The organism is Mycolicibacterium celeriflavum, from assembly GCF_010731795.1.
GTDB lineage: Bacteria > Actinomycetota > Actinomycetes > Mycobacteriales > Mycobacteriaceae > Mycobacterium > Mycobacterium celeriflavum.
Window position 1 is genome coordinate 229,592 of the sequence record NZ_AP022591.1, and the last position, 230,686, is coordinate 460,277.

Consider the following 230,686-nt stretch of genomic DNA (forward strand, 5'->3'; position numbering starts at 1 on the left):
ATAAAGGCCGCTAGGTTGCCTTGGTCCGGCGAAGCCGGATTTTGAGTCAAGTTTGTGTTGTTGGGGAAGCGATGGCTAGGTCGGTGAACGCGTCGGTGAGCGAGCGTCCGCACAGGCCGACCAGGACGCCGATCGCTGTGTCCGATCACCTTGCGCGACGTGTCGTTGGTTCGAAGGCCGCTATCGCTCATGGCGAAGATGGCGGTCGGCGAGCAGCCGTCCGCCACCAGATCGGCGCTCGGCGATTTGAGGGTTTACATCGGGGCGTTGGCGGGGACGAAGACGCCGGAGCTGTCGGCCTCCTCCTCGGCCCGGATCACGTGCACCACCGCGTTGATCAACGCTAGATGGGTGAACGCCTGCGGGAAGTTTCCGAGGTGCCGGCCGGTGCGCGGCTCGATCTCCTCGGCGTACAGGTGCAGCGGGCTGGCGAACGAGAGCAGTCGCTCGCACAGATGCTTGGCGCGGCTGATCTCGCCGATCTCGACCAGCGCCGACACCAACCAGAACGAGCAGATCGTGAACGTGCCCTCCTCGCCGGACAACCCGTCGTCGGTCTCCTCGACGCGGTAGCGCAACACCAGACCTTCCTCGGTGAGCTCGTCGGCGATCGCCAGCACGGTGGCCCGCACCCGCGGGTCGTCCGGTGGAAGGAACCGGGTCAGCACGGCCAACAGCAGTGAGGCGTCGAGCGCATCGTCGCCGTAGCGCTGCGTCAGCACTCCGCGGGAGTCGACGCCGTTCTTGAGCACGTCGGCCTTGATCTCCTCGGCGATCGCTCGCCACTGTTGGGCATAGGACTTCTCGCCCTGGAACTCGGCCAGCTTGGACCCTCGGTCCAGCGCCACCCAGCACATGATCTTGCTCGAGGTGAAGTGCTGCGGTTCGCCACGCACCTCCCAGATCCCGCGGTCGGGCTGCTTCCAGTGTTTGATCGCCTCTTCGACCTGTTGTTTGAGCACGGGCCAGAGCGTGTCGGAGATCTGCTCGCGCGACTTGGCGTGCAGGTACACCGAATCGAGCATGGTGCCCCAGATGTCGTGCTGCATCTGGTTGTAGGCCCCGTTGCCGATGCGCACGGGCCGCGCACCGTCATACCCGGACAGGTGGTGCAATTCCTCCTCGACCAGCGTGCGCTCCCCGCCGACGGCGTACATCACCTGAAGCGGATGGCGCTCACCGTTGTTCGCGCCGGACACGTCGGCGATGAACGCGAAGAAATCGTCGGCCTCGCGGTCCAGCCCCAACGTGTAGAGCCCCCACAGCGCGAATGTGGAGTCGCGCACCCACGCGTAGCGGTAGTCCCAATTGCGTTCGCCCTGAGGCGTTTCGGGCAACGAGGTGGTGGGCGCCGCCAACAGCGCGCCGGTCGGGGAGTAGGTCAGCCCCTTGAGCGTCAACGCGCTGCGCTGCAGATAGGCCCGCCACGGATGGTCGGGGAAGTCGCCGACGTTGATCCACTGTCGCCAGGCCTCGCTGGTCTGCCACATCTTGTCGGCGGCCTCGTCATAGGTTTGCGGAGCCGGGTGCTTGGACCACGACAGCGCAACGAACGCGTTGTCGCCCTCCTTCATCCGGGTGCGGGCCCGCGCCTCGTGGCCTTCCAACCCGAGCCGCAGGTTCGTGGTGAGCCGCATGGTCGGATGCGCGTCGGCGTCGCGGGTGGCCCGCGCGATCGCCTCGCCGTAGGCCTGGGCCGAGTACTCCCAGGTGGCCGGGGTGCGGTGGTAGTCGAACGCCGGCTCGCAGTTCATCACCAACTCGACGGTGCCGCTCACGCATCGCACGGTGCGCAGCAGGATGTGCTCGGCATCCCAGTCCATTGGTGTGCGGCGGTGGGTGCGCGACCGCGCCTCCAGGTCGTGCCACGGCCCCATCACCAGCGCGTCGCGCACGATCAGCCACCCGGTGTGGGTCTGCCAAGTCGTCTCGAGGATCAGGCTGCCGGGCAGGTACCGGCGGGCCGAAGGTACCGACACCCCGTAGGGACCGAGCCGGAAGTGGCCGGCGCCGCGGTCCAGGATCGCGCCGAACACGCTGGGCGAGTCGGGCCGCGGCACGCACATCCACTCGACGGACCCGGCCGAGGAGATCAGGCAGGTGTTCTCGCAGTCGGATAAAAACGCGTAGTCGGCGATCGGCGGAAACGGGTTCCGCAACGACCCGCCGGGGGCATACGGCGTCGGAGCGGTCACGGTCAGCGGGGTGTGCGCCGCGACAGCGTGCGCGGGTTTCGCCCCGTTTTCGGTCTCCGTGGACCCGTCCGACGGCCCGGTTTGTTGCAGAACCATGCCGACATCATCGACTGCCGATGTGTCCGGCGTCTACTCATCGGCCGGGTGTCCGGGCACTTCGCGCTGTCACCGGCGGGCAAAGGCCGGGATACGTTCGGGAAGGGGGCCGATCGCGACACCGTAGGCCGCCACCCTGCGCAGCAACGGCAGCCTGGCGGCGGCGCGCACCAGTAGGGGCGGCTCTGCGGGTCCGGTTGACGTGACGGCGACCGCGATGACCCGGCGATGGATCATCTTCTGCACCGACTGGATCAGCGCCGTCGGCAGCCATCGCCGGGCCTGGACAAGCATCAGATGCCTGGTGGACAGCGTCCCCGAGCGCAACGGGCCGGCCAGGATCCGCCCCGTCGCGACGGCGTCGGCCACCGCGAGGTTGATCCCGACGCCGCCCACCGGCGACATCGCATGGGCGGCGTCACCGATCAGCAGCAAACCATCGGTGTACCAGCGCCTTAGCCGGTTGAGTTGCACATCGAGCAGCTTCACGTCGTCGAACGACGTCACCGCGCCGACGCGGTCGGCCAGCCACGGCACCAGGGCCACCACACCGCGGTGCAGTGACCCGATGCCCTTCGCGCGCAACTGCTGGTCGCGGCCCTTGGGAATGACGTACGCGCACTGGAAATAGTCGCCGCGGTCGATGACGATCTGGGCGTGCCCCGCGCCGAGCACGCCGGCGAGCCCGTGCGGATCATCGGGGTCACGGGGCACCCGAAACCACCAGACGTCCATCGGCACCCCGAAGTTCCGCGGCGTGAGGCCCATCGCGGTGCGCATCGTCGAAGACCGCCCGTCGCAGGCGACGGTCAGCGCCGCACTCATCTCGCGGACCTCGCCGTCGGCGCCTCGGTAGCGCACCCCGGTCACCGTGCCGCCTGCGCAGACCGGCCCCAGCACCTCGGTGCTGCGCAGCAGTGTGAAGGACGGCTCCCGTTCCGCGGCTGACGCCAGCAGTTCGAGAAAGTCCCACTGCGGGACCAACGCAATGTGCTTGTGCGGTCCGGGAATACGTCGCAGGTCCATGGCAACCTGCACGCCTTGCACCGTCAACGCCAACGTGTCGATCTCGCGGTGCGGCACGGCGGCGAACTCGTCGGACAACCCCAACTCATCGAGCAGCCGCAGCGTGCTGGCGTGCACCGTGTCACCGCGGAAGTCGCGAAGGAAATCGGCGTGCTTTTCCATCACCGTGACCTCGACGCCTGCACGGGCGAGCAACAGTCCGAGCATCACGCCCGCCGGGCCGCCGCCGACCACGACGCAGGTGGTGCGCTTCGCAGGCACGAGGCCATCTTCGCATCGCCTAGGCTGGCCGCGTGGGTGACTTCCTCAGTTGGTGGGACGGCGTCGAGCTGTGGCTCTCCGGCCTGCCGTTCGTCGCCCAGACCGCGGTGGTGATGCCGGTGGTGCTCGCGCTGGCGTACGGCGTCGCGGTTGTGCTCGACGGCGCCCTCGGCAACGGGATCAGGTTGGTGCGCCACATCCGCCACGACGATGAGGACGTCGACCGGTGAGCGCTTGCGAGAAGCCGGGTGCGCGGTGAGCGGCGGGATGCCGCGGTCGCGGGTGACGTTGGTGCTCGTCATCCTGGTGATCCTGGTGCTCGTCATGTGGCTGTTCACCCGGTGACACCTGCGAATCCCTCACCGGGCGGCTTGCGCCAACTCTGTTAGGCTTCGCGCCATGCAAACAGCGTCCGGCAACAAGAGCGGCCATGTGCTGGCCCTCATTGCCGTGGGTTTGAGCGCTGTCGCCGATGTCTGTTGTTGTTGCTGACTCCCTGACCCGTCCGCGGTTCGGTGTCGGTGACGGCTGTGGCATGGCGCGCTCGAGCCGATCCATCGCCTTTCCGTCGGGACGGATTCCGCTGAAATCCCCCAACGAAAGGTCACCGATGGTCAACATCCGCAAATCCTGGCGTGCCGCCGCGGCGCTCGCGACCACCGCAACCCTGCTCGCCGCGTGCGGTGGCGGGACGAGCGATGTGCCGGGCGCCGACCGGCAGGGCGGCGACGCCGAAACCACCCTGACGCTCGTCGCCTACGCCGTGCCCGAACCCGGTTGGCGAGACATCCTCCCGGCGTTCGCGGCCAGCCAAGAAGGTGAAGGCGTGGCGGTCACGACGTCCTACGGTGCGTCGGGTGATCAGTCGCGCGCGGTGGTCGACGGCAAACCTGCCGACGTCGTGAACTTCTCGGTTGAACCCGACATCACCCGGCTGGTGGAGGCGGGCAAGGTCACCGAGGACTGGAACGCCGGCGTCACGAAGGGCATCCCGTTCGGCTCGGTCGTTTCGCTGGTTGTCCGCGAGGGCAACCCAAAGAACATCAAGGACTGGGACGACCTTCTGCAACCCGGGCTCGAAGTGGTCAGCCCCAGCCCGTTGAGTTCCGGGTCGGCGAAGTGGAACCTGTTGGCGCCGTATGCCGCCAAGAGCAACGGCGGCCAGAACCCGCAGGCCGGCCTCGAATTCGTGGACAAGCTTGTCACCGAACACATCAAGACCAGGCCGGCGTCGGGCCGCGAGGCCACCGACCTGTTCCTGCAGGGCACCGGCGATGTGCTGTTGAGCTACGAGAACGAGGCGATCAACGTCGAGCGTCAGGGCAAGCCGGTCGAACACGTCAACCCGCCGCAGACGTTCAAAATCGAGAATCCCGTCGCCGTGGTCACCTCCAGCGCGCATCAGGACAAGGCGAACGCGCTGAAGAACTTCCTCTACACCCCGGAGGCCCAGAAGATCTGGGCGCAGGCCGGTTTCCGGCCGGTCGATCCCGCGGTCGCCGAGGACTTCGCGATCGACTTCCCCGCCCCGCAGAAGCTGTGGACGATCGCCGACCTGGATGGCTGGAGCACCGTCGATCCGGCATTGTTCGACAAGGACAACGGCTCGATCACGAAAATCTACAAACAGGCGACCGGATGACGGCTGCGCTCGACCCCGGCATCTTCGCCGGCCGGTACGGCAGCACTCGCCTGCGTGTCGGCGTCGCGACGACGTGGTTGTCGGTGATCGTGCTGCTGCCGCTGGCCGCGATCGTCTGGCAGTCCGCGGGCGGCGGGTGGGCGGCGTTCTGGGAGGCGGTGACGTCCAACGCGGCGCTGGAATCGTTTCGCGTGACGTTGACGATCTCGACAGTCGTCGCGGTGGTGAACCTGTTCTTCGGCCTGCTGGTCGCCTGGGTGCTCACCCGCGACGACTTTCCCGGAAAGCGGTTGGTCGACGCGATCATCGACCTGCCGTTCGCGTTGCCCACCATCGTCGCCAGCCTGGTGATGCTCGCGCTCTACGGCCCGAACAGCCCGGTCGGAGTGCACATTCAGCACACGAAGTGGGGAGTGGCCACCGCGCTGCTGTTCGTCACGCTGCCGTTCGTGGTGCGCTCGGTGCAGCCGGTGCTGCTCGAACTGGACCGGGAAGTGGAGGAGGCCGCGGCGTCGCTGGGCGCCGACAACTTCACGATCTTCCGGCTGGTGATCCTGCCCGCGCTGCTGCCGTCGCTGCTGTCGGGTACCGGCCTGGCGTTCTCCCGCGCGATCGGCGAGTACGGCTCGGTCGTGCTGATCGGCGGGGCGGTACCGGGGGAGACCGAGGTGTCCTCCCAGTACATCCGTACCCTCATCGAATTCGATGACCGGACCGGGGCCGCCGCGGTTTCCATTGTGCTGCTGGCGTTTTCCTTTGTCGTGTTGTTGATCCTGCGCACCGTCGGGGCTCGCGCCGCCAAGCGGCAGGAGCTCGAGGCATGATCCTTTCACCTGCGGCGCGGTACGTGCTGCGCATCGTCGCACTCGGCTACCTGCTGGTGCTGCTGGTCGTGCCCGTCGGGCTGATCCTGTGGCGCACCTTCGCGCCCGGCATCGGCACCTTCGTCGAGTCGATCACCACGCCGGCGGCGATCTCGGCGCTTCACCTTTCGCTGCTGGTGGTCGCGATCGTCGTGCCGCTCAATGTGATCTTCGGGGTGCCGACGGCTCTGGTGCTGGCGCGCAACCGGTTTCGTGGCAAGAGCCTGCTCCAGGCGGTCATCGACCTGCCGTTCGCGGTGTCTCCGGTGGTGGTCGGTGTCGCATTGATCCTGTTGTGGGGCAGCGCCGGAGCGTTCGGCTTCGTCGAAAACAACCTCGGTCTCAAGATCATCTTCGGTTTGCCGGGCATCGTGTTGGCGAGCATCTTCGTCACCGTGCCGTACGTCATCCGCGAGGTCGAGCCCGTCCTGCATGAGCTGGGCACCGACCAGGAGGAGGCGGCGTCGACGCTGGGTTCGAGCTCGTGGCAGACGTTCTGGCGGGTCACCCTGCCCTCGATCAAGTGGGGCCTGATGTACGGCGTGGTCCTGACCGTGGCCCGTACCCTCGGCGAGTACGGGGCGGTGATCATGGTGTCGTCGAACCTGCCGGGTACCTCGCAGACGCTGACCCTGCTGGTGTCGGACCGCCATGCGCGCGGCGCGGAATACGGCGCCTACGCGATCTCGACGCTGCTGATGGCGGTGGCGGTGATCGTGTTGATCGCTCAGGTGATTCTCGACGCCCGCCGCCAGAAGACGACCGAGTAGAACAGGAGACGACGGCTGTGCCGAACGCGATCACCGTGGAGGGCGCCAACAAGCGCTACGGCGACTTCGCCGCGCTCGACAACGTCGACTTCGACGTGCCCGCCGGTTCGCTCACCGCGCTGCTGGGGCCCAGCGGTTCGGGCAAGTCCACCCTGCTGCGCGCGATCGCCGGCCTGGACCAGCCCGACAGCGGGACCATCACGATCAACGGCCGCGACGTCACCAAGATCCCGCCGCAGCGACGCGGCATCGGCTTCGTCTTCCAGCACTACGCCGCGTTCAAGCACCTGACCGTCCGCGACAACGTCGCGTTCGGACTCAAGATCCGCAAACGGTCGAAGGCCGAGATCGCCGAGAAGGTCGACAATCTCCTTGAAGTCGTTGGGCTGACGGGTTTTCAGACCCGATACCCGAACCAGCTCTCCGGCGGTCAGCGTCAGCGCATGGCGCTTGCCCGCGCGCTCGCGGTGGACCCGCAGGTGCTGCTGCTCGATGAGCCGTTCGGCGCGCTGGACGCCAAGGTGCGCGAGGATCTGCGGGCGTGGCTGCGCCGCCTGCATGACGAGGTGCATGTGACGACGGTATTGGTCACCCATGACCAATCCGAGGCCCTCGACGTCGCCGACCGGATCGCGGTGCTCAACAAGGGCCGTATCGAGCAGATCGGTTCACCGACACAGGTGTACGACGAGCCGGCGAACGCGTTCGTGATGTCGTTCCTCGGTGCCGTGTCGTTGCTGAACGGGGCCCTGGTGCGCCCGCACGACATCCGGGTGGGGCGCACGCCCGAGATGGCGATCGCCTCGATCGACGACTCGGTGCAGAGCGCCGGCGTGGTGCGCGCGGTCATCGACCGGATCGTCATGCTGGGCTTCGAAGTTCGCGTCGAAATGACCAACGCCGCAACGCAGACGCCGTTCACCGCGCAGATCACCCGCGGCGACGCCGAGGCGCTCGGACTGCGGGAAGGCGACACCGTGTACGTGCGTGCCACCCGCGTGCCGTCGATTCCCGCCGGCACCGAACTGCCGACGGCCGACACGCCACCGACGACGAGGCGCTGAGGGGCAAACTCGGGGCGCGGGCACCCTGAGAACTCGCGGCCGAAGATGAGGCAAACGCCTCATCCCGTTCGGGCGCGGGGCTGGTTCAGTAGCTCGAATGGACGCATTGCGCACACCTGCCGAGGTCGATCCGGACAAGCTCATGGCCTTCGTGTTCCGCGCTGTCGAGGAGGCCGGCGCCGCACTCAACTGTGCGCTGGTTGTCATGGGTGACCGACTCGGGTACTACCGGTCACTGGCCGAGCACGGGCCCAGCACCGTCGCTGAGTTGGCAGAACGCACCGACACCGACGAGCGTTACGCCAGGGAATGGCTCAACGCCCAAGCTGCGGGGTCGTTCGTGGAGTACGAACCGTCGACTGCGCGCTATCGGCTGCCGCCCGAGCAGGCGGTGGCACTCACCGACGAGACCAGCCCGGCCTTCGTCACCGGCCTGTTCCAGATCGCACACGGCACCGCAAGGGACGCAGGGCGCATCATCGAAGCGGCCGGCACCGGGCGCGGCGTCGGATGGGGCGAGCACAACTCCGACGTCCACGTCGGGTGTGAACGGTTCTTTCGCCCGACCTACGCCGCGCACGTGGTCGCCGACTGGATCCCGGCACTGGACGGTGTCGTGGACAAGCTGGTGCGCGGTGCCAGGGTGGCCGACGTCGGCTGCGGCCATGGGGCGTCGACAATCCTGATGGCTCAAGCCTTTCCGGCCTCGACGTTCATCGGGACAGACGGTCACGCAGAATCCGTCGCGGTGGCCCGTGAGCGGGGCGCCGCGACGGGAACGACGTCGGTCAGTTTCCAGACCGCGCCCGCGGACGGCTTCGGCGGCGGGCCGTACGACCTGGTCACGATGTTCGACTGCCTGCATGACATGGGCGATCCGATCGGCGCGGCACGCCATGTGCGGGACGTCATCGCCGAGGACGGCACGTGGATGGTGGTCGAACCGGCCGCCGGCGACCGGGTCGAAGACAACCTGAACCCGATCGGACGCGCCTACTACGGCTTCTCCACGCTGCTGTGCACGCCGTCGTCGCTGTCGCAGCCGGTCGGACTCGCATTGGGCACTCAGGCCGGTCCCGCCCGTATCCGCGACGTCGTGACGACCGCCGGGTTCAGCGGTTTCCGACTCGCGGCCCAGACCCCGTTCAACAACGTGTTCGAGATCCGGCCCTGAGGAATTCAGGCGGCGGCGACCGCCCCCGCGGCGACTGGAGCCTCTGCGCCGACCGCGGCGGCCGCGGCTATTGCGTCAAAGCGGTCCAGCACCGTCGCGGCGACCAAGTTGTGCGAGCCCAGCGGTTCGGTCATCGAAATGCCGTTCGCTGCGGCGTACGCCCTCACCCGGTCGGTGATGCGGCCGTGCGCCAAAAACCAGGGGGCGATGACGAGGCGCTCGGCGCCGTCGGCCCGCAGCCGCTCCGTGGCGTCGGCGACGCCAGGGTAGGCACCGGTAGCGAAGGCGATCTGCGTTCCGCACCAACGAGTTCCGGCAACCAGGCCGTGCGCCACCGTCGCGGTGCGCGCGTTGGCGGCTTCGCTGGAGGTGCCGACCGCGACGACGATCACCCCGAGCCCGTCGTCGTCAGGGGAGACCCCGGCCTCGGCGAGACGCCGGCGGAACACCGTCATCAGGGCCGGGTCCTCGCCGAGAACGTCGGCCCGGTCCACCACGGCACCGGACTCCTCGATGACGGCGGGAATGTCGATCCGCGCGTGGAAGGCATCGGCGAGCAGGAACGGGACCACGACACCGGGGCCGTCCAGCTCGCGCAAAGTGTCACTCAGGTAAGGCCCGTTCTGTTCGAGGAACGCCGCGCGGACGTCCAGCCACGGCCGCAGCCGCCGGATCCGGCCCGCCACCGCATGCGTCACCGCCGCCGACCGGGGGTCGGCGCTGCCGTGGGCCGTCAGCACCAGAGCGCGGCGGGCGGGTGCCAGCACCGTCACGACGCGTGCAGCCCGCATTCGACCTTGCCGGTGCCGGCCCACCGGCCGCTGCGCGGATCGGCGCCCTCGACCGGTTTCGCCGTGCACGGCGCGCAGCCGATCGACGGATAACCTTCGTCCACAAGCGGATTGACGAGCACACCGTTGGCATCGATGTAGGCCTGCATGTCCTCGTCGGTCCAGGCCGCCAACGGGTTGATCTTCACCAGCCCGAATGCCTTGTCCCAGCTGATCAGTGGCGCGTTGGCACGCGTGGGTGCCTCGACCCGGCGGATGCCGGTCACCCATGCGGAGTATCCGCGCAGCGCCGCCGACAGCGGTTCGACCTTGCGCATCCGGCAGCATTCGTTGGGCTCGCGGGCGAACAGGTCCTTGCCGAACAACTCGTCCTGCTCGGCCACACTGTTCTGCGGTCTGACATTGACGACGTTGACGTCGTAGACCGCCTCGACGGCGTCGCGGGTGCCGATGGTCTCCACGAAGTGGTAACCGGTGTCGAGAAACAGGACGTCGACGCCGGGCCGCACCTTGGCGGCCAGGTCGACGAGCACCGCATCCTGCATGTTCGACGCCACGATGTAGTTGCCGCCGAAATTCTCATCGGTCCAGCGCAGCAGTTCGAGTGCGCTGGCCCCGTCGAGTTCGGCCACACCGCGCTCGGCCAACGCCTGCAGGTCGTCCTCTGTCATCAACTCCGTCACCTCAGGTCCGCCTCGTCTGCTCGTATGGCCCACGTAGCGAAACGCTCGCCCTGCTCCCTTTGTTTCACGAAGTTCCGGACGACCCGGTCGATGTAGTCGCCGAGCTCGGAGGACAGCACCTTGTGCTGACGCAGCTTGCGGCCGAAGCCGCTGTCCAGACCGAGGCTGCCGCCCAGGTGGACCTGGAACCCCTCGACCGAACCGCCGTCGCCGTCGTCGACCATCTGGCCCTTGAACCCGATGTCGGCGACCTGAATGCGCGCGCACGAGTTCGGGCAGCCGTTGATGTTGATCGTGATCGGCACGTCGAGCTGGGCGTTGATGTCCTCGAGCCGCTTCTCCAGCTCGGGCACCAGCCCCTGAGCCCGGGTACGCGTCTCGGTGAACGACAGCTTGCAGAACTCGATGCCGGTGCAGGCCATCAGGTTCTTGCGCCAGTGCGACGGCTGCGGCGGCAACCCGAGCGCCTCGAGGCCGGCGGACAGCTCGTCGACCTTGTCGTCGGGCACATCGAGGATGATCAACTTCTGATAGGGCGTGAATCGGATCCGGTCCGAGCCCGCCGCTTCGGCGAGATCGGCGACCTTTCTCAGGATCGTGCCGGACACACGGCCCGCGACCGGCGCGACGCCGACGGCGTTGCGCCCGTTCTTGAGCTTCTGAATGCCGACGTGGTCGATCGGATGCTTGACCGGTTCGGGGGCGGGCCCGTCGATGAGCTTGCGCCCGAGGTACTCCTGTTCGAGAACTTCCCTGAACTTCTCGACGCCCCAGTCTTTGATCAGGAACTTCAGCCGAGCCTTGGACCGCAGCCGCCGGTACCCGTAGTCGCGGAACACCGCGGTGACGGCCTCCCACACGTCGGGCACCTCGTCGAGCGGAACCCACGCACCCAGTCGCTGCGCCAGCATCGGGTTGGTGGACAGGCCACCACCCACCCACAGATCGAGCCCCGGACCGTGTTCGGGATGGTCGACCCCGATGAAGGAGATGTCGTTGACCTCGTGGGCGACGTCCTGCAACCCGGAGATCGCGGTCTTGTACTTGCGCGGCAAATTCGAGTACTCGGGATTGCCGATGTAGCGGCGCACGATCTCGTCGAGCGCAGGCGTCGGATCGAGCACCTCGTCGAGGGACAACCCCGCCAGCGGCGAGCCCAGCATGCCGCGCGGGCAGTCCCCGCAGGCCTCGGTGGTCTGCAGGCCGTGAGCGGCCAGCCGCTCCCAGATCTCTGGCACGTTCTCGATCTCGAGCCAGTGATACTGCAGGTTCATCCGGTCGGAGATGTCGGCGGTGTCGCGCGCGAAATCGGTGGAGATCTCGCCCAGCGTGCGCAGCGCGGCGGCGGTGAGCGCCTTGCCGTCGCAGCGCACCCGCATCATGAAGTACTTGGCCTCGAGCAGGTCGGCGTTCTCGTCGCCGGTCCAGGTGCCGTCGTAGCCCTGCTCGCGCTGGGTGTACAGACCCATCCAGCGGAAGCGGCCGCGCAGGTCCGTCTTGTCGATGCCGTCGAAGCCGGTCTTGGAGTAGATGTCGAGGATGCGGGCGCGCACGTTGAGCGCGTCATCGTCCTTCTTCAACTGCTCGTTACCGTTGAGCGGTTCGCGGTAGCCGAGCTTCCACTGGCCCTCGGCACGGGGGCGCTTGGCGGACGCCGGCGAGCCGGCTGGTGTACGGCGTGGTTTGGATTCCGCTGTGGTCATGGTCGTGGCTCCTCTGTGGAGCCGGATCGCGCGACATCACCGGGGCTGTCCGGCGGCGCAGATCCGGCGGCCAGCTGAAATACGGGGTGGGCTGGGTCCTAGGGATCAAGCGTCAGGGCAGACAACAACAGCTACAAACGCGCTTGAAATCGACATGCCGCCGCGCCACCAGGGCTACACGCTGGGGGAAGCTGCGGACGGCGGTCACATGCCCAATTGTGCCACGGACACCGGCATATGCCCTAACCGGGCAGAATTTGCGGTCACGGTGAGCGGAAACCGCGCATCGAGGCTGCAATCACGCAGCAGAAGTACGAGCGGGCGCCTGCGTGGGTGCAATCTCGCGGCCAGGCGCACAATCGCTTGCATGACCCGAACCGCGCCGGCTGAGTTGCCGGCTGTCGCGCCCACGCCGGGCCGGCCGTTCGGTGTCTACATCCACGTGCCGTTCTGCGCCACTCGCTGCGGTTACTGCGACTTCAACACCTACACCCCCGCCGAGCTGGGCGGCGCCGATCCTGGCGAGTGGCTGGTTGCGTTGCGTGCCGAGCTGAGTTTGGCGGCTCGGCGGCTGGGCAGCGCGCCGCAGGTCGACACCGTGTTCGTCGGCGGCGGCACGCCGTCTCTGCTGGGCGGCACGGGCCTGGCCGCGGTGCTCGACGCCGTGCGCACGCATTTCCCGCTGGCGCCGAATGCCGAGGTCACCACCGAGGCCAACCCCGAGTCGACGTCGCCGCTGCTCTTCGAGCAGTTGCGCGAGGCCGGATACACCCGGATCTCGTTGGGGATGCAGTCCGCGGCGCCGCATGTGCTGGCGGCACTGGACCGCGCGCATTCGCCGGGCCGGGCGCTCGCCGCCGCGCGAGAAGCCCGGGCGGCCGGATTCGAGCACGTCAACCTGGACCTCATCTACGGCACGCCGGGGGAGTCCGACGACGATTTGATGCGCTCGGTCGACACGGTCGTCGAGGCAGGGGTTGACCATGTCTCGGCCTACGCGCTGGTCGTCGAGGACGGCACCGCGATGGCCCGTCGGGTCCGCCGCGGCGAGCTCACACCGCCCGACGACGACGTGCTGGCCCGCCGCTACGAGCTGCTCGACGCACGCCTGACGGCCGCCGGCTTCGACTGGTACGAGGTTTCCAACTGGAGTCGGCCGGGTGGCGAATGTCTGCACAACATCGGCTACTGGAACGGCGGCCAGTGGTGGGGCGCCGGGCCGGGGGCGCACGGCTTCATCGGTGCGGTCCGATGGTGGAACGTCAAGCATCCCAACACTTATGCGCAGATGTTGGCCGACGGTCGGCTACCGGTGTCCGACTGTGAGCAACTCGACGCCGAAACCGTGCACATCGAGGATGTGATGCTGCGGGTGCGGCTGCGCGACGGGCTGCCGCCGAGCTTGCTGTCGGCGTCCGAACGGCACCGGGCCGACACCGTCGTCGCCGACGGGCTGCTGACCCGGATGGCCGACCGGCTGGTGCTCACCGACCGCGGCCGCCTGCTGGCCGACGCCGTGGTCCGCGATCTGCTCGATTAGGTGCGGCGATTGTCGGGTCGATGCGCGCTTTTTCTGGTGCGCGTGACATAAACCGACGCTCGGCGATCGGAGGCGGCGGGAGACCACGAGTGCGTCCACAACGTGACCGGCACCACCTCCGAGCAGTCCTTGTAGATCCCAAAAACCAGCCCGGATATGCCAGTATTGCGGCCATGGTGTGTGGCTTCTTAGGCAAGGCTATCCAGAGTCCGGGACTCACCTGACGTGACCGACACCGACGCCACAACCGACGACTCCACACGACCCGAGCCGATCGCGATCATCGGGCTCGGCTGCCGGGTGGCCGGTTCGATCGGCACGCCCGAACAGTTCTGGGAGTTCCTGCTCGACGGCGGCAGCGACATCCGCGAGGTGCCGCAGGAGCGCTGGGAGCCCTACCTCCGCCGCGACCCGCGCAACGCCGCGGTGCTCAAGGACGTCACGCGGTGGGGGACCTTCCTCGACGACCTGCCCGGCTTCGACGCCGAGTTCTTCGGGGTGTCACCGCGCGAGGCGGAACTGATGGATCCGCAGCAGCGGCTGGCGCTCGAGGTGAGCTGGGAGGCGCTCGAACACGCCGGTGTTCCGCCGAAGTCGTTGGCGGGCAGCGACACCGCGGTGCTGATGGGCGTCAACTCCGACGATTACGGCAAGTTGATCATGGAGGACCTGCCCGGTATCGAAGCGTGGACCGGGATCGGCACGTCGCTGTGCGGCATCGCCAACCGGGTGTCTCACCTGCTCGACCTGCGCGGCCCCAGCGTGGCTCTCGACGCAGCATGCGCGGCTTCGCTGGTCGCTGTGCACCAGGCGTGCCAGATGCTGAACGCCGGTGAGACGTCGCTGGCGCTGGCGGGCGGGGTCAGCGCGTTGATCGGGCCAGGGCTGACGCGAGTGCTCGACGTGGCCGGTGCCACCGCACCCGACGGCCGCTGCAAGACCTTCGACGCCGCCGCCGACGGCTACGGGCGCGGTGAAGGCGCGGGCGTGGTGGTGCTCAAGCGCCTCGCCGACGCAATCCGCGACGGTGACCACGTGTACGCGGTCGTGCGGGGCGGTGCCGTCGCGCAGGACGGGCGCACCGTCGGGATCATGTCGCCCAACGGCGACGCGCAAGCCGAGATGTTCCGCCGCGCTTGCCAATTCGCCGGCATCGCTCCCGAGAGTGTGGGTTTCATCGAGGCACACGGCACCGGCACGCCATCCGGCGACCCCACCGAGGTGCGGGCGCTCGCATCGGTTTACGGGGTGGGAAGACCCGAGGACGCGAAGTGTCGCATCGGGTCGGTCAAGCCCAACGTCGGCCACCTCGAAGGTGGTGCCGGGGTGATCGGGCTCATCAAGGCCGCGCTGACGCTTCATCACCGGACCATCCCGCCGACGGCGGGCCTCACCTCGCTGACGCCCGCGGTGGACTGGGCCGACAGCGGGTTGCGGGTCCCGGTGCGGGTCGAGTCGTGGGACCGTGCCGGCGACGCGCCCAGACGCGCCGCGGTTTGCAGCTACGGCTACGGCGGCACCATCGCGCACGTGCTGCTCGAGGAGGCACCGTCAAGCCGAGGAGCCACCGAGACGGCCCGAAAGCCGCAGCAGTCCATGATCATTCCGGTCTCGGCCCGCAACGCCGACCGGATGCGCAGCCAAGCGGGTGCGCTTGCGGAGTACTTGCGAAGCGACCCGCCACCGCTCGCCGAGGTCGCGGCCACCCTGTGGACGCGCCGCTCGCACGAACCGGTCCGCGCCGCGGTGGTCGCCGACGATGTGGACGATGTCGCCGAGGTTAGCGCGGCGTTGGCCGCCCTGGCCGACGATGTGCCGGATGCCGCTGTGGTGACCGGGACGGCGTTGCCCACCGCGGCCGACGGCGCCGTCTGGGTGTTCTCCGGGCACGGCTCCCACTGGGCTGGCATGGGCCGCGAATTGCTCACCACAGCACCAGAATTCGCCGACGCGGTGGACACCATCGACCCGGTGTTCGCTGCCGAGCTGGGGTTCTCGGCGCGGGAGGCGCTGAGCACCGGGCACCTCGGCGGTACGGACCGGGTGCAGGCGTTGACGTTCGCGATACAGGTGGGGCTGGCCACCATGCTGCGGGCACGCGGTGTCACACCTGCCGCGGTGATCGGACACTCGGTCGGGGAGGTCGCCGCGTGCGTCACCGCGGGCGTGTTCGACCTGACCGTCGGCGCCGCGGTTGCGTGTTACCGCGCCCGGGGCTTCCGGTCGGTGATGGGACAGGGCGCCATGGCGCTGGTGCGCCTTCCGTTCGGCGAGGCCCATCGGCGGCTGGCCGGACGGACCGACGTGGTGGCCGCGATCAGCGCGTCGCCGGAGTCGACGGTGGTATCCGGCATGACCGGCGCCGTCGACGAGGTCTGCCAGGAGTGGGCCGATCACGGCGTGATGGTGCGTCGGGTCAACACCGACGTCGCGTTCCACAGCCCCGCGATGGACGCGCTCACCGGTGAACTCGGCCGCCTCACCGCGCAGTTGCCGCCGTCGCGACCGCCCGAAACCCCGCTTTACACAACGGCATTGGCCGACCCTCGGTCTGGTGCACGCCGCGACCAGCACTACTGGGTGGCGAACCTGCGCGACCGCGTGCGGTTCACCGAAGCGGTCTCGGCCGCGATCGAAGACGGGCATCGGCTCTTCCTCGAGGTGTCGGCGCATCCGGTGGTGGCGCACTCGATCGCCGAGACGCTCACCGCGGCCGGTGCCGACCAGCACGCCGTCGTCCCGCTGCTGCGCCGGGACCGGCCCGAAATGCCCTCGGTGGCAACGGCAGTCGCCGCACTGCACTGCCACGGCGCGCCGGTCGACCCCGGGCTGCTCGCTGCACCGTGGGCGGCTGATCTGCCGGTGACCCAGTGGCAGCATCGGCGGTTCTGGCGCACGCCGACACCTCCGCCGGGCGGGCGCGGCGTGCACGACGTCGACAGCCACACTCTGCTCGGCGGCCGGACCGAGGTGACCGGGGCGGTGGCGTCGAAGATGTGGCAGACCCGGGTCGACCTGGACAGCCGGCCGTACCCGGGCAACCATCCGGTGAAGGGCACCGAGATCGTGCCGGCCGCGGTCATCGTCAACACGTTCCTGCGTGCGGCCGCAGAGTTGGATGTGCGCTGCGACCGCGCAGGCGCAGACCTCGTCGATGTCCGGCTGCGCACCCCGGTGGCACCGGGACGGGCCCGCGACGTGCAGGTTGTCCTGCAGGACCGCGGGCTGAGCTTGGCCACCCGCCTGGTCGACAACGACGACGACGCCGAGGACGGCGGCTGGCTCACCCACAGCAGCGCGGTGGCCGCCGCCGACTGGGATTTTCAGGACATCGAAGACCTCCTCGGCGAGGTGCTCGACGAGCCCGCCGCCCGCGAGCGGTGTCGCGATGCGCTGCCGTCGAGTCACGTCGTCGACACCCTCGCGACGCTCGGCGTCGCCGCGATGGGATTCGACTGGGAAATCCTCGAATTGGACGGTGGCGACGGCGAACTGCTCGCCAGGGTCGCCGCCCGTGCTGACCGCTCGGCACCGGACACCTGGGCGCCGCTGCTGGACGCCGCGACGTCGGCTGCCTCCACCGTGTTCGACGGTCCGCCCCGGTTGCGGATGCCCGCCCGCATCGACCGGGTCCGGGTGCACGGCCAACCGCCCGCCGTTGCGCTGCTGCACGTTCGGCGCAGGCCCGGCACCACCTCGACCGACGTGCTGCTTGCCGAGGAATCCGGCAAGGTGCTGGCCTCGCTGACCGGGATGTCCTTCGAGCAACTCGAGAACCCCTCCGGTAGCGACGTGTCCAGGATGCTGCATCACGTGTCGTGGCAGCCGGTGACTTGGCGACCGGACGGCCGGCCGGGGGCCGTCGTGGTCGTCGGCGGTGACGCCGCCACCCGTGAGTTCGTGACGCGCGACCTGTCCGCAGCAGAGGTGCCCTATCTGCTCCACGACGACGCGGACGAACTCGCACGTACCGCAGAGTCATTGGACCGCGACGCCGTGGTGCTGGTGCTTCCGCGCAGCCACGACTCGCCGGAGCGGTCGGTCGGCGTGGTGATGCAGACGCTGCGGGCGCTGCTCGACCAGGGGGCCAAGGCGCGGATGTGGGTCCTCACCCGCGACGTGCACGAGGGCGCGAACGTGGCACATGCGCCGCTGTGGGGGTTGGCCAGAGTTGCCGCCGCCGAACACCCCAAAGTGTTCGGCGGGGTGCTCGACGTGGCCGACGACCGGCTTCCGGTCGGCGTGCTGGCCTCGGTGCACGGCCATCCCGTCGTGGTGCTGCGAGACGGCGTCGCACAGTCGGCGCGCCTGGCGCACGCGGGCCGGGGGACCGGAGCGCCGTTGCAGTGCTCGGCGGGCGGCACCTATGTGATCATCGGCGGCACCGGCGTGCTGGGATTGCGGATGGCGCAGCGGCTGGCCGACGTCGGCGCGCGCCGGCTGGTGTTGCTGTCGCGGCGCGGCATACCGGACCGCTCTGTCTGGCAAGCGGATTCGGAGTTGGTGCGCACCGTCACCGCGCTCGAGGAGCGGGGCGTCTCCGTGCGCGTGGTCGCGATGGACATCGCAGCACCCGGCGCCGCCGACACGCTGCGTGCCGCGCTGCGCGACCTGCCACCGGTGCGCGGAGTCATTCACGCGGCCGGTGTCGAGGCCGGCGCGCTGCTGGTCAACACCACGCCCGACGACTTCACCGCGGCGATGCGGCCCAAGGTCGACGGCACGCTGACCCTGCACGAGGTGTTTCCGCCCGAACAACTGGACTGGCTGGTGCTGTTCTCGTCGTGCGGCTACCTCGCGGGCTTCCCGGGCCAGGGCGCGTATGCGTGCGCGAACTCGTTCCTCGACGTGATGGCGCGGCACCGACGCAATCTCGGCGATCGCACCGTCAGCGTCGCCTGGACCGCGTGGCGGGGCCTGGGTATGGGTTCGACGTCCGGCTTCGTCGCCGCGCAACTGGACGCGCTGGGCATGGACACCGTCGGGGCCGACGAGGCCATGCGGGCGCTGGACCTCGCAATGCGGCACGATGAGCCGAACATTGTTGTGCTGCCGCTACTTCCGGCCGCCGCCGCGGTGCCGATGCTGGCCGACGTGGCCCCGACGGATACTAACGAGTCCGGCGGCGACGGTTCACCGGCGGTCGGCCTGGTCGACGCTGACCCGGCGCGCGTCGCACAGGTCGTCGCCGCAGCGGTCGCCGCGCAGTTGGGCGTGTCGGAGGGCGACGTCGACACCGCTCTGCCGTTGGTGGAGGTCGGCGTCGACTCGATCATGACCGTCGGACTGCTGCGACAGTTGGAGAAGCAGACCGGGTTGTCCTTGCCGCCGACGCTGCTGTGGGAGTACCCGACCGCGGCGGCCGTCAGCGAACGGATCGTCGAACTGCTCGGGGCGCCCGAGTCGGTGGAGCAGATGGAAATGTCCTGAAGCGGCGCACCGCCGGCTCAGGACACCAACTGCGAGACGACCTTCTTCTTGTCGACCTTGCCGACCGCCGTCTTGGGCAGCGACGGCAGCGGCGCCAGCACGTCGGGCCTGCAGTGGGCCGAAACGCCCCGCTCGTCGAGATATTGGTTCAGCTCGGCGAGCGTGATCGGCGCACCCTTGAAAACGACTGCGGCGCAGATCTTCTCGCCCAGGAACTCATCGGGTAGGGCGACCGCGGCCGCGGCGTAGACCGCCGGGTGGGCGAAAAGGTGCTCCTCGAGATCCGACGCCGACACCGTCTCGCCGCCGCGGTGGATGACATCCTTGATGCGACCGGTCACCTCGACGTAGCCGGTGCGCGGACCTTCGGCGAAGATTCGCACCCGGTCACCGCTGCGGTAGAAGCCGTCGGGAGTGAACGACCGCGCGTTCGCCTCGTCGGCGCGGTAGTAACCGTTCAGCGTGTAGGGACCCCGGACCAGCAACTCGCCCTCCTCGCCGGGTGAGACCTCGGCGCCGGACTCGTCGACCACGCGCATCTCGTCGTGCGGCGACATCGGCCTGCCCTGCGTGTTGACCACCACGTCGACGGGATCACCGGGGCGGGTGAAGTTCAGCATTCCCTCGGCCATCCCGAAGATCTGTTGCAGTCCCGGCGTGAGCCCGGACAGGATGTACTCGGCCTCCTGTGGCGTCATCCGCGACCCGCCGACCTGCACCAGGCGCAGGGACGTCGGCAGCACCGGCTCCCACTCGCAAGCCTGGGTCCACAGCTTGGCCAGCGCGTTGACCAGCGCCGTGACCGTCACTTTGTGGCGGTCGATCAGCGCGAATGCGGCTTCGGGGCTGGCGTCGGTGGTGAAAACCGAGGTGGCGCCGACGGTCATCGAACCCAACATGCCGGGACACGCCAACGGGAAGTTGTGCCCTGCGGGCAACACGACGAGATAGACGTCGTCGCCGGTCAGGTGGCACTCCTGCGCGCTTGTCCTGGCGGTGTAGAGGTAATCGTTGTGCGTGCGGGCGATGAGTTTCGGCAGGCCCGTCGTGCCGCCCGACACCAACAACAGCGCGGGCACGTCGGGGTCGACGGGCGCGCGCTCGGGCAGCGGGCCGTCGAAATCGGCCAGCGCAGACCAGGATTGGAATCGGCCGGGCTCGCCGTCGACGAATACGTGGCGCAGCTGCGGGTTGTCCCTTACCAGATCCCCGGCCAGTTCGCGGTAGTCGAAGCCGGCGATCGAGTCGGGCACGATGAGGCCGACGGCACCGCTGAGCGCGGCGAAGTGGTTCAGTTCCGCGGACCGGTGTCCCGGCAGGCACATGACCGGAACGACGCCGGCGCGCAGCACGCCGAACAGGGTGACGGCGAACTCGCAGGTGTTGGGCAGCTGCAGAAGCATCCGATCACCGGGGACGATGCCGCGGTCGGCCAGCGCCGCCGCGATGCGGTCGGCCCGCGCGTCCAGTTCGGCGAACGTGTAGCTGACGTGGGGGTCGATGACCGCGGTGCGCGCCGGCCACGCCGCGCCCGCGTTGCGCAGGATCGAGTCGAGCGGCTCATCGGTCCAGTAGCCGGCCCGTCGGTACTCCTCGGCCCGGTCGGGCGGGAACGGCACGAACCCCGCCATGAGGTCGCCGAAATCGCTGTGCCCTAACGGCCGATCTCCTGGCGCGCGCTGCTCGAAACCGGTGCTCATGGCGGATGCGGCCCCTCGGGGTAGGTGTGTTTGGTGTCTCGAATATAAGGTAGCGTTCCCCGGGTTAGTTAGGGCAGCCTGTACTAATCTGGAGGAACGCGTGGGTGTTGGTGAAACGGGTCCGGCGTCGACGGAAAGCGCCCCTTCCCCGGGACCGGCCGACCGCACCGTCCGCGAGGAGGTTGCCGAGCTTCTCGGCGTGAGTCCCGACGACGTCGACCCTGACGCCGACCTGATCGCGTCCGGCCTCGATTCGATCCGCATGATGTCGCTGTCGGGGCGGTGGCGCAAACAGGGCATCGACGTCAACTTCGCCGCGCTCGCGGAGAACCCGACCGTCGCGGCGTGGTCGGCGCTGGTGTCCGGCCGATCCAACGGCGGCGGCCCGGATCGGCTGGCCGAACCTGCGCACCAGGGCGACGAGAACGAACCGTTCCCGTTGGCGCCGATGCAGCACGCGATGTGGTTGGGCCGCAACGACGATCAGCAGCTCGGCGGGGTGGCCGCGCACCTGTACGTCGAGTTCGACGGCGCCGGGGTCGACCCGGAGCGGCTGCAGGCCGCGGCGACGAAACTCGTTGCCCGCCATCCGATGTTGCGCGTCGAGATCCTCCCGGACGGCACGCAGCGGATCGGCGAGCGCGGCCTGCCCGTCACGGTCCACGACCTGCGCGACCTGGACCCCGAAGCGGCCGAACAGCGCCTCGAGGCCATCCGGCACGACAAGTCGCATCAGATCCTCGACGGCGACGTCCTCGAGTTGAGCCTGTCACTGCGCCCGGACGGACGGACGCGGCTGCACGTCGACATGGACATGAACGCCGCGGACGCGGTGAGCTACCGCAAGTTCATGGCCGACCTCGCGGTGTTCTACCGCGGCGGCGACCTGCCCCGCCTCGGCTACACCTACCGCGAATACCGGGCCGCGCTGACCGCGGCGGATCCGGGCCCGTCCGCAGAAGACCTGCAGTGGTGGGCCGAGCGGATACCGGAGCTACCCGAATCGCCTGCGCTGCCGCTCATTCCGCCTGCCGAGCAGCGCGACCCCCGGCGCAGCGTGCGCCTGTGGCACATCTTCGACGTCGCGACCCGCGACGCCCTGTTCGCCGCTGCGCACCGCCGCGGGATCACGCCCGCGATGGCCGTCGCGGCGTCGTACGCGAACGCGCTGGCCCGCTGGTCGAGCGGTCCGCGGTTCCTGCTCAACCTGCCGATGTTCGGCCGTGAGCCGTTCCACCCCGACGTCGAGAAGCTGGTCGGCTGTTTCACGTCGTCGCTGATGCTCGACATCGACCTCGCCAACACGCGCACACCCGCGCAGCGTGCGCGGGCAGTGCAGGAGACGCTGCACAACACCGCCCGGCACTGGCGCTACTCCGGGCTCTCGGTGCTGCGCGACCTCGGCCGGCACCGCGGCAACCAGGTGCTGGCCCCGATCGTCTACACCAGCGCGCTCGGGCTCGGCGACCTGTTCGCCGGGGACGTCACCGACCAGTTCGGTGCCCCGGTGTGGACGATTTCGCAAGGGCCGCAGGTGCTGATCGACGCGCAGGCGACACCCCTCGCGGACGGCCTGATGATCAACTGGGATGTGCGCGTCGACGCGTTCCGGCCGGGCGTCGCGGACGCGATGTTCGCCTACCACCTCGCGGAGTTGAGCCGGCTCGCCACCGACGACGCCGCCTGGGACGCGCCGGATCCGCCTGCCGTGCCGGAGGCGCAGCGGGCCGTGCGGCAGGCGGTGAACAGCGCGGCGGCGCCGCCCAGCGGTGAGGCGATCCACGACGGCTTCTTCCGCAAAGCGTTGGTCGCCCCCGACGCGCCCGCGGTGTTCAGCCGGGACGGCGACCTGACCTACGGCGAACTGCGCAACCGCGCGCTCGGCGTCACCGCGGCGTTGCGCGACAACGGCGTTGCGCCCGGTGATCTGGTCGCGCTGATCGGGCCGAAGTGCGCCGAGCAGATCCCCGCGGCGCTCGGCATCCTCGCGGCCGGTGCCGCCTACCTGCCGATCGGCGCGGATCAGCCCGCGGAGCGCACCGCGCGGATCCTCGACTCGAGCGCAGTGGCCGCGGTGTTGTTGTGCGGCGGCGCCGATACGGTGCACGCCGACGTGCCGGTGCTCACCGTCGCCGAGGCGACCGCCCGCGCCACCGATGTGCAGCCCGCCGACGTCGACCCGAATGCGCTTGCCTACGTGCTGTTCACGTCGGGCTCGACCGGCGAACCGAAGGGGGTGGAACTGGCCCACGACGCGGTGATGAACACCGTCGAGTTCGTCACCGACCACTTCGGCATCGACGCGGGCGACCGCAGCCTGGCGCTGGCGTCGCTGGAAGCCGACATGTCGGTACTCGAGATCTTCGCGATGCTGCGCGCCGGCGGTGCGGTCGTCGTGGTCGACGAAGACCAGCGTCGTGACCCCGACACCTGGGCGCGGCTGATCCAGCAGCACGGCGTGACATTTCTGAACTGGATGCCCGGCTGGCTCGACATGCTGCTCGAGGTCGGCGGGGACCGGCTGGCCGGCTTGCGGGTGGTGCTGCTCGGCGGCGACTGGGTGCGTCCGGAACTCGTTCGGGTCCTGCGCAGGTCGGCGCCGGGAGTGCGGGCCGCGGGACTCGGCGGCGCGACCGAGACGGCCGTGCACGGCACGATCTGCGAGGTCGATGACCCACCCGCACATTGGACGTCGGTGCCCTACGGCACACCGTTGCCGAACAACGCTTGCCGCGTGGTGGCCGCCGACGGCTCCGACTGCCCGGACTGGGTGCCCGGTGAGTTGTGGTTCACCGGACGCGGCATCGCCAGCGGATACCGCGGGCGGCCCGACCTGACCGCCGAGAAGTTCGTCGAGCACGACGGCCGAACCTGGTACCGCACCGGCGATCTCGTGCGTTACCTTCCCGACGGCACGCTGGAGTTCGTCGGTCGTGTCGATCACCGGGTGAAGATCAGCGGTTACCGCATCGAACTCGGCGAGGTGGAGGCCGCGCTGAAGCGCGTCGGGGGAGTCGACGCCGCGGTCGCCGCGGTCATCCCCGGCGAACGCGATGTGCTGGCGGCGGTGGTGCGGACCGACGACGCCGCCGTCGATGCGCGATCCGTCACGGCGGCGATGGCCGATCTGGTGCCGGCGCACATGATCCCAAAGGTCATCGTGGTGGCCGACCGGATACCGTTCACCGTGAACGGCAAGATCGACCGTCAGGCCGTCGCGCGCTTGCTCGCCGACGCCGAACTGCCTGAAGCACAGGTCTATCGGGCGCCGGCCACCCCGTTGGAGTCCGCGTTGGTGGCGATCGTGGCCGAGGTGCTCGACATCGAGACCGGCAAGGTCGGCGTCGACGACGACTTCTTCGCTCTCGGCGGGGATTCCGTGCTGGCGACCCAGGTGATCGCCCGCGTCCGCGACTGGCTCGACACCCCGACCGTGTTGGTCACCGACATGTTCGCCGCTCGGCGCGTGGCGAAGCTCGCCGAGCGACTGATCGGCCGCGAAGCCGACACCGAGCGCCTTGACGCCGTGGCCGAGGTGTACCTCGAGGTGGCCGAGATGGACAGCGCCGCCGTGCTGTCCGAACTCGAATCCTCAGCCTAAGGCGGCGCCCAGACGCCGCCACTGATCGCGCGGGAACTCCTGCGGATCGGCGGTGAGCACCTGCACGCAGACGTGGTCGGCGCCGGCGTCGCGGTGCTCGCGCACCCGCTCGAGCACGGCCTCCTCGTCGCCCCAGGCGATGATCGCATTGAACAACCGGTCGCTGACCGAGGCCACGTCGTCTTCGGTGAAGCCCGACCGCAACAGGTTGTTGGCGTAGTTGGGCAACGCCAGATACGAACGCAGCCAATCGGTTCCGAGTGCGCGCGCCTCGTCGGCGTCGGTGGTGAGCAGCACGGTCTGCTCGGGCATCAGCAGCGGTCCCTCGCCGAGCTGTTCGCGGGCGTAGCGGGTGTGGTCGGGAGTGACCAGATACGGGTGCGCACCCCGCGACCGGGTCGCGGCCAGCTCGAGCATCTTCGGGCCGAGCGCGGCGAGCACCCGGTTGCCCACCGGAACCGGTTGCGGTGTCGCGTCGATTCCGTCCAGGTAGGCGCGGGTCGCCGCCAGCGGCTTGCGGTACAGGCCCGGCTCCCTGGAGTCGATCAGCGGAGCGTGGCTCACCCCGATGCCGAGCAGGAACCGCTCGCCGTGTGTCTCGGTGAGCGATGCGTAGCGGGCGGCCACGTCGGCGGGCTCGTGCATCCAGAGGTTCAGGATGCCGGTGGCGATCACCGCCTGCTTGGTCGACGACAGCAGGTGCTCGACGGAATCGAGGACGGGCCCACCGACGTCGGGAATCCACAGCGCCGTGAACCCGAGTTCCTCGAGTTCCGCGGCGGCCTCGGCCGCTTCGCCCTGGTCGCCGTACCGCAGTTGCGAACTCCACACACCGACGCCGGCCATATCCATGCCCTGTCCTTCCCTACGTAGCTACGGCCCACGTTACGTAGCGACCGGCGCCCGTCAGCCGACCGGTAGGGTTAGGCGACCCTTACCCACTAGACCTGGAGGGTGCATGACCGCTGTGCAATCCGCGCTCGACGTCGAACCCGTCGCGCCGGAAGCGGCGCCGGACGCCGCCAAGCGGGCCGCCACCTACGACAAGCTCGCGCTGCAGCAGCTGCTCGCCCCGACGCGGGCCCGCAGCTCGCGGGCGACGCGCTACCAACTGCTGGCGTCGGCCGCCACCATCGTGCCCTTCATCGGCATCGTGGAGATCGGTCGCGAGCTGCTCGCCGCCGGGCGGCCGGATCCGACCAGGGTGTGGATCGTCGTGGCGGTGGTGATCGTCGCGCTGCTGGTGCGCACGCTCGCCGGTGGCGCCGCTTTGACCATCACGCATTTCGCCGACGTAGACCTGCAGCGGTCACTGCGGCTGAGGATCGTCGACAAGCTCGGCAAGCTGCCGCTCGGCTGGTTCGGTACCCGGTCGTCGGGCGAGGTGCGCAAGGCCGTGCAGAACGACGTCGGCGAATTGCACTTCCTGGTCGCGCATTCGGCGGTGGAGAACACCGGCGCGCTGGCCACGCCGCTGTTCGGGCTCATCTACTGCTTCTACCTGGACTGGCGGCTGGGCCTGTTGGCGATGGCCACCGTGCCGTTCTACATCGGCGTGTACGTCGCGCTGGGCCGCGATTCCCGGGTACAGATGGAGCGCCTGGACCGGGGGGTCGAACGGATCAGCGCCACCATCGTCGAGTTCATCGCCGGCGTGTCGGTGGTCAAGACCTTCGGCGAAGCGGGTAAGGCGCACAAGCGCTTCGCCGACGCCGCCGACGAGTTCAACGACAGCTTCGCCGGCTGGGTGGGGCCGCTGGTGCGGGTCAAGGCGGTGTCGTCGATCTTCATCGACACACCCGTGCTGCTGCTGGCCAACCTCGTCGGCGGCTACTGGTTCGTCCGAAGCGGCTGGGTGACCCCGATCGAGGTGCTGGGCTCGACGCTGGTCGCGGTGACGATTCCGGCGGCAGTGCTGACCGTCGGCTACTCGACGCACATCCGCAGGCAAGCCGCCGCCGCGGCGGGCCGCCTCAAGCGCCTGCTCGACACGCCCGCGCTGCCCGTCGCCCGCGATCCCCAGGTACCGCGGGACAACTCGATCCGATTCGAGGACGTGCAGTTCTCCTACGACGGCCGAAACACCGTCCTGCACGACATCTCGCTCACCCTGCCGGCCGGGACGATCACCGCGCTGGTCGGAGCGTCGGGCAGCGGCAAGTCCACGCTCGCGACGCTGGTGCCGCGCTTCCACGACGTCACCGCGGGCACGGTGCGCGTCGGCGGCGTCGACGTCCGCGACATCGCTCCCGGCGAGTTGTACCGCCACGTCGGGTTCGTGCTGCAGGATGTGCAACTTCTCGGCATCAGCGTCGCCGACAACATCCGGCTCGGCCGGGCCGACGCCAGCGACGAAGAGGTCGTGGCGGCGGCGCAGGCGGCCCGCATTCACGATCGAATCCTGCAGCTGCCCAACGGTTACGACTCCGTGGTCGACGAGGACGCGCACTTCTCCGGCGGTGAGGCGCAACGGGTCAGCATTGCGCGCGCACTGCTGGCCGACACGCCGATCCTGGTGCTCGACGAGGCGACCGCGTTCGCCGACCCGGATTCGGAAGCCCAGATCCAGGAAGCGCTTTCGCGGCTCATCGTCGGGCGCACCGTGCTGGTGATCGCGCACCGCCTGGGCTCGATCGTGTCCGCGGACAACATCGTCGTGCTGGACCGCGGGCGCATCGTCGAACAGGGCCGACACGACGACCTGCTCGCCGCAGACGCGCAGTATGCGCGAATGTGGCAGAGCTACACCGCGGGTCATGCCCGCGAATGGGAGGTGGCCAGATGATCCGGGGCTTTCTGCAGATCCTCGGCCCGCAGCGGGGCCGGATGTTCAGCTTCCTTGCGGTTGTGACGGTCTACGGCGTCCTGCACGGCGTGGTGATGCTGTTGCTGGTGCCGGTCACGGTGTCGATGTTCGACGGCGACTACGCCGCCACCGCGCGGTGGTTGGCGCTGATGGCCGTCACGGTGCTCGTCGCATCGGTGCTCAACTACATCGGAGCCAAGCTGGCGATCCGCATGGCGCTGACCACGATGCGCCTGCTGCACCACCGGATCGGCGACCACATGGTCACCCTCCCGCTGGGCTGGTTCACCCGCGAGACTGTTGGCAAGGTGTCCCAGATCGCGGTCAAGGGAACGGTTTTCGTCGGCACCAGCGGTGGCAACCTGGTCACCCCGCTGGTGGTGAACACGGTCAGCGCGGTCACCGTGGTGGCCGGTCTGTTCTTCTTCGACTGGCGTATCGGGCTCGTCGCCTTGGTCGGCGGTGTGCTGCTGGTGGTGTGCGGCCGGTTCGCGTCCCGGCTGATCGCGACCGCAGAGGTGCGCACCCACGATTCGGCGACCGACGTCAACAACCGGGTGATCGAGTTCGCGCGGTACCAGCCGGTGTTGCGGGCGTTCGGCCGCACCGGCGCCGATTACAAGCCCCTGGGCGACGCCCTGGAAGCCCAGCATCGGGCCGGGCGCGCCGCGTTGTGGCAGTCGGTGGCCGGGTTGATGGTGAACGGCGTCGCCGTGCAGGCGGTGTTCTCGGTGCTGATCGCGGCTGGGGCGTGGCTTGCGGTGCGCGGCGACGTCAACCCGATCACGCTGGTGGCCATCCTCGGGCTCGCCGCCCGGTTCGCCTCTCCGCTGTCGCAGCTGGCCGAACTCGGGTCCGCGATGAGGTTGGCGACCGCGGAGTTGGAGCGCATCACGTCGATCCTCGACACCCCATCGCTCTCCGAGCCGGCCACCGCGAACCCCGCGACGGCGCCGGGCCGGGTCGAACTCGACCGCGTCACGTTCGGGTACGCGGACCGCACGGTGTTGTCGGACGCGAGCTTCGTCGCTGAGCCGGGCACCATGACAGCGCTGGTCGGTCCGTCCGGATCGGGCAAGTCGACGATCACCAAGCTGATCGCCCGGTTCTACGACGTCGACTCCGGCGTGGTCCGGGTCGGCGGGCACGACGTACGCGACCAGCTCACCGCGGACTTGATGGCTCAACTGTCGCTGGTCTTCCAGGACGTGTACCTGTTCGACGACACGCTGTGGGAGAACATCCGCATCGGACGATCGGACGCCACCGATGAGGACATCGTCGAGGCGGCGCGCACGGCGGGGCTTCTTCCCGTCGTCGATCGGCTGCCTGCCGGCTGGCAGACGCGTGTCGGTGAGGGCGGTTCGGCGCTGTCGGGCGGCGAGCGCCAGCGCGTGTCGATTGCGCGCGCACTGGTCAAGAACGCCCGCATCGTGCTGTTCGACGAGGCGACCAGCGCGCTCGACCCGGAGAACGAGCACCACGTCGCCGAATCCATCCGGACCCTTGCGCAGCGCAGCACGGTCATCGTGATCGCGCACAAGCTGTCCACGGTCACCGCCGCCGACAACATCGTGGTGCTCTCCCCGAACGGAGCAGTCGAGGAGCAGGGCACCCATACCGAGCTGATGCAGCGCGGCGGCCGGTACGCGCGGTTCTGGAGCCAGCGCGTGGCGGCGACGGGCTGGGTGATGGCGGCGGCCGGCGACTAGCTGCGATTTGGGCGCGCTACTGGTCGCTGATCGATCAGCAGCGCGCCGAAATCACGTGTTCGGTACCGCACGTAGGCGTCTGCGCGCCGCGAAGGATAGGGTAACCTCACTTCCGACTTAGGACAGCCTGCGCTAAATCAACGGAGGAGCTCATGGGCGTATTTCTCGCGGACGCGCAGGCGCTGCCCTGGACTTCCCGCCGACGCATCGACGTGACCCCGACACGATGATCGAACAGAGCCAATTGACCTTCGCGCCCTGGATCAAACGCTCCGCGGGGAAGACCGCCGGCGGCGCGACCGTCGTCTTCCCGCACGCGGGCGGCGCGGCGGCGGCCTACCGGTCGTTCGCGTCGGCGTTGGCCGGCGGCGGAGACGACGCATACGTCGTCCAGTACCCGCAGCGTGCGGATCGGCTGACCCACCCCGCACCGGACACTGTGGAGGCGCTGGCCGCCGATCTGTTCGCTGCCGGCGACTGGTCCCGGCTGGGCCCGCTGCGACTGTTCGGCCACTGCATGGGCGCGGTGATCGCATTCGAATTCGGCCGGGTCGCCGAGCGTCACGGGGTTCCCGTTAGGCAGCTGTGGGTTTCGGCGAGCCAGGCGCCGTCCACGATCGCCGGTTCACCGCGGTTGCCCACCGCCGAGGCGGAAGTGGTCGCCAACATGATCGACCTCGGCGGCACGGATCCGCGGCTGGTCGAGGATGAGGAGTTCATCGAGTTGCTCGTCCGCGCGGTGCGTGCGGATTATCTGGCGTTCAACCGCTACGCCTGCGCACCGGACGTCCGCCTCGCCGCCGACATTCACACCCTTGGTGGCCGCGACGATCACCGGATCAGCCAAGATATGTTGCGGGGCTGGGAAACTCATACCCAGGGCGCGTTCACGCTGTCGCTGTTCGACGGTGGCCACTTCTACATCAATGACCACATCGACGTGGTCGCGGAGTTGGTCAATGCCGGTTAGCGGGCCGGATCACGCCGCCGACGATCCGATTGTGATCGTGGGGATGGCGATCGAGGCGCCGGGAGACGTCGACACCGCCGACGCCTACTGGGACCTGCTGGTTGCACAGCGCGAAGGTCTGTGCCCGTTCCCACGGGACCGCGGGTGGTCGGTGCGCGACGTGCTCGACGGTTCGCAGCGCGACGGGTTCAAGCGCATCCACGACCTCGGCGGATTTCTCTCCGATGGTGCGGCTTTCGACCCGGAGTTCTTCGGGATCTCGCCGCGCGAAGCGGTCGCGATGGATCCGCAGCAGCGGGTCGCGCTGCGGGTGGCGTGGCGAGCGCTGGAGAACAGCGGCATCAACCCCGACGACCTCGCGGGCCACGACACCGGCTGCTATGTGGGCGCCTCGACGATGGGGTACGGTCCCGATCTCGCCGAGTTCTCCAATCTCACCGGACATTTGATGTCGGGAACCGCACTCGGAGTGATCTCCGGGCGGATCGCCTACACACTCGGGCTCGCCGGCCCCGCGCTGACCATCGACACCTCGTGTTCGTCGACGCTGACCGCGATCCACACCGCGACGCAGTCGCTGCGGTCGGGGGACTGCGACCTCGCGCTGGCCGGTGGCGTCTGCGTAATGGGCTCGCCCGGCTTCTTCGTCGAGTTCTCCAAACAACACGCACTGTCCGACGACGGGCACTGCCGGCCCTACAGCGCGCAGGCCAGCGGCACCGTATGGGCCGAGGGCGCAGCGATGTTCGTCCTGCAACGCCGATCGAGGGCGGTGAGCGACGGACGCCGGATACTCGCCGAGTTGCGGGCCACCTGCCTGAACCAGGACGGCCGCTCAGTCGGTCTCACCGCACCGAGCGGCCAGGCACAAGCGCGGTTGTTCGAGCGCGCGCTGGAGCACAGCGGGGTGCGGCCCGAAGACATCGGGATGATCGAGGGCCACGGCACCGGCACCCGCCTCGGGGACCGCACCGAGCTGATCTCGCTCGTCCAGACCTACGGCGCCACCGCACCCGGCGAAGGCGGCCTGCTGGGCTCGGTCAAGTCGAACCTCGGCCATTCGCAGGCGGCGGCGGGCGGGCTCGGCCTGGCCAAGGTGCTGATCGCCGCCGAGCATGGCGCGATCCCGGCCACCTTGCACACCGACGAAGCCAGTCGCGAAATCGACTGGGACAGCCAAGGTCTTCGGCTGGCCACCGAGCTGACGCCCTGGCCCGCGGTCGACGGCAGACGCTTCGCGGCGGTCACCGCATTCGGTATGAGCGGCACCAACGCTCACGTGCTGGTGTCGATGCCTGCGACCGAATCCGAGGCGGCATGATGCCGTCGACCGACCTGCCCGACGGCCGGGTCCCCGTCGTGTTGAGCTCGCACGCCGAGGAACTCGTCGCCGCCGACGCCGAGGCGATAATGCGCTACCTCGACCGCGATCCCGACGTGCGGGCGGTCGCCGCGACCCTGCTGCGCACCCGCCGACTGCGCAGGCACCGTGCGGTGGTGCGCGCCGCGGACACCGCGGAACTGGCCGACGGGCTGCGCGCCGTCATCGCGGGCACCGATCACCCGCTCGTCGTCCGCTCATCGGAAACCAGCACGGCGCGAGTGGCTTTCGTGTTCCCCGGACAAGGCAACCAGTGGCCGTCCATGGGCGCGCAGGCATACCGGCAGTCCGCGGTGTACCGGGCGCACGTGGACCGGTGCGCCGAGGCGTTCGTCGCCGCGGGCGAGCCGTCGCCGCTGCCGTACCTGACCGCGGACTCCACCGGCGGGCAGTGGTCGCAGACGCAGATCCAGGCCGCGCAGTTCACCCACGCCGTCGGACTGGCCCACATCTGGCGGTCGTGCGGAATTCAGCCCGACGTCGTCGTGGGGCACAGCCTCGGCGAGGTCGCCGCCGCGTACATCGCCGGAAGCATCGCGCTGCAGGCGGCCGCCGGGGTGGTCATCGCGCGTGCCAAGGCGGTGGACCGCCTGTCCGGCGACTACGGCATGGCGGCGCTTGGAGTTTCGCTTCCCGACGCCGAAAGACTGATGTCCACGATCCCCGGTTGGCTCGAGGTATCCGCGGTCAACGCCGACGCTTCGGTGGCGGTGTCCGGGCAGCGCGCCGCCGTCACCGCGCTGGTGGCCGCCGCGACCGAGCGGAGCCTGTTCGCCCGCGAGCTGGACGTGGACTATCCCGGCCACACCAGCGCGTTGGAACGGGTGCGAGACGATCTGCGCGCGATGCTTCCGGATGCCGAATTCACCGATACGCCCGTGCGGTTCATCGGTTCGACGACTGCGGAGGTGGTGCCCGCAGGGACCGGCTTCACCGACTACTGGTACGACAACCTGCGCAACACCGTGCGATTCGACCGCGCCGTGGCAGCTGCGCGCCGCCAGGGCGCGGAAGCGTTCATCGAGATGTCGGCGCATCCGACCCTGCTGTTCGCGTTGGGTGACCTGCTGGCCGACCAGACCGACGAGCCGCTCGTCGTCGGATCGGGACACCGCGAGATGGCGCCCATGGAAGCGTTGTCGGCCAACATCGCCGCCGTCGCGGTGGCCAACCCCGGGTACCGGTGGGCCGACCTCGTCGACGTCGACACGCAGTCGCCATTGCGCGGGTTTCCCAACGCGCCGATGCGGGCAGTGCGGCTGTGGGCCGAACCGCAACCGCTGGCACCGGTCTATGGCGTCACCGTGGCCCGCGAAAAATGGGACCGCACAACGCCGTCGGCAACGATGGCGCGGCGCGTCGCGGTGGTCGAGCTCGCCGGACCCGGCGGGGCACTCGGTGATCGGCTGCGCACCGCGCTGCGCCGCAGCGGGTCCGAACTGGTCGAGGCCCGGACCGCCGACCTCGTCGTCGCGGTGGCCCCGGAACTGGACCATCCCGACGCCGAACGCGGCGCCCAGGAGATCTCCGGATTGATCGGCGCCGGCTTGCTCGACTACGTCGACGCCGCAGGACCCGACTGTCGGGCGGTGTGTCTGGTGACCGTCGGCGGCGAGCATGTCCGGCCGGGCGAACCCACGGCGTTGCCCGCACAGGCCGCGCTGGCGGCGATGCACCGCAGTATCGGCTTCGAACGGCCCGAGCAGGCGTTCCGCCATCTCGACCTGCCGTCCTGGGAACCCGACGAGACGGTGGCGGCCGCCGCGGCGGCCGCGCTGCTGGCCGACGCCGATGAGGCTGCCGTACGCGACGACGGCTCGGGTCCAGAGGTTTTCGCGAGGACGGTGTCCGAGTCGGTCGAGCCGGCGCCGTCCTGGCGGCTGGACAGTGACACGCTCGCCGACGTCGTGATCACCGGTGGCAACGGCTCGGTGGGCCTGTATTTCGCCCGGTATCTGGCCGCCCACGGCGCCCGTCGCATCGTGCTGCTCAGTCGCAGCGGCGTCGACGACGCCGACACCGCCGAACTAGCGGCAGCGCAGGTCGAGGTGGTCGCACCCCGCTGTGACGTCACCTCCGCCGAGCGGGTCGCGGCGGTGGCCGCGCAGTTCGGCGGGTCCGGCGCCTCGCTGCTCATCCACGCCGCGGGTACGGCGGCCTTCACGGACCGCGACGGGATCACGCCCGCCGCGTTCGCAGACACCGTGGCGGCCAAGATCGGCGGCCTGGCTCGGATGACGGAACTGTGGCCGATGCGTCCGGACGCGCGAATCCTGCTGTGCTCGTCGCTGTCCGGCGTGTGGGGCGGGCACGGGCACGCCGCGTATTCGGCCGCCAACCGGATGCTCGACGTGATGGCCGGCCAGCTGCGCGCCAAGGGCCAGCACTGCCTGGCCGCCAGGTACGGGCTGTGGCGCGGCAGTGGGATCGCGGGCGTCGGGGAGGTGGCCAGGATCGAACGGTCGGGCCTGCTACCGATGACCCCCGACGCGGCGGTCGAAGCCACCCTGCGTGATCACGGCGAGGACCCGCTGCTGCTGAGCGCCGATCAGGGCCGGCTGCGAATGTTCCTGGAGAGCCGAACCGCCGATGTCGCCGAAATCCCCACGGCCCCAAGCGAACGCGCTGCCGACACTACTGCGCGGGTGCGTACCGAGCTTGCCGCTGTGCTCAACCTCGAGCCGACCTCGATCGATCTCGACATGTCGCTGCTCGACATGGGCGTCGACTCGCTGCTGGCCCTGGACCTACGCAAGCGGCTGCTGCGAACGACCGGCCGGAAGGTGCCACTGGCCACCCTGCTCGGCGGCATCACCGGCGGCGAACTCGTCGCCGATCTCGACAGCACAGAACGAACAGAGAAGGTGGACAACGCGTGACTGACACGGTCGATACCCGCGAGCGGGTCGAGGACCGCCGGCTGGAGCTGCTGCGCCGCAAGTTGGCCGAGCGGGGGCTGCGCACGGAAAACCCATCGACCACCGAGGCGAGCGGACTCTCCGACGGGCAGCGTCGCATGTGGTTCGTCCAGACGGCCGATCCGACCGGGGCGATCCTGAACATCTGCCTCTCCTACCGGATCACCGGCGAGCTCGACGTCGCCCTGCTGCACGACGCCGTCAACGCCGTCGCGGCGCGGCATGCAGTGCTGCGCACGACCTATCAGGCCGACGAAGCCGGCGAACCGCAACCGACCGTGCACGACGAGCTGTCGCCCGGCTGGGCGGTGCACGATCTGACCGACCTCTCCGAGCACGCCCGACGACTTCGACTGGAAGTACTGGCCCAGCGCGAGTTCGGCGCACCCTTCGACCTCGCCACCGAATCCCCGCTGCGGCTCACCGTCGTGCGCACCGCCGCCGACGAGCACATCCTGCTGTTGGTCGCGCACCACATCGCCTGGGACGACGGCTGCTGGCGGGTGTTCTTCGGAGACCTCACCCGGGCATACTCCGGTGAGCCGCTCGCGCCTGCCGTGGCACCGCCTCCGCACACGCTCGGTTCGGTCGACGAAGACCTCGACTACTGGCGCACCGCGCTGGCCGACCCGCCCGAGCCGCTGGAACTGCCGGGCCCGAACGGCTCTGCGGTGCCGACGAACTGGCGATCTCAGCGCATCACCCTGCAACTGCCGGACGGCACGGTCGACCGGGTCGCGGCGCTGGCGAAGGAGTCGGGCGCGACGCAGTACATGGTGCTGCTGGCGGCCTTCGGGGTGCTGATGCGGCGCTACACCCACGCCGAGGACTTCCTGGTCGCCACGCCCGTGCTGAATCGCAGCGCCGACGTCGAGGACGTGATCGGCTACTACGGCAACACGGTCGCCCTGCGGCTGCGGCCCGCCGCCCGGCAGAGCTTCCGCGACGTCGTCGCGCACGCCCGTGACACCGCGGTCGGCGGGTTCGCGCATCAACGCGTCAACCTGGACCGGGTGGTGCGCGAACTGAACCCGGATCGTCGGCACGGCGTCGAGCGGATGACGCGCGTGACGTTCGGCGCGCGCGGCGCCGACGGCGAGGGCTTCAATCCGCCCGGAATCACCTGCAACCGAGCGGAATTGCGAAGCCATTTCACCCAGCTGCCGTTGGGCTTCATGGTGGAGTTCGACGCGCCGCAAGCGCGGGTCGTCGTGGAGGCCGAGTATCTCGTCGAGATCCTCGACGCGGCACTGGTCCGCCAGCTGCTCGAGCACTACGCGGTGCTGCTCGACGATGCGCTGCAACGCCCTGATCTCCCCATCGCCGAGCTCGACGTGATGGGCGCCGCCGACGCCGATTGGCTGCACCGGGTGGCGGCCGGGGAGGAGTTCGGCACCGCCCCCTCGACGATGACTGCGCTGGTCGAAGCCCAGGTGGCGCGCACACCCGATGCGGTCGCGGTCGTCTACGAGGGACGTCACTACACCTACCGCGAGCTCAACGAGTCGGCGAACCGGGTGGCGCACTGGCTGATCGGGCAGGGCATCGGCACCGAGGACCGGGTGGCGGTGCTGCTGGACCGCTCACCGGAACTGGTGATCACGGCGCTCGGCGTGATCAAGGCGGGCGCGGTGTACCAGCCGGTCGACCCCACCTATCCCGAGGACCGGCTGACGTTCATCCTGTCGGACTCCGATCCGAAACTGACCATCCGCGAACCGATCACCGGCCTCGACGACTACCGCGCCACGGACCCCACCGACACCGACCGGGTTCGCAGGCTGCATCCGGACAACACCGCGTACCTCATCTACACCTCCGGCTCGACGGGTCTGCCCAAGGGCGTCCCGGTGCCGCACCTGCCGGTTGCCGAGTACTTCGTGTGGTTCAAGGGCGACTACGGGATCGACGACAGCGAGCGGCTACTGCAGGTCGCATCGCCGAGTTTCGACGTGTCGATCGCCGAGATCTTCGGCATGCTCGCGTGCGGCGGCCGACTGGTGATTCCCCGCCCGGACGGCCTTCGCGACGTCGGCTACCTCACCGAGTTGTTGCACGACGAAGGCATCACCTCGATGCACTTCGTGCCGTCGCTGCTCGGGTTGTTCCTGTCGTTGCCCGGCGTCAACCAGTGGCGGACGCTGCAGCGGGTGCCCATCGGCGGCGAAGCGCTGCCCGGCGAACTGGCCGACAAGTTCCACGCGACCTTCGATGCGCTGCTGCACAACTTCTACGGGCCGACCGAAACGGTGATCAACGCGAGCCGCTACAAGGTAGAGGGCAAGCAGGGCACCCGGATCGTGCCGATCGGCAAGCCGAAGATCAACACCCAGATCCACTTGCTCGATGATGCGCTGCGGCCCGTGCCGGTCGGGGTGATCGGCGAAATCTACATCGGCGGAACGCATGTCGCCCACGGCTACCACCGCCGGGCGGCGTTGACCGCCGAGCGGTTCGTCGCCGACCCGTTCAATGCCGGTGGCCGGTTGTACCGGTCGGGAGACCTGGCCCGCCGCAACGCCGACGGCGACATCGAGTTCGTCGGCCGCGCCGATGAGCAGGTCAAGATCCGGGGCTTTCGCATCGAACTCGGTGAAGTCGCGGCCGCGATCTCCGTCGACCCCAGCGTCGGCCAGGCGGTGGTGGTGGTCAGCGACCTGCCCGGTGTCGGCAAGAGCCTCGTCGGATATGTGACACCGGCCGAAGCGATCGAGGCCGTGAACGTCGAGCGCATCCGCAACCGCGTTGCGGCCGCGCTGCCGGAGTACATGACGCCCGCGGCCTACGTCGTCGTCGACGAAATTCCGATCACCGCACACGGCAAGATCGACCGCGCGGCCCTGCCGGATCCCGACATCGACTCGCGCGCAACCTACCGCGAACCCGTCGAGGGAACCGAGCGGCGGATCGCCGACCTGTTCGCCGAACTGCTCGAACGCGACCAGATCGGCGCCGACGACTCGTTCTTCGATCTCGGTGGGCACTCGCTGCTGGCCACGAAACTCGTTGCCGCAGTGCGCGCCGCGTTCAACGTCGACATCGGCGTGCGCGAAGTCTTCGAACTCGGCACCGTGGCCGCGCTGGCGCAGCGGATCGAATCGGCATCGGTCACCGCGGCCACCAGGCCCCGACTGGTGCCCGTTCCGCACGACGGGCCGCTGCTCATGTCCGCCTCGCAGTTGCGGATGTGGTTCCAGTACCGCATCGACGGCCCCAGCCCGGTCAACAACGTCCCGTTCGCCGCCCGCATCAGCGGGCCCTGCGACACGGACGCGTTCGTGCAGGCGGTGCGCGACGTGGTGGCCCGGCACGAGGTGCTGCGGACCACCTACCGCGAAATCGACGGCGCCCCATACCAGATCGTCAACAAGGAACTCGAGGTCGCGGTGCGCCGCGCCCACGGCGACGACGACGCCTGGCTGGACAGCGAACTCCACGCCGAGCGCAGACACGTCTTCGATCTCGAAAGTGATCCGCCGGTGCGCGCCGCGGTGCTGGCGACGCCGGACGCGCACGTGGTTTCGCTCGTGGTGCACCACATCGCCGCCGATCACTGGTCGGCGATGGTGTTGTTCACCGACCTGCTGGCGGCATACCGGGCCAGGCGCGCCGGCCACGCACCCGCGTTCGCGCCACTACAGGTCCAGTACGCCGACTATGCAGCGTGGCAGGCCGCGCTGCTCGGCCAGACCGACGGCCCCGTCGCCGCGCAGCGTGACTACTGGCGCCGGCAGTTGGCCGGCCTGCACGAGGATCCGGGTCTGGCGCCGGACTTCCCGCGTCCGCCGGTGTTGAGCGGGGAAGGCGACGCCGTCTCGTTCGACGTCGACGCCGCCACCCGCGCCAAGTTCGCCGAACTGAGCTCCGAACTGGGAGTCACGGAATTCATGCTGCTGCAGGCGGCGGTGGCCGTCGCGTTGCACAAAGCCGGTGAGCGCCCGGACATTCCGCTGGGCACCCCGGTCGCCGGCCGCACCGAAACCGAACTCGACCAACTCGTCGGCTTCTTCATCAACATCGTGGTGCTGCGCAACGACCTGACCGACAACCCGACGCTGCGCGAGGTGCTGCGCCGGGTCCGCGACACCGCGCTGGAGGCATACGCCCACCAGGACCTGCCGTTCGACCAGGTGGTCGACGCGGTGCGGCCGGCGCGGTCGCTGTCGCGCAACCCGCTGTTCGGGGTCGTCGTGCATGTGCGCGATGCGCTGCCGGCCGACCAGGTCATCGAATCCGGCCCGGACGGCGACACCACGTTCACCGCGCTGGAGCCGCCCTTCGACGTCGCGCACGCCGACCTGTCGGTCAACTTCTTCGGCGGTGAGGACGGCTACCGCGGGCACGTCATCTACCGGACCGACCTGTACCGGCGCAGCACCGCCGAACGGTTCGTCGGGTGGTTGTCCCGCGTGCTGACCGCGTTCGCCGACGATGCCGGCCAACGGGTGCGCGACGTGCAGATCGCCGACCGCGAGGAGCGCCGCCTGGTGCAGCGGTTCAGCGCCTCGGAGTCGGTCAGCGTGCTCGACGGCTGGCGCGATCCGGTCGCGATCGGCGTGGTGGGCGACGTCTACGAGCATGTCGTCGACGAGACCGGCGCCGATCTGCGCGCCACCGGCAAGCGCGGCCGGTGGACGGCCGATGGCCGGCTGGAGTTCGTCGAGGCCGCCGACGCACGTCGCCCGTCGACACCGGCGGGTCCGGCCGAACCGGCGCGCACTGAAACCGAACGGGCGCTCGCCGCACTGCTGGCTGATGTCGTCAACGTGCCCGAGGTCAACCGCACCGACAACTTCTTCGAGTTGGGTGGCGATTCGATTCTCGCGGTGCAGCTGGCGGCGAGGGCACGGGATGCCGGTTTGGCGGTCACGGCGCGAATGGTGTTCGAGCACTCCACGCTTCACGAGCTCGCGAGCGTGGTCGACGAAGCCGGCTCGGGAACCGATACGCCCGACACCCACCACGAGCCGATGGCGGCGTCCGGACTGTCGGCGGACGAATTGGCGGCGGTCACGTCGATGTGGTCGGCGTCGCAAGACGGTGCGCCGTGACTTCAACCCAATCCAAGAGCGAACCCACGGTCGCCATCGAGGACGTGATGGCGCTGAGCCCGCTGCAGCAGGGGTTGTTCTCGCTGGCACAGTTGAGCACCGGCGAGGACGGCGGCGAGGACCCGTACGTCATCGCGATGGTCGCCGAAGTCACCGGCGACCTCGACACAGACCTGCTACGCGAGTGCGCGGCGGCGATGCTGGCCCGCCACCCCAACCTGCGCGCCAGTTTCCTGCGCGCGCAGAGCAAGCCGGTTCAGGTGGTGCCCAACCGCGTCGATCTGCCCTGGCGGCACCTCACCGCGGCGGCCGATGAGGTCGACGCGCTCGAAGCCGACGAACGTCACCGGCCGTTCAACCTCGAACGCGGGCCGGCGATCCGGTTCGTGCTGATCGAAACGCCCGGGCCGCGTTGGCGTTTTATCGTCGTCGCCCACCACATCATCATCGACGGCTGGTCGCTGCCGTTGTTCGTCGGCGAGCTGATCTCGCTTTACCGCTCGGGCGGTGACCCCGCCGCGCTGCCCCCGCCGCCGCGACCGTACCGCGACTACATCGGCTGGCTTGCAGCGCGAGATCAGGAGACCAGCCGCAACCTGTGGCGCGAACACCTCGCCGACCTCGGTGGACCGACGCTTGTCACACCGGCGCTGGCCTCCGGTGAGCCGCCCGCCGGAGAACCGCGCCGCACCGAGATCAACCTGGATCGCGCCGCCTCCCTCTCCCTGGCCGAAGCCGCGAGGTCGCACGGCGTCACGGTCAACACCCTGGTGCAAATGGCGTGGGCTGCAGTGTTGTCGGCGTTCACCGACCGCTCCGACGTGGTGTTCGGGGTAACGGTTTCGGGTCGCCCCGGCGAGCTCGCCGGCGTGGAGACCATGGTCGGGCTGTTCATCAACACCGTGCCGTTGCGGGTCCGCCTCGACCCGATGGCGCCCGTCGGCACGCAATGCGTTGCCCTGCAACGGGAAGCGGCCAAGCTGCGCGACCACAGCTATCTGCCCCACAACGAACTGCGCTCGCTGGGCGGTATCGGCGAGATGTTCGACACCCTCCTGGTCTACGAGAACTTCCCGCCCGGCGGTCTGGTCGGCGGCGGCGACTTCGTCGCCAACGGCGCCACGTTCCGTCCGGCGGCGCTGGAGAGCGTGTCGCACTTCCCGGTCACGATCGCTGCGCACATGATCGGCGACGAGCTCACCGTGCTGGTCGAGGTGATCGACGGCGCGCTCGGGCAGATGAGCCCGGAATCGCTCGGGCGCCGCGTGCTCACCACCGCCCAACGGCTGATCACCCACTGGGACAACCCGTTGCGCGACGTCAGTGTCCTGATCGAGGGTGAGGGTCAGAACGCGACGGCCGGTCTGGCACCCGTCCCTTCGCACCTCGGCGTGCACACCGCGTTCACCGAGACCACGAGCAGCAGGCTCGCCTCGCCGGCACTGAGTTGGTCCGGCGGCGAACTCACCTACCGTGAACTCGACGAGGCGGCCGACCGGCTCGCCGCCGCGCTGGCGAATCGGGGGGTGCACACCGAAACTCCTGTGGCGATTCGTCTTTCGCGTGGACCGCAGTACGTCATCGCGATGTTCGCGGTTTTGAAGGCCGGTGGCGTCATCGTGCCACTGGACCCCGGTATGCCCGCGGAGCGGATCGCCGACATCCTCGGTCAGTGCGGCGCGACGGTCGTCGTGGACGACGAGATGCTCGCCGCGGCCGGAGCGGAAGCGGTCGAGGACTTCCGAGCTGTGCCCGCAGCGCCGGGCCAGGCCGCGTACATGGTGTTCACCTCCGGCACCACCGGCAAACCGAAGGGTGTCGTCGGCACCCACCAGGCGCTGCTGGCCTACGCCGACGACCACGCGCGAAACGTACTGCGGCCGGCGGCCGCTCGGCTGCAGCACCCGCTGCGGGTCGCCCACGCCTGGTCGTTCACCTTCGATGCCGCGTGGCAGCCGCTGGCCGCCCTGCTCGACGGGCACGCGGTGCACATCGTCGACGACGACGTCCAACGGGACGCCGAGGCGCTGGTCGAGACCATCGGGCGGTACGGGATCGACCTGATCGACACCACGCCGTCGATGTTCGCCCAACTGCGCGCGGTCGGACTGCTGACCACGGTGCCGCTCGGGGTGCTGGCGCTGGGCGGTGAGGCCGTCGGGATTCCGGCGTGGAACATGATCCGCGACGAGTGCGCACGCACGGGGATGACGGCCTACAACTGTTACGGCCCAACTGAAACCACCGTCGAAGCGGTCATGGCCGCGATCGCCGATCATGAGGAGCCGACGATCGGACGGCCGACGTCGCCGAGCCGGGCCTACGTGCTGGACTCGTGGCTGCGCCCGGTGCCCGACGGAGTGCCCGGTGAGTTGTATCTCGCGGGGCGTCAGCTGACCCGTGGATACCTCGGCAGGCAGGGGGAGACCGCGGCCCGGTTCGTCGCCGATCCGTCCGCACCGGGCGAGCGGATGTACCGCACCGGGGATGTTGTGCGCCGCCGACCGGACGCCGCGCTGGAGTTCCTCGGCCGCTCCGATGCGCAGGTGAAGATTCGCGGCTTCCGCGTCGAGCCGGCCGAGATCTCGGCTGTTCTGCACACCCATCCTGCGGTGCGGCACGCCCACGTGGCGGTGCGCGAACAGCGGTGGGGTCCCCAGTTGGTGGCGTTCGTCGCCGCGTCGCCGGCGCCGGACGTGTCGGAGCTACGCGCGCTGGTGTCAAAACGCCTGCCCCGCTATATGGTTCCGCACTCCATCGTGGTGGTCGAGCAGATGCCGTTGACGGCGCACGGCAAGGTCGACGAAGCCGCCCTCGCCGAAATCGCCGTCGCCGAAAGCCCCTCGGCCGCCCCGGAGACCGAGACGGAAGCGGCGTTGGCCGCCGTGCTGGCTGAGGTGCTGAACGGCACCGACAGCCCCGACATCGACGTCGCCGCCGACTTCCTCGCGCTCGGCCTGGACAGCATCGTGGCTCTGTCAGTGGTGCAGGCGGCCCGCAGGCGCGGCATCCCGTTACGCGCCCGGTTGATGCTCGAGTGCGCGACGCTGCGCGAGCTCGCCGCGGCCGTCGACAGCGAATCGGATGTCGCCCGCCACGGCGACGATCCCCAGGGGCCCATCCCCGTGCTGCCCAACGCGCACTGGCTCTACGAGCACGGTGACCCACGACGGCTGGCGCAAACCGAGGCCATCGCGTTACCCGACGGCATCACCCGTGCGCAGCTCGAGCGGTTGCTGCACGCGGTCGTCGACGGCCATGAGATGTTGCACAGTCGGCTGGACCGGCAGACGATGACGTTCGTCGAGCACCCGGTCCAGGATCTGCTGACCGAGGTGCGGATCGACGGTGTCGCCGAAACCCTGCCCGACGCCGTCGCCGAACACGGCAGGCGGTCAGTCGAACGCCTTGACCCGCAACGGGGTTCGATGTTCGCCGCGGTGTGGCTGCGACCGTCCCGCGGCGCCGGTGTGCTGCTGCTGACCGCCCACGTACTGGCGATGGACCCGGCGTCCTGGCGGGTCGTGCTGGCCGAACTCGACGCGGCGTGGCACACCGTCGCGTCCGGTCGCGACCCGTCGCCGACACCGGAACACACCAGCTACCGCCGCTGGTCGCGCCTGCTCAGCGAGCGGGCCTACGCGCTCGACACGGCCGACTTCTGGGCCGCCCAGCTCGACGGCGATGACCCCGCCCTCGGAGCGCGCAGGCTGCGGCCGCAGACCGATCGGGTCGGCGATGTCGTCGTCTCGATGGCGGTGACCGAGACCGACCTGACGCGGCGCTTGCTCAATGGTTCCGAACCCGCGCCGCACCTGCTGGCTCTGGCCGCCGCGCGCACGGTCACCCGCTGGCGTTTGCACCGGGGGCAGGAAACACCGCCGCCGCTGCTGGCCCTGGAAACGCACGGCCGCGCGGACGGTGTCGTCGACGGCGCCGACACCTCCGACACCGTCGGGCTGCTCACCGCGATCTACCCGCTGCGGGTGCGCTCGGCGCGCGACGTAGCCCAGATACCCGGCGACGGCATCGATTACGGGCTGCTGCGCTATCTGCGGCCGGACACCGCCGAACGCCTCGCCGCCTACCGCGAGCCGCAGCTGCTGCTGAACTTCCTGGGCCGTGTACACGTCGGGATCGACGGTGGCGCGCTTCGGCCGGACCGCGCGCTGCTCGCGGGGGTCTCGCAAATTCCCGAGCCGCAGCTGGCGGTTCGGCACGAGTTGACCGTGCTGGCGGCGGTGCTCGGCGATACCGACGCACCGGTGCTGGGCACCCAGTGGCGCACGCTGCCCGACATCCTGACCGCCGATGACGTCACCACGCTGCAGGCGATGTGGCAGGAATCGCTACGAGAGGTCGTCTCATGAGCCGCACACTCGCGGTGGTCGGCGCGGGCGCCAAAGCCGTCGCCGTGGCCGCCAAGGCCGCCGAACTGCGCGACATGGGCCTCGACGTGCCCGAGGTCGTCGCGGTCGAGAAGACCGGTGTCGCCGCCAACTGGCAGGCCGACGGCGGCTGGACCGACGGCCAACACCGGCTGGGCACCAGCCCCGAGAAGGACGTCGGCTTCCCGTACCGCTCGGCGCTGGTGCCGCGCCGCAACGCCGAACTCGACGAACGCATGACCCGGCACAGCTGGCAGCAATACCTCATCTCGACCGGGCAGTTCTCCGAGTGGATCGACCGCGGCAGGCCTGCCCCCACCCACCGCCGGTGGAGCCAGTATCTGCGCTGGGTCGCTGCCAACATCGAGATGAACGTGATCAGCGGTGAGGTGCAGGCTATTTCGGTCGACACCGATTCCGGCGGGCCACGGTGGGCACTGCGCACCCCGGACCGCACCGTGACGGCCGAGGGATTGATGATCACCGGACCCGGGCAGCCCGAGCGGTCGATCCTGCCCGGCAATCCGCGGGTGCTGTCGATCGCGCAGTTCTGGCATCGCGCCGCGCAGCACGAGGTCATCCGCGCCGAACGGGTGGCTGTCATCGGCGGTGGTGAGACCGCGGCGTCGATACTCAATGAGCTGTTCCGCCACCGGGTTTCGACGATCACTGTGATCTCGCCCCAGGTGACTTTGTTCACCCGCGGAGAAGGATTCTTCGAGAACACGCTGTTCTCCGATCCCACCGGATGGACAAGCCTCACGATGGGGGAGCGACGCGACGCCTTGATGCGCACCGACCGCGGGGTGTTCTCCGCGCGGGTGCAGGACGCGTTGCTCGCCGACGATCGGATCCGCCACCTCCGCGGCCGAGTCGCGCACGCGGTCGCCCGCGACGGCCGAATCCGGTTGACGCTGAGCACCACTGCGGGCGGTGAGTCGCTGGAGACCGTCCACGGGTTCGATCTGGTCATCGACGGCTCGGGTGCTGACGCCATGTGGTTCGTGCCGCTGCTCGGCCAGGACGCGTTGGATCTGCTGGAACTGGGCCTCGGCGCGCCGCTGACTCCGGATGTGTTGCAGGAGTCGATCGGGGACGACCTCGCCGTCGCCGGCGTGCAACCGAAGCTGTTCCTGCCGGGTCTGTCCGGGCTCACGCAGGGGCCCGGTTTCCCGAACCTGTCGTGCCTCGGGTTGTTGTCCGACCGCATCCTCGGTGCCGACCTGGCCTCAACCACGGCCGGCGACGACAGCACGCTGCCCGCCGTACGGCGCGGCTAAGCCTGTTGCGCTTGGGCCCATGCGTCGGCTGGGGCCGGCACATCCATGTCGAACACACGCGCATGTAACACGGTGCGGTTGCGCAGCGCGGCCCGCACCGCCCGGTGCAATCCGTCCTCCAGATAGACGATGCCCTTCCAACGCACCGCGTGCGGGAAGAGGTCGCCGTAGAACGTCGAATCCTCCGAAAGCAACCGGTCCAGCGCAAGCACCGTGGTGGTGGTGACCAGTTCGTCGAGGCGGATCTGCCGCGGCGGGATCTGCGCCCACTGGCGATGGGACAAGCCGTGATCGGGGTACGGCCTGCCCTCTCTGACTCCCTTGAAAATCATCCGACGAACGTCCTTCGCGTCGTACCCCCGGGCTGCGGCGTCACGCCCACACCAGGTGCCAAGGTTAATGCAACGGGCGCGCGGGCGATACGAACAGTGCTCGGGCGCTGTCTGCGCTGTTGGTGCCCGTAAAATGGGTGCGTACGTGACTCGAGGGGTAGGTGATCAGACATGGGTAGCGCCGACGACCGCCGGTTCGAGGTGCTGCGTGCGATCGTCGCCGACTTCGTGGCCACCAAGGAGCCGATCGGTTCGAAGACGCTCGTGGAGCGGCACAACCTCGGTGTGTCGAGTGCGACCGTCCGCAACGACATGGCGGTGCTGGAAGCCGAGGGCTACATCGCCCAGCCGCACACCAGCTCCGGCCGGGTTCCCACCGAGAAGGGCTATCGCGAGTTCGTCGACCGGATCGACGAGGTCAAGCCGCTGTCGTCGCCGGAGCGCCGCGCGATCCTGACGTTCCTGGAATCCGGCGTGGACCTGGACGACGTGCTGCGCCGCGCGGTGCGCCTGCTCGCCCAGCTCACGCGTCAGGTCGCGATTGTTCAGTATCCGACGCTGTCGACGTCGCTGGTCCGGCATCTGGAGGTGGTCGCGCTCACCCCGGCCAAGCTGCTGCTGGTGGTGATCACCGACAGCGGCCGGGTGGACCAGCGCATCGTCGAACTCGGCGACGCCCTCGACGAGCATGACGTGGTCAAGCTGCGCGACCTGCTCGGGCAGGCGCTCGAAGGCAAGCCGCTGGCTGCAGCATCGGTCGCGGTGTCGGATCTGGCGTCGCAGCTCAACGGGCGCGGCGGGCTCGCCGACGCGGTTGGGCGGTCGGCGACCGTGCTGGTCGAGACGCTCGTCGAGCACAGCGAGGAGCGCCTGCTGCTGGGCGGCACCGCCAACCTCACCCGCAACACCGCCGACTTCGGCGGCTCGCTGCGGTCCGTGCTCGAGGCGCTCGAGGAGCAGGTGGTGGTGTTGCGGTTGCTGGCAGCGCAGCAGGAGGCCGGCAAGGTGACCGTGCGCATCGGCCACGAAACCGAGGCCGAGGAGATGGCGGGCACCTCGGTGGTCACCACGGCATACGGTAGTTCGGGCAAGGTGTACGGCGGCATGGGGGTGTTGGGCCCCACCCGAATGGACTATCCGGGAACTATCGCTAATGTCGCTGCGGTTGCTCTCTATATCGGGGAAGTCCTAGGCAGCCGGTAGCGGCCGGCACGGTTAACCAGAAAGACAGGCAAGGTCAGCGTGGCACGCGACTATTACGGGCTGCTCGGAGTGAGCAAGGGTGCGTCGGATGCGGAGATCAAGCGCGCCTATCGCAAGCTGGCGCGCGAACTGCATCCCGACATCAACCCGGACGAACAGGCACAGGCGCGGTTCAAGGAGATCAGCGTCGCCTATGAGGTGCTCAGCGATCCGGAGAAGCGTCGCATCGTCGACCTCGGCGGTGATCCGCTGGCAACGGCGGGCGGCGCGGGCGGCAACGGGTTCGCCGGGTTCGGCGGCCTCGGCGACGTGTTCGAGGCGTTCTTCGGCGGGGGCGCCACCTCGCGTGGCCCGATCGGCCGGGTGCGCCCGGGCTCGGATTCGCTGCTGCGGATGCGTCTGGACCTCGAGGAGTGCGCGACCGGCGTGACCAAGCAGGTCACCGTCGACACCGCGGTGCTGTGCGACCTCTGTCACGGCAAGGGCACCCACGGCAAATCCAGCCCGGTCACCTGCGACACCTGCGGCGGCCGTGGCGAGATCCAGACGGTGCAGCGCTCTCTGCTCGGGCAGGTCATGACGTCGCGGCCGTGCCCGGTATGTGGCGGCGTCGGCGAGGTCATCCCGGATCCGTGCCACCGCTGCAGCGGCGACGGCCGCGTGCGCGCCCGCCGGGAGATCAGCGTGAAGATTCCGGCCGGTGTCGGCGACGGGATGCGGGTGCGGTTGGCGGCCCAGGGCGAGGTCGGCCCCGGCGGCGGCCCCGCAGGCGACCTGTACGTCGAGGTGCACGAGCAGCCGCATCCCACCTTCCTGCGCGACAGCGACGACCTGCACTGCACGATCTCCGTGCCGATGGTCGACGCGGCTCTGGGCACCACGGTCACCGTCGACGCGATTCTCGACGGCCCCACCGAGATCAGCATCCCGTCGGGCACCCAGCCGGGTTCGGTGGTCTCACTGCGTGGACACGGCATGCCGCATCTGCGCTCGGGAGTGCGCGGTGATCTGCACGCACACATCGACGTGGTGGTGCCGTCGCGGCTGGACAACGACGACATCGAACTGCTGCGAAAGCTCAAGGAGAAGCGGACCCGCGACGTCGCCGAAGTGCGCTCCACGCAGGCGGCTTCGACCGGTGGCGGCTTGTTCAGTCGGCTGCGTGAGACGTTCAGCGGCCGCTGACCCGACAATCCGTGACCGACGCACTGTTCTACGTCGACGCGCTGCCCGCCGTCGGTGAGCTCACGTCGGTCGACGGTGACGAAGGCTTCCACGCTGCCAAGGTGCGGCGCATCCGGGCCGGCGAGCGGGTGGACCTCAGCGACGGCGCCGGTGCATTGGGGCACTGCGTGGTCGACGAGGTCGGCAAGGGCAGGTTGACCGCGCGGGTGCTGGACCGGCGTTTCGTACCACCCCCGTCACCGACCGTCACCGTCGTGCAGGCGCTGCCGAAGTCCGACCGCTCGGAACTGGCCATCGAACTGGCCACCGAGGCCGGTGCCGACGCCTTCGTGGCATGGCAGGCATCGCGGTGTGTGGCGCGGTGGGAATCCGGGGCCAAGGTCGACAAGGGTTTGCGCCGCTGGCGTGCGGTAGCGCGGTCGGCCGCCCGGCAGTCACGGCGGGCCCACATCCCGCCGGTCAACGGCGTGATGTCGACAGCCGAGGTGGCCGACGGGCTCGGCGGCGGTTCCGTCGCGCTGGTGTTGCATGAATCGGCCACGCAGCGCCTCACCGACGTGCCGCTGGCCTCGGCCGACTCGGTGATCCTGGTCGTCGGACCGGAAGGCGGGATCACCGACGACGAGGTCGCGGCGCTGTGCGACGCGGGGGCGGCGGCGGTGCGCTTGGGTCCCACCGTCCTGCGCACGTCGACGGCCGCGACGGTCGCGCTCGGTGCGCTGGGGGTGCTGACGGACCGGTGGCGTGGTTGACCATTGGGACGGGTCAGTGCCCAGCGGTAAACTGTCAGCACAGCAACGGCCAGGCCAAGAATCAAGAAAGCAGGCACTGAACCCTCTTGACGCCCCGCGAGACGACCGCCGACTCGTCGCAGGCTGCTCAGTCTTCTGAGTCGGTACGCAGCAGCATCAATGTTCCGCCCGACCTCATAGTGGGCCTACTGGGTTCCGCCGACGAGAATCTTCGCGCACTCGAACGCGCACTTTCGGCCGATATCCACGCGCGCGGCAATGCCCTCACGCTGTCCGGTGAACCCGCCGACGTCGCGTTGGCCGAGCGGGTGATCTCCGAGCTGATCGAGATCGTCGCCAACGGCCAGTCGCTGACCCCCGAAGTCGTGCGGCACAGCGTCGCGATGCTCACCGGCACCGGCAACGAGTCGCCCGCCGAGGTGCTCACCCTCGACATCCTTTCGCGGCGCGGCAAGACGATCCGGCCGAAGACGTTGAACCAGAAACGTTACGTTGACGCGATCGACGCGCACACCATCGTGTTCGGCATCGGGCCGGCCGGCACCGGTAAGACATATCTTGCAATGGCCAAGGCGGTCAACGCATTACAGTCCAAGCAGGTGTCGCGCATCATCCTCACCCGTCCCGCCGTGGAAGCCGGTGAGCGCCTTGGCTTTCTGCCGGGCACGCTGAGCGAGAAGATCGACCCGTATCTACGGCCGCTCTACGACGCGCTGCACGACATGATGGACCCCGAGCTGATCCCAAAACTGATGAGCGCCGGGGTGATCGAGGTCGCGCCCCTCGGGTACATGCGGGGCAGGACGATCTCGGACGCGTTCATCATCCTCGACGAGGCCCAGAACACCACCGCCGAGCAGATGAAGATGTTCCTGACACGGCTCGGATTCAACTCGAAAATCGTTGTGACAGGCGATATCACGCAGGTCGATCTGCCCGGCGGGGCCACTTCTGGTCTGCACGCGGCGATGCGCATCCTCGACGGTATCGACGACATCCACTTCGCCGAACTCACCAGCGCCGACGTCGTGCGCCACCGGTTGGTGTCGGAAATCGTCGACGCATACGCCAGGCACGACGAGCCGGCCCAGTTGAACCGGGCCCAGCGACGCGCCTCCGGCAGCCGGCCGCGGCGGTAACGGGCAGCCATGAGCATTGAGGTGTCCAACGAGTCGGGCATCGACGTCTCCGAAGAGGAACTGATCAGCGTCGCCCGCTTCGTCATCCGCAAGATGAAGGTCAACCCAGCGGCCGAACTGTCGATGGTGCTTCTCGACACCGCGGCGATGGCCGACCTGCACATGCGGTGGATGGACCTGCCGGGCCCCACCGACGTGATGAGTTTCCCGATGGACGAGCTGGAACCCGGGGGACGCCCCGATGCGCCCGAACCCGGCCCGGCGATGTTGGGCGACATCGCGCTGTGCCCGCAGTTCGCCGCCGAGCAGGCCACCGCGGCCGGTCACTCGCTAGGCCAGGAACTGGCGCTGCTCACCGTGCACGGAGTGCTGCACCTGCTGGGCTACGACCACGCCGAGCCCGCCGAGGAAAAAGAGATGTTCACACTGCAGCGCGAACTGCTCGAAGAGTGGGTGGCCGACCAGGTCGAGGCGTACCACCAGGATCGCCAGTCCGAGAAGGAACGCAGACTCCTCGACAACTCCCGATTCTTCGACCAACTGTGACCGGTGCCGGACAGCTGATCTTCGCGATCGTGCTCGTCGCCTTCGGCGGGCTGTTCGCGGCGATCGACGCGGCGCTGAGCACCGTGTCGATGGCGCGCGTCGAGGAACTCGTCCGCGACGAGCGACCGGGTGCGGTGCGGCTGGCCAAGGTGGTGGGCGAACGCCCGCGGTACATCAACCTGATCGTGTTGCTGCGCATCGCATGCGAGGTCGGCGCGACGGTGCTGCTCGCCGCCTACCTCGACGGGCATCTCGGCGTCACATGGGGTTTGTTCGTGGCCGCCTCGATCATGGTCGTGGTCAGCTTCGTCGCGATCGGAGTCGGCCCGCGCACGCTCGGCCGGCAGCACGCCTACACGATCGCGTTACTGGCAGCGCTTCCGCTGCAGGCGCTTTCGGTGTTGCTGACACCGATCAGCCGGCTCCTGGTTCTGCTCGGCAATGCGCTGACACCGGGCCGCGGGTTCCGTAACGGCCCGTTCGCCTCCGAGATCGAACTCCGTGAGGTCGTCGACCTGGCGCAGCAGCGTGGTGTGGTGGCCGACGACGAGCGGCGGATGATCCAGTCGGTGTTCGAACTCGGCGACACCCCGGCGCGGGAGGTGATGGTGCCGCGCACCGAGATGGTGTGGATCGAGAGCGACAAGACAGCGGGGCAAGCGACCTCGCTCGCGGTGCGCAGCGGCCACTCGCGCATTCCGGTGATTGGCGAGAACGTCGACGACGTGGTCGGTGTCGTGTATCTGAAAGACCTTGTCCAGCGGACGTATTACTCGACCGACGGCGGGCGTGGCACCAAGGTCTCCGATGTCATGCGCCGAGCGGCGTTCGTACCGGACTCCAAGCCGCTGGACGCGCTGCTGAGGGAGATGCAGCGCGACCGCGTTCACATGGTCCTGCTGGTCGACGAGTACGGCGCGATCGCCGGTCTGGTCACCATCGAGGATGTGCTCGAAGAGATCGTCGGCGAGATCGTCGACGAATACGACGCCGGCGAAGTGGTGCCGGTAGAAGAGTTGGGCGACAACCGCTATCGGGTGTCGGCCCGGCTGCCGATCGAGGACCTCGGTGAGCTGTACGACCTCGAGTTCGACGACGACCTCGACGTGGACACCGTCGGCGGCCTCGTCGCACTGGAACTCGGCCGGGTGCCGCTGCCGGGCGCCGAGGTGACGTGGGACGGGTTGCGGCTGCAGGCCGAAGGCGGGCCGGACCACCGCGGGCGGGTGCGCATCGGCACTGTTCTGGTCAGCCGCACCGAGACTGCTGAAGGAGACGACGATGAGTGACCTCGACGCCGAGGACGCCAAGCTGGTGACGCTGGCCCGCGGCGCGATGGGCCGCGCCGAGGCGAGCAGCGGCGCGGCCGTGCGCGACGTCGACGGCCGCACCTACGCCGGCGCCCCGGTGGCGTTGAAGGCCTTGCAACTCACCGCGCTTCAGGCCGCCGTCGCCGCGGCGGTCTCCAGCGGCGCAACCGGTCTGGAGGCCGCGGTGCTCGTCGGCGGATCCGCGGACGACGCGGGGGTCGCCGCGGTCCGCGAACTGTCGGCGGACGCCGCGATCGTCGTGACCGATCGATCCGGCACGGTGATCCCATGACCGTCGAAACTGCGCAGAGATCGCGTTTCTGGCGGATTTCGCGATCTCCCTGCAGTCTCGGCGCGAAATGAGCGGCGAATTCCGTTCCGGGTTCGTCTGTTTCGTCGGGCGCCCGAACACCGGCAAGTCCACGCTGACCAACGCGCTGGTCGGCGCCAAGGTGGCAATCACGTCCAACCGGCCGCAAACCACCCGGCACACCATCCGCGGGATCGTGCACCGCGAAGACTTCCAGATCATCCTGGTCGACACACCGGGCCTGCACCGGCCGCGCACCCTACTGGGGCAGCGGCTCAACGATCTGGTGAAGGACACCTATTCCGAGGTCGACATCATCGGGTGGTGCATCCCGGCCGACGAGAAGATCGGGCCGGGGGACCGGTGGATCCACGACCAGATCCGCGCCGTCGCACCCAAGACCACGCTGGTCGCCGTCGTCACCAAGATCGACAAGGTGCCCAAGGACCGCATCGCCGCACAACTGGTCGCGGTCAGCGAACTGGTCGGCCCGGACGCGGAGATCGTTCCGGTGTCGGCGACCGCCGGGGACAACCTCGACGTGCTCGTCGATGTGCTGGCCGCCAAGCTGCCACCCGGGCCGGCGTTCTACCCCGACGGGGAACTCACCGACGAGCCCGAAGAAACCCTGATGGCCGAGCTGATCCGCGAGGCGGCGCTCGAGGGTGTGCGTGACGAGTTGCCGCACTCGCTGGCCGTCGTCATCGAGGAGGTCACGCCTCGGGAGGACCGGGACGACCTGATTGACGTGCACGCGATCCTCTACGTCGAACGCGACAGCCAGAAGGGCATCGTGATCGGCAAGGGCGGCGCCCGGCTGCGGGAGGTCGGCACCGCGGCCCGCACGCAGATCGAGAAGCTGCTGGGCACCAAGGTGTTCCTCGATCTGCGGGTCAAGGTCGCCAAGAACTGGCAGCGCGACCCGAAACAACTGGGCCGCTTGGGTTTTTAGCTTTGGGCGCCCGAGCCCGGCTCGCCGAACGGCCGGCCCGGCCCGTGCGCCGGCGGCGCCACATCACCCTTGCCGTATACCGCCACCACCACCGTGCGGTCGATGGCGTTGGCCGACCACACCCCGATGTCGACATTGGAGCAGTCGGCCATGATCGCGTGGTAGTCCGGCCGGTGGTACCACTGGTTGATCAACTCGATGCCGCTGATCGCCAACGCCGGGTTGATCGCCACCGTTTCGGCGACGCCGCCGGCGTAACCCGCCTTGCGGGCACGGTCGGCGACGGTCGATCCGTCCGAGCCGATGTCGCCGTTCAGCGCCCGGTTGTTCAGCACGTCGTTGGTGTGCCACTCGGCGGCCAGGCGCAGCTTCGGGTTGATCTTGATGTCGGTGTCGCAGCCGGCCTGACGTTGCACGGTGTAGACGTTGGCCACCACGCCGTCGTTGAGCCGCTTGTTGTCGGCGGCAGCTCCTGGAGCGCCCGCGACAGTGCCACCGAGCAGGCCGCCCAGCAGGGCCAGCACCGGAACCGCATGGGTAAAGCGCAGTGCTCTCATTCCGAGAGACTTTACGCGACCTCGTCGGAGACGGCCTCGTGTTCTGGCCGGTCGGGACCCGTTATGGGCACATCGGACGCCGCCGACTCAGGATCGGGCGCCGGTTCGGGAAGCCACCAGGGTTGCGGCTGCTTCATCGCCCAGCCGTTGATCGCCTCCAACTCCGCGGCCAGCGAGATCAGCAGCGGCTCGCTGTTCGCCGGTCCCATCAACTGCACGCCGATGGGCAAGCCGTCGCTGGTGAAGCCGGCGGGCACGTTGATCGACGGCCAGCCCAGCAGATTCCACGGCCAGGTGACCGGGCAGGCCTTGATCATCGTGCGGTCGGTCGACAGCCCACCGAGGTGGTCGAACTCGTGCACCTTGGGCGGGGGCTGCGCGGTGGTCGGCGCCAACACCACGTCGGTGATGTTGAAGAGGTAGCCGATCCGGCGGTGCGCGTGGGCTTCACGGGCCCGGGCCTTGCGCAACACGTGCTCGGAGAGCAACCGGCCCATGCGCATGTTGGCCTTGGTCCGCTTGTCGAGCGTGACGTCATGGCCGAGTCGGTCCGCCCAGTCCAGCAGCCCCGACGTCGACCTGGACAGGAAGTTCCACGACATGCCGAGCGTGTACTCGGGGTCCGCGGCGACGATGGTGTGCCCGAGTTGTTGGAGTTGTTCGGCGACGACGTCCATCGCCGCGCGGATCTCCGGATGCAGCGTGGCCCGGAACACCGTGAACGGAAACTTCGTCGACATCGCGATGCGCAGCGGGCCGGGTGCCTGCGCGACGCACTCCGAAACGTTCACCGGCGGTGGCTGATGGCGATCGCCCGCGGCGTTTCCGGACGCGGCGTCGAGCACCAGTGCGGCGTCGGTGACGGTGCGGGCCAGCACGCCGTTGACAGTGATGCCGTTGAACGCCTCCGGCAGCGGCCACGTCGAGATGCGGCCGCGCTGAGGTTTGATGCCGACCAGATGCGTCCACGCCGCGGGGATGCGCACGCTGCCCGCGCCGTCGGAACCGATCGCGGCGGTCACCAGCCCCGCCGCCACCGCCGCGGCGCTACCGCCCGACGATCCACCGGGAGTGTGCTCGCGTGACCACGGGTTGCGTGTGTGTCCGAACGCCGGCCCGCTGGTGAACGGCCACTGACCCAGTTCGCAGGTGTTGGTCTTGCCGACGATGACGGCGCCCGCCGATCGCAACCGCCGCACCACCTCGGCGTCTTTCGCGGCGGGCCGGACGGCACCGTCGGCGCCGAATCGGGTCGGCACCCCGGCGACATCGACGTCGTCTTTGACCGCGATCGGGATGCCCAAGAGCGGATGTTTCGAAAGATCCTGGCCCGCGGCACGTTTGCGGTCCGCACGAGCGGCATCGGCCAGCGCCCGTTCGGTGAACACCACGCGGAACGCGTTGAGCGTCGGCTGGCTGGCCGTGATGGCGTCGAGCGAGCGCTGGACCAGTTCCACCGACGTGACGGAGCCGCTCGCGAGCTGGAAAAGCTGTTGAGTCAGAGTGGGGAATCGCGCGTTGTTGACCATCGCTTAAGAGGATATCGGCGGTGCGAATCGGAATCTGACGGATGGTGGTGGGAGACTGAACCGATGCGGCTGTATCGGGACCGGGCGGTGGTGGTTCGCCAGCACAAGCTCGGCGAGGCCGACCGGATCGTGACACTTCTGACCCGCGAGCACGGGTTGGTACGGGCGGTGGCCAAGGGGGTGCGGCGCACCCGCAGCAAGTTCGGCGCCAGGCTGGAGCCGTTCGCGCACATCGACGTTCAGCTGCATCCCGGCCGGAATCTCGACATCGTCACCCAGGTGCAGGCCATCGACGCGTTCGCCTCCGACATCGTCAGCGACTACGGCCGCTACACCTGCGCATGCGCGGTGCTGGAGACAGCCGAACGCCTGGCCGGTGAGGAACGCGCCCCGACGCCTGCGCTGCACCGACTCACGGTGGCCGCGTTGCGGGCGGTGGCCGACGGCGGCCGTCCCCGTGAGCTGGTGCTGGACGCCTACTTGTTGCGGGCCATGGGGATCGCGGGGTGGGCCCCGGCGTTGACCGAATGCGCCCGGTGTGCTGCGCCGGGTCCACACCGGGCCTTCCACGTGGCGGCGGGGGGCAGCGTGTGCGTGCACTGCCGGCCGTCGGGGTCGGTGACACCGCCCCAGGGCGTACTGGACTTGATGGCTGCGCTGCACGACGGGGACTGGGAGCACGCCGAGACGTCGACGTCGTCGCACCGCAGCCAGGCCAGCGGGCTGGTCGCCGCGCATCTGCAGTGGCATCTGGAGCGCCAGCTACGGACGTTGCCGCTGGTCGAACGGGTGTACCGGGTTGATAGGACCCTCGCCGATCATCGCACCGCGGTGGTGGTCGATCAGCATGTGTCGCTGGTCGGGCAGGATGTGCCCCATGGCAAGCGAACGGGCTGGGCGGAGGAAGGCCCCGGCAACCTACCCACAGCTGCCCCCGGCGCCTGACGACTACCCGACGTTCCCCGACAAGTCGACGTGGCCCGTCGTCTTCCCCGAGATACCGGCAGGCACCAACGGCCGGTTCGCCCGCCCGCCTCAGCACACTTCCAAGGAGGCCGCACCTCGGATCCCGGCCGACCAGGTGCCCCGCCACGTCGCCGTCGTCATGGACGGCAACGGGCGCTGGGCCACCCAGCGTGGCCTGCACCGCACCGAGGGCCACAAGATGGGCGAGGCCGTGCTCATCGACATCACTTGCGGCGCAATCGAAATCGGCATCAAGCACCTGACGGTGTATGCCTTCTCCACCGAGAATTGGAACCGCAGCACCGAGGAGGTGCGCTTCCTGATGGGGTTCAACCGCGAAGTGGTGCGTCGGCGCAGGGAGAACCTCAACGACATGGGCGTGCGGATGCGCTGGGTCGGTTCGCGACCCCGGATGTGGCGCAGCGTGATCAAGGAGTTCGACATCGCCGAGCAGATGACCGTCGGCAACGACGTCATCACGATCAACTACTGCGTCAACTACGGCGGCCGCACCGAGATCGTCGAGGCGACGCGCGAGCTCGCGCAGCTGGCGGCGGACGGCAAGATCAAGCCGAACCGCATCAGCGAGGCCACTTTCGCCAAGCATCTGCACCGCTCCGATATCCCCGACGTCGACCTGTTCATCCGGACCTCGGGGGAGCAGCGGGCCAGCAACTTCCTGCTGTGGCAGGCGGCATACGCCGAATTCGTGTTCCAGGACAAGCTGTGGCCGGACTACGACCGCCGCGATCTGTGGGCCGCCTGCGAGGAGTACGTCAACCGCAACCGACGCTTCGGCAGAGCCGAATGATGTACCTGAGCGGCAGGGCGTGATGGCGCTGCAAGATCGGCTCGGCGAGATCCTCGAGGGGGTGCTGCCCGTCACGCGCGAGGACGACGGCGCGGTGACCGTCCATCACGACGAGACGTTCGCGTCGCTGCGCACGGTTCCGGTCGCCGAAGGACTCGAGCTGGTGTCGCTCACCCAGATCCTGGCCTGGGACCTGCCGTTGGACGCCAAGCTGCGGGCCAAGGTCGCCGAGCATGCCCACAACACGCTGCTGGGCACGGTGTCGCTGGCGGCCAAGAGCGTCCCCAAGGAGGTCGCCGCGGGGGCCAAGCGCAACTCCAAGAAGGCCGCGGATGTGCTGCTGCGCTACAACTTTCCCGCCGCCGGGTTGACCGACGACGCGCTGCGCACGCTGATCCTCATGGTGCTGGCCACGGGTTCCGAGGTGCGTCGCGCGTTAGTCGGCTGAACCGTTTCTCGCCGCGCAATCGGCGCAGACGCCGAAAATCTCGATCGTGTGGCTGACATCGGAGAAGCCGTGCTCATGAGCGACGTCAGCGGCCCACGTTTCGACGTCGCCGCCCTGGATCTCCACTGTCGAACCGCAAACTCGGCACACCAGGTGGTGATGGTGGTCCTCCGAGCAGCGCCGGTACACCGACTCGCCGGTGTCGGTGCGCAACGTGTCGACGACCCCGGCGGCCGCCATCTGCTGCAGGGTGCGGTAGACCGTGGTCAGCCCGATGCCTTCACCGCGGCGCCGCAACTCGTCGTGCAGCTCCTGGGCGGAGCGAAAGTCGTCGAGGTTCTCCAGCAGCGCCGCGATGGCCGCCCGCTGGCGGGTGGAACGCACTCCCATGCTCATGGGTGCGTGCTCACTGACCGGCCTCGGCCGCGTGCGTCACCGCCGCGACGACGATCTCGGCGAGGTGGTGATCGACGAGGCGGTACATCACCTCGCGTCCGGACCGTTCGCCGGCCACCACGCCAGCGGCCTTGAGGATCCGCAGGTGCTGGCTGACCAGCGGTTGAGGTACCGCCAGCGCGTCGACGAGTTCGTGCACGCAGCGCGCCGACTCCCGCAGTTGCAGCACGATCGCGATCCGCACCGGCGCGGCCAGTGCCCGCAGCAGGTCGCCGGAGGTGTCGAGCACATCGCGTGGTGGTAGGTCGGGAAACGGTGCGCCGCTGTGTTCGTGGGCGCCCTCGTGTCCGTCAGCCAAAGTGGAAACGATTTTCATTATGATCGCAACAATACATGCGCTTCGATGCATGTCAACGCCGGAGAACGGGCTTCCCGACGCTCGCTAGGCTGTGCAGTCGTGGCTCACTCTTCCTCGATCATCGACACCGTCGCGAACCTGGCCAAGCGGCGCGGCCTGGTCTACCAATCGGGGGAGATCTACGGCGGCACCAAGTCGGCATGGGATTACGGCCCGCTTGGAGTGGAACTGAAGGAGAACATCAAGCGTCAGTGGTGGCGCTCGGTGGTCACCAGCCGCGACGACGTCGTCGGCCTCGACTCGTCGATCATCCTGCCGCGCGAGGTCTGGGTTGCGTCGGGACACGTCGAGGTGTTCAACGATCCGCTGGTCGAGTGCCTCAACTGCCACAAGCGCCACCGGCAGGACCACATGCAGGAGGCGTACGCAGAGAAGCAGGCGAAGAAGGACGGCGTCACGGTCGATCCGGACTCCGTGTCGATGAGCGACATCACCTGCCCGGACTGCGGGACCAAGGGTCAGTGGACCGAGCCGCGCGACTTCAACATGATGCTCAAGACCTACCTCGGACCGATCGAGACCGAGGAAGGGTTGCACTATCTGCGGCCGGAGACCGCGCAGGGCATCTTCGTCAACTTCGCCAATGTCGTTACCACACAACGTAAGAAGCCACCGTTCGGGATCGCCCAGACCGGTAAGAGCTTCCGCAACGAAATCACCCCGGGCAACTTCATCTTCCGGACCCGCGAGTTCGAGCAGATGGAGATGGAATTCTTCGTCGAGCCGTCGACCGCCCGTGAGTGGCACCAATACTGGATCGACGAGCGGCTGCAGTGGTACGTCGAACTCGGCATCGACCGGGACAACCTGCGGCTCTACGAGCACCCGAAAGATAAGCTGTCGCACTACTCCGACCGCACGGTCGACATCGAGTACAAATTCGGCTTCGTCGGCAACCCGTGGGGTGAACTGGAGGGCGTCGCGAACCGCACCGACTTCGATTTGTCCACGCACGCAAAGCATTCCGGCGTCGACCTGTCGTACTACGACCAGGCCAACGACACGCGCTACGTTCCGTATGTGATCGAGCCGGCAGCCGGGTTGACGCGGTCGTTCATGGCGTTTCTCGTCGACGCGTACGCCGAGGACGAGGCGCCCAACGCCAAGGGCGGCGTCGACAAGCGCACCGTGCTACGGCTGGATCCGCGGCTCGCGCCGGTCAAGGCGGCGGTGCTGCCGCTGTCGCGCAATGAGGCGCTGTCGCCCAAGGCGCGCGACCTCGCCGCCGAACTGCGTAAGCACTGGAACGTCGAGTTCGACGACGCCGGAGCGATCGGCCGCCGCTACCGCCGCCAGGATGAGATCGGCACCCCGTTCTGCGTGACGGTCGATTTCGACTCGCTCGAGGACCAGGCAGTGACGATCCGCGAGCGCGACGCGATGACACAGGACCGCGTCGCGCTCGACAATGTCACCGACTACCTCGCCGTTCGCCTCAAGGGCTGCTGACCCCTTCGGCCTTTGGCCTTCGCCTTCAGCCTTCGGCGCGAGCGGGCGTGTTTGTCCACGACACGCCGCTGTTTTGCGGCATCCTGCGCACGCTCACCCCGTCACGAGCGTGCGCAGCCGCTGACATTGCGCGGCGTGGCGTGTGCAAACACGCCCGCTCGCGCAAACCGGGGCGGGTCAAAACCGGCCGCCGCCGCCGAACATTTCGCCCCCGCCGGAGCCGCCGAACGAACCGGGACTGAATCCGCCGTCGCCGAAACCACCGCCGAAGCCGCCGCCGAAACCACCGCGCATTCCCCCGCTGAGGATGTTGCCGATCAAGATGCCGCCGATGATCGCGCCCATGTTGCCCCCACCGCCCCCGCCGCCGTATGGACCACCCATATACGAGTGTCGTGCGTTCTGCATATCTGCGTTGGCGAGGGATTGAGCCTGCGACGCCAGCATCGCCGCGCCGTTGGCGTGTGCGATGGCCCCCGCCGGATCCGTCGACCTCTTCTCCTCGGCCGCGCCGATCTGCCGGACGGCCTCGGCCAGTCGGGTGCGGGCCTCCGGTCCGACGATGCCGCGGCGGGTGTCGATGAAATCCGACACCGATCGAACCCGCGATCGGGCAGTGAACAGCGCCTCGTCCAGCGCCCGGTTGAGTCGCTCGGCCGCCTCCCGTTCCTGTTCGACCGCGGCCAGCAGCCGGTCCAGATCCGCGTCGGCCTTCGTCAATTCGGTGAAGGAGCCCAGCGGGTCAGCCGAATTCGAGCGCTGCGCGGCCGCCACCGCGGTCGCCGCCGCGTCGCGGGCCTCGGCCAGCTGAGCGGCGTGCGGCACGTTGCCCTGCTGGAGCAGCGCAGCGGCCTGCTTGATGCCGTTCTGAATGTCTTCGATCGCGGCCGGCAGAGTGGCGGCCGCCCGGCGGATGTCACTGGCGGCGCTATCCACCGCGTCCAGCAGCCCTTGCGCCTGGGCCAAGGCGGCCTCGGCCGCACGGACACATTCGACGAGTTCGGTCTGGCGCCCCGCCACCGGCCGCTCGGCGAGATCGCGCCCGCGGCCGATGTTCTGGTCGGCGAAGGTCAGCAGTTCCTTGGCCGCGTCCACGTTGCCGGCCACTGAGCTCAGCGCCGTCGCATCGAATTCGTCGTGCAGTTGCTCGAGCTTCTGCTGCGAGGGACCTAGCCGGGCCGTGATGCCAACCACCTGCTGGGTCAACGCGTCCAGTCGCGACGGCGCGTTGATCACCAGATTCCGCAGGTCTTCGAACGCGTCCCGCTGCGCGTCCAGCTCCCGATCGGCCTTGGCAGCGGCCACCACCACACGAGTCAACAGGTCGCGGCGCTGCGCCGGAGTCTCCGGAATCGCGTCGTCGAGGATCTGCCGGACGTTGAACGCCTGGGCGAGCGTCGTCTTCGCGTTGTTGACCGCACGCGTGAACGGCTCCGTGCGCTCGGTGCCGAATTCCTCTATAGCCAGCTGTAATTCGTGGTCGCTGGTGCGTACGGCGTTGTCGACTTCGACCACCATCGTGCGCGACAGGTCATCGAGGGCATCCAGCGACACCGACGCCAGCGCATGGGGATCGGTCGGATCCACCCGGCGTGCCGCGGCGAACTCGGCCTCCCGACGCTTGCGCCGCCGCCGTCGTCTCCAGAACATCAACAACACCACCGCAAGCGCGATCACCCCCAGCGCCACCAGTAACCCGAACCAGCTGAGCTTCGAATCCGCATCAGCGGACTGAGCGAGACCTTCGGCCGCCGCCACCGCCGCGCCGGCCCAATCACCCTGCCGCAGTGCGGGTTCGATGTCGTTGCGCCGCAGGCTTTGCACCCGGCTGGAACTCAGTTCGGTGGCGCTGTCGGGCACCATGAAGGCATACCCACGATCGACTGTCGAGACGGCGAGCAGCGCGTCGAAATCACCCAGGTCACTCACCCGCATCGCGTTACGCGCCCAAGTCTGCGCGGACTGGCCGGAGAACGACTCGACGTAGACGACCCACAACCGGGTCTTGCTGCTCGCGTACAGCTCGTCGATCGCCGAGGTCACCTGTGCACGGCCGGCAGCGTTCAGCACGCCCGCGTTGTCGGTGACGTACCCCGGAAGTCGGAACGGAGGCTCAGCCGAGGCCGTCGGCGCGACAAGCGCAGCGGCGGCGACCGTGGCGAGCACGAGGGTCAGCAAGCGGACGAGGCGCATGCTCGTCAATCTAATGTGCGGCACGGTCCGCGCGGTTGGTGCTGGCAGACTATTCGTCGGTGACAGCGCACGGGGATACCTACGACGAGTTCGACCGCGAGCGACGGGCGGTCGAGCCACCGAAGGGTGCCGCGCTGCCGGGCACCGACAATCAGCACCGGACCGATTTCGCGCGGGACAGGGCCCGGGTGCTGCACTGCGCGGCGCTGCGCCGGCTGGCCGACAAGACGCAGGTGGTCGGGCCGCGCCAGGGCGAGACGCCGCGCACGCGGCTGACCCACTCGCTGGAAGTCGCCCAGATCGGGCGCGGGATGGCGATCGGATTGGGCTGCGACCCCGACCTCGTCGACCTCGCCGGGTTGGCACACGACATCGGGCATCCGCCCTACGGGCACAACGGCGAGCGCGCACTGAACGAGATCGCCGCGGACTGCGGCGGCTTCGAGGGCAATGCGCAGAACTTTCGCATCCTCACCCGTCTTGAGCCGAAAGTCGTTGCCGCCGACGGTGAAAGCGCGGGCCTGAACCTCACTCGCGCCGCTCTGGATGCCGTCACCAAGTACCCGTGGCGGCGTGGCGCGCGGTCGGCCAAGTTCGGTTTCTACGAGGACGACGTGCCCGCCGCCGAGTGGGTTCGCACCGGTGCACCCGCAGACAAACCCTGCCTGGAGGCCCAGGTGATGGACTGGGCCGACGACGTCGCCTATTCCGTGCACGATGTCGAGGACGGTGTGGTGTCCGGTCGCATCGACATGCGAGTGCTGGCCGACGGCGACGCGGCCGCCGAGTTGGGCCGGCTGGGGGAGGCGAGCGGGATGGGCGCCGGGCTGCGGTCCGACGATCTGGTCGCCGCGGCGGCGCGGCTGTCCAACCTGCCGGTCGTGGCGGCGGTCGGCAAGTACGACGGAACCCTGGCGGCATCCGTCGCGCTCAAACGGTTGACCAGCGAATTGGTCGGCCGGTTCGCTTCCGCCGCCATCGCGGCCACCCGCGAGGAATCCGGACCGGGTCCGGTGGTCCGCTACCGGGCCGATCTGCGCGTTCCGGAACTGCTCCGGGCTGAAGTCGCGGTGCTCAAGATCCTGGCGCTGCAGTTCATCATGTCCGACCCTCGGCATCTGGATCTGCAGGCACGGCAGCGCGAGCGCGTTCACCGGGTGGTGGCGTGGCTGGCCGCGGGCGCACCGGCGACGCTCGATCCGATCTTCGTTCCGGCGTTCAACGCCGCCGGCGACGACGGTGCGCGGCTGCGGGTGGTCATCGACCAGGTGGCGTCGTTCACCGAAGGTCGTTTGGAGCGGTTGGAACCGGCCTAAGCGTGATCGCGCCCGACCCCGGGCGCTCTAGACTGGCCCGGTGGCCGGCCGCATTCCTGATCGCGACATCGCGGCCATTCGTGACCAGGTTCGCATCGAGGACGTCGTCGGCGATTACGTGCAGCTTCGGCGGGCCGGCGCGGACTCGATGAAGGGGCTGTGTCCGTTCCACGACGAGAAGTCGCCGTCGTTTCACGTGCGGCCCAATCACGGCCACTTCCACTGTTTCGGCTGCGGTGAGGGTGGCGACGTCTACGCCTTCGTCCAGAAGATCGAGCACGTCAGCTTCGTCGAATCGGTCGAACTGCTCGCCGACCGCGTCGGCTACACGATCACCTACACCGGCGCGTCGACCACGAACGTGCAGCGCGACCGTGGCAGCCGCAGCCGGTTGCTGGCCGCCAACGCGGCTGCGCAGGAGTTCTACGCGACAGCGCTGGAGTCCGATGAGGCCGCGCTGGCCCGCCAATACCTGATCGAGCGCAACTTCGACGCCGAGGCGGCCAAGCGCTTCGGCTGCGGTTTCGCTCCGTCGGGTTGGGACACGCTGACAAAGCACCTGCTGCGCAAGGGTTTCGAATTCAAGGAGCTGGAGGCGGCCGGCCTGTCCCGCGAAGGCAAGCGCGGGCCGATGGACCGTTTCCACCGCAGGCTGCTGTGGCCGATCAGGGCCAGCGGCGGCGAGGTGATCGGTTTCGGTGCGCGCCGCATCTTCGACGACGACCCGATGGAAGCCAAGTACGTCAACACCCCCGAAACCGTGCTGTACAAGAAGTCCTCGGTGCTGTTCGGCCTGGACCTGGCCAAGCGCGACATCGCCAAAGGGCATCAGGCCGTGGTGGTCGAGGGCTACACCGACGTGATGGCCATGCACCTGTCCGGGGTGACGACGGCGGTCGCGTCCTGCGGAACCGCGTTCGGCGACGAGCACCTGTCGATGCTGCGGCGACTGATGATGGACGACAACTTCTTTCGCGGTGAGCTGATCTACGTCTTCGATGGGGACGCCGCGGGCCGCGCGGCGGCGATCAAGGCGTTCGAGGGTGAACAGAACCTGGCCGGCCAGTCGTTCGTGGCGGTGGCCTCGGAAGATGAATTGGCCGGGATGGATCCGTGTGACATCCGGCTTCATTTCGGCGAAGGTGCGCTCCGCGATCTGGTGGCGCGACGAACTCCGTTGTTCGAGTTCGCGATTCGCACCGCACTGGCCGAGCACGATCTCGATAGCGCAGAGGGCCGGGTGTCGGCGCTACGCCGGTGTGTACCGATGGTCGCGCGCATCAAGGAGCCGATGCTGCGCGACGAGTACGCCCGCCGGCTGTCGGGCTGGGTCGGCTGGGCCGACGACACGCAGGTGTTGACGCGGGTTCGCGAGGAGGCCCAGAAGCGCGGGCTGCCAGAACGCGGCGGACGACGGCGCGGCGTCACCGAGCAGGCGCAGCCTCGCAGACCTCGCACCCCGGAAGCGGGGCCGCGGCCCGATCCGGCCGATCCGACGCTGTGGCCGCAGCGCGAAGCGCTCAAATCCGCGCTGCAGTATCCGGCGTTGGCGGGCCCGGTATTCGACTCGCTGACCGTCGAGAGCTTCACACATCCGGGTTATGCCGCTGTGCGGTCGGCCATCGAGGACGCGGGCGGGACGTCGGCAGGCCGGTCCGGCGCGGAATGGATCGAGATGGTCCGCTCCAAGGTCGCGACGCCCGTGGCGGCGAACCTGGTCAACGAACTCGGGGTGGAGGCCATCAACGTCGTCGACGACGAGCGGTTGCCGCGCTACATCGGCGGCGTCCTGGCCCGGCTGCAGGAAGTGTGGGTGGGCCGCCAGATCGCCGAGGTCAAGTCCAAGCTGCAGCGCATGTCGCCGGTTGAGCAGGGCGACGAGTATCACGCGCTGTTCGGAGACCTGGTCGCGATGGAGGCTTACCGCCGCAGCCTGCTGGAACAGGCGAGCGGCGACGACATCTCTGCGTAGCACTCGGTAACGCGATAGGGTGAGCGCGCTATGAAACCGTTGGGAACGGTCAGGAAGGCGGGCACGTGACATCGACCAATATTCGGGCGCGCCGGCTCGTCGCTGCAGGAGCGTTCGCGGTGGCTGCGGTCGCGGCTCCGTTCGCGGCATCCGTCCTGGGATCGACTGCATCCGAGCTCCAGGCCGCCCCGGCCTGCCTGGCATGGTTCGGCAACAAGGAGGACGGCAAGTGCCTGTCCTACTCCAACGGCAACGGCGTCAACGTCGGCACACCGGAGGTCGGCCTCAACGGATCTGATGGGGTCGGCATCAACACCTCACCCATGTTCCCCGGTCAGACCATCAACGACCCGTACCGTTAACGGACCTTCCCTGCTGCGCCGCCTCCGGGCCGATCACCGTCGTCCCGTTGTCGATCTCTGTCAACGTGACCATCGGCGCATCGGGCGATACCCGATCGGCGATCCTGCGCCGACCGGCGTCGATCACGGCCTTGGCCGTCGGGCTCTCGGTGACCGCCTTGTAGGTTCCGGCGATCTGCTCATATCGGCGGCGGCCGGCCTTCGAGCCCAGTACATAGCCGACACCCAATACGACGAAATACCCGATCACAGGGTCCCTTCCAGACGACGGTGCGTTCGGTCCCATCCTGCCTCACGTCCTTGGAGCGCGCGCGGGGCGACGGCGTATTGGCGGGCCCTGCGAGACGTAGGCTAGAGTCAACCCCCGGCCCGCACACTAGCGTGTTCGCGGGTGAGCAGTCCCCTGTAGCTCAATTGGCAGAGCATTCGGCTGTTAACCGAAGGGTTGCTGGTTCGAGTCCAGCCGGGGGAGCAGACGTAATTCCGGGTCAAAGCCGGTTTTACCGCCTCGTTCCCCGATGGGCTATTCAAGGGCTATCACGTCCTAGCAGAGTCCTTCGCTGGCCACTAACTCACACCCACCGCCGCCCTATGCCCTGGCGGGCCGACTGTGCCTTCGCAGTCCTGCGTGGCGTCATCCGGTAACCACGACGGACTAGGGGCTAGCGTCTTTTGCGTTTGTGGCCCGCGCCGATTTTTGTGGTGTCTCGGAGTGCGGTGGTTGCCGCGAATGCCTGCGCGGGTGTGGCGCCGCGCAGCGCGCGGTGGGGCCGTTCTGGTTGTAAAGCTCACGGAAGCGGGCCAGCTCGGCGTTGCACTCGGCCATGGTGGTCGAGGCCGGTTGTGCGCGTAGCCATTTCTTGAGGGTCTGCCAGAAGCGTTCGATCTTGCTGCACGTCTGGGGATGGTGTGGGGTGGAGTTGATGGCGCGGGTGCCCAGGGCGCGGGAGTGATCGTCGAGAGTGCCGGCGATGGCGACTTTCGTTCCATCAGCGAGCCGCCAGCTGGTCCAGTCTGACCTGCCAACATTGGTTGGGTCGCGTGTAGCAGAACCGTTGGATCGCCGAATTGGGGCGTTTTTGCGGTTGCGGCGTGATCAGGCTGTGACGGGTCAAAATTCGCCACACTATTGAGCGCGCCGGAGTGGGCAGTCCCTGGCGTTGCAGCGCCCGCAGGATCGACTGCGGACCGTGGTCTAAGCCCAGCTCAACGAGCTCGTTGCGTTTACGCAGCACCACCTCTTCCACGGCGGTCGGCGTCTTACCTGGGCACGATTTTGGACGACGTGAGCGCTCATGCAGACCGCCGATCCCCTCGGCCAGAAACTGCCGTCGCCACTTGTAGAAACATTTGCCGACTCATCCGATGCTGCCCACAGAACTGCGAAACATTAACAACCTGACCGACATACGCCCTCGCGGCACGGATATCCATCGCCGTCACCTTCTGGACCATGGACCATCCTGGTCCCACGCCCTACCCAGGTGTCAGCGATGTTCCGAGACATACACCTGTCAGCGATGTCCTGAAACAGAACACCCGCACTGGATTTGGCGGCTTTGCCAACTTTGCCGCAACCCGACTTCGTCGCGTTGGCGCAGCGTAATCGCGTCGCTATTAGATTTCTTCGTTGCCAGCGAAGATGGCCTCCCGCTACTTGTGAAGTCCGCCGCGCTGGCTGCCGCAGCGGGTTTGTGGCAATACCGGGTGCCATGGATTACTGTGGCGCAGCCGCTATCTCAGCAACTGGCATGAGTTGTTGCTCAACCAGCCCCACGCATTTATTGTTGTCGCCGGCGACGAACCAGATGTTCGGGCGGCACACCAGATGTTGCAGTCCGATTGCCGAGTGGAGAGGGACTCTGTGCAGCCAGCTGCTGATCGCCTTCACGCCCTTGATGCCGTCCGCGCGTTCGCACTGTTAATTGGCGTCGCAATGCATGTCGTCCCGCCCTGGCTAAAGAATCTGCCGGAGTGGAACTTCGGCGAGACGCCGAGCAACACCGCCGCCGCGATCTGGTTTTTCCCGCACATTTTCCGCATGCCTGTGTTCTTCCTGATCGCCGGCTATTTCGGGCGTCTGTTGGCGGAACGGTACGAAACGAGGAAGTTCATCAAGGACCGCGCGAAGCGCATCGCGATTCCATTGGTCATAACCTTCTTCTTAATCAGCGCCCTGACGGCGGCGGCCTTCGCGCTAGGCTCGCTGGCTTCAGGAATGAGCGTCGCGGACCTGACGGCGCTCGCGCAGGCACGGCGCGAGTACGTGTCGGCCACCGCTGGTGCAGTGCGCGGTGGTGTAACCCTGGGCTATCTCTGGTTCCTGTACTACTTGCTTCTGTTCTACGTGGTAGCGCTCATCCTGCGCGCCACGATCCGCGCGGTAGATCGTGACGGAAACGCCATGTGCGTCATCGACAAAATGCTCGGCATCTTGATGCGCACCGGCCTCGCCGCCGTCGCGTTTGCTCTGCCCGTCGCCGCCTGGTACGTCTTCAAGTGGCACGACTGGGCCCAATGGCAAGGCCTGCCCGCGCCGCAGTCCATCATCCCGAGCATCCCGGCATTGCTAGCCTATGGACTTAGCTTCGCCGTCGGCTGGCTGCTACACCGCCAATCTCACGTGCTCCTGCAGCTTCGCACGCGCTGGGTGGTGTACTCCCTCGCCGCGATCGTGCTCGCCGTCGCATGTTATTTGATCGCAGGCCCGACACCGCAGTGGTCGCCCCACCTCGACGGTTGGCAACTACATATTTACGCGGCGGCATACCTGATGGCGAGCTGGTGTGCGAGTTTCGCACTTATCGGGTTGGCGTTGCGATTCCTATCGAACGCCAGTCCCGTGCGCCGCTACGTGGCAGATTCTTCGTACTGGGTGTACCTGATGCATCCGGTGTCGATCATCTTCTTCATGCAATTGCTGCGTCCGCTCGGCTGGCACTGGAGCGTGAGATTCACGATCACTTTAGCCGCCTCGGTGCTTGTGCTGCTATTGAGCTATCACGCGTTCGTGCGCTTCACGTTCATAGGCGCGACACTCAACGGCCGCCGCCGCCCGCGCCAATCCGCGCCAGAAGACGCCCGCACCGTCGGAGTCTTCAGGGATTGGACACGGGGTTTCGGGCGAACGTGGGCATCGAAGATTCGCGCACGGTCACACAATCACAGCCCCGACACCGATTCCGCGGACGCGGTGTCAACTGATTCGAGTCCAGGAGGTGGGGCAGAAATGCCCAATTCCGGCGAACCCGCGCACGCGTTTCGGGGATACCGACCTCGCGACGATGGTAGGTTCCATCGCGATTAGATACACCAGACTCGCAATAGACCGCATTTGCGAGCTGGCGAAGGGCTCGTTTTGTGAGCGCATCGGTAAAAGGGGGGTCGATGCTCCGCGAGAAATACGACGAGGCCGCCACTGTCCACGGCGAGTACGAATGGTGGGCGCCTGGTGTGGATTCAGCTGACCCCACCGGACAAGATCGGCAATCCCGACGCGCTGCAGCCCTGAAAGTTTCCGCATTGCGGACCTTCGGCGGGCTGGCATTTGCTGCGGTCTTATGGCTGCTCGATTTACAGCTCGGAGCCGCTCTGCTTACGTTGGTGGTGATCGGGCTCGCAGTGGTTGCGGTCGCTTGGCCTGCCGTGGGGCGGACGATCGACGCGGGCATCTCCAGAGTGGCGGCGTGGGTCGGGCGACTCCTGTCGACGGTGGTATTGGCGATCGTCTATTTCGTCGTGATAGTGCCGGTGTCGCTCTGTCTCCGCCTCTTCGGTCGCAACCTTCTTGCTTCACCCGGCGTCAGCCCCGACAGCACCTGGGTTATCAAGCCACGGGTCTCGGATCAAGCGATGGCTCGCCGCCAATTCGCCGTCGAACCGGAATTATCGGTTTCGAAACCGAGAGGACGGGCCGCCACAGCAAGACACCTTGCGGTGATGACGTTTCGTGCAGCGGTGTTGTTGGTGGCCGTTGATCTTATTGTTGGGATGGCATTCCCGCACTGGGCCCCCCACGGCGGGGTACGCGTTGGGGGCAAACTAGGCACGTGGGACGACATCTTCACCGCACAGATCTCCTCAGCCGCTATGGCGGCGGATCAACAGTGGGCTGCCGACTGGTTCAATGAGTTCAAAAATATCTACACACACAACGCTTATGTGCCGCTGTTGGGCATGGTGAATCCGGACCACCAAGGTAACTACATCAACATCGTCGACCGCGCTCGCAGGACCTATGTCGCTGAGAGAGTCGGCGACGACGCCACCTCGGTGTATTTCTTCGGCGGCTCGACAACGTGGGGCTACGGTCAACGCGATCTGTACACGCTCCCCTCCCAGGTGGCTCGACTCGCCGAAGAGGACGGTGTTCCGGTCCGGGTCAGCAACTACGGTCAGGTCGCATGGAGCATCTGGCAGGAACTCGGGCTGCTCCAACAGTTGCTCAGTGAGGGGCACATACCCGACGTGGCGGTTTTCTACGACGGTGCGAATGACGTTGCCGAGCAGGTTGAAGGACTGACGACCGACCCGACCTACCCGGGCGGAAACTACGTAAGTCAGGCGGTGGAACGGGCGCGGATGCGTGGCGGGATAGCCGGCCTCAAGGATTCTCTCGCGGGTTTCTACGCTAACCACAGCATTCTGACACGTATCGCCCTGACGTCGAATTCCAGACAGGGTGGGCCGGCACCAACTCCGGAGCTGGCCCAAGAACGGGCTCGCAACGCTGTGCGGCTCTACGAAAGGGCGGTCGAGGTCATCGAAGGCTTGGCAAAGAGCTACGGGTTCAAGGCCGTGTTCGTCTGGCAGCCACTTGCATATACCACTGAAGGCGGTGATGCCGAACGCTTCGCGAGCCCCGACGATTGGGGACTCGGGGCGGCTTACGTCGACGCGACAGAACTCATGGCTCCGCCGATCATCAACCTCGCCGATGTACTAGACGGCGAGAAGCAAGCCGTGTTCATCGACAACGCGCACACCAACGAACTGGGCGCTGAACTTGTTGCGCGAGCAATATATCCACACATCGGGTTGAAGCGATGAACATCCTTGGAATCAGCGCCTACTACCATGACTCGGCTGCCGCCTTGGTCCGAGATGGTCAAATCATTGCGGCCGCGCAGGAGGAACGCTTCACCCGCGTCAAGCACGACGCGGGATTCCCGAAGAACTCCATCGCGTATTGCCTCCGTGCGGGCGGCGTCGACCACGCCGGGATCGATGCAATTGCTTTCTACGAGAAGCCGATAACGAGGTTTATCCGTCTTATCAAGACGTACGGTGCCGTCACCCCCCGGGGCTTTCGATCGTTTCAGACGGCGCTCCCGCTGTGGTTGAGAACGAAACTCTGGATCACCTACGAAATCGAACGCAACCTGAAAGCGCTCGGCTATCAGACGCCATCGGAGCTCTACTTTACCGAGCATCATGAGAGTCACGCCGCAAGCGCCTTCTATCCCTCGCCATTCGAGTCGGCTGCTGTACTGACGATGGACGGAGTCGGCGAGTGGGCAACGGCGAGCATCGGCCGCGGGGACGGCAATCAGCTGCAGATCCACCGCGAAATGCGGTTCCCACACTCGGTGGGGCTGCTCTACTCGGCGTTCACCTACTTCTGTGGGTTCCGAGTCAACTCAGGCGAATACAAGCTTATGGGCCTCGCACCGTATGGTGAGCCGGCCTATGTCGATCTCATTACCGACAATCTTGTCGACATCCACAACGACGGCTCAATCGAACTGAATCTCAAGTACTTTGACTTTCTGGGCGGCCTTACGATGACAAACGATCGTTTCGCCGAACTTTTCGGCGGCCCCCCGCGTCCTCCGGAAGGTGCCATCACACGAAGGGAGATGGATATCGCCCGCTCCATCCAGGAGGTCACAGAAGAGATCGTGATGAGGATGGCCGCGACCGCGGCCGCGGTGACAGGCGAGAAGAACCTGTGCCTGGCGGGTGGTGTCGCCCTCAACAGTGTCGCAAACGGAAGGCTGCTCCGCGAAGGGCCGTTCACCGACCTCTGGATACAGCCGGCGGCTGGGGACGCCGGAGGTTCAATAGGAGCTGCGTTGCACACGTGGTATCAGACCGCCGGTAATCCTCGACCCGTCACCGGTGACTGTATGCAGGGGGCATATCTCGGGCCTGAGTTCTCAGCCGGCGAAATTGCTGCCTATTTATCCGCCCGAGGCTACCCGTTCGAAACGGTGGCGGATGCAGATGAGCGCGCCCGCAAGATCGCAGAACTGGTCGCGGAGGGCTACGTCGTGGGCCTGTTCAACGGACGCATGGAGTTCGGACCTCGGGCCCTTGGTAATCGTTCCATCCTTGGCGATGCAAGGTCGCCGGAGATGCAGTCGGTGATGAATCTCAAGATCAAATACCGGGAGTCGTTCCGCCCGTTTGCGCCATCGATTCTCGAAGAACGGGCAAAGGATTATTTCGACCTTGACGTACCGTCCCCCTACATGCTGCTGGTTAGTCCAGTCCGGGAAGAGATACGTACCGTTGCCAGCACCAGTGGATCCGACGAAATTTTGAGTGAGGTCAACAGGGTACGGTCGTCAATCCCCGCGGTTACTCACGTCGACTATTCGGCGCGCATCCAGACTGTCTCGCGCGAAACGAACCCGTTCTACCACAACGTTCTGGCGTCGTTCGAAGAACTGACGGGTTGCCCCGTGGTGGTCAACACCTCGTTCAACATCCGAGGCGAGCCGATCGTCTGCACTCCAGAGGACGCTTACCGGTGTTTCATGAATACCGAAATGGATTACCTAGTCCTCGAGGACCATGTACTAGACAAACGACTGCAGCCTGGCCGGGAGAACCGGGAGTTGTTCACGATTTCGACGGTGCCCGACTGATGCGCCGCGCAGTCCACGCCTGGAGATTGTTGACAGAGTTCGGCAGGTACGCTGTCGTAAATAGGGCCTACTGGGTCATACCCCTGATCATATTGTTGCTGGGTGTCGCGGGATTCATCGGCGTGGTCCAGATTACTGTTCCATTCACGCTGTACGCGCTTTTCTGAACTACTGCTCGGCGCTGACGATCAGCACCCGAATGGGATAGCCACAAAACGAATCGCCGCAAAAGAATACGCACGACACCATAAGTACAGTAAAAAATTCGGTATGCCCCCTTCAGAGCTCGACAACTTCTTCAATAATCATTCCCAGCTTCTGTGCTGCCCGCGCTGCGGCGGCGACGCGCTGGCCATTCAAGGCAACGGCTTCGGCTGCACGCATTGTCACCAGCACTATTCGGCGCGGGACGGCATCCCATCGCTTTTCATTCCGAACGACTGGAGCGATTCGAAGGATGACGTCACCCAGAAGATCAAGGCGTTTTACGAGGCAAACCCATTTCCCAACTACGACGACTTCGACAGCGTCGGAAGCTTGATCGACAAGGCGCGCAAGGCAGTGTTCGCGAAGCTGCTCGACGATCAGATTCCGTACGGCGCGCGTGTGATCGAATGCGGTTGCGGCACGGGACAGCTCACCAACTTTCTCGCCATTCGTCGTACGGTGATCGGCACCGACCTGTGCCTGAACTCGCTGAAAATGGCCACAGCCTTCAAACAGCAGAACGATCTGAAGCGCGCCCAGTTTCTGCAAATGAATCTGTTCAGGCCGGCGTTCAAGCCGGGCACGTTCGATCTGGTGATCTCAAACGGCGTCCTGCACCACACGAGCGATCCGCAGCTGGGTTTTGAGTCAATCGCGCGGCTCGTGCGGCCAGGCGGTTACATCATGATCGGGCTGTATCACAAGTACGGGCGGTTGGTCACTGATATCCGTCGTGTCGCCTTCAATGCCACCAACGATCGCTTCATGTTCCTCGATCGCCACGCCGTGGACGCGCGTGTCAGCACGCAGAAGCGCCGGTCGTGGTTTATGGATCAGTACAAGAACCCACACGAATCGAAGCACACCGTCGGCGAGGTAATCGGTTGGCTGGAGAAGATCGGCTTCGATTTCGTGCACGCTATCCCGAAGACCGAGCCGTTCAGCGGTCTGGCTGAAGACGAGCAACTGTTCCAGCCGGAGCGGCTCGGCAGCACGTTCGAGCGCATGCTGGTGAATCTCGGGATGATGATCACCGGCCATCGCGAGGGTGGGTTCTTCATCATCGTCGCGAGGAGACCGGTGGAGCGAGGGGTCAGGTCATGAACATGGACGCCGCCTCGCACTATGCCGGGCGAGGTCCGAGGCTACGTTCAGTCTCCGGCAATCGGGCCAAAACGCATAAAGAGGTCTTCTGGGACCACGGCAACCGCAGCCCGTAACACCGGGACGCTGGTTAGGCCGGACTGGAGGCGATCGGCTCGATCTGCTCGCATGTGGAATATGGTGGCGCGTGGGGACGACGTCGCCGGTAGCCTGTGTCGAACGAGGACCACCCGGAACCGGTAGCTGCACAGCGGATCCGAGGGTGCAATGACGCGGATGCCCGACGCCGACAGGCCGTCGGTATGCCGCATGGGGGCGGCCCGTGACGGCGCCGCATCTCCGCGCCGATCGCTGGGTGAGCTTCGGGTCGCCGTTGAAGCTGCTCGCACAGGGCATGCGCAACACAGGCATGGCGTCGACCAACTGGCCTGCGGCGCTGCGTAACTCGGCTACGAAGTGCCGCGTTAACAGCAGGAAGTGGTCAGCGCCGGCCAGCTCAGCGCACCGGCAACAGCTGTTGGAGAGCCGAGCCAACGGCTGCAGTTCGAGGGGCAGCCGAGGATGTTCCTCATCGAGTTGACCGGTGACGGCGTGTGGGAGCGCCGCTGACCGCTTGCGCCTGACGCTCGAAGCGGCGCGCCCAGCGCTTGACTGAGCCCGGCGGCATGTCCACGCCGATTTCATCGCAGAGCGGCGGAATGGTGATCATCGATCGCAGCGGGCTGCAGAACGGCGTACCGGGCGACAGCGGATCGGGGCGGGGGCGGCAGAAGCCCGAGCTTCGGCGACCGCGCAGCCTCGATGGACTTCCTCAAGGCGCCGTCCCGTCAGCGCTACTGAGACCAGTCAGGACTGCCCGGTTCGCCACCGATCACAACTACCGTGGTTCGCGGTGCCTCAGGACCGCAATCAAGTTGAATTTGTTGTCCTATTCCGACAATTCGAGGCCGCGAAAGCGGACAATCTGTGCTGGCGGCGAACGGTCTGACTGATCCGGGAGCTGCACACGTGCGGCTCCCCAGACCGGCCACGCTCTCGCGGCCGAATCATCGGATGCGCACGAAGGGTTACGGAAATGTCTGAGCAGGAAAACAAGCAACTCATTCAGCGGGGCTACGAGGCGTTCGCCGCCGGAGACATCGAGACGGTGATGGCGATGTTCGACGACGACATCGAGTGGGTCCAGCCGGGCGAGAGCGCCGTCAGCGGCACCTATCACGGCAAGACCGAGGTGATGGAGTACCTCGGCCGGCTTGCAGAGAAGTCACTGTCCGTCCGGCTCGACCAGCTGGTCGCCGAGGGCGACACCGTCGTCGCGCTCACCGAGATCAGCGTGGAGGGCCAAACTGGCCGCGACGCCGACGTGTTCACGGTTCGCGACGGCAAGACGACCTCGGTGAGGGTCCACGGCGACACCATGCTGATGGAGCGGGTGTACGGCAAGAAAGAGCTGGCCGCCGGCTGAGGGCGGTGGTCGCGCGGGCCCGTCGTCATGTGATGACGGGCCAGTCATCCCCGCTTTCTACTTGGGCTCGATCGTGCCCGCGCTGATCGCGTTCTGCTCGGTGTGTTCGTCGGCGTCGGGTATGCGCTCGGGATGCAGCATCTCGGCGTAACGCAACTGTTCCGGGATGCCGAACCCGTCGACGAGCAGTTCCGCGTACGGCCGCAACGTGCGGCAGCGTTCGTTGATGCCGCGGGTGACGGCCTTGGCTCGTTCGGTGGAGATGTAGCGGTGTTCGATGAACCAGGCCTTGTCCTCTTCGATCACCGACAGCGCGTACAAGTCGCACACCATGTTGAGGATCTTGCGGGCTTCCTCGTCCTCGCATGAGTCGATACCCGCGACGAACGCTTCCAAGATGATGCGGTCGATGTGGGCGCGGGCGCTGTGCAGCACATGGTCCTGCACGGCGTTGAACGCGTCGAACTCGCTCATCTCCTTGGACTTGCCCTGCAGCCGGCGGGCCACCGTCGAGATCATGTACTCCTCGCGGTCCTCGAACATCTGGACCTGGGTGCCCCGGTTGAAGAGGCTGCCTTCCTCCTCGTTGTCCTGCCGCGTGTCGAGGACGGTCTGCATGATCGTCTCGGCCGCAGTGCGTTTGAGCACCCGCTCGCCGGCGAAGTTCGCGGCGAACCGCACCCATTCGACCGGGCTCATGCTCTTGATGTCGTCGGCGTACGCGGTGAGCAACTCCTTGGCCACCAACTGGGTCAGCACGTGATTGTCGCCCTCGAAGGTGGTGAACACATCGGTGTCGGCTTTCAGCGCGATCAGCCGGTTCTCGGCCATATAGCCTGCGCCACCGCATGCTTCGCGGGCTTCCTGGATCGCGCGGGTGGCATGCCAGGTGTTGGCTGCTTTCAGGCCGGCCGCGCGCGCCTCCAGCTCACGCTGCTCCTCGGGATCGGGATCCTCGGCGCTCTGCAGGTCGTGGCACTTGGCCACGAGCTCGTTCTGGGCGAACTGCAGTGCATAGGACTGCGCGATCAGCGGGAGCAGTCGACGCTGATGGACCAGGTAATCCATGATCAGCACCTCGCGATCGTCGCCTGGCGCTTCGAACTGCCTGCGCTGCAACGCGTATCGAGTTGCGATGTCGAGGGCAACCCGCGCTGCGGCCGCCGCGCTGCCGCCGACGGTGACCCTTCCTCGGATCAGGGTGCCGAGCATCGTGAAGAACCGGCGGCCGGGGTTCTCGATCGGTGAGCTGTACGTGCCGTCGGCAGCCACGTCGCCGTACTTGTTGAGCAGGTTCTCGCGCGGAACCCGTACGTGGTCGAACTGGATGCGGCCGTTGTCGACGCCCGGCAGGCCACCCTTGTAGTGGCAGTCCGACGTGGTCACCCCCGGCAGGTCGTTTCCCTCCTCGTCACGGATCGGCACCACGAGGCAGTGCACGCCGTGGCCGACCCCGTCGGGCGTGATCAGTTGTGCGAAAACCGCTGCAACGCGAGCAGTTTCGGCGGCGCCGCCGATGTAGTCCTTGCGCGACGTCGGCGTGGGGGAGTCGATGATGAACTCCTCGGTGGCCGGATCGTAGGTCGCGGTGGTCTCCAGTGACTGCACGTCGCTGCCGTGCCCGGTTTCGGTCATCGCAAAGCAGCCGAGCAGCTCGAGGTCGATGATCTTCTTGACGTACTTCTCATGGTGGCGCTCGGTGCCCAGGTTTTCGATCGCGCCGCCGAACAGACCCCACTGCACACCGGCTTTGACCATCAGCGACAGGTCGGACATCGCCAGCATCTCGATCTGGGTGACCGCCGCGCCGACGTTGCCGTTGCCGCCGTGTTCCTTCTTGAACCCGTCCTCGGCCGAACCTTGCGCCGCCATGATCTTGAGCTGCTCTGCCACCTTGGTCCTGGCGATGACGGTGTTCGGGGTGTAGTGCGGGCGGAAGATCTCGTTGGACAGTTCCTCGCGCAGCCGGTTCTTCACATCGCGCCAACGGCCGTCGAGCGCATTGCGCAGATGTTCCGCAGTGGTGGTCATAACTCGACGGTAGCCTTCCGCGCGGCACCACAAACTGTGATGTCGTAAACCAAGGCGAACCTGAGTGGATCGCGGCCTTTACGACCGGAGTTGAATCGAGCCATGAGGAACTCCGACGGGCAGCGTATGCAGTGGCGTCCGCACGATTTCGACCACCGCCACAGTGATGTCAGCGGCGGTTGGCTGCGGGCGGCGACGTTCGGTGCGATGGACGGCCTGGTCTCCAACACCGCGCTGATCGCGGGTGTGGGTGCGACGGCCGCCGCGCACACCGTGGTGCTCAGCGGATTCGCCGGTCTGGCGGCGGGCGCGTTCTCGATGGCACTGGGCGAATACACCTCGGTGAAGACGGCCAACGAGCAGATCGACTCCGAAGTCGTTGTCGAGCGCCGCGCGTTCGACATGCATCCGCAGGCCGAGCGCGCCGAGCTCGCCGACGCGTTGGTACAGATGGGGATGTCGCCGCAGACTGCGGCGGTGGCCACGGAGGAGATCCACCGCGACGAGAACCGCGCGATCAACTTCCATCTGGTGCAGGAGATCGGCGTCGACCCCAGCGAGAAGCCGTCGCCGCTCATCGCGGCGGTGTCCTCGTTCGTCACGTTCGCGATCGGCGCGTTCACCCCGCTGATTCCCTACCTCCTCGGTTTCGGGAACCTGTGGCTAGGGCTGCTCTGCGGCGGGCTCGGGTTGATGGTCGCCGGTGGCGTCGCATCGCGCTTCACCAGGAAGCCGCTGTGGTTCGCATCGGCACGGCAACTGGTGTTCGGCGCCGTCGCCGTCGCCGCGACGTACGTCGTCGGGCTGCTGGTCGGCTCGGTGGTCGCGTGAGTTCCGTCGCGAACCGGGCTAGGTGTCGCTGCCGACGCCGATCGCGGTCGCCTCGCTGAGTTCGTCGAGTTCGGCCTCGTCGACGTCGATGCCGACGAGATGTGACCGGGTGAGCGCGAGGACGCCGGCGCCCAGCAGTACCGCGCCTGCGCCGACCCAGTACGGCATGTGCACGCTGACCTGCTCACCGAGCACTCCGGCCAGCCACGGCGCCAGCGCGGCGCCGGAGAACCGCACGAAGCTGTAGGCCGCCGAAGCCACGCCGCGCTCGACGGGAGCGGCCTTCATCACGGTCTCGGTGATCAGGGTGTTGTTGACGCCTATGAACAGCCCCGCCACCACCACGCACGTCGCCAGCGCCGCCTTGTTCTCGGTCGCGACGGCCATCACGATCAACGTCGCCGTCATCGCCAACAGGTTGACCAGCAGGACGGGCACGGTGCCGAACCGGCGCTGAAGCCGCGGTGCCACCACCACCGACGTGAACGCCAGCGCGACGCCCCAGCCGAAGAAGATCAGACCGATCTGGTGTGCGCTCATGTCGAGCGGAAACGGCGTGAAGGCCAGTAGGGTGAAGAACCCGAAGTTGTACAGCAGGGCAGTGATTGCCACACCAAGCAACCCGCGGTGCCGCAGCGCGCGGAACGGATCGGCCAGGGTGGTCGCACGTTCGGCGGGCGGGGTGGACGGCAGCATCACCGCGGTCACCACGAGCGCGAAAGCCATCAGCGCCGACACGCCGAAGAACGGTCCGCGCCACGAGATCGACCCGAGCACGCCCCCGACGAGAGGGCCGACCGCGATGCCCAGGCCCAGCGCCGCCTCGTAGAGGATGATGGCCTGCGCCACCGAACCGCGCGCCGAGCTGACGATGGTGGCCAGCGCGGTGGCGATGAACAGTGCGTTGCCCAGGCCCCAAAGTGCCCGCCAGCCAACGATTTCCATCACGGTGTCGGACATCCCGGCCAGGCCGGCGCCGGCGATGATGACGACCAGTCCGACCAGCAGCGTGCGTTTGGGGCCGATTCGGCTCGCCATCACACCGGTGACCAGCATGGCCACGCCCATCACCGCCATGTAGCTGGTGAACAACAGCGACACCTGGGACGGCGACGCGTCGAGGTTTTCGGCGATCGGCTTGAGGATCGGGTCGACGAGGCCGATGCCCATGAACGCGACGACGCAGGCGAAGGCAACGGCCCAGACAGCTTTGGGTTGACGCCACACGGGCGAGTACTCCTTTGGTGGTTACTTGGTGATGGTGTTGGGAGTGGCCGCGTCCGCAAGCAGTCGGCGCAGCACGCGCACCGCATCGCGCAACGTCTCCCGGTCGGCGGCGTCGAGCCGCTCCAGATAGGGATCGATCGCCGCACCGCGGTCCATCCGGACTTGTCGTAACGTGTCCACGCCCTTGGGCGTGATGCGGATCAGCACCGCCCGCGCGTCCTGCGGGTCGACGGTGCGCGACACCATGCCCGCGTCCTCGAGCCGGCGGACCTGCGTCGTCATCGTCGGCTGCGAGCAGTGGTCGAGCGCGGCCAGATCGGAGATGCGGGCCTCACCTTGGTCTTCGATCGTGGACAGCAACCGTGCCTGGGCATAGCCGAGCGGAAGGCGGACGCGCTGGGTAGCCAGGCGGTTGATCCGGGCGACCACGGACAGCAGATCGGCTCCGAGAGTCGGTGTCATGCCACCAATATACATAGTTTAGCTATGTGTTTCAAAACGACGCAGCACCCGGCCGATCACCGCACCGTGAGCGCCGTGGAATCGCCCGACTGGCAGAATCAGGTAGTGACCGCGACCGGGGGCCGAACTCGACGTAGCGGTCGCTTGCGTCCCGTCGAACTGGCGCAGGCCTCTGTCATGGCGGCGCTGTGCGCGGCCACTGCGATCATCGCGGTGGTGGTCCCGTTCGCGGCCGGGCTGTCGCTGCTGGGCACGGTGCCGATGGGCTTGCTGGCGTACCGGTACCGGCTGCGGGTACTGCTCACCGCGACCGTCGCCGGCGGCATCATCGCGTTCCTGATCGCCGGCATGGGCGGCTTCATGACCGTTGTCAATTGCGCCTACATCGGCGGCCTGACCGGCACCGTCAAGCGCCGCGGACGCGGCACGCCGACCGTGATCTTCGCCGCACTGATCGCGGGTTCGGTGTTCGGCGTGGCCGTGGTGGTCGCGCTCACCATTCTGTCGCGACTGCGTCACCTGATCTTCGAGTCGGTGACCGCCAACATCGACGGCGTTGCCGCGGTGATCGCCCGCATCCCGGAAATGGCGGGAGTCGCCGATCGACTCAAGCGCGACTTCGCGACGGCGCTGGACTATTGGCCCGTGCTGTTCTTCTTCAGCGGGGTGCTTTCCATCACGTTCGTCAGCCTCGTCGGCTGGTGGGCGCTGTCGCGGGTGATGGAGCGTCTGGCCGGCATTCCCGATGTGCACAAGCTCGAGTCCTCGAGCGATACCGGCGTGATCGCCCCGGTGCCCACCCATCTGCGCGACGTGCGGTTCCGCTACCCGAGTGCCGACCTCGACGCGCTCGGCCCGGTCTCGCTGAGCGTGGAACCGGGCGAGCATCTCGCTGTGACCGGCGCCAACGGCTCCGGTAAGACGACGTTGATGCTCATGCTGGCCGGGCGGGAACCGACCGCGGGCACCATCGAGCGGCCGGGCGCCGTCGGACTGGGCCGCATCGGCGGCACGGCGGTGATCATGCAGCATCCCGAGAGTCAGGTACTGGGCACGCGGGTGTCCGACGACGTGGTCTTCGGACTACCGCCCGGCAAGACCACCGACGTGGAGCAGTTGCTCGCCGAGGTCGGCCTGAGCGGTCTGGCCGAACGCGACACCGGCGGGTTGTCCGGCGGCGAACTGCAGCGGCTCGCCGTGGCGGCGGCGCTTGCGCGCGAGCCGTCGCTGCTGATCGCCGACGAAGTCACCAGCATGGTCGACCAGCAGGGCCGCGAGGGACTGATGTCGGTGCTGTCGGGGCTCACCCGGCACCATCAGATGTCGTTGGTGCACATCACCCACTACAACGACGAGGCCGACGCCGCCGATCGTGCCGTCAACCTGACCGGAAACGGTGGCGCCGCCGACAACACCGACATGGTGGAATCCGCTGACGCGCCGGCCGCGACCGTGGCCCGGGGTGCGGGCAACGCCCCGGTGCTGGAACTGCGAGATGTCAGCCACGAGTACGGCAGCGGCACGCCGTGGGCGGCGACGGCGCTGCGCGACATCACCTTCACCGTGCACGAGGGCGACGGCGTGTTGATCCACGGACTGAACGGGTCGGGAAAGTCGACACTGGCCTGGATCATGGCCGGCCTCGTCGAGCCGACCGTGGGTGCATGCCTACTCGACGGCGCACCGGCATCCGAACAGGTTGGCGCCGTTGCGATCTCGTTCCAGGCCGCGCGGTTGCAGCTGATGCGTGCCCGGGTCGACCTCGAAATCGCGTCGGCCGCCGGGTTCTCCCCGCGTGACCGCGCCCGGGTCGCCGAGGCGCTGTCCACCGTCGGCCTGGACCCGACGATGGCAAGTCGGCGCATCGACCAGCTCAGCGGCGGACAGATGCGCCGCGTGGTCCTCGCCGGGCTGCTCGCCCGCTCGCCGCGCGCGCTCATCCTCGACGAGCCGCTGGCCGGTCTGGACGCCACCAGCCAGCGCGGGCTGCTGCGGCTGCTGGAAGACCTACGCCGCCGCGCCGGGCTGACGGTCGTCGTGATCTCCCACGACTTCGCGGGGTTGGAGGAATTGTGCCCCCGCACATTGCATCTGGCTGGTGGGGTTCTGGTGCCGGCGCCGACGACGGCGGGAGGTCGGCCATGACGACGGTGTCGACCGGACGGCGTCAGCGCAGGAGCATCGTGCTTCTGCGTCCAGTGCCGGGCAACAGCGTGGTTCACCAACTCTGGGCGGGAACCAAGCTCCTGCTGGTCGCGGCGATCGGCGTGCTGATGACCTTCTATCCGGGATGGGTGCCGATAGGCGCGGTCGCGCTACTGGTGGTGATCGCGGCATGGCTGGCCGACATTCCGCGCGGCGTGCTGCCGTCGGTGCCGCGCTGGCTGTGGATCCTGGTCTTCCTCGGCGGGTTGACGGCCACGTTCGCCGGTGGCAGCCCGGTGATCTCCATGGGCACGGTCGAAGTGGGACTCGGCGGGCTGTTGAACTTCCTGCGCATCACCGCGCTGTCGGTGGTACTGCTCGGTCTCGGCGCGATGGTGTCGTGGACGACCAACGTCGCCGAGATCGCCCCCGCCGTCGCGACATTGGGCCGGCCGCTGCGGGCGCTGCGGATACCGGTCGACGAGTGGGCGGTCGCACTGGCGCTGGCGCTACGGGCCTTCCCGATGCTGATCGACGAGTTCCGGGTGCTCTACGCGGCGCGCAGCCTGCGGCCGAAGCAGGTGCCGGTGCGCCGCCGCGGACGGTGGCGCCGATGGTGGCTGGAGGCGATCGACCTGCTCGCGACGGCTATCACCGCCGCCCTGCGGCGCGCCGACGAGATGGGTGACGCGATCACCGCGCGAGGCGGTGCCGGGCAGATCTCCGCGGCGCCGTCACGTCCGAAAACCATTGACTGGTGGGCATTTCTCATCGTCGCGGTGGTGTGCGGGGTGGCGCTTGCGCTGGAGTTGACGGTGGCCGGAACCAGCGCCGTGACGCGTTGACTCCTACCGTTGCGCGGCGGCGTCGGGCGGCTTGTCCGCGCCCTCTGCGCAAAGTCATGAAGCGAGGGCATTAACGGGTTGATCCCATGCACCTGGTGAGGGCAATCAACCCGTTAAGGGTCCGCGGGCGTACGGCCACACGGGGGGACAGTCTTTTACCGTTGCGCGGCGGCGTTCGCGGCCCGTTGAGCATCGGCCAGCGTGGTACGCACGTCGCGACGGCCGAGGAACATCTCGTCGAAGTACGGCTTGAGCGCGTCGAAACCCGCGGCGAAGCCCGCGCCGCCGGGAGCGGCGATGCGGGGACCGTCGAGCACGTGGAAGAAGGCGCTGACATCCACGCCGCGCGATCGCCAGTACTCGTCGTAGACGTGTTGCGCGGCCAGCACCGCGGGAATCGCCGCGCCGCCCGCACCGAGATACGCGTTGCCGCCGGTACTGCCCATCCAGGCCAGCACCTCACGCACCGCGTCGGGATGCTCAGTGGCCGAGTTACCGGCGGCGGCAATGCCGTTCGTCACGCTGACCCGGCCTGAGGGGCCCGCGGGCAGCATCGCGACACCCCACCGAAACCGGGCGGCATCGGCGACCGCCGCCAGGTTGTACGTGCCGGACTGGAACAGCGCCATCCTGCCCTGCAGGAACTGGTTGCGGGAGAAGTCGCCGTTGTCGTTGGTCGCCGACGCGGGCGGAGCGACGTGGTCGGTGTTGATCAGACCCACCAGGTACTCGAACGCTTTCGCGGCCTGCGGGTTGTCGAACGCAAACCGGTCGCCGACCGAAAAGACCCCGCCCGCCGAACCGATGTAGTTGAGGTAGATGTTCTGTAGATCGTTGGCGGCGTTGTAACCCCACTGCCGGATACGCTGCGGGTCGAAACCCGGTGTGTCCGCCGTGCGGCCCTCGTCGTCCAGTGTGAGGCGCGCCAGCAGCGGCCGCAGCGTGTCGGCGCCGGGATCTGGTGACCAGCGCAGCGCCCCCAGCTCGTCGGCGTCGACTCCCGCGGCGTCAAGCAGGTCGGCGTTGTAGTACACCGCGATGCCGGCGTCGGTCAGCTGCGGCACCGCCCACAGCGCGCCGTTGCGGGTGAACTGGTCGACGACCGACGGCTCCCACGCACGAAATGAGTCCTCGCCCAGGGTGTCTGCGATGTTCATCAAGCGGGCGCTGTCGGCGTATTCGGCGAAATAGGCGTTGCTGAGCCAGAAGATGTCGTCGGCGCCGCCACCGGCGACGTCGGTGCGCAGCGTGTCGAAGTACGTGGAGTAGGCGACGACGCTCACCCGCACCTCGATGTCGGGGTGCTCGCGGCCGAACTCAGCGAACGACGTGCGGTACGCGTCAGCGACCTGCTCGTCCCACAGCCGCACGGTCACCACGGTGCGCCCAGCCGAATCGCCCGACTGTCCGAGCAGCATGGCGGCCACGAGCAAGACCGCGCCCGCCACAGCCAGTCCTGCTGCGACGAGCGTCGAAAATCGCGGTCGCAGGCTCATTTCAGCCCTGTCACCACGATCGAGCGCACCATGTGACGGCCCACCGCGACGAACAGCAGCAGTAGCGGCACGATCGCCACCGTCGTCGCGGCCATCACCAACGTCCATTGGGCGTTGTACCGCGACTGCAGACCGGCCGTGGCGACCGTCAGTACCTGCCACTCGCCGCCGCTGGTGATCACCAGCGGCCACATGAAGCTGTTCCACTGCGAGACAACGGTGATCAACGCCAGCGTCGCCAGGATCGGTCGGCTCGCGGGCAGGACGACATGCACAATGACGTCGAGCGTGTTGGCGCCGTCGATGCGGGCGGCGTTGATGAGGTCGCCCGGAATGGTGCGGAAGTACTCGCGCAGCAGGAAGATCGCGTACGGCGAACCGAACATGAACGGAAGCACCAGGGCCCAGAAGGTGTTGCGCAGACCCGCCTCGGCCATCATCAGATACAGCGGGACGACGGTCACAGTCGCCGGCACCATGAGGGTCGCGACGTATACCCAGAACAATGCGTCGCGGCCGGGGAACCGCAGACGCGCGAACGCATACGCCGCCAACACGGAGAACGTCAACTGGCCGAGCAGGATGACTGCGGTCATCAGCGCGGTCACCACGAGTGCCCGGCCGAACCCGGCGTCGGCCAGGTTCGCGTAATTCTGCAGGGTCGGTGGTGACGGCAGCGACAACGGCGACTCGGTATCGAAGCGGCGTGGATCCCGCAGCGAGGTCAGCACGCCGAGCACGAACGGCGCCAACGTGATCAGCGCGCCGGCCACCAGGACGGGATAGATGACGACGGCGGACGTGACCCGGCTAGATGAGGTCATAGCTGATCCGTCGTCGGAAGTACAGGTGCTGAACGACCGTCACACCGACCAGCAGTACGAACAGCACCACCGCCATGACCGCCGCCCGTCCCACCGCCGCGGCGCCGAATGCTTCCGCGTAGATGCGGTGCGCCACCAGGTCGGTCCGATTCTGCGGACCGCCGCCCGTCAACGCGTACACGGTATCGAAAACCTGTGCTGCGCTGATGATCCCGGTCACCACGACGAAGAACAACGTCGGCCGCAGCATCGGCAGAGTGATGTGCCGGAACCGCTGCCATGCCGTCGCGCCGTCGGTGCGGGCCGCGTTGTGGACGTCCTCGGGGATGTTGAGGATGCCCGCGAGAAAGAACAGCGTCACGTAGCCCACGTTCGTCCAGACGATCACCGCCGAGACGACCGGCAACGCCAGCGTCGGATCGGTGAGCCACCCGATCTGGTGGCCGAGCAACGCGCTGACCGCGCCGTCGGTGGGGGCGAGGATCCAGCGCCACAGCACCGCGATCGCCAGCGGTGCGCAGATCCACGGCAGCACGTACAGCGTCCGGAAGAACCCGCTGCCGGGCAGCCCGCGCGCCAGTATGGCGGCCGCGGCCAATCCGAGCAGGGTTTGCACAGGAACAACCAGCGCTATGAACACAAGCGTGACCACTAACGATGTGCCGAAGGTCGGATCGGTCAGCACCGATTGCCAATTACGCAGGCCGACATACTGCATCGGGCTCAGCAGGTCCCAGCGGTGCAACGACAGCCACAGGACCACGAACATCGGCAGCTGCATGAACGCGACGACTCCGAACAGGCTCGGAGCCAGGAGTGCGTACCCGGTTGCGGTCGTGCGGCGGCGCGGTGCCATCCGAGTCATTAAAGCGGGCCGCGAGCGTCACCACTACGGTGGTGGCGTGACGGCCCCCCGACGAGTCGACGGCGACTTCCTCGACCTGCCGCGGCATGCGCTGGCCGACGCGGCGATGTCCGCGGCGTTGTCCGCCGGTGCCAGCTACGCGGATCTGCGCATCCATGCGATCACGTCGGAGATCGTGCAGTTGCGTGACAGTGAACTGCAGACGGCGGTCGTCGACCGGGAGATCGGCCTGGCGGTGCGGGTGATCGTCGACGGAACCTGGGGTTTCGCCTCGCACGCCGAGCTCAGCGCCGACGTCGCTGCCGAGACCGCGCGCCGCGCCGTGCAGGTGGCCAGGACACTGGCGCGGCTGAACGCTGAGCGCATCGAGCTGGCGCCTGAACCTGTATACGCCGACACGAGTTGGGTTTCGGACTATCGGATCGACCCGTTCAGTGTCGGCATCACCGACAAGCTGGCCGTCCTCGGCGAATACTCGGAGCGGCTGCTGGCCGCTGACGGCGTCGACCACGTCTCAGCGGGTTTGCACACCGCGAAGGAGCAGACGTTCTACGCCGACACGTTCGGCTCGACGATCACCCAGCAGCGGGTGCGGGTGCAGCCGTCGCTGGAGGCGGTCGCCGTCGACGCTGCGGCAGGGACGTTCGAGACGATGCGCACGTTGGCGCCACCCACTGCGCGGGGTTGGGAGTACGTGGTCGGCGACGACGTGTGGAACTGGACCGACGAACTGGCCGCGCTTCCGACGTCGCTGGCTGAAAAAGTCAAGGCGCCCTCCGTCACCGCGGGCCCGACGGACCTTGTCATCGACCCGTCGAATCTGTGGCTGACGATTCACGAATCCGTAGGCCACGCCACCGAATACGACAGAGCGATCGGTTACGAGGCGGCATACGCGGGCACGTCGTTCGCCACGCCCGACAAACTCGGCAGCATGCGCTACGGCTCGCCGGTGATGAACGTGACCGCCGACCGGACCGTCGAATACGGCCTGGCGACTGTCGGTTTCGATGACGAAGGGGTGCAGGCGCAGAAGTGGGATCTGGTGCGCGACGGCATTTTCGTCGGCTATCAATTGGATCGAGTGTTCGCACCGCGGCTCGGCGTGGGGCGGTCCAACGGCTGCGCGTACGCCGACTCGCCGCATCACGTGCCGATCCAGCGGATGCCCAACGTCTCGCTGGAGCCGGCCGCCGACGATGTGAGCACAGATGACCTCATCGCCCGCGTGGATGACGGCATCTACATCGTCGGCGACAAGAGCTGGTCGATCGACATGCAGCGCTACAACTTTCAGTTCACCGGTCAGCGGTTCTTCCGAATCCGCGACGGTCGGCTCGACGGCCAGTTGCGCGACGTGGCGTACCAGGCCACGACGACGGACTTCTGGGGATCGCTGGAGGCGGTCGGCGGGCCGTCGACGTGGCGGCTCGGCGGGGCATTCAACTGCGGCAAGGCGCAGCCGGGTCAGGTGGCCGCGGTGAGCCACGGCTGCCCGTCGGCGTTGTTCCGCGGGGTGAACGTGCTCAACACGCGGACTGAGGCAGGGCGGTAGGCGATGATCGGCGCGCAGAAGGTGGTGGAGACCGTGCTGGCCGAGGCCGACCGGCTGGGCGGAGCGGACGAGACGATCGTGTTGGTGACCGACCGCGCCGACGCATCGTTGCGGTGGGCGGGCAACTCGATGACCACCAACGGGGAGTCGACGAGTCGCTACACGACGGTGATCTCGGTGGTGCGCAACGGTAGCGAGTCGCATGTCGGCTCCGTGCGCTCCAGCGAGGTGGATCCGATGACGATCGCGGCGCTGGTGGCGGCGTCGCAGGAGGCCGCGCGTTCGGCGCCCGAGGCCCGCGACAGCGCACCGGTGCTGGCGAGCGATGACGCGCCACCCGATTGGGACGCGCCTGTGCCGAGCACCGGCGCGGAGGTGTTCTTGCCGGTGGCGGACGGACTGGCCCGCGGGTTCCGCGGCCGCGACCGGTTGTACGGGTATGCGCGGCACATGCTCGAGACGACGTTCGTGGCGACCTCGGGTGGGCTGCGACGGCGCTACACGCAGCCGACGGGTTCGGTGGAGATCAACGCCAAGCGGGACGGCGCCAGCGCCTGGGTGGGCGTCAGCACCGCTGATTTCACCAATGTGCCAACGGATTCCATGCTCGAAGAACTGTCGATGCGATTGGGGTGGGCGCAGCGGACGGTCGAGTTGCCGGCCGGGCGCTACGAGACGATCCTGCCGCCGTCGGCGGTGGCCGACCTGATGATCTACCTGACGTGGGCGATGGACGGCCGGGGTGCGCAGGAGGGCCGTACCGCGTTCTCTGCGCCGGGTGGCGGTACGCGGGTGGGGGAGAGGCTCACCCAATTGCCGCTGACGTTGTACTCCGATCCGTTCGCCGATGGGCTGGCCTGTACGCCGTTCGTCGCGACGCCGGTGTCCTCGGAACGGGTTTCGGTCTTCGACAACGGAATGGACATCAACCGGGTGGACTGGATCCGCGACGGCGCCATCAATGCGTTGGCGTACGCACGGGCGGCGGCCGCGGAGTTCGACACGACCCCGGCGGTGCCGGCGGACAACCTGCTGATGACCGGAGGGCAGGCCGAGCTGGCCGACATGATTGCGGGCACCGAGCGGGGACTGCTGCTGAGCACGCTGTGGTACATCCGCACGGTCGACCCGTCGGTGCTGCTGCTGACTGGGCTCACTCGCGACGGCGTCTACCTGGTCGAGGACGGCGAGGTGACGGGTGCGGTCAACAATTTCCGGTTCAACGAGAGCCCGCTCGACCTGTTGCGTCGGACGACGGAGGCGGGCGTCAGCGAGGTCACGTTGCCGCGGGAGTGGGGCGACTGGGCGACGCGGGCGGCGATGCCGACGCTGCGGATTCCCGACTTTCACATGTCGTCGGTCAGTCAGGCGCAATAATCCCTGGGTGGGCGCTGATGAGTTGACCGACCGGATCGCCGGATTGGTCGCGATGTCGTCGGGCGATTCCCGACGGGACACGCTGATCCGGCTGACGTGCGGGAGGGCCTTGTCGTTGCCGCCGTTGCCAGTGGAGGTCGACGTTGTCGACGACACCACTGAGGCCGATCGGGTGGTGGCGGCGTTCGCCGAGCAGTTCGCGATCGACGTGTCGGGACTCGGCGACAATCAGCGCAAGCGGATGCTGGAGACGTTGAGCGACAAGGCCTTCCGGACCGTCGCGGCGATCTTCATCGCCGATTTCGTGCCGCGGGTGTGGGCGGGATGTGAGGCGCTGGGTCTGGGTCGGCCCGCTGACTACAGCGTCGTCGAGTGGGACCACGAGTCGGATCCCGTCGATGCGCTGCTCAACGGATTCGCGCCGGCGGTGGCGCGGCTGGGGGCGCTCGATCCGGTAACGACCGAGATCGTCCGGTTGCGCGGGGCGACGCAGCACAACTGTCGGCTGTGCAAATCGTTGCGCGAGGGCAACGCGTTGGACTCGGGCGGGTCGGAGGAGTTGTACGAGCAGATCGAGCGGTACGAATCGGCCGAGGGCCTCAGCGACGCGCACAAGGCGGCGCTGCGATACGTCGACGCGTTGATCTGGTCGCCGGCACGCATCGAGGCGGAGGTGGCCGCGGGCGTACGTCGGCACTTCTCGGAGCAGCAGGCGTGGGAGTTGACGCTGGACGTCATGCGCAACGCGACCAACAAGATCGCCGTGTCGCTGGCCGCCGACGCGCCGCGGGTCGCCGATGGCACGGAGCGGTACCTGATCGGTGCCGACGGGCAGCCGGTGTACGCCGACATCGCGTGAGGCCTGCGCAGGAGCAGTGTCGTGAGTGACCAGATATCGCTGTGAGGTGGGCACGAGGCGATATGCGACCATGGTGCCGCGCATTGCGCCGGGGCGGTAGCTCAGTTGGTTAGAGCCGCGGACTCATAATCCGTAGGTCGCGGGTTCAAGTCCCGCCCGCCCCACCCTAAATGGTGGTGTATTACGTCGGCTGAGGCTTGACGTTTTTACTTCGGTTGATGGCTGACAGCGTTTCGGCTGATGCTTGTCAGTTGCTTCGGTTGATCCTTGACATACCGATTAGTAGGCGATTCAACGGTTACTGCGGCTGCTGCTGAGTAAGTGATGTGACATCTATACTCATGGTATGAGTAAGCGGCTGCAAGTCCTGCTGGATGCAGACGAGTGGGATCAGCTCCAGGCGATCGCGCGACGGCATCACACGACCGTCTCGGAGTGGGTCCGTCGCACGCTGCGTGAGGCGCGGGAGCGAGAGCCGGTGGGCGACCTCCAGACCAAGCTGAGCGTCATTCGCGCCGCGGCACGCCATGAGTTCCCGACCGCTGACATCGAGCAAATGCTCGACGAAATGGAGCGCGGACACGAGGAGCTTCCGGGAACCGCCCAGTGATTCTGGTTGACTCGAACATCCCGATGTATTTGGTCGGTGCTGCCCATCCCCACAAGCTCGATGCCCAACGCCTTTTGGAATCAGCCCTCTCCGCCGGTCAGCGGCTCGTCGCCGATGTGGAGGTGCTACAGGAGATCTGCCATCGCTACGTGGCCGTCAACAGACGCGAGGCGATACAGCCGGCCTTCGACGCAGTGCTTGGCGTGGTCGACGATGTCCTGTCGATCTCGCGGCCCGACGTCGAGCACGCCAAGGACATCGTGCTGCGCTACCAAAAGCTTTCTGCAAGAGACGCCTTGCATATCGCCGTGATGGCGCGCCACGGCATCACCGACATCATGAGCTTCGACCGCGGCTTCGACACCTATCCGGGCATCACCCGCCTCGAATAGACCGCGCCGTCACCGCTCGGCCGCAAAAATCGGCTACGGGTACTCCACGCGGGGAAACTGTATGGTCTCGGCCTCTTCCTCCGCCTCACGCCGTAGCTTGACTTCGCCCGCCCGGGCCTCGGCGGCCAAGGCTCGGGCTTCGGCGGCCTTGGCTTGCGCCCACAACTCGGTTGCACGGCTACGCGCTTCGACCGCTTCCGCTCGCATGCGCGCTTCTGGCCCCAGCGGCGGCAGACTGGGCTCGGCGAGCATGTTCGCGGCGGCGCTACGCGGTTCATGGCTGCGCACGTGCGCCTGGTGCTCGGCCTCTTCCTGCTGGGTCGCGCAGGCTTCAACGACGATCAAAGCCAGGCTGGCCAGCACCAGCAGCGGCACGAATACGTACGGGTAAATGGCTACCCCGGCCAAGCCGAGGACCGTCATCGGCACCGCGACCACGCCGACCGCCCACGGATACCGCTCGACGAATCCGAGAACCTTGGCCCGCATCGCGACCGCCCGCGCGGCCCACAAGCGAAGATCCGGTCTGCTGGTGACCTTCTTCCAAGACCCCACGATCCCATCCCTTCGCGGAGGCGCTGATGTTTCCATTGTGACCGACGGCGCGGCGCCGGGATAGGTGCGACGCGCGTTAGTCGACCGAATCGGTCAGTTGCCGTCTGCGGGCCACAGCAGTGAGTGCCTGACTTCACTGCCTTCGAAACGGAATTCGTGGGCAGGACGTCTCAGCGGCTCGATGGTGCCGTCCGCGTGCGCGACAACCCCGCCACCAGCGGGAATTCCGAGCCCCGAGGCGGCTCCCTCCAGCAGGTGAACGGTGCGCGACAGCCGCGCCCACTCGGCTCGCTCGTCGTGTGTGTCGATGACCATGGGGACGAGCTTGAACACATCGAGCACCGTGGTCACAGCGTTGCGGGACGTCTCGACAGGTCCGCAATGCCCGAGCTGGACCGCGCCGGCTGAAATGCCCACCAGCACGGCCCCTTGGGCGTATCGGTCCAGGATCACGTCCTTCATACCCGTCTGCTCGAACGTGTCCCAGCCACGACGCACGTCGCCGCCGGCGAGGACGATCAGCTGGGCGCGGTCCAGGAACGCGCGGTCGTCGGGGCCGAACGACGAATCGATCATGCGGCGGTCGGCGATTCCGACCGAATCCACCGCCGCCTCGAAGATTTCGTAGTACTCCGGGCGGTCCCCGTTCGAGGCACCGATGTAGGCCGCGCTGACTGGTGTGTCGCAAACCAAACCGTCGAGGGCCGCATCAAGGAGCAGTCGGTCCTGTCGCTTCCAGAACAGCAGTTGACTGTCCGCCAGCAGATAAAGCGGTTGGAACTGAGCCGCCGTCTGAGCCGTCATCGAGTCGGCCGCAGTACGACCACCCCGGGCACGTCGCGCAGATAGTCCTGCAACGGGGTGTCGACGACCTTCTCATCGGCGCTCAGGGACGAGGCGTTCCGCACCACGGGCCCATCCGGCGTGTCGATGAATATGCCCACATGCGTGACGTCGAGGCCGCCGTCTTCGGCATACGCCCCGATGTAGTCGCCGGTCCGCAGTTGGCTCAGCACGCCGCCGTCGACCTGTGCACTCGGAATGTAGGACACGGTTCGCGGCACGACGGGCAACCCGGGCAGGTACAGCCCGCCGCTATCCTTTTCGTTCAGGTTCTTCTGTACCGCAACGGCGTTGGGGCTCAGGCTCATCGTGATGTCGGTGGCGATCGCGTGCGTGCCCGCGGCCCAGTCGGTGAAGAAGTGTTTGCGGTTCGGGAAGCTCACGACGCCGTCGCGGTACCGGACCTCGACCAGTGCGGCGATGAACTCATCGCGGTTTCCCGCCCGCTTCAGCGCCTCGACGTAATCGGCATACGTGAAACAGTCGACGCTGGACAGTTCGACCACGAGCTTTTCGGGCTCGCTCGCGGAACCGACGAGAGTGTCTGCGCCATAAGGCGTGTCGAGGAACAGCCGGGAAATCGTGTCGGACATCTCGGTCGGGGGTGCGCCGGCCGCACCGTTCCTGACGGTCAGCAGCCTCTCGAGTATCTGCGCGCTCTGTTCGGAGATCTGCACATCAGGCGACGACTTCGCCGACGACGCAAGGTAAGTCGCGACGGGTATCGGGGAGGTCTCGGAATAGCCGACCGGTAGATGCACATCACCGGCCGTCGACAGGTAGTACACCTCCCACCGGTGATAGCCGGCGAAGGCGGCGGGATCGGCGGCGAGAACCGCGGCGTAGTCGCTGACCGCCCGCACGTAGTTGTTCGAGTTGTTGTACCGGTACAGCGCGTAATCGCGGTCGCTGGCGAACCCGTTGGCGGCGAGGTAGCGACCGGCCGCCATGATGCTGTCGCGCGGCGAGAGAATGTCCCCGCCGGCGCCGTAGGCGGCGAATGTCGAGGGCATGAACTGCATCGGGCCCTGAGCGCCCGCGGCGCTCACTCCTGCCACCCGCCCGAATGCGGTCTCGATGAGGTGGATCGCCGCCAAGAAGTTCCAGCCGACGCCGAACTCGGATTCGGCCTGGCGGTAGTAGTCCATCAGTTCGGCGGCGGGTGTGGGCGGGACGATCCGCCACGCAGGCAACGTGTCCTTCGGTCGGCTCATCACACCGAGTTCTCGACGCGCGTTGACGTTGTGGTCGTAGATCTGCAGGAGCTCCGGCGGGATTCGCGGGCGCACGATCGGATCCCACTCGGGATGCCGACCCAGCGCACGGTATGCCGCTTGCTGGCGATGCGCCGCCGCGGTCATCAGCGCCGCGGAGGACGACGGGTCGCGCAGCGCGCGTTCGTCGGCGACCAGATCGTCGGCCATGCGCGCTGGGTCCGACGCGAGTTCGCGAGACGGGATCTCGGGCGCGGGCGGCGGTGCGGGAGCAGTGGTCGCCGACGCGCCGGTGGTGGGCGACGGCGCGTCCGATCCCGCGGCGCAGCCGACGAGAGCGAACACCGTCGCGACGGCGAGCGCCCCGACGCGCCGAAATGCCGAGATCTCCGACATGGTCCTCCTACCCCCGTTAGCGTGGCGCCGTGTCCAGATCGGGCCGATCCGCTGGACCGGACGATACCCGGCCGGGATAGAGAAACGTCGGGAGGCGAACATGGCGTGGGATTTCAGCACCGACCCCGATTTTCAAGAAAAGCTGGACTGGGTCAAGCAGTTCTGCGAGGAAAAGGTCGAGCCACTGGACCACGTGTTTCCTTACGCGGTGCGATCACCCGATCCGGCGGTCAAGGCCTACGTGCGCGAGCTCCAGCAGGAGGTCAGGGATCAGGGCCTGTGGGCGATCTTCCTCGACAAGGACCTTGGCGGGCCGGGCTTCGGCCAGCTCAAGCTCGGCCTGCTCAACGAAATCATCGGCCGCTACGCCAGCGCCCCGCACATGTTCGGGGCATCGGCGCCGGACACCGGAAACATGGAAATGCTGGCCGCATACGGCACCGACGAACAGAAAGAACGGTGGCTCAAGCCGCTGCTGAATCAGGACATGTTCTCGGCGTACTCGATGACCGAGCCGCAGGGTGGCAGCGACCCTAACCTGTTCAAGACCCACGCCGTCCGAGACGGCGACGAATGGGTGATCAACGGTGAGAAGTGGTTCACCTCGGCAGGCCGCGTCGCCGACATCTTGTTTGTGATGTGTACCAACGGCATGTTCGTCGTTCCGCGCAAGACGCCCGGCGTCGAGATCATGCCCGAGCCGCGCAACCACAACCACATCGTCTACCGCGACGTGCGGGTGCCGCTCGACCATCTCCTCGGCCCGGAGAACGGCGCAAAGGTGTTGGCGCAGCGCCGACTCGGCGGCGGGCGCATCCACCACGCCATGCGCACGATCGCGCAGTGCAAGCTGGCCTTCGACATGATGTGCGAGCGCGCGCTGAGCCGCGAATCGCACGGCAAGGTCATCGCCGAACACCAGATGGTGCAGGAGAAGATCGCCGAGTCCTACGCGATGATCAAGATGCTGCGCCTGTTCGTGCTGGAGACGGCGTGGAAGATCGACAACACCTCCACGCAGGAGGCCCGCACCGAGATCGCCGCCGTCAAGTTCACGATGGCCAAGGTGCTGCGGGAGGTGTCGTTCAACGCGCTGCACATCCTCGGGTCGCTCGGTACCACCGATCTCACTCCGATCCAGGCGATGTACGCCGGCGCCCCGACGATGGGCATCGCCGACGGCGTCGACGAGGTGCACAAGGCCACGGTCGCGCGGCGCGTGCTGCGCGACTATCAGCCGCATGACGGCGATTTCCCGACCGAATTCCTGCCCTACAAGCGGGAGCAGGCGCGCCAAAAGATGAAGCCCGTGCTCGACGCCAGACCGGAATTGGCGGCCGCCGCCGAGGCGTACCAGAAGTATCTGTCGCAGCGCCGCTGAGCTTCGCGCCTACTGTGAAGGCATGAGGTTCGCCATCGCCCTAATCGGCGTGATTGTCGCGTTGTTCGGCCTGCTGTTCACACTCCAAGGATTCGGTGTGGTCGGCGGCAGCCCGATGAGCAACACCACCACCTGGTCGATCCTCGGACCGATCATCGCGCTGATCGGCGTCGCGCTCGCGGTCGGTGGTCTTCGCCGCCGCAGGCCTTAGCTCGCAAGCCTGTCAGCCGGGTCCGACACCCGACTCACGCACCGCCTCTCTGAGGCCCACAGGCACCACAGGCCACACCGCTAGCACCTTTAACTTCTGTTCGCTACGGTCGCCCGAGCGTCGACCGTCGACCTGTAACGCCTGGGTCCTTTCAGCGATGAATCTTCTGAGACCGGAGCGTCGGGGGCGCCGCAGGCGAACCTCCAGTTGCCCAAAATTCGTAGCGTCGGGGGAGCGGCGGATGAACGCCGCCCATGAGAAGGGAGTCGATGCACGATGGGTGCACCGCTGGATGATTTCCACAGGCGAGGCATCGCCGCGCTGGCGTCGGGGGTGGTGATCTCCCTGACCGCGCTGACCGCTGGTGTCGCTCCCGCCATTGCAAAGCCGGACTCCGACGACGTCGTGACGACGGTCGCGCCGGAACCGAAGGTGAGTGCTCCCGAGCCCGAGGTGACGGCCGAAAAGCCGGCGCGCGAGCCCGTCGTGCCCGAAGCGCCGCAGACGCACGACGCACCGCAGCCGCAGGAGCCGCAGACGCAGGATCCGGTCGTCGTGGAACCGGAGCCGGCACCCGAACCCAAGCCGGCACCCGAACCCAAGCCGGCACCCGAACCCGAGCCGGAACCGGCGCCCGAGCCGGAGCCGGAGCCCCAAACGGCGGCCCCGCCGACGACCACCGCGGCGGCGCCGACTGGCGAACCCACCGAGCCGAGCGCCGAGCCGTCGACGACCGTCGAGCGGGCTCCGGCGACGTCGGCCGCACCGACCACCACCGGCGTTGCTCCGGCGACCGCGCCCGAAGCCAGCGAGTCGGCTGATCCGTCCACGACGTCCACATCGGCCGCGCTCGTTCCGGCTACGGACAGCGCGGCACCGACGTCGACTGACCGCTCCGAGACGCCGACCAGCGGATCGGAGGCCATCGCCACCGAGCAGGACGGCGAGCAGTCCGAAACTCCGACGGTGTCCATCGAGCAGGCCGCCAAGGAAATCGAACTGCTGGCCCCGGAGACGCTCGAGGCTCCGGCCGAAAACATCCAGCTCGCCAAGAAATCCGAACCGATCTTCGAGCCGGAGCCCGCCGCGGCACCCGAGGAGGACGTCAACGCGTTCAAGCAGTCGGTAGACCTGACCCTGGGCCTGAACGGCCTTGAAGCCAGCACCAGCGCGAAGGTCGAGTTGGAGGCCAAGCGCGACCGCGACTTCGAGTTGGTCAGCAATGTGCGCCAGTGGCGGCCGGACTGGATCGAGTACGACCAGTACTACCGGCCGGTGCTGATGAACCCGTTCCGGGCACCGGTGCGCATCGTCTACGTCTACGACATGCGGCCCCGCATCGTGTACATCCCGCCGCTGTCACGGCTCGTGATCGAAGCGGCTCAGTTCGCGGCCTACAGCTTCACGGCGGCGGTGCTCAGCCCGATCAACATGGCGGCCAACTTCGCGCGGGCGGCGACCAACATCGCGGTCGGCAGCTTCTTCGGCGGTGGCTACTTCCCGGGCGTCGGGCTGCCGTTGCCGCCGCCTCCGCCACCGGTGCTGCGCTACGACAACGTGCCGGTTTTGGTGAACTACTCCAACGCTCGGTACGAGCCGTTCCGGGTACGCCAGATCGTCGACGTCGGTGAGGACCCCGTCTACGGTGGCCGCAAGGTGCTGCTCGACGGGGCGACGCCGGCCTGGGGCGAGTGGACCCAGACGGCAAGCGGGGAACGCCAATTCGAGGTGCACAGGACGCAGCAGTTCCCCGGTTTGAGTGAACCGGCCGAGGGCCCGCTGCCCGGCGACTACCGGCTTCGACTCGCTTCGGACGAGGCGGCGACCGGCGGCCTCACCGGCCGGGACATCTTCCTGATGGTGTCGGCCGGCGTGATCGGCACGCTGGGCTTCGGCGCGATCGGTCTGGCGTTCTTCCTCGGACGTCGGCGGCCGGAGCACTGAGCACGAAGACGGTGCACAGGCGTCAACGAGCGGGCATGATGGAGTGATGCCCGAGGTGCGTGTTGGGCCCCTGCTCCGCCACGTCGGCGAAACGGACGCGACCGTCTGGGTCGAGACGGATGTGCGTTGTCGTGTCGAGGTTCTCGGTAACTCCGCCAACACCTTTGAGGTCGAGGGCCACCATTTCGCGATCGTCTGCGTGGCGGGCCTGGACCCGGACCGCGAACACCCCTACGAGGTCCATCTCGACGGCGCAAAGGCGTGGCCGCCCGACGACTACGAGTTCCCGCAGCCGCGCATCCGGCTGATGCCGCGCGACGGCTCCCTGCGGCTGTTGTTCGGGTCGTGCCGCTGTTCGGCGCCGCACCGTCCGCCCTACACCTATCAACACTGGTGGCATCCCAAGGGCAAGGGCATCGACGTGTTGCGCACCTACGGCATGCGGATGCTGCGGCAGCCGTCGGCGCTGTGGCCCGACGCGCTGCTGATGATGGGCGACCAGCTCTACGCCGATCAGGTCAACGACACGATCCGGGACCTCGTCGCCGAGCGCGAGGTACACGCCAACGGGCCGGTCGAGGTGCTCGAGGACTTCGAGGAGTACTGCATCGGCTACTGGGACGCCTGGAGCGACCCGGTGGTGCGGTGGATGCTGTCCACGCTGCCGACGTCGATGATGTTCGACGACCACGAGATCAACGACAAGTGGAACACCTCGCAGGCGTGGCTGGAGGAGAAGCGCAAGACCGACTGGTACGAGACCCGGATCATCGGCGGGTTGATGGCCTATTGGATCTACCAGCATCTGGGCAACATGTCGCCTCAGGAGCTCGCCGACGACGACACGTTCCAGCAGGTCCTGGCCAGCCGTGACGGCACCGAGCCGATCAGGCTGCTCGCCAAACGGGCCGAAAGCGACGAGGGCGCTTCACGATTCAGCATGTGCCGCGATCTCGGCTCGTCGCGGCTCATCGTCGCCGACTCGCGTACCGGCAGACAACTGCAACCGGGCCGGCGCCGCATCATGACCGACGAGGAATGGGAGTGGATCACGGCCAAGGTCGACGGCGACTACGACCACCTGCTGTTCGCGAGCTCGCTGCCGATCCTGTTGCCCTACGGCATGCATCACATCGAGGGCTGGACCGAAGCGGTCACCGACGGCGCCTGGGGCCGACGGCTCACCGGGCTCGGCGAGAAGGTGCGCATCGCGGCGAACCTCGACCACTGGGCCTGCTTCCAGTACAGCTTCCGGCGGTTCGAGGAGCTGGTGATCGACGTCGCCACCGGCAAACGGGGCGAGGCTCCGCAGTCGATGGTCATGTTCGGCGGCGACGTCCACCACTGCTGGGTGTCGGAGATCGAGCTACCGCAGGACGCGCCGAACGCGTTGACCAAGGTGTGGCAGGTGGTGTGCTCGGGGCTGCGCAAGGAGCCGTCGGCGGTGGAGCGAATGGTGTTGCGGCTCGGCCATACTCGGGCGGCGGAGGCGGTCGGCAAGCTGTTGGTCAAGACCACGGACGTGGGCATGCCGCGGCTGCGGTGGCGGCCGGTCACGATGCCGCACTTCCGTAATCAGGTCGGCACGCTGGAGATCGCCGGCGGCGAGATGGGCGTGCGGATCGAAAAGATCAGCGGCGGCTGGCGTAAACCGCGCCTCACCACGGTGATCGAGCACAAACTGCTCTGATCGTGATTTCGGTGCGCTACCGATCGCTCAGCGACTGTTAAGACACCGAAACCGCTTCAGCCCGCGCCCTTGCCGTTGTCCACGCGGTATACCGCCCCGTGGATGGCGGCGGCGTCATCGCTGGCCAGAAACGCGATCGCCTTGGCGACGTCGACGGTGTCGGAGAACCCGCGCGGCGACGCGATCCGCATGATCAGGTTCCAGTCGGCGTTGTCGGGCGCGGTGAACTCTGTGGTCTGCGCTGTCGGCATCCCGCCCGGGCACACCGCGTTCACCCGGATTCTGTCCTTGGTGTACTCGACGGCCAGTGCGCGGGTCAGCCCCACCAGTCCGTGTTTGGCCGCGCAGTATCCCGCCGAGTAGACCTCGCCCTCGACGCCCGCGATGGAGGCGACGTTGACGATGTTGCCGCCGCTCTCCAGCAGGTGGGGCAGCGCGGCGCGGCACAGGTAGAACGGCCCGTTGAGGTTCACCGCCAGATCGCGGTCCCACTCGTCGTCGGTCACCGTCGTGGTGTGCCGCATCTGGTGAAAACCGGCGACGTTGACCAGCACATCGAGTTGGCCGAACGCGTCGACGCACTGCGCGACGGCGTCGCGGCAGGCCTGCGACGACGCCACGTCCACCGGCGCGAAACGGCCGCCGGGCACCGCCTCGAACACCGATGCCATCCGCTCGGCGTCGCGTGCGATGCCGAACACCGTCGCGCCGCGCTGGGCGAACAGTTGCGCGACTGCGGCGCCCAGCCCCGCCGACGCGCCCGTCACCAATGCGACCTTGCCGCTGAGTTGAGTCATGGCAAGACTTTCTCACAACGGCATTTGTCGCCTTGAGACAACATTCTGCGCGATGTGCGCGCGGACAACTCGCCGACAACCTGGCCGCCCTATAGCCGCCCTATATTGGCCGACACGTCCTCCGCCCCAGATTGCACCCACGGTTGTGCGGCACCACCCCGCACACATCACGACCATGAGTGCAATCTCGACCATAGGATCCGGATCGATGTACACCGGTGCGGACGAGCTAGCTGCACGAGACTCGCGGGCGCTCCGGCGGTACCGCCGCCAACAACGTGCGGGTGTAGTCGTCCTGCGGCGACGCGAACAGTTCCGCGGCGGGACGGTACTCGACCGCGGCACCGTCGCGCATCACCAGCACGTCGTGGCTGACCTGCTGCACGATCGCGAGGTCGTGCGCGATGAACAGGTACGTCAACGCGAGGTCGTGCTGCAGGCCGGCCAGTAGGTCCAGTACCCGCGCCTGCACCGAAACATCCAGCGCCGCGGTGGCTTCGTCGAGGATCATCAGCTCCGGCTCCCCGGCCAGCGCTCGGGCGATGCTCACCCGCTGGCGCTCACCCCCGGATAGCTCGTGCGGGTAACGCGAGGCGAATGACGTTGGTAGACCGACCAGTTCGAGAAGTTCGGCCACCCTGGCCGCGCGGGCCCGCCTGCCTTTCGCCAGGCGGTGCACACTCAGCGGTTCGCCGATCGCGGCGCCGACGCGGACACGCGGGTTCACCGACGAGAACGGATCCTGGAACACCAGGCCGATCCGCCGGCGCATCGCCTTCTCGGCCGCACCACGGACGCCGAACACGTCGGCCCCGTCGAGCGTCGCGATGCCGGCATCGGGCCGCAGCAACCCGGTGAGCGCTGCCGCCACCGTCGACTTGCCCGATCCCGACTCGCCCACCAGACCAAGCGTGGTGCCGCGCCGGATCTGAAACGACAACTCCTTGACGGCGTGCACGGTCGACGTGCCGACCGGCGTGCGGACCGCGAACCGCACGTCGAGGCCGTTGACCTGCAGCAGCACCGGCGCATCGGCCACCGCGGGTGGGCCGGGCCGCCCGATCAACGGCCGGGCGGCGAGCAGTTCGCGGGTGTACTCGTGGGCAGGACGGTCGAAGACGTCGGCTATCGGCGCCTGCTCGACGGCTTCGCCGCCACGCAGCACCGTGACGTCGTCGGCGACCTGCCCGATCACGCCGAGGTCGTGGCTGATCCACACCACCGCCGTGCCGAAGTCGCGTTGCAGGTCGGCCACCAACTCGACGATCTGGGCCTGGGTGGTGACGTCGAGCGCGGTCGTCGGTTCGTCGGCGATCAGCAGCACCGGATCACACGCCATCGCGATCGCGATCATCACGCGCTGCTTCTGCCCGCCCGAGAGCTGATGCGGATAAGCGCGCAGCCGCGACTGCGGATCCGGCAGGCCGACCGCCTCCAACAACTCCAGGGCGCGGCCACGCGCCTGCTGCCGGTTCATCCGGCGGTGCGCCTCAAGCGATTCGGTGATCTGCCGCTCGAGTGTCAACAGCGGGTTCAGCGACGTGCCCGGATCCTGAAACACAAAGCCGATCTGGCCACCGTGCACACTGCGCAGAACCCGGTTCGGTGCGCCCGCGAGCTCAGTCCGGCCGGAATCCGTCGTGAGCGTGCTGGTTCCGGAGACCGTCGCACCAGGTGCGTCGAGAAGGCCCGTCGCGGCGAGCACGGTCATCGACTTGCCCGAGCCCGATTCACCGACGATGCCGAGCGTCTGCCCTCGGTGCACGTCGAACGAGACTCCGTGCACGATCGCGCGCCTGCCGACACCGACCCGCAGATCGCGCACGCTCAACACCGGTTCGCTCACTGCTTGCTCCGCGCCTCGATCATGGTGCGCTGCTTGGGATCGAGCACATCGCGCAGCCCATCGCCGAGCAGGTTGAACGCCAGTACGGCGACGAAGATCGCTGCTCCGGGGAAGACCGCCATCCACCACGCCATGGTGACGAAACCCTGCGAGTCGAAGATCATCCGTCCCAGCGACGGCTGCGGCGGCTGAAGGCCCAACCCGAGGAACGACAGCGCCGCCTCCGAGAGAATCGCGAACGCCAGCGACAGCGAGGTCTGCACCACCAGCGGTCCGGCGATGTTCGGCAGAATGTGGCGGCCCAGGATGTACAGGTGGCCGGTGCCCATGCTGCGCGACACCGAGACGAACGGTTCGACACGCACACTCATCGTGCTGGCCCGCGCGACGCGCGCGAAGATCGGCGTGTAAACGATGCCGATCGCCAGAATCGTCGTCGTCACTCCGGGGCCCAGGATCGCCACCACCGCCAATGCGAGCAACAGCACCGGGAACGCGAACATCACGTCGACGACACGCATGAAAACGGTGTCCAGCCAACCGCCGCGATAGCCCGAGACCACGCCGACGGCCACGCCCACCACCACGGCGAACGCCACGCTCACCACGGCAACGCGCATCGACGACTGCGTCGCCACCAGCACCCGGGAGAACACGTCGCGGCCCAGTTCGTCGGTGCCGAACCAGTGCGTGCCGCTGGGTGGCTGCAGCGCATTCGGCACGTCGACGTCGTTGATCTCGTATGGCGCAATCCAATTCGCGGTGACCGCGACGAACGCGATCACGATCAGCAGACCGGCGCTGACCACCGTGACCGGGTTGCCCAACAGCAGGCGCAACGACGACATCCTGCTGCCCTGCTCGGCGGGGCTGGTCATGAGAGCCGGATCCTCGGGTCGACGACGGCGTACAGCACATCCACGATGAGGTTGATGAGCAGGAACAGCGCCGCGATGAGCAGCACCGTGCCCTGGATGACGGCATAGTCGCGTGCCGCGACCGCGTTGTAGACGAGACGACCCAAACCGGGCCAGGCGAACACCACTTCGACGACGATCACGCCGGAAAGGATGGTGGCGAGTTGGATACCGGTGATGGTCAGCACCGGTATCAGCGCGTTGCGCACGGTGTGGCGCAATGTGATCACCCGCGGCGAAAGGCCTTTCGACCGTGCGGTGCGCACGTAGCCCATCGCCGCGACCTCCAGCACCGCTGAGCGGACGTACCGCGTCATGATGGCTCCCGCCACCAGGCCGATGGTGACCGCGGGCAGGACCAGGTGGCGCAGCCACCCGATCGGATCCTCGACCAACGGCCGGTATCCGGAGGTGGGCAGCCAGTGCAGGGTCGACGAAAACAAGGCGATCAGCAGAATGCCCATCCAGAAGTCCGGAATCGAGACGCCGAACTGGCTGCCGACCCGCACGATCGCGTCGCTGAGCCTGCCCTCGTGCAGGGCCGACCAGATGCCTGCGGGAATGGCGATCAGCAGCGCGATCACGATGCCGACCCCGGCCAACGACACCGTCGCGGGCAGGCGTTCGAGCAGGATCTCCGTCACCGGATCGCCGTTGCGGAAGCTGACGCCCAGATCGCCGGTCAGCGCGGAACCGAGGTAGCCGAAGAACTGGCCGACGATCGGTCTGTCCAGGCCGCTCGCCGACCGCAGCGCCTCATAGGCCTGCGGTGTGTAGCGCGTGCCTAGAGCGATGCGCACCGGGTCGCCGGACACCAGATGCACCAGCGCGAAACTCACGATCAGTACCCCGAGCAGCACCACCGCCGAGTACGCCAACCGGCGCGCCAGGAACCGTGTGATCGGATGAGCGAGCAAGCCGGTCATGATGTTTCGTCCTGGGTCAGGCTTGCCGTGCGGAACCGGACAGCACCGTCGCGACGGGCCTGGTATCCGGACAGGTTGGTCACCCAGGCCTGGATCACCGACGGGTTGTACAGGAAGATGTAGCTCACCTGATCGGCGATGATCGTGGCGGCTCGCCGATAAATATCTTCGCGCGCTTCACGATTCGTCTCAACCCGGCCGGCGTCAAGCAGGCGGTCCACCTCGGCGTTGGAGAACTTCTGAGCGTTGCTGGTGCCGTTGGTGTGGTGCTGCGCGTAGTAGAAGTCGTCCGGGTCGATGTTGCCGAGCCAGCCCATCATCAACATGTCGAAGTTGCCGGAATTCTGCTCGTCGAGCCAGGTGGCGAAGTCGACCGTGCGTATCTTGACCGTGATACCAAGCGGCGCAAGGTTGTCGGCGATCACCTGGGCCGCCGTGACGGTCTCGGGGTACTCGCTGGTGACCAGCATGTCGAGGTCGACGTCGCCGACGCCCGCCTCGTCGAGCAGCCGGTTGGCGGTGTCGGGGTCGTAGCGGTAGCGCTCGTATTCGGTGTACCAGGGATTGCCCTCGGGAATCGCGAGTTGGTTCGCAACCGCGGTCCCGTAGCTGGTCGCGGCGACGATCGCGGCGCGGTCGATGCCATAGGCGACAGCTCGGCGCGCCCGCACGTCGTCCCATGGCTGGTGGGCCTGGTTGAGCGCGAGATACCAGTAGTCGTTGCTCGCGGTCACCGCCAGGTGCAGGCTGTCGTCGTCGCGCAGTTGCGCCACCCGCTGCGTCGGGATGGAGTCGGTCCAGTCGATCTCACCGGCCTGCAACGCCGACAGTGCGGTCGACGGTTCGGAGATGAAGCGGAACGTCACACCCGGCACCTTCGGTGCGCCACCCCAGTACGACGGATTGGCCGTCAGCGTGATGGAGTCACCGCTCTTCTGGGACTGGAACGCGAACGGGCCCGTGCCGACCGGGTGGGTGGCGATCTGACCGCTTTCGACGTTGCGGCGCGCCACGATCGCCATGCCCTTGAAGCCGCCGATGTTGGTCAACAGGTTCGGCGTGGGCGCTTTGACGCGGATCACGACGGTCAGCGGATCGACGGCGTGCACGTCGGTGACGGCGCTGAACTTGTCGACGTTGGCCAGCTGCTCGTCGATGATGCGGCGGTAGGAGAACACGACGTCGTCGGCGGTGAACGGGCTGCCGTCGTGGAAGGTCACCCCGGGCCGGAGGTGGAACGTCCACGACAGCTGGTCGGGGCTGACGTTCCACGATTCGGCCAGCGCGGGCCGCATCTCGAGGTTGGCGTCCGGTTCGACCAGTGTGTCGAAGACGTTCTCGAGCACCTCGAAGGAGAAGTACGCGCTGGTCTTGTGCGGGTCCAGTTGGTCGGGCTCACCGGCGATGGCGGCGACGAGGTGGTTCGACGATTCGCCGAGGTCGACCCCCTGCCCGGTGGAACACCCGGTAGCGGCGATGACGATGGCCGATACCACTGCTGTGGCCACTGCCACCAGTCGTTTCATCGCCACCATCCCGAGCCTCGTGCCGCGTCTTTACCCGTTGGCGCTGGTGGGCGAAACCCGGGACTGGGCAAAGCCGTGACGAGCCGTTGTGCACACTGAAATACTCAGTACACCGCTGACGTCGGAAAGGGACCACGTTGAGGAACACGATGACACGGACTCTGGGCGTCGCCGCGCTCATCCTCGGCGCGGTGTTCGGCGCCGCGGGCGTCGCGCATGGCCAGGGTGACGTCAAGCACCCCGGCACGCCGGAGGGTATTTACACCGTGAGGATCGTCGGGCAGGCGGAGACCACGTGGGAGATCTATCCGATCTGCGTCCCGACCGTCGGCGACCTGCGCGAACCGCTGATCCTTCCCGTCGCGTGCCGGCTGAAGGTGACACCGAAGGGCCGCGGCGGCGCCGAAGCCGTCCAGATCGGCGGCCAGTGGACATTCCAGGCGAACACCTTCAACTCGGTCCGCAAGTGCCCGGACGGCAGCGAGGAGCTGCAGAAGGAGATCTATGCGTTCGACGGGATCACGCTCGTGGGCACCCTCAAGGTCATCCACGGCGAGGTCTGCGGCGAGCAGCCCGGGATGGTCGAGATACCGATGACCCTGACGTACAAGGAACCGCTGGCCATTCCCGTCACGCCGTATCCGCTGATCTGTGAGCCCGGCGGTCTTCGGCGCTGCTTCTAGGTGCCCGACAATCCGTCGATCGGCCGGGCAGCCGGCCACCGCCTGCGCCCCACCCGACGGGCCCGCCTGCCGCTCCTCAACGGCAAGGCCGTCGACCTGACCGGTCCGGGACTCACCGACCGATGGGGCGTCACCTGCACCGACCTCGGCGCATCGGTGATCGCGCCGAACGGCAAGCTGGTGTCGGTGTTCGGGGACACGTTCTCGGGTCGCAAGGTGGGGCAGGGTGATTGGCGCTCGCCGGTCGTGCTGATCGGCACCGGCGACGCCGACCATGAAATCGTCTACGAGCGCGCGGGCGGCAGCGATCCCGACTACGCGAGGCAGTTGTGGCACTACGTGCACGACGATGCGGGCACCGGATGGCGCGGCAGCGGTATCAGCACCGTGATCCCCTCGGATCTACTGACCGTCGGCGATTCGATGTATCTGCACGTCATCGTCAACCGCGGCTTCGGCGCGGTCGTCTGGACCGAGATCTGGCGCTCGCCCGACAGCGGTGTCACCTGGACACACCTGGGCGAGAAGGCCAAGTTCCCCGCCGACCTGCACAACGGGCACGCACAGTGCTGGGCATGGGATTTCGATCCGGACGACGGCTGGGTCTACGTGGCGGCCACCGGCTTTCAGCGAGACAAGGGCATCGTCTTGATGCGGGTGCGCCCCGAACACATCGGGGACCGGACCCGCTATCGCAGTTGGGGCTTCGCGGAGGGCCGGTGGGCGTGGGGGACTTCCGCGACCCCTGTCACGCCGGCCGGTGAGAGGTGGGGCGAGCTGGCGTTTCGTCGTATCGGGCGGGACAAGTGGGTGCTGGGCGGCTTTCTCGCGTCGAAGTACGCACTCGGCTACCGGGTGGTGGCCTCGCCCGTGGCGAACATGCACACCACGCCGATCCAGATGCCGGTCGTCGGATCGGCGTGGGACGCCGAGGACCATTTCGACAGCCGCGTCGCTCAGCTGTACGGCGGTTACCTGCTGCCGGGGTCGCGCTTCGACATCGACGGCGGCGTCGGGCTGGTGGTGTCGCAATGGCACACCGCGTCCGGCTGGCCCTATCGCGCAATGCAATTCAAGGTCGGGCTGCGCGACACCTCCCGTCGAGCGCAAGCAGACGCAAATGGTCCCGAAATCCTTTGAATTCGAGGGCTTTTGCGTCTGTTCGGCGGCTGAAACGCCACGCACCCACTTATGGTGTAGGCCGGGGCCGAGTGGAAGGATGACCGTCGAACTGTGGTGAAGGAAGCTGGCGCTAAACGCGTAGTGGTCTGGGGCACCGGTTTCGTGGGCAAGATGGTGATCCCCGAAATCGTCGCGCACCCGTTGTTCGAGTTGGCCGGTGTTGGGGTGAGCGACCCGGAAAAAGTTGGCCGCGACGTCGGTGAGATCTGCGCGTTGAGTGAACCGCTCGGGATCACCGCGACCGACGACGTCGACGCGTTGATCGCGGTGAAACCCGATGCGTTGGTGCATTACGGCCCGACGGCCAACCACGCCGAGGACAACATCGCGCTGATCACCCGATTCCTGCGGGCCGGGATCGATGTCTGCTCGACCGCGATGACACCGTGGATCTGGCCGACCATGCACCTGAACCCGCCGAACTGGATCGAGCCGATCACCGCGGCGTGCGAGCTCGGCGAGTCGTCGTGCTTCACCACCGGCATCGACCCCGGGTTCGCCAACGACCTGTTCCCGATGACGCTGATGGGTCTGTGCTCGCAGGTGCGCAAGGTGCGCGCCTCCGAGTTGCTCGACTACACCAACTACTCCGGTGACTACGACCGTGAGATGGGCATCGGCAAACCGCCCGAGTACCGGCCGCTTCTGGAGAATCCCGACATCCTTGTGTTCGCCTGGGGCGCAACGGTTCCGATGATCGCACACGCGGCGGGCATCATGCTCGACGAGATCACCACGACATGGGACAAGTGGGTGACACCGACCGAACGCAAGACCGCCAAGGGAACCATCGCGCCCGGCAACGTCGCCGCCGTGCGATTCACGATCAACGGCGTGTACCGGGGCGAGACCCGGATCCAACTCGAGCATGTGAACCGGATCGGCAACGACGCGGCGCCCGACTGGCCCTCGGGCAACGAGAACGATGTCTACCGCGTCGACATCGAGGGCACGCCCAGCATCTTCCAGGAGACCGCGTTCCGGTTCACCGACGGCTCCGGTCGCGATGCGGCCGCGGCCGGTTGCCTGGCGACGGGCCTGCGCGCGCTCAACGCGGTGCCCGCGGTCAATGACCTCTCGCCGGGCTGGGTGACCGCGCTCGACCTACCGCTGATTCCGGGCGCAGGCACCATCCGCTGAAGTAACGCCAAGCCGATCTGCTGAGATGGAACCCGATGGGGTTTTTCATCGAGACGAGGAGTGATGGCTGACGGGGTCGGGCTGTCGGTTGGTGCCACCAACCTGGCGGCCGTCGTGGTGGGCCGGTCCGCGCTGACGCGGTCGCCGGTGTTGACGCGTTTCGCGCACCGGCCGCCGGAGGTCGGCGTGCCCGGCCAAAACCCCAACCTCAACGAGCGCGGCCTCATCCTGACCGATTTCGTGGACCGCGTCGGCGATCCGGTCGACATCGTCGCCGCCGACGGGTCGACTCACCGCGCCGAGGTCGTGCTCGCGGACGCGCTGCGGGCGATGCTGTACGCGGTCGGGGGTGGGCGCCGGCCCGTCGGCCCGGTCGCGGTGACGCATCCGGCGCACTGGCGGCCCGCGTCGGTCGACGCGCTGCGTGGGGCGTTGACCGCGACCCCCGAATTCCACCGACCGCAGCCGGCGCCCGTCGTCTCCGACAGCGTCGCGGCACTGACCGCGCTTCAGGACGAGCCTGGCCTGCCCGCGCGCGGCGTCATCGCGCTCTGCGACTTCGGCGGCACCGGCACCAGCATCACCCTGGTCGACGCGGGCAACGGCTATTCGCCGGTCGCCGAGACCGTGCGTCACACCGACCTGTCCGGCGACCTGGTGGACCAGGCGCTGTTGACCCACGTCCTCGACGACCTGTCCACGGCCGGCGCCATCGACCTGTCCGGCACCTCGGCGATCGGATCGCTCGCGCGGTTGCGCGCGCAGTGCCGCGGCGCCAAGGAACGGCTGTCCACCGCCGCGTTCACCTCGCTGGTGGCCGACCTGCCCGGACACCAAAGCGACGTGCGGCTGACCCGCACCGAACTCGACGAGCTTCTGCGCGCACCGGTCGCCGCCTTCGCCGACGTGCTTGCGGACATGTTGGAACGCAACGGAGTCCGGGAGCTTTCCGCGGTGGCATCGGTCGGTGGCGGGGCGCGCATCCCCGTCATCACCACGACGCTGTCGGAGCGATTCCGGGTGCCCGTCATCACGACGGCCCAGCCGGAGTTGACCGCGGCGGTGGGCGGCGGGCTGGCAGCCGTCCGGGGCACCGTCGAAGAGGGGATGACCGCGATGGCTGCGGCGCCCGGGGCCGCCGCTGCGGCCGGCGCGGCGACCGCCATGGCGCCCGAGGCCGACGCGGCGCCCGACGAGATGTCGCCGCAGTCGAGCGCCTTCGGCGCGTTGGCGTGGTCGGACGCCGACGAGGTGCCCGAGGTGGCCGCCACCGACCCTAACGACTATGCGCCGGAGCCCGTGGGCGCCGCCGGTGTGCGGCCACAGCTGCAGTTCGGCGACGAGTCCTGGGACGACCTGCCTCCTCGGCGGGCGCCGTGGTACCGAAACCCGGCCGTTCCGCTTGCTGCGGGCGTCGTCGTGGTGCTGGCAGCGCTGGCGGCCGCGGTGTTGTGGGTGATGAGCGGCGACGAGTCCGCTCCCGCGCCCGCGTCGACCACCGCGCCTCCCGTGACCGCCACGCCGCCACCGCCGGCCAGCTCCGCCGAACCGGCACCCGCGACGCAGGCGCCGCCGCAGACCATCTACCAGCCGCCCCCGCCGCGGACGCGGACCGTCACCGAAGCGCCGCCAGTATCCGAGCCACCGCCGCCGTCACCCGAGCCGCCGCCCACCACGTCCGCGCCGCCACCGACGACGGCGCCGCCACCGACGACGGCACCGCCGCCGCCCACCACGACGCAGCCGCCTCCGACGACGCAGCCGCCGGCGTGGACTCCCACCGCGCCGTACCCGACCATCCCGGGGCTGCCCTGGGTGCCGGCTCCGCAACTGCCGGGACAACCCGCGCCGTAACGGCAACGGGCGTCGAGCTGCAGATGATCAGTGGGCCCTGGGCCGTTTCGTCAACACCAGGTGCGCCATCGGGATCTGGGTTTTCTCGGGCGCCGCGGCGAGCCGGGCCGCGAGCCCCGCCTCCAGACGGTCGACGACCTCGGCCGAGCGAGGTTCGGTGGCACCGCCGTCGAGTGCGCTCACCAACGTCGGGAACACCGCGGCCCGGCAGAACGACGCCCACTGCGCTCCGAAAGCGTCTGCGTTGCCGTCGACTTGGTACTGCTGCCAGAAGCGGTCCCCGGCGTCGAAGATTTCGAGGTGCTCGATCTCGAGCTGTTCGAAGCGGCCTTTCGGCGCGAACGGCGCCAGGAAATCCGACTCACTGCGGCCGACGATCGGAATGCCCATCCGGTACACCTCATCCGGGGTCAACAGCCGCTCGGCGGCGAGTTCGTCGATCGTGTCGACCAATGCGCCGAGCAGCGGGCTGTACCCGATCTCGCCGCCGTCGTCGACCGCCGTTGTCATCACCACCAGACGACCGCCGCGACGCAACTCTCGGCCGCGGAACGCAATGAACTCCTGCCAATCCTGGGCGGCCTGCCTGGCATATGCGGTGCGCACGCTCTCGTCGCGGCTGTAGGCGACGTGGACATGGTCGGGGATCGGCGCGGGGACACGGCTGAGCCAATGCACCGCCCACGAACTCCACCCGAGATTGACGCTGCTCGACGGCATGATCTGGGAGTAGAACGACCGACCGATCGCCGAAGCGAAGGTCGCCGCGTCCTTGCTCAGATAGGTATCCGGATCCTCGGCGAGCGTCCGGAACAATTCGGTGAAGTCGTTCTCCGGCACGTCGGTGTGCACGACGAGCGTGGAGTGGTCGGTGCGGGTCCGCTTGCGCAGCACCGCTAATGCCGCACAGATCGGCAGCAGAGAGTTATGGCCGGTGGAGGCGCCGTAGTCGGCGATGACGAACGGCTGCGGAGGGCGCGGGACCGGCACGGCGGCGGCCGCTTCCTCGAAGAGCTTGATCGCGGCCTGCAGTCCGGCGGCCTGCAGCCGCGAGCCGGCGGTGTAGGACCCGCTCTCCATCGGCTCCGGCCGCACGACGATGCTGGACTCGGGCAATGCGACCTCCCGGACGTGGCGGACAACAGATTCGGTCGCTTACGACGGTAGTCCCCGTTCGGAATTGACGCCGCCGAAGGTGTGGACCGATCCACGTCAAGGCCACCGCCCGCCGCCCGGCCGTGTCACACTCTGGCCATGAGCGGAAGGGTCGCCCCGCGCATCGCCGTTGTCGTCTCCGCGCTGACCCTGCTGGTCTCCCTCGTCGGTTTCATCGTCACGCTGGTACTCAACGCGTTCGTGTTCGACGAGTTCGACGCCTACGGTGAGGTGCCGATTCCGGGAACCGGCAGCATCGAGTTGCCGGCCGGCGAGGTGACCGTCAGCTTCCACACCATGATCACCGGCCAGCCGACGAGCAGCTTCCCGATTCCCGAGATCAGCATCGACATCGAGTCGCCCGACGGTGTCGCCGACCCGGTGGTGACCGAAAACATCGGCGGGACAACAACAGTCAACAGCGACACGCACGTGCGGGTGTGGCTGGTCGAGGTGGCCGAAGCGGGCACCTACCGCGTCGCAACAGACGGCGACGTGGCCGGGTACATCAACCCGCGACTGGCCTTCGGCCACGGCAGTGCCTACAGCTGGCTGCTCTGGGTGTTCGGCGGCCTGATCGCGCTCGGGGTGCTCGAACTCATCGTCGCCCTGGTCTGGTCGGCGCGCGCCGGCAAGGCGGCGCGACCGCTGGCGCCGCACGAGATGCTCAGCGCCGACGGACCGCAGGCGCTGCACGCCGTGTCGACACCGACCTCCGCTTTCCAGCCGAACGACCAGGGGGTGCGGCTCGAGCAGTTGAAGCAGCTGGCCGCACTTCGGGATTCGGGTGCGCTCACCGAGGCGGAGTTCCAGGCCGAGAAGCGCCGAATCCTCGATGACTAGTTAGTGGCCCCGGGCCACCCACTCGTCGTAGTGCACGATCTCGTCGCCGATGGTGGTGGAATCGCCGTGGCCGGTGTAGACGACGGTATCGCCTGGCAGCTTGCCCAGCCGGCCCGAGATCGACTCGAGGATCGTCGGGAAGTCCGAGAAGGACCGCCCCGTCGCACCAGGCCCGCCCTGGAACAGGGTGTCTCCGGAGAACACCGCGTTCAGCTCGGGCGCATGCCAGCACACCGATCCCGGCGAGTGGCCGGGGGTGTGCAGGGCGCGCAACTCGGTGCCGGCCACCCGCAGCGTGTCACCGTCCGAAGCAGTGCGAAAGTCGCTGTCGGGGTGCGTCATTCGCCACAGCATATCGTCGGCCGGATGCAACAGCACCGGGGCGTCCAGCGCTTCGCCCAGCTCGGGCGCGACCGTCACATGGTCGTTGTGGCCGTGCGTGCAGACGACCGCCACGACGTGCCTGCCGCCGACGGCGTTGACAATCGGTCCCGCGTCATGCGCCGCGTCGAACACCACCACCTCGGAGTCGTCGCCGACGACCCAGATGTTGTTGTCGACTTCCCAACTGCCACCGTCGAGTTCGAAGGTCCCGTGGGTGACCACCCGTGCGATCGGTCCACCGTTCACAGGATCACCACCGACCGCAGCACCTGACCGCCATGCATTTTTCCGAACGCCTCCTCGACGTCGTCGATGCCGATGCGTTCGGTGACGAAGCGCTCCAGCGGCAGTCGCCCCTGCAGATAGAGGCTGATCAAGGTCGGAAAGTCCCGTTCGGGTAGACAGTCGCCGTACCACGAGGACTTCAGCGAGCCGCCTCGAGAGAAGAAGTCGATCAGCGGCATCTCCAGCGTCATGTCCGGCGTCGGAACGCCCACCAGCACAACGGTTCCCGCCAGATCGCGGGCGTAGAACGCCTGCTTCCAGGTCTCCGGTCGGCCGACCGCGTCGATCACCACGTCGGCGCCGAAACCGTCGGTGAGGTCCTGAATGGTCTGCACCGGGTCCAGTTCGCGCGCGTTGACGGTGTGGGTGGCGCCGAAATCGCGGGCCCAGTCGAGCTTCTTGTTGTCAGTGTCGACGGCGATGATCCGCTTGGCGCCGACCAGTCGCGCACCCGCGATGGCCGCATCGCCGACCCCGCCGCAGCCGATGACCGCGACGGTGTCGTCGCGGCCCACCGCGCCGGTGTTGACTGCTGCGCCCAGACCGGCCATCACGCCGCAGCCCAGCAGTCCGGCCACCGCGGGGTCGGCCTCGGGGTCGACCTTGGTGCACTGGCCCTCGTGCACCAGAGTCTTGTCGGCGAACGCGCCGATTCCGAGCGCAGGCGTCAACTCTGTGCCGTCGGTGAGCGTCATCTTCTGCGCGGCGTTGTGCGTGTCGAAGCACAGATGCGGACGGCCGCGCTTGCAGGCTCGGCACTGGCCGCACACGGCGCGCCAGTTCAGGATCACGAAGTCACCGGGTTCGACGTTGGTCACACCGGCGCCGACGGTTTCGACGGTCCCTGCAGCCTCGTGGCCGAGCAGGAACGGGAACTCGTCGTTGATGCCGCCTTCCCGGTAGGTCAGGTCGGTGTGGCATACCCCGCACGCCGTGACGTCGACGACGACTTCGCCGAGGCCGGGGTCGGGAATCACCACATCCACGACCTCGACGGGCTCGCCTTTCTTCCGTGAGATCACTCCGCGAACTGTTTGGCTCATGCGTCCAACCTAATGGGTCGCGCGCGGATTGGAATAGTGTCCATACGTGTGTCCGGATAGGCCGAGGGACACTCGCGATCGTGGCACGACGCCGAGTCGACGAATCGGTGCATTGAACCGACGTGGCGCGCATACCGTTGATCGGATCATGACCACACTCGAGAACACCGCCGCCGACTCCACCGAAGAATTCGCCGGGCGGATGGTCGACGCGATCGACAGCGCCAGCCTGGCCCTGCTGTTGTCCATCGGACACCAGACCTCGTTGTGGGACACGCTGGCCGAACTACCGCCGGCCACCAGCGCCCAGATCGCCGACGCCGCCGGACTCAACGAACGCTATGTACGCGAATGGCTGGGCGGGGCCGTCGCGGCACGGGTCGTCGACTATGACGCCGCGACGGACACCTACGCCCTGCCACGCCACCGCGCCGCGGTGCTCACCCGCGCCGCCGGCCCGGACAACCTCGCGCGGGTGGCGCAGTTCATCCCGCTGCTGGCCGAGGTCGAACAGAAGATCATCGGCTGTTTCCGAACCGGCGGCGGGCTGTCCTACAGCGAATATCCGCGGTTCCACACACTGATGGCCGAGGAGAGCGGTGAGGTGTTCGACGCCGCGCTGGTCGACGTCATCCTCCCGATGGCCGACGGACTGCCGCAGTTGTTGCATGAGGGTGCCGACGTCGCCGACATCGGCTGTGGCAGCGGCCATGCCATCAACGTGATGGCGCAGGCCTTCCCGGCCAGCCGGTTCACCGGAATCGACTTCTCCGACGAGGGGCTGGGCGTCGGGCGTGCCGAGGCGGCTCGGCTCGGCCTGACCAACGCCACCTTCGTCGCCGCCGACGTAGCCGCCCTCGACATGGCCGAAAGGTACGACGTGATCACGGTTTTCGACGCCATCCACGACCAGGCGGCGCCGGCTGCGGTGTTGGCGAACATCCACCGCGCGCTACGGCCCGGCGGATACCTGCTCATGGTCGACATCAAGGCGTCGAGCCGGCTGGAGGACAACGTCGGCGTGCCGTTGGCCACGTACCTCTACACGGTTTCGACGATGCACTGCATGAGCGTGTCGCTGGGACTCGACGGCGACGGACTGGGCACCTGTTGGGGTCATCAACTCGCCACGTCGATGCTCGCCGACGCGGGGTTCGACGACGTCCAGATGCGCGAGATCGAGTCCGATCCGATCAACAACTACTACATCGCGCGGAAGTAGGCTCGGCGCGATGAGCGCGCTGGATGCCCTAGCCGACTGGCCTGTCCCGAATGCCGCCGCCGCCGTGGTGGGACCGTCCGGTGTGCTGGCCGAACGCGGCGAGGTCCGACACCCGTTCGCGTTGGCGTCGGTGACCAAGCTGCTGGCCGCCCGCGCGGTGCAGGTCGGTGTCGAGGAGGGCGCCCTCGACCTCGACACCGAGGCCGGCCCGCCAGGCGCCACCGTCCGTCATCTGCTCGCGCACGCGGCCGGCTACTCCATGCACTCGGCGGAGACGATGGCCGAACCGGGGGAGCGCCGCGTCTACTCCAACTACGGGTTCGGGGTGCTCGCCGAGACGCTCGAGAAGGCCACCGGCATCGAGTTCGGACGGTATCTGACCGAGGCGGTGTTCGAACCGCTCGCGATGACCGACAGCGCACTCGACGGCGGAGCGGCGGCCGCGGGAAACGGCGCGACGTCGACGGTGGCCGATCTGGCGGCGTTCGCCGGCGACCTGCTGCGGCCGGTCACGGTGTCGGCGCAGTTGCACACCGAGGCGACCTCGGTGCAGTTCCCCGGCCTGGACGGCGTGCTACCCGGCTTCGGCGTGCAGCGACCCAACGACTGGGGATTGGGCTTCGAGATCCGCGACGGCAAGTCTCCGCACTGGACGGGCACCGCGAACTCGGACCGCACTTTTGGGCATTTCGGCCAGTCAGGGACGTTTTTGTGGGCCGATCCGCAGGCCGATCTGGCGCTGGTGGTGCTGACCGACCGGGATTTCGGGGAGTGGGCGTACGAGCCGTGGCGGGAGTTGTCTGACGAAGTCCTGAGAGAATTCGGCGCAGACTAGCGCAACAGGCGTCTCACAGGGCACAATAGACACGCACGACACAGCTGTAATTCGGAATCCGCGAGGCCGCTTGGGGAAGACGTCCCTCGTGGAGCCGAAGGAGCAGCTATGCGTGCGTCGAACCAGTTCGCCGACGCGACGACGGGCGTGGTCTACATCCACGCCTCACCCGCGGCGGTGTGCCCACATGTCGAGTGGGCGTTGTCGTCGACCCTTCAGGCCAGGGCAAACCTCAAGTGGACCCCGCAGCCAGCCATGCCGGGACAGCTGCGCGCGGTCACCAACTGGGTGGGTCCGGTGGGCACCGGCGCGGCGCTGGCGAGCGCGTTGCGCTCATGGTCGGTGCTGCGGTTCGAGGTGACCGAGGATCCCAGCCCCGGCGTGGACGGCCACCGCTGGTGCCACACCCCTCAACTCGGTTTGTGGAGCGGGTCGATGAGTGCCAACGGCGACGTGGTGGTCGGCGAGATGCGGCTGCGCGCGCTGATGGCTTCCGGCGCCGACACGCTGGCCGCCGAACTGGACTCGGTGCTGGGCACCGCGTGGGATGAGGCGCTCGAGGCGTACCGCGACGGCGGTGCAGGCGCAGAGGTGAGCTGGCTCAGCCGCGGAGTCGGTTAGCCGATGACATCCAGCCCGCGGAGTGGGCTGAGCCCTCGGTCGTCTCTCGTGTGAATCTGTGGCGAAAAAAGGGCAGAAATCCCGCCATAGATTCACACGGAACGATCAACCGGCGGCGCCAGAATCTTCAGCGCACCGGGAACGGCTGTCACCTCAACCGGCAGCGGGCACACCAACTCGCCGTCGGCGTAAGCGTTGATACCGGGGGAGTCGACCGCAATGCTCTTCGCCCGCGCTGTACGAACCTCGTCGAGATCTACGTGGGTGCCCTTGAAAACGGTGGGGAACAACCGGATCAGCCGGGTGCGCGACGCCGAGGCAACCATCGTCACGTCGAGTTGACCGTCCGTCGGGTCGGCGTCGGGGCAGATGCGCATGCCGCCGCCGTAGCTGCGGGTGTTGCCAAAGGCGGCCAGCGTCAACTCCGTCGCCACCTCTTCGCCGTCGAACGACAGCCGAAAAGGCAACAGCCGCAACTTTGACAGCTCGGCCACCATCGCGAAGTTGTAACGCATCCGGCCGTGCGGCCAACGCATCCGGTTGGTCCGGTCGGTGACCAGCGAATCGAAACCTGCGGCCATCACCGTGCCGAACCACTTGTCGGTGCCGTCCGCGCCGCGGATGCGCCCGAGGTCGATCGTTTCGGCAATCCCGTCGTCCAAGCCGTCGACCACCACGTCGGCCGCGGCCTCGGGATCGCGTGTGGGGATCCTGAACTCGCGCGCGTGGTCGTTGCCGGTGCCCGCCGGAATGATGCCGAGCGGTATCTCGGTCTGCGCCAACACCTGTAGCGCGAGCGAGATGATGCCGTCACCACCGACGACGACAAGCGCATCCATACCGCGTTCGAGCGCACCCCCGACGAGTCGCCGCGCGTGCTCGGCGTCGGTGCCTGCGATCGCGACGACGTCCACGCCGCGCCGATGAAACTGTGCGACAGCGCGTTCGGCCGCGTGCGGCGCGCTGCCGTGCCCCGAGGCGGGGTTGGTCAGCATCGTGACGAGACCTTGAGTCGTCATGGAATCAACTTGCCCGGGTTGAGGATTCCTGCCGGGTCGAGCTTGTCTTTGACGGCTCGCAGAATCGCGACGCCGAGGTCCCCGATTTCGTCGCGCATCCACGGCCGGTGATCGGCGCCGACGGCATGGTGGTGGGTGATGGTGGCCCCGGTGCGCACCATCGCTTCCGATGCGGCGGCCTTCGCCTTACGCCACTGCTCGATCGGATTGCCCCGTTGCCCGGCGACGACGGTGAAGTACAGCGACGCACCGGTGGGATACACATGCGAAATGTGGCACAGCACCAGCGCGGGCGTGCCCGATTCGGCCAGCGCGTTCGTCAACGCCTCGGTGACGGCCACTTTCAGCGCCGGCACGTTGGACCAGTTCGTCGCGGTCTCCAGCGTTTCGCACAGCGCGCCGGCAGATAGCAGCGAGTCGCGCAGGTACGGCGCCCCGAACCGGCCGTGCTCCCATGCCCGCGCGGGCTCCTCGCCGAGCGACGTACCGCCGGCGGCTTCCAACACCGCGCGTGTCTCGGAATGCCTGCTGGCGACGTGCGCTTCGGTGCCCTCGAACACCGTGATCGCCAAACACCCTCCGGTGAGCTGCTTTTCGCCGATGTTCTCGGTGGTCGCAAGGTTCACGCCGGTTTCCGCTTCGTCGGACAGCCGGATCACCGTCGGACCGGTGCCGGTCTGGACGACGGCACGCAGCGCATCGGCGCCGGTGGCGAAATCGGGAAACGACCACGCCTCGTAACGTGTCGCAGTCGGGACGGGATGAACCCGCACCCGCACGCGGGTGATGACGCCCAGCACGCCCTCCGAACCGATCAGCAGCTGTCGCAGATCCGGCCCCGCCGCCGACTCCGGGGCGCGCCCGAGGTCCAGCACGCCGACCGGGGTCACCGCCCGCAGGCCGCGGACCATGTCGTTGAACCGCCCGTAACCCGCGGAGTCCTGACCCGACGACCTGGTTGCCGCGAAGCCGCCGATGGTCGCGAACTGGAAACTCTGCGGGAAGTGGCCGAGGGAGAAGCCGCGTTCGCCCAGCAGACGTTCGGCGTCCGGTCCCGTCATTCCCGCGCCGAGTTCGGCTTCTCCGGACACCTCGTCGAGGAAGTGCAGTTCGTTCAGGCGGCGCAGATCCAGCGAGACCACTGCGCTGAAATCGCCGCGGACGGGGTCCAGACCGCCGACGACGCTGGTGCCGCCGCCGAACGGGACGACGGCGATCCGGTGCTCACTGCAGTAGTGCAGGACTGCGGCCACCTCTTCTTCGCCGCCCGGTAGCAGCACGGCGTCCGGCGCATCCTGCACACCGCTGTCCCTGCGGCGCAACAAGTCCAGCGTGGACTTGCCGCCCGCCCGCAGCAGCCGGCCCTGGTCGTCGACCCGGCAGTAGTCCGACCCGACGATGCCGGTCAGCGCGTCGCGGTCGACGTCGGACAGCGACGACGGCCGCACCCGGACCTCGTCGGCCCGCAGTTCGGGAATCGCGGAATCCTGTACTCCGAGCGCCTGCTCGAGCAGCGCGCGGATGCCGCCGGACAGCGGTTTTGCCTCCGCTGGGTCGCCCCAGGCGTTCCACTTCATCGGTGGCAGGAGGGCGGTCTGTTGGGCATCCGGACGCGTCATGGGTTACAGTATTACACATGTCGTCAATCCGTAACTCTGAAAAGAGTATCGAGGAGCGGATCCTCGACGCCGCGGCGGCGTGCATCCTCGCGTTCGGCGTCGAGCGGACGACCATGACGGAAATCGCCCGCCGCGCGCGCGTCAGCCGGCCCACCATCTACCGGCGTTGGCCCGACATCCGCTGGGTGATCGCCGAACTCCTGACGGCCCGGATCACCGGTGTGCTGGAGGCGATCCCGGATCGCGGTGCCGGGCGCGAGGCGATGGTCGATCGTGTCGTGCTCGTCGCGGAGCGTCTGCAGAGTGACGAGATTGTTCAGTCGGTCATCCGTAACGCACCGAGCCTGGCGATGGTCTACATCGCCGAACGCCTCGGCACCAGCCAGCAGATCCTGGTCGACGCGCTGGCCGACGCGATCAAGGCGGGCCAAGCCGACGGCAGCGTGCGGCCGGGTGACCCGCACCAGATCGGTGCCATGTGTCTGCTCATCACGCAGTCCACCATCCAGTCGGCGCAGATGGTCGAAAAGCTGTTGGACCGCGATTCGCTCAACGTCGAGTTGGCGCGCGCCTTGAACGGATACCTGGCGCCGTGAGGGGCTCAACGGCGTTGAACGCCGCGCGCCGCGCTGCCGAACTGGCGGCGCTCGCCGACGGTGAATGCGTCGACGTCCTGGTGATCGGCGGCGGTATCACCGGCGCCGGCATCGCGCTGGACGCCGCTACCCGCGGGTGCAGCGTCGCGTTGGTGGAAAAGCACGACCTGGCGTTCGGCACCAGCCGGTGGAGTTCGAAGCTGGTGCACGGCGGGCTGCGCTACCTGGCGACGGGCAATGTCGGCATTGCCCGGCGCAGCGCAGTCGAACGCGGAACCCTCATGACCCGCAACGCGCCTCATCTGGTCAAGGCCATGCCGCAGCTGGTTCCGCTGCTTCCGTCGATGAGTGCGGCATCGCGCGCGCTGGTGCGCGTCGGCTTCACGGCAGGCGACGGCCTGCGCAAACTGGCGGGCACACCGGCTTCGACGCTGCCGCGATCGCGGCGGGTCGATGCGCGCCGTGCGGTCGAGCTGGCACCCACCGTGCGGCGCGACGGCCTCGACGGTGCGTTGCTCGCATATGACGGCCAGTTGATCGACGACGCCCGCCTGGTCACCGCCGTGGCGCGTACGGCCGCGCAGCACGGGGCCCGGGTACTGACGCGCGTCGAGGCGTCGTCGGCCACTGGTACCTCGGTGACGCTGACCGACCAGCTCACCGGTGACTCGTTCGACGTCACCGCGCGCGCGGTGATCAATGCCTCCGGGGTGTGGGCGGGGCAGGTCGACCCGTCGCTCAAGCTGCGGCCCAGCCGCGGAACGCATCTGGTGTTCGATGCGGCGACGTTCGGTAACCCCGTTGCGGCGCTGACGGTCCCGATCCCCGGCGAGATCAACCGCTTCGTGTTCGCGATGCCCGAGCAGTTGGGCCGGGTTTACCTGGGGCTGACCGACGAGGACGCCCCCGGGCCGATACCCGATGTGCCGCAACCCACGCCGGACGAAACCTCGTTCCTGCTGGACACCGTCAACACCGCCCTGGATGTCGCGTTGCGGCCGTCGGACGTGATCGGCGCCTACGCGGGCCTGCGACCGCTCATCGACACAGGTGCCGGTCGCACGGCCGACGTGTCGCGCGAACACGCGGTGGTCGAATCGCCATCGGGGGTCATCAGCGTGATCGGCGGCAAGCTCACCGAATACCGGTACATGGCCGAGGACGTTCTCGACCAGGCCATCGCTTTGCGGGGACTGACGGCGTCGCGCTGCCGCACCCGCAATCTGCCGCTGGTCGGCGCCCCGTCGAATCCGGTTGCCACACTTCGTCATCCACCGGAGATGCCGGGCTCGCTGGTTTCCCGCTTCGGCGCCGAGGCGCCGAACGTCATCGCGGCGGCCAGTTGCGACCGACCTACCGAACCCGTCGCCGAGGGTATCGACGTCATCCGCGCGGAGTTCGAGTACGCGGTGTCGCACGAGGGCGCGCTGACCGTCGATGACATCGTCGACCGTCGTACCCGCATCGGCCTGGTCGAGTCCGACCGCCGCCGAGTGCTGGCCATCGCGGAGGAGTTCGCGATACCGGTGTCCTAACAGTCGGTGAGCGACTGTTGCGACACCGAAGTCGCAGGTTTTACAGCGGGATGTTCTTGTGTCGGCCGCGACGCGCCGGCGCCTCGGCCAGCGCCTGCGTCAGCTTCGACCGGGTGTGCGCCGGATCGATCTTCTCGTCGACGACGCCGATGTCGATCGCCGAATCCACTCCGCCGGCGAGCTTCTCGTGCTCGGCGGCCAACTGCTCGTGCAACGCCTCGCGCTCGTCCTCCGGCGCGGCGGCCAACTTCTTCTTGTGCAGGATGCCGACCGCGGCCTTGGCGCCCATGACCGCGACCTCGGCGTCGGGCCAGGCGTAGACCTTCGTCGCACCCAGCGAGCGCGAGTTCATCGCGATGTACGCGCCGCCGTAGATCTTCCGCGTCACCAGCGTGACCCGGGGGACCGAGCACTCGCCGAACGCGTGCAGCAGCTTGGCGCCGCGGCGCACGACTCCGCCCCATTCCTGATCCACACCGGGCAGGTAGCCGGGCACGTCGACGATGTTGACGATCGGGATGCCGAACGCATCGCACAGCCGCACGAATCGCGCTGCCTTCTCCGCACTTTCGGAGTTCAGGCAGCCGCCGAGACGTAGCGGGTTGTTGGCGATGACGCCGACGGTGCGACCGGACAGCCGACCCAGGCCGATGACGATCGACGGGGCCCACTTGCCCTGGAACTCCTCGAACGGCACGCCCTCGTCCAACAGGGCTTCGACGAGTGGGTGCACGTCGTATGCGCGGCGCGCGGACTCCGGCAGCAGCGCGTGCAGGTCGGTGTCGCCCGCTTCGGCCTTGGCGCGGTCGAAATGGCCCTGCTGGCAGAACAATCCGACCAGCCGACGGCCGCGCTCGTAGGCGTCGAGTTCGTCGTCGGCGACGATGTGGCACACGCCGGACTTCTTGTGGTGGGTGTCCGGCCCGCCGAGGCTCGCCATGTCGACGTCCTCGCCGGTCACACTGCGGACCACGTCGGGACCGGTGACGAAAACCCGGCTCTCGGGCGCCATCACGATCACGTCGGTCAGCGCCGGGCCGTAGGCCGCGCCGCCGGCGGCGAAGCCGACGACGACCGAGATCTGGGGAACGTACCCGGACGCCCGGATCATCGCCTCGAACACCAAACCGACCGCGTGTAGCGCCTTCACGCCTTCCGCCAGCCGCGCGCCGCCCGAGTGCCAGATCCCCACGATCGGACTCTGCTCCTCGATCGCCTGGTCGTAGGCGCTGACGATGTGGGCACAACCGTCGACGCCCATGGCCCCACCCATGACGGTGCCGTCCGTGCAGAACGCGATGGTGCGCACGCCGTTGACGGTTCCGGCCGCGGCGAGTACGCCCGAGCGGTCACGCTCGTGCAGCAGCTCGACACTGCCGTCGTCGAAGAAGGTGCTCAAGCGCAGCAGCGGATCGCGGGGGTCCAGCGATTCGCCGACTGTCTCGGGGGCCATGGTCGTCATCTAGAACCTCCTGTAGCGCAGGGATTTCACGGGAGTGTCAGTACTTCCCGAACGCGAGCGCGACGTTGTGCCCACCGAATCCGAACGAGTTGTTGATCGCGTATTGGTAATTGCCCGACCGCGGCTCCCCGGCGACCACGTCCAGATCGATCTCCGGATCGAGGTTGCGCAGGTTGAGCGTCGGCGGAATGATGCCGTCGCGCAACGCCATCACGGTCAGGATGGACTCCACCGCGCCGACCGCGCCGACCGAGTGGCCGAGCGCCGCCTTGGGCGCGTACACCGCCGGCTTGTGGCCGCCCATCGCGTTGTTGATCGCCTTGCCTTCGGCCACGTCGCCCACGCTGGTGCCGGTGGCATGCGCGTTGACGTGGTCGATGTCGGTCGGCTGCAACCCGGCGAGCTCGATCGCACGCGTCATCGCGTGACCGGCCTGCTCGCCGTTCGGATCGGGCGCCACGATGTGGTAGCCGTCCGAGGTGATGCTCGCCCCCATGATCCGGGCGAGGATGTTCGCGCCGCGGGCCTTGGCGTGCTCTTCGGTCTCGATGACCATCAGTGCGCCCGCTTCGCCGAACACGAACCCGTTACGGTCCTTGTCGAACGGCCGGCAAGCGCCGGCCGGGTCATCGTTGGTGGTGGACAACACGATTCGCATCTGGGCGAAGCCGGCGATCGGCACCGCCTCGATCTTGGTCTCCACGCCACCGCAGATCGCGACGTCGGCCTCGCCGAGCACGATGTTGCGCCAAGCGTGCGCAATGCCCTCCGAGCCCGACGCGCAGGCCGACACCGGAGTGACCACCCCGGCGCGCGCCTTGCGCTCCAGTCCCACCGCCGCGGCTGCGGCGTTGGGCATGTACATCTGCACGGCCAGCGGCGAAACCGCTTTCAGACCCTTGGCGCGCATGCCGTCGTAGCTGAACACCAACTCCTCGGTGGAGCCCATGCCGGTGCCGATCGACACCATCAGCCGCTTCGGGTCCACCTCGGGTGTGCCGGCGTTCTCCCACACCCGGCGACTCAGCACCGTCGACATCTTCTGCAGATACGACAATCGGCGCAGTTCCACCCGCGTCATCTCGTGGTCGAAGTCCTCGAGGAGATGTCCGCCGATGCGAACCGGCAGGTCATACTCTTCGACGAACGGATCCTCGAGCTTGCGGATGCCGCTCTGACCGTCCAGCAGCTTCTTCCAGGTGTCGTCCGCGCTGGTTGCCAGGGCGGTCGTCATGGCGATGCCCGTGACGACCACGTTGGGGAAACCGTTTCCTGTCGATAAACGCGTCAACCCTGCCTCCGACATTCCTTCCGCTCAGTAGCGCCCAAAGGCCAGGGCGACATTGTGTCCACCGAAGCCGAACGAGTTGTTGATGGCGTACTGGTAGTCGCCGTAACGAGGCTCGCCTGCAACCACATCGAGATCGATCTCAGGATCGGGGGTCTCGTAGTTCAGCGTCGGGGGGATGACGCCATCACGCAGCGAGAGCACGGTCAGTGCCGACTCCAGCGCGCCGACCGCTCCGATGGAGTGGCCGAGCGCCGATTTCGGCGCGTAGACCGGTGCGTGCTCGACGCCGGCCGACCGAATCGCATTGGCCTCGGCGGCGTCGCCGATCGAGGTCGCGGTGGCGTGGGCGTTGATGTGGTCGATGTCCTTGGGCTCCAGGCCCGCGGTCTCCATCGCACGCTTCATGGCCTGGCCCGCACGCAGGCCATCGGACGCCGGCGCGACCATGTGGAAGGCATCGGACGTGATGCCCGCGCCCATCAGACGGGCCAACGGCTTGGCGCCGCGGGCCTTGGCGTGCTCCTCGGTCTCGATGATCATCAGCGCACCGGCCTCACCGAAGACGAACCCGTCGCGGTTCTTGTCGAACGGCCGGGACGCGCCCGCGGGATCCTCGTTGTTGGTCGACATCGCGCGCATCATCGAGAACGCCGCGATCGGCAGCGCCTCGATTCCGCCCTCGACACCGCCGACGACCGCGATATCCGCGTCGCCCATCACGATCTGGCGCCAGCCGTGGGCGATGGCCTCCGAACCCGATGAGCACGCCGAGACCGGGGTGATGACCCCGGCCCTGGCGCCCAACTGCAAACCGATCACCGCGGCCGCACCGTTCGGCATGATCATCTGCACGGCGAGCGGCGACACCTTGCGGGGGCCGCCCTCGTTCATCGCGTCGTAGGTCTCGACGATCTTCTCGCCGCCACCCAGACCGGTGCCGACGACCACGGCGAAGCGATCCGGATCGACCTCAGGCGTACCTGCGGTCTCCCAGAGCTGGCCACTGAGGTACTTGGCCATGCGCTGGACATACGACATCCGCCGCATGTCCAGTCGCGTCATATGGTCGTCGATCGCGTCGACGAGGTGCCCACCGATGCGGACCGGCAGGTCCCACTTGGTGACGAACTCGTCCTCGAGGACGCGGATGCCGCTTTCGCCGGCCAGCAGCCCCTTCCACGTGCTCTCGATGTCCGCCGCGATCGACGTGGTCGCCGTGACGGCGGTCACGACGACGTTTGGGAAACCGCCGTTAGCAGTGGAAGGTCTACTCATGCCCGATCGGCTTCGATCTGCGCGCGGATGGCCGCGGCGGCTTCGGGGTTCTCTTCCTCGAGCTTCTGGATGTAGGTGACGACGTCACCGACGGTGCGCAGACCGGCAAGGTCCTCGTCGGGGATCTTCACGCCGTACTTGTCCTCGGTCTGAACGGCGATCTCGACCATCGACAGCGAGTCGATGTCCAGGTCGTCGACAAACGACTTCTCCGGGGTGACCTCGGAAGGCTCGATACCCGTGACCTCTTCGATGATCTCGGCGAGACCGGCGATGATTTCATCCTGACTGGCGGCCACAATGGCTCCTTCTAATTGGGTTGTTACTTGGTGGGAATGACGTTCGATATGTGGTTGTACTGGCTAGAACTCGGAGAGCCCGTCCAGATCAGCGGGGGACTTGACGGCGTGCGTCGGCACCCCCCGAAGTTCTCTTTTCGCGATGCCCGCGAGTGTCCCGGCGGGCGGGAACTCGACGATGGCGGTCACACCGAGCTCGCGCATCGTGTCGGTGCACAGATCCCAGCGCACCGGCCGGGTCATCTGCGCCACCAGCTTGCTCATGGCGTCGGTTGCCGACGCTACCGGCTGACCGTCGGCGTTCGACAACAGCTTCGCGGTGGGCGCAGAGGTTGTTACACCTTCGGCGGCGGCGGCGTACCCGTCCAGGGCCGAAGCCATGTAGTGGGTGTGGAACGCGCCCGCGGTGGCCAACTTTCGCACCCGCGCCTTCTCCGGCGGATCCTCGACGAGCTTGTCCAGCGCAGCCACCGCGCCGGCGGCGACGATCTGCCCAGCGGCGTTGCGGTTGGCGGGCACCAGGTCGAGCGCCTCGAGACGGGCCAGCACGTCGGCTTCTTCACCGCCGAGCACCGCGGCCATGCCGGTCGGCTCGACCGCGCACGCCTTGGCCATCTCGGCACCACGGGTGGCGGCCAGCTTGACCGCGTCGTCGGCCGATAGCACGTCGGCGATCGCGTAGGCGGCGATCTCACCGACTGAGTGGCCTGCCACGACGACTTCCTGCTCTCCGCGGCCCGCGATGATGCCGCGCCGGGTGAGCTCCTCGTGGGCCAGCAGGGTGGCCGCCACGACGAGCGGCTGGGTCACCGCGGTGTCGGTGATCTCCTCGGCGGTCGCGGTGGTGCCCAACCGGGTCAGGTCCAGCCCGCTTATCTCGGACCAGGCTGCGAGCCGCTCGGCGGCACCGGGCAGCTCCAGCCACGCGGCAAGCATGCCGGGTGTCTGGGAACCCTGTCCGGGCGCGAGAAGTGCAAGCACACTTTTATGAGGCACGAATTAAGAAAACACTGTGAAGACGGGTTTGCGCGGTGTAAGAGATTATGAACCTCGTCTTATGTTTTTGTGGAGACCCCACAAAACTGCCTGTGATGCGACGCTACCGATACCCGCCCGCGATCTCGCCGCTCGGCTGTGGCATGTCCAGCGCTTCCGTGGGCGCGGCAGGACGCAGTGCAGTGATCATGTTTGCTGTGCTCGTTTGGTATGGCTGGCGGCCGAGTCGACCCACCGTTGCGGCCACCCGCAGCACGTAGGCGTCGCGCGGAACCGTGGGATCGCGCCCGGTGAAGTCGGCGATTCGCCGGAGTCGATAGCGGACGGTATTTGGATGAACGAACAATTTGCGTGCGCATGCTTCGATGGCGCCGCCGGAGTCCAGATAGGCGTCCAGCGTCTCGGTCAGCGCGGGCCCGGCGTCGGCCAGCGGGCGCATCACCTCGGTCTCCAGCGCCGCGATCGCCGTGACGTCGCCCAGCAGCGCACGTTCCGGGAGAAGTTCGCGCGCAGGCACCGGTCGGGGCGCCCCGCTCCAACCCGCCACGGCGTTCATGCCCGCAATGGCCTCGGTCGCGCTGCGGTGGGCGTTCGCCAGCGTGGTGGCGGTGGGCCCGACCACCACCGGCCCGTCCGCGAACACCGTCAGGATCTCGGTGAGGAACCGGTCGGTCGGGGAGAGCACCCCCGACACGATGGCGACCAGCCAGTTGCCGTGCACGTCCGACAGCGCCGCGCGGCCGTTGCGCTTCACGACGTCGTGTACGTCGTCGCTGGCCAGATCGACCCGGTCGGGTTGCGGCAGGCCCACTATCACCGTGGCGGGCGCCGTGGCATCCCAGTTCAGCGCCGCGGCCTGTGACTGCAACTCCGGGCCGGTGTCACCGCGCACCACGGCATCGACGACGTTGGCCTCCATCCTGGTGTCCCACGCGCCGCGTGCCTCAGCTTGATCGGCATAGGCGCTGGCCGCGGCGAACGCGAGATCGCGGCTGTACCTCAAGATGCCCGCCGTCAGCGCGGTCAACTGTTCCTCCGAGCGGGCCAGTAGGGGCACCACCTCTTCGAAGAACTCCATGGTGATGCGGACCATCTCGACCGACTGCCGCAGGGCGATGCGCCGCCGCAGGTCTTGAGGCACCACTTCGAAGGCCTGCGCCGTGTAGCTGACATTGCTCTGCGGGTCGCGCATCCACTCGACGAAGTTGACCACCGCGGTCTGCACGACCAATTGCACGCTGGACCGCTGCGAAGCCTCCAGTTCGGTGAAGAACGGCAACCGCTCCTCCATCGCCCGCACCGCCTCGGTGGCCAGCCGGCCCGAGTACTGCTGCAAACGGCGCAGCACCGAGTCGGGAACGGTCTCGAGGACCTCGACCGTCGACTTCGGAGGCACGAACCTGTTGTCAGGCATCCATAAAGGTTACGCCACTCAAATGGAGGAACCCTCCAATGCGACGGCCTAAGCCACTCCGGGATCTAAAGTCGTGGCCTAAGCCACTCCGGGATCCGACGTCTGCTCGGGCGCGGCCATCACGTCGTCGATCTCGTACTGCTGAGCCGCCTTCACCGCGACGGACTGATCGATGTTGCCGTCGCGGGCCAGCCCCTCCAACACCGCCACGACGATCGACTCGGCGTCGGTGTTGTAGTAGCGCCGCGCGGCGGGCCGGGTGTCGGAGAAGCCGAACCCGTCGGTGCCCAGCGTGATGTAGGTGCCCGGCACCCAGCCCCGGATCTGCTCGGGCACCCCGCGCATCCAGTCCGACACCGCGATCACCGGGCCCTGCGCCTCGGCCAGTGTCTTGGTGATGTAGGGCGTGCCCGCCGGCCGGTCCGGATGACGCAGCCGCTTCTTCTCGATCTCCACGCCGTCACGGTTGAGTTCGCCCCAACTGGTCACCGACCACACGTCCGCGGCTACGTCCCACTCGTCGGCGAGCATCTCGGCCGCCTTCAGCGCCGACGGCATGGCGACCCCCGACACCAGGATCTGTGCGGCGTTGGACCGCTTCTCGGGTGCCGGCCGGTAGCGGTAGATGCCGCGCAACAGGCCCTCGACGTCGAGGTCCTCGGGTTCCGGCGGCTGAACGTAGGGCTCGTTGTAGATGGTCATGTAGAAGTAGACGTTCTCCGGGTTCTCGCCGTACATGCGGTGCAGGCCGCTTTCGATGATGTAGGCGATCTCGTAGGCGAACGCCGGGTCGTAGGCGACGACGGCTGGGTTGCTCGCCGCCAGCAGCAGCGAGTGCCCGTCGGCGTGCTGCAGACCCTCGCCGACCAGTGTGGTGCGTCCCGCGGTGGCGCCGAGGAGAAATCCGCGCGTCATCTGGTCGGAGGCCGCCCACAGATTGTCGCCGGTGCGCTGGAATCCGAACATCGAATAGAAGATGTAGACCGGAATCATCGGTTCGTTGTGCGTCGCGTACGCCGTGCCGGCCGCGATGAAGCTGCCCGAGGAGCCGGCCTCGTTGATGCCCTCGTGCAGGATCTGGCCGATTTCGCTTTCCTTGTAGGCCAGCATCAGCTCGGCGTCGACCGAGGTGTAGAGCTGGCCGTTGCGGTTGTAGATCTTGAGGTTGGGGAACCAGGAGTCCATGCCGAACGTGCGCGCCTCGTCCGGGATGATCGGGACGATACGCCAGCCGATCTCCTTGTCGCGCAACAGTTCCTTGAACGTGCGCACCGTGGCCATGGTGGTGGCCACCTCCTGCTTGCCCGAACCCTTCTTCAGCGCCTTGTAGGTGTCGCGGCCGGGCAGGGTGAGCGCCTTGGACTTCGTGCGACGCTCGGGCAGGAACCCGCCGAGCGCGCGCCTGCGGTCGAGCATGTAGCGAATCTCGGCTGCCTCCGGACCGGGGTGGTAGTACGGCGGAAGGTAGGGGTTCTCCTCGAGCTGCTCGTCGCTGATCGGGATGCGTTGCGCATCGCGGAAGTACTTGAGGTCTTCCAGGGCAAGCTTTTTCATCTGATGGGTGGCGTTGCGGCCCTGGAAGTGCGCGCCCAGCGAATAGCCCTTGATGGTCTTGGCTAGGATCACCGTCGGCTGGCCCTTGTGCTCGGTGGCGGCACGGTAGGCGGCGTAGACCTTGCGGTAGTCGTGTCCGCCTCGCTTGAGGTTCCAGATCTCGGAGTCCGACATCTTCTCGACCAGAGCCTTGGTGCGCGGGTCGCGGCCGAAGAAGTGGTCGCGCACGTAGGCGCCGTCGTTGGCCCGGTAGGTCTGGTAATCGCCGTCGGGGGTGGTGTTCATCAGGTTGACCAGTGCGCCGTCGCGGTCGGCGTGCAACAGCGCGTCCCACTCGCGGCCCCACACCACCTTGATGACGTTCCAGCCCGCGCCGCGGAAGAACGACTCGAGTTCCTGGATGATCTTCCCGTTGCCGCGCACCGGCCCGTCGAGGCGCTGCAGGTTGCAGTTGACGACGAACGTGAGGTTGTCCAGGGCCTCCAGCGCCGCGACGTGCGCCAGGCCGCGGCTCTCGGGCTCGTCCATCTCACCGTCGCCCAGGAATGCCCAGACGTGCTGGTCGGAGGTGTCCTTGATGCCGCGGTCGTGCAGATAGTGGTTGAACCGGGCCTGATAGATGGCGTTGATCGGGCCCAGCCCCATCGAGACGGTGGGGAACTCCCAGAAGTCGGGCATCAACCGCGGGTGCGGGTACGACGGCAGCCCGCCGCCGGGGTGACTGTGCTCCTGACGGAAGCCGTCGAGTTGCTCGGCGGACAGCCGGCCTTCCAGGTACGCGCGCGCGTAGATGCCCGGGGACGCATGGCCCTGGATGAACACCTGGTCGCCGCCGCCCGGGTGCGATTTGCCGCGGAAGAAGTGGTTGAAGCCGACCTCATACAGGGCGGCCGACGACGCGTACGTCGAAATGTGGCCGCCCACACCGACTCCCGGCCGCTGAGCGCGGTGCACCATGATCGCGGCGTTCCACCGGATCCAGGTCCGGTAGCGACGCTCGACGTCCTCGTCGCCGGGGAACCACGGTTCCAGCTCGGTGGGGATCGTGTTCACGTAGTCCGTCGACGTCAGCGCCGGAATGGCCACGCGCTGTTCGCCGGAGCGCTCCAGCAAGCGCAACATCAAGTAGCGCGCCCGCGCGGGGCCGGACCGTTCGAGCAGCTGGTCGAACGATTGCAGCCATTCGCTGGTCTCTTCGGGATCGATATCGGGGAGATACGACGCGACGCCCTCCCGGATCACCCGCACCCGGTCGTGTTCAGCTGCGGTGGAGGAGTTTTGGGCCAGATCCTGGCGCGCGAACTCGGTGGTCAACTTCCGCTCCTTGGTAGGCGGTTTCAGGTGCTCACGCCTCGACGCAGATGTTTTCTGCGCTTGCGCGTGGACGACGGATTCCATCCTTCTCCCATCCTGCCCCACATGCACAGGTGGGGTGGCGAGTGGAACTAACCGACGATCCCCGGACCGAACCGGTAACGTCTGCAGCCGTGGTGATCGGTGCGCTGATGCAAAAACCGCTGCAGATCGGCGCACTGATGGTCGGCATCTCGGCCGTCGCCGCCATGGTCGTCGTCGGATGCAGCAGCGTCACCGAGGGCACCGCGCAGGTGGACGCGGGCGAGGCGCCGGTGTACCGGGCGTCGATGTCGGCCTCGTTGGAGGAGTCGGCCGCCAGTTCCAGCGCCCGGGAGTCGGAACGCCAGTCCTCGATCACCAAGGAGGCGATTCACTCCTCGTGCGAGACGCTCAGTTCCAGCAGCGTCGACGCGATCACCGCGGTCAACGCGTATGTCGACGCGTTCAACCAGAACGCCGCCGACGCGCCGGCCAAGGCGGGCCCGGCGATCGACGCCCTGAACCACAGCGCCGACATGGTCGCGCGCAGCATCTCCGACCCGCTCAGTCCCGAGCTCAAGGATGCGCTCAACGGGTGGGTCGACGCCGCCAGGGGCGTGGCCACCGCGATCGCCGGCAACTACGGGCCCGATGAGTTCAACGCGGCGATCAGCCGGCTCAACGACACCAAGACCGCCGCGCTCAACCTCTGTGACGCCGCATATTGACCGATATTGACCAACCTTGCCGCCAGGCACGTGCGGGCAGACCCCGCCGTGCGACGATAGGGCCCAAGACAACGCCGAGCGCACCATGCGCTCGAGCCGGCTGAAGGAGGACCGACGGTGGTCGCGGCGGACGACGCCCCGAACTACGCCCGCAGACTGGGCATCCAAAAAGATCAGGTTGTACAGGAACTGGGCTGGGACGAAGACGTCGACGACGACATCCGAGCCGACATCGAGGAGGCGTGCGGCGGCGAGCTGCTCGACGAGGATGCCGACGAGGTCATCGACGTGGTCCTGCTCTGGTGGCGCGACGACGACGGGGACCTGGTGGACGCGCTGATGGACGCCATCACCCCGCTGGCCGATGACGGTGTGATCTGGGTGGTGACCCCGAAGACGGGCAAGCCCGGCCACGTCCAACCGGCCGATATCGCGGAGTCGGCTCCCACGGCGGGGCTGATGCAGACCTCCTCGGCGAACCTCGGCGACTGGATCGCCAGCCGGCTGGTGCAGCCGAAGAGCAAGGCGGCGGGGAGACGCTCGTGATCGACGTCGGAACCGAAGCGCCCGACTTCACGCTGAAGGACCAGAACGGTCAACCCGTCACGCTCAGCGACTTCCGGGGCGCAAAGAACGTGCTCCTGGTGTTCTTCCCGCTGGCGTTCACCGGCATCTGTCAGGGCGAGCTCGACGAGATCCGCGACCGGCTGCCCGACTACGAGAACGACGACACGGCGACGCTGGCCATCTCGGTGGGGCCGCCGCCCACGCACAAGGTGTGGGCGACGCAGAGTGGCTTCACGTTCCCGGTGTTGTCCGACTTCTGGCCGCACGGGGCCGTCGCATCGGCCTACGGGGTGTTCAACGAGGACGCGGGCATCGCCAACCGCGGCACGTTCGTCGTCGACCGCACCGGCATCGTCCGGTTCGCCGAGATGAAACAGCCCGGCGAGGCCCGGGATCAGGCGCTGTGGACGGACGCGCTGGCGGCGTTGCGCTCCGGCTGAGCTGATTTCCTGTCGCAGGTCATCGCCGTGTAGCTTGCCCTGCAAGGGCGCGTAGCTCAGTGGTAGAGCTCTGGTTTTACACACCAGCGGTCGGCGGTTCGATACCGTCCGCGCCCACCGATGTTCGCCCAGTTCAAACGGGGTTATCCATCCCGACCGGCGACCCCCGCTGTGCCAAGAATGTGCCAACCGAATCCGGGCGGGCTCGCGGCAACACACCAAGTTCTCCCCACGGACCGCGAACGGCGCGTTAGCGGGAAGAAAAGTCCTCGCGCGCGGGGGCCTGCTGTCGCCTGCCAGGGTGATGGGACCACCTGATTGCCAGGGGGATGGAACCACCGTGGCGCGTTATTGAGGACGCTCGTCGGGGTGGTCTGGGTCAAGCCGTCCGCCGCGGGTGCGTTGGGGGTAGGACGGTCCTTCGATGACCAGGGTGTGGGCGGTGGCGGTCAGCCGGTCGATCGCTGATTGGGCCAGCAGCGTGTCGGCGGTCATGGTCAGCCATTCTGCGGGTTCCCTATTTGAGGTCACGATGGTGGTTTTGGCGCGGTGGCGTTCGACGATGATTTCGTAGAAGTCGCTGGTCTCGGTGGCATCGAGGGGTCTGAGCGCAAGTCGTCGATGATGAGGACGTCGGTGGCGGCCAGTCGACGGATTTCGGCGTCGACGGTGTTGTCCAGGCGGGCGGCGCGAAGCCTGGTGAACAGCTTGTTGGCACGGCCGAACAGGACTGTGTGTCTGCGACGAATGGCCATGTGCCCCAATGCTGTTGCTAGGTGTGTCTTGCCGACGCCGACGGGCCCGAGGACGATCGCGGATTGACCGGCGTCGAAGAATCGCAGGGAGGTCAGGTCGCCGAGCAGGGTGCGGTCATAGCGCAGCTCCGTTTGCGCGGTCCAGGTGTCGAAGCGCATGCTCGGGTCGAGTCCGGCTTTGGTCGCTCGTAGTGCGGCTGAACGGGATTCGCGTCGGGAGACCTCGTCGGCGAGTAGCGTTTCGAGGAATCCGATGTGGCTGAGTTTGTGTTGGCGGGCCAGGGCGGCGCGTTCGGGCAGGGTGTCGGCCAGTGCGCCGAGTTTGAGGGCTTTGAGCAGTCGGGTCAGGTCAGCGCCGACCGGGTCGGCGGGTGCGCAGTGGGTGCTCATGTCAGCAGGTCTCCTCGGAATCGGTAATGGGCACTACGGTCAATGATGTTGGGGTGGTGCTGAATTCGGATGGATCACGAGAGAAGCGGGTGGCGGTTTGGCCGACTGCCTGTGGTAGTGCCGGGGTGGTGTTCTCGGTGGCGCGTTCCAGCATGGAGACGATCTTGTTGACCGAGACGACGTCGAGGTCCAGCGATAGTGAACAGGCTTGTTCGACGCGGTCGGCGCCGTAGCGGCGCACCAGCCCTTGGAGCCGGTAGACGGTGCGCATCCGGGTCCAGGGCAGCGGGTCATCGAGGATGCGTTCGGCGTAGATCCCGATATTGGGCCCGTGTGCAGCACAGGTGGCGATCAACGCCGCCAGGTCCCGCAACGCGTAACCGGCCTTGTGTTCGGGCAGATCCTCACGGTCGGTGCTGCGGCCACCAGGTGGTTGGCGGGGATGGACTTTCACCAGCGTGCCGCGACGATAGAACTTGACCAGCTCACTGTCGGCGCGGACGTCCAGCGTGGTGCCGATCCACTGCTCGGGCAGCGAAAACAGGGCTTTGGCGACCTCGGCGTGCCGATCCGGGGCCACCTTCGGCTGCGTCCAGACCGGAATGTCGAACACCGCCTCAGGCACCGGCTTCAGCGCCGGGAGTTCGTCGGCGACGAACACCCCGGTCGGGACGTCACCGGGTGGTGCCATGGATCCGCATCCCCGCGGCATCGCGATACCATCGCTCAGCACGACGGCGACAGTCATCGAGATCCCGGAAGTCTTCTCCGGCAAAGAAATCGACCGCACATAAGACACCATGCGTTCCACCCGCGGCTTATCTTTCGGTTATCCGGCTAATCTGGGTTCGGATTTCGGCGTTTGAGTGTTCCCGCGGCTCAGCGTTGGGGCTTGCGGAGGCGGCGTAATTCTTCTTCGTGGCGGCGGACGGTTGCGGCGACGGCCTCCAGTGCGGTACGGAGGTGCGCGGTTTCAGTGGTGAGGCCCGTGAGGGTGTGTGCTTCACTGCCGCGGGTGCGGTGTTCCTCGATGATGGTGCGCAATTCGGGGTTGCGGTAGAGGGTGGCTCGCCCTAGTCCGGTGCGCTCGGCGACCTCGTCGAAGGTGACGGGTCGCCCGCTGAGAATGATTGCGGCACAGCGTCTTTCGACGTGTTGGCGGCGTTTTTCGCCCGTCATCCGGTTTGAGCCTGACTGATGTGGGCATCGAGGCGTTCGATGAGTCGGCGGTGACGTTCGGCTTCCCTGTCCAGCCGCGGGCTTCGGCGTCGCGGGCCAGTGTTTCGGTGTCGGCGCGCTGGGCGGCCAGGACGGGCAGGTAGCCGGTGTCGGTGCGGAAGTTGGGGCAGTGCTCGCAGATGTTGGCGTAGGCGCACGGGCCTTGGACTTGGGCGCGGATGCAGAAGCCGCCGGCGAGGCGGGCCTTGACCGCGGGCGCGTGTTTCCAGTCGCCGTCGACGATCGGCAGTTGGGCGCGGCCCTGAGGCGGGTCGGCGGGCAAGGTGCCCAGGTGGGCTTTCGCGGCGGTCAGGGCACGCTCGTATTCGGTGCGCACGGTCGAGTCAAATAGCCGCCCGTAGCGCAGGCTCATCTCGGCCGAGACGTGGCCGAGCAGAGTCATCAGGCTTTGCAAGGAGACGCCGGCGTTGACCAGAGCGGTGGCATAGGTGTGTCTTGTCTCCGCAGTGACCGTGTGCGGTCGGGTTCATGTTGCGATTGAACTCGGGCGATTCTGATGCCTGGTTCGCAATGTGATTCGCCGAGTGTGTGGCGATAAAGGACGGCTCGCCTGTGACGGATGTCACTGTGGTGAGTTCGGGTCATAAGGCGACATATGACTCCGGTCGGCACGTCGCTATCCCGATTGGTGTGACTTCCTCGCAGGGTCATGCGTTTCGAGCCACGTGTGGATTCGTTCGGCTGCGGCTGCCCATCCAGGGTCGAGCATCATGTCGTGCCCCATGTCGGGAAACAGTTCTGCCTCGGTGCGGTATGCGCGCGCCGTTGCGCGCACTTCCCTTTGGAGGATGCAGCGGTCGAGTTCCGCGCCTAAGACAAGCAAGGGCGTAGTCACCCGCTTCGGTCTGGGCAACATCCACATCGTGTCGAGTGCAACTCTCTGGCTCTCACCGTTGAGTCGCGCGGTGTATCTCACGACGTCCGACTCGGGGGTCTGCGGCGAGAAGAAGCTTTCGCGGGCAAGCTCAGGGGTACCGACGGGGAGTAATGCGTTGCCCGTAATCAGTCCTTTTGTGGCCAGCCACGGATGCCGTCGTGTCAGGCGCATGTTGAATGCGAAGCTTCCGCGCTGGGGTGCGGACGCAATCAGAACGGCGGCGGGCGCTTGGTGAGTCTCGAGGTACTTCTGCACAATGAAGCCGCCCATCGAATGGCCGATCAATATAGGCGTTGTGGGCAAGGTGTCGGCGACTGAGTCAACGTCGTCGAGGTAGTCGGCGAGGGAGCAGGTGCGGAGGGGCTTCAGTGAGGGGCTGTTTCCGTGGCCGCGGAGGCTGACCGCGAGGGCGCGGTAACCCTTGTCGGCGAAGAAGTCCAAGAAGTGTTCGTCCCAGCACCATGCGGCGTGCCAGGCCCCGTGGACGAAGAGCAGTGGTACGGGGTGGGATTCACTGCATGCCCCTTTGTCGATCACCTCGAGCATGACCCTGCCTTTCCTCTGTGGGACAACAGTCGCCGACGACTGTCGGCCGGAGGTTAGCTGCGACAACGCTGAGAATAGCTTCTGGCCAGGCAATAGACGGCCCGAATTGCTCACCCATCTTTTCGCGCGGTCGCCTTGAGGTTCGTGTCGCGTTTGATCACGGCCGACCCTGATGCCCGGGTTCACAGTGCTGTTTGGCGCGCGTATTGCGACGAGGGCGGCTCGCCTATGACCGATGCCGGTGTGGTGAGTCCGGGTCAGCATGGGCCGATGAGCTTCTGCCGTGCTCGTGGTAGGTGGGTGACCTTGACGTTCGCATCGGTAAGGGTGCGAAGCCGCTCGATCTCTTCGTGTTGCGCGGCGAGTCGCGCAAGCGCCCGGGTTCGGAAGTCGGTGAGCTCACCGATCGTGGTATTCGCTTGCGCCAGGCGGTGTCTGAGCTTGTCGACCTCGGTGTTCAGTCGCTCGATCTGCGCCGCTTTCGGGTCGGGTGTCTGGCCGCAGTTCTGCAGCTGTTGTAGCCGGTCTTCGAACTCAGTGCGTAGATGGGCGTAGGGGCGGGTGCCGTAGAAGGCGGTGCGGTCGACGCCGGCCTGCGAAGCGAGGGTCTTAATGTCGCAGTTCCCGCCGGGTGGGATCTCTCCGCGCAACAGCCGGTCCATGGCGGCCCGGATGCGGTGCTCGGTCTGGATGCGTTGGGCAGCACTGATTCTCATGACGGGTCCTCGCTGGCGGTGGGTGTGGTGGCGGCATCAATGTCGGCGATGACCCGCTGGGCGCGGTTGTAGTCGGTGGTGAGGCGGTCGCGTTCGGTGACGCGGGTCTTGCCGAGTTGGCCGAGGAAAGTCTTGGTGCGTTCGGCGTGCTCAGCCCAGACGGGTCGGTGGACGGCGTGGTGGGTGGCCTGCGGGCAGCGGGCGGAGTCACACATGCCGATCATCGGCCGTGTCGCGTTGGGAGTGCCGGCCAGTTTGAGGCAGAGTGCGCGGGATGGATCGGTGAACCAGCAGTAGTTCGCCGGTCCTAGGTGCAGGACCTTGGCGCGTTTGGACAGCAGATTGAGGATGTCGCGGTCGTTGCGCTGGACTTTGGGCCCCGCGGCCGATTCGGCGTTCAGGTCGGCGTCGACTGCGGCGAAGAAGTCGGTGAGGTTTCGTGCGCCGGGTCCGGCGGGCAGGATGCCGTCGCGGTAGTTGTGGAACTCGGCCAATATCAGCTTAAGGTTGCGATCTGCTTCGTGCTTGTTGACCTCGGCCAGCAACTCGGCTTGAGCACCGCCCGGGCGGGCGGCGTAGCCTTCGGTTGTTGCGGTCGCGATATGTTTGAGCTGCAGTTTTGCCGCGAGAACCCCGGCTGGGCGGTATGCCAATTCCAGCGCGATCGTTCTTCTGAGCATCCGCAATGAGACTGGTCCCTCGGGGATCGCGGCCAGGCCGAGGCGTTGTCCTGCCGGGGAGTTGACCCAGTTGCGGAACCAGATGGTGCGGACGCGGAAGCTGAACCGGGACAACAGAAGAACACCTTCGCGGGGATCGTCGTGCAGTTGCTCGATGAGTTCGACCGCGCGGAAGGCGGGTTCGATGACGACCCATTCATCGTCGGTGCCGCCGAGCGGCTGGCCCTTGACGATCTTGCTGGCGATGCGGTAGCGGTTGAGCCCGGGTATGGGTTCCTCGATCGGGCGGCGGCAGCCGACGCGCAGTTCCATCAGTTCGCTGCTGCGCATCCCTGATGAAGCCGAGAGCACGATGATCGCGGCTGTTCGGACGACCCCGACCACGGCGACGGCCTGCGAGCGGTGCAGCGGCAAGCTCCAGGGCCTTGTCGCGCCGTCGGCGGTCGGCGCGTCTTCAGCGTTGCGCGCGAAGACCTTCTCGACTCCGACCGCGGCGAGGGCGTCGGTGAGCGGTCCGCGCAGTCGCGGCATCCAGCGGGACTCGATGTTTCGGCGGCCGGCCTGCCTGGCCAGAATTCCGGTGGCGACCGGCAACAGTGGGTCGTCGGCCGAGCATCCTGCCGCCAGTCTTTTGGTGATGTCATGGTCTTCGTGTTGGGGCAGCGGCGTGCCGGTCGTGGTGTAGCCGGCCAACACGGCGAGGATGTCGTCGACGGGTTCCGAGGTGATGGGACGCAACCCTTCGGCCCTTGCCGAGTGGAGCCGGTCGTGTTCGCGGATCTGCTGGTTCAGATTCACTGCGTGTGGGCCGAGGATCTGCACCAGGTGCAGCGCCGCCGCAAGCATCGGCTGCAGGATCTCGTCGGCGACGGCGGGGGTGGTGTTTCCGTCACGGCCGGAACGCATTTCGGCGACGGCGGAGGCCGATGCGCCGCCCCAGGGCCGAAGATCGGCGCGGACGCGGTCGGCGGTGAACAGGTCTCGGTAGTTGACCAGGTCGACGACGATCTGAGCGGCAGCGCGTCGAACCGCGGGGCTTTGTTCACCGACGACGTTGCCGTTCTCGTCGAGGATGTAGCGGCGGAATGCCAGGTAGGCCTCGCAGGTGTGGGTGTCGACCTCGGCCAGCGTGGCGGCGTGTCGGCCGTCGAGCCAGCGGAAGAATCGGGTCAGCTCGTGGAGCCGCCCGATGCAGCTGCGTAGATGCAGCGGTGTGCGGTATGCCCTGGGCAGTTCGGCGACGGCGGGATGTCGCGGGCAGAGGGCGGCGATGATCAGCTCCTTGGCGACCAGGCGCCATCGCGGGTCGCCGATCACGGCGAAGTCGAAACGGCGGTTCACCAAGGGGATTTGGACCGCCAACCCGACGACCTCGGTGAAGTCCCATAAGTCGTCGTCGAACAGCGGGCGGCGAATGCCGTCGGGTAGTGTCAGACCCGCCTGCAGACAGACATCGGCGCCGGTGAACGGTGATGGCCGCTGTTCGTCGGTGCTGTCGGCGGCGAAGGTGGTCATGCGGTGCGTTCCTCTGGGCGAAGGGGTATCTCGTCGTCGGTGTCGGTGACTCGGGAGGCCGCGGTCGTGAGTTCGGCGGGGTCGAACCGGCCCAGGATCTGGTCGATCCGGGCGGCGTAGGGCCCGAAGACAGCCATGAAGTGCGCGGCGGGCATCTGCTGCCATTGGCGGGAGAAGAATGCCTTAAGCCGCAACAGGTTCACCGCGTGCCGTGGCGCGAACACTGCCAGCGGGCAGAGCAGGCAAACCCACGGCCTGGCCGGACACGGTTTGCCGACCGGACCGTGCAGCCCGGCCAGCTGATCGCCGCATGCTGCGGTGAACACATCGCGCGCGCCGCCAACCAGTTCGGCGATGGCGTGGTCGTCGAGATTCATTGCCGCCACCAGTTGTGGGTAACCGTCGACCAGTGCGGCGGCGTCCTCCTCGGTGATCACCGCGGGCGGATGCGCACGGCGCAGCAGATCGTGCTGGGCATCCTCGATGACCGTCTCGACCGCGTGCTGTTGGCCCGCGGTCGTCACCGACAGGTAGTGGTCGCCCTCAACGGCGGGCGTGTGGTTGGGGTCGATCGTGGCCCGCGCGTTCCCTGTCCAGGTCTTCTTCTCGCGCATCGCGTGGTGAGTGGTGCGGATGCGTGCTCGATGGATCTTCAACGGTCGGCCGTCGGCGCCGAGTAGGCCGTGGCGCCCGACCCATCGTTGGACGCCGACGCGGTCGATCTCGCGGATGAGGAAGGGTTTGCCGACGTAACTCAGGCCCAACCACAGCCGGTCGCGGTCGGCGGGTGCGACCAGGCCGCGCAGCAGCGACGAGTGCGACAGCCACTGCTCGAGCAGCCGGACCGCCGGACGGGGCAGGTTCAGGCTCTCCGCCGCGGTGCGGCGTTTGACGTAGGACAGCAGCACGGTCGAGTCCCCGGCCCATTCGATGTCATCGACCCCCAAGTCGGCGATGCCGTCGGGGACGATGCCGGAGTAGACGCCGAACAGCAGCCGGTAGGCGATAACGACATCCAGGTGCGGGAACACCGCCCGCAGGGCGTCATAGAACGCTGGTGGTCGGCGATTGTGAAACACGCTGTGCGTCACGCCGATCGCGCGGGCGAATACCGGAGTGCTGACCGGGCCGAGTCGTGCCAACAGCCAGCAGAAGTTCTCCCACGTCCAGCCGGACTCTCGCGGATCACCACCCTGCTCGGTCGCGGCCAGCGCGCGGAGGTGCACCGCATATGACTCATCCACGACCTGGCTGCAGGCAGTAATGAGACGCTGCCATTCGACCTCGAGATAGGGCGGCAGCGGCCGACGAAAGGGCTGGAGATTGAAATGCCGACCCGCCGCCAGCTCCAGCACTCCGTCGCCGAGCGTGCCGCCGGACCGGGCGAATCCCTCCACCAGTGCGCGGGTAAGCGCCTCCAACCGTCTGGGTCCCGCCATCCAGAACTGCGCGAGCTGTCCGCGGCGCAACTCTCCCGCGCCACCGATGAAACCCTGCTCGGCTAGTGCGCGAACCATCGCCCGCAGAGCGCGCGCATAGGCGTCGACCGTGCCGGCCGAGTCGGCGCTGCCGTGCGGATGAATCAGCTCCACCAGTCCGACGGCCAGATCACGCGCCAACCGAGGGTTCGGCAACCCCGCCAGATCGAACTCCGCCCGGCTGCCGTCACTGAACACACAGCTCAGGCCCAGCGGTTCGTCGGTCACCCTCGTCGGCATCACAGCTCCTCGTCGATGTCGTCATCGAATTCGCCGTCAGCTTCCCGCTGTGCTGCCGTACCGTCGACGAGTCCGGCTGCCGCGCCTTCGGTTTCGTAGGCTTGCCGGTAAATCCGGGTTGTATCAAGACGTTTCAGGTATTTCTCGGTGGTTAGCACGGTCGAATGCCCGAGCAGATCGCGCAGCACCAGCAACGGGTCGGCCTTGGTCAGATAGAAGATCAACGCCGCGTCGGCGTCGGTGTCGCGCACCAGCTTCGCCGCCTGCCGGTAATAGCCGGTCACCAGATACTCCAAGGTCTGCATCGAGAAGCAATGACGAAGCCGGTGCGGGTGAACGTGCGGGAACCGTGGCTCGAACCTCGCGCGGATCCGGTCGGCGGTGCGCTCGAACACCGTCGCCCACGCTGTGAACGCGCCACCGCCGGTCTTGACCGCCAGCAGGCACGACCCGCCCTCCGGTGCCACCAGCCGCCGCCGCTCGGCCGGGGTCAGCGACTCCCACGACCGGCGAACACCGTTGATCCGGCCGCCGCGTGCGTCCGGGTCGCTCACCGTCAGCGGCTCGCCCCATCGCTGCGGCGGCCGCCAGGCCGATCCTTCGGTCGCCGCGGCGCGGTCCAGCTGCAGGTAGTCGTGCAGCCCGGCCAAGGCGTCGTAGGAGATCCAGGTGGTGCGGAACTTGCGGCCCTTGGTGATTCCCGCCGGCACCGGAAACGGGATCGGGATGGCCGTTGGCGCAGGCGGCAGCGCCGGGATCTCCCACGGCAGCAGGTGGGTGAACTCGCCCAGCCGCAGCCCGGTCGCCAACGCTAGATCACCGACCGCGGCGTTGCGGGTCATCTCCCTTCCCGCGAACCCGGTGTCTGGGCTGCCGTCCGGCGCCAAACCCCGCAGTCCCTTGCGGAACAGGTCGATAAAGTCCGGCTCCAGATACTTCACGGTCACATGCGGTTTCGGAGTGCGGCGCACCGCCAGGTTCACTCGTACGTCCCGGCCGGTGCCGGCGAAGACCGCACGCGCCGACCGGTAGGTGAACGGTTCGGCCGTTGCATGTCCTTCGTCGAGCGCCCACCGGTAGAACAGCGACAGGATGCTCATGTGCTGCGCCCACGTGGTCGCCGCGAACCGGCGAGCCAGCGGCCCAGCCGCTCGGTGCTCAGCGTAGCGGCTTAACCCGGCCTTCAAACGATCCCGCGAATCAAACAGTCCCACACCATGTTCCGCCAAGAACTCAGTCCACTCCTTGACCGCCCGCGCATAGCTCTCCCACGAGCTCGGCGCCGGCGCGCCACTGGCCGGCAACTCGCGCAGCCACCGGTTCACCACCGACGCCGGCCGCGGTCTGCCCGGACCGTCCTCCAGCAACAAGTCGTCATCAATCAGATACGGCATGCTCTCCGGAATCACCGGCCGGTGCTCGACACCCCAGGACCGCCAGCCCTGCGACGAGAAGAAGCTCAAGATCACGAGCGGTCACACTAGAAACGCCACACGCCGTCATGCAACAACCAAACGCGCATGCCGCCTGACCCTTTCGAGCTAATCGCAACACGGGAACTAAGCGGGGATAAAATGCCTCAGCATGTGGGGACGGCACCACAACGGCGTACCCCCCTCTTGCGCAAGCGCTTTCGCAACCCTGGTGTTCGCGCGGTCGAACGTCTTGTACCAGGAGTGTTTAGGGCGAGGTGTCCCGTCGTGATTCAGCCACAGCCACATCGGTTCCAGGCCATCACGTCCCCGGCGGAACAACTTCATTCGTGTCGACGGCCCGAGTGCATCGAGCCGGACCGTACGACGCGATCCCGTCGCATCAACGACCTCCAGTTGCCCATCCCGGCGAACATGTTCAACGACCAATCGATCCGCAATCTGCCCATAGCGACCAGCACGTTGCGCGCGTGCTACGGCAGCAGTGCGACTACCTTCCTGCAGATAGAAGTGAACTTGTTGGGCTACGCGGCGCCGCATCCAGAACGCTCGCCCGCTACCACCCTTCGCGCAATGAGACGCAACGCGCGAACGCACGAGCCCCTCAGAGCCCGGCTTGGGCACCTCGATGGTTAATATGCTGGCCCACTCGCCGATTCGTAAACCCGTCCCGAACAACCCCTCCGCGAATGCGATGTCGCGATCCTCAGTCGCTCCCCGCCAATCGTGGCGCGGCACGCCCTCCATCGTGAAACCACGCAACCCCAGGTTCCGCCACAACCGAAATGCTTGTGGGGTAAGCCACTTCACGTCGGCCCTGCGCATCCCCGACGGAGTGCTCTCCAACACGACTTGGCCACCGCCCATCCAAGACGTGGCAATCACGCGGGCTCGGACGGGGTTGTCGATTCCGTGCTGCTCGGCCGCCCACGAGTAGAAATTGCGGATCGCCGCGCGATCGACACAGAAACTATTGGCGGTCACGTGCTGAGGATTCTTCTCAGCCGACAACCGCCACTCCTTGAACGCAGCCAGTTCCGATCGCGACGCCTGATCCCATCGAACGCCCATCGCGTGCAGAAAATCCAGCCACACCTTCAACGACAAGGCGTAACGACGCAAAGTCCCCGTTGCTCGTCCCCTCACCAGCGGATCTCGCCAGTAGGCGTTCACCAACGCATCCGCCCGGCCCCACGGATCCAGGAAGAACGGAGTGCTATCACGCGCACCATTTCGCTTCGCCCGGGACTCGACATCACCCAACCCTGGAACCACGTCGTCCACCGATACGAACCGCTGACGGAAATCGTAGAAATGAAGAGTCCAACCATCAGCCGAAGCACCAGCCATCCCCGGCTTCCCCCTTACCTCACGGGCATCGCCCTCATCATCGCCGAAGCGATTCCCCCAACCGTCTTCGACACGCCTGTCGGGCAGAGAACCGGCGACTGGATATTGGGCGGACAGATCACCGTCGTCGACCTATCAACTGTGTTGTTGAAGGCGGCGCGCAGAGCGTTGAGGTCGCGCGCCAGGATGTAGGTGGCCGACGTCGGCCCGCCGGGATCGGTGTTGGAGCAGCACGCCATCGCCGCGGTCGCGGTGTCCGGAACCCGCACTGGCTTGCAACTGCCGGGCGGATAGCCGGCGGGCAGCACGCCGCTGAGACGGGCACGAGGCCCGGTGCTGGAGTCGGTCGGCGAGGTGGCCGTCGTCGTCGCTGGCGGATTGGCCATCACCGGTGCGGGAGGGTCTGGCCAAAGCAGCCACAACGTCAGACCGGACATCGCGGCGGTGCGAGCGCATGCTCACACCAATACTCCCTCAGCCATCGCGTCGATGAGGTCGAGGACGTCCGTGTATCTCCCCGCGCGGATCAGATCAGCAGGTTTGCTATGCCCGAGCAGCCGATTCGGTGAGAACATCCAGACATTGGCGTGGTCGGCTGGAAGAACTTCGGTGACGGCTTCGGCCACATAGGCCAGCTCTAGTAGGCGCTCCTTGTTCTGTCGCTGCGGCACGACGTCCCCGGCGACCCACCGGGCTACGGACCGCGGCGAGGCGTCGACAATGTCGCCCACCTCTTCGTTGGTCAAGCCGAGGCGGTTGATTGCTGCCGAAACCTTGCTGGCAAGCGCACCCAAACCCTCGCGCATTGTGTGTCTTCGTTCTGTCGTATCTCTGTCACGTAGTATGACATGCGCTGGGTGCGCGACCGATGGTTCAAGCCCGGTCGAAATCGGTGTTCTATCTACTCGTCTATGTCGAGGCTTCCTGCGGTAAGGGTGTGTTCGGGTTCATCGATCGCCGCGTCGGGGGTGCGCCAGGTCAGGGTGAGCTGACGGCGGTGGGCGGCACGAACAGCTCGGGCGGCGGTGTCACACTGGGTGAGCAGCTGGCGCCACGGCTCGCTGAGCCGGGTGCGGCCGAGGCGGTCGGCCAGGGTGACCGCGGGTGTCGGCTCGTCGAGGCGGAGGTTCTCCGCGGCCTGATTATTGGCGGTCAGCGTGCTGGCCCAGGGAAGGGCGTTGAGCAGCCGCAGCGCGGGTGTGCTGGGGCCGTGATGGCCGGTGGGATCGATGATGATGGCGCGGGCGCCGGCGCTGGCAGTGTGATGCGCGATGCCGGCGAGGCGTGCTGGGTCGGTGTCGGCGGGGTTGTCGATGACGATGATCGTGCCGGGTGGAAGCGTCCACTGCTGATCGCTGATGCGTTGGTGCGCCTCGGCGATGGTGGTGAAGGTGTCGGCCAGCTCTGCGATGCGCGCGGACGTGGTCGCCTCGTTAGTAGTGCTGAGCCACAGCACTTTTCGGCCGGCGGCGTTGGCGGTGCTGCGCAGGGTGTAGAGCGCTGCGGCAGTTTCGCGGTCACCGCTGTCGGCGCGGAGGAGGCTGAGCCGATAGGGCATCGCCGCCAAGGTTTTGAGGCGGTCGGCGGTGTGGGGTTCGTGGGCAGCCAGTGCGGTGGCGGGGATGGCCAACGGCGTCCGGTCGAAGTCGATGTGGCTGGCGGCGCGTAGAAGCTCCACCTCGGATCGTGCCGAGTCCAGCAGTGTTTCCAGGGCATCGGAGGTCGCGGTCTGGGCGGCGGCGAAGGCGGCGGCCACATCGCGGTCGGCGCGATCGAGCTCGCGGCGCAGCGCTTGGCGGCGCTCGCTCAGTGCGGCGCGGGCGGCCTGGTCCGCACGTTCGGCGTCGCCGCGCGCGGTGACGATGTCGTGTTCGGTGACGATCTTGTGGCCGCCGGCGGCCGCGGTGCGTGCGGCTTGCGCCTCGGAGAAGGCATGTTGAAACTGCAGCGAGGGCGGCTGCTTGGGCAGGCGGCGGGTATGGAAAGCGAGATCGGCTTGGGCCGAGGCGATGTCGAGATCGTCGCGCTCAGGTGCTGCGTGAAGGGTGTCCAGTTGGGTGCGGGCGTGCTCGATCATGCGCAGGATGTCGTTGTAGGCGGCGTCGGCGTCGGCCCATTGCTCCATGACGGCGGTGACGGCGTGACTGTAGGGGCGGTCGGCGTCGACCTGGTGGCGCATGCGCAGTAATTCATCGGCGGCCGCGCGCATGGCGGGGCCATTTCCGGCGCGAATGTCGGCGTCGAGTGTGGTGATTTCTTTGCAGACGGTTTGGTATTCGTCGCGCAGGGTGGTGAGCCTTTCGATGGTGATGCCCAATTCGGGTATAGGGCGGTTTGCTGACAGATCTTCGAATTGAAGTTCGTCGAATTCGTCCGGCGGGTATTCGAATGTGTGCGGGTCCGGCGGCGCGTCATCGAAGTAGTCGTCGAGTGCGGCGCGTTCGTCGATGGTTGGGTAGGTGTCTTCGGGGTCGGGTGGAAGCAGGTGCTCCTCGGCGGGGTCGGGCGGTGCGTCGGTGTCGTCGGGGGTGGGGATGTCGTCGAAGTCCACGCCGAGATGGGCCTGTAGGCGGTGGGTGAACGCGTCGACGGTGTAGGTGATCAGTCGGGCGTAGTCGCCGGGTGCGATGGGGTCGCTGTCTGCGCTGGCGTCGGCGAGGTGTTCGGCAGCCACACTGAGTAGGTCGCGCGGTGTCCACTTGTGGGGGTTGACGGCGCTGATGGCGGCGACCAATCCGGGCCAGGCGGGATCAGAGGTGATGGTTTCGGCCAGCACAGATCCGAACACTGCATCGACGTCGCGGATCCAGGCTGGCCGCAGCCGCGAGTGTGTCGTGGCCAGCGTGGCGGTCGGTGAGAGCGCGCCGGCGATGCGCCACCACAGCGCCGCTGCGGGTAGTTCGTCGGGCAGGGGGCCTTGGCGCGCGGCGGTGGTGATGATCTGGCGCAGGTCCGGTGTGGTGCGGGTGGCTTGGGCCAGGTGAGCGGCCAGTTGTGGCCAGTAGGCGTCGGATCGCAGGCGCGGGTCGATGGCGTCGATGAGGTCGTTCCAGCGGGTGGTGTCGGCGCTGCGCCGACCAATTCCGGCGGCGGCATGGTGCTGCAGTAGGGCTTGCACGTCGCGGGTCCGGACGGGGAATTGGCGTGCTCCGGTCAGGCGGGTGTCGGCTTCCTCGACGCCCACGGCTGCGCGGAACACCGCAATTTCCGCGGTGAGCGCCCGGTTCACGGTGATCAGGGGTCGCGCCCAGGCCGGGGCGGTCGCGTTGGTCCAGCCCTGGGCGCGCTCGCGGATGGCGTCGGCGAGGGTGCCGACGAGGTGTTCGCGCCGCGCCAGGTAGTCGCCCCACTGGGGATCGTCGGCAAGTGCTTCCGGGATGGCCGGCAGCCAGCGCAGCACCCCGACTCCGGAGGAGTGGGTTCCGGCGGGATCGATCCGGTAGTCCAGGACGGCGGCGGGGTCGGCGGCATCATCGACGCTGCCCTTGGCCAGCGCGTCGACCAGCAGCTGGTGGGGATCTGCACCGCTCAGGGCCAGGACGGCGAGGTTGCGGCGCAGCACCGGCCAGGCTTCGCGCGTGCTCAGCGCTGGGATCACCTCATCGGCGATCGCGTCGAGTCGGTCCCGGGCCCCGACGCCCAGGCGGTTCTCGGCGGCGGCGCCGAGCGCGTCGTAGTACATGTCTGAGGCGGCGGCCAGTCGCGCGGCGGGGTCGGCGGCTTGGCGGGCTGCGGTGGTGGCCGAGACTTGGGCGCCGTCGCGGGCCAGCGTGCGGGTCAAGACGTCCACGGCGGTGTCGGGGTGGGTGGCCTTCGGCGACAGCAGCCGGTGGGGGTCGCCCTCTGCGGTGGACAGGTAGAGGTGGTTCTCGTCGGTGGCCCGGGTCATCGCGACGTAGAGGGCCTGGCGGGTCAGCATGTCCGAGCCGACGATGTGGCAACTGCCCTTGGTGTCGCGCCGTCCTGCGGTCAAGCCTTGAGCCGAGTCGATGGTGGCCGCGTAGCCCAGCGTCACGTGCTCGGCGATGTAGTCGGCGGGCAGGGTGACGATGCGCCCGCTGCGCAGATGGCGGGCTTTGAGGCTGCCATCCGTCATGACTTCGGTGATCGTGTAGCGGTAGCCGTTGCGGACGAAGTCGTTGCGCCCGATCGGGATCCAGCGCGCGTTCTTTCGGGTGCGAATGGTGTCCCCGGCGCTGGCGGTCAGCTGGTCGGCCAGCACCACACTGGCAGCGCTCGCGGCGGCGGGGTCGGCGGCGAGGCGGTCGGTGCGGGCGCGGGCGTTGAGCGCGTTGATGACGTCGTTGGTGGGGGCTAGCAGTATCGAGTCTGCGCCGGCGGCCAGGTCGGCTCGCCACGCTTGGTAGGCCATGTCGGCGGCGGTGTCGTCGGTGCCGACATGGACGCGGTGGTTGTCGATGTAGAACCCGATGCCGGCCGGGTCGGCGTCGTGCAACGCCAGCCCGGCGGCCGCTTCGGCGGCCGACCGGAAGCGCACGACTTCGGAGAGGGTGAGCGCGTCGGTGGTTTCGGCGATGTCGCGTAGCACTCCACCGGCTGAGATCGACGACAGCTGGCCGTCGTCGCCGACGAGGCGCACGCTGGCGCCTTTGCGCAGCGCGTCGGTGATCATCGCGTCGAGCCCAGCGGTGGCGGCCTTGCCGGCTTCGTCGACGACGATCAGCGTGTCGGGGTCGACCTTCTCGAACCACTTCGGCGGTCGACCGAATGCCGTTTTGGTGGGGTCGGCTGACCACACGTACTTGTCGAGGGTGTCGGTGGTCGCGCCGAGGTCCTCACCGAGCACGATCGCCGCGTCGGCGGTCGGCGCCAGGCCGATGACGTGCCCGCCGGAGCTGCGCCAGGCGTGCGCCAGTGCGGCCATCGCGGTGGTCTTGCCGGTCCCGGCCGGCGCCAGCGCGAGCGCGACACGGCGTCCACAGGTCGCCATTTCCGAGACCAGGGCGGCCTGGCCGGGGTTGAGCGTGCGGCCCCGCGCCGCCGAATCCGCCAGCGCCAGTTCGACATCGCCAACGGTGGCCCGCCGTCCGTCTTCGCGACCGACAGCGGACAGGATGCGCCGCTCGGCGGCCATCGTCGCCGCGCTGGTGTAGACCGCGACGCCGTGACGGCTAAACACGCTGGCGCCATCGCGGCGACGCAACGCGCCAGGCTCACCTAACTCGGTATCGGCGACGCGGGCGAGCGGCACCGAAAACGCTTGCCCCAGTGCGGTGTCAGTGAGCCGTTCGACGAGTGCGCCGTCGTGCGCCAGGCCGTGCGAGCGGACCTGGCGCAGCGCCTCGGCGCGCACATGGTGACGCTGCCAGGTTGAGCGCGCCTCGCTGACCGTGGCGATCATCTCGCCAGCGCGCGCCACGACCCAATCTGCATCGACTTCGGGTGCGCTTTGGGTGCGGTCGGGGCGGGCGAGGGTGTCGGCCAGCATCTGATTGAGTCCGGGGCGCCCGAGGACCTCGACGGCTTGGGTGCGCCAAGTGTGGCGCTGTTCAGCCAGTGAGCGCGGCTCGTGTTTGGCTTCGCGCGATTCCAGCGTCGCCTGCTGGGCCAGGGCGATGATTTCGACGTTGGTCGGCTCGCGGCCGTGGGCAGCCTGAAACTGCTTGGCGAGCTCGGCGGTGCGCGCCTCGATCGCCGCGCGCCGGCTTGACCACCGCGACATCAGTTCGGTCGACATTCCGTCGATCTCGCGCACCGGTCGCTTACCGTGTCCGCGGGCCTGTTCGACGAAGCGCACGCCGAGGCTGGCGATCATGTGGGCTTCCAGGCGGGTGTTGTACAACTCCGAGGCCGCCACGGTGACCCGGTGCAGCGGTTGACCGTCCAGGGCAAGCCAGCGGCGCACCCCGTTGGCGTCGACGTGAGACACCTTGTTGGACACCGCGACATGGGTGTGTAGGTCGGGGTCACCGGCGCGGGAATCGCGGTGGGTGAAGGCCGCGGCGATGAGTCCTTCGGTGTCGACCTGGGCCACCCCGTTGGCGCCGGTGCGGGTGAATGCCGCGGAGTCCTGCAGCCACTCCAGCACGTCGGCGACGGCCGCGTCGTGGGCGGCCTCGATCTGTTCGGCCACCGGCAGCGGGGCGATCGCCCATAGCGCCGACACCGATTTCACCGGTGAGAACGTCAGGTCATACCCGGCGACGGCGGTGGTGCGGGCCCGGGTGTTGCGCGCGATGAACCCCGAGAGCTCCCGATCGTCGGCCGGGGGACGGCCGTACTCCTCGCTGAACAGAGTCACGGCCACCCGGGTGCGGATCCGGGCACGGTCGTCGGGGGTGATGGTGGCGTTCCAGTGCGCACCCGCTTCGGCGTTGTGGTCGCGGTAGGCCACCGCCAGGCGGCGGGCGAATTCCGGCTCGCCATCGCGGACGAGGAACTTGCGTCCCAGCCGGCTGGCGATCAGCTGCTCGCGGGGGCGCCCGCCGCGCCCAGAGGTGTAGGCCATGATGCGGTCGGCGTTGGGATGCAGCCCCTCCCCGTAGAGGGCGCGCATCTGCACCTCGCTGACTCCGGAGCCCGCCTCGACAGTCCAAATCTGTTCGCGCGCTCGAGCACTGATCTCGCACCGGCCGGTGTCAGACAGCGCGGCCAGGCCCCGGCCCATCCAGTGCCCGGGCGCCTCGCCCTTGGCTGAGTAGTAGTCGGCCAGCGTGGAGCGGCCTCGCTCGGTGCTATCGGCGGCAGCGACCTGCCGCACCAGGTACAGGTATCCGTCCCCGGCGGTCAACTTGTGCAGCGTCATCACCACGACGCGCACCCGAGCAACCGCATGGGCCGCACGCTACGAACCTGACCGCCGTCAAAGCCACGACCAAACCAGGGACTCTTAAACATCTCTTAGGAATCGACACCTGAATGCAAGAGGTGTGTGGTGTCTGGACGGGACTCAGGGAGGCGAGATGTGAGAGGCGTCTTATGGGAGTTGGGGTGGCGGACGCTGGTGAACGGCGGAGGGGCTGACGAGGCACACGGCGAATGGTGGTGGCAGGCAGAGGAAGAAAACTGGTGAGGAGCGAATGTGGCTGCGGTGGTGGGCCGGCGCCTGGGCCGCGACGTATGGTGCGGGCATGGCTGGAAATACCTCGAAGGTCGAGGCGCGGCGGCGGGTCCGGGAGGCACAAGCTCGGACCAATGAGGCCCGCGCACAACGGGAACGGGCCAACGTGGATGACGCCGCGACGTTCATCGTCGCGGTAGGCAAGGTCGCCGAAGTCGATGCGTGGGAGTCTGAGCGGCTGGCGGTGGTCCGCGAACGCGTGCGAGCTGAGGCGAGCAGGAGACGCGCCAACTGCAGAGCGGAAGCGGGTGTGGCCATCGCGCGGATGCAGCAGCGGGGCGAAACGCTGGCGACTATCGCAGAGTTGGCAGGCATGGGGATCGGCGAGATCCGCGCCATGCTGCGGCATGCGCCGAAGCCTGAAAGGCACGCGGCAAGCGGCAGTTCGGGTGCACCGGTACGCGACGCGCAAGGCGGGCAAGTTTCAACCCGCCTCCATGCTGGCTGCAACGCGGCCCTGGGCGACGCAGCGGTGGTGTAGCGAAGACAGCTTGGATGTCTCAGCGGGAGATTGTCATGAGTGGTGTTGACGGCGGCAGGCACATCGTTCTATACGTCCGAACCGACGTCGGCATCTGGAGCCCGCAGGAAGGTTCGCGCGTGGTCGAGTGTTATGCAACAGCTGCCCTCCATCCGGGCGCAGTGAACCGGCTCGGCGACGCGAACGGGCGTGAGCCAGTGCGGTGTTGGGTGATGATTCATGAGGCGCCGGATTCCGTTCCCGAGCGGCGATTTCCCGGTCGGGCGAATCGCGCTGCCGGCCTTTCGTTGTGTGCGTCGGCGGCGCCTGTTGGCGCCACGGTAGTCAGCCCTGGGTCTGGCGCCTGCGGCGATCAAGCGCGTGGGGCGGCCGGGTGGCGTAGTCCGCGTCGGCACGCCGGGAGAGCACCCCGTTTCGCGGCCACGTCGTGTGCGGCTCAACGTCTTTCGCTGCGCTATCTGGAGGGTCGTGATCGGAGCCGATGGGCACGGTCGCATCGATTTCACGCGCGAGGGGATGGGTGTGTCTACAGCCGCACCGGTTACGCGCGGTGAATCGCGAGCGGACTCGTCGGCGGATGGGGTGCTGCTACTGCACAACAGCGACAATCCAGGCGCGTCAAAATCGCCGCCGACGGTGTTGTGGAGCATGTCGTCTTGGGTTCACACCCCGTGACAACGTGAAACCGATGGCGAGGGTGTGTCGCGGGGTGGCGGGCCTCCGCGCGCCGAGTCGATGGCGAGGGAGCGCGGCGCGAACGATCAGTGCCGTTGCGGGCAGCCGTACGCAGCGGCAGGGACACGGCCGCGGTAGTGCGGCGATGATTGGCGACAAGTGGACTCTCGGTGCCTCTGGTGCGGTCATTGCGCACACGGGTCGGTGATCGTCAGAGCCGGTGCGGGCGGGTTGTTGCGTGCAACGATCCGGATTGGGCGGGGCCATTTCTGCGCGTCCGTGTACTCAGGGGCTGCTGCTGTGGAAGGTCCCGTCGGTCGCGCGTGTCGTTGATGGATCCTGGGATGGTTTGGTGCATGCTTGTCGTGGCCGTCCGGCGGCCAATCCGGTCATGCTGTGCCGCCCCGACGTCAGCATCAAGCGGATCAAGGAGACTGTCGAGCTCCACCGTCGCTGCGAGTTCTCGTTTTATCCAGTTCACTCATGAAGTGCTATGGGCGGTATGCGCTTAGGAGGATCTGGCGTGGCTGGAACATTTCTGCATACGGTGCGCACCCGCCGTATGTACACGGGCGAGTCCTCGCGGTGGCTGATGGGTCACGCCAGTGTCAGCCGCAGTACACCAATCCCGGACGCTCCGGACTCTGGTCAGACAAGGTTGGAAGCAGCTGTCTTTCACGCACTTGCGTCCTGCGGGGAGTACACACCGAACCCCGCAGGTGTTGTTAGGACACGCATCATCGCTGACGGAAGCACCGTCGTGCACGTGGACCCCCGCAGCGCCGGCTTCCCCAAGGAGTACGAACTGACACAACTGATAGCCGAGATGCTCCTACCGTATGCAGACCCTGACGGGGGATTGCAAGGCAAGGCAGGAGTCCGTGTTGCGGACGTCAATCGCACCGATCTTGCCCTGACTCTCGTCGACACGTCAGCTCGAGTGACCCTGCGCGCGGCACCAAAATCTCGGTGGAACAACGCGGTCGAGATCCACCGAGAACACCTCGAACAAGCGGCATGCAAGGCGCTGTGGGGCGCCGCCGAGTCAACCGAAGAAGAGCGCTACATCTTGGAGGCCCCGCGGTGCGGAATGCGGCCGGCAATGGACTGGCTTGCATCCGGGTTGTTGCGCCGTATAGCGCTCTTCCGGACTTTGGGCTTGGCGTTCCACGTTTCTGCGTGGACATTGGGCAACACGTGGAAGATCGAAATCGACACCGATCCGGTTCACGGCGCTGTTCACGACCGCATTCTTGCCGCAATCACTGACCCGGTCTACGGCTTGCCCCTTCGGGTTACAGATGCAACCTGCTTGTGTGACACTCCCGCTTGGCCACCTGGCTCGGCGCAGAGGAATTGTTGGTACCACCTTGGCGCCAAGAACGGAATGTCTGTGGAGCTCCAGTTGAGATTCCGTCAGCAAAATCCACCCGCGAGGCTGCTCGACCGTTTGGTTGCTGCCGGCGCTGATCCGGCGTGGGTCGGTCGTGCTCTACCTCCGTCGTCGAGCTCGTCAACTGGCGGCCGAAACTGACCCCTTTCGACGGGGCGGCGGAGCGCTATCCAGGTGTGCTGCTGGTTTCTCAGAAGCAGGACCCCGACGCCGAGGTATGGCGAAGACACCCGAATCGTTGGTAGCTGTCGCCGAGCGAGTCGGAATGACGAGTTGAGATGGCGGCCGTGGGTGCAAATGTGCCATAGCGAAATTGGGGGAGTTGAGGTGAATTGCTGTGGAGCACAACTGGGTTGGGCGACGTAATCATGTTAAGGCGCGAAGTATCGAGAATGTGGGTGATCGATATGGCTACTGCGGGTGCAGGCATTGTGATGACACTCGGGTGACGATGAGCATCGAGAGTCGGCAGTGATTGTCATGTCCGCCCGACGTCTCGAATCTCACAAAATGAGGGGGTACTGCGCTACCAAGTTTTGCGTCGACAACAGCCAGTTCATCGTCTCCAAACGCGCCAGAACGAGTGTCGCCTAGTGCGGCCTGTACCGCGTGCCTGTGACGAGTTTCTTTACTGGTATTAAAAGGAGCACCGGTGTACACCATCGACGCGATGCCACCTACCGCATGAGCGGTGCGGACCTGGGTGGTGTGGTTGACGGGCTGCAGACGTCGGCGGCGCCACGATCTGCGGCTATGCGGACGCGGTACGGACAACTGGGGCTGAGGAAGCTCCAAAGCCCCCGACGAAGCACTCGAAGCCGAAGCGACTCACTTGCTCGTAGAACGGCGCGGCGGCACTGGCGGGGTTTGGATATTGCTCCATCACGCTGCATGCCTGGTAGCCGTAGGCGACCAGCCTGGTGTCGGTGGGGCAAGGTCGGCGACACCGATACTGAGAAGGCCCGTCAGCTCCGGGACAAGGGGATAGCCGCGACAGACATCGCGAAGATGCTGGGCCTCTCCCGCGCAACGGTTTACCGCTACCTCGCCGACGAAGAGATACGCCCCCGGCGGGGGTGGCCCCGAAGGAACACCTCCAACCACCGAAGCGATTCGCCGCTTCCGCGCGGAGCATCAACTACGGCGCACCCCCGGCGGGGGCATTTGCCGGCAGCATGCGTGGGAGCCGCATTGGAAGATCCCCCCTTCGCTCCCTTCACATCCGCTTGGCGGTGTCGCGGATGTACTGCTCGATCCGCGAGGTCAGTGACTGCATCCCCAGCGCTTTGGCGTAGAGCGCCGCGGGGGTCTTGAGCTCCTCGACCTGCTCGGGGGTCAGCTGCCACTTCTTCTGGGCGTTGGCGTCGATGATTGTCGCGGCGTACTCGACGCTGTAGGCCGACTTCATCGCCGCCTCGATGATCGCCGGCTGCAAACCGGGCAGCTTCTGGACCCACCGCTGTACCTCACGGACATACGGCGCGAACTGGTCGTAGATCAGGATCTTGTTCTGCGTCGCGTACCACGCGATCCCGTAGGGCTCGATCTCCTGGTCGGTGAACTCCACTTGGGGCGTCACCACTTTCAGCGTCGGGGTGGCCGGCTGGTCGCCGTCGGCGCCGCGTTCCGGGGCGGCCTTCTTCTGCGGCTTCGACGCGGCCGACACCGAGCTCTCCGAGCGCTGCGGTTCGCGCGAGGGCACCGCGTCGCCGGCCTCAGCGCCCACCCCGGTCTCGTCCCCGCCGCTGCGCTTGACGCGCACCGGGTTGAGGTTCTTGAACCACTCGGGGTCCAGCGCCTTGGCCAGCTCGGTGTCGAGCACTGTCGAGTTCACGGTGACCTCAGAGAGCAGGTCGTCGATCTCCTCGGGCATGTTCTCGGCGAAGTAGGCGCCCAGCTTCTTCCACGGGATCGTCTTGCGGCTCTCGCCCGGCAGGATCACCGCGGAGCGTGCGGTGTCCTGCTCGGCTCCGGTGACCTCGATGAGCAACACCACCCGGCTCTGCACCGAGGGGTAGATCACCCCGAAGTCGCCGAGGTACTGGCGCGCGTAGTCGAACACCTCGTTGCCCACCAGCAGGCCGACGCCGCCGGGCAGCACCTCACGGGACGTGCGCCGGTTCTGCTCCTCGGCGGCCGGCGGCAGGATCCACCACCGCATCACCCCGGACATCCCGGCCACGCCGGTGAACTCCAGTTCCCCGCAGTCCTCGCCGAAGGTGTTGAGATACTCGCCCATAGGGGTCACCCGGCGCAGCTGGGCGCGGTCGGTGTGGGACCCGCGGTGCTCGACGAATACTGTCACGTCCCCCTGGCCGAGGCGGAAGTAGCGCCGCGACAGGAACTTGTGGACCTGGTAGCTGGTCGAGTTGTCCCAGGTGTTGTGCCGGCCGTCGCCGTGCAGGACCACCGCGGTGCCGCAGGACTGGCCCTCGAGGCGGTCGAGGACGGCCGCATCCGGTGCGTACTCCTCGATCTTGACCTGGTCGCCCTCCTCGTCGGTGGACTCCCAGACGCGCACACCGTACTGGCCCCGATCCTTGTGCAGGGTGACGGCGGTCTCGGCGCCATCGGCTGTGCGGCAGGCGAACTCCACCCCGGCGGGGTTGGACGGCAGGGACGCGATGCGTGCGCCGACGCCGTAGTTGGCCGTGGTGGTGCCGCAGTGCAGGTGCGACATCCGGTCGATCAGCTGCTCGCCGATCATCCCGCTGCCGTTGTCGGTAATCCGGGCGAAAACCCGGTTGCCGGCGGTGTATCCGTCGACCACCACGCGGGTGGCACCGGCCTCGATGCCGTTCTGCACGAACTCCCGGAACATCTGCATGGGGTCCATGCCGCGGGCCTCGCGCTCGATCCAGAGGGCGGTGCCCTGCGGGTCGTTCACCAGTGATCTCATCTGTGTTTCTTTCCCGGCCCGGAGGCCGTTTGTGGTGGTGGTGGGTTTGTGGTGGTGACTAGCGGCCTCGACGCTGCTTCTTCTGCTTGCCCGAGTTCCTTCGAGCCGCCGCCCGCCGACGGGCCTTGTTGAGAATCTCCATGGCCGCCCCGACGACAGCGGGGTCGCCCATCGCGGCCTGCAGATCGGCTTGGCGGACGAACCCGACGTCGTTGCACACCAGGCCGCCGACGACGTAGAGCAGGCGTGCGTCCTCGGTCATGTCGGCGTCGAGCACACCTTCGCCCTCGATCATCCGCATGATGTGGCGGCGCCGTTCCTGGCTCAGGTTCGCGGTGAAACGTCCTAGCTGTTGCGCGGTTTCGGTGTCCGCGGTGGGGGCGGTGGTGGTGGGCAGGTTGGGTCCCGGTGCGGCTCCTCGCCGGCCGGGCTTGGTCGGCGCCAGGTAGCCGCGGCGGCGCGCCAGGGCGATCCAGTCGCGGATGGTCGCCTCAGGGCGGTCGAAGATCTCCGACATGCGCCTGAGTGCGCCACGGCCCCGGCCGGCCTCCCCGATGTAGGCCTCGGCGACGTCGATGAGCAGCTCGTCGCTGAGCTCGGGCCGGCCGCGGCGGCGCGCTCCGATCGCCGTGGAGTTCTCCAGCGCGCGGCGCTGTTCCTCGGTCATCTCATCGACGGTCAGACTGCCCCCGGTTCCGCCGGGCGAGCCAAGCAGATGGATCCCCTCGGTGCGCCACGAATCATCGGCGAGGCGCCGCTGGGTCCGGGTGAGGATCTGGCCGATCGGGATGCGCCGCAGGACATCCGAAGTGATCAGGCTCGGGGGGTTCTGGCTGTCAGGCTGCTCGGGGGTCTCCGGTGGCGTGTACTCGTCGGATTCGATTCCACCGAAGTACCCCCAGTCGCGCCGGAACAGTTCCAGTTCGGCGACCTCGAGGCCCTGCCCGCGGTTGACTAGGACCGCATAGACGACGACGGGCAGCTGCTCGCTGTGGTAGACGACGTCGCACACGTAGCCGGGGCCGCGGGGAAGGTCTTTGATGAAGGTCTCTAGGCGATCGCTGGGCCAGTCGGCGTCCGAGTCGGGGTCGCCGGCACCTGCCGCGTCGTCCTCGTCGTCGCGGGGGCCGAAACCCATGTCGATGGTCGATCCCTTGAGCAAGTCGAGCAGCTGGCGGTCACGGCTCCGGCTATACGACAGGTCGCGGATCCCAGGGCGGGGGTCGTTGATGAAGTCGATGCCCTCGTTGTCGGTCATGGGATTCAGATTAAGCCCGTAGGTCCGCTGGAAAGCGGAGAAAACCTGCCGAGTTACCCGGCGGGATAAGTCAGCGCAAACTCGATTCGCTTGCTGGATGAGCTGCGTGCGGGCCAACACCGCCCTGGTGGCTTCGGACTCGGCGCGAGCAGCATCCGCGGCTACGTCGCCGCCCTGCGGTTGCTTCGGGAATGCCACGCAGTACTGCCTCATGGTCTGTCCTTCTTCCCCTGGGCTGGCCGCAGCGTCGCCAACGTCAGCGGCATGGTCACCCACACCGAGAACACGACGCCACCCCTGCCATGGGAAACCTGGGCACCGCTAATCACCGCATCATGGGTGATCGTCGACAGGTTCAGCTCCGACATCATTGCCGCGGCCGACACCCGCGCCGCGCTCCCCAGAGATCCACGAGGGCCAGCCGGGTCAAACGCCTACAGCGCCCTTCTCGACTGGACCGAACAGGGCGGCCCCATACCCCTGCATACGGGATTCGGCCGCACCAATCACCAACGAGGCCAGGCGAATACCGTACTTCTGGAACGGTTACTCGGCATCAATGCCAACATCCTGAGCCGGGCGAGTCATCAGTACATGCCCGACGCTGCCGCGCTCATCACGAAGGCGGCAGCCGACCCGGAGCGGGCGACCTTCGGAGGACTTCACATTCCGACTGCCGTCGTCTGGCACCCCGACGGAACCAGCAGCACGTGGGTCGACGAACTAGGCCTCGGCGAAACAGAACACCTCGAAAGCGTGCTCCGCGGAGCCTGCTACGTCCTGATCGCCAGCCTCACCGGCATGCGCGACAGCGAGATCCAGGAACTAACACGCGACAGCCACACCACCAAGGACGGTCTCGCCGCCCTCAGCAGCATTCAGCACAAGGGCACCGAGCGTCCCGACGGTGAGCGTCGAACGTGGTGGGCACATCGACCCGTCATCCGGACCGTCGAGGTGCTGGGCAACCTCACTAGACACGACACGCACCTGTTCGCCCGTCGCAGTGGCAACGCCGGCTCCTACCTTCCCAACCGCGACATCGCCAGGCTCATCGCATTCATCAACGATGACCCCGCCCAACGACCCGGACGTGGACGAGGACTCGGCCTGGAACACATCGCGATCCCGAGAGGCCAGGCCATCAACGCGACCTCCCTGCGCCGCTCATTCAGCGTCTTCGCCACCACCCGCCCCGGAGCCGAACTCGGACTGGGAATCCAACTGGGACACAGTGCCTGGCGGATGACCACCGGCTACATGAGCGACGCACAACAACGGGAGGCTGAGCGCCCCGAAATCGAACTTGTTACACGAATCCGGAGAGGGCGAAGCGGGGAGTGACTGGCCGTTTGCCCACCGTCATGCAACCTTGCCCTACCAAAGTTGACCACTATCGCCGTTGCGCAGGTCGTCTTCGCCGTCAGGTAAGGGACCATCAGATCATGGCGGATGAGTCCTACCAGGTCCGGCGGATGAAGCTCGACCAGTGCGACGCGAACCGGCTTGGGAAGTGGTCCTCGCTGTGGGCGGACCTGATCCACGTCGACATGGTCCTCTCAGAGAGGGCCGGGGTTCCCACCGCCGCTAGGAACGTGTTCCTCCGGCGCGCGCTGTGGGAATCAGCGATCGTCAGCTACGGCCGCATGGCAGTCAGCGAGAAGCGCCGTAAACTCGACCACGAGGAACTGCTGCGTGCCGCGCGAGGCGACCGCGGCGTCGAGTTCCACGCGCTACTCATGGGCTGGCGGCACGATCACGTCGGACACCGCCTGTCCCGGGAACTTGAGTCGATCGACGTATATGCGGACTACCTCGATGCTGATCCCGGTGTTCTCGACTCGCTGCGCGTCGCGGTATCACCCTCGGGCGGGCCGACGGACGACTCAGCGTTCGTGGTCGAGTTCCGTGAGCATGTGACAGCCCTCCGGGACACGCTGTGGGAGCGGTACTTGGCGCCGATCGGTGAGCTGATCGCGAAGCAACGTCCCACGGGGACTCCGATGCCGACCCCAGCCGAGTCGTCGGACCGCCTGATCGTGGAGCAGACCCTGTGGGCGCGAAGCAACGGCACTGGAATGAGCTGAGCACGGACCGCTTCATCCGCAGTGGAGCTTCCGGCACCGGAAGGTCGACTCCACCGAGGTGTGCAGTCCCTCATCGACACGATCCGCTGCATGTGCGAAAATCCCACATATGGATGGGAAGGTACTTGGTGAGCGGATCGCCCAAGCACGCGGCGACCTCAACATCACGCAGGAACACCTCGCCAACCGTGTCGGTATCGAACGCACCGCCCTGGGCCGGATCGAGAAGGGCGAACGCAAGGTGTCCGCCGTGGAGCTGGTCAACCTCGCCGCGGCGCTGGAAGTCCCCTTGGCGTGGTTCGTGCGTGACCCGCTGCCGGCCGTGATAAGCCGCCGCACCGACGCGGCACCCTCCCACGAAGTGACCGCCCGACTGGACCGTCAACTGGAACTATTCTCCGGCGACGTGGCGTCGCTGCTCGCTTCCGGGGTGATTATCCCGGCCACCGACAAGCCTTCGTGGCGTACTCCGAGGACGCACTCCGAGGCCGAGCGGACCGCACGCGAGGTGCGCTCCCAACTCGGGGTGGACAACGGGCCGCTCCTCGGCTTGGCGGCTATCACCGAGCGGTTCGGCCTCTACTCGTGTTCCCTGGCGCTGGGCAACGGCGGCGCTGACGGCGCCCTCGTCGAAGTCGCTGAGGGTGTCGCGGCTGCGGTGATCGACGGGGATGCCCGGCCCGGGCGGCGGCGCATGTCGCTGGCGCACGAGCTTGGGCACTGGCTGTTCGGTGACCCGTACGATCTCGGCGCTGATGACACGGAGAAGAGGATCAACTCCTTCGCCGCGTACCTCTTGGCTCCCCGGTCGGGAGTCACCGCACTGTGGAACCAGCACCTTGGCGACTCGGTACGCGACCGGACGATACGGGTCGCCGCAGCGTTCCGGATGTCGTGGTCGGCGGTGATCCTGCACCTGCGCAACCTGGGTCAGATCAACGAGGATGAGTTCCGCTCGCTGGACGGCCGTATACCCGTCTCCGGGGAGTTCGCCAAGCTGGGCATCACACTGGACACCGAGGAGCTGAAGGCGCCGTCGCTGTCGCCGGGCATCACCGCGGCGATCATCGAGGCCTACGTGGACCGGCGGATGTCCGCGGCGCGGGTGGTGGAACTGCTCCGCGGCGGCCTTGATGCGGATGATCTTCCCGAGCAGCGTGTGGAGTCCGCCGCCGACTACGCGAGCCTGTGACGGTCGCCGACGACACCCGCTGGGTGATGGACACGTCCACCTTCACCCACTTCTGCCGTGCGAAACGCGAGGACGTGCTGCAGCGGCTCGCCCCTCAGGGACTGATCCTCATCCCCGACAGCGTCGATGTGGAGATCGGGCGTGGCCGGGACCTCGGCTACGACCTCCCCGACATCGACAGTCTCCCGTGGGTGGAGCGCGGCATTCTTACCGAGGACGAGCAGACCCTGCAGTTGCTGATCAAGGTCGATATGCCGTCGAAGCCGGGTGATGCTCCGACGAAGAATCTCGGTGAGTGTGCGGTGCTGGCGTGCGCCACGGAGCGTGGTATGACCGCGGTGATCGATGACCGCGACGCCAGGGTGCAGGCACGCGCTCGAGGGCTGCGCTTCGAGACCACCATGCACATCATCATCGAGGCGTACAAGCGCCTGGACGACATCGATACGGAGGCCGCGGAGCAGCTGTATGAGGCGCTGCTGGCGACCGACATGCGTTTGCCGCGGGTGGACAGCGTAATCGGGTGGGGCTACGCGATGGAGTTGTTGCCGGGGTAGCCATGGGTGATCTCGGCGAGGTGGTCAGTGCCGTGACACTCCGACCGCCTATCTCCACGATCGGCACCATGCCAGCAGGTTGAATGGATACGAGAATTCGGAGTTCCCGACGGCCGCAGTGACACGATCGGGTTTGGATCACGAGGAGCTGTCCATGCCCGAGAGCCGTCACCGCTACCTCTACGAGCGCCTGGGTGATCACGACTTCCAGCAGCTCGTCAACGCCCTGCTCGCCGCCCAGTTCCCCAACTTCACACCCATGGCGCTACGCCAGGCCGACGGCGGCATTGATGGACAGCGCAAGATCGATCCGTCGACCTTGCTGATCTACCAGGTCAAGTGGTCTGTCACCGGCTCGGAGAAGAACCCCGTCAGCTGGCTGGACGCCGTCGTGAAGAAGGAGCTGGACAACCTCCGGCGCCTGGCGAAGGAAGGTGTACGCCACTACGTCCTGGTGACGAACGTGCCGAGCACCGCCAAGCCTAAAACCGGCACCTTCGCCCAGCTGAACAAGAAGCTTGACGCGTACGCCGAGGAACTCGGCTTCAACGAGATGACGTGCATCTGGCGCGAGGCGCTCAACTCGTGGCTCGACAACTCCGAGGACTCGATCAAGTGGGCCTACGCCGACATGCTCGCCGGGTGGGATCTCATCCGGTTCCTGGTCGCCGAGCAGGTTGGGGCCACCAAGAACCAGGCAGAACGCAAGCTGATCCGACAGGTCGCCGCGTCGCAGTGGGATGACGACCAGCGGGTCAAGTTCAGCCAGGCTGACGTGGACCGGAAGAGGATGGTGGACCTCTTCGTCGACGTCACCGCCGAACTGGTGCACTCCCCGGAGAGAACCCGACTGCGACCGCGCTCCTCGAACGACCTCGGTGGCGCTGCCCATCACCTGCTGCATACGCCGGCACCCTTCACCCTGGTGCGAGGCGCTCCCGGGCAGGGCAAATCCACCCTCAGCCAGTACATCTGCCAGGCGCACCGCAGCGCGTTCATGCCCGAGTCGGAGCGGCCCAAAACGCTACCTGAGCTGGAGAAGCCTCGGTTCCCGATCCGGTTGGACTTGAGTGACTACGCGCTGTGGCTCGCCGGAAACGATGTGTGGGACCACTCCGACGACCGCAAGTCGAGGAAAGAGAAGGCGCGCAAGGGCGAGAAGGCAACCGTCGAGTGCTTCCTCGCCGACCTGATGACGCACGAAAGCGGTGGCATCACCGCCACTGCCGGCACGGTGCAGGGCATCTTCGAGCGGGTTCCCAGTCTCGTTGTGCTCGACGGACTCGATGAGGTCGGAAGCGCCAGCATCCGGCGTCGGGTCGTCGACAAGATCAACGCATTCGCCGGCCGGGGGAAGGCCTACGCCGAGCCGCTCAAGGTGGTCGTCACCACGCGCCCCAGCGCGGGTGAGCTTCCGGAGCCGGCGCCGGACAAGTTCGAGATCATCACGCTCAACCAGCTCACGGGCGATCAGCGGGCCGACTACTTGCGCAAGTGGTGCGCCGTCCGGGGGATCAGGAGCAAAGACGGCCGCGCGCTGCGGAGGAGCTTCAACGAGAAGAGCCGCGAGCCGTACCTCCACGAGCTCGCCGGCAACCCGATGCAGCTGACGATCCTGCTGGACCTCCTTCACCGGCAGGGCGCAGCCACACCCACGCAGCGGACCGACCTCTACGACACGTACGTCGACCTCCTCCTCGCCCGGGAGGCGAACAAGCACCCCAAGGCCGTTCGCGACCACAAGGAGGAGCTCCTCGAGATCATCCCGTTCCTCGGCTGGTACCTGCATGCGCACACCGAGGAATCGCAGATCAACGGCCGCATGAGCATCGACGACTTGAAGGCGGCGATGCGCCACTTCCAGCGCACCTACGGCAACCAAGAGTCGATCGTGAACGAGCTCTTCGAGGGCGTCAGCGACCGCCTGTGGGCGCTGACCAGCCAGGTGGACGGCACCTACGAGTTCGAGGTTCTCTCGCTCCGTGAGTACTTCGCCGCCCGATTCCTCTACCGCAACGCCGGCGAGGACAACCCCCACTTCGACAGCACAACCGTGCTTCAGGAGCTCCTACGCCGCCCGTACTGGCTCAACACCGCCAGGTTCTACGGCGGCAACGCGAAAGGCAGCGACGTCTACGTCCTGGCCGCCGGGATCGAACATGAGCTGACACACACACCGGCCTCCGCGTCGTACCTCGCCGCGTGGGCGCTCCTCACAGACGGCGTGTTCCAACGCCGACCTCACGAGGCCCGCAAGGTACTGACGGCACTCTGCTCGGATGTGGGGATCGCGATCCTGTTGTCCGCCTTCGACCGCCGCGACATCATGGCCCTGCCCGAGCTACCCAACCCCACGGACGGCGGTGCCGATCCGACCTGGTCGCGCCTGACGACGCTGATCACCAAGAACCCGAGTGACCGCGCCAACCCGCAGCGTGTGCGGGTGCTCCGAGAGCTGCTCAACCAGCGCAGCGAGTTCACGACGTGGTGGTACGGGCAGCTCACCGGAGCGATCGGCACGGACCAGCAGAACGCGTGGCTCGCGATCGGAGCCTGCTGCGAAGCCGGCGCCGGGATCACCGCGGACTTCGAGAACATGGACCTGTCCGACGGCGCCGCCGAACTCTTCCTCAGTACGGGCCTTGCCCCGGAGCCCGGAAGCTCGTTCGAGGCGGCGCTGCTCACCGCGGTGTTGAACGGCGAGTGCCCGTGCGTCACCTCGACCTGCTCCATGCCGGCGCAAGTGGCTGCGGCTCTGGCGCCCGGCGAGTTCCTGACCAGTTCAGCGACCGGGTTCATCTCCGGCGACGACTGGGCGAAGCGTCGTCGATCTGAGGCGATCAACCAGCTCAGGAAGGCCCGTTCGCCGTGGGAGGAGATCGGCAAGACGCGCGCGTTCAAGTCCGGTTACAAGGGCAACACCTTTCCGTGGGCGAACACCGCCACAGCGGTCCACGAGCACGTCGGACGTTGCTGGATCGCCTCGGAAATCGCCATCATCGGCGCCGCCTCACCGTTCAGGCTCGCGTACAGCAAGCGCGCCGAGGCAACGGCATTCGGGCCCACAGGTCACCCGTCCGAACTTCTTGCTCAGACACGAGCCGGTAGCGGCAACGTCGACTGGTGGCGCGAGCAGCTCAAGACCGTCGACGATGACCTCGGCCGAGCGGAGTGGGGGTTAGCGCTGTGGTGCGTCGCGGCGGGCCCGGCCGTATCCGAGCTGCTGCCGGAGCTCACGGTGGTTCTCGGGCAGCTCCCGGACTCGCGGCGGCGGACGGTGCTACGCGCGGCGGAGCAGATCGCGCGCTTCGGATGGTTGCAGAAGCGTCCAGTCACGGGCGACACCTCCGACGCGGAACTGGCCTCGCTCAACAAGCTTCGGGTGCCTGCAGCAGCAGCAGCAGAGCGCGGAAACGCGTCCGGTTCCGGCGATCAGACGACGGTGCCTTCGCTTCTCAGCGTTGCCCGATCCGGGCGGTGGCTCAAGGTGGACACCGAGGCGGTCTATCGATGAGCAAGTTACGTCAGCGACGTTTGGCGAGCATGCCGGTTGCGGTCCGCCCATCAGTAGTCCACCCAGTACTCCCTGCCCCGCAGGCAGACACGATTCAGCATCCTTACCAGACTCACTCGGAGCCCGCCGATAGGATTCCTACGACAGTCCTGGCGGGGTGGAAACGATTCGGGACGGTTGCCATTGGTCTGGCGGTAGTTACCGTTCACCTGGACCGGGTCGTACTTCTTGGATGTCCGGTCGAAGTCCTCGTTGCGAAAACGCACGGGATACGGGTGAATCCACTCCAGCTGACCGCGGTCGAGTCGAACACCTGCGACACACACGGTCTCCAGATACTTCTCGCTCGGGTTCGGTAGGTCAGAGCGGGTCGGTCGTTCGCTCATGCAGCTACCCCCAGAAGACCCCGTAAGTCCACCGTCGTACCAGGACAAGGGCGTTGAAGACTTCTCGATGCCGCTCAGGCACGGACTGCGGCGTACAGAAGAAACTGTGAATATGACAGTTAGCTCCACTAGATGGTTCAGCACACACTCGGCAACCTGCCGATCCGACCGTCATCGTGAATGCGAGCGTCAAGGGCGGGATCGGCGTCATAGCAGCCTCGATGTTGCTGCTCAGACCCAATGCTTCAGGAACCGCAAGTAGAACCCCGCGAATACCAGGACGATTCCGATGTTCACAATCACTCGCTCCAAGAAGTGGTGTCTAAAGAACAAGACGTCAATGCCTACCACGACGGCTGCCAGCGTGAGCACATAGAGCACGATGGCAGCTGGCCTTCTCATCCTTCTTGTTGTACTCGGGATCGGACCGCTCGCGCATTCCGCTGCGCGCTCCTCGCTGGATTTAGCGATTACGAGCTTCGGCGTGTCAGGTGATGCTCGGACTCACCGCTTGGGCGACGCTCATTTCACGATCACAGCCAAGCGCCCGATCGGGCGAGCGCTTCGATCTTGAACTCGCCAATCGATCTTTGAACCTCGTGCAGATGCAACCCCCGCTGTGCCCAGAGTGTGCCAAGACGCGCAGCAACGAGCCGTCAAGCGGTGGACGCGGTGACACAGCTGGGACTCATGACCTGGACATATCGACATCGCCGGCACTCACTGAGACGGTGGAGACGCTGCAAGGCAGCTTTACACACCAGCGGTCGGCGGTTCGATACCGTCCGCGCCCACTTCCATTTGACCCAGAGGGCTGTAGCGAGCTTTCGCCCGCGCTGATTATTCAGACCGTTTGAGTTCCGATTCGTGTGTCTCGACCAGCCACCGCGCGATGTCGATGACCTTCGTGTTGGTGTCCTGCGACGCCCTCGTGAGCATCCGAAACGCGTGCATTCCGTCGACGTTGTTGCGCTGCATCAGCAGTCCCTTGGCCTGACCGATCAGGTCGCGACTGTCTATTGCTCGCTGGAACTGAGATTCGGCAGCAACGGCGGCGAGCGCAACGGATGCGTGCTGTGCCAGCACTTCGCCGATTGCGATTGAGTCGTCGTCGAACCCGTTGGTTTCGTCGCCGTAGAGGTTGAGGGCCCCGAGACTGCCACCACGAACAAACAGCCGGAACGCAAGTATGCTACGGACGCCGCGTTCCGCGGCCGCCTTCGCGAAGCGCGGCCAACGCTCATCGGCGGTCACGTCGTCGATTTTGACCGTGTGGTGTTCGCGCAGTGCGCTCAGACACGGCCCCTGGTCAAAGGTGCTCTGCAAATCGTCGAGCTCAGCGACAATGCGATCGGTTGGAGCTCTGGACTCGACTCGGCGTCCTTCGATGAGGGAGATGCCTGCCCAGCGCGCACCCGGCACGACGTGAACCGCGCTGAGAACGACCTCGCCGAGCAACCCTTCGGGGTCCGATTGGCTTTCGAGTTCGATTGCGAGGTCGCCGAGAACTCGCGCGAGATCGCCTTCCGCGGACGGCTGCTGAGTGGCCACTGGGCCGACTGTAGGTCATCACGTGAGTCCCGAGCGGCGGTTCGGTACCGTCCGCGCCCACCTGGTCCAACCTCACACATTCGAACAGATCACCTTGTGAGACGCTCGCGGAGTGTTTGCGCCGACTGCACGCGTGGTGGGGATCGCCGCCGGGTGTGTCGCCGACGCCCTGTTCGGCGACCCTCGGCGCGGGCATCCGGTGGCGGTCTTCGGCAGCGCCGCAGCGGCTTTGGAGCAGCGCACCTACGCGGACGCACGCTCGGCCGGGGTGCTGCACACTGCCGCGCTGCTCGGCGCGCTGGCGGTGCTCGGAATGGCGGCGGACCACGTCGCCCGGCGCCGGGGTGCCGTTCCGGTCGCGGTCACCACGGCGGCAACGGTGTTCGTCGCGCTGGGCGGAACCTCGCTGGCCCGCGCCGGGAACCAGATGGCCCGGCAATTGGACAGCGGCGACGTCGCAGCAGCGAGACGGCTACTGCCCGCATTGTGCGGCCGCGATCCGGCGGTGCTCGACGAGGCCGGGCTAACCCGGGCGGCGGTGGAGTCGGTCGCGGAGAACACCTCGGACGCGCATGTGGCGCCGCTGCTGTGGGCGGCCCTCGGCGGGGTTCCCGCCGTGTTGGTCTATCGCGGCGCGAACACCCTCGACGCGATGATCGGCCACCGGTCCGCTCGCTATCTGCGGTTCGGTTGGGCGGCAGCGTGTTTCGACGATGTCGCGAACTACCTGGCCGCGCGTGCGACCGCGGTCCTGGTGGCCGCGTGCGCACCCGTGGTCGGCGGGTCTCCCGTTGCGGCGCTGCGCGCATGGCGGCGGGACGCGGGCCGTCATCCCAGCCCGAACGCCGGTGTGGCGGAAGCCGCCTTCGCGGGCGCGCTGGGGGTGCGGATCGGCGGGCCTACCCGGTACGCCGATCGGATGGAGATCCGGCCCACGCTCGGCGACGGTCCGCCGCCGCGGGTGGCCGATCTGCGGCGGGCGGTGCGGTTGTCGCGAGCCGTCCAAATCGCCGCCGCCGGTGCGGCGCTCGCGCTCAGCGCCGTCGGCCGTAACGGTCGGCGAGCTTGTCCTCCGCCGTGAGCGGCGCGTCGGGCGCAGCCTGCGCGGCCTCCTGCGCGGCCTTCTCCCGCCTGCGCTGGCGTAGCTCGGCATAGACGAAGTAGCCCAACCCGATCGGCGCGATGATGCCGAACGCTATCCACTGGATCCCGTACGACAGGAACGGTCCGGCGTCGAGATGTGGCAGCGGTATCGAGCCGAGCCCGCCGGGCTGCTCCGGCTCCAGCTGCAGATACGAACCGGCCAGCGGCACCCCGGTGATCGCCGAGATCTGCTCGGTGTTGATCGAATAGACCTGTTGGACGCCGTCCTGTCGGAACGGTTCCTTGCCCTGCGCCACCGACTCCGAGTCGCGTAACCGCGCGGCGATGGTCACCGTCTCGGCCGGCACGGGCGGAATCTCGGGCACCCCGGAGGCTTCCACCGGCCGGACGTAACCGCGGTCGACGAGAACGGTCGGCCCGCCGTCGACGGCGAACGGCACCAACACCTCGAACGCCGGTTCACCCTCCACCATTCGCAGCCGAGCGAGCACCTGGCCCTCCGGCAGGTAGCGACCCTCTGCGGTGACGCGTCGCCACTGCTCATCGGGCGCCGTTGAATCCTGCTGCGGCAGAAGCGATTCCACCGGCACCGGCTCGGCCGTCAACGAGTTCGCGATCTGCGCGTTCTCGCGTGAGGTCTTCGTGTTCTTGCCCAGCTGCCAAGGCGCGAGCACGGTGAAGCACAGATAGGCGAACGCGACCACCACCACGAACAGCGCCAGCCATGACGGCCGCAACAAGAACGTCCACCGGCGCATCAGCTCGCCAGCCCCCGACTTACGAGTTGCTCGTCGACCCAAACGTGGACACCCGGCAACGACGCTTCGATGACCGTGAAGACGGCCTCGAAGTCGGCGTGGTCGCCGTAGTAGGGGTCGTCGACGTCGAGGGGGTGGGCGACCGACCGCGGATCGAACGACCGAAGCATCCGGATCCGCTCGGTGGGCACGCCGAGATCCTTGAGTATCCGGACGTGGTTGCGGCCCAGTGCGATCACCAGATCGGCGGACATGTGGTCGTCGTCGACCTGGGCGGCGCGGTGCGCGGTCGGATAGCCGTGCTCACGCAGCACGTGGCTGGCCCGGCGGTCGGCGGGCTCACCGGCGTGCCAGCCACCGGTCCCGGCGCTGGACACCCGGACCACCTGGCCCAGGCCGCGTTCGCCGATCTGACGGGCGAACATCTTCTCCGCCATCGGAGACCGGCAGATGTTTCCCGAGCAGATGAACGTCACGTGCAGCGGTTCAGACACAGAGCACCTCACGAAGGTCAGCCACCGTCGCGACGTGCGCCACCGCAGGCGCGGCGGCCGGGCCGTCGAAATCGCCCTGTCCGTAACCCCATCCGACGACCACGGTGTCGATGCCGTGCGCGGCGGCGCCTTCGACGTCGTGGGAGCGGTCGCCGACCATCAGCGTGCGCTCCGGCAGGCTGCCCAGTTGGGCGAGCGCGTGTTCGACCACGTCGACCTTGGTGGCGCGTGAGCCGTCGACACTGGCGCCCGCGATCACCTCGAAACAGTCGGCGAGGCCGAAGTGGGCGAGGATTCGCCGTGCGGTCGGCTCTGCCTTCGACGTGGCCACCGCCAGCCTGACGCCGGCCGCGCGCAGGTCGCGCAGAAGCGCAGGGATACCGTCGAACACACGGTTCATCGCCCACCCGCGGGTGAGGTAGTCCGCGCGGTACGCCGCGATGGCGGCGTCGGTCTGATCACCGAGTCCGAGGCGGCGCAGGGTGTGATGCATCGGCGGGCCGACCACCATGTTGGCCAGGTCTCCGTCGGGTACCGCGGCGCCGACCGACCCGAGCGCATGGCGGAAACTCGAGACGATTCCCTGCGCCGAGTCGGTCAGGGTGCCGTCGAGGTCGAAGATCACCAGTTTGGGGCGGGTCGCCGTGGCGGTGGAGGCCAGTCCAGAGGACAGCGTGTCGGTCACGGGTCCATTCTCCCCGATCACAGAACCCCGCCGGGCGGCGCACTAGTGTCGTGATGTGGCGAGACCTTTGCGCGCAGCCGCGCGCTACCACGGCGACCAGGCCGCGGAGCCCGGGATGCTGGACTTCGCCGTCAATGTCCGCGCCGACGCGCCGCCGTCCTGGCTGGTCGACCGCCTCGCCTCCCGGTTGCCCGACCTCGCCCGGTACCCGGGTGCGGTCGACGTGGATCGGGCGCTCGCCGCGGTCGCAGGCCGGCACAAGCGCGACGTGGCCGAGGTCGCCCTGCTGGCCGGGGTCGCCGAGGGGTTCGCGCTGCTGGCACAGCTGCGGCCGCGACGGGCCGCCCTGATCGCGCCGTCGTTCACCGAACCGGAGGCGGCGCTGTCGGCGGCCGGGGTGCCGTTCGACCACGTGGTGCTCGAACCGCCGTACACCCTCAGCGCGGGCGCGGTGCCCGAGGACGCGGACCTCGTCGTGCTCGGCAACCCGACGAACCCCACGGGGGTCCTGCATGGCCGTGACGAGCTGCTGGCGTTGCGCCGGCCCGGGCGCACCGTGGTGGTCGACGAGGCGTTCGCCGACGCCGTTCCCGGTGAGCCGATGTCACTGGCCGCCGAGCCGCTGCCCGACGTGGTGGTGCTGCGCAGCCTGACCAAGACGTGGGCGTTGCCGGGGCTGCGGGTCGGATATGCGCTGGGCCCGGCCGATGTGCTGGCACGGTTGACGGCGCGACGGCCGCACTGGCCGGTCGGCACGCTTCAACTCGAGGCCATCGCCGCCTGCTGCGCACCCGAAGCGGTGGCGGAGGCCGACCGCGGCGCGCGGCGGCTGGTCGAGGTGCGCGCCGCGATGGTGGCGGGGTTGACTAGCATCGGCGTGCATGTCGTCAACGGTTCGGCCCCCTTCGTCCTGTTCTGTGTGCCGGATGCCGATTTGATGCGAAAACACCTGGACGGCAGAGGCATTGCCGTACGCCGCTGCGACACCTTCGTCGGGCTCGACGGCGGGTTCCTGCGCGCCGCCGTACGCCCGGAGTGGCCGGTGCTCGTCGAGGCGATGGCCGAGGTGCTGCGGTGAGCACGCGGCTGGCCGACATCATCGACGTGCTCGATGCGGCGTATCCGCCGGAGCTGGCACAGGACTGGGACTCGGTGGGGCTGGTCTGCGGCGACCCGTCGGACACCGTCGACACGGTCACGGTCGCCGTCGACGCGACCGCCGCGGTCGCCGCCGAGGTGCCCGATCGTGGACTGCTGCTGGCGCACCATCCGCTGCTGCTGCGCGGGGTCGACACCGTCGCGGCCAGCACCGCCAAGGGCGCCCTGATCCACCAGATGATCCGGACCGGCCGGGCGTTGTTCACCGCTCACACCAACGCCGACTCCGCTTCGCCTGGGGTCTCCGACGCGCTCGCCGAAACACTGGGCCTGGCCGTCGAGGAGGTGCTCGACCAGGCGGGTGGGGGATCCGACCTGGACAAGTGGGTCGTGTTCGTGCCCGCGGAGAACTCGGAGGCGCTGCGGGAAGCCATGTTCGCCGCCGGCGCCGGCCGCATCGGCGACTATTCCCACTGCTGCTGGACCACGACGGGCACCGGACAGTTCCTTCCCCACGACGGTGCGTCGCCGGCGATCGGTAGCGTCGGAGCGGTCGAACGGGTCCCCGAGGACCGGGTGGAGGTCATCGCCCCCGCGCGGTTGCGCGGGCGTGTGCTCGCCGCGATGCGAGACGCACATCCCTACGAGGAGCCCGCATTCGACATCTTCGCGCTGGCGCCGATCCCCGGGAATGCCGGGCTGGGAAGGGTCGGCGTGCTGGCCCGCCCGGAGTCGTTGTCGGCGTTCGTTTCCCGCGTTCGCGAGGCGCTGCCCGCCACGTCGTGGGGCGTGCGCGCATCGGGCGACCCGGAGGCGACGGTGTCGCGGGTCGCGGTGTGCGGCGGAGCGGGTGACTCGCTGCTCGGCGCCGTCGCCCGCCGCGGCGTGGACGCGTACGTGACGTCGGACCTGCGCCACCATCCCGCCGACGAACACCGACGCGCCTCCGAAGTGGCGCTGGTCGACGTCGCGCACTGGGCCAGTGAGTTCCCGTGGTGCCGTCAGGCCGCCGACCTATTGCGCGCGCACTTCGGCGATGCGCTGACCGTGCGGGTCTCCGACGTGCGCACCGACCCATGGAATGTCGAGAGTTGAGGCATGAAAGCTGAAGTAGCTCAACAACAGTCGTTACTCGAGCTGGCCGAACTCGATGCCCGGTTGAGTCGTCTGCAGCACCGCGCCAAACATCTGGCCGAACAGCAGCGGCTGGAGGAGGTGCAGGCCGCACACCGCCAAGCCAACGACCGGTTGGCTGCGTTGCAGATCGCGATCGAGGACTTGGATGCGCAGGTGGCCAAGTACGAATCGGAGATCGACGCCGTGCGTCAGCGCGAGGAGCGCGATCGCGCGCTTCTCGCCGGCGGCACGGTCGATGCCAAACAGCTCACCGAGTTGCAGCACGAACTCGACACACTCGAGCGCAGGCAGGCGGCGCTGGAGGACTCGCAGCTGGAGGTCATGGAGCGCCGCGAGGAACTGCAGAGCCAGCAGCAGACCGCGTTGGCCGACATCGACGAGCTGCAGAACGATCTGGGAGCCGCGCAGACGGCGTGCGACGAGGCGCGCACCGACCTCGACCAGCAGAAGCATCAGGGCATGTCGCGTCGCGAAGAACTGGTCGCCGCGCTCGACTCCGACCTCGTTGCGCTCTACGAACGACAGCGGGCCCGCGGCGGCGCGGGCGCCGGGCAGTTGCAGGGACGCCGGTGCGGAGCGTGCCGGATCGAGATCGACAAGGGCGAGCTGGCGCGGATCTCGGCCGCGGCCGACGACGACGTGCTGCGTTGTCCGGAGTGCGGGGCGATCCTGTTGCGGGTCAAGGGGTTCGACGCGTGAAGGTCGTCGTCGAGGCGGACGGGGGCTCGCGGGGTAACCCCGGACCTGCCGGCTACGGCTCGGTGGTGTGGTCGGCTGACCGCGCCGCCGTGCTCGCCGAGAGCAAGGAGGCGATCGGCCGCGCCACCAACAACGTCGCGGAGTATCGCGGGCTGATTGCCGGCCTCGGCGAGGCGGCCAGTCTGGGCGCGAGCGAAGTCGATGTGTTCATGGATTCCAAGCTCGTGGTGGAGCAGATGTCGGGGCGCTGGAAGGTCAAGCATCCCGACCTCGCCCCCCTGCATCGGCAGGCCCGGGAACTCGCTGCGCGCTTCGACCGGGTCACGTACACGTGGATCTCGCGGTCGAAGAACAGTCATGCCGACCGGTTGGCGAACGAGGCGATGGACGCCGCGGCCGAATCACTCAGCGGCCCAGCGCAAGCCACGCCGCAGCAGGCGCCGAATCCGGTGGCGTGGAGCGGGGCGCGGGGCGCGCCGACCCGGTTTCTGCTGCTGCGGCACGGTCAGACGGAGTTGTCGGTGCATCGCCGGTATTCGGGCCGCGGCAACCCGGCGTTGACCGACCTCGGACGACGCCAGGCCGAAGCGGCTGCACAGTATCTGGCCCGGAAAGGCGGAATCGCCGCCGTCATCACCTCGCCGCTGCAGCGCGCCTATGACACCGCGACGGCGGCGGCCAAGGCGCTCGGCCTGGACGTCTCTGTCGACGACGACCTGATCGAGACCGACTTCGGCGCGTGGGAGGGGCTGACGTTCACCGAAGCCGCCGAGCGGAATCCCGACCTGCACCGGCGCTGGCTGCGGGACACCTCCACGGCACCGCCGCAGGGGGAGAGTTTCGATGCCGCCGCCGAGCGGGTCGGCCGGGCGAGGGCGCGGATCATCACCGAGCATGAGGGGGACACCGTGTTGGTTGTCTCGCACGTGACTCCGATCAAGACGCTTCTGCGCATGGCGCTCGACGGTGGCGCGAGCATCCTCTACCGGCTTCATCTCGACCTGGCGTCGCTGTCGATCGCGGAGTTCTATCCCGACGGCGCGGCCTCGGTGCGGCTGGTCAATCAGACCGCCTACCTTGACGAGTCGTGAAGATGGAGCCGCTCACCATGCGGCCCGAAGATCGTTATCGCTTCAACTGGCCCGTCGACCACCCCGAACCAGTGCGGCGTCCAGGTGGAAAACTCAACGGCCTCACCAGGTTTGACTGTGAAATCCCGCTCACCGAGGATCAGCCGCAGTTGACCGGACAGCACGTACATCCAATCCTGGCCCTCGTGCACCGGCAGTTCGGCGGGCGGGGTGCGGCGCCGGGCGCTGATCCTGATCTTGAACGCGTGCAGACCGCCCGCGGCCTGGCGGGTCAGTGGCCAGTACGTGATCCCGTGTGCCGTGTGAGATCCGCTGCGCACCCGGGGATCCTCGGCTTCCGGTGCGCGCAGTAGTTCGTCGGTGCTCACCGACAGCGCGGCGGCCAACCTCGGCAGGTGGTCCAGCGCGAGGCGGCGCTTGCCGGATTCGAGTCGGCTCAGCGTCGACACGTCGATGTTCGACCGTCCCGCGACCTCCTCGAGGGTCAGGCCGCGCTGCATGCGCAGTTCGCGCAGTCTGCGCCGCACCTTCGCGTCGACGCTCTCTTCTGCTTTTGCCTCCATGGCAAGAAAGCTTGGCATTTCGTAAGGACGGTTGCAAGGTGGACGCATGGACACAGATTGGGATTGCGTCGTGGTCGGCGGCGGTGCGGCCGGGCTGAGCGCCGGCCTGGTGCTGGGCCGGGCCCGGCGGCGCACGCTGGTGATCGACTCCGGCGCACAGAGCAACCTGGCCGCCCACGGTATCGGTGGACTTCTGGGGCACGACGGTCGGCCGCCGGCGCAGCTGTACGCACTGGGGCGCGAAGAACTGTCGGCGTATCCGAGCGTCGAGGTGCGGACCGGTGAAGTGGTCAGCGGTGAACGGATCGGGGGACGCTTCGAGTTGCGGACGGGGGACGGCCGGATCGAACGGACCCGGCGGGTGCTGCTGGCCACCGGCATGGAGTATCGACCACCGGCGCTTCCGGGGCTGGCGGAGTTGTGGGGCCGGTCGGTTTTCCACTGCCCGTTCTGCCACGGCTGGGAAGTTCGCGACCAGCCGCTGGGCGTACTGGCGCGCGGCGAGCGTGCGGTGCACTCGGCGCTGTTGTTGCGTATGTGGAGCGACGACGTGGTATTGCTCACCGACGGACCCGCCGATCTCGACGAGGGCCAGCGGCGACGGTTGGACGCCGCGGACGTCTCGATCGATGAGCGGGCAGTCGCCGAACTCGCCGTGCGGGACGGGGATTTGGAGGCCGTGGTGTTCGCAGACGGGAGCCGCCTGGCGCGGACGGGTCTGCTGGTCGCGTCGACGCTGCATCAACGTTCGTCGCTCGCCGAGCAACTGGGCACGACGCAGGGCGACCCGACGCCGATTGCGCAGGATCCCGTGTATGTCGATGCGTTCTACCGCACCAGTGCGCCTGGCGTTTTCGCCGCCGGTGACCTAAGCGCACAGATGCCGCAGGTGGCCGCCGCAGTGGCCGGGGGTTCGGCAGCAGCCGCCGCCGTGGTGCAAAGCCTTGTCGAGGACGATTTTCCAGTTGATGTTCCGGAAGGGAGCCGACATGTCAACGCCTGACGCCAAACAGCATTGGGAAGAGCGCTACAGCGAACAGGACCGCATCTGGAGTGGGCGGGCGAACGTCCGTCTCGTCGAGGTGGCGTCGGGCCGCAAGCCCGGCGTCGCACTGGATCTCGGCAGCGGCGAGGGCGGCGACGCGATGTGGCTCGCCGAACACGGGTGGCGGGTGGTCGCCGTCGACATCTCCGACACCGCGCTACGACGGGCCGCCGAAGATGCGGCCGCGCGTGGGGTCGTGGACCGGATCGAGTTCCGCCAGCACGACCTGTCGGAGAGCTTTCCCGGAGGGGGAGTTCGATCTGGTGAGCGCGCAGTTCCTGCACTCCACTTTTCCGCTCGACCGGACGCCGATCTTCCAAGCGGCGGCTCGGGCCGTCCGACCGGGCGGTCTGCTGCTGATCGTCGATCACGGTGCGCCGCCGCCGTGGCTGTCCGAGGTCCATGACCACCACCACACGTTCACACCGCCCGACGAAGTAGTGGCGGCGCTCAATCTATCGGAGGCCGAATGGGAACCGGCGCAGATCGAGACGCCGATACGCGAGGTGACGACGCCGGACGGTGAGCCGGCGCAGTGGGCCGACAACGTGATCGTCTTGCGGCGGCGCTAGCGCGTCACTTCGCGTCGTGAAAGATGAGCCCGAGCGTATAGCGCTCACCCGAGCGCACCAACGAAACACCGTGGCGCACGGGGGCGGCCGACCAGCCGCGGCTGGACCGCACGGGCCTCTCGCGGGTGGTGAAGACAAATCCGTGCCCGTGCGGCAGCAGCGTGGCGGTGCCGCGGGACTGGGCGCGGGGGCGTTGTTCGACGAGGATGAACTCGCCGCCGGTGTGGTCGATGCCCGGTTCACTGAGGTTGATCACGACCTGCAGCGGAAACACCAAGTCGCCGTAGAGGTCTCGGTGTAGCGCGTTCCAGTCACCGGGTCCGTATTTGAGCAGGATCGCCGTCGATTTCGTCTGGCCGGCGGCGTGGCACTGGTCGAGCCAGTCGTCGAAGCTGTCCGGCCACGGGGTCGGACGACCCAACTTGTTCCACCAGTCCCGCGCGATCGGGAGCAGTCGCGGATACAGCGCCCGCCTGAGCGCTCCGACCGGTTCGGGATACGGCTGGCGGAGGTAGCGGTATTCGCCCTCCCCGAAGCGATATCGAGCCATGTCGATGGTGGCGCGGAACATGTCGTCGGCGGGATAGAGGCTCCTGATCTCCGCCGCTTCGCCCTTCGTGAGCAGCCGGGGAAGCAGAGCACCGCCGGTGGCGTCGAGTTCAGCGGCGATGGACTCCCAGTCGCCGGAGTCCACGCGAGTGCGCCATTTCGTCTGCGCCATACCAGGTAGACGCTCGCCGGCGGCGGATCGTGAGATCTGCTCATCGCAGACATTTCGTAGGGTTGTCCCCAAGTTCGAATTCATCCACAGGTTGCGTCTGCCAAGAAGTTTGAGCCAGTGGAGCGGCGTAACGTCGCACATATGTTCGATCAGCTTGTGGCGGCGGCCGTGGGTACTCGGGGTGCCGCGGCGGTGGGGAGGTGGGCGCGGGTGGAAAACGCCGCCTGCGCGCGCCGGCTGCTCGCCAGCGCTGAGGTGCTCGAGCGGCTGCTGTCGGAGGCTGGGGCGGTGGATCGGGAACAGTGGTGCATCGACAACTGGTCGATGGCCGCCGCGGAGGTCGCGGCCGCCCAAGGCGTGTCGCTGGGGGTGGCCTCGCATCAGCTCTTGATCGCCGATGAGTTGCGGCACCGGTTACCGCGGGTGGCCGAGGTGTTCGCCACCGGGGCGGTCTCGTATCGGATGGTCGCCGAGGTGGCGGCGCGAACCCGGCTGATTCGCGATGCCGAGGCGATGGCCAAGGTCGACACCGAGCTGGCCGCCCAGATCGGCGGATGGGGATCGTTGTCGGTGGGCAAGCTGCACAGCGCGATCGACTACTGGGTGGATCGCTACGACCCGGCCGCGGTGCGGCGCAGCGAAGCTCATGCCCGCGACCGCTACGTCGATATCTATGACCCCGACGATGGATCGGGCACCGCCTCGATTCAGGGGTCGTTGCTGGCCACCGACACTGAGGCCTTGGATCAGCGCCTGGATGCGATGGCCGCCGCGGTCTGCGACGCTGATCCGCGCACGGTCGATCAGCGCCGTTCGGATGCGTTGGGCGCGTGGGGCCGCGGCGCCGATCGCCTGCAGTGTGCTTGCGGCAGTGAGGACTGTGAGGCCGCCGCGGCGACCACGAGTGCGGTGGTAATTCATGTGGTGGCTCGCGAGGAGTCATTGACCGATGACACTCCGGCGCACTTGGACGGGGAAGCGCCACGCCCGTCGGGCGAACCGACTGGCCCGGCCGCCACCGACCCGGGGTATCTGATGGGCCGGGGAATGCTGCCCGCTCCGCTGCTGGCTTCCAAGCTGGTCGGCAGCGCCAAACTGAAACCGGTTGTTCATCCCGGCGACAGCCCGCCCGAGGCGCGCTACATTCCGTCGGCGGTATTGGCGTGGTTCGTGCGATGCCGGGATCTGACGTGCCGGTTCCCAGGCTGCGACGAGCCAGCCGATCATTGCGATCTTGACCATACGATCGCCTATCCGCACGGGCCGACACAGGCGTCGAATCTGAAGTGCTTGTGCCGAAAACATCACTTACTGAAAACGTTTGGTGGCTGGCGTGATGAACAGCATCCGGATGGCACAGTCATCTGGACCTCACGCCACGGTCAGCGGATCACCACCTGTCCCGGCTCGAAGGTGCTGTTCCCCGCACTGTGCCGGCCCACCGCACCGGTCGACCCCGCACTCGTCGCCGCGGCAGAAGCAGCAGCTGATGCGAACACCCGCGGGTTGAAGATGCCCCGCCGCAAGCAAACCCGCGCAGCGGATCGCGCCCGAGCCATCGCCGAGGAACGCTTGCATAACGAAACCCACGCCGCCGCACGCCTCGCCGAACGCGACCGTCCGCCGCCGTTCTAGCGCCGAAGCCGGATGTAGGCCACCGCTAGGCCGGTGGCGTCCACGGCGTCAGTCGGGGAATCCACGCGGGTACGTTGCCGCGGTAGGCCTCATACTGCTGCCCATAGGTGCGAACCAGGGTCGGTTCTTCGTACCAGCGCACGAACGAGGCCGTGACAGCCCATGCGATCACGGCGTAGACGACCAGCCACACGCTCGCGAACAGCACTGCCTGGCCGAGGATCGCCGTGATGAGACCGGCATACATCGGGTTGCGGATGAACCGGTTGAAGCCCGTCACCACCAGTCGTTCGGTTGGCGCGACGGGCATCGGAGTGCCACCGGCCCTCACGAATTCGACGAACGCGTGCACCGGCGGCACAAGGCCCGCGACCACCAACACAGCGCCCAGTGCCAGCCGCCACGCCGAAACGGGATCGGGAAGATCCCAGCGGGTGATCAGCCACGGGCCGAGCCCGACGAAGGTGCCGGGCGCGACCACGAAGAACGCCGCGGAACTGATCGCGGCGGCCGGTTTTCGCACTCAACCAGTATGGGCCGGGAAGTCCGTCAATTGGGTGAGCCGCACGCTGTTTCCGGACGGATCACGGAAGCCGGAATCGATGCCGTACGGCATCTGGTGCGGCTCCTCGGTGAACTCCACCCCGCGAGTTCTCAGTTCCTCGAAGGAGCGCTGGCAGTCGTCGGTGGTGAGGAATACCGTGCCGGCGAACCCCTTCGCGGTGAGATCGAGCACCTGCTGACGGGTGGCTTCGTCCATCACCGGCGCGCCGGGCACGGCCATCAAGACCAGCGAAAAGTCGTCTTGTCCCGGCGGGCCCACCGTCAGCCACCGGAACGGCGTGTTCTCATCGGGAAGCGAAACATCTTGGCGCACTTCCATTCCGACCTTCTCGGTCCAAAACTTCAATGCCACGTCCTGGTCGTGAACCCATATCTGGGCGCTCGCGATTCTCAACATGGGCACGACGCTACGACGCCGGTCGCCGGCCCGTCTTCTCCCCGTGTGCTGTCTTGCGGACCCGACTGTCGGCGGGCGGGCGGGTGTCGCGTTTGAGAACGCAGCTGGGCACCCGGGCGTGCACGGAGGCCGGCGGCATGCTGGCGCGGTAGGCCGCCGGCGGCTTGCCGTACACCCGGGCGAATGACGTGGTGAACGATCCGACGCTGGCCAACCCGACCATCACGCAGATATCGGCCACCGAGCGGTCGGTGTACCGCAACAGTGCCGCTGCCCGCTCCAGCCGCCGGGTCTGCAGATAGGAATGCGGCGATTCGCCGAAAGTGCGAGTGAACATCCGGCTGAAATGCGCCCGCGACAACCCGGCCGCGGCGGCTAGGTCGTCGACGGTGATGGGCTCGGCATAGCGCGCGTCGACCAGATCTTTGGCGCGCATGAGATAGCGCGCCGGAGGAACCTGCGCCATAGGCATAAGTATGTCCAACTCGCGGAACAGCGGCGACAGGCAGTACGTTGTATGCGCGGATGAGTTGGCTGGGCGGCCGCGGAATCGAGGTTCGCCTCGGTTTCGAGGAAAGTCCGGACTTCACAGAGCAGGGTGATTGCTAACGGCAATCCGAGGTGACTCGCGGGAAAGTGCCACAGAAAACAGACCGCCACCGGTGACGGTGGTAAGGGTGAAACGGTGCGGTAAGAGCGCACCAGCATTCCGGGTGACCGGAGTGGCTAGGCAAACCCCACCCGAAGCAAGGCCAAGAAGGCCGCAACCTGGTTGCGGCCGCGCAGGCGCCCGAGGGTTGCTCGCCCGAGCCTGCGGGTAGGCCGCTCGAGGCACCCGGCGACGGTGTGTCCAGATGGATGGTCGCCACCTCGCCGCCGCGGTCAGCTGCGGTGGTGAGGGACAGAATCCGGCTTACAGGCCAACTCATCCGCCACGCCGGCCGGTCACCGCGCCTTTCGCACCGCCTTGGCCAGCTTCTTCAACGCGCCGTCCAACTGCTCGCGCGCGCGTTGGGCGACGCCTTCCTCCTGCTGGTAGAGCACGCCGTAGGTGAACGTGTCTTCGCCTGCGGCGTGCGCGACTTCGGCCTGCTGACTGAGATGAGTCCGGCTGACCACGCTGTCCTGGTGGTCGCCGAGCAGCGACTGAACGGATTTCGCCCGATCCGACACCTTGGCTGCGCCGGTTGCTGCGGCGGTGTAGCGAAGGCGTTTGGCGCCCTTGCGGATTCGATGCAGCGCTTCGTCCTTTTCGGTGTCCGCCGCGGCAGCGGCCTTGGCCGCTTTACGCACCCGCTTGTAGGCCGCGTCGATCGTCGCCTGGCCGTGCTCCTGCTCGTCCTGCAGCGCCGGTTCGGCGGCCACCAAGCCTTCGAGCGCATCGAGAAGCCGGAAGTAGCGCTGCGAGCGCATCGCGATCAGTGACCGGCGCAGCCCGGCCGCATAGCGCCGCTTGGCGCCGTCGACCAACCGCTCCCGCACCGGGCCACGGACCAGTTCCTCGGGCAGCTCATCGAGCGCCTGCTCGTAGCGTTCGGCCAGCACTTCCGCGTCACGCGCCACGCCGAGGATCCCGGCGAGCTGGCGGAGTTCGTCGAGGATCCACGCGTCGTCCGAAATGCCGAACGAGTCGCGTGCCGACTGCAGCAGGCTGCGGATCTTGCGCGTCGTCACCCGCATCTGGTGTACCGAGTCGAAGACGTCGGCACGGACCGCACGGTCCCACTCGATCAGCTCCTCCACCTGTTCGGCCACCGCCCGGTGCACCGGATCGGCCGGACTCCGAACCGCCTCGGCTTGCGACGACTCGGCCAGTACCCGCGCCAGTTTGGAACCGCTGGCCGCCGGAGTGGCTCCCGCGTCGATCAGTCGGTTGGACAACCGGTCGAGCAGTTCGCGGTCGGCGCCGCCGGCCAGCTCCAGTTCCCATTCGCGCCAAGCCTGCTCGTGGCCGCCCGGCTCCGCCGCAGCGGTCACCTCGTCGTCGCAGAACTCCGCCACCGGTGTCCCGTCGGGACCGAAGAGCAGGTCCACGGTGCGCCGGGTCGAGATCCGCGCGACCGGCCCCAGCGGGCGGTCACGCACGATGGCCAGCACGACGTCACGCAGCGTCGCGGGCACCTCGTCCGCTTCGCCGAGGGGCTCTCGGACCTCGGTGCGGGCATCGGGACCGGCCGGAAGTTTGAGATGCCATCCGGCGTCGGCACCGCCGGTGCGGCGGCGCAGCGTGATGCGGCGCGCCGCTAGGCCGTGGTCCGGGGTGTCGAAGTACACGGCTTCCAGCCGGTGCGCCGGTCCGCGTTCGACGCGCACCACCGACGACAAACCGTCGAATGACGGTGTCACGGTCGAATCGACGACGTCGAACTTGCGCTCGACCTCGAGATGCCGCGATGACTGGTCATTGGATTTGCCCATGGTGCGAGACAGATTGCCACATGCGGGTGAACACGGGGGAGCGCCCCGAAGATAGGGTCCACCTGTGACCGATTACGAAACGTTGACCTTCGAGCACACCGGCGCCATCGCCCGTATCACGCTGAACCGGCCGGACGCGGCAAACGGCATGAACGCCACCATGACTCGTGAACTGGCCGCCGCCGCCAAGCAATGCGATACCGACGCGACCAAGGTCGTCGTGCTCACCGGATCGGGCCGGTTCTTCTGCGCCGGTGGAGATTTGAAGTCGTTCGCGTCAGCGGCGGACCGGGGCTCTCACATCAAGGGCGTCGCCGACGATCTGCACCGGGCGATATCGACTTTCGCACGGATGAACGCGGTGCTGATCACCGCGGTGAACGGTACCGCGGCGGGCGCGGGGTTCTCGATCGCGGTGACCGGCGATCTGGTGCTGGCCGCGGAGTCCGCGTCGTTCACGATGGCCTACACCCGGGTGGGGTTGAGCCCCGACGGCAGCGCGTCGTACTACCTGCCGCGGCTCATCGGGATCACCAAGACCAAGGAGCTCATGCTGACCAACCGCACCCTCTCCGCGCAGGAGGCGTCGGCATGGGGTTTGGTCACCGAGGTGGTTGCCGACGCCGAGCTGGCCGACCGGGCCGCGAAGCTGGCCGATCAAATGGCCGCCACCCCAGCCGGTTCCAACGGCGGCATCAAGCAGCTGCTGCTCGGGACGTTCATGAACGGACTCGAGGAGCAGATGGAGTTCGAGAGCCGGCTCATCGCCGAACGCGCGGTTTCCAGCGACGGCGTCGAGGGCGTCGACGCCTTTCTGGCCAAGCGCAAGCCAGCCTTTCAGTAGGCGCCGTCACCCGGCGCGGCCAGAGGAATCAGAACGAGTGCTCGTCGGCGGGGAACACCCCGCCGGCCACCTCGTCGGCATATTGCTCTGCGGCACGGCGGAGTTCACCGCCGACATCGCCGAAGCGCTTGACGAACTTGGCGGTCTTGCCGTTGGTCATCCCGGCCATGTCCTGCCAGACCAGCACTTGCGCGTCGCAGTTCGGGCCCGCGCCGATTCCGATGGTGGGGATCGTCAGCTTGCCGGTGATCTGGGTGGCCAGTTCGGCCGGCACCATCTCCATCACGACGGAGAAGGCGCCCGCTTCCTGCACGGCGATGGCGTCGTGAATGGTTTGCTCGGCGGCGTCACCGCGGCCCTGCACGCGAAACCCGCCCAGCCCGTTGACGCTCTGCGGGGTGAAGCCGATGTGCGCCATGACCGGGATGCCCGCCGCGCTCAGCGTCGCGATCTGTTCGACCACGCGCTCGCCGCCCTCGAGCTTGACCGCGTGCGCGCCGGTCTCCTTGAGGAATCGGGTGGCCGTGGAAAGAGCTTGGCGAGCGCCTTCTTCATAACTGCCGAACGGCAGGTCGGCCACGACCAGCGCGTGCGCGGCGCCGCGCACCACACCGCGCACCAGCGGGATCAGCTCGTCGATGCTCACGGGCACGGTCGTGTCATAGCCGTAGACGACGTTGGCGGCCGAATCGCCGACCAACAGCACCGGGATACCGGCGTCGTCGAAGATGCGCGCGGTCGAGTAGTCGTACGCGGTGAGCATCGCCCACTTGTGGCCTTCGGCCTTCCATTTGTGCAGATGTAGGGTGCGGATCTTGCTCCGCGGTGCGGAGGCAGCGCCGTAGACAGTCTGCTCAGACATCGATGTCCCCCAAGCGGGTGAGTCGGGTCGAATCCTCGAGGCCGAAATCGGTCCCCGGGTTCGTCTGACGCCCCCAGTCTGCCACTTCGCGCGCGAGATGGTGAAAGCCCTGTTGAGTGGATTTCCTCACACCGGCCGCCGCCGGGCATAACATCGGCGCATGCAACGGCTCAGCGGGCTCGACGCCAGCTTCCTGTACCTCGAAACCGCGCAGCAGCCGCTGCATGTGTGCTCGATACTCGAACTCGACACCTCGACAATGCCCGGCGGTTACACCTTCGATCGATTCCGGGACGCGTTCAATCAGCGGATCAAGGCGATGCCACAGTTCCGCGAGAAGCTTGCCGACAGCCGCTTCAACCTCGACCATCCGGTTTGGGTGGAAGACAAGGACTTCGACGTCGACCGCCATCTGCATCGCATCGGCCTGCCCGGAGCCGGCGGCCGCCGGGAGCTCGCCGATTTCTGCGGCCACCTCGCGGCGCTGCCGCTCGACCGCAGCCGTCCGCTGTGGGAGAAGTGGGTGATCGAGAACGTCGAGGGCACCGATCCGCAGGACGGCGGGCGGCTCGTGGTGATGACCAAGGTGCACCACGCCGGGGTCGACGGGGTCACCGGCGCCAACCTGATGTCGCAGTTGTGCAGCACCGAACCGGACGCACCGCCGCCCGATCCGGTCGACGGTCCCGGCGACGCGAGCTCCCTGGAGATCGCCGTCACCGGTGCCGTCAAGTTCGCCACCCGGCCGCTGAAGCTGGTCAACGCGCTGCCGATGACGCTGTCGTCGGTGGTCGACACCGTGCGCCGGGCCCGCTCCGGCCTGTCGATGGCGCCTCCGTTCGCCGCGCCGAGGACAGCGTTCAACACCAACGTGACCGGTCACCGCAACATCGCGTTCGCGCAACTGGATCTCGAGGACGTCAAGACCGTGAAGAACCACTTCGGGGTCAAGCTGAACGACGTGGTGCTGGCGCTGGTGTCCGGTGTGCTGCGCAAGTTCCTGGCCGACCGTGGGGAACTGCCGGAGAACTCGCTCGTCGCAATGGTGCCGGTGTCGGTGCACGACAAGTCCGATCGGCCGGGCCGCAACCAGGTGTCGGGCATGTTCTCGCGACTGGAGACGCACATCGACGACCCGGCGGCCCGGCTCAAATCCATCGCCGAAGCGAATTCCGTTGCGAAACAACACAGTTCGGCCATAGGCGCCACCCTGCTGCAGGACTGGACACAGTTCGCCGCCCCCGCGGTGTTCGGTGTCGCGATGCGCGTCTACGCGGCGAGCCGGTTGAGCGGCGCCAGGCCGGTGCACAACCTCGTCGTCTCCAACGTCCCGGGCCCTCAGGTGCCGCTGTACTACCTGGGCTGCGAAGCCAAGGCGATGTACCCGCTGGGGCCGATCTTCCACGGCTCGGGGCTGAACATCACCGTGATGTCGCTGACCGGATCGCTGAACGTCGGCATTGTGGGTTGCCCGGAGTTGCTGCCTGATCTGTGGGACATGGCCGACGACTTCTCCGTGGCGCTCGACGAGTTGCTGGCCGCCACGCGATAGTGGCTTAGCCAGGGCCGATGGGTGTCCATGGCAGCATGTGGAGCCATGAACGCCAAGCTGGGGGTCCTCGCGGCCACTGTGTTGTTCGCGGCCACCGGTTGCAGCCATCTGGTCGACGGCCGCGCCGTCGTCGCGGTGCCTCCGCCCGGTACCCCGATCGACTGGCGGGCGTGCCAGACCGAGAAGACCGACGAGTCGCGCGTCCCGGCGGGCGCGGAGTGCGGGATGTTGTCGGTGCCGGTGGACTACGACGAGCCCGACGGTGACGTCGCCCGTATCGCGATGATCCGGTTCAAGGCGACCGGCGACAAGATCGGTTCTCTGATCATCAATCCCGGTGGGCCGGGCGAGTCCGGCGTTGAAGCCGCCGCGAACGTCGTCGGCTCGCTGCCGGAGTCGGTGCGCCAGCACTTCGATCTCGTCGGCTTCGATCCCCGCGGCGTCGCCAACTCCACCCCGGCACTGTGGTGCAACTCGGACGCCGACAACGACCGGTTGCGGGCCGAACCTCAAGTCGACTACTCGCCCGAGGGCGTCGCCGAGATCGAGAAGGAGACCAAGGCGTTCGTCCAACGCTGCGTGGACAAGATGGGCAAGGAGTTCCTCGCCAACGTCGGAACCGTCGACGTGGCCAAGGATCTCGAAGCGATGCGACAGGCGCTCGGCGACGAGAAGCTGACCTACCTCGGCTATTCCTACGGCACCCGCATCGGTGCCACTTACGCGGAGAACTACCCCGACAAGGTGCGGGCGATGGTCCTCGACGGCGCGGTGGACCCCAACGCCGATCCGACCGAGGCCAACGTCCGGCAGGCCGCCGCGTTCCAGACCGCGTTCAACGACTACGCCGCCGACTGCGCGAAGAGCCCGACGTGTCCGCTGGGCACCGACCCGGCCAAGGCGACCGAGGTCTACCACAGCCTGGTCGACCCGCTGGTGGAGCAACCGCTCGAAACGCGGGACCCGCGCGGCCTCAGTTACTCCGACGCGATCGTGGGCACGATCCTGCCGCTGTACTCGCCGAACCTGTGGCGGCATCTCACCCAGGCGCTGAGCGAAATGAAGAGGGGCACCGGCGACACCATGCTCGCGCTGGCCGACCTGTACATGGGCCGCGACGAGCAGGGCCACTACAACAACTCCACCGACGCGCGAGTCGCGATCAACTGCGTGGACAAGCCCGCGGTGACCGACCGCGCCAAGGCCGTCGAGGAGGACCGGCGGGTCCGGGAGGCCGCGCCGTTCATGAGTTACGGCGAGTTCACCGGTCATGCCCCGCTGAGCACGTGCGCCTTCTGGCCGGTGCCACCCACCAGCGAACCGCACGAGATCGAAGTCAGCGGGCTGCCGCCGACACTCGTGGTGTCGACGACCAACGACCCGGCAACGCCGTATCAGGCCGGTGTGGAACTGGCCGACCAACTCGGCGGCGCGCTGGTGACGTTCGAGGGAACTCAGCACACGGTGGTGTTCCAGGGCAACCAGTGCGTCGACGACATCGCCGCGCGCTATCTCGTCGACCTGACGTTGCCCGCGCCTGGCACCACGTGTTCGTCTGCCTGATCACGGCCGGGTCACCGTTGCATCGAGAGTAGAGACCGCGCAGCGGTCGGCATGCAACGATGTCAGCCATGTGGCGGATGGGGCGGATGGTGTCCGCGTTCGCTGCGGTGGCCGTCATCGCTTGTCCGGTCAGTTCGGCGAGTCCCGAAGGTCAATCCGCGCAGGCGTATGGGCAGCCGCCGGAATGGAGCGGATGCGAACACTTCATCGGCGCCAAGAAGACCGCGGCTATTCCGGCCGCTCGCTGCGGCACCGTCTCGGTGCCCGTCGACTACGCGAAACCGGCTGGCGCACAAGCGCAGCTGGCCGTCATCCGGGTGCCGGCCACCGGCGACCGGATCGGCGTGCTGGTGGTCAACCCCGGCGGGCCGGGCGCATCGGCGGTCGAGACCGTCGCGGGCATGGGCGCCGCGCTGGCCGACTCGGAGATCGGCCGCCGCTTCGACCTCATCGGCATCGATCCGCGGGGCGTCGGGCACTCGACACCCGAATTGCGTTGTCGCACCGACGAAGAGTTCGATGCGTTCCGGCGTGAACCGCTCGCCGATTACAGCCCCGCCGGTGTCGCGCACATCGAGCGGTTGTACCAGCAGTTCGTGCAGTCATGCGTGGACAGGATGGGCACCGAGTTCCTGGCCAACGTCGGCACCGTGACCTCGGCTCAGGACATGGACGTCGTGCGGGCCGCGCTCGGCGAGAACCAGATCAACTATCTCGGGTTCTCCTACGGCACCCAGCTCGGCGCCGCCTACGCCGAGCGGTATCCCGACCGGGTTCGGGCCATGGTGCTCGACGGCGCGATCGACCCGAAGCTCGACCCGATCGACGGCCGGATCCGCCAGATGGCCGGTTTCCAGGCCGCGTTCGACGCCTATGCGGCCGACTGCGCCGAGTCGGCGGGCTGCCCGCTGGGCACCGACCCCGCCCGGTTCGTCGAGCGCTACCACCAGCTGGTCAACCCGTTGGTCCAGCGCCCGGGCCAGACCTCGGACCCGCGCGGGCTGAGCTACCAGGACGCGATCACCGGAACGGTGAACGCGCTTTACTCGCAGCGGTATTGGAAGTACCTCACCAGCGGCCTGCTCGGCCTGCAGCGCGGCACGGACGCCGGTGACCTGCTGCTGCTCGCCGACGAATACCAGGGCCGCGACGAAGCCGGGCATTACACCAACCAGCAGGACGCGTTCACCGCGATCGGCTGTGTGGATTCGCCGTATCCGAGCGAGCCGGCCGCGTGGGCCCAGGCGGACCGCCGGATCCGCGAGGTCGCTCCATTCCTGTCCTACGGCACCTTCACCGGCTTCGCCCCGCGCGACGTGTGTGCGATGTGGCCGGTGCCGCCCACCTCGACGCCGCACCCGGCCACGCCGCCCGGGCCGGGCAAGGTCGTCGTCGTATCGACCACCGGCGACCCGGCCACGCCGTACCAGGCGGGCGTCGACCTCGCCCGCCAGATGGACGCTCGGCTGATCACGTTCGACGGCACGCAGCACACGGTGGTGTTCAACGGCGACGCGTGCGTGGACACCGCGGTGGTCGACTTCCTGGTCCGCTCGGTCGTCCCGCCGGCCGGACTGCGCTGTTGATAGCAGCCGCCGTGTAACACAGATTTAACAGCCGGTGCCTACGCTGCGGTCATGGACCGGCAGAAGGAATTCGTGCTGCGCACGCTGGAGGAACGCGACATCCGCTTCGTCCGGCTGTGGTTCACCGACGTGCTCGGATACCTGAAGTCGGTCGCGATCGCCCCGGCCGAACTCGAGGGGGCGTTCGAGGAGGGCATCGGCTTCGACGGCTCGGCGATCGAGGGCTTCGCGCGGGTCTCGGAAGCCGACATGGTCGCGCGCCCGGACCCGTCGACGTTCCAGGTGCTGCCGTGGGCCGACGGCTCGGGCCGGCACCACTCGGCGCGGATGTTCTGTGACATCACCATGCCCGACGGGTCGCCGTCGTGGGCCGACTCGCGTCACGTGCTGCGCAGGCAGCTGGCCAAGGCCAGCGATCTCGGCTTCTCCTGCTACGTGCACCCGGAGATCGAGTTCTTTTTGCTCAAGCCCGGTGAGGACGACGGCTCGGCGCCCGTGCCCGCGGACAACGGCGGGTACTTCGACCAGGCCGTGCATGATTCGGCCCCCAACTTCCGCCGCCACGCCATCGATGCGCTCGAGCAGATGGGCATCTCGGTGGAGTTCAGCCACCACGAGGGCGCCCCCGGCCAGCAGGAGATCGACCTGCGCTACGCCGACGCGCTGTCGATGGCCGACAACGTGATGACCTTCCGCTACGTCGTCAAGGAGGTCGCCCTCGGTGACGGGGTGCGGGCGTCGTTCATGCCGAAACCGTTCGCGGAGCACCCCGGTTCGGCCATGCACACCCACATGAGCCTGTTCGAGGGCGACACCAACGCCTTCCACAGCCCCGACGACCCGCTGCAGCTCTCCGACGTCGCCAAGTCCTTCATCGCGGGAATCCTCGAGCACGCCAAGGAGATCAGTGCCGTCACCAACCAGTGGGTGAACTCCTACAAGCGCCTCGTGCACGGCGGCGAGGCGCCGACCGCGGCCTCGTGGGGCGCCGCGAATCGCTCGGCGCTGGTGCGAGTTCCGATGTACACCCCGCGCAAGGCCTCGTCGCGGCGCGTCGAGGTGCGCAGCCCCGACTCGGCGTGCAACCCGTATCTGACGTTCGCGGTGCTGCTGGCGGCCGGGCTGCGCGGCATCGAGAAGAACTACGTGTTGGCGCCCGAGGCCGAGGACAACGTCTGGACCCTCACCCCGGAGGAGCGCAGCGCGATGGGCTACAAGGAGCTGCCGGGCAGCCTCGGCGTGGCGCTCACCGAGATGGAGAACTCCGAGCTGGTCGCCGAGGCGTTGGGCGAGCACGTCTTCGACTACTTCCTGCGCAACAAGCGCGCGGAGTGGGAGAACTACCGCAGCCACGTCACCCCGTTCGAGCTGAAGGCCTACTTGTCTCTCTGACCGGAGCTCGCGCTACCTTTCTCTCGTGGCCAAACCTGCGACGCAGCGTTCGAAGCTGCCGAGCGTAGGGCGGCTCGGACTGGTCGAACCGTCCGCGCCTGCGGACCTGGACCGACTGGGCTGGAACTCCGAGGCTCACGTGGAGCTGCTGTGGTCGCTGTCGCGGGCACCCGACGCCGACACCGCGCTGCACACGATGGTCCGGCTGGCCGAGGCGTTGGACACGGGCTGGGACCAACTCAACCGGACGCTGCTCACCGACCGCGGCCTCCGCGGCCGACTGTTCGGTGTGCTGGGTTCCTCGCTCGCCCTCGGGGACCACCTCGTCGGCCATCCCGAGAACTGGCGCCTGCTCGCCGGTGACGTCGGGTTGCCGGCCGCCGAGGACTTGCGGGAGATGTTCGTGGCGCGCGCCGACGAGGCTTCGGACACTGCGGAGGCACTGCAGCCGCTGCGCAAGCTCTACCGCGACCGGCTGCTGGTGCTGGCGGCTCTGGATTTGGCACCGACGGTGGAGAACGAACCGGTGCTGCCGTTCTCGACCGTCGGTGAGCACCTGTCCGATCTCGCCGATGCGGCACTGGCCGCCGCGCTGCATCTGGCGCTCAAGACCGCAGGCGCCGACTCGCCGCCGCGGCTGGCGGTCATCGCGATGGGCAAATGCGGTGCGCGGGAACTGAATTACGTCAGCGACGTCGACGTGATCTTTGTGGTAGGGGAGGCGGCCGAGTCCGACCTCCGGATCGCCACCCGGGTGGCGGGCGAGATGATGCGGTTCGCCGCCGACGCGTTCTTCGAAGTCGACGCGGCGCTGCGGCCCGAGGGCAAGCACGGTCAGCTGGTACGCACCCTGGAATCGCACGTCGCGTACTACCAGCGGTGGGCCAAGACGTGGGAATTCCAGGCGTTGATGAAGGCGCGACCGGCCGCCGGTGACGCGGAGTTGGGTCGGGCCTACGTCGAGGCGCTGATGCCGATGGTGTGGACCGCGAGCGAGCGCGAGGACTTCGTCCCCGAGGTGCAGGCGATGCGCAGGCGCGTCGAGGAACTGGTGCCCGCCGAGCAGCGGTCGCGCGAGATCAAGCTCGGCACCGGCGGGCTGCGCGACGTCGAATTCGCCGTGCAACTGCTGCAGTTGGTGCACGGTCGCAACGACGAGGCGCTACACGTCGCCTCGACGGTCGGTGCGCTGGCCGCGCTCGGTCAGCGGGGATACATCGGTCGCGACGACGCTGCCAACCTCACCGCCTCGTATGAGTTCCTGCGGCTGCTCGAGCACCGCCTGCAGCTGCAGCGCCTGGTGCGCACCCACCTGCTTCCCGACGAGGACGACGACGAGTCACTGCGCTGGCTGGCCAGGGCCGCCCATGTGCGCCCCGACGGCACGCGCGATGCGCTCGGCGTGCTGCGCGAAGAGCTCAAGCGCCAGAGCCTGCGGGTGTCGCGGCTGCACGAGAAGCTGTTCTACCAACCGCTTTTGGAGTCGGTCGGACAACCGGCACTGAGTATTTCGGAGGGCATGACACAGGAGGCCGCCGAACGGCAGCTGGCGGCGCTGGGATACGAAGGGCCGCAGAGCGCATTGACGCACCTGGCCGCGCTGACCGGAACCAGCGCCCGTCGTGGCCGCGTGCAGCAGATTCTGTTGCCGACGCTGCTCAGATGGCTCTCCGACACACCCGACCCGGATGCGGGTCTGCTGTCCTACCGCCGCATCAGCGATGCGCTGTCCGAACAACGGTGGTTCCTGGCAACACTGCGGGACGAGGGAGCCGTCGCCAAGCGGCTCATGCAGGTGCTGGGCACCTCTGCGTACGTTCCGGAGTTGCTGATGCGGGCACCGGAGGTCATCCAGTCGTACGCCGACGGCCCCAACGGCCCCAAACTGCTCGACGTCGAACCCGATGCCGTGGCGCGGGCGCTGGTCGCCTCGGCCGCAAGGTATTCCGATCCGCAGCGCGCCATCGCGGCCGCACGCACCCTGCGCAGGCGCGAACTGGCGCGCATCGCCTCGGCCGACCTGCTCGGCATGCTGGAAGTCACCGAGGTCTGCGGCGCGCTGACGTCGGTCTGGGTTGCGGTGCTGCAGGCCGCGCTGGAAGCGGTGATTCGCGCCAACACTGGTGACCGGGGGCCGCTGGCCCGCATCGCGGTGATCGGGATGGGCAGGCTGGGCGGGGGCGAGCTCGGCTACGGCTCCGACGCCGATGTGATGTTCGTGTGCGAACCCGAAGCGGGAGTTGAGGAGTCGGCCGCGGTCAAATGGTCGGCGACGATCGCTGAGCAGGTGCGTACGCTGCTCGGGACGCCCAGCGCCGACCCGCCGCTGGAGGTCGACGCGAACCTGCGGCCCGAGGGCCGCAACGGCCCGCTGGTGCGGACCCTCGCCTCGTATGAGGCCTACTACGCGCGGTATGCGCAGACGTGGGAAGTGCAGGCGCTGTTGCGGGCCCATCGCGTGGCCGGCGATCTCGACCTGGGGGAGCGGTTCCTGCTGGCGATCGACAAGATCCGCTACCCACCGAACGGAGTGTCGGCCGAAGCGGTGCAGGAGATCAGGCGGATCAAGGCGCGGGTGGACGCCGAACGGCTGCCGCGTGGCGCCGACCCCAACACTCACACCAAACTGGGCCGCGGCGGCCTGACCGACATCGAGTGGACGGTGCAGTTGCTGCAGCTGCGGTATGCGCACGAAGTGCCCGCGCTGCACAACACCTCGACGTTGGAGTCGCTCAACGTGATCGGCGCCGCCGAGCTGATCGCTGAGGGCGACGTCGAGTTGCTGCGCCAAGCGTGGCTGACCGCGACCCGTGCGCGTAACGCGCTGGTGCTGGTGCGCGGCAAGCCGACCGACCAGCTACCCGGACCGGGCCGCCAGTTGAATGCCGTTGCGGTGGCGGCGGGTTGGGACACCGACGATGGCGGGGAGTTCCTCGACAACTATTTGCGGGTGACGCGCCGGGCGAAAGCTGTGGTCAAGAAGGTCTTCGGTGGATGAGACGGAGTGGATGAACGCATGAGCATGGATTTCGGGTTCGACGTGATCACCGAGGAGGAGTATCAGCGACAGCGGGCCCTGTACGGCCCGCTGACCGATGCGGTGCGCAAACTGATCTATGCGAGCCTGCACACCGAGATCGACGAAGCCGCGGTCGCCGACGCACAAGCGAGGATCGAAGCTATCACCGACATTCTCGAGAGCAGGCAGCGCCCGGTGTCCAGTACGCTGCGTCACGAGCTCACCGGACGACCCCTGGCGTGGGCGAATCCCGCTGTGGGACTGCGCAATGCGATCGCGCCCCCGATGGTCATCCAGCATGAGGAGGACGGGCGCTGCTGGAGTGAGTTCACGCTGAGCGGCGCCTACGAAGGCCCCCCGGGCTGGGTTCACGGCGGTATCTGCGCGCTGGTGCTCGACCACCTGCTGGGTGAGGCCGCGAGCGAAGGCCTCACGCAGCCGAAGTTCACCGGCACCATCTCGCTTCGGTATCTGCGCGGAACCCCGCTGGGCCGGCTGCGCGCGGAGGCGTTCGTGGAGCGGTCCGAGGGCGTCAAGACATTCGCCCGCGGATACCTGATGGACGCCGAGGGCCCCACGGTCGAGGCCGAGGGTGTCTTCATCCGGCCGGCGTGGGCCCGGGACGCCGGGTGAAGTTCTACGTCAGCCTGGCGTTCCTGGACACCAGCGAGATCGTCGAAATCGCCAGAGCCGCAGATGATCTCGGCTACGACGGTCTCGGTATTCCCGACCACGTCGTGAACCTGGAGACGCTGCAGACGCCGTATCCCTACACCAAGGACGGTAGCCGGCGCTGGGAGGCCTTCACCGACTGGCCCGACCCGTGGGTGCTGATCGGCGCGCTGGCCATGGTGACCTCGCGGTTGCGGTTCGTCACCACCGTGTACCTGCCCGCAATGCGCGACCCGTACTCGGCCGCGAAATCGATTGGCACCGCGGCTGTTCTGGCAGGAGGTCGGCTCGAACTCGGCATCGGCGTGGGCTGGTGCGAAGAAGAGTTCACCTTGATGGGCCAGCAGTTCGCGCGGCGCGGTAAACGCACCGACGAGATGCTCACGCTGATGAAGGAACTGTGGAAGCCCGGGTGGACGGAATTCGAGGGCGAGTTCTACCAGACGCCCCGGCTGGAGATGGAGCCGACGCCCCCGCCGATTCCGGTGTATGTGGGCGGGCTGTCGGATATCGCGCTGCGCCGCGCGGCGCGCCACGACGGTTGGATCGGCGACCTCATCACCACCGACCGGGCGCTCGAACGTGTCGCCAAGCTACGTGAGCTACGCGCCGAAAAGGGTTTGACGATGGACGATTTCACGGTCATCACGCCGCTGACCGACGCGTTCATCCCCGAGCATTACGAGCGCGCCAAGGCGGGCGGAATAGCAGGCATTGTGACCATGCCGTGGATGTTCTACGCCGGGCCGCAGGCGACGCTTCCGGAGAAGATCGACGGGATGAAGCGTTTCCGCAAGGACCTCGGCCTGGATCAGTAGCGGGGTCTGCGGAAACGGCTGAGCAGCCCGCCCCGGCGCGGAGGCGCGTCGGTGGCGACGTACTGCTCCTCCCTCGCAGTGACCGCGCCGACTCGCCGGGGTGGCGCACCCGCGTACCCGCCGGCAGCGCCTCGGCGTCGCGCATCGATTGACCAGGCACCGGCGCCCAGCGCTGCCAGGGCCAGGAAACCGAAGCAGTACAGCAGGGCGACCTCGCCGCCGTTCTCCATCGGCCAGAAGCTCTTCGACGGGCCTTCCAGCGGCGGCCAATGCTGCCAGAAGTAGGCGACGGCCATTTCGCCGGAGGCGATGAACGCCGCGATACGGGTGAACAGCCCGACGGCGATCAGCAGGCCGGCCACCAGTTCGATGAGCCCGGCCCACCAGTACGGCCACGAACCCGCCTCGATCGGCATCGGCGCGGCCACCGGCCAGCCGAACAACTTCTGGGAACCGTGCAACGCAAACAGCAGTCCGGCGATGATCCGGAATGCACTCAAAGCTGGAGAGGAGTAGCTCGCGAGACGAGCGTCGAAGTTGGTCGCCATGGACCGACCTTACGCGCGCCGACCCGTTCTGTTGAAGGCTTGAACTGCACCGTTACCGGACCGTCGCTGACTCTTCGCACGCCGTCGACTACCCGAAGCGGACGAAGGCCGGATGGCGTGCACCATCCGGCCCCGTTCCACGATGACGGCTCAGACGTCGAAGTACAGCGCCACCTCGTACGGGTGCGGACGGATCTGAACGGGCAGGATCTCGTTCTCGCGCTTGTAAGAGATCCAGGTCTCGATCAGATCTTCGGTGAACACCCCGCCCTCGGTGAGGTAGTCGTGGTCCTCTTCGAGCTTGTCGATGACCGCCGACAGGGAGGTGGGCGCCTGGGGAATGTTGGCGGCCTCGTCCGGCGGCAGTTCGTAGAGGTCCTTGTCGACCGGCGTCTGCGGCTCGATCTTGCGCTTGATGCCGTCGAGGCCGGCCATCAGCATCGCGGCGAACGCCAGGTACGGGTTGCCCGAGCTGTCGGGGCAGCGGAACTCGAGGCGCTTGGCCTTCGGGTTGTTGCCCGTGATCGGGATACGCACACATGCCGAGCGGTTGCGCTGGCTGTACACCAGGTTGATCGGCGCCTCGTAACCCGGCACCAGGCGCTTGTAGGAGTTCACCGTCGGGTTGGTGAACGCCAGCAACGACGGCGCGTGGTGCAGGATGCCGCCGATGTAGTGCCGCGCGGTGTCCGACAGGCCCGCGTAGCCGGACTCGTCGTGGAACAGCGGCTGGCCGTCCTTCCACAGCGACTGGTGTGCATGCATGCCGGACCCGTTGTCGCCGAACAGCGGCTTGGGCATGAACGTCACGGTCTTGCCCGCCTGCCATGCGGTGTTCTTGATGATGTACTTGAACAGCAGCACGTCGTCGGCCGCATGCAGCATCGTGTTGAACTTGTAGTTGATCTCAGCCTGGCCCGCCGTGCCCACCTCGTGGTGGCCACGTTCGAGCGTGAATCCGGCATTGATCAGGTTGGTGGCCATCTTGTCGCGCAGGTCGACGTAGTGGTCGTACGGCGCGACGGGGAAGTAGCCGCCCTTCGGCCGCACCTTGTAGCCGCGGTTCGCGCTGCCGTCGGCCTCGACGGGTTCGCCGGTGTTCCACCATCCGGCTTCGGAGTCCACTTCGTAGAAGGTGCCGTTGATCCGGGAGTCGAAGGTCACCGAGTCGAAGATGTAGAACTCGGCCTCGGCGCCGAAGTAGGCCGTATCGGCGATCCCGGTGCTGACGAGGTAGTTCTCCGCTTTGCGGGCGACGTTGCGGGGGTCGCGCGAGTAGGCCTCGCGGGTGAACGGGTCGTGCACGAAGAAGTTCATGTTCAGCGTCTTGGCGGCGCGGAACGGGTCGATGCGTGCGGTCTCGGGGTCCGGCAGCAGCATCATGTCGGACTCGTGGATCGACTGGAATCCGCGAACCGACGAGCCGTCGAACGCCAGGCCGTCCTCGAAGACATCCTGCGTGAAGGCCGTAGCCGGGACCGAGAAGTGCTGAACGACGCCGGGCAGATCGCAGAACCGGATGTCGACGTATTCGACATCCTCGTCCTTGATCAGCTTGAGAATGTCGTCGGCGGTCTTTTCTGCCACTGAGTTCTCTCCTTTATCTGGTAACCCGCGGGTTGACGCTAAGGACACGATGTTGCACGGTCGTCAACCGGATGTTGCGCCGAAGTTACGCAATCTCACCTCAGTGCCTCGTCGCCGGCGGCCGATGGGCTCCCGTGGACCACCTGTTGTCCCGCCCTATCCTGAGTGTATGGCCCGAACTCTGGGGTCCTGGCTCTCGGGGTCGGATCCGACCAGCGACGCTGGACCCAACGACTATCCCGGTCAGCGCCTCGGTTTGCCGGAGTCCGGCCCCGGTTCGATCGCCCGGTTCGGTAGGCGGATCGCTGCGCTGATGATCGACTGGTTCATCGCCTACGGGCTGGTGGGGCTCGCGGTGAGCATCGGCGTCATCAGCCGCGACGCCTTCTTGTACAGCCAGCTGGGCTCGACGTCGATCGCGGTGGTGTGGCTGGTGCTGGGCATCGTCTCGGTGCGGTTGTTCGGCTTCACGCCCGGTCAGTGGGCGCTGGGCCTGCGGGTCGCCTCGATCGACCACCGGATGCACGTCGGGATCGGCCGCGCCACGGTGCGCGGGTTACTGGTGTTCTTCGTCATCCCCGCGTTGTTCACCGACCGGGACTTTCGGGGCTACCAGGACCGGTTCACCAACACCGCGGTGGTCCGTCGGTAACTTCTGCTCGGGCGCCCAAACCGACGTTTTGGTCGAAAATCCGGTCGGACTTCGACCATTTCGTCTGTTTCGGCGGAACTCGGAACTCGGAACTCGGCCGAACTGAGAACTCGGCGGAACTGGGAACTCAGCGGCGGCGGACGGTGCGCTGCACGCCTCGCATCTTGGCCTGCGTCGGAAGCGGACCCTTCGGCATCGCGGCGGGCCCGACCTTGGTGCCGAGCGCGGCCAGCCTCGACTCCAGCGCGTCGAGTTGTTTGACCGTAATGTTGGCGGGCAGCTTGTTGAGGTGGCGCTCCAGCTTGGCCAGCGGCACTTCGCCTTCGCCGTTGCCGATGATGACGTCGTAGATCGGGGTGTCGCCGACCAGCCGGGCGGTGCGCTTCTTCTCCTGCGCAAGAAGCGGCTTCACCCGCGTCGGCGAGCCCTCGCCGACGAAGATCACCCCGGGCCTGCCGATCACGCGGTGCACCGCATCGAAGTGGCCGGTTGCCGCGACACCGGGCGTCACCCGCCACTTGCCGCGCAGATTGTCCAGTGCCCACGCCGCCGCGCCGGTCTGGCCCTCGGCCTTGCGGTAGACGGACTTCTGCGCGCGCCTGCCGAAGATGATGAACGCCACCAACGCGCCGAGCACGATGCCCAGCGGAATCATCATGTAGGTGGTGAAGCCGCCCGCGAAGATCCCGAGCGCCACCGAGCCGGCGACGATCAGCACGAATGCGCCGATCATGTACGGCAGCAGCCGCTTGTCCTCTTTGCGCTGGATCTGGAACGCCTGCCACAGTTGGCTGCGGCGTTGTTTGGACGCCGCTTTACGGGCCGCCTTGGCCTCGGCCTTCGCGGCCTTGACGGCCTCGGGGTTACGCGTTTTCGCCATTGGTTCAGGATACGGAGTTCGATGTCGCCTTCGCCTGGGCATACAGCCGGCCCGCCCGGTACGACGACCGCACCAGCGGTCCGGCCAGCACTCCGGCGAATCCCAGCCCTTGGGCGAATCGCTCGTGCTCGACGAACTCCTCGGGCCTGACCCAGCGCTCCACCGGGTGATGACGCACCGACGGCCGCAGGTACTGGGTGATCGTGACGATGTCGCAGCCCGCGTCGCGCAGATCGGTCAGCGCGCTGCGCACCTCATCGGGCGTCTCGCCCATGCCGAGGATCAGGTTCGACTTGGTGACCAACCCGAAGTCGCGAGCCGCGGTCAGCACCCGCAGGCTGCGCTCGTAGCGGAATGCGGGCCGGATCCGCTTGAAGATCCGCGGAACGGTTTCGACGTTGTGCGCCAACACTTCTGGGCGCGCTTCGAAGACCTCGCGCAACAGGGCCGGTTCACCGTTGAAGTCGGGGATCAGCAGCTCCACGCCGGTGTTCGGGTTGAGTTCCTTGATCGCCCGCACCGTCTCGGCGTACAGCCAGGCGCCGCCGTCGGGCAGGTCGTCGCGGGCCACGCCGGTCACGGTCGAGTAGCGCAACCCCATCGCCTGCACGCTCTCGGCCACCCGGCGCGGTTCGTCACGGTCGAGGTCGGCCGGCTTACCGGTGTCGATCTGGCAGAAGTCGCAGCGACGGGTGCACTGCTCGCCGCCGATGAGGAAGGTGGCCTCGCGGTCCTCCCAGCATTCGAAGATGTTGGGGCAGCCGGCTTCTTCGCAGACCGTGTGCAGTCCTTCGCGTTTGACCAGCGCCTTGAGTTCCTTGTACTCCGGGCCCATCTTCGCGCGGGTCTTGATCCACGGCGGCTTGCGCTCGATCGGCGTCTCGGCGTTGCGCACCTCGAGACGCAGCAGTTTGCGGCCTTCAGGAGTCACGGTCACTACGTCAACGCTACCCTCAGCCGCCCGTCCAGGACGTCCGCAACAGCGTCCGCCACCGGCCCGATGACGTCCGCGACGCCGACCCGCCGCCCCAGTTCAGCCGTCAGCGAAGTGACCCCGGCATCGGAGATGCCGCACGGCACGATCGCCGAGAACGCAGACAGGTCGCAATCGCAGTTCAAGGCGAACCCGTGCATGGTCGTCGCCCGCGACACCCGGATGCCCACTGCGGCGATCTTGCGCGCTGGCCCCTTGGCATCGGTACCGGATTCGCGGCTCGCCGCGGGCGCCACCCACACCCCGGATCGGCCCTCGACGCGTCCGGTGTGCACGCCGAGATCGGCGCAGACCTTGATCAACGATTCCTCAAGACGCCGAACGAAATTGACGACGTCGAGCGGTTCGGCCAGACCGATGATCGGATAGCCCACCAGTTGCCCGGGTCCGTGCCAGGTGATCTTGCCGCCGCGGTCGGTGTCGATGACCGGGGTGGCGGCCGCACTCGGCCTTTCACTGGGCAGGGTGCGCCGTCCGGCGGTGTACACCGGCGGATGTTCGAGCAGCAGCAGGGTGTCCGGTCCGCCCGCCACGCGCTCGTCGGCGATCTGGCGCTGCAGTTGCCAGGCCTCCTGGTAGTCGATCGAGCCCAGCCGGCGCACGTCGATCTGCGTCGACACCGACCGAATCGAACCCGTCACGACACCGACGCTACTCCCGCGGCGCGGTGGCGAACGCCAACGCCTCACCAATGGTGTTGTGGTGGAAGACGAATCCGGCCCGCTCGAGCGCCGCGGGAATGGCGCGCTGACCGCCCAGCAGCCCCTCGTCGGCGAACTCCCCGAGTACGGTGCGCAGCGCGAATCCCGGAACCATTAGCGGTGTCGGACGGTTGACCGCGCGGCCCAACGCCGCGGTGAACTCGGCGTTGGTTACGGGGGCGGGGCCGGTGAGGTTGACCGGGCCGGACAGCTCGTCGTGCGATATCACGAACAGCAGCGCGCGGACCTCGTCCTCCAGGCTGATCCAAGGCATGTACTGGCGGCCGTTGCCCAGTCGGGCGCCCAGCCCCAGGGAAAACAGCGGTTTGAGCCGGCTGAGCATTCCGCCGCCTTGGGCCAACACCAGGCCGGAGCGCGCCAGCACGACCCGGGCGCCGTCCTGTCGCGCCGCCCAGGTGGCGGCCTCCCAGTCGACGCACAGGTGGGGGAGGAACCCCTCGCCGGCGGGCGCGTTCTCGTCGGTGATCTGCGAGCCGGTGTCGCCGTAGAAGCCGACCGCGCTGGCGTTGACGAGCACGGGTACACCGGCCTCGGCGACCGCGGTCGCGAGCACCTCCGTGGGTCCGATGCGGCTGTCACGCAGGCTCTGCTTGAACGCGCCCGACCACCGCTTCTCGCCGACGTTGACACCACACAGGTTGACCACCGCGTCCACCCCGGCCAAGGTCTGAGAGTCGAACTCGCCGGTGTCCGGGTTCCAGAACACCTCGTCGGCGTTGGACGGTGCGCGCCGCACGATGCGCAGCACCCGACGGTCGGTGGCACGCAGCGCATACACCAGCGCCGTGCCGATCAGACCGGACGATCCCGCGATCGCGATGACGGCTTCGGACACGACAGGCGTAAGCCTTTCCTCTAGGCCTCTACAGGCCTAGGTCGGCCTCGAACGCGCCTTCCTCGAGCCGGCGCTTGATGGTGGTCAGGAAGCGGCCGGCGTCGGCGCCGTCGATCAGCCGGTGATCGTAGGTCAGCGGCAGGTAGCACACCGAGCGGACACCGATCGACTCGTTGCCGAACTCGTCGGAGATCACCCGGGGCCGTTTGACGATCGCGCCGGTGCCCAGCATCGCCGCTTGCGGCGGCACCAGGATCGGTGTGTCGAAAAGCGCGCCCTGGCTACCGATGTTGGTGATCGTGAAGGTTCCGCCGGACAACTCGTCGGGCTTGAGGTCGCCCGATCGTGCGCGCGCGGCGATGTCGGCGATCGCGCGGGCCAGGCCGGCCAGCGACAGGTCGCCGGCGTTCTTGATCACCGGCGAGAGAAGGCCCTGCTCCGTGTCGACCGCGAAGCCGAGGTGCTCGGCGTCGTAGTAGGTGATCTCCTTGGTTTCCTCGTTGTAACTGGCGTTGACATTCGGATGCGCCTTCAGCGCGTCCACCACCGCGATCGCGATGAACGGCAGGTACGTCAGGTTCACGCCCTCGCGCTCGGCGAAACTGGTCTTGGCCCGTGCTCGCAGCGACACCACCCTGGTCATGTCGACCTCGTGGGTCTGTGTCAATTGCGCTGTCGCCTGCAAGGATTCGCGGGTCTTCTTCGCGGTCAGCTGCCGGATCCGGTTGGCCTTCTGCGTGGTGCCGCGCAGGTGCGCCAGCCGAGCGGACGAGGTGTCGCCGTCCGCTGAGGCCGACGCCGCGGCGGGCGAGCGACCCGGCGCTCCGGCGGGCTGTTCGGTCGAGGTCGTCGGCGCCTTGCTGGCCTCCGCCGCCGCGAGCACGTCCTGCTTGCGGATCCGTCCGCCGACGCCGGTGCCCTTGACGTTGGCGAGGTCAACGTTGTTCTCCGCGGCCAGCTTTCGCACCAGCGGGGTGACGTACGGGCCGGATTCGCTCGTGGGTTGCGGCTCGGGCTTCGATTCGGGCTCGGGCTTCGGCTTCGATTGCGGTTTCGGCTCCGGTTTGGCCTCTTGCTTCGGCTCCGGCTCGGCTTCCTGCTTGGGTTTCTCTTCTTGCTTGGGCTCCGGTTCTGGTTCTGGCTCCGGCTCCGGTTCGGGCTTCGGCTCGGGCTTGGATTCCTGCGCAGCGTCGGCATCGCCGATCTTGGCCAGCTCCCCGCCCACCTCGACGGTGTCGTCCTCCTCGGCGGTGATGGACAGCAGCGTGCCGGCCACCGGCGAGGGAATCTCGGTGTCCACCTTGTCCGTGGATACCTCGAGCAGCGGTTCGTCGACCTCGACGGTGTCGCCGACCTTCTTCAACCAGCGTGTCACCGTGCCCTCGGTGACGGACTCGCCCAGCTCGGGCATCAGCACCGGGGTCGCGTCGCCGGAAGACTTCGCAGCGGGCTTGGACTCAGGTTTGGAGTCAGACTCCGACGCGTCCTCTTCCTCGGCGGCGGGCTCGGGCTGTGACGCCGGCTCCTCGGCCGGCTTCTCCTCTTCGGCGGCCTGCTCGTCTCCGCTGGAGGCGTCCTCGTCCTGCGAGTCGTCGGAGCTCTCCGAGCCGCCGTCCTCGCCTTCGTCGCCGATGACCGCCAACTCACCGCCCACCTCAACGGTGTCGTCCTCCTGGGCGATGATCTTCTTCAGCACACCGGAAGCGGGCGCGGGAATCTCGGTGTCGACCTTGTCGGTGGAGACTTCCAGCAGCGGCTCGTCTTGTTCGACCGTATCGCCCTCTTGCTTGAGCCACCGGGTGACAGTCCCCTCGGTGACGCTCTCGCCGAGTGCAGGCATCTGGACGGAGATGGCCATGTGATTGACTCCCTCGCTCCCTTGAACGGTCGGTCAGTCGTGCTGGGTCGATGTCTTCGCAACCCATCCTGTCACGTCCGGTTGCGCAGTTCGCCGCAGACCGGCTGACCCGTGGCTCTGGCACTATCGAGACAGGTGACCGAAGGGAGCACGGACGGGAGTGGGAGTTCTCGACAGATTTCGCCGCGGTAAGCGCGCAGGCAAGGGGACGCGTGACGACCCCGCCGCGGATCTGAACTACCTGCGCCAGTGGGTCGCCGGACACACCGGCGTGGAAGCCTTCATTGAACCGAAGACCACGGTCACCGACGTCACCGTCGTGCTGGTGGCCGCTGACGGCGAGTGGACCCGGCGCCGGGCCGGGGGAGACGCCGGCGCCCGTCGACTGTCCGAACGGCTCAAGATCCCTGTCTACGACGTGCAGAAGGTCGGCTACCCGCAACGGATGCGCGACTACGACGAACGTCGCCGCATCGAACGCCGTCGCGCGCAACGCCGGGAGCTCGACGAGCGCTGATACGGTACCGACGGTTCCGCCAAACCACTGGAGGTGTGATGGGGGAGAACGCGCAGCGGTTCGTCGACAGCTCGGACGACGTGCGGATCGCGGTTCACGAAGAAGGCAACCCCGACGGCCCCACGCTGGTCCTCGTGCACGGCTGGCCGGACTCGCACGTGCTGTGGGACGGCGTCGTGCCGCTGCTGGCCGACCGGTTCCGCATCGTGCGCTACGACAACCGCGGCGTCGGTGGATCCACTGTGCCCAAGCCTGTTTCGGCCTATCGCATGTCCCGGTACGCCGATGACTTCGAAGCCGTCACCGCCGCCGTCAGCCCCGGCGAACGGGTGCACGTGCTCGCGCACGACTGGGGCTCGGCGGCCATGTGGGAGTACCTGGCCCGGCCCGGTGCGAGCGACCGCGTCGCGTCGTTCACCTCGATTTCGGGTCCCAGCATCGACCACCTCAACCGCTTCGTCATCGGCAGCCTGAGGCGTCCGTGGCGTCCGCGGGGTTTCGTTCGCGCGCTGAGCCAGTTCCTGTCCTTCTCCTACATGGGCTTCTTCTCGATCCCGGGCATTGCACCGTTGGCCGTGCGCGGCTTCGTCGCAGACCTGGTGCGACAGATGCTGCTACTGCGCGACGGAATCCCGCCCGAGCAACTGCACCATTCCGCGACTTACAAGGACGACGCCGCCAAGAGCGTCAAGGTCTACGGCGCCAATTACCTGGCCTCGATGAAGACGGGGCGCACGGATCATTACGTCGATGTCCCGGTGCAGCTCATCGTCAACGTCAAGGATCCGTTCGTGCGGCCGTTCGTCTACGACGACACCAAGAACTGGGTAGGGCGGCTGTGGCGCCGCGACATCGCCGCCGGGCACTGGTCGCCGATGTCGCACCCGCACGCGATCGCACTGTCGGTCGAGCAGCTCGTCGACTTCCTCGACGGCAACCCGCCCGCGCGTGAACTGCTGCGCGCACAGGTTCCCCGGCCACGCGAATACTTCAGCGACACACTGGTTTCCGTGACCGGCGCGGGTAGCGGCATCGGTCGCGAGACGGCGCTCGCATTCGCGCGCGAGGGCGCCGAGATCGTCGTCAGCGACGTCGACGAGGGCACCGTCAAGGAAACCGCGGCCCAGATCGCCGCCCGTGGAGGTATCGCGCACGCCTACACCGTCGACGTGTCCGACGCCGATGCCGTCGAGCGGTTCGCCGACCGGGTGTGCGCCGAACACGGCGTGCCCGACATCGTGGTGAACAACGCGGGCGTCGGGCACGCCGGCATGTTCCTCGACACGCCGCGCGAGGAGTACGACCGTGTACTGGCCATCAACTTCGGCGGAGTTGTCAACTGCTGCAGGTCTTTCGGGCGCCGGATGGTCGACCGTGGGCTGGGCGGGCACGTCGTCAACATCTCCTCGATGGCGGCGTACTCCCCGCAGCAGTCGATGAACGCCTACGCCACCAGCAAGGCCGCGGTGTTCATGTTCGGTGACTGTCTGCGCGCCGAGCTGGACCAGGCCGGCGTGGGGCTCACCACGGTGTGCCCCGGCGTGATCGACACCAACATCGTGCACACCACCCGGTTCGACGCGCCCGCCGGCAAGCGGGAGAAGGTCGAAGCACGCCGCGCCCAACTGGAGAAGGTGTTCGCCAAACGCCGGTACGGCCCCGACAAGGCCGCCAACGCGATCGTCTCGGCCGTCAAGAAGAACAAGCCGATCCGCCCCGTCGCCCCGGAGGCCCACCTCCTCTACGGCGTCGCGCACCTGCTCCCGCAGGTCATGCGCAGCACCGCGCGCGGGAAGATCGTCTAGCACCGAAACCGACGTTTTGGCGGATCTGTGCGAGTGAAAACCGCCATTTCGTCGGCCTCGGCGAAGGGCCTACCCGCTGGCCGCTATGTCCTCCAGGACAGCGAACATCGTGCGCGTCGGCACACCGGTGCCGCCCTTGCCGGTATAGCCCCACGGACCGCCGGTGTTGTACGCCGGGCCCGCGATGTCGATGTGGGCCCACTGCACGCCGTCGGTGACGAATTCGCGCAGGTACGTGCCCGCCACCAGCATGCCGGCGTACCGCGAACCGCTGACGTTGGCCAGGTCGGCGACCGTCGACTTGAGGTCGTCCTTGAGTTCCTCGGGCAGCGGCATCGGCCACGCATTCTCGCCCACCGCCTGCGAAATCGCTGCCACCCGGTCGCGGAATTCGTCGCTGCCCATGACCCCGGGTGTGCGGGCGCCGAGCGCGACGGTCTGCGCGCCGGTCAGCGTCGAGGTCTCGATCAGGTAGTCCGGCCGGTCTTCGCCGGCCCGCACGATCGCGTCGGCCAGAATCAGCCGGCCCTCGGCGTCGGTGTTGAGCACCTCCACGGTGATGCCGCCGTACTGGGTCAGCACGTCACCGGGGCGCTGCGCGGTGGCCGACGGCATGTTCTCGGCCATCGGCACCGTGGCGATGACGTCGATCGGCAGCTTTTGCTTTGCGGCCAGCACCACCGTGGCGATCACGGCGGCCGCCCCGCCCATGTCCGAGGTCATGTGGTGCATGTTCGGTGCCGGCTTGATCGAGATCCCGCCGGTGTCGAACGTGATGCCCTTGCCGACCAGCGCGACACGCTTTCCTTTACGCCTGGCGCCCTTGTGGGTCAGCCGCACCAACCGCGGAGGACGGGACGAACCCTTGCCGACGCCGATGATGCCGCCGTAACCCGCCTTCTCCAACGCCTTTTCGTCGAGGATCTCAACTTGCAACCCGGTCGCCTCGCCCAAATCTTTTGCGCGCCGGGCGAATTCGACCGGGAAGAGGTGACTCGGCGGGGTGTTGACGAGGTCGCGGGCGGTGGCCACGGCGGTCGCGATGTCGGCCGCCCGCTGCGCGGCTTCCTTGGTGCCCGATTTGGTGTCCGCGGTGAGCGCGGTGATCTCGCGCAGGCCGGGGTCCTTGGGCGCGGTCTTGTCGCTGCGGAAGTCGGCGAAGCGGTAGGCGCCGAGGATCAAGCCCTCGATGGCCGCGCCCAGGTCGACGTCCGACAGTGTGGTCAGCGCCGCCTCGGTGCCGTTGAGAGAGCGGGCCGCCACTCCTGCGGCCCGGCGGATCACGTCGGCGGAGTACTGCTCCGATCGCTTGCCGAGGCCCACCGCCAGCACGCTGGCCACCGGCAGCGATGGCGCGACGACGCGGGTGATCTGCTCGCTGCCGCCTTTGGCGCCGAGCGCCTCGAGCGCACCTTCGATCTCAGTGACCGCAGCGGCGTCCAGAAAAGGGCTTGGCAGCACCTTCGCGGGGGCCTCGTCGTCACCGTTGACGACCGGCACGATCAGCACCGACGAGCCGGCTTTGCGTTTCGGCAGCGCCGAGCTGACGGTGACGGTAGGGGCCTGGTATCCGACAGTTGCAGGGCTCACGAGGCCTAACCCTAGCTTCAGTGGGCGCCGTGCAGATCGTAGGCGGGGATGGGGGCGTCGAAGCCCTTGAGCGTCAAAGGATCCAGTCGGGTCGCAGGCCAGTCAGGCAGCTCGTCGCGGACATCGGCTGCGGCAAGGATCTGACCGGGTGCCGCGGCGCTGACAAGCCGCGCGGCCAGGTTGACCGGGTTGCCCCAGTAATCGCCGCCGATGGCCAGTACCTGCCCGTAACCGAGACCGGCGCGGACCAACAGATCGGCGTCACGTGCCTGCGGCAACTCGACAAGGTCGACGGCGACCTTCGCCAGCACCCGGGGGGTCGAGCTCACCCACATCACCTCGTCGCCGATGAACTTCACTACCCGGCCACCGTCGGCGTGGACGAGATCGGATACCAGGCCACCGAACTCGAAAAGCAGGTCGGACAACTCGTTCGGGGTCAGCCGCTGCGTGAGAGCAGTGAACCCGGTCAGGTCGGCGAAGCCGACCCCACACACCACATTGGCCGACGCGTCACGAATGACGCCCTCGAAGTGCGTGCGGGAACTGACGAGACTGTGCCGAAAGACCACGTCCATCAGCACGTTGAACCGCTGCGTGACCTCCGCGACGGCCCGATACGCCTGAGCCGTCGTGAGCTCGTCCTGCGTGTGTGTGATCAGAATGTCGGGCTGTGCGACGCGGAACATCGTCCCACCGGCCTCGGCGACGCGGGCCATCGACGCCCCCAGCACCCGCAGGAACGCCAGCGCCACGTCGTTACCGACGGCGGTCTTCACCCCAACCCACACTGACAACCCGTCGACATCGGTCTCGCTCAACGCGGGTTGGTCAGGATCGTTTACTCGCAGACCCATCACCTCCCACGCGTGCACCAGCTCGTCGAGCGGCACGTTGAGGCTTTCGGCCGCTGCGCGAAAGCTGTATACAGGGCGCCCTGACCACTGCAGTACGTCACCGGCGAGGCCGAAGAGCCGGCCGCGGCGTTCAGCGTCGACCATTTCCTCGGCGGTGAACCCCAGCGAGTCGAGGTAGGCGATCAGCGCGGCCCGCCCGTGGGCATCGGCGATCCCCGCGGCTTCCAGCGCGTCGAGGTCGACCACCTGCACAAGTGTGCCAACTGTGCGTCCGCATTAGGGTGGATCGGCGTGACCGACGTGTTGAAGGGCCCGCTGGAAGACCGACACCGCGAACTCGGGGCGAGCTTCGCCGAGTTCGGGGGGTGGCTGATGCCGGTTTCGTACGCCGGGACGGTCAGCGAGCACACCTCGACCCGGACGTCCGTCGGGCTGTTCGACGTCAGCCATCTCGGCAAGGCATTGGTACGGGGGCCCGGCGCGGCCGAGTACGTCAACTCCGCGTTCACCAACGACTTGCGCCGAATCGGCCCGGGCAAAGCGCAATACACGTTGTGCTGCACCGATGTAGGCGGCGTTGTAGACGATTTGATCGCCTACTACGTCTCCGATGACGAGATCTTCCTGGTGCCCAACGCCGCCAACACCGCCGCGGTCGTCGAGGCGCTACGGCACCGGGCACCCGCCGAGTTGACGATCACCGACGAACACCGGTCCTACGCGGTGCTCGCGGTCCAGGGACCGAAATCTGCGCAGGTCCTCGACGGGCTCGGGCTGCCGACCGACATGGACTACATGGGTTATGCCGACGCGGAGTTCGGCGGGGTTCCCGTCCGCGTCTGCCGCACCGGCTACACCGGCGAGCGCGGTTATGAGCTGCTGCCTCCGTGGGACCGCGCGGACGTGGTGTTCGACGCGCTGCTCGAGAAGGTGACGGCGGCCGGCGGCGAGCCGGCGGGTCTCGGCGCGCGCGACACGCTGCGCACCGAGATGGGCTATCCGTTGCACGGCCATGAACTCTCGCCGGATTTCTCACCGCTGCAGGCGCGCTGCGGGTGGGCCATCGGCTGGTCGAAGGACGCGTTCTGGGGGCGCGACGCGTTGCTGGCCGAGAAAGCCAGTGGTCCGCGTCGGCTGCTGCGCGGCTTGCGGGCGGTCGGAAGGGGGGTGCTGCGCGCGGGCCTCACCGTGCTCGACGGCGACCGTCCGGTAGGCGTGACGACGTCGGGGACCTTCTCTCCGACTTTGAAAGTCGGCATCGCGCTGGCGTTGATCGACACCGAGCGCAACATCGCCGACGGGCAGCTGGTCACGGTCGACGTGCGCGGCCGCGCGGTCGAGTGTGAGGTGGTCAAACCCCCGTTCGTCGCGGCAAAAACCCGGTAGCGGTGCGGATATACAATCGCTGCATGACTGACGGCCCCCTCGAGTTCACGGTTGAGCGCAACGCGAACCGGGCGAGCGACGAGGTACGGGCGTCGATACTGGCCAATCCCGGATTCGGCCGGTACCACACCGACCACATGGCGTCGATCGACTACGACGAGGGCGAGGGTTGGCACAACGCGCGGGTGATCCCGTACGGCCCCATCGAGCTCGACCCGTCGGCGATCGTGCTGCACTACGCGCAGGAGATCTTCGAGGGGCTCAAGGCCTACCGCTGGACCGACGGCTCGATCGTGTCGTTCCGGCCCGAGGCGAACGCCCGCCGGCTACGCCACTCGGCACGCCGACTCGCGATCCCGGAACTGCCCGAGGAAGTCTTCATCGAGTCGCTGCGCCAGGTGATCTCCGTCGACGAGCCCTGGGTGCCGGCTGCCGGCGGTGAGGAATCGCTGTATCTGCGGCCCTTTGTTATCGCGACCGAGCCGGGTCTCGGCGTGCGGCCTGCAACCGAATACCGCTACCTCGTCATCGCCTCACCCGCGGGTGCCTACTTCAAGGGCGGCATCAAACCGGTCAGCGTGTGGCTGTCCACCGAATACGTGCGGGCCTGCCCGGGCGGTACCGGCGCGGCGAAATTCGGCGGCAACTACGCCGCTTCGCTGCTCGCGCAGGCTCAGGCGGCGGACAACGACTGCGACCAGGTGGTGTGGCTGGACGCCGCCGAACGCCGCTACGTCGAAGAGATGGGCGGGATGAACCTGTTCTTCGTGTTCGGCAGCGGTGGGTCCGCACGGCTGGTCACGCCGGAGCTGAGCGGCTCCATCCTGCCCGGCGTCACGCGAGATTCCTTGCTGCAGTTGGCTTCCGACGCTGGTTTCACGGTCGAAGAGCGCAAGATCGACGTGGACGAGTGGCAGAAGAAGGCGGCCGCGGGCGAGATCACCGAGGTGTTCGCCTGCGGCACAGCGGCGGTCATCACCCCGGTTGCCCGGGTCAAACACGCCGACGGCGAGTTCACCATCGCCGACGGCGGACCGGGGGAGATCACGATGGCGCTGCGCGACACGCTCACCGGTATCCAGCGCGGCACCTTCGCCGACACCCACGGCTGGATGGCCCGGCTCGGCTGAGCCGGCGCGCGGCGCCGCTCAGCGGATGGCGAGGCCAAGGGCGGCGACGGTCGTCGTCACCTCGATCGCGGCGCCGAGCACGTCTCCGGTGATGCCGCCGAAGCGCCGGATGCAGTGCGCGACCAGGAGCGCCCCGCACGACAGCGCGACGATCACCGCCAGCGGCCCCTGCCACGGCCGTGGGCCGGCGAACGCGGCCAACGCCGCAACCGCGACGATCCACGCGGCGGCCACCGCGACCGGTTGGGTGCCCGCGACCCTCGCGCCCAGCGCACTGCCCGCCGCGGCGGGCACGCCTCGTCTGCTGCACGCCAGCACCGCCGCGACCCGACCCGCCACGACCGCCGCCACCAACCCCACGGAAGTCAATCCGGCAAACGAGAAAGCCTGCGTCAGGAGGACAACGACCACGGTGGCGACGCCGAACGGACCCGCCGATCCGTCGCGCATCACCTCGAGGGCGCGCGCCGGCGGCCCGTAACAGCCCAGCCCGTCGGCGGTGTCGGCGAGCCCGTCGATGTGCAGCCCGCGGGTCAGCGCCACCACCACCGCCACCGCCAACACACCGGCCAGCGGACCCGGCCCGAACGCCCACGACGCCGCCCACAGCGTTGCGGCCGCCAGCGCGCCGATCGCTGCGCCGGCCACCGGCAACGCGGTCAGTGCCCCGCGGCCGACGGCCGCCGTGGTGTGCACCGGCAGGACGGTGCCGAACGCGAACGCCCCTGTGAGCGAACGGATCACGAGCTAGTGCTCCGCGGATGCGGACGCGACGCCCGCTTCGTCGAAGGTCGCCATCGACGCAAGCGCGGCCACCGCCGCACGCACGACTGGCAACGCGACCGCCGCCCCGGTGCCCTCGCCGAGGCGCATCCGCATGTCGAGGATCGGATCGAGGCCGAGTCGATCCAGTGCCACCGCGTGCGCCGGTTCGGGGGACCGGTGTGCGGCCTGCCACCACAGGCGGGCGCCCGGTGCAAGGCGTTCGGCCACCAACGCTGCCGCAGTCACGACCAGGCCGTCGAGCAGCAGCGGCGTGCGCCGCACCGCAGCCTGCGCGCAGAAGCCGGCCATCGCCGCGAGATCCGCGCCGCCGCAGATCCGCAGTAACGCAGCAGGATCGGTGATGCTGGCGCGCCCGCGGTACAGTGCGTCGCGGACCGCGGCGGTCTTGCGGGCCCACCCCGCGTCGTCGACGCCGGTGCCGCGACCGACCACGGCGACCGGCTCCGAGTCGCTCAGCGCCGCAATCAAAGTCGTTGCAGGAGTTGTGTTCCCGATACCCATATCGCCGGCGATCAGCAGGTCGGCGCCGGAGTCGACCTCGTCGTCGGCGATCCGCCGGCCGCTCTCGAGCGCCGCGGTGAGTTCGTCGGCGCTCAGCGCGTCCTCGACGGCGATGTTGCCGCTGCCGCGGCGCACCTTGTGCGCGCCGATCGACGGTGAGCGCGGTTGCTGCGAGTCGACCGCGATGTCGACCACCCGCACCGTTGCGCCTGCCACCTCGGCGAGCACGTTGATCGCGGCGCCGCCGGCATCGAAGTTGGCGACCATCTGCGCGGTGACATCGGCGGGGTAGGCCGACACCCCCGCCGCGGCGACGCCGTGGTCACCGGCGAACACGACTACCCGGGCCCGCTGGAACTGCTGGGGCGGGCACGTTCCCTGACACGATGCGACCCAGACCGCGAGGTCCTCGAGCCTGCCCAGTGAGCCGGGTGGTTTGGTGAGCCGGTTCTGTCGCGCCCGCGCCGCCGCGGCCACGTCGGCGTCGGGTGGGTCAATGGCGGAAAAGTCCGTCACACCGGCTCCTTCACCGAGACCGGTTGCCCGGCGACGACCAGCACCACCCGGTCGCACACGGCGGCGAGCCGCTGATTGAGCGAACCCAGTTCGTCGGCGAACCGGCGGCCCGCCGCCGTCGCGGGCACCACGGTCAGCCCGACCTCGGGGCTGACCACCGCGAGCGGAGCGGTGAACCCGCCGACCGCGTCGAGCAGGTCGTCGATGTCCGCGGTGACCGAGCCGTCGGTCCACGCGCCCGACCTGTCCATCGCCGCGGTCAGCCAGGAGCCGATGTCGTCGACCAGGGTTGCGACCGGCTGGGCCCGCAATTGCGTTGCGACGTCGGCTGTTTCGACGGTCGACCATCGATCGGCCCTACGCAGCCGGTGGGCGGCCACCCGCGCGGCCCAGTCGGGATCATCCGCGGGCGCGGGCCCGGTCGCGAGGTAGCGCAGCGGTGCCTGACCGGTGTCGGCGAGCGCCGCTTCGGCCCACTGCGACTTACCCGACCGGATGCCGCCGAGCACCAGGGTGCGCACCGCGCTCAGGTGACCTTGTCGCCGCGGTTCACCTGCGGGCGGGGTGCCCGCATCCGGCGCAGCTGCGAGGCGCGGCTGGCCGCGTAAAACCCGAGCTTCCAGCCGCTTTCGGTGTTGTCGGGGAACTTCGCGTCGACCCTGCGGTTGACGCGCCGGCCGAGGATGAAGCCGTCGATCACCATGATGAGCACGAGCACAAGCATCGCGGGGGAGAGCAGGCGCTGCACCTGTACCGAGGGCACCGCCAGCATCACGAAGATCAGGCCCAGCGCCGCCGGCATGAACAGCCCGAGCACATTGCGACGGGAGTCCACCAGATCGCGCACATAGCGGCGCACCGGTCCCTGATCCCGCGGCAGCAGATAGGCCTCTTCGCCGGCCATCATCTTCTCGCGGCGTTGGGTCATCTGTTCGCGCCGTGCCGCCTTGTCCGCTCGGCGTTCCTCACGGCTCAGCTTGGAGCGCATCTCTTTGCGGCGGCGACGCGCCTCGGCGGCCGTCATCGGCGCGGGCGCCACCGGGCCGCGCTTGCGGGCGTCGCGCTTGGGTGTCGGCCTGCCCTTGGGGGCCGTGGTGCGCGCCGTCGTGGCGTCGTCGCCCAGCTCGGTCCCGACTGTGGCATCGGCCACACCGGTGCCCGAGTCGGGTTCCTTGTCTTTCTTACGGCCCAGCAGGTTCACGCCTGCCAGGTTACTTCTGCCGCAGAAGCCCGCGACGGCCTGGGGACAGACTCGGGAATAGCGGCCCAACGGGGTACCGTTGAACCAGTACCGCGCACCCTATGCCGCACACAATGAGGCTTTACAGGAGACGTAATGACAGTTCAGGGAGAGTCGGCCGTGCAGAACGACACTGCAACCGCTACGCACGGCGTGATCCTGACCGACGCTGCCGCGGCCAAGGCCAAGGCGTTGCTGGACCAGGAGGGCCGCGACGACCTCGCCCTGCGTATCGCCGTGCAGCCGGGGGGTTGCGCCGGGTTGCGCTACAACCTGTTCTTCGACGATCGCTCGCTCGACGGGGACCTGAGCGCGGAGTTCGGCGGCGTGAACCTGACGGTGGACCGGATGAGCGCACCGTACGTGCAGGGCGCGACCATCGACTTCGTCGACACCATCGAGAAGCAGGGCTTCACCATCGACAACCCCAACGCAACGGGTTCGTGCGCCTGCGGCGACTCGTTCAACTGACCGGAACAGATCAGTACTGGCCGCCCGTGCGCGGCAGGTAGGAGCACACCAGGACCTCGTCGCCCTGCGACAACAGCTGGGCGACGGCCTGCTGTTCGTCGGTGTCGGGCCGGTCTCGCCGTGATGCGCTGGCCGGCGTCACCCGCATGGTGAACAGCACCTGCGCCTGGTTCGGCGAGGGCATCACGATCTTGTCGATCGACGTCACCTCGGCGCTGGAGTACTGCTTGCGGAACGCATCGCCGGACAACCGGGCCAGCGCCAGATCCGAGCGCTTCTCCTTGACCGCGTCGAACAACCCGCACAGGGTATGGCGCGCGACGGTCTCGGTGTCGCCGTTGCTCAGCGCGTCCAAATAATCCTGGATCGCAGCCTTGGCCGACGCCTCGCTCAGCGCACTCGACCGCGGTGCGTCTTCGCCGCCGGCGGCGACGACGATGCCGGCCACCACCGCCGCGATCACCGCCAGCGCCAACACCACTGCGGCCACGATGGGCCACCTCCGCCGCTTCCGGTACTGCACCGGCGGCGGCAGAGTGCCCGGATACGTCGAGGGCATGTTCTCCGGATACGGGAACGGTTGAGGATACGTTTGCGGGGCCGTCGGTCCAGCGCCGTATTCGGGCGGGTACGGACCGGTCATCGATTTGCTCCCCCGGGATCTGGGTAGGACGGCGCCTGTCTACAGTGCTGACTTACAAGGCGGGCATGTCTTTGTAGGCAGGTTAGCGCACTAGAATACCTAGGCGACTTAACAAACGAAGGGTGATAGTTCGTGACAATTGCGGTGACCGGATCCATTGCGACCGACCATCTGATGCGGTTCCCAGGGAGATTCTCCGAACAACTGCTGCCCGATCACCTACAGAAGGTTTCGTTGAGTTTCCTGGTCGACGATCTGGTCGTGCACCGCGGCGGCGTCGCGGGCAACATGGCCTTCGCCATCGGGGTGTTGGGCGGGGACGTGGCGTTGGTGGGCGCCGTCGGCCGCGACTTCGACGACTACCGCAGTTGGCTGGAGTCCGTCGGGGTGGACACCGAGAGCGTGCTCGTCTCCGAGACCGCCTACACAGCTCGGTTCGTCTGCACGACCGATGACGCCATGGCGCAGATCGCGTCGTTCTATCCGGGCGCCATGTCCGAGGCGCGCAACATCTCGCTGGCCGACCTCGCGAAACGGATCGGCACGCCGGAACTGGTGATCGTCGGCGCCAACGATCCCGAGGCGATGTTCCTGCACACCGAGGAGTGCCGGCGGCTCGGCCTGCCCTTCGCCGCCGATCCCTCCCAGCAGTTGGCCCGGCTCTCCGGTGAGGAGATCCGCAAGCTGATCGACGGCGCCACCTATCTGTTCACCAACGACTACGAGTGGGACCTGCTGCTGCAGAAGTCCGGCTGGAGTGAGGCGCAGGTGATGAGCCAGATCGGGTTGCGCGTCACCACGCTGGGCCCCAAGGGCGTGGACCTGGTCAGCTCGGACGGCACGTTCATCCACGTCGGCGTGGTGCCGGAGAAGCACCAGGCCGATCCGACCGGTATCGGGGACGCGTTCCGCGCCGGCTTCTTGACCGGTCGCAGCGCGGGGCTGAGCCTGGAGCGGTCCGCTCAGCTCGCCTCGCTGGTGGCCGTGCTGGTGTTCGAGGCGCCGGGCCCGCAGGAGTGGAGCTGGGACGCTCAGGAGGCGGTGCAGCGGCTCGGCGACGCCTACGGCGACGAGGCCGCCGCGGAGATCGCCCGAGCGCTCAAGTAGCTACAGCTGCACGGGATAGGTCGGTTCACCGATCTGCGGAGTGATGCTGTGCTCGACGAAGATCGCGTGCCACAGCATGAAGATCAGCACGGTCCACAGCCGGCGGCTGTGATCGCTTGTGCCGCTGCGGTGTTCGTCGAGCATGGTGCGTACCGCTGCGAGGTCGATCAGGTCTCCCGCCTGTGACGAGTTGACCATCGAATACGCCCATTCGAGCAGTTCGCCGGCCCGCAACCAATGCCGGATGGGCACCGGGAAGCCCAGCTTCGGCCGGTTCAGCACATGCGCCGGGACGATAGGCTCCAGCGCGCGCCGCAACGCGAATTTGGTTGTCGCCCTGGTGATTTTCTGGTCATAGGGCAGCCGGGATGCGACCGCGAAGACCTCTGGGTCCAGGAACGGCACCCGCAGTTCCAGCGAGTTCGCCATAGTCATCTTGTCGGCCTTGACCAGGATGTCGCCGCGCAGCCAGGTGAACAGGTCGACGTGCTGCATGCGCGCGACGGGATCCCAGCCCGCCGATGCCGCATACACCGGTGCGGTCACGTCGGTGTGTGTCCACTCCTGGCGAAAGCCGGGCAGCACCGCCTGCAGCTGCGCGTCCGAGAAGCTGCGCGCATTGCCGTAGTAGCGCTCTTCGAGCGTGAGCGAGCCGCGGTGCAGCAGGCTCTTGCCGCGCATTCCCTCCGGCAGCGGCCGCGACGCCCGCCCCAGCGATCGTCGCAGCGGCCGGGGCAGATACTCGAAAGGCCGCAGCGACAACGGCTCCCGGTAAATGGTGTAGCCGCCGAACAACTCGTCGGCGCCCTCACCGGACAGCACCACCTTGACGTGCTTGCGAGCCTCGCGGGCGATGAAGAACAGCGGTACCAGCGCGGGATCGGCGACCGGTTCATCGAGATACCAGACGATTTCGGGCAGCGCGGCGACGAATTCGGCCTGGTTGACCACCTTGGCGACGTGTTTGGCGCCGATCGCCTCGGCCGAGGCGACCGCGACGTCGACCTCGGAGAAGCCCTCACGCTCGAAGCCGGTGGTGAAGGTGATCAGCCGCGGGTTGTGCCGCATGGCCAGCGCGGCGATCGCAGTCGAGTCGATCCCGCCGGAGAGGAAAGCGCCCACGGTCACGTCGGCGCGCATGTGTTTGGCGACCGAATCCTCGAGCACCGCGGTGATCTCGTCGTAGCGCTCCTGCTCGCGTCCTGCCACGAAAGGCACAGCCGCGAACCGGGGATGGAAGTAGCGCGTCACCTCGGGTTGGCCGCCCGGACGGATGCGCGCGTAGCAGCCAGACTCCAGCCTGCGAACACCGCGGTGCAGGGTTTCGGGCTCGGGCACGTACTGCAGCACGGTGTAGTGCTGCACGGCGCGCTCGTCGATGGACAGATCGATGCCCAGCGTGTCGGCGAGGTCGAGCAGGCACTTCTTCTCGCTGCCCACCGCGGTGCCCCCGGCCCCGCCGGCCAGGTAGAGCGGCTTGATGCCGAACGGGTCGCGGGCGCAGAACAGCTCACCGCGCTCGGCGTCCCACAGCGCGAACGCGAACATGCCGCGCAGCCGGGTCAGCGCGTCGGTGCCCCAGTGGTGATAAGCCGCGATGATCGCCTCGCCGTCACCGTCGGTGGCGAACTTCGCGCCGTGGTGGGCCGACAGTTCCTCCCGCAGTTCGAGGTAGTTGTAGATCTCGCCGTTGAACACCAGCACGTAGCGACCGGGCGCTTCCGGGGGGCCCCACCGCAGCGGCTGATGGCTGTGCGCGATGTCGATGATCGAGAGCCGGTTGAACCCCAGCACGACCCGGTCGTCGGACCACGTCCCGGGCTCGTCGGGACCGCGGTGACGCATGAGATGCGACGCCCCGGACACCGCCTCGACCAGGCCGGGGGACAGCTCAGCGGACGGGTCACGCAACAAGGCCAGCAGTCCGCACACGGCGCCAGTATGCCTAATCGATGAGGTGTGTTCGGACCGGCACCCGGGCGTGGTCTACGCTGCGTAGTATTCGCTCCGGAAACTGACCGCACCGCGGTCGCGCGTCACCGACTTCTAGGAGGCTTCAACGTGACACCTCGCGGGCTGAAGGCGGTGGCGCGAACGGCGTCGCTGTCAATCGTCCTGGGTGCTACGGCGTTGCTGCTCAGTGGCTGCAGCTGGTCCGAGGTGCTGGGCCTGGGGTGGCCGAACGGCATCACTCCCGAAGCCCACTTCAACCGCGAACTGTGGATCGGCTCGGTGATCGCCTCGCTGGTCGTCGGCGCGATCGTGTGGGGCCTGATCTTCTGGACTTCGGCGTTTCACCGGGCCAAGAAGACTGACACGGAGTTGCCGCGCCAGTTCGGCTACAACATGCCCCTGGAGCTGGTTCTGACCGTGGTGCCGTTCCTGATCATCTCGGTGCTGTTCTACTTCACCGTGGTGGTGCAGGAGAGGATGCTGCACGAGGAACCGAATCCCGAAGTCGTCGTCGACGTCACCGCTTTCCAGTGGAACTGGAAGTTCGGCTACCAGAAGGTGGACTTCTCCGACGGCACGTTCACCTATGAGGGCGGCGACCCCGAGCGGGCGGCCGCGGTGGCGTCCGGCCCGGAGGGCCTGGAGGGCGAGCACGGCGGCGAGTTCGGTGTGATCGCGGGCAAGCACCCGCAGGACCGCTCGTATCTGGCGTTCGACAAGGTCGAGACGCTGGGTTCGTCGAATGAGATCCCGGTGCTGGTGGTGCCGTCCGGCAAGCGCATCGAGTTCCGGATCGCCTCGGCCGACGTCATCCACGGGTTCTGGGTGCCGGAGTTCCTGTTCAAGCGCGACGTGATGCCCAACCCGCGGGCGAACAACTCCGACAACACGTTCCAGATCAGCGAGATCAACCAGACCGGGGCGTTCGTCGGCCGGTGCACGGAGATGTGCGGCACCTACCACTCGATGATGAACTTCGAGCTACGGGTGGTGGAGCCCAACGACTTCAAGGCGTATCTGCAGCAGCGCATCGACGGTAAGACCAACGCCCAGGCGCTGCAGGCGATCAACCAGCCGCCGAAGGCCGTCACCACCCATCCGTTCGACACCCGTCGCGGCGAACTGGCGCCCCAGCTCTCGCAGGCCAGCAAGTAGGGACACCACATGCATATCGAAGCCCGGCTGTTCGAGTTTCTGACCGCGTTCTTCGTCCTCGCCGCCGTCGTCTACGCGGTGCTGACCGGGATGTTCCAGTACGGCGGCATCGAGTGGGCGGGCACCACCGCGCTGGTGCTGACCGCCGGCCTGACCCTGATCACCGGCACCTTCTTCCGGTTCGTGGCCCGGCGCCTGGACACCCGGCCGGAGGACTACGAAGACGCCGAGATCAGCGACGGCGCCGGCGAGCTCGGCTTCTTCAGCCCACACAGCTGGTGGCCGGTGATGATCGCGCTGTCGGCGTCGATCACCGCGGTCGGTGTCGCGCTGTGGCTGCCCTGGCTCATCGTGGCGGGTATCTGCTTCGTGGTCACGACGGTCGCCGGCCTGGTATTCGAGTACTACACCGGCCCCGAGAAGCACTGACCGACTGGGCAGCCTGCGGTGCGGGCGGCACAAGGTCACAATCAGGCCACCACTTCGCCGGTAGACCGTGCCGGGTGATCCACCCAGGTGACGCGGTTGGGTAATGTTGCCGAGGCACGGTCAGCCGCCGCCGGCGAGCCGGCAATCGGACCTGTTGGCGTGTCGCGCCGGTTGAGTAGTCGAGAAGGATAGGCGTAAATGAGCGGGCCGAATCCCCCGGATGACGAAGGGTCGGATTTCCGAAGTCAGGAGCCGGATCGAGGCGCCGGTGATCAGCCGGCACCCGACACCAGCGATACGGAATTCCACTCGCGGGCGTACTCCGCGCCGGAGTCCGAGCAGTTCACCGCAGGCCCATACGTGCCCGCCGACTCCTCGCTGTACGACTACGACAGCTACGAACCGGGCGAGCCGGCCGACCAACCCACCCCGCCCCGATGGCCGTGGGTCGTCGGGGTGGCGGCGATCGTCGCGGCCATCGCGCTGGTGGCATCGGTGTCGGTCCTGGTGACCCGCACCGACACCGACAACCTCGCGACACCGGAAACGTCGACCACCACCGTGGCGCCGCCGGTGCAGGACGAGATCACCACCACCACGCCGCCACCGCCGCCTCCGCCCACGACGGCTGAGCCGCCACCACCACCGCCGCCGGAGACGGTGACCGTCACCCAGGCGCCGCCGCCGCCGCCGCCCGCACCCGCCGAACCGCCGCCGCCACCACCGGCGCCGGCGACCACACAGCCGCCGCCACCGCCGCCCACGACGACCCGCTCGGGCCCGCGCCAGGTCACCTATTCGGTGACGGGAACCAAAGCACCGGGAGACATCATCACCGTGACCTACATCGACGCGTCGGGGCGCAGCCGCACCCAGCGCAACGTCTACATCCCGTGGTCGTTGACCGTGACCCCGATCTCGCAGTCCGAAGTCGGCTCGGTACAGGCGTCCAGCCTGTTCCTGGTCAGTCGGCTCAATTGCTCCATCACCACGAGCGACGGGACGGTGCTGTCCTCGAACACCAACAACTCCGCGCAGACCAGCTGCTGATGACCTACGACACCGACGCGTCGGGGCGTTCACGGTTGACCCCCGCACTGGATCCCAGTGAACTGGACCGCACGGACCGCATCCTGCTGGGCTCGTGCGCGGCGATCTGGCTGGTCGCCCTCGGCACCGGCGTCGCCGCCACCGTGGCGCTGGTGGACCTGGGCCGCGGGCACGCCGAGTCCTCCGGGGACGCCGGCACGCCCTGGCTGCTCTACACCGTCATCGGGATCTCGGCGGTGGTGATCATCGGGGCCGTGCCGCTGCTGCTGCGGGCGCGCCGGGAAGCCCTGGCCGAACCGCCACAGGCGACCCGTTCCGCGACCGCGGCGGGGCAGAGCCGGGCGACGGACGCGACGTCGGCCACCGAGAAACTGAGGCCGGCGGGCGCGAGGGCCGGCGTCGATCCGCAGTCGGCGTATGCGGCGCCGAGACCGTTGCGCACGCTCGAAGCGCCCGAATCCGGCTCGGCAGCCGTCGATCTACTGTGGCTGCGTTGCGCCGTGGTGATCGCGTGCGCAATCGGTGTCGCCATGGTTGCCATCGGCGTGGCCACCTACCTGATGGCGGTGGACAGCAACGTCGCAGCGTGGGTGTTCTACGTGCTGACCGCGCTCGTCACGCTGGCCATGCCCGTCGTGCCGTGGTTCTACCTCAAAGAACTACGCGCCCTGCCGGATCAGCAGGGCGCGTAATTCCTTAAAGGCGGGCGCTTTTCGGTCAACGGGCACCTCAGTGGTGGCCGTTGGGCGATTCCCCATCGGCTGAGTCATGTCCGTTCGAGGAGCCCCTGCGCGCCTGGTGTTCGGCCAGTGCGGTGAGCGCCTTGCGTTCGCCCGCGCGCTCTGCGGCGGTGATCGCCTCGTGCTCGTCGAGCGGATCGGCGGACAGGAAGCCGCCGGTACCCGGAGCACCCGCGGAACCCAGCTTGTTCATCCGCTTGGGTAGGGCAGCGCCCTGGTACTCCAACGGAATCGGATGACCGTGCTCGTCGACCGGGCCCAGCGGCTGGTGCAGCTCGATGTAGGCACCGTGCGGCAGCCGCTTGATGATGCCGGTTTCGATGCCGTGCTCGAGCACAGCGCGGTCGCTGCGCTGCAGGCCGACGGCCCACCGGTAGGCGATGTAATAGACGATCGCGGGCAGCACCACCATGCCGATGCGGCCGATCCACGTCGTCGCGTTCAGCGAGATGTGGAACTTCAGCGCGATGATGTCGTTCATCGCGGCGAGCGTGAGCAGCATGTACAGCGAGATGGCCGCCGCACCCAGCGCAGTGCGCACCGGGGCGTCGCGCGGACGCTGCAGCAGGTTGTGATGTGCGGTGTCGCCGGTGAGCTTCTTCTCCAGATACGGGTAGGCGATCAGCAGGATGAAAACCAGCCCCATGAACAGCGCCACCCACGTCGAGGCGGGGATGGTGTAGTTGCCGAGGTAGATCTCCCACGGCGGGAAGATACGCGCCACACCTTCGGTCCACATCATGTAGAAGTCGGGCTGGCTGCCGGCCGACACCTGAGACGGCTTGTAGGGCCCCAGATTCCACACCGGGTTGATCGTCAGCAGCCCACCCATCAGGCCCAGGATGCCGACGGTCATCGCGAAGAACGCGCCGGACTTCACCGCGAACACCGGCATCACACGCACGCCGACGACGTTGGACTCGGTGCGACCCGGCCCGGGGAACTGGGTGTGCTTCTGGAACCACACCAGGGCCAGGTGAAGCCCGATGAGCGCCAACATGATTCCCGGGATCAGCAGAATGTGCAGCGCGTACATCCTGGGAATCCAGATACCGTCGGTCGAGCACTCGTATCCCACGCCGCCGCACGGGAAGTCGCCGCCGAACAGCGCCCAGTGCAGCCAGGTGCCGATCACCGGCATGCCCAGCGAGATCGACGACAGTGCGGCGCGCAACCCGATGCCCGAGAGCAGGTCGTCGGGCAGCGAGTAACCGAAGTAGCCCTCGAACATCGCCAGGATCAGCAGCAGCGCACCGATCACCCAGTTGGCCTCACGTGGCCTTCGGAATGCGCCGGTGAAGAAGATGCGAGCCAGGTGCACCATGATCGCGGCTGCGAAAAGCAGTGCGGCCCAGTGGTGTATCTGACGGACGAACAAGCCGCCGCGGATCTCGAAGCTGATGTCGAGCGTGGACTCGTAGGCCTTGGACATCTGCACACCGCGCAGCGGTTGGTAGACGCCGTCGTAGGTGACCTCCGCCATCGACGGGTCGAAGAACAGCGTCAGATAGACGCCGGTGATCAGCAGGACGATGAAGCTGTACAACGCGATCTCGCCCAGCAGGAACGACCAGTGGGTGGGGAAGACCTTGTTCAGCTGGCGTCGCACCGCCGCCGAGGGGTGGTAGCGCGAATCGATGGCTTCGCCTTGCGCGGCCGCGATTTCGGCGAGGGCGGGGGGTTTCGGCAATTTCGGACTCATGCTGATTTCCGTTCCCAGAAGGCCGGCCCGACGGGTTCGATGAAGTCGCCGTTGGCGACGAGATACCCGTCCTGGTCGATGGTGATGGGCAGCTGCGCGAGGGCACGCGCAGCCGGGCCGAATATGGGTTTCGCGAAGTGCAACGCGTCGAACTGCGACTGGTGGCACGGACACAGGATGCGATACGACTGCTGCTCGTATAGCGAAGCGGGGCAACCCAGGTGGGAGCAGACCTTGGTGTAGGCGAACAGGTCACCGAAGTTGAAGCTCTCCTGGCCCTTGCGCTTGACCACCCGGGGCATGTCCTGGGCTTTGATCCTGATCAGCATGACCGGGTTGCGCACACCCATCGCGATCTCGGCGAGATGGTGGTGCGACTCGACGGTGGTGCCGTCACCGTCGGACTCGCGCCACGGGAACACGGTCTCCATGCCGCCGGCGTCGATGTCCTCGGGCCGCATCTTGACGAACGTGCCATTGCCGGTGGAGCGGGCCAGGTAGATCGTCTCGCCCTCGTAGCGTGGTGTCCACCCCGACGTCCACAGCACGGCCTTCTTGCCTTCGGCGGTCTGCACCACCGGTTTCCACGGGTTCTTGATCAGACCGCCCATGAACGCCACCAGCGTGCCCAGGCCGAACGCGCCCAGGCCGATGCCCAGTGAAAGGCCGACGAGCTTGCGGCGCTTGATCGTCGAGGTCTCCAGCGCGTCGCTCAGATTGGCCACGACCGTCTTGCGTTGGATCTCGGGGGAGCTGCCGTCGTGGCGCTCCTGGATCGAGATCTCCTGGGGGATGAACTTCTTCTGATACAGCACCGCACCGATGCCGATCGCGAGGATCGACAGTCCGAACGTCAACCCGTAGAGGGGAGTGGTCAGGCTGAACAGGAACTGACCCTCGGAGCCGTACGGCTTGTACTCCCAGGGCCAGAACAAGAACACCAGCACCAGCGCCAGACCCGAGAATCCGCCCAGCAGAAGCCAGTACGACACCACGCGGGCGCTGCGCTTCTCGGCCTTGGTACCGGCGACGGGCCACCGGTCTTCCTTGTAAACGATCTCGACGCCGTCGAGCTTGCCGCCTAGTTCGAGGAGCTCCTCACGCGACATCGCCGCCAGTTGGGCGTCGGTGGGTTGACCCGGCACGCCGGCGTGACCGGGCGCGTCGGTGCCCTGCGGGGTGTCCGAGGTGCCGTGGTCCGGTTTTCCATCCATCCGCGATCCGCCTCCGGCTTCTCGCTCGCTCATGCTCGCGCTCCGATCCACAAGGCCGCGGCGATGACGGCCACCATGCCGATGATCCAGGCCGCCATGCCCTCCGGCGCGGGGCCGAACCCGCCGAGGCCGTAGCCGCCGTAGCTCGGAGTCTCCGCCGATTCGCGGACGTAGGCGACAATGTCGCGCTTCTCGTCCGGCGACAGCTGCCGGTCGGAGAACTTCGGCATGTTCTGCGGGCCGGTCAGCATCGCCGTGTAGATCTGAGCGGGCTTGGCATCGCCGAGGTCGGGTGCGTACTTGCCCGACGACAGGGCGCCGCCCTTGCCGGTGAAGTTGTGGCACGACGCGCAGTTCAGCCGGAACAGGTCGCCGCCGCGGGCGACGTCGTCACCGAGCAGCGACTCCTGGGCGACGCGTCCGTTGTCGTCCCGCGGGACGACCGGACCACCGCCGTTGGCCTGCACGTAGGCGCCGAGCGCGTCGGTCTGCGCCTCGTCGAACACCGGGGGCTTGTCCGGCGCCTGCGCCTCACCCCGCATCGCCGGCATGCGGCCGGTGGACACCTGGAAGTAGACCGCCGCCTCGCCGACGCCGATCAGGCTCGGGCCGCGGTCCTCGACGCCCTGCAGGTTCACGCCGTGGCAGGTGACGCAGGAGGTGTCGAACAGCTGCTTGCCCGTGCGCAGCAGCGCCGACTGCGATTCGTCGGCGACCGCAACCTGTGGCGTCGGTGTGAGGGTGGCTGCCAGGCCACCTGCGACGCCCAGTCCGAGCAGCAGCAGCACAGCACCTGACAGGCGCCGGCGCAGCCGACGGCGCGACTTGTCGGTCATCGAACCCCTTCTCATCGGACCGATCGGCAAGCCGATCAACGGACACATCGGCGAGCCGATCAACGGACGAAGTAAATGACGGCGAACAAAGCGATCCACACGATGTCGACGAAGTGCCAGTAGTACGACACCACAATGGCAGCGGTGGCCTGAGCTGGGGTGAACTTGCTCATCCGGGTGCGGGCCAGCAGGAGCACGAAGGCGACCAGCCCACCGATCACGTGTAATCCGTGGAAGCCGGTGGCCATGTAGAACACCGAGCCGTAGGCGCTGCTGGCGATGGTGGTGCCGTGGTGGACCAGCTGGATGTACTCGTAGCCCTGGCCCAGCACGAAGAACAGCCCCATCAAGAACGTGATGACGTACCAGCGGCGCAGTCCGAAGATGTCGCCGCGCTCGGCGGCGAACACGCCCATCTGACAGGTGAACGACGAGGCGATCAGCACGAGCGTGACCGGAACGGCCTGGACCAGGTTCAACTCCGTCGGCGGTGGCGGCCACTCGCCGGCCGCCTGCGAACGTGCGGTGAAGTACATCGCAAACAGGCCAGCAAAGAACATCAGCTCGCTGGACAGCCACACGATGGTGCCGACACTGACCATGTTCGGCCGGTTCAGCGAATGTACTCGCGACGTGATTGCGGTTCCCGAAGCCCCTACAGCGCTCGTCACAGGAGCAAGTATGACGCTTTGTAGTTGTCGAACTCCACCCGGGTCCGGAGTTTCGTCAATAATCGCGTGGTGGCTTCCCCCGAAAACCCTGATCCTTTCACCTGGCCCCGGATTCTGGGCCGCCTCACCACCGGTCAGTCGCTGACGACCGGCCAGGCGGCATGGGCGATGGACCAGATCATGACCGGCGCGGCGTCCCCAGCGCAGATCGCCGGCTTCGGGGTGTCGATGAAGATGAAGCGCCCGACGTCGGCCGAGGTGACGGAGTTGGCCGAAGTCATGCTCAAGCACGCGCGACGGGTGCCGACCGACGACATCGGCAATGAGACCGTCGACATCGTGGGCACGGGCGGCGACGGATCCAACACGGTGAACCTGTCTACGATGGCCGCGATCGTCGTCGCCGCCGCGGGCGTTCCGGTGATCAAGCACGGCAACCGCGCCGCCTCCTCGCTGTCCGGCGGGGCGGACACGCTCGAGGCGCTCGGCGTGCGCATCGACCTCGGTCCCGACGACGTCGCGCGCAGTGTCGCCGAAGTCGGCATCGGCTTTGCGTTCGCGCCGCAGTTCCATCCGTCGTACCGGCACGCCGGCGTGGTGCGCCGCGAGATCGGGGTGCCGACGGTCTTCAATCTGCTTGGCCCGCTGACCAATCCGGCCTCTCCGCGGGCCGGGCTGATCGGCTGCGCCTGGGCCGATCTGGCCGAGGTGATGGCCGGCGTGTTCGCGACCCGCCGGTCCAGCGTGTTGGTCGTGCACGGCGACGACGGCCTCGACGAGCTGACCACGACCACGACGAGCACGATCTGGCGGGTACAGGCGGGCACTGTCGAGCGGCTGACGTTCGACCCGGCCGCGTTCGGCTTCAAGCGTGCGGAGTTGTCGGAATTGGTCGGCGGCGATGCGGAATCGAACGCCGCCTCGGTGCGCGCGGTGCTGGGCGGTGCGCCCGGTGCGGTGCGCGACGCGGTGATCCTCAACGCGGCCGGCGCTCTGGTGGCGCACGCGGGGCTAGCCAGCGACGCCAAATGGGTGCTGGCTTGGGAGACGGGGCTGGCCAAGGCGGCCGAGGCCATCGACTCCGGAGCGGCCGAACAGCTCCTCGCGCGTTGGGTGCGGTTCACCCAAAAGGCTTGAGACGTCCGACCTCTCGTACTGCTCGGCGGCCAGCCGCGCGGAGCGCGCCGACGCGGCCCACGACGACCACCGGCCGGCCGCGTGCACCGGCGAGCAGTATCCGCTCGCGGTGCGCACGATGCGCACTCCCGGTTGGTGCAACCACCGTGCGATCAACGCCGTCTCCTCGACCAGCGCGCCGCCCAGCGGTGCGGCCCCCGGCATGACGGTTTGTGCGCCAACACAGATCGCGTCGATGACCGGCATCGGTGGCACGCCGCGCGCCGCGTTGCCCGCCGCGGCCAGCTGGCCGTTGCGGATCACCGCGAGCTGCCATCCGCCCGCGCCGTCGGGCCGTGCCGCGACCAGCTCCGGAATGGCCGCCAGCGCCCGCAGCCGCTGCCCGCGCCACAGCACGTCGATCGCGTTGGCCGCGTGATCCCGCAGGCGCGCCGCCGTCTCGTATCGGCCGCGGTCGGCCAGCTCGGTGATCTGGGCCAGCACGGCGCCCAGCGCGCGGTCGTCGCGCCCCTTGATCAGGTCGGTCGCCCGTGCTACCGCCTCGGCGTAGTCGGCGGCGCCGACGTCGCGCGGCGCCGGGCACGGTGACACCTCACGTTCCGGGCACGCCGGGCCGTGCACGGCGGTTCGGGCGAGCTTGCGGGTGCACGTTCGCACGCCGGTGAACCGGGCGAGCAGCGCGGCGGTGTCGACGGCGTCCGAGCGCACCCGGAACGGCCCGATGGCCGAGTCGAAGTCATGAGGACGTACCGCTGTGCCTGATTGCGGTGCTCGCACCGCTGTGCCTGATTGCGGTGCTCGCACCGCGGAAAAGCGCGGGAACGCTTCGTCGGTCAGCACCAACCACCACCACCGGTGCGGAAACTTCGACCGGCGGTTGTAGGGCGGCGCATGGGCGGCCAGCAGTCGTAGTTCGCGCACCCCGGCCTCGAGATCATGCGCGCACTCGACATGGTCGACCGCGGTGGCCAGGGAGGCCATCTCCTTGATGCGGGTGCGCGAATCGGAGCCGTTGAAGTACTGCCCGACGCGCCGACGCAGGTTGACGGCGGTGCCGACGTAGAGCACTTCGGTGGCCGGGCCGCGAAACAGGTAGACCCCCGGCCGGTTCGGCAGCGCCGCGGCGAGGTGACGGTTGCGCCGCTGCGCGGGTGTGACGTCGGGCAGGTACGACCGCAACTCGGTATAGGTGTGCACACCCTGATTGCCCACCCGCTCGATGAGACCGTGCAGGACGTCGACCGTGGCGCGGGCGTCGTCGAGGGCGCGGTGCGTCGGGGTAGTGGCGGCGGCGAACAGCCGGGCCAGCGCGGAAAGCCGCACGCTGGGCGCTTCGTCGCGGGTGAGCACCCGACGGGCCAGTTTCACCGTGCACAGCACCGGCGGTCGTGGCCAGCTGATCTGACAGCGTTCGGCGGCCGCCCGCAGGAACCCGATGTCGAAGCCGGCGTTGTGCGCGACCAGCACCGCTCCGCGGGAGAACTCCAGGAACGCCGGGAGCACCGACTCGATCCTCGGCGCGTCGCACACCATCGCCGTGGTGATCCCGGTCAGGGCGACGATCTGCGGCGGGATGCTGCGGCCGGGGTCCACCAGCGTGGCCAGCTCGCCGAGCACCGTGCCGCCGCGCACCTTGACCGCGCCGATCTCGGTGATCGCGTCGTGGTTGTCGCCGGTGGCCCGCCCGCCGGTGGTCTCCAGGTCGACGACGACGAAGGTGGTGTCGTGCAGTGAGACGTCAGCTTGGCCGTCAACATCGGCGAAGCTGAGCTGGCTCATGCGCTGACGGTAGGAAACGGCACCGACAGGGGCGGGTTGCCACGCTTGACCGCGATGAAGTTGTCGGTGGCCCCCGATAGCGTGCGGACAGCACCGACCGAGAGGAGCCATTCGTGGGCACGGTGAAGATCGACTGCGACGACTGTGCGGTCCGCGGACCAGGCTGTCAGGACTGCGTCGTGAGCGTCTTGTTGGGAGTACCCGACACATTGTTCGACGACGAACGCCGCGCGTTGGAGGTGCTTGCCGACGTGGGTTTGGCGCCGCGGCTGCGGCTGGTCCCGATTCACCGGGACGGCAGTTCCGGTGTCGCCTGACGACACGCGGTGGGACCGGCGGGGAATCGAAATGCAGGGCGACTGTTAAATTTGCGTCTTCTGTTGGACAACCCCGATGCCGTTTCGTAACCTGTCTGAGACCTAATAGCGTTTTCGACGCGGCTTCGTCACGGAAGTTGAAGGGCGCAAATCTTGAGGCTCGACCGTACGCGCTTGACCACACGCGGGTTTCGACGACCCTTCGTCAGTGCGATAGTCGGTATCACCGTCCTCGCAGGCATCTTCACCGGCAGTGTGCAGGCTGATCCGGCCGACGATGCGCTGGCGAAGCTCAACGAGCTCTCGCGACAGGCCGAGCAGACCACCGAGGCGATGCATTCGGCGCAGCTCGATCTCAACAACAAGCTGGCCATCCAGCAGACCGTGGAGGCCAAGCATGCCGCCGACGTCGCGGCCGCCAACAAGGCGAGACATCAGCTGGCAACCTTCCAGGCGGCCGTCGACAAAGTTGCTGCGGCGCAGTACATGGGAGGCAGGACCGACGGGCTGGACGCGATACTGACCGCCGGCTCGCCGCAGGGTCTCATCGACCAGTTGTCGGTGCAACGGGTGATGGCCACCGAGATGTCGGCACAGATGAAGAGCTACCGCGACATCGGCAGGAAGGCGGCTCTGGCCGAGGAGGCGTCCGCGAAATCGGCCGCCGAGGCGAAGACCGCCGCCGAACAGGCCGCAGCCGTGCGTGCGGAGCTGCAATCGAAGCAGAGCCGCCTGCAGGTCCAGATCGCCGTGGTCAAGTCTCAGTACCAGGCGCTGACGCCGCGTCAGCGCGAGGCGCTCGCCGCGATGCCGCCCGCGCCCCCGGTCCCCCCGCCCGGACCACCGCCGCCGGGTTCCGATCCCGCGGTCATCGCCGCGCCGCCGGTTCCAGGTGCCATCCCCCCCGGTGACATGGCGCCGCCGGTGGGCGGGCACTCGGCGACCGTGATCCAGGCCGCGCTGAGCCGCATCGGCTCGCCGTACTCGTGGGGCGGTTCCGGTCCGAATGCATTCGACTGCTCCGGGCTCGTGATGTGGTCGTTCCAGCAGGCCGGCATCTCGCTGCCGCACTCCAGCCAGGCGCTGGCCAACGGCGGGCAGGCCGTGTCGAGGGACCAGATGCAGCCCGGCGACCTGGTGACCTACTACTCCGACGCGTCGCACGTCGGCATCTACATCGGTGACGGAATGATGGTGCACGCCTCGACCTACGGCACGCCGGTGCGAGTCGCTCCGGTGGACAATGCGCCGATCTACAACGTCCGCCGCTACTGACCGCCGGAGGGCCGCGCATCCCAGGAGCAGATCCAGACTCGCGGCGCTCCTCGTCGCCGAGCTCATCTGTGCGCTGCTTCTGATCGGCCGCGCCGACGTCGCGCCCGTTCCGTCAGTGGCCACCCCGGCCAACCCGACTGCCCTGACGACGCCGACCGCCGAATCGCGCGTCCAGACGCTCAACGACGACCGCACGGTCAGGTTGATCGGCCTCGGTGGACCGCGCACCGAGAAGCTGCTGACCCGCATCGCCGTCGAGATGAACGGCGCGGCGGACGCGGTCACCGCGTTCTGGGGCCCGCAGTGGCCACCCGAGGTGGTGATCGCCGTCGCGGGCAGCGATGCCCAGTTCGCGGCCGTCGGTGGCGGTGACTCGCACACCGCGGCCACCGCGACGGCCGAGCGGATCATGTTCGCCCCCGGCGCCGCCGACATGAGCGATGCCGCACTGCGAATCGTGCTGCGCCACGAGCTATTCCACTACGCGGCCCGCGCCAGGACCGCGCCCGACGCGCCGCGTTGGCTCACCGAGGGGGTGGCCGACTACGTCGCCCGGCCCGCGACGCCGCGGCCCGGCCCCTCGGCGGTGAGGCTGCCCACTGACGCCGAGCTGGCCGGACCCGAGCGCTCGCTGGCCTACGACCGAGCCTGGTGGTTCAGCCGGTTCGTCGCCGACCGGTACGGTCCCGGCACGCTACGCGAGCTGTATCAGCGCGCGTGCAGCCCCGGTCACCCCGATGTTGCGACCGCGGTGCAGGACACCCTCGGCGTGGGCCAAGCGTCGCTGCTGGCGCAATGGCAGCAGTGGGCGACCGGTCAGACATGAGCCGGATCCTTTTGGTCACCAATGACTTTCCGCCGCGCCGTGGCGGCATCCAGTCGTATCTGCAGTCGCTGGTCGACCATCTCGTCGCCGCCGGACAGCACAAGCTGACGGTGTACGCGCCGAAGTGGAAGGACTCCGACGCGTTCGACGCCGAGGCAGCCGCCGCCGGCTACGAGGTGGTGCGCCATCCGGGCACGCTGATGCTTCCCGAGCCGGGGGTGATCAGCCGGATGCGGCGTCTCGTCGAGGAGCACGGCGCCGAGACGGTGTGGTTCGGTGCGGCGGCTCCGCTGGCGCTGATGGCGCCGCTGGCCCGCGACGCCGGCGCGCGTCGGGTGATCGCCAGCACGCACGGCCACGAGGTCGGCTGGTCGATGCTTCCGCTCGCCCGAACGGCATTGCGCCGCATCGGATCCGGGACCGATGTGATCACCTACGTCAGCCAGTACACCCGGCGCCGGTTCGCGTCGGCGTTCGGGCCGCGGGCCGCGCTCGAGCACTTGCCGCCCGGGGTCGACACCGACCGGTTCACCCCCGACGAGGTCGCGCGCGCCGAACTGCGCGCCCGCTACCGGCTCGGGAACCGGCCGGTCGTGGTCTGCCTGTCGCGGCTGGTGCCCCGTAAGGGGCAGGACATGCTGATCCGGGCGATGCCCGCGATCCGGCAACGTGTGCACGGCGCGGCGCTGGTGATCGTCGGCGGTGGCCCGTACCGATCGTCGCTGCACAAGCTGGCGCACAGCTTCGGGGTGGCCGAACACGTCGTCTTCACCGACGCCGTCCCCGGCGAAGAGTTGCCCGCCCACCACGCCATGGCCGACGTGTTCGCGATGCCATGCCGCACCCGCGGCGCCGGTCTGGACGTCGAGGGACTCGGCATCGTCTATCTCGAGGCGTCCGCTTCGGGCGTGCCGGTCGTGGCGGGCCGCTCGGGGGGCGCGCCGGAGACCGTGCGCGACGGGGAAACGGGCGTGGTGGTCGACGGCTGGGACGTGGGCGCGATCGCTGCGGCGGTCAGCGACCTGCTCGCCGATCCCGAGCGGGCGGCGCAGATGGGCGCGGCGGGTAGGCGCTGGGTGGTCGACAACTGGCAGTGGCACACGCAGGCGCAGCGGTTGTCGAACCTGCTCTACCCCTCGTAGAGCGCCTCGATATCGCTGGCGAACTTCTGCGCCACCACTTTGCGCTTGACCTTCATCGTCGGGGTCAACTCACCGGTGTCCTCGGTGAAGTCCACGGGCAGGATGCGGAACTTGCGGATCGCCTCGGCTTTCGACACCGCCTGGTTGGCCTCCTTGACCGCCAGGTCGATCTCGGCGGTCAGGTCGGGGTCGGTGGCCAGGTCACCGACCGACGCGTCCGCGTTCTTGCTGTTGCGTTCCTTCCATCCCTCGATCGCCTCAGGGTCGATGGT

The 230,686-nt window shown here is 67.6% G+C and carries 190 protein-coding genes, 3 tRNA genes, 1 other RNA gene and 4 pseudogenes (1 of these 198 only partly in view); 108 read left to right on the forward strand and 90 right to left on the reverse strand.

From position 1 onward, the window contains the following. Nucleotides 1-254 precede the first annotated feature (254 nt). Nucleotides 255-2,291, reverse strand: a complete 2,037-nt coding sequence (locus tag G6N18_RS01075) for a glycoside hydrolase family 15 protein (protein ID WP_083001258.1) — start codon at nt 2,289-2,291, stop codon at nt 255-257. 69 nt (nt 2,292-2,360) lie between these two features. Continuing rightward, complete coding sequence (locus G6N18_RS01080) at nt 2,361-3,578, reverse strand: FAD-dependent oxidoreductase (RefSeq protein ID WP_083001257.1); 1,218 nt, start codon at nt 3,576-3,578, stop codon at nt 2,361-2,363. Nucleotides 3,579-3,610: 32 nt separating this feature from the next. Here G6N18_RS01080 and G6N18_RS01085 point away from each other — a divergent pair, with 32 nt between their 5' ends. The 7 genes from G6N18_RS01085 (at nt 3,611) to G6N18_RS01110 (ending at nt 9,091) form a co-directional block, all read left to right on the forward strand. Continuing rightward, nucleotides 3,611-3,808, forward strand: a complete 198-nt coding sequence (locus G6N18_RS01085) for a hypothetical protein (protein WP_083001255.1) — start codon at nt 3,611-3,613, stop codon at nt 3,806-3,808. Between the two features lie 169 nt (nt 3,809-3,977). Beyond that, the gene (locus tag G6N18_RS24840) at nt 3,978-4,070 is read left to right on the forward strand and encodes an Ms4533A family Cys-rich leader peptide (protein ID WP_369816629.1); all 93 of its coding nucleotides are present in this window, start codon (nt 3,978-3,980) and stop codon (nt 4,068-4,070) included. A 118-nt stretch (nt 4,071-4,188) separates the two neighbouring features. Beyond that, a complete protein-coding gene (locus tag G6N18_RS01090; protein WP_083001395.1) occupies nt 4,189-5,220 on the forward strand; it encodes a sulfate ABC transporter substrate-binding protein in 1,032 nt (343 codons plus the stop codon). Next, on the forward strand, nt 5,217-6,044 hold the full coding sequence (gene cysT, locus G6N18_RS01095; RefSeq protein WP_067226327.1) for a sulfate ABC transporter permease subunit CysT: 828 nt from the start codon (nt 5,217-5,219) through the stop codon (nt 6,042-6,044). Before G6N18_RS01090 ends, cysT begins: the two co-directional genes overlap by 4 nt. Next, complete coding sequence (gene cysW / locus G6N18_RS01100) at nt 6,041-6,853, forward strand: sulfate ABC transporter permease subunit CysW (protein ID WP_083001254.1); 813 nt, start codon at nt 6,041-6,043, stop codon at nt 6,851-6,853. The genes cysT and cysW overlap by 4 nt, the downstream gene beginning before the upstream one ends. Before the next feature lie 17 nt (nt 6,854-6,870). Next, nucleotides 6,871-7,917 carry a sulfate/molybdate ABC transporter ATP-binding protein gene (locus G6N18_RS01105; RefSeq protein WP_067226321.1) on the forward strand — a complete coding sequence of 349 codons (1,047 nt, stop codon included), beginning with the start codon at nt 6,871-6,873 and terminating at the stop codon, nt 7,915-7,917. A gap of 97 nt (nt 7,918-8,014) precedes the next feature. Next, entirely contained in the window at nt 8,015-9,091 is a 1,077-nt protein-coding gene (locus G6N18_RS01110) for a class I SAM-dependent methyltransferase (RefSeq protein WP_083001252.1), read from the forward strand. 5 nt (nt 9,092-9,096) lie between these two features. Here G6N18_RS01110 and G6N18_RS01115 read toward each other — a convergent pair whose 3' ends face one another. The 4 genes from G6N18_RS01115 to G6N18_RS24845 form a co-directional block, all read right to left on the reverse strand. Then, the gene (locus G6N18_RS01115; RefSeq protein ID WP_083001251.1) at nt 9,097-9,882 is read right to left on the reverse strand and encodes a sirohydrochlorin chelatase; all 786 of its coding nucleotides are present in this window, start codon (nt 9,880-9,882) and stop codon (nt 9,097-9,099) included. After that, nucleotides 9,861-10,553 (reverse strand): phosphoadenylyl-sulfate reductase, encoded by a 693-nt coding sequence (locus tag G6N18_RS01120; protein WP_083001393.1) that lies wholly within the window; start codon nt 10,551-10,553, stop codon nt 9,861-9,863. Before G6N18_RS01120 ends, G6N18_RS01115 begins: the two co-directional genes overlap by 22 nt. Nucleotides 10,554-10,561: 8 nt before the next feature. Next, on the reverse strand, nt 10,562-12,268 hold the full coding sequence (locus G6N18_RS01125; protein WP_083001249.1) for a nitrite/sulfite reductase: 1,707 nt from the start codon (nt 12,266-12,268) through the stop codon (nt 10,562-10,564). Between the two features lie 112 nt (nt 12,269-12,380). Beyond that, nucleotides 12,381-12,476: an Ms4527A family Cys-rich leader peptide gene (locus G6N18_RS24845; RefSeq protein ID WP_353612118.1), complete on the reverse strand. Its 96-nt coding sequence runs from the start codon at nt 12,474-12,476 to the stop codon at nt 12,381-12,383. Nucleotides 12,477-12,635: 159 nt separating this feature from the next. On the opposite strand from G6N18_RS24845, the gene hemW reads away from it, so the two are divergent. Continuing rightward, nucleotides 12,636-13,808: a radical SAM family heme chaperone HemW gene (hemW, locus tag G6N18_RS01130; protein ID WP_083001247.1), complete on the forward strand. Its 1,173-nt coding sequence runs from the start codon at nt 12,636-12,638 to the stop codon at nt 13,806-13,808. A gap of 225 nt (nt 13,809-14,033) precedes the next feature. Beyond that, nucleotides 14,034-19,238 (forward strand): type I polyketide synthase, encoded by a 5,205-nt coding sequence (locus G6N18_RS01135; RefSeq protein WP_083001246.1) that lies wholly within the window; start codon nt 14,034-14,036, stop codon nt 19,236-19,238. Between the two features lie 17 nt (nt 19,239-19,255). Here the strand turns inward: G6N18_RS01135 and G6N18_RS01140 are convergent, their stop codons facing one another. Next, nucleotides 19,256-20,938 (reverse strand): (2,3-dihydroxybenzoyl)adenylate synthase, encoded by a 1,683-nt coding sequence (locus G6N18_RS01140; RefSeq protein WP_083001245.1) that lies wholly within the window; start codon nt 20,936-20,938, stop codon nt 19,256-19,258. Between the two features lie 100 nt (nt 20,939-21,038). Between G6N18_RS01140 and G6N18_RS01145 the strand changes: the two genes are divergently transcribed. Then, nucleotides 21,039-24,539: a non-ribosomal peptide synthetase gene (locus G6N18_RS01145; protein WP_264007135.1), complete on the forward strand. Its 3,501-nt coding sequence runs from the start codon at nt 21,039-21,041 to the stop codon at nt 24,537-24,539. Here the strand turns inward: G6N18_RS01145 and G6N18_RS01150 are convergent. After that, entirely contained in the window at nt 24,531-25,391 is an 861-nt protein-coding gene (locus G6N18_RS01150; RefSeq protein WP_083001243.1) for an LLM class F420-dependent oxidoreductase, read from the reverse strand. The genes G6N18_RS01145 and G6N18_RS01150 overlap by 9 nt on opposite strands. A 106-nt stretch (nt 25,392-25,497) precedes the next feature. Between G6N18_RS01150 and G6N18_RS01155 the strand changes: the two genes are divergently transcribed. From G6N18_RS01155 to mbtG, 8 genes are all read left to right on the forward strand, one after another. Further along, nucleotides 25,498-27,324 carry an ABC transporter ATP-binding protein gene (locus G6N18_RS01155; RefSeq protein ID WP_083001242.1) on the forward strand — a complete coding sequence of 609 codons (1,827 nt, stop codon included), beginning with the start codon at nt 25,498-25,500 and terminating at the stop codon, nt 27,322-27,324. Then, on the forward strand, nt 27,321-29,057 hold the full coding sequence (locus G6N18_RS01160; protein ID WP_083001241.1) for an ABC transporter ATP-binding protein: 1,737 nt from the start codon (nt 27,321-27,323) through the stop codon (nt 29,055-29,057). The genes G6N18_RS01155 and G6N18_RS01160 overlap by 4 nt, the downstream gene beginning before the upstream one ends. Before the next feature lie 226 nt (nt 29,058-29,283). Further along, nucleotides 29,284-30,027 (forward strand): thioesterase II family protein, encoded by a 744-nt coding sequence (locus tag G6N18_RS01165; protein WP_067225801.1) that lies wholly within the window; start codon nt 29,284-29,286, stop codon nt 30,025-30,027. After that, the gene (locus G6N18_RS01170) at nt 30,017-31,348 is read left to right on the forward strand and encodes a beta-ketoacyl [acyl carrier protein] synthase domain-containing protein (RefSeq protein ID WP_067225798.1); all 1,332 of its coding nucleotides are present in this window, start codon (nt 30,017-30,019) and stop codon (nt 31,346-31,348) included. The genes G6N18_RS01165 and G6N18_RS01170 overlap by 11 nt, the downstream gene beginning before the upstream one ends. Further along, nucleotides 31,348-34,287 carry a mycobactin polyketide synthase MbtD gene (mbtD, locus tag G6N18_RS01175; protein ID WP_083001391.1) on the forward strand — a complete coding sequence of 980 codons (2,940 nt, stop codon included), beginning with the start codon at nt 31,348-31,350 and terminating at the stop codon, nt 34,285-34,287. Before G6N18_RS01170 ends, mbtD begins: the two co-directional genes overlap by 1 nt. After that, the gene (locus tag G6N18_RS01180) at nt 34,284-39,377 is read left to right on the forward strand and encodes a non-ribosomal peptide synthetase (protein ID WP_083001240.1); all 5,094 of its coding nucleotides are present in this window, start codon (nt 34,284-34,286) and stop codon (nt 39,375-39,377) included. The genes mbtD and G6N18_RS01180 overlap by 4 nt, the downstream gene beginning before the upstream one ends. Before the next feature lie 47 nt (nt 39,378-39,424). Continuing rightward, nucleotides 39,425-43,747 (forward strand): non-ribosomal peptide synthetase, encoded by a 4,323-nt coding sequence (locus tag G6N18_RS01185; protein WP_083001389.1) that lies wholly within the window; start codon nt 39,425-39,427, stop codon nt 43,745-43,747. Beyond that, nucleotides 43,744-45,045 (forward strand): NADPH-dependent L-lysine N(6)-monooxygenase MbtG, encoded by a 1,302-nt coding sequence (gene mbtG / locus G6N18_RS01190; protein ID WP_083001239.1) that lies wholly within the window; start codon nt 43,744-43,746, stop codon nt 45,043-45,045. Before G6N18_RS01185 ends, mbtG begins: the two co-directional genes overlap by 4 nt. Here the strand turns inward: mbtG and G6N18_RS01195 are convergent. Beyond that, complete coding sequence (locus tag G6N18_RS01195) at nt 45,042-45,377, reverse strand: type II toxin-antitoxin system VapB family antitoxin (protein WP_083001238.1); 336 nt, start codon at nt 45,375-45,377, stop codon at nt 45,042-45,044. The genes mbtG and G6N18_RS01195 overlap by 4 nt on opposite strands. A gap of 171 nt (nt 45,378-45,548) precedes the next feature. Between G6N18_RS01195 and hrcA the strand changes: the two genes are divergently transcribed. From hrcA to era, 8 genes are all read left to right on the forward strand, one after another. Then, entirely contained in the window at nt 45,549-46,580 is a 1,032-nt protein-coding gene (gene hrcA, locus G6N18_RS01200; protein ID WP_083001237.1) for a heat-inducible transcriptional repressor HrcA, read from the forward strand. Between the two features lie 39 nt (nt 46,581-46,619). Continuing rightward, nucleotides 46,620-47,765, forward strand: coding sequence for a molecular chaperone DnaJ (dnaJ, locus tag G6N18_RS01205; RefSeq protein ID WP_067225784.1), 1,146 nt, complete (start codon nt 46,620-46,622; stop codon nt 47,763-47,765). 11 nt (nt 47,766-47,776) lie between these two features. Beyond that, nucleotides 47,777-48,517, forward strand: coding sequence for a 16S rRNA (uracil(1498)-N(3))-methyltransferase (locus G6N18_RS01210; RefSeq protein WP_083001236.1), 741 nt, complete (start codon nt 47,777-47,779; stop codon nt 48,515-48,517). An 86-nt stretch (nt 48,518-48,603) separates the two neighbouring features. Next, nucleotides 48,604-49,656: a PhoH family protein gene (locus G6N18_RS01215; RefSeq protein ID WP_067225779.1), complete on the forward strand. Its 1,053-nt coding sequence runs from the start codon at nt 48,604-48,606 to the stop codon at nt 49,654-49,656. Between the two features lie 9 nt (nt 49,657-49,665). Beyond that, nucleotides 49,666-50,202: an rRNA maturation RNase YbeY gene (gene ybeY / locus G6N18_RS01220; protein ID WP_067225777.1), complete on the forward strand. Its 537-nt coding sequence runs from the start codon at nt 49,666-49,668 to the stop codon at nt 50,200-50,202. Then, on the forward strand, nt 50,199-51,491 hold the full coding sequence (locus G6N18_RS01225; RefSeq protein ID WP_067225775.1) for a hemolysin family protein: 1,293 nt from the start codon (nt 50,199-50,201) through the stop codon (nt 51,489-51,491). The genes ybeY and G6N18_RS01225 overlap by 4 nt, the downstream gene beginning before the upstream one ends. After that, a complete protein-coding gene (locus tag G6N18_RS01230; protein ID WP_067225773.1) occupies nt 51,484-51,804 on the forward strand; it encodes a cytidine deaminase-like protein in 321 nt (106 codons plus the stop codon). The genes G6N18_RS01225 and G6N18_RS01230 overlap by 8 nt, the downstream gene beginning before the upstream one ends. A gap of 67 nt (nt 51,805-51,871) precedes the next feature. Continuing rightward, nucleotides 51,872-52,774 carry a GTPase Era gene (era, locus tag G6N18_RS01235; RefSeq protein ID WP_067225771.1) on the forward strand — a complete coding sequence of 301 codons (903 nt, stop codon included), beginning with the start codon at nt 51,872-51,874 and terminating at the stop codon, nt 52,772-52,774. Here the strand turns inward: era and G6N18_RS01240 are convergent. Continuing rightward, nucleotides 52,771-53,331, reverse strand: coding sequence for a CAP domain-containing protein (locus G6N18_RS01240; protein ID WP_067225769.1), 561 nt, complete (start codon nt 53,329-53,331; stop codon nt 52,771-52,773). The genes era and G6N18_RS01240 overlap by 4 nt on opposite strands. A gap of 11 nt (nt 53,332-53,342) precedes the next feature. Next, a complete protein-coding gene (locus G6N18_RS01245) occupies nt 53,343-54,860 on the reverse strand; it encodes an amidase (protein ID WP_083001234.1) in 1,518 nt (505 codons plus the stop codon). Nucleotides 54,861-54,923: 63 nt separating this feature from the next. Here G6N18_RS01245 and recO point away from each other — a divergent pair, with 63 nt between their 5' ends. Genes recO through G6N18_RS01260 form a run of 3 tightly spaced genes read left to right on the forward strand, consistent with a single transcriptional unit; the run spans nt 54,924 to nt 57,085 of the window. Further along, complete coding sequence (gene recO, locus G6N18_RS01250) at nt 54,924-55,805, forward strand: DNA repair protein RecO (RefSeq protein WP_083001232.1); 882 nt, start codon at nt 54,924-54,926, stop codon at nt 55,803-55,805. Next, on the forward strand, nt 55,738-56,637 hold the full coding sequence (locus tag G6N18_RS01255) for a decaprenyl diphosphate synthase (RefSeq protein ID WP_083001230.1): 900 nt from the start codon (nt 55,738-55,740) through the stop codon (nt 56,635-56,637). The genes recO and G6N18_RS01255 overlap by 68 nt, the downstream gene beginning before the upstream one ends. 22 nt (nt 56,638-56,659) lie before the next feature. Further along, on the forward strand, nt 56,660-57,085 hold the full coding sequence (locus G6N18_RS01260) for a hypothetical protein (protein WP_083001228.1): 426 nt from the start codon (nt 56,660-56,662) through the stop codon (nt 57,083-57,085). Here the strand turns inward: G6N18_RS01260 and G6N18_RS01265 are convergent. Next, nucleotides 57,074-57,481, reverse strand: coding sequence for a Fur family transcriptional regulator (locus G6N18_RS01265; protein WP_083001226.1), 408 nt, complete (start codon nt 57,479-57,481; stop codon nt 57,074-57,076). The genes G6N18_RS01260 and G6N18_RS01265 overlap by 12 nt on opposite strands. Before the next feature lie 10 nt (nt 57,482-57,491). Then, entirely contained in the window at nt 57,492-57,857 is a 366-nt protein-coding gene (locus G6N18_RS01270) for an ArsR/SmtB family transcription factor (protein ID WP_083001224.1), read from the reverse strand. Between the two features lie 81 nt (nt 57,858-57,938). Between G6N18_RS01270 and G6N18_RS01275 the strand changes: the two genes are divergently transcribed. Beyond that, nucleotides 57,939-59,348 (forward strand): glycine--tRNA ligase, encoded by a 1,410-nt coding sequence (locus G6N18_RS01275; protein WP_083001222.1) that lies wholly within the window; start codon nt 57,939-57,941, stop codon nt 59,346-59,348. Between the two features lie 177 nt (nt 59,349-59,525). Here the strand turns inward: G6N18_RS01275 and G6N18_RS01280 are convergent, their stop codons facing one another. Then, entirely contained in the window at nt 59,526-61,541 is a 2,016-nt protein-coding gene (locus G6N18_RS01280; protein WP_083001220.1) for a TPM domain-containing protein, read from the reverse strand. 59 nt (nt 61,542-61,600) lie between these two features. Here G6N18_RS01280 and G6N18_RS01285 point away from each other — a divergent pair, with 59 nt between their 5' ends. The 3 genes from G6N18_RS01285 to G6N18_RS01295 all read left to right on the forward strand — a co-directional run bounded on the left by G6N18_RS01285 (nt 61,601) and on the right by G6N18_RS01295 (nt 65,191). Beyond that, nucleotides 61,601-62,857, forward strand: a complete 1,257-nt coding sequence (locus tag G6N18_RS01285; RefSeq protein WP_083001387.1) for a deoxyguanosinetriphosphate triphosphohydrolase — start codon at nt 61,601-61,603, stop codon at nt 62,855-62,857. Between the two features lie 40 nt (nt 62,858-62,897). Continuing rightward, a complete protein-coding gene (gene dnaG, locus G6N18_RS01290) occupies nt 62,898-64,829 on the forward strand; it encodes a DNA primase (protein WP_083001219.1) in 1,932 nt (643 codons plus the stop codon). Between the two features lie 65 nt (nt 64,830-64,894). Then, entirely contained in the window at nt 64,895-65,191 is a 297-nt protein-coding gene (locus G6N18_RS01295) for a DUF7155 family protein (protein WP_083001218.1), read from the forward strand. On the opposite strand, the gene G6N18_RS01300 is transcribed toward G6N18_RS01295, so the two are convergent. Beyond that, nucleotides 65,172-65,441: a hypothetical protein gene (locus G6N18_RS01300; RefSeq protein WP_067225749.1), complete on the reverse strand. Its 270-nt coding sequence runs from the start codon at nt 65,439-65,441 to the stop codon at nt 65,172-65,174. The genes G6N18_RS01295 and G6N18_RS01300 overlap by 20 nt on opposite strands. Nucleotides 65,442-65,590: 149 nt before the next feature. On the opposite strand from G6N18_RS01300, the gene G6N18_RS01305 reads away from it, so the two are divergent. Then, nucleotides 65,591-65,663 (forward strand) — tRNA-Asn (locus G6N18_RS01305). Nucleotides 65,664-65,846: 183 nt separating this feature from the next. Here G6N18_RS01305 and G6N18_RS24780 read toward each other — a convergent pair. Together G6N18_RS24780 and G6N18_RS01315 are read right to left on the reverse strand one after the other, a co-directional pair. Next, nucleotides 65,847-66,260 (reverse strand): integrase core domain-containing protein, encoded by a 414-nt coding sequence (locus tag G6N18_RS24780; RefSeq protein WP_083001217.1) that lies wholly within the window; start codon nt 66,258-66,260, stop codon nt 65,847-65,849. Beyond that, complete coding sequence (locus tag G6N18_RS01315) at nt 66,181-66,513, reverse strand: helix-turn-helix domain-containing protein (RefSeq protein WP_083001216.1); 333 nt, start codon at nt 66,511-66,513, stop codon at nt 66,181-66,183. Before G6N18_RS01315 ends, G6N18_RS24780 begins: the two co-directional genes overlap by 80 nt. A 437-nt stretch (nt 66,514-66,950) precedes the next feature. Between G6N18_RS01315 and G6N18_RS01320 the strand changes: the two genes are divergently transcribed. The 6 genes from G6N18_RS01320 to G6N18_RS01340 all read left to right on the forward strand — a co-directional run bounded on the left by G6N18_RS01320 (nt 66,951) and on the right by G6N18_RS01340 (nt 74,839). After that, complete coding sequence (locus G6N18_RS01320) at nt 66,951-68,498, forward strand: acyltransferase family protein (protein ID WP_133052452.1); 1,548 nt, start codon at nt 66,951-66,953, stop codon at nt 68,496-68,498. An 80-nt stretch (nt 68,499-68,578) separates the two neighbouring features. Further along, nucleotides 68,579-70,240 carry an SGNH/GDSL hydrolase family protein gene (locus tag G6N18_RS01325; RefSeq protein ID WP_133052451.1) on the forward strand — a complete coding sequence of 554 codons (1,662 nt, stop codon included), beginning with the start codon at nt 68,579-68,581 and terminating at the stop codon, nt 70,238-70,240. Beyond that, on the forward strand, nt 70,237-72,063 hold the full coding sequence (locus G6N18_RS01330) for a carbamoyltransferase family protein (RefSeq protein WP_083001213.1): 1,827 nt from the start codon (nt 70,237-70,239) through the stop codon (nt 72,061-72,063). Before G6N18_RS01325 ends, G6N18_RS01330 begins: the two co-directional genes overlap by 4 nt. A 270-nt stretch (nt 72,064-72,333) precedes the next feature. Then, nucleotides 72,334-73,374, forward strand: a complete 1,041-nt coding sequence (locus G6N18_RS01335) for a class I SAM-dependent methyltransferase (RefSeq protein ID WP_083001211.1) — start codon at nt 72,334-72,336, stop codon at nt 73,372-73,374. A gap of 477 nt (nt 73,375-73,851) precedes the next feature. Beyond that, on the forward strand, nt 73,852-73,983 hold the full coding sequence (locus G6N18_RS24700; RefSeq protein ID WP_264007137.1) for a hypothetical protein: 132 nt from the start codon (nt 73,852-73,854) through the stop codon (nt 73,981-73,983). Between the two features lie 466 nt (nt 73,984-74,449). Further along, entirely contained in the window at nt 74,450-74,839 is a 390-nt protein-coding gene (locus G6N18_RS01340) for a nuclear transport factor 2 family protein (protein ID WP_083001209.1), read from the forward strand. Nucleotides 74,840-74,896: 57 nt separating this feature from the next. Here G6N18_RS01340 and G6N18_RS01345 read toward each other — a convergent pair whose 3' ends face one another. Then, nucleotides 74,897-76,870, reverse strand: coding sequence for an acyl-CoA dehydrogenase family protein (locus G6N18_RS01345; RefSeq protein WP_083001207.1), 1,974 nt, complete (start codon nt 76,868-76,870; stop codon nt 74,897-74,899). Between the two features lie 102 nt (nt 76,871-76,972). On the opposite strand from G6N18_RS01345, the gene G6N18_RS01350 reads away from it, so the two are divergent. Then, the gene (locus tag G6N18_RS01350) at nt 76,973-77,701 is read left to right on the forward strand and encodes a VIT1/CCC1 transporter family protein (RefSeq protein ID WP_083001205.1); all 729 of its coding nucleotides are present in this window, start codon (nt 76,973-76,975) and stop codon (nt 77,699-77,701) included. 18 nt (nt 77,702-77,719) lie between these two features. Here the strand turns inward: G6N18_RS01350 and G6N18_RS01355 are convergent, their stop codons facing one another. Together G6N18_RS01355 and G6N18_RS01360 are read right to left on the reverse strand one after the other, a co-directional pair. Further along, nucleotides 77,720-78,928: an MFS transporter gene (locus G6N18_RS01355; protein WP_067225738.1), complete on the reverse strand. Its 1,209-nt coding sequence runs from the start codon at nt 78,926-78,928 to the stop codon at nt 77,720-77,722. Nucleotides 78,929-78,949: 21 nt separating this feature from the next. Next, nucleotides 78,950-79,390, reverse strand: a complete 441-nt coding sequence (locus G6N18_RS01360; RefSeq protein ID WP_083001203.1) for a MarR family winged helix-turn-helix transcriptional regulator — start codon at nt 79,388-79,390, stop codon at nt 78,950-78,952. 105 nt (nt 79,391-79,495) lie between these two features. On the opposite strand from G6N18_RS01360, the gene G6N18_RS01365 reads away from it, so the two are divergent. Together G6N18_RS01365 and G6N18_RS01370 are read left to right on the forward strand one after the other, a co-directional pair. Then, a complete protein-coding gene (locus G6N18_RS01365; protein ID WP_083001385.1) occupies nt 79,496-81,535 on the forward strand; it encodes an ABC transporter ATP-binding protein in 2,040 nt (679 codons plus the stop codon). Continuing rightward, nucleotides 81,532-82,380 (forward strand): CbiQ family ECF transporter T component, encoded by an 849-nt coding sequence (locus tag G6N18_RS01370; RefSeq protein WP_083001202.1) that lies wholly within the window; start codon nt 81,532-81,534, stop codon nt 82,378-82,380. The genes G6N18_RS01365 and G6N18_RS01370 overlap by 4 nt, the downstream gene beginning before the upstream one ends. Nucleotides 82,381-82,535: 155 nt before the next feature. Here the strand turns inward: G6N18_RS01370 and G6N18_RS01375 are convergent, their stop codons facing one another. Genes G6N18_RS01375 through G6N18_RS01385 form a run of 3 tightly spaced genes read right to left on the reverse strand, consistent with a single transcriptional unit; the run spans nt 82,536 to nt 85,565 of the window. Then, nucleotides 82,536-83,876 (reverse strand): ABC transporter substrate-binding protein, encoded by a 1,341-nt coding sequence (locus G6N18_RS01375; RefSeq protein WP_083001200.1) that lies wholly within the window; start codon nt 83,874-83,876, stop codon nt 82,536-82,538. Next, entirely contained in the window at nt 83,873-84,700 is an 828-nt protein-coding gene (locus G6N18_RS01380) for a carbohydrate ABC transporter permease (protein WP_083001198.1), read from the reverse strand. The genes G6N18_RS01375 and G6N18_RS01380 overlap by 4 nt, the downstream gene beginning before the upstream one ends. Continuing rightward, a complete protein-coding gene (locus G6N18_RS01385; RefSeq protein ID WP_109749408.1) occupies nt 84,687-85,565 on the reverse strand; it encodes a carbohydrate ABC transporter permease in 879 nt (292 codons plus the stop codon). The genes G6N18_RS01380 and G6N18_RS01385 overlap by 14 nt, the downstream gene beginning before the upstream one ends. A gap of 37 nt (nt 85,566-85,602) precedes the next feature. Between G6N18_RS01385 and G6N18_RS01390 the strand changes: the two genes are divergently transcribed. From G6N18_RS01390 to G6N18_RS01415, 6 genes are all read left to right on the forward strand, one after another. Further along, a complete protein-coding gene (locus tag G6N18_RS01390) occupies nt 85,603-87,120 on the forward strand; it encodes a TldD/PmbA family protein (RefSeq protein WP_083001194.1) in 1,518 nt (505 codons plus the stop codon). 3 nt (nt 87,121-87,123) lie between these two features. Beyond that, the gene (locus tag G6N18_RS01395; protein ID WP_083001192.1) at nt 87,124-88,497 is read left to right on the forward strand and encodes a metallopeptidase TldD-related protein; all 1,374 of its coding nucleotides are present in this window, start codon (nt 87,124-87,126) and stop codon (nt 88,495-88,497) included. A 52-nt stretch (nt 88,498-88,549) separates the two neighbouring features. Continuing rightward, entirely contained in the window at nt 88,550-89,356 is an 807-nt protein-coding gene (locus G6N18_RS01400) for a carboxymuconolactone decarboxylase family protein (RefSeq protein WP_083001383.1), read from the forward strand. 90 nt (nt 89,357-89,446) lie between these two features. Further along, nucleotides 89,447-89,520, forward strand: a tRNA-Ile gene (locus G6N18_RS01405). A gap of 182 nt (nt 89,521-89,702) precedes the next feature. After that, entirely contained in the window at nt 89,703-89,966 is a 264-nt protein-coding gene (locus tag G6N18_RS01410) for an antitoxin (protein WP_083001190.1), read from the forward strand. After that, nucleotides 89,963-90,358, forward strand: coding sequence for a type II toxin-antitoxin system VapC family toxin (locus tag G6N18_RS01415; RefSeq protein ID WP_083001189.1), 396 nt, complete (start codon nt 89,963-89,965; stop codon nt 90,356-90,358). The genes G6N18_RS01410 and G6N18_RS01415 overlap by 4 nt, the downstream gene beginning before the upstream one ends. 33 nt (nt 90,359-90,391) lie before the next feature. Here G6N18_RS01415 and G6N18_RS01420 read toward each other — a convergent pair whose 3' ends face one another. From G6N18_RS01420 to G6N18_RS24455, 4 genes and pseudogenes are all read right to left on the reverse strand, one after another. After that, nucleotides 90,392-90,913 carry a hypothetical protein gene (locus tag G6N18_RS01420; protein WP_133052450.1) on the reverse strand — a complete coding sequence of 174 codons (522 nt, stop codon included), beginning with the start codon at nt 90,911-90,913 and terminating at the stop codon, nt 90,392-90,394. A 93-nt stretch (nt 90,914-91,006) separates the two neighbouring features. Further along, a complete protein-coding gene (locus tag G6N18_RS01425; protein WP_083001186.1) occupies nt 91,007-91,717 on the reverse strand; it encodes a Type 1 glutamine amidotransferase-like domain-containing protein in 711 nt (236 codons plus the stop codon). Continuing rightward, nucleotides 91,714-92,349, reverse strand: a complete 636-nt coding sequence (locus G6N18_RS24450) for a DUF1460 domain-containing protein (RefSeq protein WP_234806136.1) — start codon at nt 92,347-92,349, stop codon at nt 91,714-91,716. Before G6N18_RS24450 ends, G6N18_RS01425 begins: the two co-directional genes overlap by 4 nt. Nucleotides 92,350-92,454: 105 nt before the next feature. After that, a pseudogene (locus G6N18_RS24455) lies at nt 92,455-93,366 on the reverse strand (lytic murein transglycosylase); the annotation flags it as partial. 100 nt (nt 93,367-93,466) lie between these two features. On the opposite strand from G6N18_RS24455, the gene G6N18_RS01435 reads away from it, so the two are divergent. The 4 genes from G6N18_RS01435 (at nt 93,467) to G6N18_RS01450 (ending at nt 98,592) form a co-directional block, all read left to right on the forward strand. Further along, nucleotides 93,467-94,747, forward strand: coding sequence for an acyl-CoA dehydrogenase family protein (locus tag G6N18_RS01435; RefSeq protein ID WP_083001381.1), 1,281 nt, complete (start codon nt 93,467-93,469; stop codon nt 94,745-94,747). Between the two features lie 22 nt (nt 94,748-94,769). Next, the gene (locus G6N18_RS01440) at nt 94,770-94,958 is read left to right on the forward strand and encodes a hypothetical protein (protein WP_067225712.1); all 189 of its coding nucleotides are present in this window, start codon (nt 94,770-94,772) and stop codon (nt 94,956-94,958) included. 276 nt (nt 94,959-95,234) lie between these two features. Next, nucleotides 95,235-96,902 carry a hypothetical protein gene (locus G6N18_RS01445; RefSeq protein WP_083001182.1) on the forward strand — a complete coding sequence of 556 codons (1,668 nt, stop codon included), beginning with the start codon at nt 95,235-95,237 and terminating at the stop codon, nt 96,900-96,902. A gap of 46 nt (nt 96,903-96,948) precedes the next feature. Continuing rightward, a complete protein-coding gene (locus tag G6N18_RS01450) occupies nt 96,949-98,592 on the forward strand; it encodes a DUF7800 domain-containing protein (RefSeq protein WP_067225708.1) in 1,644 nt (547 codons plus the stop codon). 56 nt (nt 98,593-98,648) lie between these two features. Here G6N18_RS01450 and G6N18_RS01455 read toward each other — a convergent pair whose 3' ends face one another. The 5 genes from G6N18_RS01455 to G6N18_RS01475 form a co-directional block, all read right to left on the reverse strand. Next, the gene (locus tag G6N18_RS01455; protein WP_083001181.1) at nt 98,649-99,389 is read right to left on the reverse strand and encodes an SDR family NAD(P)-dependent oxidoreductase; all 741 of its coding nucleotides are present in this window, start codon (nt 99,387-99,389) and stop codon (nt 98,649-98,651) included. Nucleotides 99,390-99,618: 229 nt separating this feature from the next. Further along, complete coding sequence (locus G6N18_RS01460) at nt 99,619-101,235, reverse strand: dipeptide ABC transporter ATP-binding protein (protein ID WP_083001179.1); 1,617 nt, start codon at nt 101,233-101,235, stop codon at nt 99,619-99,621. Continuing rightward, nucleotides 101,232-102,113, reverse strand: a complete 882-nt coding sequence (locus tag G6N18_RS01465) for an ABC transporter permease (RefSeq protein ID WP_083001177.1) — start codon at nt 102,111-102,113, stop codon at nt 101,232-101,234. Before G6N18_RS01465 ends, G6N18_RS01460 begins: the two co-directional genes overlap by 4 nt. Next, a complete protein-coding gene (locus G6N18_RS01470) occupies nt 102,110-103,078 on the reverse strand; it encodes an ABC transporter permease (RefSeq protein ID WP_083001175.1) in 969 nt (322 codons plus the stop codon). Before G6N18_RS01470 ends, G6N18_RS01465 begins: the two co-directional genes overlap by 4 nt. Continuing rightward, the gene (locus G6N18_RS01475) at nt 103,075-104,604 is read right to left on the reverse strand and encodes an ABC transporter substrate-binding protein (RefSeq protein ID WP_083001379.1); all 1,530 of its coding nucleotides are present in this window, start codon (nt 104,602-104,604) and stop codon (nt 103,075-103,077) included. Before G6N18_RS01475 ends, G6N18_RS01470 begins: the two co-directional genes overlap by 4 nt. A gap of 149 nt (nt 104,605-104,753) precedes the next feature. On the opposite strand from G6N18_RS01475, the gene G6N18_RS01480 reads away from it, so the two are divergent. The 4 genes from G6N18_RS01480 (at nt 104,754) to G6N18_RS01495 (ending at nt 109,463) form a co-directional block, all read left to right on the forward strand. After that, nucleotides 104,754-105,287, forward strand: a complete 534-nt coding sequence (locus G6N18_RS01480) for a hypothetical protein (protein ID WP_083001173.1) — start codon at nt 104,754-104,756, stop codon at nt 105,285-105,287. 42 nt (nt 105,288-105,329) lie between these two features. Further along, the gene (locus G6N18_RS01485) at nt 105,330-106,427 is read left to right on the forward strand and encodes a glycoside hydrolase family 183 protein (protein ID WP_234806135.1); all 1,098 of its coding nucleotides are present in this window, start codon (nt 105,330-105,332) and stop codon (nt 106,425-106,427) included. A gap of 96 nt (nt 106,428-106,523) precedes the next feature. Further along, on the forward strand, nt 106,524-107,609 hold the full coding sequence (locus tag G6N18_RS01490) for an NAD(P)H-dependent amine dehydrogenase family protein (RefSeq protein ID WP_067225818.1): 1,086 nt from the start codon (nt 106,524-106,526) through the stop codon (nt 107,607-107,609). Nucleotides 107,610-107,672: 63 nt separating this feature from the next. Beyond that, nucleotides 107,673-109,463, forward strand: a complete 1,791-nt coding sequence (locus G6N18_RS01495) for an Hsp70 family protein (RefSeq protein ID WP_083001171.1) — start codon at nt 107,673-107,675, stop codon at nt 109,461-109,463. 27 nt (nt 109,464-109,490) lie between these two features. Here G6N18_RS01495 and G6N18_RS01500 read toward each other — a convergent pair whose 3' ends face one another. Continuing rightward, nucleotides 109,491-110,579: a class I SAM-dependent methyltransferase gene (locus G6N18_RS01500; protein ID WP_083001169.1), complete on the reverse strand. Its 1,089-nt coding sequence runs from the start codon at nt 110,577-110,579 to the stop codon at nt 109,491-109,493. 138 nt (nt 110,580-110,717) lie between these two features. Between G6N18_RS01500 and G6N18_RS01505 the strand changes: the two genes are divergently transcribed. Further along, entirely contained in the window at nt 110,718-111,461 is a 744-nt protein-coding gene (locus tag G6N18_RS01505) for an SHOCT domain-containing protein (protein WP_083001167.1), read from the forward strand. On the opposite strand, the gene G6N18_RS01510 is transcribed toward G6N18_RS01505, so the two are convergent. Both G6N18_RS01510 and G6N18_RS01515 read right to left on the reverse strand, forming a co-directional pair. Beyond that, a complete protein-coding gene (locus tag G6N18_RS01510; protein WP_083001165.1) occupies nt 111,462-112,091 on the reverse strand; it encodes an MBL fold metallo-hydrolase in 630 nt (209 codons plus the stop codon). After that, nucleotides 112,088-113,173: an S-(hydroxymethyl)mycothiol dehydrogenase gene (locus tag G6N18_RS01515; protein ID WP_083001164.1), complete on the reverse strand. Its 1,086-nt coding sequence runs from the start codon at nt 113,171-113,173 to the stop codon at nt 112,088-112,090. Before G6N18_RS01515 ends, G6N18_RS01510 begins: the two co-directional genes overlap by 4 nt. Before the next feature lie 148 nt (nt 113,174-113,321). On the opposite strand from G6N18_RS01515, the gene G6N18_RS01520 reads away from it, so the two are divergent. From G6N18_RS01520 to G6N18_RS01530, 3 genes are all read left to right on the forward strand, one after another. Beyond that, a complete protein-coding gene (locus tag G6N18_RS01520; protein ID WP_083001163.1) occupies nt 113,322-114,395 on the forward strand; it encodes a class I SAM-dependent methyltransferase in 1,074 nt (357 codons plus the stop codon). A 10-nt stretch (nt 114,396-114,405) separates the two neighbouring features. Then, the gene (locus G6N18_RS01525; protein ID WP_067225687.1) at nt 114,406-115,230 is read left to right on the forward strand and encodes a serine hydrolase domain-containing protein; all 825 of its coding nucleotides are present in this window, start codon (nt 114,406-114,408) and stop codon (nt 115,228-115,230) included. A 108-nt stretch (nt 115,231-115,338) separates the two neighbouring features. Next, the gene (locus G6N18_RS01530; RefSeq protein ID WP_067225686.1) at nt 115,339-115,851 is read left to right on the forward strand and encodes a DUF3145 domain-containing protein; all 513 of its coding nucleotides are present in this window, start codon (nt 115,339-115,341) and stop codon (nt 115,849-115,851) included. Nucleotides 115,852-115,943: 92 nt separating this feature from the next. On the opposite strand, the gene G6N18_RS01535 is transcribed toward G6N18_RS01530, so the two are convergent. Both G6N18_RS01535 and G6N18_RS01540 read right to left on the reverse strand, forming a co-directional pair. Beyond that, nucleotides 115,944-116,870, reverse strand: coding sequence for a diacylglycerol kinase (locus tag G6N18_RS01535; protein ID WP_083001162.1), 927 nt, complete (start codon nt 116,868-116,870; stop codon nt 115,944-115,946). Further along, on the reverse strand, nt 116,867-118,447 hold the full coding sequence (locus tag G6N18_RS01540; protein WP_083001374.1) for an FAD-binding oxidoreductase: 1,581 nt from the start codon (nt 118,445-118,447) through the stop codon (nt 116,867-116,869). Before G6N18_RS01540 ends, G6N18_RS01535 begins: the two co-directional genes overlap by 4 nt. 59 nt (nt 118,448-118,506) lie before the next feature. On the opposite strand from G6N18_RS01540, the gene G6N18_RS01545 reads away from it, so the two are divergent. Both G6N18_RS01545 and G6N18_RS01550 read left to right on the forward strand, forming a co-directional pair. Beyond that, a complete protein-coding gene (locus G6N18_RS01545; RefSeq protein WP_083001161.1) occupies nt 118,507-119,085 on the forward strand; it encodes a TetR/AcrR family transcriptional regulator in 579 nt (192 codons plus the stop codon). Then, the gene (locus tag G6N18_RS01550; RefSeq protein ID WP_083001160.1) at nt 119,082-120,620 is read left to right on the forward strand and encodes a glycerol-3-phosphate dehydrogenase/oxidase; all 1,539 of its coding nucleotides are present in this window, start codon (nt 119,082-119,084) and stop codon (nt 120,618-120,620) included. The genes G6N18_RS01545 and G6N18_RS01550 overlap by 4 nt, the downstream gene beginning before the upstream one ends. Before the next feature lie 40 nt (nt 120,621-120,660). Here the strand turns inward: G6N18_RS01550 and G6N18_RS01555 are convergent, their stop codons facing one another. From G6N18_RS01555 to aceE, 7 genes are all read right to left on the reverse strand, one after another. Continuing rightward, nucleotides 120,661-122,082: an acyl-CoA carboxylase subunit beta gene (locus G6N18_RS01555; protein ID WP_067225677.1), complete on the reverse strand. Its 1,422-nt coding sequence runs from the start codon at nt 122,080-122,082 to the stop codon at nt 120,661-120,663. Nucleotides 122,083-122,119: 37 nt separating this feature from the next. Next, nucleotides 122,120-123,388: a 3-oxoacyl-ACP synthase KasB gene (gene kasB, locus G6N18_RS01560; RefSeq protein ID WP_067225674.1), complete on the reverse strand. Its 1,269-nt coding sequence runs from the start codon at nt 123,386-123,388 to the stop codon at nt 122,120-122,122. Between the two features lie 9 nt (nt 123,389-123,397). Beyond that, complete coding sequence (gene kasA / locus G6N18_RS01565; RefSeq protein ID WP_067225672.1) at nt 123,398-124,648, reverse strand: 3-oxoacyl-ACP synthase KasA; 1,251 nt, start codon at nt 124,646-124,648, stop codon at nt 123,398-123,400. After that, on the reverse strand, nt 124,645-124,947 hold the full coding sequence (gene acpM, locus G6N18_RS01570) for a meromycolate extension acyl carrier protein AcpM (RefSeq protein WP_059098849.1): 303 nt from the start codon (nt 124,945-124,947) through the stop codon (nt 124,645-124,647). The genes kasA and acpM overlap by 4 nt, the downstream gene beginning before the upstream one ends. Before the next feature lie 63 nt (nt 124,948-125,010). Next, nucleotides 125,011-125,928: an ACP S-malonyltransferase gene (locus G6N18_RS01575; protein ID WP_109749407.1), complete on the reverse strand. Its 918-nt coding sequence runs from the start codon at nt 125,926-125,928 to the stop codon at nt 125,011-125,013. A gap of 118 nt (nt 125,929-126,046) precedes the next feature. Then, nucleotides 126,047-127,357: a PucR family transcriptional regulator gene (locus tag G6N18_RS01580; protein ID WP_083001158.1), complete on the reverse strand. Its 1,311-nt coding sequence runs from the start codon at nt 127,355-127,357 to the stop codon at nt 126,047-126,049. Between the two features lie 78 nt (nt 127,358-127,435). After that, nucleotides 127,436-130,225: a pyruvate dehydrogenase (acetyl-transferring), homodimeric type gene (gene aceE / locus G6N18_RS01585; protein ID WP_083001157.1), complete on the reverse strand. Its 2,790-nt coding sequence runs from the start codon at nt 130,223-130,225 to the stop codon at nt 127,436-127,438. 191 nt (nt 130,226-130,416) lie between these two features. Between aceE and G6N18_RS01590 the strand changes: the two genes are divergently transcribed. From G6N18_RS01590 to G6N18_RS01605, 4 genes are all read left to right on the forward strand, one after another. Further along, complete coding sequence (locus G6N18_RS01590; RefSeq protein ID WP_234806134.1) at nt 130,417-130,974, forward strand: Rv2240c family protein; 558 nt, start codon at nt 130,417-130,419, stop codon at nt 130,972-130,974. Nucleotides 130,975-131,091: 117 nt separating this feature from the next. Further along, the gene (locus G6N18_RS01595) at nt 131,092-131,520 is read left to right on the forward strand and encodes a DUF3052 domain-containing protein (RefSeq protein ID WP_067225663.1); all 429 of its coding nucleotides are present in this window, start codon (nt 131,092-131,094) and stop codon (nt 131,518-131,520) included. Further along, complete coding sequence (locus tag G6N18_RS01600) at nt 131,517-131,981, forward strand: peroxiredoxin (RefSeq protein WP_083001155.1); 465 nt, start codon at nt 131,517-131,519, stop codon at nt 131,979-131,981. Before G6N18_RS01595 ends, G6N18_RS01600 begins: the two co-directional genes overlap by 4 nt. Nucleotides 131,982-132,026: 45 nt before the next feature. Next, nucleotides 132,027-132,098, forward strand: a tRNA-Val gene (locus G6N18_RS01605). A 231-nt stretch (nt 132,099-132,329) separates the two neighbouring features. On the opposite strand, the pseudogene G6N18_RS01610 reads toward G6N18_RS01605, so the two are convergent. From G6N18_RS01610 to mobF, 12 genes and pseudogenes are all read right to left on the reverse strand, one after another. Continuing rightward, nucleotides 132,330-133,126, reverse strand: a pseudogene (locus G6N18_RS01610) (ATP-binding protein). A 1-nt stretch (nt 133,127) separates the two neighbouring features. Continuing rightward, on the reverse strand, nt 133,128-133,916 hold the full coding sequence (locus tag G6N18_RS01615; protein WP_407663541.1) for a Mu transposase domain-containing protein: 789 nt from the start codon (nt 133,914-133,916) through the stop codon (nt 133,128-133,130). 89 nt (nt 133,917-134,005) lie between these two features. Beyond that, a complete protein-coding gene (locus G6N18_RS01620; RefSeq protein ID WP_083001153.1) occupies nt 134,006-134,305 on the reverse strand; it encodes a DUF6262 family protein in 300 nt (99 codons plus the stop codon). Nucleotides 134,306-134,981: 676 nt separating this feature from the next. Beyond that, nucleotides 134,982-135,788 (reverse strand): alpha/beta hydrolase, encoded by an 807-nt coding sequence (locus G6N18_RS01630; RefSeq protein WP_076112250.1) that lies wholly within the window; start codon nt 135,786-135,788, stop codon nt 134,982-134,984. A gap of 257 nt (nt 135,789-136,045) precedes the next feature. Next, nucleotides 136,046-136,504, reverse strand: coding sequence for a hypothetical protein (locus G6N18_RS01635; RefSeq protein ID WP_076112252.1), 459 nt, complete (start codon nt 136,502-136,504; stop codon nt 136,046-136,048). After that, nucleotides 136,501-138,699, reverse strand: coding sequence for a site-specific integrase (locus tag G6N18_RS01640; RefSeq protein ID WP_076112254.1), 2,199 nt, complete (start codon nt 138,697-138,699; stop codon nt 136,501-136,503). Before G6N18_RS01640 ends, G6N18_RS01635 begins: the two co-directional genes overlap by 4 nt. Next, entirely contained in the window at nt 138,696-140,417 is a 1,722-nt protein-coding gene (locus tag G6N18_RS01645) for a hypothetical protein (protein WP_076112256.1), read from the reverse strand. The genes G6N18_RS01640 and G6N18_RS01645 overlap by 4 nt, the downstream gene beginning before the upstream one ends. After that, a complete protein-coding gene (locus G6N18_RS01650; RefSeq protein WP_083001151.1) occupies nt 140,417-141,886 on the reverse strand; it encodes a tyrosine-type recombinase/integrase in 1,470 nt (489 codons plus the stop codon). The genes G6N18_RS01645 and G6N18_RS01650 overlap by 1 nt, the downstream gene beginning before the upstream one ends. A 90-nt stretch (nt 141,887-141,976) precedes the next feature. After that, nucleotides 141,977-143,200: a site-specific integrase gene (locus G6N18_RS01655; RefSeq protein ID WP_244960074.1), complete on the reverse strand. Its 1,224-nt coding sequence runs from the start codon at nt 143,198-143,200 to the stop codon at nt 141,977-141,979. Nucleotides 143,201-143,214: 14 nt separating this feature from the next. Beyond that, entirely contained in the window at nt 143,215-143,586 is a 372-nt protein-coding gene (locus tag G6N18_RS01660; RefSeq protein ID WP_163689781.1) for a hypothetical protein, read from the reverse strand. A 72-nt stretch (nt 143,587-143,658) separates the two neighbouring features. Beyond that, nucleotides 143,659-144,006, reverse strand: coding sequence for an antitoxin Xre/MbcA/ParS toxin-binding domain-containing protein (locus G6N18_RS01665; protein WP_083000805.1), 348 nt, complete (start codon nt 144,004-144,006; stop codon nt 143,659-143,661). 95 nt (nt 144,007-144,101) lie between these two features. Then, nucleotides 144,102-149,972 (reverse strand): MobF family relaxase, encoded by a 5,871-nt coding sequence (mobF, locus tag G6N18_RS01670; RefSeq protein ID WP_179962403.1) that lies wholly within the window; start codon nt 149,970-149,972, stop codon nt 144,102-144,104. A 319-nt stretch (nt 149,973-150,291) separates the two neighbouring features. Between mobF and G6N18_RS01675 the strand changes: the two genes are divergently transcribed. Then, entirely contained in the window at nt 150,292-150,762 is a 471-nt protein-coding gene (locus G6N18_RS01675; protein WP_133052446.1) for a hypothetical protein, read from the forward strand. Between the two features lie 2,959 nt (nt 150,763-153,721). Continuing rightward, complete coding sequence (locus tag G6N18_RS24460; RefSeq protein WP_244960075.1) at nt 153,722-154,144, forward strand: helix-turn-helix domain-containing protein; 423 nt, start codon at nt 153,722-153,724, stop codon at nt 154,142-154,144. Here the strand turns inward: G6N18_RS24460 and G6N18_RS01685 are convergent. Both G6N18_RS01685 and G6N18_RS01690 read right to left on the reverse strand, forming a co-directional pair. Next, nucleotides 154,047-155,729 (reverse strand): ATP-binding protein, encoded by a 1,683-nt coding sequence (locus G6N18_RS01685; protein ID WP_083000802.1) that lies wholly within the window; start codon nt 155,727-155,729, stop codon nt 154,047-154,049. The two genes, G6N18_RS24460 and G6N18_RS01685, sit on opposite strands and share 98 nt — an antisense overlap. 58 nt (nt 155,730-155,787) lie before the next feature. After that, nucleotides 155,788-156,987, reverse strand: coding sequence for a hypothetical protein (locus tag G6N18_RS01690; RefSeq protein WP_083000800.1), 1,200 nt, complete (start codon nt 156,985-156,987; stop codon nt 155,788-155,790). Nucleotides 156,988-157,077: 90 nt separating this feature from the next. On the opposite strand from G6N18_RS01690, the gene G6N18_RS01695 reads away from it, so the two are divergent. The 5 genes from G6N18_RS01695 (at nt 157,078) to G6N18_RS01715 (ending at nt 164,337) form a co-directional block, all read left to right on the forward strand. Continuing rightward, entirely contained in the window at nt 157,078-158,331 is a 1,254-nt protein-coding gene (locus G6N18_RS01695; protein WP_234806118.1) for a hypothetical protein, read from the forward strand. 101 nt (nt 158,332-158,432) lie between these two features. After that, the gene (locus tag G6N18_RS24310) at nt 158,433-159,074 is read left to right on the forward strand and encodes a hypothetical protein (RefSeq protein WP_179962347.1); all 642 of its coding nucleotides are present in this window, start codon (nt 158,433-158,435) and stop codon (nt 159,072-159,074) included. 109 nt (nt 159,075-159,183) lie between these two features. Beyond that, nucleotides 159,184-160,266: a helix-turn-helix domain-containing protein gene (locus G6N18_RS01705; protein ID WP_083000798.1), complete on the forward strand. Its 1,083-nt coding sequence runs from the start codon at nt 159,184-159,186 to the stop codon at nt 160,264-160,266. Next, nucleotides 160,263-160,823 carry a PIN domain-containing protein gene (locus G6N18_RS01710; protein ID WP_083000797.1) on the forward strand — a complete coding sequence of 187 codons (561 nt, stop codon included), beginning with the start codon at nt 160,263-160,265 and terminating at the stop codon, nt 160,821-160,823. Before G6N18_RS01705 ends, G6N18_RS01710 begins: the two co-directional genes overlap by 4 nt. Nucleotides 160,824-160,977: 154 nt before the next feature. Beyond that, on the forward strand, nt 160,978-164,337 hold the full coding sequence (locus G6N18_RS01715; protein WP_083000842.1) for an NACHT domain-containing protein: 3,360 nt from the start codon (nt 160,978-160,980) through the stop codon (nt 164,335-164,337). 1,226 nt (nt 164,338-165,563) lie between these two features. On the opposite strand, the gene G6N18_RS01720 is transcribed toward G6N18_RS01715, so the two are convergent. Continuing rightward, the gene (locus G6N18_RS01720; protein WP_083000795.1) at nt 165,564-166,274 is read right to left on the reverse strand and encodes a GAF and ANTAR domain-containing protein; all 711 of its coding nucleotides are present in this window, start codon (nt 166,272-166,274) and stop codon (nt 165,564-165,566) included. 112 nt (nt 166,275-166,386) lie between these two features. On the opposite strand from G6N18_RS01720, the gene G6N18_RS01725 reads away from it, so the two are divergent. Beyond that, nucleotides 166,387-167,355 (forward strand): cobalamin biosynthesis protein, encoded by a 969-nt coding sequence (locus G6N18_RS01725; RefSeq protein ID WP_083000793.1) that lies wholly within the window; start codon nt 166,387-166,389, stop codon nt 167,353-167,355. Here the strand turns inward: G6N18_RS01725 and G6N18_RS01730 are convergent. Genes G6N18_RS01730 through G6N18_RS01740 form a run of 3 tightly spaced genes read right to left on the reverse strand, consistent with a single transcriptional unit; the run spans nt 167,309 to nt 169,315 of the window. Next, nucleotides 167,309-168,136 (reverse strand): SURF1 family cytochrome oxidase biogenesis protein, encoded by an 828-nt coding sequence (locus G6N18_RS01730; protein ID WP_083000791.1) that lies wholly within the window; start codon nt 168,134-168,136, stop codon nt 167,309-167,311. The genes G6N18_RS01725 and G6N18_RS01730 overlap by 47 nt on opposite strands. Next, a complete protein-coding gene (locus G6N18_RS01735) occupies nt 168,136-168,630 on the reverse strand; it encodes a low molecular weight protein-tyrosine-phosphatase (RefSeq protein ID WP_083000789.1) in 495 nt (164 codons plus the stop codon). The genes G6N18_RS01730 and G6N18_RS01735 overlap by 1 nt, the downstream gene beginning before the upstream one ends. Then, nucleotides 168,623-169,315, reverse strand: coding sequence for an HAD-IA family hydrolase (locus G6N18_RS01740; protein WP_083000788.1), 693 nt, complete (start codon nt 169,313-169,315; stop codon nt 168,623-168,625). The genes G6N18_RS01735 and G6N18_RS01740 overlap by 8 nt, the downstream gene beginning before the upstream one ends. A 115-nt stretch (nt 169,316-169,430) precedes the next feature. Between G6N18_RS01740 and cobC the strand changes: the two genes are divergently transcribed. The 4 genes from cobC to G6N18_RS01760 are packed head-to-tail and all read left to right on the forward strand — an operon-like array spanning nt 169,431 to nt 173,340. After that, entirely contained in the window at nt 169,431-170,393 is a 963-nt protein-coding gene (cobC, locus tag G6N18_RS01745; protein ID WP_234806120.1) for an Rv2231c family histidinol phosphate aminotransferase CobC, read from the forward strand. Continuing rightward, nucleotides 170,390-171,508, forward strand: a complete 1,119-nt coding sequence (locus G6N18_RS01750) for a Nif3-like dinuclear metal center hexameric protein (protein ID WP_083000785.1) — start codon at nt 170,390-170,392, stop codon at nt 171,506-171,508. The genes cobC and G6N18_RS01750 overlap by 4 nt, the downstream gene beginning before the upstream one ends. A 3-nt stretch (nt 171,509-171,511) precedes the next feature. Further along, nucleotides 171,512-172,249, forward strand: a complete 738-nt coding sequence (locus G6N18_RS01755) for a zinc ribbon domain-containing protein (RefSeq protein WP_083000783.1) — start codon at nt 171,512-171,514, stop codon at nt 172,247-172,249. After that, entirely contained in the window at nt 172,246-173,340 is a 1,095-nt protein-coding gene (locus G6N18_RS01760; protein ID WP_083000781.1) for a bifunctional RNase H/acid phosphatase, read from the forward strand. Before G6N18_RS01755 ends, G6N18_RS01760 begins: the two co-directional genes overlap by 4 nt. On the opposite strand, the gene G6N18_RS01765 is transcribed toward G6N18_RS01760, so the two are convergent. Continuing rightward, a complete protein-coding gene (locus tag G6N18_RS01765; RefSeq protein WP_083000779.1) occupies nt 173,322-173,903 on the reverse strand; it encodes a type II toxin-antitoxin system RelB family anti-toxin in 582 nt (193 codons plus the stop codon). The genes G6N18_RS01760 and G6N18_RS01765 overlap by 19 nt on opposite strands. Nucleotides 173,904-173,949: 46 nt before the next feature. Here G6N18_RS01765 and G6N18_RS01770 point away from each other — a divergent pair, with 46 nt between their 5' ends. The 3 genes and pseudogenes from G6N18_RS01770 (at nt 173,950) to G6N18_RS24790 (ending at nt 175,520) form a co-directional block, all read left to right on the forward strand. Further along, on the forward strand, nt 173,950-174,906 hold the full coding sequence (locus G6N18_RS01770; protein WP_083000777.1) for an NAD(P)/FAD-dependent oxidoreductase: 957 nt from the start codon (nt 173,950-173,952) through the stop codon (nt 174,904-174,906). Next, nucleotides 174,893-175,132, forward strand: a pseudogene (locus G6N18_RS24785) (class I SAM-dependent methyltransferase); the annotation flags it as partial. The gene G6N18_RS01770 and the pseudogene G6N18_RS24785, both read left to right, overlap by 14 nt. 79 nt (nt 175,133-175,211) lie before the next feature. Further along, nucleotides 175,212-175,520, forward strand: a complete 309-nt coding sequence (locus tag G6N18_RS24790) for a hypothetical protein (protein WP_308215037.1) — start codon at nt 175,212-175,214, stop codon at nt 175,518-175,520. 4 nt (nt 175,521-175,524) lie between these two features. On the opposite strand, the gene G6N18_RS01780 is transcribed toward G6N18_RS24790, so the two are convergent. Further along, nucleotides 175,525-176,241: a 2OG-Fe(II) oxygenase gene (locus tag G6N18_RS01780; RefSeq protein WP_083000775.1), complete on the reverse strand. Its 717-nt coding sequence runs from the start codon at nt 176,239-176,241 to the stop codon at nt 175,525-175,527. 141 nt (nt 176,242-176,382) lie between these two features. Here G6N18_RS01780 and G6N18_RS01785 point away from each other — a divergent pair, with 141 nt between their 5' ends. After that, on the forward strand, nt 176,383-177,876 hold the full coding sequence (locus tag G6N18_RS01785) for an HNH endonuclease signature motif containing protein (RefSeq protein ID WP_083000773.1): 1,494 nt from the start codon (nt 176,383-176,385) through the stop codon (nt 177,874-177,876). A 25-nt stretch (nt 177,877-177,901) separates the two neighbouring features. Here the strand turns inward: G6N18_RS01785 and G6N18_RS01790 are convergent, their stop codons facing one another. Genes G6N18_RS01790 through G6N18_RS01800 form a run of 3 tightly spaced genes read right to left on the reverse strand, consistent with a single transcriptional unit; the run spans nt 177,902 to nt 179,303 of the window. Continuing rightward, complete coding sequence (locus G6N18_RS01790; protein WP_083000772.1) at nt 177,902-178,399, reverse strand: methyltransferase family protein; 498 nt, start codon at nt 178,397-178,399, stop codon at nt 177,902-177,904. Then, nucleotides 178,400-178,837 carry a VOC family protein gene (locus tag G6N18_RS01795; RefSeq protein WP_067221311.1) on the reverse strand — a complete coding sequence of 146 codons (438 nt, stop codon included), beginning with the start codon at nt 178,835-178,837 and terminating at the stop codon, nt 178,400-178,402. It lies immediately after the preceding gene. Nucleotides 178,838-178,847: 10 nt separating this feature from the next. Continuing rightward, complete coding sequence (locus tag G6N18_RS01800) at nt 178,848-179,303, reverse strand: helix-turn-helix transcriptional regulator (RefSeq protein WP_083000770.1); 456 nt, start codon at nt 179,301-179,303, stop codon at nt 178,848-178,850. A 60-nt stretch (nt 179,304-179,363) separates the two neighbouring features. Here G6N18_RS01800 and rnpB point away from each other — a divergent pair. Further along, nucleotides 179,364-179,769: RNase P RNA component class A (gene rnpB / locus G6N18_RS01805), an RNA gene on the forward strand. Between the two features lie 13 nt (nt 179,770-179,782). Here the strand turns inward: rnpB and G6N18_RS01810 are convergent. Continuing rightward, on the reverse strand, nt 179,783-181,255 hold the full coding sequence (locus G6N18_RS01810; protein WP_083000768.1) for a CYTH and CHAD domain-containing protein: 1,473 nt from the start codon (nt 181,253-181,255) through the stop codon (nt 179,783-179,785). 64 nt (nt 181,256-181,319) lie between these two features. On the opposite strand from G6N18_RS01810, the gene G6N18_RS01815 reads away from it, so the two are divergent. Further along, nucleotides 181,320-182,099: an enoyl-CoA hydratase/isomerase family protein gene (locus tag G6N18_RS01815; protein ID WP_083000767.1), complete on the forward strand. Its 780-nt coding sequence runs from the start codon at nt 181,320-181,322 to the stop codon at nt 182,097-182,099. Between the two features lie 28 nt (nt 182,100-182,127). On the opposite strand, the gene panB is transcribed toward G6N18_RS01815, so the two are convergent. Beyond that, a complete protein-coding gene (gene panB / locus G6N18_RS01820; protein WP_083000765.1) occupies nt 182,128-182,961 on the reverse strand; it encodes a 3-methyl-2-oxobutanoate hydroxymethyltransferase in 834 nt (277 codons plus the stop codon). A gap of 160 nt (nt 182,962-183,121) precedes the next feature. Here panB and G6N18_RS01825 point away from each other — a divergent pair, with 160 nt between their 5' ends. Genes G6N18_RS01825 through G6N18_RS01855 form a run of 7 tightly spaced genes read left to right on the forward strand, consistent with a single transcriptional unit; the run spans nt 183,122 to nt 193,563 of the window. Further along, nucleotides 183,122-184,513 carry a WS/DGAT/MGAT family O-acyltransferase gene (locus tag G6N18_RS01825; RefSeq protein ID WP_083000763.1) on the forward strand — a complete coding sequence of 464 codons (1,392 nt, stop codon included), beginning with the start codon at nt 183,122-183,124 and terminating at the stop codon, nt 184,511-184,513. Nucleotides 184,514-184,558: 45 nt separating this feature from the next. Beyond that, complete coding sequence (locus G6N18_RS01830) at nt 184,559-186,076, forward strand: alpha/beta hydrolase (protein ID WP_179962348.1); 1,518 nt, start codon at nt 184,559-184,561, stop codon at nt 186,074-186,076. 59 nt (nt 186,077-186,135) lie between these two features. Next, nucleotides 186,136-187,662 (forward strand): alpha/beta hydrolase, encoded by a 1,527-nt coding sequence (locus G6N18_RS01835; protein WP_083000762.1) that lies wholly within the window; start codon nt 186,136-186,138, stop codon nt 187,660-187,662. A 51-nt stretch (nt 187,663-187,713) separates the two neighbouring features. Continuing rightward, nucleotides 187,714-189,054 carry a type I glutamate--ammonia ligase gene (glnA, locus tag G6N18_RS01840; RefSeq protein ID WP_059098876.1) on the forward strand — a complete coding sequence of 447 codons (1,341 nt, stop codon included), beginning with the start codon at nt 187,714-187,716 and terminating at the stop codon, nt 189,052-189,054. A gap of 25 nt (nt 189,055-189,079) precedes the next feature. After that, nucleotides 189,080-192,052 (forward strand): bifunctional [glutamine synthetase] adenylyltransferase/[glutamine synthetase]-adenylyl-L-tyrosine phosphorylase, encoded by a 2,973-nt coding sequence (locus G6N18_RS01845; protein WP_083000760.1) that lies wholly within the window; start codon nt 189,080-189,082, stop codon nt 192,050-192,052. Nucleotides 192,053-192,070: 18 nt separating this feature from the next. Next, nucleotides 192,071-192,706: a PaaI family thioesterase gene (locus tag G6N18_RS01850; protein WP_083000758.1), complete on the forward strand. Its 636-nt coding sequence runs from the start codon at nt 192,071-192,073 to the stop codon at nt 192,704-192,706. Next, the gene (locus G6N18_RS01855) at nt 192,703-193,563 is read left to right on the forward strand and encodes a TIGR03619 family F420-dependent LLM class oxidoreductase (protein ID WP_083000841.1); all 861 of its coding nucleotides are present in this window, start codon (nt 192,703-192,705) and stop codon (nt 193,561-193,563) included. Before G6N18_RS01850 ends, G6N18_RS01855 begins: the two co-directional genes overlap by 4 nt. Here G6N18_RS01855 and G6N18_RS01860 read toward each other — a convergent pair. Further along, a complete protein-coding gene (locus G6N18_RS01860; protein WP_083000756.1) occupies nt 193,557-194,111 on the reverse strand; it encodes a DoxX family protein in 555 nt (184 codons plus the stop codon). The two genes, G6N18_RS01855 and G6N18_RS01860, sit on opposite strands and share 7 nt — an antisense overlap. Nucleotides 194,112-194,261: 150 nt before the next feature. After that, nucleotides 194,262-195,698 carry a type I glutamate--ammonia ligase gene (gene glnA / locus G6N18_RS01865; protein WP_067226669.1) on the reverse strand — a complete coding sequence of 479 codons (1,437 nt, stop codon included), beginning with the start codon at nt 195,696-195,698 and terminating at the stop codon, nt 194,262-194,264. Nucleotides 195,699-195,867: 169 nt separating this feature from the next. Here glnA (G6N18_RS01865) and G6N18_RS01870 point away from each other — a divergent pair, with 169 nt between their 5' ends. Further along, nucleotides 195,868-196,350 carry an RDD family protein gene (locus tag G6N18_RS01870; protein WP_067226672.1) on the forward strand — a complete coding sequence of 161 codons (483 nt, stop codon included), beginning with the start codon at nt 195,868-195,870 and terminating at the stop codon, nt 196,348-196,350. A gap of 127 nt (nt 196,351-196,477) precedes the next feature. On the opposite strand, the gene G6N18_RS01875 is transcribed toward G6N18_RS01870, so the two are convergent. From G6N18_RS01875 to sucB, 5 genes are read right to left on the reverse strand one after another with little or no spacing between them, the layout of a single operon-like run. After that, the gene (locus G6N18_RS01875; RefSeq protein WP_067226676.1) at nt 196,478-197,230 is read right to left on the reverse strand and encodes a DUF4191 domain-containing protein; all 753 of its coding nucleotides are present in this window, start codon (nt 197,228-197,230) and stop codon (nt 196,478-196,480) included. 4 nt (nt 197,231-197,234) lie between these two features. Next, on the reverse strand, nt 197,235-198,167 hold the full coding sequence (gene lipA / locus G6N18_RS01880) for a lipoyl synthase (protein ID WP_083000755.1): 933 nt from the start codon (nt 198,165-198,167) through the stop codon (nt 197,235-197,237). After that, nucleotides 198,167-198,865 (reverse strand): lipoyl(octanoyl) transferase LipB, encoded by a 699-nt coding sequence (lipB, locus tag G6N18_RS01885; protein ID WP_083000753.1) that lies wholly within the window; start codon nt 198,863-198,865, stop codon nt 198,167-198,169. Before lipB ends, lipA begins: the two co-directional genes overlap by 1 nt. 10 nt (nt 198,866-198,875) lie before the next feature. Beyond that, nucleotides 198,876-199,781 (reverse strand): TIGR01777 family oxidoreductase, encoded by a 906-nt coding sequence (locus tag G6N18_RS01890; protein ID WP_083000752.1) that lies wholly within the window; start codon nt 199,779-199,781, stop codon nt 198,876-198,878. A 28-nt stretch (nt 199,782-199,809) separates the two neighbouring features. Then, on the reverse strand, nt 199,810-201,639 hold the full coding sequence (gene sucB, locus G6N18_RS01895; RefSeq protein ID WP_083000750.1) for a 2-oxoglutarate dehydrogenase, E2 component, dihydrolipoamide succinyltransferase: 1,830 nt from the start codon (nt 201,637-201,639) through the stop codon (nt 199,810-199,812). Nucleotides 201,640-201,799: 160 nt separating this feature from the next. Here sucB and G6N18_RS01900 point away from each other — a divergent pair, with 160 nt between their 5' ends. Then, complete coding sequence (locus G6N18_RS01900) at nt 201,800-202,156, forward strand: oxidoreductase (protein ID WP_067226693.1); 357 nt, start codon at nt 201,800-201,802, stop codon at nt 202,154-202,156. Between the two features lie 38 nt (nt 202,157-202,194). Then, nucleotides 202,195-203,961 (forward strand): SDR family oxidoreductase, encoded by a 1,767-nt coding sequence (locus tag G6N18_RS01905; protein ID WP_083000749.1) that lies wholly within the window; start codon nt 202,195-202,197, stop codon nt 203,959-203,961. A gap of 69 nt (nt 203,962-204,030) precedes the next feature. On the opposite strand, the gene G6N18_RS01910 is transcribed toward G6N18_RS01905, so the two are convergent. Further along, nucleotides 204,031-205,551, reverse strand: a complete 1,521-nt coding sequence (locus G6N18_RS01910) for a leucyl aminopeptidase (RefSeq protein WP_083000747.1) — start codon at nt 205,549-205,551, stop codon at nt 204,031-204,033. 17 nt (nt 205,552-205,568) lie between these two features. After that, nucleotides 205,569-206,654 carry an adenylate/guanylate cyclase domain-containing protein gene (locus G6N18_RS01915; RefSeq protein ID WP_083000839.1) on the reverse strand — a complete coding sequence of 362 codons (1,086 nt, stop codon included), beginning with the start codon at nt 206,652-206,654 and terminating at the stop codon, nt 205,569-205,571. 45 nt (nt 206,655-206,699) lie between these two features. Between G6N18_RS01915 and gcvT the strand changes: the two genes are divergently transcribed. Both gcvT and G6N18_RS01925 read left to right on the forward strand, forming a co-directional pair. Beyond that, nucleotides 206,700-207,794, forward strand: a complete 1,095-nt coding sequence (gcvT, locus tag G6N18_RS01920; protein ID WP_083000746.1) for a glycine cleavage system aminomethyltransferase GcvT — start codon at nt 206,700-206,702, stop codon at nt 207,792-207,794. A gap of 23 nt (nt 207,795-207,817) precedes the next feature. Further along, complete coding sequence (locus G6N18_RS01925) at nt 207,818-208,924, forward strand: branched-chain amino acid aminotransferase (protein WP_083000744.1); 1,107 nt, start codon at nt 207,818-207,820, stop codon at nt 208,922-208,924. Nucleotides 208,925-208,942: 18 nt separating this feature from the next. Here G6N18_RS01925 and G6N18_RS01930 read toward each other — a convergent pair whose 3' ends face one another. The 4 genes from G6N18_RS01930 to G6N18_RS01945 are packed head-to-tail and all read right to left on the reverse strand — an operon-like array spanning nt 208,943 to nt 211,928. After that, nucleotides 208,943-209,668 carry an adenosylcobinamide-GDP ribazoletransferase gene (locus G6N18_RS01930; protein ID WP_083000742.1) on the reverse strand — a complete coding sequence of 242 codons (726 nt, stop codon included), beginning with the start codon at nt 209,666-209,668 and terminating at the stop codon, nt 208,943-208,945. A 3-nt stretch (nt 209,669-209,671) separates the two neighbouring features. Beyond that, on the reverse strand, nt 209,672-210,727 hold the full coding sequence (gene cobT, locus G6N18_RS01935; RefSeq protein WP_083000741.1) for a nicotinate-nucleotide--dimethylbenzimidazole phosphoribosyltransferase: 1,056 nt from the start codon (nt 210,725-210,727) through the stop codon (nt 209,672-209,674). Then, entirely contained in the window at nt 210,724-211,248 is a 525-nt protein-coding gene (locus G6N18_RS01940; RefSeq protein WP_083000739.1) for a bifunctional adenosylcobinamide kinase/adenosylcobinamide-phosphate guanylyltransferase, read from the reverse strand. Before G6N18_RS01940 ends, cobT begins: the two co-directional genes overlap by 4 nt. A gap of 5 nt (nt 211,249-211,253) precedes the next feature. Further along, nucleotides 211,254-211,928: a DUF3043 domain-containing protein gene (locus G6N18_RS01945; RefSeq protein WP_067216909.1), complete on the reverse strand. Its 675-nt coding sequence runs from the start codon at nt 211,926-211,928 to the stop codon at nt 211,254-211,256. 135 nt (nt 211,929-212,063) lie between these two features. On the opposite strand from G6N18_RS01945, the gene G6N18_RS01950 reads away from it, so the two are divergent. Continuing rightward, nucleotides 212,064-212,438, forward strand: coding sequence for a HesB/IscA family protein (locus G6N18_RS01950; RefSeq protein ID WP_067216912.1), 375 nt, complete (start codon nt 212,064-212,066; stop codon nt 212,436-212,438). Between the two features lie 10 nt (nt 212,439-212,448). Here the strand turns inward: G6N18_RS01950 and G6N18_RS01955 are convergent, their stop codons facing one another. Next, nucleotides 212,449-213,081: an Rv0361 family membrane protein gene (locus tag G6N18_RS01955; protein ID WP_083000737.1), complete on the reverse strand. Its 633-nt coding sequence runs from the start codon at nt 213,079-213,081 to the stop codon at nt 212,449-212,451. A gap of 132 nt (nt 213,082-213,213) precedes the next feature. Between G6N18_RS01955 and G6N18_RS01960 the strand changes: the two genes are divergently transcribed. Continuing rightward, the gene (locus tag G6N18_RS01960; protein ID WP_083000736.1) at nt 213,214-214,188 is read left to right on the forward strand and encodes a carbohydrate kinase family protein; all 975 of its coding nucleotides are present in this window, start codon (nt 213,214-213,216) and stop codon (nt 214,186-214,188) included. On the opposite strand, the gene asnB is transcribed toward G6N18_RS01960, so the two are convergent. Beyond that, nucleotides 214,189-216,120: an asparagine synthase (glutamine-hydrolyzing) gene (asnB, locus tag G6N18_RS01965; RefSeq protein WP_083000734.1), complete on the reverse strand. Its 1,932-nt coding sequence runs from the start codon at nt 216,118-216,120 to the stop codon at nt 214,189-214,191. It abuts the gene before it with no gap. A 129-nt stretch (nt 216,121-216,249) separates the two neighbouring features. On the opposite strand from asnB, the gene ctaC reads away from it, so the two are divergent. The 4 genes from ctaC (at nt 216,250) to G6N18_RS01985 (ending at nt 219,467) form a co-directional block, all read left to right on the forward strand. Continuing rightward, on the forward strand, nt 216,250-217,296 hold the full coding sequence (gene ctaC / locus G6N18_RS01970; protein ID WP_083000732.1) for an aa3-type cytochrome oxidase subunit II: 1,047 nt from the start codon (nt 216,250-216,252) through the stop codon (nt 217,294-217,296). A gap of 9 nt (nt 217,297-217,305) precedes the next feature. Further along, nucleotides 217,306-217,725 (forward strand): cytochrome c oxidase subunit 4, encoded by a 420-nt coding sequence (locus tag G6N18_RS01975; RefSeq protein ID WP_067216925.1) that lies wholly within the window; start codon nt 217,306-217,308, stop codon nt 217,723-217,725. A gap of 198 nt (nt 217,726-217,923) precedes the next feature. Next, nucleotides 217,924-218,775 carry an MmpS family transport accessory protein gene (locus G6N18_RS01980; protein ID WP_083000731.1) on the forward strand — a complete coding sequence of 284 codons (852 nt, stop codon included), beginning with the start codon at nt 217,924-217,926 and terminating at the stop codon, nt 218,773-218,775. Continuing rightward, nucleotides 218,775-219,467 carry a DUF2561 family protein gene (locus G6N18_RS01985; protein ID WP_083000729.1) on the forward strand — a complete coding sequence of 231 codons (693 nt, stop codon included), beginning with the start codon at nt 218,775-218,777 and terminating at the stop codon, nt 219,465-219,467. The genes G6N18_RS01980 and G6N18_RS01985 overlap by 1 nt, the downstream gene beginning before the upstream one ends. Before the next feature lie 37 nt (nt 219,468-219,504). On the opposite strand, the gene qcrB is transcribed toward G6N18_RS01985, so the two are convergent. Genes qcrB through ctaE form a run of 4 tightly spaced genes read right to left on the reverse strand, consistent with a single transcriptional unit; the run spans nt 219,505 to nt 223,938 of the window. Continuing rightward, nucleotides 219,505-221,217 (reverse strand): cytochrome bc1 complex cytochrome b subunit, encoded by a 1,713-nt coding sequence (gene qcrB / locus G6N18_RS01990; RefSeq protein ID WP_083000728.1) that lies wholly within the window; start codon nt 221,215-221,217, stop codon nt 219,505-219,507. Then, complete coding sequence (qcrA, locus tag G6N18_RS01995) at nt 221,214-222,431, reverse strand: cytochrome bc1 complex Rieske iron-sulfur subunit (RefSeq protein ID WP_067216967.1); 1,218 nt, start codon at nt 222,429-222,431, stop codon at nt 221,214-221,216. Before qcrA ends, qcrB begins: the two co-directional genes overlap by 4 nt. 29 nt (nt 222,432-222,460) lie before the next feature. Beyond that, a complete protein-coding gene (gene qcrC / locus G6N18_RS02000; protein ID WP_059098905.1) occupies nt 222,461-223,267 on the reverse strand; it encodes a cytochrome bc1 complex diheme cytochrome c subunit in 807 nt (268 codons plus the stop codon). Between the two features lie 59 nt (nt 223,268-223,326). Beyond that, the gene (gene ctaE / locus G6N18_RS02005) at nt 223,327-223,938 is read right to left on the reverse strand and encodes an aa3-type cytochrome oxidase subunit III (protein WP_082949203.1); all 612 of its coding nucleotides are present in this window, start codon (nt 223,936-223,938) and stop codon (nt 223,327-223,329) included. A 69-nt stretch (nt 223,939-224,007) separates the two neighbouring features. Here ctaE and trpD point away from each other — a divergent pair, with 69 nt between their 5' ends. Further along, nucleotides 224,008-225,075: an anthranilate phosphoribosyltransferase gene (trpD, locus tag G6N18_RS02010; RefSeq protein ID WP_234806116.1), complete on the forward strand. Its 1,068-nt coding sequence runs from the start codon at nt 224,008-224,010 to the stop codon at nt 225,073-225,075. Here the strand turns inward: trpD and G6N18_RS02015 are convergent. Beyond that, nucleotides 225,013-227,064, reverse strand: a pseudogene (locus G6N18_RS02015) (DEDD exonuclease domain-containing protein); the annotation flags it as partial. The gene trpD and the pseudogene G6N18_RS02015 overlap by 63 nt on opposite strands. Here G6N18_RS02015 and G6N18_RS02020 point away from each other — a divergent pair. The 4 genes from G6N18_RS02020 (at nt 226,968) to G6N18_RS02035 (ending at nt 230,414) form a co-directional block, all read left to right on the forward strand. Next, a complete protein-coding gene (locus G6N18_RS02020; protein ID WP_059098908.1) occupies nt 226,968-227,171 on the forward strand; it encodes a hypothetical protein in 204 nt (67 codons plus the stop codon). The pseudogene G6N18_RS02015 and the gene G6N18_RS02020 overlap by 97 nt on opposite strands. A gap of 153 nt (nt 227,172-227,324) precedes the next feature. Then, nucleotides 227,325-228,446, forward strand: coding sequence for a peptidoglycan hydrolase RipC (gene ripC / locus G6N18_RS02025; protein WP_083000723.1), 1,122 nt, complete (start codon nt 227,325-227,327; stop codon nt 228,444-228,446). Beyond that, a complete protein-coding gene (locus G6N18_RS02030; RefSeq protein WP_083000721.1) occupies nt 228,415-229,272 on the forward strand; it encodes a basic secretory protein-like protein in 858 nt (285 codons plus the stop codon). Before ripC ends, G6N18_RS02030 begins: the two co-directional genes overlap by 32 nt. Next, on the forward strand, nt 229,269-230,414 hold the full coding sequence (locus G6N18_RS02035) for a glycosyltransferase family 4 protein (RefSeq protein WP_083000837.1): 1,146 nt from the start codon (nt 229,269-229,271) through the stop codon (nt 230,412-230,414). Before G6N18_RS02030 ends, G6N18_RS02035 begins: the two co-directional genes overlap by 4 nt. On the opposite strand, the gene G6N18_RS02040 is transcribed toward G6N18_RS02035, so the two are convergent. Continuing rightward, a protein-coding gene (locus tag G6N18_RS02040) for an AMP-dependent synthetase/ligase (protein ID WP_083000720.1) crosses the window boundary here: on the reverse strand, nt 230,402-230,686 show its final stretch. It continues 1,515 nt past the right edge of the window; the window shows 285 of its 1,800 coding nt (coding positions 1,516-1,800); the start codon falls outside the window, past its right edge — the gene reads right to left on this strand; its stop codon occupies nt 230,402-230,404. The genes G6N18_RS02035 and G6N18_RS02040 overlap by 13 nt on opposite strands.

Excerpts from the sequence above, each read along its gene's own strand:
- G6N18_RS01075 (WP_083001258.1), bottom strand. The coding sequence starts at position 2,291 with ATGGTTCTGCAACAAACCGGGCCGTCGGACGGGTCCACGGAGACCGAA.
- G6N18_RS24840 (WP_369816629.1), top strand. The coding sequence starts at position 3,978 with ATGCAAACAGCGTCCGGCAACAAGAGCGGCCATGTGCTGGCCCTCATT.
- G6N18_RS01090 (WP_083001395.1), top strand. The coding sequence starts at position 4,189 with ATGGTCAACATCCGCAAATCCTGGCGTGCCGCCGCGGCGCTCGCGACC.
- cysT (WP_067226327.1), top strand. The coding sequence starts at position 5,217 with ATGACGGCTGCGCTCGACCCCGGCATCTTCGCCGGCCGGTACGGCAGC.
- cysW (WP_083001254.1), top strand. The coding sequence starts at position 6,041 with ATGATCCTTTCACCTGCGGCGCGGTACGTGCTGCGCATCGTCGCACTC.
- G6N18_RS01110 (WP_083001252.1), top strand. The coding sequence starts at position 8,015 with ATGGACGCATTGCGCACACCTGCCGAGGTCGATCCGGACAAGCTCATG.
- G6N18_RS01115 (WP_083001251.1), bottom strand. The coding sequence starts at position 9,882 with ATGCGGGCTGCACGCGTCGTGACGGTGCTGGCACCCGCCCGCCGCGCT.
- G6N18_RS01120 (WP_083001393.1), bottom strand. The coding sequence starts at position 10,553 with ATGACAGAGGACGACCTGCAGGCGTTGGCCGAGCGCGGTGTGGCCGAA.
- G6N18_RS01125 (WP_083001249.1), bottom strand. The coding sequence starts at position 12,268 with ATGACCACAGCGGAATCCAAACCACGCCGTACACCAGCCGGCTCGCCG.
- hemW (WP_083001247.1), top strand. The coding sequence starts at position 12,636 with ATGACCCGAACCGCGCCGGCTGAGTTGCCGGCTGTCGCGCCCACGCCG.
- G6N18_RS01140 (WP_083001245.1), bottom strand. The coding sequence starts at position 20,938 with ATGAGCACCGGTTTCGAGCAGCGCGCGCCAGGAGATCGGCCGTTAGGG.
- G6N18_RS01150 (WP_083001243.1), bottom strand. The coding sequence starts at position 25,391 with ATGGATATGGCCGGCGTCGGTGTGTGGAGTTCGCAACTGCGGTACGGC.
- G6N18_RS01155 (WP_083001242.1), top strand. The coding sequence starts at position 25,498 with ATGACCGCTGTGCAATCCGCGCTCGACGTCGAACCCGTCGCGCCGGAA.
- G6N18_RS01160 (WP_083001241.1), top strand. The coding sequence starts at position 27,321 with ATGATCCGGGGCTTTCTGCAGATCCTCGGCCCGCAGCGGGGCCGGATG.
- G6N18_RS01165 (WP_067225801.1), top strand. The coding sequence starts at position 29,284 with ATGATCGAACAGAGCCAATTGACCTTCGCGCCCTGGATCAAACGCTCC.
- G6N18_RS01170 (WP_067225798.1), top strand. The coding sequence starts at position 30,017 with ATGCCGGTTAGCGGGCCGGATCACGCCGCCGACGATCCGATTGTGATC.
- mbtD (WP_083001391.1), top strand. The coding sequence starts at position 31,348 with ATGCCGTCGACCGACCTGCCCGACGGCCGGGTCCCCGTCGTGTTGAGC.
- G6N18_RS01185 (WP_083001389.1), top strand. The coding sequence starts at position 39,425 with ATGGCGCTGAGCCCGCTGCAGCAGGGGTTGTTCTCGCTGGCACAGTTG.
- mbtG (WP_083001239.1), top strand. The coding sequence starts at position 43,744 with ATGAGCCGCACACTCGCGGTGGTCGGCGCGGGCGCCAAAGCCGTCGCC.
- G6N18_RS01195 (WP_083001238.1), bottom strand. The coding sequence starts at position 45,377 with ATGATTTTCAAGGGAGTCAGAGAGGGCAGGCCGTACCCCGATCACGGC.
- hrcA (WP_083001237.1), top strand. The coding sequence starts at position 45,549 with ATGGGTAGCGCCGACGACCGCCGGTTCGAGGTGCTGCGTGCGATCGTC.
- ybeY (WP_067225777.1), top strand. The coding sequence starts at position 49,666 with ATGAGCATTGAGGTGTCCAACGAGTCGGGCATCGACGTCTCCGAAGAG.
- G6N18_RS01230 (WP_067225773.1), top strand. The coding sequence starts at position 51,484 with ATGAGTGACCTCGACGCCGAGGACGCCAAGCTGGTGACGCTGGCCCGC.
- era (WP_067225771.1), top strand. The coding sequence starts at position 51,872 with ATGAGCGGCGAATTCCGTTCCGGGTTCGTCTGTTTCGTCGGGCGCCCG.
- G6N18_RS01240 (WP_067225769.1), bottom strand. The coding sequence starts at position 53,331 with ATGAGAGCACTGCGCTTTACCCATGCGGTTCCGGTGCTGGCCCTGCTG.
- G6N18_RS01245 (WP_083001234.1), bottom strand. The coding sequence starts at position 54,860 with ATGGTCAACAACGCGCGATTCCCCACTCTGACTCAACAGCTTTTCCAG.
- recO (WP_083001232.1), top strand. The coding sequence starts at position 54,924 with ATGCGGCTGTATCGGGACCGGGCGGTGGTGGTTCGCCAGCACAAGCTC.
- G6N18_RS01255 (WP_083001230.1), top strand. The coding sequence starts at position 55,738 with ATGGCAAGCGAACGGGCTGGGCGGAGGAAGGCCCCGGCAACCTACCCA.
- G6N18_RS01260 (WP_083001228.1), top strand. The coding sequence starts at position 56,660 with ATGGCGCTGCAAGATCGGCTCGGCGAGATCCTCGAGGGGGTGCTGCCC.
- G6N18_RS01265 (WP_083001226.1), bottom strand. The coding sequence starts at position 57,481 with ATGAGCATGGGAGTGCGTTCCACCCGCCAGCGGGCGGCCATCGCGGCG.
- G6N18_RS01270 (WP_083001224.1), bottom strand. The coding sequence starts at position 57,857 with ATGAAAATCGTTTCCACTTTGGCTGACGGACACGAGGGCGCCCACGAA.
- G6N18_RS01280 (WP_083001220.1), bottom strand. The coding sequence starts at position 61,541 with ATGCGCCTCGTCCGCTTGCTGACCCTCGTGCTCGCCACGGTCGCCGCC.
- G6N18_RS01325 (WP_133052451.1), top strand. The coding sequence starts at position 68,579 with ATGCTCCGCGAGAAATACGACGAGGCCGCCACTGTCCACGGCGAGTAC.
- G6N18_RS01330 (WP_083001213.1), top strand. The coding sequence starts at position 70,237 with ATGAACATCCTTGGAATCAGCGCCTACTACCATGACTCGGCTGCCGCC.
- G6N18_RS01335 (WP_083001211.1), top strand. The coding sequence starts at position 72,334 with ATGCCCCCTTCAGAGCTCGACAACTTCTTCAATAATCATTCCCAGCTT.
- G6N18_RS01340 (WP_083001209.1), top strand. The coding sequence starts at position 74,450 with ATGTCTGAGCAGGAAAACAAGCAACTCATTCAGCGGGGCTACGAGGCG.
- G6N18_RS01345 (WP_083001207.1), bottom strand. The coding sequence starts at position 76,870 with ATGACCACCACTGCGGAACATCTGCGCAATGCGCTCGACGGCCGTTGG.
- G6N18_RS01350 (WP_083001205.1), top strand. The coding sequence starts at position 76,973 with ATGAGGAACTCCGACGGGCAGCGTATGCAGTGGCGTCCGCACGATTTC.
- G6N18_RS01360 (WP_083001203.1), bottom strand. The coding sequence starts at position 79,390 with ATGACACCGACTCTCGGAGCCGATCTGCTGTCCGTGGTCGCCCGGATC.
- G6N18_RS01370 (WP_083001202.1), top strand. The coding sequence starts at position 81,532 with ATGACGACGGTGTCGACCGGACGGCGTCAGCGCAGGAGCATCGTGCTT.
- G6N18_RS01375 (WP_083001200.1), bottom strand. The coding sequence starts at position 83,876 with ATGAGCCTGCGACCGCGATTTTCGACGCTCGTCGCAGCAGGACTGGCT.
- G6N18_RS01380 (WP_083001198.1), bottom strand. The coding sequence starts at position 84,700 with ATGACCTCATCTAGCCGGGTCACGTCCGCCGTCGTCATCTATCCCGTC.
- G6N18_RS01385 (WP_109749408.1), bottom strand. The coding sequence starts at position 85,565 with ATGACTCGGATGGCACCGCGCCGCCGCACGACCGCAACCGGGTACGCA.
- G6N18_RS01395 (WP_083001192.1), top strand. The coding sequence starts at position 87,124 with ATGATCGGCGCGCAGAAGGTGGTGGAGACCGTGCTGGCCGAGGCCGAC.
- G6N18_RS01400 (WP_083001383.1), top strand. The coding sequence starts at position 88,550 with ATGTCGTCGGGCGATTCCCGACGGGACACGCTGATCCGGCTGACGTGC.
- G6N18_RS01410 (WP_083001190.1), top strand. The coding sequence starts at position 89,703 with ATGAGTAAGCGGCTGCAAGTCCTGCTGGATGCAGACGAGTGGGATCAG.
- G6N18_RS01425 (WP_083001186.1), bottom strand. The coding sequence starts at position 91,717 with ATGACGGCTCAGACGGCGGCTCAGTTCCAACCGCTTTATCTGCTGGCG.
- G6N18_RS24450 (WP_234806136.1), bottom strand. The coding sequence starts at position 92,349 with ATGTCCGACACGATTTCCCGGCTGTTCCTCGACACGCCTTATGGCGCA.
- G6N18_RS01435 (WP_083001381.1), top strand. The coding sequence starts at position 93,467 with ATGGCGTGGGATTTCAGCACCGACCCCGATTTTCAAGAAAAGCTGGAC.
- G6N18_RS01440 (WP_067225712.1), top strand. The coding sequence starts at position 94,770 with ATGAGGTTCGCCATCGCCCTAATCGGCGTGATTGTCGCGTTGTTCGGC.
- G6N18_RS01445 (WP_083001182.1), top strand. The coding sequence starts at position 95,235 with ATGGGTGCACCGCTGGATGATTTCCACAGGCGAGGCATCGCCGCGCTG.
- G6N18_RS01450 (WP_067225708.1), top strand. The coding sequence starts at position 96,949 with ATGCCCGAGGTGCGTGTTGGGCCCCTGCTCCGCCACGTCGGCGAAACG.
- G6N18_RS01455 (WP_083001181.1), bottom strand. The coding sequence starts at position 99,389 with ATGACTCAACTCAGCGGCAAGGTCGCATTGGTGACGGGCGCGTCGGCG.
- G6N18_RS01465 (WP_083001177.1), bottom strand. The coding sequence starts at position 102,113 with ATGACCAGCCCCGCCGAGCAGGGCAGCAGGATGTCGTCGTTGCGCCTG.
- G6N18_RS01470 (WP_083001175.1), bottom strand. The coding sequence starts at position 103,078 with ATGACCGGCTTGCTCGCTCATCCGATCACACGGTTCCTGGCGCGCCGG.
- G6N18_RS01475 (WP_083001379.1), bottom strand. The coding sequence starts at position 104,604 with ATGAAACGACTGGTGGCAGTGGCCACAGCAGTGGTATCGGCCATCGTC.
- G6N18_RS01480 (WP_083001173.1), top strand. The coding sequence starts at position 104,754 with ATGACACGGACTCTGGGCGTCGCCGCGCTCATCCTCGGCGCGGTGTTC.
- G6N18_RS01495 (WP_083001171.1), top strand. The coding sequence starts at position 107,673 with ATGGCTGACGGGGTCGGGCTGTCGGTTGGTGCCACCAACCTGGCGGCC.
- G6N18_RS01505 (WP_083001167.1), top strand. The coding sequence starts at position 110,718 with ATGAGCGGAAGGGTCGCCCCGCGCATCGCCGTTGTCGTCTCCGCGCTG.
- G6N18_RS01515 (WP_083001164.1), bottom strand. The coding sequence starts at position 113,173 with ATGAGCCAAACAGTTCGCGGAGTGATCTCACGGAAGAAAGGCGAGCCC.
- G6N18_RS01520 (WP_083001163.1), top strand. The coding sequence starts at position 113,322 with ATGACCACACTCGAGAACACCGCCGCCGACTCCACCGAAGAATTCGCC.
- G6N18_RS01525 (WP_067225687.1), top strand. The coding sequence starts at position 114,406 with ATGAGCGCGCTGGATGCCCTAGCCGACTGGCCTGTCCCGAATGCCGCC.
- G6N18_RS01530 (WP_067225686.1), top strand. The coding sequence starts at position 115,339 with ATGCGTGCGTCGAACCAGTTCGCCGACGCGACGACGGGCGTGGTCTAC.
- G6N18_RS01535 (WP_083001162.1), bottom strand. The coding sequence starts at position 116,870 with ATGACGACTCAAGGTCTCGTCACGATGCTGACCAACCCCGCCTCGGGG.
- G6N18_RS01540 (WP_083001374.1), bottom strand. The coding sequence starts at position 118,447 with ATGAAGTGGAACGCCTGGGGCGACCCAGCGGAGGCAAAACCGCTGTCC.
- G6N18_RS01545 (WP_083001161.1), top strand. The coding sequence starts at position 118,507 with ATGTCGTCAATCCGTAACTCTGAAAAGAGTATCGAGGAGCGGATCCTC.
- G6N18_RS01555 (WP_067225677.1), bottom strand. The coding sequence starts at position 122,082 with ATGACGACCATGGCCCCCGAGACAGTCGGCGAATCGCTGGACCCCCGC.
- kasB (WP_067225674.1), bottom strand. The coding sequence starts at position 123,388 with ATGTCGGAGGCAGGGTTGACGCGTTTATCGACAGGAAACGGTTTCCCC.
- kasA (WP_067225672.1), bottom strand. The coding sequence starts at position 124,648 with ATGAGTAGACCTTCCACTGCTAACGGCGGTTTCCCAAACGTCGTCGTG.
- G6N18_RS01580 (WP_083001158.1), bottom strand. The coding sequence starts at position 127,357 with ATGCCTGACAACAGGTTCGTGCCTCCGAAGTCGACGGTCGAGGTCCTC.
- G6N18_RS01590 (WP_234806134.1), top strand. The coding sequence starts at position 130,417 with ATGCAAAAACCGCTGCAGATCGGCGCACTGATGGTCGGCATCTCGGCC.
- G6N18_RS01620 (WP_083001153.1), bottom strand. The coding sequence starts at position 134,305 with ATGACGGGCGAAAAACGCCGCCAACACGTCGAAAGACGCTGTGCCGCA.
- G6N18_RS01630 (WP_076112250.1), bottom strand. The coding sequence starts at position 135,788 with ATGCTCGAGGTGATCGACAAAGGGGCATGCAGTGAATCCCACCCCGTA.
- G6N18_RS01635 (WP_076112252.1), bottom strand. The coding sequence starts at position 136,504 with ATGAGAATCAGTGCTGCCCAACGCATCCAGACCGAGCACCGCATCCGG.
- G6N18_RS01640 (WP_076112254.1), bottom strand. The coding sequence starts at position 138,699 with ATGACCACCTTCGCCGCCGACAGCACCGACGAACAGCGGCCATCACCG.
- G6N18_RS01645 (WP_076112256.1), bottom strand. The coding sequence starts at position 140,417 with ATGCCGACGAGGGTGACCGACGAACCGCTGGGCCTGAGCTGTGTGTTC.
- G6N18_RS01655 (WP_244960074.1), bottom strand. The coding sequence starts at position 143,200 with ATGGCTGGTGCTTCGGCTGATGGTTGGACTCTTCATTTCTACGATTTC.
- G6N18_RS01660 (WP_163689781.1), bottom strand. The coding sequence starts at position 143,586 with ATGGCCAATCCGCCAGCGACGACGACGGCCACCTCGCCGACCGACTCC.
- G6N18_RS01665 (WP_083000805.1), bottom strand. The coding sequence starts at position 144,006 with ATGCGCGAGGGTTTGGGTGCGCTTGCCAGCAAGGTTTCGGCAGCAATC.
- G6N18_RS01675 (WP_133052446.1), top strand. The coding sequence starts at position 150,292 with ATGGCTGGAAATACCTCGAAGGTCGAGGCGCGGCGGCGGGTCCGGGAG.
- G6N18_RS24460 (WP_244960075.1), top strand. The coding sequence starts at position 153,722 with ATGCCTGGTAGCCGTAGGCGACCAGCCTGGTGTCGGTGGGGCAAGGTC.
- G6N18_RS01685 (WP_083000802.1), bottom strand. The coding sequence starts at position 155,729 with ATGAGATCACTGGTGAACGACCCGCAGGGCACCGCCCTCTGGATCGAG.
- G6N18_RS01690 (WP_083000800.1), bottom strand. The coding sequence starts at position 156,987 with ATGACCGACAACGAGGGCATCGACTTCATCAACGACCCCCGCCCTGGG.
- G6N18_RS24310 (WP_179962347.1), top strand. The coding sequence starts at position 158,433 with ATGGCGGATGAGTCCTACCAGGTCCGGCGGATGAAGCTCGACCAGTGC.
- G6N18_RS01705 (WP_083000798.1), top strand. The coding sequence starts at position 159,184 with ATGGATGGGAAGGTACTTGGTGAGCGGATCGCCCAAGCACGCGGCGAC.
- G6N18_RS01715 (WP_083000842.1), top strand. The coding sequence starts at position 160,978 with ATGCCCGAGAGCCGTCACCGCTACCTCTACGAGCGCCTGGGTGATCAC.
- G6N18_RS01730 (WP_083000791.1), bottom strand. The coding sequence starts at position 168,136 with ATGCGCCGGTGGACGTTCTTGTTGCGGCCGTCATGGCTGGCGCTGTTC.
- cobC (WP_234806120.1), top strand. The coding sequence starts at position 169,431 with ATGCTGGACTTCGCCGTCAATGTCCGCGCCGACGCGCCGCCGTCCTGG.
- G6N18_RS01755 (WP_083000783.1), top strand. The coding sequence starts at position 171,512 with ATGAAAGCTGAAGTAGCTCAACAACAGTCGTTACTCGAGCTGGCCGAA.
- G6N18_RS01765 (WP_083000779.1), bottom strand. The coding sequence starts at position 173,903 with ATGGAGGCAAAAGCAGAAGAGAGCGTCGACGCGAAGGTGCGGCGCAGA.
- G6N18_RS01770 (WP_083000777.1), top strand. The coding sequence starts at position 173,950 with ATGGACACAGATTGGGATTGCGTCGTGGTCGGCGGCGGTGCGGCCGGG.
- G6N18_RS01780 (WP_083000775.1), bottom strand. The coding sequence starts at position 176,241 with ATGGCGCAGACGAAATGGCGCACTCGCGTGGACTCCGGCGACTGGGAG.
- G6N18_RS01785 (WP_083000773.1), top strand. The coding sequence starts at position 176,383 with ATGTTCGATCAGCTTGTGGCGGCGGCCGTGGGTACTCGGGGTGCCGCG.
- G6N18_RS01795 (WP_067221311.1), bottom strand. The coding sequence starts at position 178,837 with ATGTTGAGAATCGCGAGCGCCCAGATATGGGTTCACGACCAGGACGTG.
- G6N18_RS01800 (WP_083000770.1), bottom strand. The coding sequence starts at position 179,303 with ATGGCGCAGGTTCCTCCGGCGCGCTATCTCATGCGCGCCAAAGATCTG.
- G6N18_RS01810 (WP_083000768.1), bottom strand. The coding sequence starts at position 181,255 with ATGGGCAAATCCAATGACCAGTCATCGCGGCATCTCGAGGTCGAGCGC.
- panB (WP_083000765.1), bottom strand. The coding sequence starts at position 182,961 with ATGTCTGAGCAGACTGTCTACGGCGCTGCCTCCGCACCGCGGAGCAAG.
- G6N18_RS01825 (WP_083000763.1), top strand. The coding sequence starts at position 183,122 with ATGCAACGGCTCAGCGGGCTCGACGCCAGCTTCCTGTACCTCGAAACC.
- G6N18_RS01830 (WP_179962348.1), top strand. The coding sequence starts at position 184,559 with ATGAACGCCAAGCTGGGGGTCCTCGCGGCCACTGTGTTGTTCGCGGCC.
- G6N18_RS01835 (WP_083000762.1), top strand. The coding sequence starts at position 186,136 with ATGTCAGCCATGTGGCGGATGGGGCGGATGGTGTCCGCGTTCGCTGCG.
- glnA (WP_059098876.1), top strand. The coding sequence starts at position 187,714 with ATGGACCGGCAGAAGGAATTCGTGCTGCGCACGCTGGAGGAACGCGAC.
- G6N18_RS01850 (WP_083000758.1), top strand. The coding sequence starts at position 192,071 with ATGAGCATGGATTTCGGGTTCGACGTGATCACCGAGGAGGAGTATCAG.
- G6N18_RS01860 (WP_083000756.1), bottom strand. The coding sequence starts at position 194,111 with ATGGCGACCAACTTCGACGCTCGTCTCGCGAGCTACTCCTCTCCAGCT.
- G6N18_RS01870 (WP_067226672.1), top strand. The coding sequence starts at position 195,868 with ATGGCCCGAACTCTGGGGTCCTGGCTCTCGGGGTCGGATCCGACCAGC.
- G6N18_RS01875 (WP_067226676.1), bottom strand. The coding sequence starts at position 197,230 with ATGGCGAAAACGCGTAACCCCGAGGCCGTCAAGGCCGCGAAGGCCGAG.
- sucB (WP_083000750.1), bottom strand. The coding sequence starts at position 201,639 with ATGGCCATCTCCGTCCAGATGCCTGCACTCGGCGAGAGCGTCACCGAG.
- G6N18_RS01905 (WP_083000749.1), top strand. The coding sequence starts at position 202,195 with ATGGGGGAGAACGCGCAGCGGTTCGTCGACAGCTCGGACGACGTGCGG.
- G6N18_RS01925 (WP_083000744.1), top strand. The coding sequence starts at position 207,818 with ATGACTGACGGCCCCCTCGAGTTCACGGTTGAGCGCAACGCGAACCGG.
- G6N18_RS01950 (WP_067216912.1), top strand. The coding sequence starts at position 212,064 with ATGACAGTTCAGGGAGAGTCGGCCGTGCAGAACGACACTGCAACCGCT.
- G6N18_RS01955 (WP_083000737.1), bottom strand. The coding sequence starts at position 213,081 with ATGACCGGTCCGTACCCGCCCGAATACGGCGCTGGACCGACGGCCCCG.
- G6N18_RS01975 (WP_067216925.1), top strand. The coding sequence starts at position 217,306 with ATGCATATCGAAGCCCGGCTGTTCGAGTTTCTGACCGCGTTCTTCGTC.
- G6N18_RS01980 (WP_083000731.1), top strand. The coding sequence starts at position 217,924 with ATGAGCGGGCCGAATCCCCCGGATGACGAAGGGTCGGATTTCCGAAGT.
- G6N18_RS01985 (WP_083000729.1), top strand. The coding sequence starts at position 218,775 with ATGACCTACGACACCGACGCGTCGGGGCGTTCACGGTTGACCCCCGCA.
- qcrB (WP_083000728.1), bottom strand. The coding sequence starts at position 221,217 with ATGAGTCCGAAATTGCCGAAACCCCCCGCCCTCGCCGAAATCGCGGCC.
- qcrA (WP_067216967.1), bottom strand. The coding sequence starts at position 222,431 with ATGGATGGAAAACCGGACCACGGCACCTCGGACACCCCGCAGGGCACC.
- qcrC (WP_059098905.1), bottom strand. The coding sequence starts at position 223,267 with ATGACCGACAAGTCGCGCCGTCGGCTGCGCCGGCGCCTGTCAGGTGCT.
- G6N18_RS02030 (WP_083000721.1), top strand. The coding sequence starts at position 228,415 with ATGCGCCGATCTACAACGTCCGCCGCTACTGACCGCCGGAGGGCCGCG.
- G6N18_RS02035 (WP_083000837.1), top strand. The coding sequence starts at position 229,269 with ATGAGCCGGATCCTTTTGGTCACCAATGACTTTCCGCCGCGCCGTGGC.